The sequence below is a fragment of the Siphonobacter curvatus genome, assembly GCF_002943425.1.
Classification (GTDB): domain Bacteria; phylum Bacteroidota; class Bacteroidia; order Cytophagales; family Spirosomataceae; genus Siphonobacter; species Siphonobacter curvatus.
This window is the reverse complement of record NZ_PTRA01000007.1, coordinates 1-195119: the sequence shown is the minus strand read 5'-3', so window position 1 is coordinate 195119 and position 195119 is coordinate 1. Positions and strand designations below refer to the sequence as shown.

At 48.6% G+C, this 195119-nt stretch carries 148 protein-coding genes, 4 tRNA genes and 1 rRNA gene; 110 read left to right on the top strand and 43 right to left on the bottom strand.

The window, feature by feature from the left end; all coding sequences use genetic code 11:
* Positions 1 to 4: 4 nt before the first annotated feature.
* Positions 5 to 116: ribosomal RNA gene (gene rrf / locus C5O19_RS23625) — 5S ribosomal RNA — on the top strand.
* 139 nt (positions 117 to 255) lie between these two features.
* Here rrf and C5O19_RS23620 read toward each other — a convergent pair.
* The 4 genes from C5O19_RS23620 to C5O19_RS23605 all read right to left on the bottom strand — a co-directional run bounded on the left by C5O19_RS23620 (position 256) and on the right by C5O19_RS23605 (position 4351).
* A complete protein-coding gene (locus tag C5O19_RS23620; RefSeq protein ID WP_243406493.1) occupies positions 256 to 1269 on the bottom strand; it encodes a glycosyl transferase in 1014 nt (337 codons plus the stop codon).
* 2 nt (positions 1270 to 1271) lie between these two features.
* Positions 1272 to 2063: a methyltransferase, TIGR04325 family gene (locus tag C5O19_RS23615; protein ID WP_104715840.1), complete on the bottom strand. Its 792-nt coding sequence runs from the start codon at positions 2061 to 2063 to the stop codon at positions 1272 to 1274.
* 210 nt (positions 2064 to 2273) lie between these two features.
* On the bottom strand, positions 2274 to 3896 hold the full coding sequence (locus tag C5O19_RS23610) for an NADP-dependent glyceraldehyde-3-phosphate dehydrogenase (protein WP_104715839.1): 1623 nt from the start codon (positions 3894 to 3896) through the stop codon (positions 2274 to 2276).
* A 149-nt stretch (positions 3897 to 4045) separates the two neighbouring features.
* Positions 4046 to 4351: a DUF4286 family protein gene (locus C5O19_RS23605; RefSeq protein WP_104715838.1), complete on the bottom strand. Its 306-nt coding sequence runs from the start codon at positions 4349 to 4351 to the stop codon at positions 4046 to 4048.
* 215 nt (positions 4352 to 4566) lie between these two features.
* On the opposite strand from C5O19_RS23605, the gene C5O19_RS23600 reads away from it, so the two are divergent.
* Positions 4567 to 5883: a cryptochrome/photolyase family protein gene (locus tag C5O19_RS23600; protein WP_104715837.1), complete on the top strand. Its 1317-nt coding sequence runs from the start codon at positions 4567 to 4569 to the stop codon at positions 5881 to 5883.
* On the opposite strand, the gene cdaA is transcribed toward C5O19_RS23600, so the two are convergent.
* The 3 genes from cdaA to C5O19_RS23585 all read right to left on the bottom strand — a co-directional run bounded on the left by cdaA (position 5880) and on the right by C5O19_RS23585 (position 8309).
* The gene (gene cdaA / locus C5O19_RS23595; protein ID WP_104715836.1) at positions 5880 to 6677 is read right to left on the bottom strand and encodes a diadenylate cyclase CdaA; all 798 of its coding nucleotides are present in this window, start codon (positions 6675 to 6677) and stop codon (positions 5880 to 5882) included. The two genes, C5O19_RS23600 and cdaA, sit on opposite strands and share 4 nt — an antisense overlap.
* Before the next feature lie 151 nt (positions 6678 to 6828).
* Positions 6829 to 7329 carry a hypothetical protein gene (locus C5O19_RS23590; RefSeq protein ID WP_104715835.1) on the bottom strand — a complete coding sequence of 167 codons (501 nt, stop codon included), beginning with the start codon at positions 7327 to 7329 and terminating at the stop codon, positions 6829 to 6831.
* Positions 7330 to 7397: 68 nt separating this feature from the next.
* Entirely contained in the window at positions 7398 to 8309 is a 912-nt protein-coding gene (locus C5O19_RS23585) for a hypothetical protein (protein WP_104715834.1), read from the bottom strand.
* A 206-nt stretch (positions 8310 to 8515) separates the two neighbouring features.
* On the opposite strand from C5O19_RS23585, the gene dnaA reads away from it, so the two are divergent.
* Both dnaA and C5O19_RS23575 read left to right on the top strand, forming a co-directional pair.
* Complete coding sequence (gene dnaA / locus C5O19_RS23580; protein ID WP_394341804.1) at positions 8516 to 9943, top strand: chromosomal replication initiator protein DnaA; 1428 nt, start codon at positions 8516 to 8518, stop codon at positions 9941 to 9943.
* Between the two features lie 35 nt (positions 9944 to 9978).
* Positions 9979 to 10941 (top strand): GNAT family N-acetyltransferase, encoded by a 963-nt coding sequence (locus C5O19_RS23575; RefSeq protein WP_104715833.1) that lies wholly within the window; start codon positions 9979 to 9981, stop codon positions 10939 to 10941.
* A gap of 6 nt (positions 10942 to 10947) precedes the next feature.
* Here C5O19_RS23575 and C5O19_RS23570 read toward each other — a convergent pair whose 3' ends face one another.
* Entirely contained in the window at positions 10948 to 11760 is an 813-nt protein-coding gene (locus C5O19_RS23570; protein ID WP_104715832.1) for a DUF3108 domain-containing protein, read from the bottom strand.
* Positions 11761 to 11854: 94 nt separating this feature from the next.
* Entirely contained in the window at positions 11855 to 12880 is a 1026-nt protein-coding gene (locus C5O19_RS23565; protein WP_243406492.1) for an aminopeptidase, read from the bottom strand.
* Positions 12881 to 13111: 231 nt separating this feature from the next.
* Here C5O19_RS23565 and recA point away from each other — a divergent pair, with 231 nt between their 5' ends.
* The gene (gene recA / locus C5O19_RS23560; RefSeq protein ID WP_104715831.1) at positions 13112 to 14182 is read left to right on the top strand and encodes a recombinase RecA; all 1071 of its coding nucleotides are present in this window, start codon (positions 13112 to 13114) and stop codon (positions 14180 to 14182) included.
* 49 nt (positions 14183 to 14231) lie between these two features.
* Here the strand turns inward: recA and C5O19_RS23555 are convergent, their stop codons facing one another.
* The 3 genes from C5O19_RS23555 to C5O19_RS23545 are packed head-to-tail and all read right to left on the bottom strand — an operon-like array spanning position 14232 to position 16676.
* Positions 14232 to 15002 carry an SDR family oxidoreductase gene (locus C5O19_RS23555; protein WP_243406491.1) on the bottom strand — a complete coding sequence of 257 codons (771 nt, stop codon included), beginning with the start codon at positions 15000 to 15002 and terminating at the stop codon, positions 14232 to 14234.
* 33 nt (positions 15003 to 15035) lie between these two features.
* On the bottom strand, positions 15036 to 15644 hold the full coding sequence (locus C5O19_RS23550; protein ID WP_243406490.1) for a DUF4230 domain-containing protein: 609 nt from the start codon (positions 15642 to 15644) through the stop codon (positions 15036 to 15038).
* A 12-nt stretch (positions 15645 to 15656) separates the two neighbouring features.
* A complete protein-coding gene (locus C5O19_RS23545) occupies positions 15657 to 16676 on the bottom strand; it encodes an acyl transferase (RefSeq protein ID WP_104715829.1) in 1020 nt (339 codons plus the stop codon).
* A gap of 188 nt (positions 16677 to 16864) precedes the next feature.
* Between C5O19_RS23545 and C5O19_RS23540 the strand changes: the two genes are divergently transcribed.
* A complete protein-coding gene (locus C5O19_RS23540) occupies positions 16865 to 17395 on the top strand; it encodes a hypothetical protein (RefSeq protein WP_133163439.1) in 531 nt (176 codons plus the stop codon).
* A gap of 66 nt (positions 17396 to 17461) precedes the next feature.
* On the opposite strand, the gene C5O19_RS23535 is transcribed toward C5O19_RS23540, so the two are convergent.
* Positions 17462 to 18697: a sensor histidine kinase gene (locus C5O19_RS23535; RefSeq protein ID WP_243406489.1), complete on the bottom strand. Its 1236-nt coding sequence runs from the start codon at positions 18695 to 18697 to the stop codon at positions 17462 to 17464.
* A 251-nt stretch (positions 18698 to 18948) separates the two neighbouring features.
* Between C5O19_RS23535 and hemA the strand changes: the two genes are divergently transcribed.
* A complete protein-coding gene (hemA, locus tag C5O19_RS23530; RefSeq protein ID WP_104715827.1) occupies positions 18949 to 20217 on the top strand; it encodes a glutamyl-tRNA reductase in 1269 nt (422 codons plus the stop codon).
* Positions 20218 to 20297: 80 nt separating this feature from the next.
* On the opposite strand, the gene C5O19_RS23525 is transcribed toward hemA, so the two are convergent.
* Positions 20298 to 21161 (bottom strand): helix-turn-helix domain-containing protein, encoded by an 864-nt coding sequence (locus C5O19_RS23525; RefSeq protein ID WP_104715826.1) that lies wholly within the window; start codon positions 21159 to 21161, stop codon positions 20298 to 20300.
* Positions 21162 to 21293: 132 nt separating this feature from the next.
* Here C5O19_RS23525 and C5O19_RS23520 point away from each other — a divergent pair, with 132 nt between their 5' ends.
* From C5O19_RS23520 to C5O19_RS23510, 3 genes are all read left to right on the top strand, one after another.
* Positions 21294 to 22151 carry a sugar phosphate isomerase/epimerase family protein gene (locus C5O19_RS23520; protein WP_243406488.1) on the top strand — a complete coding sequence of 286 codons (858 nt, stop codon included), beginning with the start codon at positions 21294 to 21296 and terminating at the stop codon, positions 22149 to 22151.
* 34 nt (positions 22152 to 22185) lie between these two features.
* Positions 22186 to 23310, top strand: coding sequence for a Gfo/Idh/MocA family protein (locus C5O19_RS23515; RefSeq protein ID WP_104715824.1), 1125 nt, complete (start codon positions 22186 to 22188; stop codon positions 23308 to 23310).
* 67 nt (positions 23311 to 23377) lie between these two features.
* Complete coding sequence (locus C5O19_RS23510; protein WP_104715823.1) at positions 23378 to 27130, top strand: PVC-type heme-binding CxxCH protein; 3753 nt, start codon at positions 23378 to 23380, stop codon at positions 27128 to 27130.
* 95 nt (positions 27131 to 27225) lie between these two features.
* On the opposite strand, the gene C5O19_RS23505 is transcribed toward C5O19_RS23510, so the two are convergent.
* The 3 genes from C5O19_RS23505 to C5O19_RS23495 form a co-directional block, all read right to left on the bottom strand.
* On the bottom strand, positions 27226 to 27828 hold the full coding sequence (locus C5O19_RS23505) for a thymidine kinase (RefSeq protein ID WP_104715822.1): 603 nt from the start codon (positions 27826 to 27828) through the stop codon (positions 27226 to 27228).
* A 103-nt stretch (positions 27829 to 27931) separates the two neighbouring features.
* Complete coding sequence (gene gmd / locus C5O19_RS23500) at positions 27932 to 29044, bottom strand: GDP-mannose 4,6-dehydratase (RefSeq protein WP_104715821.1); 1113 nt, start codon at positions 29042 to 29044, stop codon at positions 27932 to 27934.
* A 121-nt stretch (positions 29045 to 29165) separates the two neighbouring features.
* Positions 29166 to 29753, bottom strand: a complete 588-nt coding sequence (locus C5O19_RS23495) for an SPOR domain-containing protein (RefSeq protein WP_165796113.1) — start codon at positions 29751 to 29753, stop codon at positions 29166 to 29168.
* Positions 29754 to 29902: 149 nt separating this feature from the next.
* Between C5O19_RS23495 and murB the strand changes: the two genes are divergently transcribed.
* The gene (gene murB / locus C5O19_RS23490; protein WP_104715819.1) at positions 29903 to 30913 is read left to right on the top strand and encodes a UDP-N-acetylmuramate dehydrogenase; all 1011 of its coding nucleotides are present in this window, start codon (positions 29903 to 29905) and stop codon (positions 30911 to 30913) included.
* A 95-nt stretch (positions 30914 to 31008) separates the two neighbouring features.
* Here murB and C5O19_RS23485 read toward each other — a convergent pair whose 3' ends face one another.
* The 3 genes from C5O19_RS23485 to C5O19_RS23475 form a co-directional block, all read right to left on the bottom strand.
* Positions 31009 to 31797, bottom strand: a complete 789-nt coding sequence (locus C5O19_RS23485; protein ID WP_104715818.1) for a PhzF family phenazine biosynthesis protein — start codon at positions 31795 to 31797, stop codon at positions 31009 to 31011.
* Positions 31798 to 31881: 84 nt separating this feature from the next.
* The gene (locus tag C5O19_RS23480) at positions 31882 to 33888 is read right to left on the bottom strand and encodes a ComEA family DNA-binding protein (protein WP_104715817.1); all 2007 of its coding nucleotides are present in this window, start codon (positions 33886 to 33888) and stop codon (positions 31882 to 31884) included.
* A gap of 140 nt (positions 33889 to 34028) precedes the next feature.
* Entirely contained in the window at positions 34029 to 36026 is a 1998-nt protein-coding gene (locus C5O19_RS23475; protein ID WP_207766532.1) for an OmpA family protein, read from the bottom strand.
* Between the two features lie 440 nt (positions 36027 to 36466).
* Here C5O19_RS23475 and C5O19_RS23470 point away from each other — a divergent pair, with 440 nt between their 5' ends.
* Positions 36467 to 38017 (top strand): pseudouridine synthase, encoded by a 1551-nt coding sequence (locus C5O19_RS23470; RefSeq protein WP_104715816.1) that lies wholly within the window; start codon positions 36467 to 36469, stop codon positions 38015 to 38017.
* 52 nt (positions 38018 to 38069) lie between these two features.
* On the opposite strand, the gene C5O19_RS23465 is transcribed toward C5O19_RS23470, so the two are convergent.
* Positions 38070 to 38384: a DUF721 domain-containing protein gene (locus C5O19_RS23465; protein ID WP_104715815.1), complete on the bottom strand. Its 315-nt coding sequence runs from the start codon at positions 38382 to 38384 to the stop codon at positions 38070 to 38072.
* A 266-nt stretch (positions 38385 to 38650) separates the two neighbouring features.
* Between C5O19_RS23465 and C5O19_RS23460 the strand changes: the two genes are divergently transcribed.
* The 6 genes from C5O19_RS23460 (at position 38651) to C5O19_RS23435 (ending at position 44149) form a co-directional block, all read left to right on the top strand.
* Entirely contained in the window at positions 38651 to 39865 is a 1215-nt protein-coding gene (locus tag C5O19_RS23460; RefSeq protein ID WP_104715814.1) for a glycosyltransferase family 4 protein, read from the top strand.
* 102 nt (positions 39866 to 39967) lie between these two features.
* Positions 39968 to 40507, top strand: coding sequence for an AAA family ATPase (locus C5O19_RS23455; protein ID WP_104715813.1), 540 nt, complete (start codon positions 39968 to 39970; stop codon positions 40505 to 40507).
* A gap of 118 nt (positions 40508 to 40625) precedes the next feature.
* Positions 40626 to 41258, top strand: coding sequence for a DUF4136 domain-containing protein (locus tag C5O19_RS23450; protein WP_104715812.1), 633 nt, complete (start codon positions 40626 to 40628; stop codon positions 41256 to 41258).
* 65 nt (positions 41259 to 41323) lie between these two features.
* The gene (locus C5O19_RS23445; RefSeq protein ID WP_104715811.1) at positions 41324 to 42013 is read left to right on the top strand and encodes an OmpA family protein; all 690 of its coding nucleotides are present in this window, start codon (positions 41324 to 41326) and stop codon (positions 42011 to 42013) included.
* 192 nt (positions 42014 to 42205) lie between these two features.
* Complete coding sequence (locus tag C5O19_RS23440) at positions 42206 to 43057, top strand: UDP-2,3-diacylglucosamine diphosphatase (RefSeq protein WP_104715810.1); 852 nt, start codon at positions 42206 to 42208, stop codon at positions 43055 to 43057.
* A 3-nt stretch (positions 43058 to 43060) separates the two neighbouring features.
* Complete coding sequence (locus C5O19_RS23435) at positions 43061 to 44149, top strand: glycosyltransferase family protein (protein WP_104715809.1); 1089 nt, start codon at positions 43061 to 43063, stop codon at positions 44147 to 44149.
* On the opposite strand, the gene C5O19_RS23430 is transcribed toward C5O19_RS23435, so the two are convergent.
* Positions 44146 to 45039 (bottom strand): polyphosphate kinase 2 family protein, encoded by an 894-nt coding sequence (locus tag C5O19_RS23430; protein WP_104715808.1) that lies wholly within the window; start codon positions 45037 to 45039, stop codon positions 44146 to 44148. The genes C5O19_RS23435 and C5O19_RS23430 overlap by 4 nt on opposite strands.
* Positions 45040 to 45232: 193 nt before the next feature.
* Here C5O19_RS23430 and msrA point away from each other — a divergent pair, with 193 nt between their 5' ends.
* The 4 genes from msrA to C5O19_RS23410 all read left to right on the top strand — a co-directional run bounded on the left by msrA (position 45233) and on the right by C5O19_RS23410 (position 47615).
* Positions 45233 to 45913 (top strand): peptide-methionine (S)-S-oxide reductase MsrA, encoded by a 681-nt coding sequence (gene msrA / locus C5O19_RS23425; RefSeq protein WP_094815209.1) that lies wholly within the window; start codon positions 45233 to 45235, stop codon positions 45911 to 45913.
* Positions 45914 to 46058: 145 nt separating this feature from the next.
* Positions 46059 to 46877 carry a 3-methyl-2-oxobutanoate hydroxymethyltransferase gene (panB, locus tag C5O19_RS23420; RefSeq protein ID WP_104715807.1) on the top strand — a complete coding sequence of 273 codons (819 nt, stop codon included), beginning with the start codon at positions 46059 to 46061 and terminating at the stop codon, positions 46875 to 46877.
* Between the two features lie 13 nt (positions 46878 to 46890).
* Entirely contained in the window at positions 46891 to 47115 is a 225-nt protein-coding gene (locus C5O19_RS23415) for a DUF2905 domain-containing protein (RefSeq protein WP_104715806.1), read from the top strand.
* Between the two features lie 83 nt (positions 47116 to 47198).
* Positions 47199 to 47615, top strand: a complete 417-nt coding sequence (locus C5O19_RS23410; RefSeq protein WP_104715805.1) for a Dabb family protein — start codon at positions 47199 to 47201, stop codon at positions 47613 to 47615.
* Between the two features lie 66 nt (positions 47616 to 47681).
* Here the strand turns inward: C5O19_RS23410 and C5O19_RS23405 are convergent, their stop codons facing one another.
* Positions 47682 to 49994: a TonB-dependent receptor gene (locus C5O19_RS23405; protein ID WP_104715804.1), complete on the bottom strand. Its 2313-nt coding sequence runs from the start codon at positions 49992 to 49994 to the stop codon at positions 47682 to 47684.
* A 350-nt stretch (positions 49995 to 50344) separates the two neighbouring features.
* Here C5O19_RS23405 and C5O19_RS23400 point away from each other — a divergent pair, with 350 nt between their 5' ends.
* The 5 genes from C5O19_RS23400 to C5O19_RS23380 all read left to right on the top strand — a co-directional run bounded on the left by C5O19_RS23400 (position 50345) and on the right by C5O19_RS23380 (position 58638).
* The gene (locus C5O19_RS23400; RefSeq protein WP_104715803.1) at positions 50345 to 50857 is read left to right on the top strand and encodes an RNA polymerase sigma factor; all 513 of its coding nucleotides are present in this window, start codon (positions 50345 to 50347) and stop codon (positions 50855 to 50857) included.
* 119 nt (positions 50858 to 50976) lie between these two features.
* Positions 50977 to 52455, top strand: coding sequence for a phytoene desaturase family protein (locus C5O19_RS23395; RefSeq protein WP_104715802.1), 1479 nt, complete (start codon positions 50977 to 50979; stop codon positions 52453 to 52455).
* A gap of 57 nt (positions 52456 to 52512) precedes the next feature.
* A complete protein-coding gene (locus tag C5O19_RS23390) occupies positions 52513 to 53343 on the top strand; it encodes a phytoene/squalene synthase family protein (protein ID WP_104715846.1) in 831 nt (276 codons plus the stop codon).
* Between the two features lie 537 nt (positions 53344 to 53880).
* On the top strand, positions 53881 to 57141 hold the full coding sequence (locus C5O19_RS23385) for a SusC/RagA family TonB-linked outer membrane protein (RefSeq protein ID WP_165796112.1): 3261 nt from the start codon (positions 53881 to 53883) through the stop codon (positions 57139 to 57141).
* Positions 57142 to 57183: 42 nt separating this feature from the next.
* Complete coding sequence (locus C5O19_RS23380; RefSeq protein ID WP_104715800.1) at positions 57184 to 58638, top strand: RagB/SusD family nutrient uptake outer membrane protein; 1455 nt, start codon at positions 57184 to 57186, stop codon at positions 58636 to 58638.
* A gap of 194 nt (positions 58639 to 58832) precedes the next feature.
* On the opposite strand, the gene gcvP is transcribed toward C5O19_RS23380, so the two are convergent.
* The gene (gene gcvP / locus C5O19_RS23375) at positions 58833 to 61718 is read right to left on the bottom strand and encodes an aminomethyl-transferring glycine dehydrogenase (RefSeq protein WP_104715799.1); all 2886 of its coding nucleotides are present in this window, start codon (positions 61716 to 61718) and stop codon (positions 58833 to 58835) included.
* Between the two features lie 272 nt (positions 61719 to 61990).
* On the opposite strand from gcvP, the gene C5O19_RS23370 reads away from it, so the two are divergent.
* Complete coding sequence (locus C5O19_RS23370; RefSeq protein ID WP_094815193.1) at positions 61991 to 62320, top strand: DUF3467 domain-containing protein; 330 nt, start codon at positions 61991 to 61993, stop codon at positions 62318 to 62320.
* 52 nt (positions 62321 to 62372) lie between these two features.
* On the opposite strand, the gene C5O19_RS23365 is transcribed toward C5O19_RS23370, so the two are convergent.
* Positions 62373 to 62717, bottom strand: a complete 345-nt coding sequence (locus tag C5O19_RS23365; RefSeq protein WP_317046530.1) for a hypothetical protein — start codon at positions 62715 to 62717, stop codon at positions 62373 to 62375.
* 273 nt (positions 62718 to 62990) lie between these two features.
* Here C5O19_RS23365 and C5O19_RS23360 point away from each other — a divergent pair, with 273 nt between their 5' ends.
* The 3 genes from C5O19_RS23360 to C5O19_RS23350 all read left to right on the top strand — a co-directional run bounded on the left by C5O19_RS23360 (position 62991) and on the right by C5O19_RS23350 (position 65458).
* A complete protein-coding gene (locus tag C5O19_RS23360; protein WP_104715798.1) occupies positions 62991 to 64124 on the top strand; it encodes a 5-(carboxyamino)imidazole ribonucleotide synthase in 1134 nt (377 codons plus the stop codon).
* A gap of 96 nt (positions 64125 to 64220) precedes the next feature.
* Complete coding sequence (gene purE / locus C5O19_RS23355; protein ID WP_104715797.1) at positions 64221 to 64715, top strand: 5-(carboxyamino)imidazole ribonucleotide mutase; 495 nt, start codon at positions 64221 to 64223, stop codon at positions 64713 to 64715.
* A gap of 71 nt (positions 64716 to 64786) precedes the next feature.
* A complete protein-coding gene (locus C5O19_RS23350; RefSeq protein WP_165796111.1) occupies positions 64787 to 65458 on the top strand; it encodes a LysM peptidoglycan-binding domain-containing protein in 672 nt (223 codons plus the stop codon).
* Between the two features lie 309 nt (positions 65459 to 65767).
* Here C5O19_RS23350 and C5O19_RS23340 read toward each other — a convergent pair whose 3' ends face one another.
* The 6 genes from C5O19_RS23340 to C5O19_RS23315 all read right to left on the bottom strand — a co-directional run bounded on the left by C5O19_RS23340 (position 65768) and on the right by C5O19_RS23315 (position 75185).
* Complete coding sequence (locus C5O19_RS23340; protein WP_104715794.1) at positions 65768 to 66181, bottom strand: DUF3244 domain-containing protein; 414 nt, start codon at positions 66179 to 66181, stop codon at positions 65768 to 65770.
* 436 nt (positions 66182 to 66617) lie between these two features.
* Positions 66618 to 68153 carry a SusD/RagB family nutrient-binding outer membrane lipoprotein gene (locus C5O19_RS23335; RefSeq protein ID WP_104715793.1) on the bottom strand — a complete coding sequence of 512 codons (1536 nt, stop codon included), beginning with the start codon at positions 68151 to 68153 and terminating at the stop codon, positions 66618 to 66620.
* A gap of 5 nt (positions 68154 to 68158) precedes the next feature.
* On the bottom strand, positions 68159 to 71611 hold the full coding sequence (locus tag C5O19_RS23330) for a SusC/RagA family TonB-linked outer membrane protein (protein ID WP_243406487.1): 3453 nt from the start codon (positions 71609 to 71611) through the stop codon (positions 68159 to 68161).
* Between the two features lie 288 nt (positions 71612 to 71899).
* Positions 71900 to 73006 carry a FecR family protein gene (locus C5O19_RS23325; RefSeq protein WP_104715791.1) on the bottom strand — a complete coding sequence of 369 codons (1107 nt, stop codon included), beginning with the start codon at positions 73004 to 73006 and terminating at the stop codon, positions 71900 to 71902.
* Positions 73007 to 73222: 216 nt separating this feature from the next.
* The gene (gene lhgO / locus C5O19_RS23320) at positions 73223 to 74422 is read right to left on the bottom strand and encodes an L-2-hydroxyglutarate oxidase (RefSeq protein WP_104715790.1); all 1200 of its coding nucleotides are present in this window, start codon (positions 74420 to 74422) and stop codon (positions 73223 to 73225) included.
* 94 nt (positions 74423 to 74516) lie between these two features.
* On the bottom strand, positions 74517 to 75185 hold the full coding sequence (locus C5O19_RS23315; protein WP_104715789.1) for a histidine phosphatase family protein: 669 nt from the start codon (positions 75183 to 75185) through the stop codon (positions 74517 to 74519).
* Positions 75186 to 75410: 225 nt separating this feature from the next.
* Here C5O19_RS23315 and C5O19_RS23310 point away from each other — a divergent pair, with 225 nt between their 5' ends.
* Complete coding sequence (locus C5O19_RS23310) at positions 75411 to 75830, top strand: hotdog fold thioesterase (RefSeq protein WP_104715788.1); 420 nt, start codon at positions 75411 to 75413, stop codon at positions 75828 to 75830.
* Positions 75831 to 76069: 239 nt separating this feature from the next.
* Here the strand turns inward: C5O19_RS23310 and C5O19_RS23305 are convergent, their stop codons facing one another.
* Both C5O19_RS23305 and C5O19_RS23300 read right to left on the bottom strand, forming a co-directional pair.
* A complete protein-coding gene (locus C5O19_RS23305; RefSeq protein ID WP_104715787.1) occupies positions 76070 to 76993 on the bottom strand; it encodes an RraA family protein in 924 nt (307 codons plus the stop codon).
* Between the two features lie 48 nt (positions 76994 to 77041).
* Positions 77042 to 78337, bottom strand: coding sequence for a bile acid:sodium symporter family protein (locus tag C5O19_RS23300; protein WP_104715786.1), 1296 nt, complete (start codon positions 78335 to 78337; stop codon positions 77042 to 77044).
* Between the two features lie 153 nt (positions 78338 to 78490).
* Between C5O19_RS23300 and C5O19_RS23295 the strand changes: the two genes are divergently transcribed.
* Positions 78491 to 79948: a mandelate racemase/muconate lactonizing enzyme family protein gene (locus C5O19_RS23295; RefSeq protein WP_104715785.1), complete on the top strand. Its 1458-nt coding sequence runs from the start codon at positions 78491 to 78493 to the stop codon at positions 79946 to 79948.
* A 76-nt stretch (positions 79949 to 80024) separates the two neighbouring features.
* Complete coding sequence (locus tag C5O19_RS23290) at positions 80025 to 80603, top strand: RNA polymerase sigma factor (protein ID WP_104715784.1); 579 nt, start codon at positions 80025 to 80027, stop codon at positions 80601 to 80603.
* Between the two features lie 52 nt (positions 80604 to 80655).
* Here the strand turns inward: C5O19_RS23290 and C5O19_RS23285 are convergent, their stop codons facing one another.
* On the bottom strand, positions 80656 to 81987 hold the full coding sequence (locus C5O19_RS23285; RefSeq protein WP_104715783.1) for an esterase-like activity of phytase family protein: 1332 nt from the start codon (positions 81985 to 81987) through the stop codon (positions 80656 to 80658).
* Between the two features lie 500 nt (positions 81988 to 82487).
* Between C5O19_RS23285 and ilvD the strand changes: the two genes are divergently transcribed.
* From ilvD to C5O19_RS23180, 20 genes are all read left to right on the top strand, one after another.
* Entirely contained in the window at positions 82488 to 84179 is a 1692-nt protein-coding gene (gene ilvD, locus C5O19_RS23280) for a dihydroxy-acid dehydratase (RefSeq protein ID WP_104715782.1), read from the top strand.
* Between the two features lie 76 nt (positions 84180 to 84255).
* Positions 84256 to 85998 (top strand): biosynthetic-type acetolactate synthase large subunit, encoded by a 1743-nt coding sequence (gene ilvB, locus C5O19_RS23275; RefSeq protein WP_104715781.1) that lies wholly within the window; start codon positions 84256 to 84258, stop codon positions 85996 to 85998.
* An 84-nt stretch (positions 85999 to 86082) separates the two neighbouring features.
* A complete protein-coding gene (locus tag C5O19_RS23270; protein ID WP_207766530.1) occupies positions 86083 to 86310 on the top strand; it encodes an antibiotic biosynthesis monooxygenase family protein in 228 nt (75 codons plus the stop codon).
* Positions 86303 to 86836, top strand: coding sequence for an acetolactate synthase small subunit (gene ilvN, locus C5O19_RS23265; protein WP_094815159.1), 534 nt, complete (start codon positions 86303 to 86305; stop codon positions 86834 to 86836). The genes C5O19_RS23270 and ilvN overlap by 8 nt, the downstream gene beginning before the upstream one ends.
* Before the next feature lie 113 nt (positions 86837 to 86949).
* Entirely contained in the window at positions 86950 to 87996 is a 1047-nt protein-coding gene (gene ilvC, locus C5O19_RS23260) for a ketol-acid reductoisomerase (protein ID WP_104715780.1), read from the top strand.
* A gap of 351 nt (positions 87997 to 88347) precedes the next feature.
* Entirely contained in the window at positions 88348 to 89616 is a 1269-nt protein-coding gene (ilvA, locus tag C5O19_RS23255; RefSeq protein WP_094815155.1) for a threonine ammonia-lyase IlvA, read from the top strand.
* 72 nt (positions 89617 to 89688) lie between these two features.
* A complete protein-coding gene (locus C5O19_RS23250) occupies positions 89689 to 90831 on the top strand; it encodes a hypothetical protein (RefSeq protein WP_104715779.1) in 1143 nt (380 codons plus the stop codon).
* Positions 90832 to 90886: 55 nt separating this feature from the next.
* Positions 90887 to 91108: a hypothetical protein gene (locus tag C5O19_RS23245; protein WP_104715778.1), complete on the top strand. Its 222-nt coding sequence runs from the start codon at positions 90887 to 90889 to the stop codon at positions 91106 to 91108.
* A gap of 120 nt (positions 91109 to 91228) precedes the next feature.
* Positions 91229 to 92098 carry a helix-turn-helix transcriptional regulator gene (locus C5O19_RS23240; RefSeq protein WP_102202008.1) on the top strand — a complete coding sequence of 290 codons (870 nt, stop codon included), beginning with the start codon at positions 91229 to 91231 and terminating at the stop codon, positions 92096 to 92098.
* A gap of 70 nt (positions 92099 to 92168) precedes the next feature.
* A complete protein-coding gene (gene leuC, locus C5O19_RS23235; protein ID WP_104715777.1) occupies positions 92169 to 93575 on the top strand; it encodes a 3-isopropylmalate dehydratase large subunit in 1407 nt (468 codons plus the stop codon).
* Between the two features lie 28 nt (positions 93576 to 93603).
* Positions 93604 to 94197, top strand: coding sequence for a 3-isopropylmalate dehydratase small subunit (gene leuD, locus C5O19_RS23230; RefSeq protein WP_104715776.1), 594 nt, complete (start codon positions 93604 to 93606; stop codon positions 94195 to 94197).
* A gap of 58 nt (positions 94198 to 94255) precedes the next feature.
* The gene (gene leuB / locus C5O19_RS23225; RefSeq protein ID WP_104715775.1) at positions 94256 to 95329 is read left to right on the top strand and encodes a 3-isopropylmalate dehydrogenase; all 1074 of its coding nucleotides are present in this window, start codon (positions 94256 to 94258) and stop codon (positions 95327 to 95329) included.
* A 333-nt stretch (positions 95330 to 95662) separates the two neighbouring features.
* Positions 95663 to 96802 carry a 2-isopropylmalate synthase gene (locus C5O19_RS23215; protein WP_104715773.1) on the top strand — a complete coding sequence of 380 codons (1140 nt, stop codon included), beginning with the start codon at positions 95663 to 95665 and terminating at the stop codon, positions 96800 to 96802.
* 183 nt (positions 96803 to 96985) lie between these two features.
* Positions 96986 to 97606, top strand: coding sequence for an RNA polymerase sigma factor (locus C5O19_RS23210; protein ID WP_104715772.1), 621 nt, complete (start codon positions 96986 to 96988; stop codon positions 97604 to 97606).
* Positions 97607 to 97740: 134 nt separating this feature from the next.
* Positions 97741 to 98829, top strand: coding sequence for a FecR family protein (locus C5O19_RS23205; protein ID WP_104715771.1), 1089 nt, complete (start codon positions 97741 to 97743; stop codon positions 98827 to 98829).
* 189 nt (positions 98830 to 99018) lie between these two features.
* Positions 99019 to 102546, top strand: coding sequence for a TonB-dependent receptor (locus tag C5O19_RS23200; RefSeq protein ID WP_165796110.1), 3528 nt, complete (start codon positions 99019 to 99021; stop codon positions 102544 to 102546).
* A gap of 65 nt (positions 102547 to 102611) precedes the next feature.
* Positions 102612 to 104465: a RagB/SusD family nutrient uptake outer membrane protein gene (locus C5O19_RS23195; RefSeq protein ID WP_104715770.1), complete on the top strand. Its 1854-nt coding sequence runs from the start codon at positions 102612 to 102614 to the stop codon at positions 104463 to 104465.
* A 145-nt stretch (positions 104466 to 104610) separates the two neighbouring features.
* Positions 104611 to 107913 carry a VCBS repeat-containing protein gene (locus tag C5O19_RS23190; protein WP_104715769.1) on the top strand — a complete coding sequence of 1101 codons (3303 nt, stop codon included), beginning with the start codon at positions 104611 to 104613 and terminating at the stop codon, positions 107911 to 107913.
* The gene (locus C5O19_RS23185; RefSeq protein ID WP_104715768.1) at positions 107910 to 109226 is read left to right on the top strand and encodes a vanadium-dependent haloperoxidase; all 1317 of its coding nucleotides are present in this window, start codon (positions 107910 to 107912) and stop codon (positions 109224 to 109226) included. Before C5O19_RS23190 ends, C5O19_RS23185 begins: the two co-directional genes overlap by 4 nt.
* A gap of 96 nt (positions 109227 to 109322) precedes the next feature.
* A complete protein-coding gene (locus C5O19_RS23180) occupies positions 109323 to 112739 on the top strand; it encodes a ThuA domain-containing protein (RefSeq protein ID WP_104715767.1) in 3417 nt (1138 codons plus the stop codon).
* Between the two features lie 117 nt (positions 112740 to 112856).
* Here the strand turns inward: C5O19_RS23180 and C5O19_RS23175 are convergent, their stop codons facing one another.
* A complete protein-coding gene (locus tag C5O19_RS23175; RefSeq protein WP_104715766.1) occupies positions 112857 to 113672 on the bottom strand; it encodes an SDR family NAD(P)-dependent oxidoreductase in 816 nt (271 codons plus the stop codon).
* 61 nt (positions 113673 to 113733) lie between these two features.
* The gene (locus tag C5O19_RS23170; RefSeq protein ID WP_104715765.1) at positions 113734 to 114603 is read right to left on the bottom strand and encodes a phytanoyl-CoA dioxygenase family protein; all 870 of its coding nucleotides are present in this window, start codon (positions 114601 to 114603) and stop codon (positions 113734 to 113736) included.
* A 640-nt stretch (positions 114604 to 115243) separates the two neighbouring features.
* Here C5O19_RS23170 and C5O19_RS23165 point away from each other — a divergent pair.
* Complete coding sequence (locus C5O19_RS23165; protein ID WP_394341803.1) at positions 115244 to 117505, top strand: GH92 family glycosyl hydrolase; 2262 nt, start codon at positions 115244 to 115246, stop codon at positions 117503 to 117505.
* 149 nt (positions 117506 to 117654) lie between these two features.
* Here C5O19_RS23165 and C5O19_RS23160 read toward each other — a convergent pair whose 3' ends face one another.
* Entirely contained in the window at positions 117655 to 119175 is a 1521-nt protein-coding gene (locus tag C5O19_RS23160) for an RtcB family protein (protein WP_104715763.1), read from the bottom strand.
* Between the two features lie 295 nt (positions 119176 to 119470).
* Complete coding sequence (locus C5O19_RS23155) at positions 119471 to 120145, bottom strand: hypothetical protein (RefSeq protein ID WP_104715762.1); 675 nt, start codon at positions 120143 to 120145, stop codon at positions 119471 to 119473.
* Positions 120146 to 120335: 190 nt separating this feature from the next.
* On the opposite strand from C5O19_RS23155, the gene C5O19_RS23150 reads away from it, so the two are divergent.
* Together C5O19_RS23150 and C5O19_RS23145 are read left to right on the top strand one after the other, a co-directional pair.
* Complete coding sequence (locus tag C5O19_RS23150; protein WP_104715761.1) at positions 120336 to 121601, top strand: sensor histidine kinase; 1266 nt, start codon at positions 120336 to 120338, stop codon at positions 121599 to 121601.
* Between the two features lie 20 nt (positions 121602 to 121621).
* On the top strand, positions 121622 to 122296 hold the full coding sequence (locus C5O19_RS23145; protein ID WP_104715760.1) for a response regulator transcription factor: 675 nt from the start codon (positions 121622 to 121624) through the stop codon (positions 122294 to 122296).
* Between the two features lie 70 nt (positions 122297 to 122366).
* Here C5O19_RS23145 and C5O19_RS23140 read toward each other — a convergent pair whose 3' ends face one another.
* Entirely contained in the window at positions 122367 to 123131 is a 765-nt protein-coding gene (locus C5O19_RS23140; RefSeq protein ID WP_104715759.1) for a porin family protein, read from the bottom strand.
* Between C5O19_RS23140 and C5O19_RS23135 the strand changes: the two genes are divergently transcribed.
* From C5O19_RS23135 to rpoC, 37 genes are all read left to right on the top strand, one after another.
* Positions 123130 to 124155: a gliding motility protein GldB-related protein gene (locus C5O19_RS23135; protein WP_104715758.1), complete on the top strand. Its 1026-nt coding sequence runs from the start codon at positions 123130 to 123132 to the stop codon at positions 124153 to 124155. The two genes, C5O19_RS23140 and C5O19_RS23135, sit on opposite strands and share 2 nt — an antisense overlap.
* Before the next feature lie 64 nt (positions 124156 to 124219).
* Positions 124220 to 124663 (top strand): hypothetical protein, encoded by a 444-nt coding sequence (locus tag C5O19_RS23130; RefSeq protein WP_104715757.1) that lies wholly within the window; start codon positions 124220 to 124222, stop codon positions 124661 to 124663.
* Between the two features lie 88 nt (positions 124664 to 124751).
* Positions 124752 to 126569 carry an ABC transporter ATP-binding protein gene (locus C5O19_RS23125; RefSeq protein ID WP_104715756.1) on the top strand — a complete coding sequence of 606 codons (1818 nt, stop codon included), beginning with the start codon at positions 124752 to 124754 and terminating at the stop codon, positions 126567 to 126569.
* Between the two features lie 48 nt (positions 126570 to 126617).
* Complete coding sequence (locus C5O19_RS23120; RefSeq protein ID WP_104715755.1) at positions 126618 to 127043, top strand: Fur family transcriptional regulator; 426 nt, start codon at positions 126618 to 126620, stop codon at positions 127041 to 127043.
* Positions 127044 to 127411: 368 nt separating this feature from the next.
* Positions 127412 to 128641 (top strand): cytochrome c3 family protein, encoded by a 1230-nt coding sequence (locus tag C5O19_RS23115; RefSeq protein WP_104715754.1) that lies wholly within the window; start codon positions 127412 to 127414, stop codon positions 128639 to 128641.
* Between the two features lie 58 nt (positions 128642 to 128699).
* Positions 128700 to 131768, top strand: a complete 3069-nt coding sequence (locus C5O19_RS23110) for a TAT-variant-translocated molybdopterin oxidoreductase (RefSeq protein ID WP_104715753.1) — start codon at positions 128700 to 128702, stop codon at positions 131766 to 131768.
* Between the two features lie 82 nt (positions 131769 to 131850).
* Positions 131851 to 133263, top strand: a complete 1413-nt coding sequence (gene nrfD, locus C5O19_RS23105) for an NrfD/PsrC family molybdoenzyme membrane anchor subunit (protein WP_104715752.1) — start codon at positions 131851 to 131853, stop codon at positions 133261 to 133263.
* Positions 133264 to 133294: 31 nt separating this feature from the next.
* Positions 133295 to 133834: a DUF3341 domain-containing protein gene (locus C5O19_RS23100; protein ID WP_104715751.1), complete on the top strand. Its 540-nt coding sequence runs from the start codon at positions 133295 to 133297 to the stop codon at positions 133832 to 133834.
* 67 nt (positions 133835 to 133901) lie between these two features.
* Positions 133902 to 134528, top strand: coding sequence for a c-type cytochrome (locus C5O19_RS23095; RefSeq protein WP_104715750.1), 627 nt, complete (start codon positions 133902 to 133904; stop codon positions 134526 to 134528).
* A gap of 79 nt (positions 134529 to 134607) precedes the next feature.
* Entirely contained in the window at positions 134608 to 135927 is a 1320-nt protein-coding gene (locus C5O19_RS23090; protein ID WP_104715749.1) for a quinol:cytochrome C oxidoreductase, read from the top strand.
* A 69-nt stretch (positions 135928 to 135996) separates the two neighbouring features.
* The gene (locus tag C5O19_RS23085; protein WP_104715748.1) at positions 135997 to 137127 is read left to right on the top strand and encodes a cytochrome c oxidase subunit II; all 1131 of its coding nucleotides are present in this window, start codon (positions 135997 to 135999) and stop codon (positions 137125 to 137127) included.
* 30 nt (positions 137128 to 137157) lie between these two features.
* Positions 137158 to 139053, top strand: a complete 1896-nt coding sequence (locus tag C5O19_RS23080; protein WP_104715747.1) for a cytochrome c oxidase subunit I — start codon at positions 137158 to 137160, stop codon at positions 139051 to 139053.
* Positions 139054 to 139214: 161 nt separating this feature from the next.
* A complete protein-coding gene (locus tag C5O19_RS23075) occupies positions 139215 to 140228 on the top strand; it encodes a COX15/CtaA family protein (protein WP_104715746.1) in 1014 nt (337 codons plus the stop codon).
* Complete coding sequence (gene cyoE, locus C5O19_RS23070; protein ID WP_104715745.1) at positions 140221 to 141111, top strand: heme o synthase; 891 nt, start codon at positions 140221 to 140223, stop codon at positions 141109 to 141111. The genes C5O19_RS23075 and cyoE overlap by 8 nt, the downstream gene beginning before the upstream one ends.
* Positions 141112 to 141148: 37 nt before the next feature.
* Positions 141149 to 141742, top strand: a complete 594-nt coding sequence (locus tag C5O19_RS23065) for a cytochrome c oxidase subunit 3 (protein WP_104715744.1) — start codon at positions 141149 to 141151, stop codon at positions 141740 to 141742.
* A gap of 74 nt (positions 141743 to 141816) precedes the next feature.
* Positions 141817 to 142578, top strand: coding sequence for a cytochrome c oxidase subunit 3 (locus C5O19_RS23060; protein ID WP_165796109.1), 762 nt, complete (start codon positions 141817 to 141819; stop codon positions 142576 to 142578).
* 12 nt (positions 142579 to 142590) lie between these two features.
* Positions 142591 to 142923 carry a cytochrome C oxidase subunit IV family protein gene (locus C5O19_RS23055; RefSeq protein ID WP_104715743.1) on the top strand — a complete coding sequence of 111 codons (333 nt, stop codon included), beginning with the start codon at positions 142591 to 142593 and terminating at the stop codon, positions 142921 to 142923.
* 56 nt (positions 142924 to 142979) lie between these two features.
* Positions 142980 to 143696: an SCO family protein gene (locus C5O19_RS23050; RefSeq protein ID WP_104715742.1), complete on the top strand. Its 717-nt coding sequence runs from the start codon at positions 142980 to 142982 to the stop codon at positions 143694 to 143696.
* Entirely contained in the window at positions 143693 to 144244 is a 552-nt protein-coding gene (locus C5O19_RS23045; protein WP_104715741.1) for a DUF420 domain-containing protein, read from the top strand. The genes C5O19_RS23050 and C5O19_RS23045 overlap by 4 nt, the downstream gene beginning before the upstream one ends.
* A 14-nt stretch (positions 144245 to 144258) precedes the next feature.
* Entirely contained in the window at positions 144259 to 144528 is a 270-nt protein-coding gene (locus C5O19_RS23040; RefSeq protein WP_104715740.1) for a hypothetical protein, read from the top strand.
* Between the two features lie 164 nt (positions 144529 to 144692).
* Entirely contained in the window at positions 144693 to 145259 is a 567-nt protein-coding gene (locus C5O19_RS23035) for an RNA polymerase sigma factor (RefSeq protein WP_104715739.1), read from the top strand.
* Positions 145260 to 145263: 4 nt separating this feature from the next.
* Positions 145264 to 146043 carry a hypothetical protein gene (locus C5O19_RS23030; RefSeq protein WP_104715738.1) on the top strand — a complete coding sequence of 260 codons (780 nt, stop codon included), beginning with the start codon at positions 145264 to 145266 and terminating at the stop codon, positions 146041 to 146043.
* A 53-nt stretch (positions 146044 to 146096) separates the two neighbouring features.
* Positions 146097 to 147077 (top strand): outer membrane beta-barrel protein, encoded by a 981-nt coding sequence (locus C5O19_RS23025; RefSeq protein ID WP_104715737.1) that lies wholly within the window; start codon positions 146097 to 146099, stop codon positions 147075 to 147077.
* A 265-nt stretch (positions 147078 to 147342) separates the two neighbouring features.
* Positions 147343 to 147425, top strand: a tRNA-Tyr gene (locus tag C5O19_RS23020).
* Positions 147426 to 147475: 50 nt separating this feature from the next.
* Positions 147476 to 147548: transfer RNA gene (locus tag C5O19_RS23015), tRNA-Gly, on the top strand.
* Positions 147549 to 147693: 145 nt separating this feature from the next.
* Positions 147694 to 147765 (top strand) — tRNA-Thr (locus tag C5O19_RS23010).
* A 165-nt stretch (positions 147766 to 147930) separates the two neighbouring features.
* Complete coding sequence (gene tuf / locus C5O19_RS23005) at positions 147931 to 149115, top strand: elongation factor Tu (protein ID WP_104715736.1); 1185 nt, start codon at positions 147931 to 147933, stop codon at positions 149113 to 149115.
* Between the two features lie 157 nt (positions 149116 to 149272).
* Positions 149273 to 149343, top strand: a tRNA-Trp gene (locus C5O19_RS23000).
* A 95-nt stretch (positions 149344 to 149438) separates the two neighbouring features.
* On the top strand, positions 149439 to 149633 hold the full coding sequence (gene secE / locus C5O19_RS22995) for a preprotein translocase subunit SecE (protein ID WP_094815107.1): 195 nt from the start codon (positions 149439 to 149441) through the stop codon (positions 149631 to 149633).
* Between the two features lie 98 nt (positions 149634 to 149731).
* On the top strand, positions 149732 to 150292 hold the full coding sequence (nusG, locus tag C5O19_RS22990; RefSeq protein ID WP_094815105.1) for a transcription termination/antitermination protein NusG: 561 nt from the start codon (positions 149732 to 149734) through the stop codon (positions 150290 to 150292).
* 145 nt (positions 150293 to 150437) lie between these two features.
* Positions 150438 to 150881 (top strand): 50S ribosomal protein L11, encoded by a 444-nt coding sequence (rplK, locus tag C5O19_RS22985; protein WP_094815103.1) that lies wholly within the window; start codon positions 150438 to 150440, stop codon positions 150879 to 150881.
* A 69-nt stretch (positions 150882 to 150950) separates the two neighbouring features.
* A complete protein-coding gene (gene rplA, locus C5O19_RS22980; protein WP_094815101.1) occupies positions 150951 to 151649 on the top strand; it encodes a 50S ribosomal protein L1 in 699 nt (232 codons plus the stop codon).
* Between the two features lie 3 nt (positions 151650 to 151652).
* On the top strand, positions 151653 to 152189 hold the full coding sequence (gene rplJ / locus C5O19_RS22975; protein ID WP_094815099.1) for a 50S ribosomal protein L10: 537 nt from the start codon (positions 151653 to 151655) through the stop codon (positions 152187 to 152189).
* Between the two features lie 121 nt (positions 152190 to 152310).
* The gene (gene rplL, locus C5O19_RS22970) at positions 152311 to 152694 is read left to right on the top strand and encodes a 50S ribosomal protein L7/L12 (protein ID WP_094815097.1); all 384 of its coding nucleotides are present in this window, start codon (positions 152311 to 152313) and stop codon (positions 152692 to 152694) included.
* 401 nt (positions 152695 to 153095) lie between these two features.
* Positions 153096 to 156959 carry a DNA-directed RNA polymerase subunit beta gene (gene rpoB, locus C5O19_RS22965; protein WP_094815095.1) on the top strand — a complete coding sequence of 1288 codons (3864 nt, stop codon included), beginning with the start codon at positions 153096 to 153098 and terminating at the stop codon, positions 156957 to 156959.
* 71 nt (positions 156960 to 157030) lie between these two features.
* A complete protein-coding gene (locus C5O19_RS22960; protein WP_104715735.1) occupies positions 157031 to 158128 on the top strand; it encodes an acyltransferase family protein in 1098 nt (365 codons plus the stop codon).
* A gap of 178 nt (positions 158129 to 158306) precedes the next feature.
* Positions 158307 to 162626, top strand: coding sequence for a DNA-directed RNA polymerase subunit beta' (gene rpoC, locus C5O19_RS22955; RefSeq protein WP_104715734.1), 4320 nt, complete (start codon positions 158307 to 158309; stop codon positions 162624 to 162626).
* Positions 162627 to 162735: 109 nt separating this feature from the next.
* Here rpoC and C5O19_RS22950 read toward each other — a convergent pair whose 3' ends face one another.
* The 3 genes from C5O19_RS22950 to priA all read right to left on the bottom strand — a co-directional run bounded on the left by C5O19_RS22950 (position 162736) and on the right by priA (position 166810).
* Positions 162736 to 162987: a hypothetical protein gene (locus C5O19_RS22950; RefSeq protein ID WP_094815089.1), complete on the bottom strand. Its 252-nt coding sequence runs from the start codon at positions 162985 to 162987 to the stop codon at positions 162736 to 162738.
* Positions 162988 to 163084: 97 nt separating this feature from the next.
* Entirely contained in the window at positions 163085 to 164260 is a 1176-nt protein-coding gene (locus tag C5O19_RS22945; RefSeq protein ID WP_104715732.1) for a DUF1624 domain-containing protein, read from the bottom strand.
* A gap of 54 nt (positions 164261 to 164314) precedes the next feature.
* Positions 164315 to 166810 carry a replication restart helicase PriA gene (priA, locus tag C5O19_RS22940; protein WP_104715731.1) on the bottom strand — a complete coding sequence of 832 codons (2496 nt, stop codon included), beginning with the start codon at positions 166808 to 166810 and terminating at the stop codon, positions 164315 to 164317.
* A 148-nt stretch (positions 166811 to 166958) separates the two neighbouring features.
* Between priA and C5O19_RS22935 the strand changes: the two genes are divergently transcribed.
* The 7 genes from C5O19_RS22935 to C5O19_RS22905 all read left to right on the top strand — a co-directional run bounded on the left by C5O19_RS22935 (position 166959) and on the right by C5O19_RS22905 (position 176717).
* Positions 166959 to 167675: an RluA family pseudouridine synthase gene (locus C5O19_RS22935; protein WP_094815083.1), complete on the top strand. Its 717-nt coding sequence runs from the start codon at positions 166959 to 166961 to the stop codon at positions 167673 to 167675.
* 24 nt (positions 167676 to 167699) lie between these two features.
* Entirely contained in the window at positions 167700 to 168500 is an 801-nt protein-coding gene (gene trpC / locus C5O19_RS22930; RefSeq protein ID WP_104715730.1) for an indole-3-glycerol phosphate synthase TrpC, read from the top strand.
* A gap of 49 nt (positions 168501 to 168549) precedes the next feature.
* Positions 168550 to 169197, top strand: coding sequence for a phosphoribosylanthranilate isomerase (locus C5O19_RS22925; RefSeq protein WP_104715729.1), 648 nt, complete (start codon positions 168550 to 168552; stop codon positions 169195 to 169197).
* Between the two features lie 168 nt (positions 169198 to 169365).
* Positions 169366 to 169980 (top strand): RNA polymerase sigma factor, encoded by a 615-nt coding sequence (locus C5O19_RS22920; RefSeq protein ID WP_104715728.1) that lies wholly within the window; start codon positions 169366 to 169368, stop codon positions 169978 to 169980.
* A gap of 167 nt (positions 169981 to 170147) precedes the next feature.
* Positions 170148 to 171218 carry a FecR family protein gene (locus C5O19_RS22915; protein WP_104715727.1) on the top strand — a complete coding sequence of 357 codons (1071 nt, stop codon included), beginning with the start codon at positions 170148 to 170150 and terminating at the stop codon, positions 171216 to 171218.
* A 216-nt stretch (positions 171219 to 171434) separates the two neighbouring features.
* On the top strand, positions 171435 to 174878 hold the full coding sequence (locus C5O19_RS22910) for a TonB-dependent receptor (protein ID WP_243406486.1): 3444 nt from the start codon (positions 171435 to 171437) through the stop codon (positions 174876 to 174878).
* 21 nt (positions 174879 to 174899) lie between these two features.
* Positions 174900 to 176717 (top strand): RagB/SusD family nutrient uptake outer membrane protein, encoded by a 1818-nt coding sequence (locus C5O19_RS22905; protein WP_104715726.1) that lies wholly within the window; start codon positions 174900 to 174902, stop codon positions 176715 to 176717.
* Between the two features lie 98 nt (positions 176718 to 176815).
* Here the strand turns inward: C5O19_RS22905 and C5O19_RS22900 are convergent, their stop codons facing one another.
* Positions 176816 to 177967 (bottom strand): LacI family DNA-binding transcriptional regulator, encoded by a 1152-nt coding sequence (locus C5O19_RS22900; protein ID WP_104715725.1) that lies wholly within the window; start codon positions 177965 to 177967, stop codon positions 176816 to 176818.
* Positions 177968 to 178264: 297 nt separating this feature from the next.
* Here C5O19_RS22900 and C5O19_RS22895 point away from each other — a divergent pair, with 297 nt between their 5' ends.
* The 9 genes from C5O19_RS22895 (at position 178265) to trpA (ending at position 194607) form a co-directional block, all read left to right on the top strand.
* Positions 178265 to 181282: a SusC/RagA family TonB-linked outer membrane protein gene (locus tag C5O19_RS22895; protein WP_104715724.1), complete on the top strand. Its 3018-nt coding sequence runs from the start codon at positions 178265 to 178267 to the stop codon at positions 181280 to 181282.
* Positions 181283 to 181295: 13 nt separating this feature from the next.
* Entirely contained in the window at positions 181296 to 182768 is a 1473-nt protein-coding gene (locus C5O19_RS22890; RefSeq protein WP_104715723.1) for a RagB/SusD family nutrient uptake outer membrane protein, read from the top strand.
* 63 nt (positions 182769 to 182831) lie between these two features.
* The gene (locus C5O19_RS22885; protein ID WP_104715722.1) at positions 182832 to 185396 is read left to right on the top strand and encodes a prenyltransferase/squalene oxidase repeat-containing protein; all 2565 of its coding nucleotides are present in this window, start codon (positions 182832 to 182834) and stop codon (positions 185394 to 185396) included.
* Positions 185393 to 186205: a sialate O-acetylesterase gene (locus C5O19_RS22880; RefSeq protein ID WP_104715721.1), complete on the top strand. Its 813-nt coding sequence runs from the start codon at positions 185393 to 185395 to the stop codon at positions 186203 to 186205. The genes C5O19_RS22885 and C5O19_RS22880 overlap by 4 nt, the downstream gene beginning before the upstream one ends.
* Before the next feature lie 35 nt (positions 186206 to 186240).
* Positions 186241 to 187953: a sodium:solute symporter family protein gene (locus C5O19_RS22875; protein WP_104715720.1), complete on the top strand. Its 1713-nt coding sequence runs from the start codon at positions 186241 to 186243 to the stop codon at positions 187951 to 187953.
* Positions 187954 to 187983: 30 nt separating this feature from the next.
* Positions 187984 to 190008, top strand: coding sequence for a glycoside hydrolase family 2 protein (locus C5O19_RS22870; protein WP_104715719.1), 2025 nt, complete (start codon positions 187984 to 187986; stop codon positions 190006 to 190008).
* A 68-nt stretch (positions 190009 to 190076) separates the two neighbouring features.
* Positions 190077 to 192368 (top strand): FAD-dependent oxidoreductase, encoded by a 2292-nt coding sequence (locus C5O19_RS22865; protein WP_104715718.1) that lies wholly within the window; start codon positions 190077 to 190079, stop codon positions 192366 to 192368.
* Positions 192369 to 192591: 223 nt separating this feature from the next.
* The gene (gene trpB, locus C5O19_RS22860; RefSeq protein ID WP_104715841.1) at positions 192592 to 193791 is read left to right on the top strand and encodes a tryptophan synthase subunit beta; all 1200 of its coding nucleotides are present in this window, start codon (positions 192592 to 192594) and stop codon (positions 193789 to 193791) included.
* A 27-nt stretch (positions 193792 to 193818) separates the two neighbouring features.
* On the top strand, positions 193819 to 194607 hold the full coding sequence (gene trpA, locus C5O19_RS22855; protein ID WP_104715717.1) for a tryptophan synthase subunit alpha: 789 nt from the start codon (positions 193819 to 193821) through the stop codon (positions 194605 to 194607).
* Positions 194608 to 195119 lie beyond the last annotated feature (512 nt).

The window sequence follows — 195119 nt, the reverse complement described above, 5'->3', positions numbered from 1 at the left end:
AGCCAAGGGCGATCATAGGGCGGGTGTTCACCCCTTCCCATCCCGAACAGGGCCGTTAAGCCCCGCTCCGCCGATGATACTGGGTTCACCCCCGGGAAAGTAGGTAATCGCCTCCCCTTTATCGAAAGAAGCTCCCCTCCATAGGAGCTTCTTTTTTTTTGCTGGATACCCTAGATGATACAGCCGCTACAGCTGTAACTAAAGAATAGAATAGCTACAAAAAAGCCTTCTGATCACTCAGAAGGCTTTTTACGTTTATCGGCCAATGATTAAACCATGTCTGAATCTAAATTGATGGTAGTGATTCGCATAATGCCCTTTAATCCAAAAGAGAATCGTCTTTTTCCACGAGCGACCTAGCCAGGAGACGTTATTGGCTATTTCATGACTAGTAGCCGCTTGATTCACTTGTCTAATTGCTTCGTAGGATTGCTGCAGTGCTCTAATGTAAGGAGCATAGAGATGTTTAATCGCACTATCCGGTAGCATATACGATGGATTGCAAAGCCTTAAAATGTTACTCCTACTATAACTAAAGGAATGGAAATGATAAAAGACCACTTCAAAGCTTTCATCGGTGAATAGATCTTTTCCCTGCAGTTGCGGCTCTGATTTCATAAAGGCATACTGTTGTACATTCCAAGGAGCTACGCCGCCACCTAAGTGCTGCAGTTCGTGCACGCCCGAAAAGCGGTCGAGCCAATCGTCCAGGTACTTTTGGTCCCCAAACTTTCCGTCTTCAAACCGATTATAACACCAGTCGATACAGGCCTTTTTCCACCAGGCTAGGGCCTCTAGACCCCGGGCATCGCGTTTAAACGTGACGAACTGCACACAGTATTTGCCGCTCGTTTCGGTCTGATCATAGGCAGGCGTATACCGATGGGGTGTGATAAGCACGGACGCTTCCCCCATTTCTTTAATCAAGACGTCTGGATTGCTGAAAAAGAGTAAGTCGGCATCTATATACGTACAATGGGGAAGCTGATAGGCCTGAATGGTGTGCCAGATGGTCGCTGGCGTACAGGTCCAGCAATATTCTCCCGCCGTTCGGGAGGACTTTAGCTGAAGCAGTTGCTCATCTTCCCATTCGTCTAAACCAATAATAGTAGCCTGCGAAAGATTGAGCCGTTCTAATACCTCATAGCTATGCGTATCGAACGCATAGATGTATAGGTGAAAATGAGGGCAGTGTTTTTTGAGCGATTCATACATCGCGACGCCACGCGTCAGATACGTGGCATTGAAAAGCGTACAGAAGTAAAGCACTGTTATGGTTTGGTTAGGTAGAATCCTTTATCGTATCCAAGGGGTTGCTTATCAATCCACATTATTGCTTCGCCGGGTACGTAGGAAGTGAAATCAGCTACAGACGTATAGGCTTTTTGAAAGTGAGCTAAGAAAGTGGGTTCGTGGAAAAACCAAGCCGGATAAGAAGCCGGGTAGATTTCAGGGGGTACGCGTTGCAAAGTCAAACGGTCCTGAGCTTCCTCAATAAACGCCGTACGATCCAAAAGAATAAATTCAAAGCCCCAACCGATGAGTTCTTCTAAAAAGGTATGCGGTTGGGGGAGGTACTGTACGACACTCGAAAGAAGGATAAAATCAGTGGGGTACGTTTCCTGACAGGCCTGGATCGAAGGAAAAAAGTGTAGTACATCATCCGCAAAGTATTCGTTTCCACACCTCACGTAATGGGGCTGCTCAACAACGTTCCAGCTTTGGCAGACTTGGGGCGTTAGGAATTCTTTGATTTGATAATACGTACTTCCTAAAGAGCCTCCAAAGTCAAGCACGTGCAAGGGTCGTTGCTTTTGATGAGCACTGTGCAGTAAAAAGGTTAAGAGTGGAAAGGGATACAGCTTTTGATCAAAAAGAACAGAATCCCGTTCATAGACTGCTGTCCCGTTTTTGACCTGCAATAAGGCCTGTTTTGTTTTCTCCAGAATGAGATCAGCGTCGTATCCCGTGGTTTGTTGAAGTACCTGATCCCAGGAGTCATAACGGCCAAACCACCCGGCAGCCGGAGTGGTGGCTTTCTTTTTGAACAAGCCTTGCAGCATAGAATAGTTAAAGTAGGGGGCGTATAGGCACTAAAGATAAAAGGTAAGAAAATACGATAATAGTAATTAGATAATTTTAATTATGGATGAAACGTAACGAAGAAGGCTGGAGATCGTTACTAAAGATTTAGCGATAGAAGTCCTTAAAAATGCGAAGAGTACCTTTCGTGTTTGGAAAGGTACTCTTCAGCAGTAGGATCGAAAAAAGGCTTACAGAATATACCGGGTTGACAGAAAATTGGATTCATTGTCCCGGAGAATTTCATTGACAATGCTCTTATTTTCTGCGGTCTCTTTGGTGGCAACAATGGTCCGGATGGAGAAGGAACGTAGGGCATCATTGACCGAAAGTGTACCTTCGGCGGAGTCTTTACGACCGGTGAAGGGGAACATGTCCGGTCCACGCTGGCACTGGGCGTTAATATTGACCCGCGAAACCTGATTGACGAGTTGATCAACCAGATTCGCAATTTCCAGGGGATCCGTACCGAAGATACTCACCTGTTGTCCGTGCTGCGAATCAATCAAGTACTGAATGGGTTCTTCCTCACTTTTAAAGGTAGCTACCGGAATTAGCGGGCCAAACTGCTCTTCCCGGTAGACTTTCATACCTTCCGTAACGGGGTACACAATAGCCGGGTAGACAATCGATTTGTAATTTTCACCACCGTGGGGATTCACGACCCGGGCTCCTTTGAGTTTCGCATCTTCAATACACTCAATCAGATACGCCGGCTTATTGGGTTCGGGTAAGGGCGTCAGGTTTACGCCTTTTTCCCAGGGCATGCCCAGCTTTAGATGACTAACGGCCTGGCTAAGTTTATCCAGGAATTCTTCGGCCCGACTTTCGTGTACCCAAAGCATTTTAAGAGCGGTACAACGTTGACCATTAAACGACAAGGCTCCCAATACGCATTCTTTAACGGCTAAATCGAGATCGGCATTTTCCAGAATGATTCCCGCGTTTTTAGCATCCAATCCGAGAATGGCCCGCAAGCGATTCGTCTTGGGGTGCATCTTTTTCAAGTCCGAAGCTACTCGGCTAGAACCAATCAGTCCCAGAACGTCAATTTTACCGGATTGCATCAGGGTAGGGATGACCGTATTTCCCCGACCGTATACGGTATTAACAACACCCGCAGGGAAGCTCTCTTTAAAGGCTTCTAGTAAAGGATAGTGTAGTAAGGTTCCGTGCTTGGGAGGTTTGAACAGGACGACGTTGCCCATAAGAATGGCTGGAATCAACATCGTGTAGGTCTCATTGAGTGGGTAATTGAAAGGCCCCATACAAAGCACTACGCCAAGGGGGGACCGACGCACTTGACCAATGATTCCCTCTTCAATAATGAATTTTGAATTTTCCCGATCAATTCGTTTCAATTCATCCATCGTATCATGAATGTATTGAACGGTACGATCAAATTCTTTTTCGGAATCCGCCAGTGATTTACCAATTTCCCACATGAGTAATTTCACCACTTCCGCTTTCTTCTGCACCATTTTCTTGGTGAACGTATCCATACAGGCTAGCCGGTCCGCGACCGACATGGTGGGCCACTCACCACGACCATTGTCATACGCTTTTACCGCCGCGTAGAGCACTTCCATCGCGTCGGGAGCATCTACCACGGGATAACTGCCAATTCGTATCTGTTGAGCACCCTCAGCCGTGCGGGTATAAATCGGTGAATAGACGGCTTGCGTGTTGCCGTTCCAGGCTTTCATGGCACCGCCCACCAGGTATTCCCGTTGTTCCAGGGGTTCGGTAAGGGCGTATTCCGCAGGGATTTGGTCGGAAAGGGGAAATAAGGACTCGAGTTGTAGAGAACTCATGAAAGGGATAGTTGAAGTGAGCTACGAAGAAACGCTTTATTGTGACCGTTTCCAGAAGATAGACGTAAACTTAGAGGGGTTTACCTCATTAATCACAACGCCAGCAAAACAGCTGGGTCACAAACGAAAGTTCGGCTCACTTAAACTATTTATACAATTTCCTGAAGAAGCGTACGGAAGACTACGTATTGACTGCCGTATCGGCGGTCCACTTCAGCCGCAAGACGGGACGAGTGTTCAGTAATGTACGTATTATAATCCTCTTGATCAGCGAAGAAAAATTGAAAAGAGTACGTGACGCCGCCGTTATCAATTTCAGTAAGCAGCTTGAAAATGCGGTTACCAATGGGCAGATTCGTGGCTAACACCGCTGGAACATGGGTGTGCTTCATCCATTGGATCCATTCATCGTGAGCGGCATGTTCGATATTATACGTGATGTTATAGAGAAACATAGAATTAAAATAAAGCGGTCTGCTGCGAATAAAAAAGGATTAGAATCAATACGGCGAAAGAACGGGCTGGGAAAACCGGATCCCAAACTGATTCGATACATCAGGCAAAAACATAATGCCATTTGCGAACGTATCAGGAAAAGCTTACAAAGTCAAAGAAATCGACGGATTCTTTCCTGAGAACCCTGGTCTGTTTTTTGTAAGAGAACTTCGATATGAAGGAAAAAATTACCATTTGTTGGCTACGCCGGGATTTGCGTCTACAAGACCAGGCTGCCTTGTATCATGCCCTACGGAGTGGTCATCCGGTAGTCGTACTCTTTATTTTTGATCGGGAAATTCTGGACGATCTAGACGATCGCCGCGATCGCCGGGTTGAGTTTATTCACCAAACGGTTACTCAGCTACAGACCGCCTTACAGCAACACGGTTCGGATCTACTAGTCTATTACGACCGACCGTTACCGGTTTGGAAGCAGCTACTCCAGCAATACAATATCGCTCAGGTACACATCAATCACGATTATGAGCAGTACGCGATTGATCGTGATGCAGCCGTTCGGACCTTACTGGAAAGTCAGGATATCCCGCTCTACAGCTACAAAGACCAATGTATTTTTGATCGCGATGAAGTACTCAGTAAAGCGGGCAAACCCTACAGCGTTTTTACTCCTTACAGTAAGGCCTGGAAAGCTAAGGTGAATGATTTTTATCTGCGTTCGTATCCCACCGAGAAGTACTTCAAACAATTTTATCAGGGTTCTTTTTCTGGAGTTCCCACGCTGGAATCGATGAATTTTGAAGCCCTAGGCAAACCCTTCCCCGCTCAGGAAATTCCCGTAGCTACCATCGAAACCTACGCTGAAAAGCGGGATTATCCAGCTTTAGAGGCGACCTCCCGCATGTCTATTCACCTGCGATTCGGTACCGTATCCATTCGTGAATTGGCTCGGAAGGCTCAAGAGTTAAGTCCGACGTATCTGAATGAATTGATTTGGCGGGATTTTTATTTTCAGGTTTTGTACCATTTCCCGCATATTAATACGGGTCACGCCTTTCGGAAAGAGTACGACCGAATCCAATGGCGGAACAATGAGGCAGAATTTGAAGCTTGGTGCCAGGGCCGCACGGGGTATCCACTCGTGGATGCAGGCATGCGGCAGATGAATGAAACCGGCTTCATGCACAACCGGATTCGTATGGTAACGGCCAGTTTTCTTGCCAAACACCTGCTCATCGACTGGCGTTGGGGAGAAGCATATTTTGCTAAGAAATTACTGGATTATGACTTTTCTGCCAATAATGGGGGCTGGCAGTGGGCCGCCGGAAGTGGTTGTGACGCCTCGCCTTATTTTAGGGTTTTCAATCCAGCTTTGCAGGCGAAGAAGTTTGATCCCAAGGGACAATACGTGAAGAAATGGGTACCCGAAATAGATCAGGTGGACTACCCCGATCCCATAGTAGAGCACGAAACCGCTCGGGAGCGGGCGATACAGACCTATCGCCGGGCGGTGAAGAAAGATAGCAATTAGCGTTGGCGTAAGTAATCGACTAACTGATTTTGTAATTCATGAATCGGAAGGTGGCGATGGAGCTCACCGCCTTCCGTTGCCATGGAAATTTCCCCTCGTTCTTCAGAAACAACGATAACTGCCGCGTCTGAGTGTTCGGAAAGACCAATGGCTGCCCGATGACGAAAGCCCAGAATGGCCGGTAAATCCGGATTTTCGGAAATGGGAAGCATACAGCGGGCGGCTTTAATGCGATGATCGGAAATGATGACGGCTCCGTCGTGCAAAGGTCCGTTCTTCTGAAAAATAGCTAGTAAAAGGGCTCGTGATAACTGTGCATCCAGGGCATCGCCGGACTCAATGTAACGCTTCAGGGGATCTTCTTTTTTGATTACAATCAATGCTCCAGTACGCGTGGCAGCTAATTTCTTAACGGCATCAATCACGGGTTGTAATTCCCAGTTACTCTGTTTTTCGGATTTCTGATTAAAAATGCGGTGTAGAATGGGATACTGTTGCAGATTAGTCGAGCGGCCTACAAAAATAAGAAACCTTCGAATTTCAGGCTGGAAAATCACTACTAAAGCTAGTACACCGATTTCCATGAATTGTCCCAGAATGGTGGACAATAATTCCATGCCCAATGCCCGGACAATGAGGTAAATGCCATACACCAGCAAATAGCCCAGAAAAACGCGGCTAGCAATACTGCCTTTAATGAGAAAATACACCTGATAGAGTAGGAATGCAACCAGTCCAATATCAATCAGGTCAAGAAAATCAATATCTAGAAAGCCTAGCCTTAATAGCAGCATTTGATCTACGAAAACGGTTGAAGCACCCCCTAATAAGGTAAATTAGAAAACTCAAAAATAAAAAAAACGCTGGCACTTCCTGCCTTGTAGGCTATACTTTACTTGAAATGGTATAAAAAAATATAAGAATAGTTTTAAAATTAAAGCTTTTTTATCGACTGGCTACGGACTGCTGCAGGATACCATCTTTAGCTAGTCGCTTAAAAATGGCCGTAACGGGTACCTTATCGGTGCCTTCCGCTTTAATCTCGGCTTTCCAGAAGGGCTGAAGCGATGGTAAATTCTGCAGTTCAAGCTGATACACTTGGCCCGTTACCCGCGTGCGATTATAGGAATCCGTTCGTACGAGCGACCGCGTGCGACGAACAATCAAAGCTACCTCCGCCTGACACGTCTGATTTTGCTCGGTAATGAAGTCTGACAGCGAATCGAATGCCAGAGCGGGTTGGTAGGAGGCCGTACAAAGGGTGTAGTTGGCAGGGCATTCTTTCAAAAATCGTTGGGCATTGCTCGTTTCCCGAGGCGTATCCTCTAGGACGACTAACAATCGCTGAAAAGCGGGTACGCTACCCGCTTTCGTATTGGACCGAACGGATACACAATTCGTACAAAAAAGGGCGGACAACGTAAGTACAAAAAGGGAGCGAAGCATGCGATTTCAAGTAAGAGGTTAAAACAGAGTCGTTGCCGACGGACGTAAGACACCTATAAAAATCGGTATCATTCCATGGAAATCATCACGTTTGCCCATACTTTTTGAGCGACGAACCAAGTAAGGGCCTGTAAAAAAGCTTCTGAATAGTTTTCTGTAGGGATAGCTGCTTTTGTACCGACCGTATACGCATTGACTTGAGCTAGTAACCAGTCAGGGTAATCACCTGGATGTAAATGAATAAATAAGGGCGTTGGAACTGCTGGGCTGAAGGCCTGCTGCCACTGGGCCAGCAGTAAGCGAAAGGCCCGGATGCGAATACAGTCCAGCAAGGTATCGGTACTCCGTTCAAAAGAAAATTGGACGTTTGAAAGAAGCTGATGCGTCGAGTAATCGGTATCGAGAAAAGCTTGTAACCAGCGATGCACGCTCAGAAAGGCATGACTCAAACCGGCTAGACCATCCGCGGTTACCGTTAAACGAAAAGGCCGGAATTCGGGCCATGCGTCGGTTTTGCGTAGTAACCCTAACTCGAAACCTGGAAATTCAGGTTGAAGTTTGCTGGCGAAACCACCCTGTATCGGGTAAGGAAAGCATGCGGACAGCGTATCACCTAAGGCCAGAAAATCGACATTCCCTGAAAAATACAGCGCGAGGCGTTGGGCATCCAAGGGACGTAGGTACGTCTCCAGGGGTTCTTCCCAGGGCTGTTCTAATACTAATTCTAGAGCGTCGAAGGATTCCAGGTCGCTTGGGGGAGGAGCAGGAGCATGCCATTCCAATCGCTTCTCATGGGATAGAATCGGGTCGACCAAGAGCACCTGCGAGGGCATTCCTGCCGCCCAGGGATCTGTATCTGGCAACATTTGCCAGCCCAGTAGGGTTTCGGTTAAGGCAGGCTGTAAAAAATCGGGTACGGGTTGAAAGGAACGTTGACGTGCGGGAAGTTCGGCAAAAAGTTCACTTGGGTGCTTTTTCATAGGGTTAGGTTGTAAATCCAGCGAATCAATAAAAATATTCGTTCGTCTACCCGAAATTTTCTAATTTGTGAAACGGCTTTCCCAAAAAGAGTATGCTCAAAATTTTTTAAAGGAAATTGTCCGAAGACTAGCCGAGGCAGAATCGGTTTTTTTATCTTTGCCTCCCCTTATGAAAAATCCAGCCTGAAATAGCCTTGCAGACTGTCGTGCGTGATGCCAAATCCGTTTGGCAAGAGTGTTTACGGATCATACGTGAGTACGTGCCTGAACAAAGTTTCAAAACTTGGTTCGAGCCGATCGTGCCCGCACGTCTGGTTGGAAGCACGCTGACGATTCAGGTACCTAGCGAATTTTTCTACGAATGGCTGGAAGAAAACTACGTTCACGTACTCCGACGGGCGATTGACCATGCCATTGGTCGTCAGGGAATGCTGGAATATTCGGTGATTGTAGACCGGGGTGACGACAAGAAGCCACCCATGGGTTATACCGTACCCAACCAGCGGCCTGCTCCGCAAAATTCGGCTCCTCCGGCTAAGAAGGCCTCGGAACCCGAACAGCTTCGCAATCCTTTCGAGTTACCGGATCTGGATGGTCTGGAGCTTACTTCTTATCTCAATCCGATTTATACCTTCGAAAATTACGTCGAGGGTGATTTTAATCGACTGGCTCGTTCGGCAGGACAGGCCGTAGCCAGTAAGCCCGGTGTTACGTCTTTTAACCCGCTGATGATTTACGGCGGCGTGGGTTTGGGGAAAACGCACCTCGCCCAAGCCATTGGTAATCAGATCAAGGCTTCCAATTCGGGGAAATTTGTGTTATTTGTTTCCACGGAGAAATTCATGAATCAATTCGTGATGGCCGTGCGAAATAACTCGATTCAGAACTTTACTAATTTCTACCTCCAGGTGGACGTGTTGATTCTCGACGACGTTCAGTTCCTGGCGGGAAAGGAACGTACGCAGGAAACGTTCTTCCATATTTTCAATCACCTGCACCAGACGGGCAAGCAGATTATCATGACTTCTGACCGCCCGCCGAAAGATTTGCAGGGCTTACAGGATCGTCTGTTGTCGCGGTTCAAGTGGGGGCTGTCGGCAGATTTGCAAATGCCGGACCTCGAATCCCGGATTGCTATCATCATGAAGAAGTTGCATGGTGACGGCGTTGATATTGATTACGAAGTGATCGAATATTTGGCTCACTCGATTGATACCAACGTACGGGAACTGGAAGGAGTCGTCGTGTCGCTCATCGCTCAGGCCACATTGCTGCGGCGGGAGATTGACATGAATCTGGCCCGGCAGGTACTCCGCAACATTGTTCAGGATTCCGAACGGGAAGTCACCATCGAAACCATCATGGAGACGATTTCCCAGCATTACCGGATCAGTTTGCAGGATATGAAAGGCAAGAGCCGCAAGAAAGAGATTGTCTTTCCCCGGCAGGTCGCCATGTATTTTGCCAAAGATTATACCGATCTATCCCTCAAATCCATCGGATACCATTTCGGTGGCCGCGATCACTCGACGGTCATTCACGCCATTCAGACCATCTCCGAACTCAAGGAGCACAATGCGGAGGTAAAGGCACAACTGCAGGAATTACAGAAAAATTTCGGCAAGAAAAGTTAAGACTGCTTTTCTTTGTGGCTTTCAACCTGCACTGAATGATTCATCATCTTCGCCGTTCCCAGGTCGATGTACAGGCGTATGATGCCTGCGTGGAGCAATCCGAATGGGGCACCATCTACGGACTTTCCTGGTGGCTGGATCAGGTCTCACCCGACTGGGAATGCCTGGTTTGGCAGGAACAATCCTCCCAACTGTACCGAGCCGTTTTACCCGTACCCGTCCAGCGACGCTATGGGATACGCATGGTGCATCAGCCCCTGTTTTGTCAGTTTCTGGCTTTGTATTCGGCTGAATCACTTCCCGTAGCCATTCAAAAGGATTTTATAAAGGCCCTGCTGGCTAACTATGCGCTCATTGCCACTTATCAACTCAACTTTCCCGAAGCTTCAATACTGAGTAGCTTTCCAGCGTTAAACCTTCGTCAGCTGCATACGCATCTACTATCGCTGGATGCTCCGTATGAAATCCTTTACCAGGGTTACAATCGGGATCGCAAAATGAATGTCAAGCGGGCGTATCAGGCGGATTGGACCTGCCGGGAAGGAAGCGATATCACCCCATTAGCGGAATTTTTCAGGCAGCATCACGCGCATCAAATTGAAGGTGGGGTTCACCCAGGAGCTTATGCCTTGCTAAAAACGTTGTTTGAAGCGTGTGAAAAACGGGGCTATTCGGACTTATGGTATGCCGAAAAAGACAGTCGGGTAGAGGCGGGAGCCTGGTTTGTAACCTTTCAGCAACGAACCCTGTACCTGTTTAATGCGGCTACGCCGGAAGGTAGGAAAGCCAATGCTCGAACGTTTTTAATTGATCAGTTTATTCGGCAGCAGGCCGGAAGGCAGGCGTGGTTTGATTTTGAAAGTGCCAATGTACCCAGCATTGCCGAGTTCTACGCCAGTTTCGGGAGTCACGTAGTCGCCTACTATGAACTGCGAAGCAATCGGCTACCGAAAATCATTCAATGGCTATGGAAACTGAAAAATCGCTTGTTGCGGTAGGGCTTTTTACTGCCAGTTAAAGGTTTCTTTCATCCCCCGGTAATCTTTCAAATCCATGGCTACCGATCCAACTACTAAGTCAAATTCTACTTTAACGGGCACTTTATTGGCATCATCCGACACCCAGATGCGAATAGCTTCTTTGCCATCGAATAACTGGTTGTTGGGCATTTGAGGGATGATCCGGTGCGTGTTGAGCTTACCGTATTTGGTCTTGATGACTTCTTTGCCGGCGTACCGAATCCGTAGATCGATAAACTCATTGTCATAAAACATCTTAACGGCCGTGAGTTGTCCCGTTTTCATTTTGTTGAAATCCAGACCCCGTACGTAGAAATAGGCACTCACTACGTCGTACACGTCTCCGGGTACCTTAAAATCTTTAACGACTTCGGCTGAGTTTTTGCCTTTGGAAACGGAAGTAAGTTTATCGCCTTCCTGATCAAAAGAAACGCGTTGCTCCTTGTAGTAGCGACCCTCCTGTTGTTTCATGGCAAAGTCAATCGGCAACATGGTTTGTGGATCCATGTACGAGGTCCAGCTATCACGGATTTTAGTAACCAGATCAAAAGCCCCCGTCGTTCGTCCGATGGCCGTTACCCGGTAACAGGCTTTTCCTTTCACCCGGTGAAATTTATCACTCACATCCACGATGGCCTCGGCGGCATTGATAAACCCGTAATGCACCCGATATTCCAGATGTTCGCCCTGATTGATAACCGAGTCTACTTTAGGCTCCGGTTGTGTGAACGCCAGTAAACACCCTACCAGACAACTACCTACCAACGTAAAAAATGTATAACTACGGAACCTCTTCATGCAATAGTGGGGATAGGATCAAGTCGCCAGGTTTCTATGCTGCAACTTTAAATCTTTTCAGTAGGGTTTCAAAGTGGCACGGCGATGTTCTTGCTTAGCGGCCGTATTTTGCTTTTAAATGCTGTAAATAACGCTTAAAGTCACTATTAAATTTTTCCCGGAAGTCAACTTCGAATTCATTTCTCCGGGAATTATACGTTGAAAAACCGACGAAAAAAGCATTGTTTACATCCGTGGGCCAGCTTCGCTTTTTCACGTGAGACAAATCCTGGTACAGGGAATCCGACTGCTGTAGGATTTGCCCGATCAGCCTTCGTTTGAGCTGATCCTTCCGAGCCTTGGGCAGATGGTCCGTAAAGCTTTCGTATAGACGATCCAGTAACTCTTTTCCATGATTAAAATGCTGGATATACCGTTCACGAAACACTTTTCCTTCCTGATAACTGCGATACTGCGGTGAATCGGTTCCAAAACGCTGTGCCAAAAACCGTACGGCTCCGTAATCGCCAATAAAGTTGGCCAGGTTTTCATTGAATTCATGCTGATTCTTGATGAATAAGGTAGAATGAGTCATTTCGTGCATAATTAGGCTCGCCAATCGCCCTTCTGACAATTGCAGCATCCCCGAAAGAATGGGATCATGAAAGTAACCCAGCGTACTGTAGGCGGAGACGGGACTAATTTCGGTATCATAATCCTTCCAGAGCTGGGCTTCCTGTTTGGCTTTTTCCAAATCGAAGAAACCCTTATACGTAAACGAACCGATGAGTGGAAACGAAAACTCAACGGCTTTAATCCGATACGGTTCCGCGACCGTAAGTACGTAACAGATGGGTTTATTCTGTTGATCGAAATAGGTTTGGTAATTGGGCGTAGCATTGAGGCCAAGCGAGTCGATGGCAAACTGCCGGATTTCTTCAACAAAGCGAAGTTTGGCTTTTACTGAATCGGGGACTGCTGGATCCGTCAGTACTTCTTCGACGGGCTTAGCCTGGAGAATGACCCGAGCTCCTCCACTGAGTTGGCCGTAGCCATAGCTCACCCAATCCCACTGCCAGATGATCAATACAAGCAGTAATACGCTCAAACTCAGAAAGACTCGCTTCAGGATACGTTTCATGGAAAAATTCTAGGGGAAACCGGAAAATCAATAATATTTCTTTTTTTATAAACGGATATTCATCCAATCGTGTTTTCAAAGTAACTATGTTTCTGTATTCAGGACGTGGCAGCGTATCTTTTGCGGATTGATTAAAAAAATACAACAATTTTTAGTCAATGGTTAGGATATTTGCCCGAAAAGCAGTAATTTTAGATCATATTCTTCACCCAATAGCTCGTTTTTTGATACATGGCACAAGCAACCGGTACTGATGCAGGACAGAAATTGAAAGCTCTGCAAACGACCATTGAAAAATTAGACAAAACCTACGGTAAAGGTACGGTCATGCGTCTTTCAGACGCTAAAGTGCTCGATATTCCCGTCATTTCAACGGGATCACTGGGTCTTGATCTGGCCTTAGGCATTGGTGGCGTGCCCCGGGGACGGGTCGTAGAAATCTACGGACCTGAATCGTCCGGTAAGACGACCATCGCGATGCATTGCATTGCGGAGGCCCAAAAGAAAGGGGGTTTAGCCGCTTTCATTGATGCTGAACACGCCTTTGATCGTAGCTATGCGGAAAAATTAGGTATTGACACGGGCAATTTGTTGATTGCTCAACCCGACAACGGGGAGCAGGCTTTGGAAATTGCCGAGCATCTGATTTCTTCAGGTGCCATTGATATTATTGTGATTGACTCCGTAGCTGCTCTGGTACCCAAAGCCGAAATTGAAGGCGACATGGGTGATTCCAAAGTAGGTCTGCAAGCCCGTTTGATGTCGCAGGCCTTGCGTAAGATGACGGGTATTATTAATAAAACGTCCTGCTGCTGTATCTTCATTAACCAGCTGCGGGAAAAAATCGGTGTGATGTTCGGTAACCCCGAAACGACTACCGGTGGTAACGCTTTGAAATTCTATGCTTCGGTTCGTTTGGATATTCGCCGGGCCGGACAAATCAAAGAAGGAGCCGATAGTATTACGGGTAACCGTACCCGCGTGAAAGTGGTGAAAAACAAACTGGCTCCTCCATTCAAAGTCATCGAGTTTGACATCATGTACGGCGAAGGTATTTCCAAAGTAGGCGAGGTCCTTGACTTAGCCGTTGAACTGGAAATCGTTAAGAAATCCGGTTCTTGGTTCAGCTACGGTACCAACCGTCTGGGTCAAGGTCGGGATGCCGTGAAGGAGTTGTTGAAAGACAATCCGGAACTGCTTGACGAGCTGGAAGCCAAAATCAAGGAGAAGGTGAAAGGGGATGACGAAGCACTCGTCGATACGCTGGAGCCGAACGTAGTAGATGATGGCAAAGAAGAGTAATACGTAATAAAAAACCCGCTGACTTTAGTCAGCGGGTTTTTTATTGGATTTATACGTAAATCATTTTCTTGGTCATACCGCCGTCCACGAAGAAATTCTGACCCGTGATAAAAGAGTTGTCGGGGTTGAGTAAAAAGAGAACCATGCGAGCGATATCCTCGGCTTGCCCTACGCGGCCCGCCGGATGCTGCTCATGATCGGCTTTACTCAATTTTTCAGGCTGACGGGCAGATGATTTCTTCAACGAAGAGACATCAATCCAGCCCGGAGAGATGCAGTTCACCCGTACATCAGGACCTAAGCTGATGGCTAAAGAATGAGTTAGGGCAAAAATGCCGCCTTTGGACGCGGAGTAGGCAAAAGTCCCCGGCTCCGACTGAAACGCTCGCGTCGAACACATATGGATGATGGATCCCTTGGTCTTTTTCAGGTGAGGGGCCGCCAGCTTGCTAGCATAAAAAGGACCTGATAAGTTAATACCCAAACCTTGATCCCAGTCTTCGAACGTCCATTCTTCCAGGGGCTTGGCTTCAAATACCGCCGCATTATTGATAAGGACGTCCAGATGGCCGTACTTGGCAAGGGTGGTCGCAAAGGCCGCTTCTACTTCGGCTATTTTCCCTACCTGACAGCGTACCGTCAGTAGGGGGCCTAGGTTTGTTAAAGCCTGTTCGGTTTCGGTGAGTGCTTCTTCGTCAAAATCCCAAATAGCTACTGCGTAACCATTCTGTAATAAATCTTGAGCTAGTACCCGGCCAATGCCCTGAGCTCCACCCGTTATAATTGCTACTTTTTCCTTCATGATTGATGCGTTAGTCATGAAAGAGAGGGCTCAAAAAAGTATACAATGGCTTTAACGGGGGTCGTCAATCTGTCCTTTCATTCGGTATCGAAGCAGTACTTTTTTGCCGGAGACTTTTTCCAGCATCGGACGAAGAATTTTAGTAGCGTTTAGCTTCGTTTGTTCCAAAATACCCTGTTGGATAGCCGAGGTTTGTACCTGTTCCTCCGCTTTTTTGAACGCCTGCTCAATCAAAAGTGCCTCATCACTGAAAGCGAATTCCGTATTGTATACTTTCGATTTCGAATGATCGACCCGGGCCAGGCAGATTTCTGGATCGGGTAAACGTACAATTAGCGTATCCCCCGTTTCTCCCAAATCGGTAACCGTCATCTTCGTCAAATCCAGACAACCGACGGCTTCGCCCTGAATAATGAGTAGTGCTTTCGCATCGGGTAAAAACTGACGGGTGATCTGCTGATCGACGACATCGCGAAAATTGTATTTAACCAGCTCTAGTTTGCCCAGCGAGGTAATTTCGCGTAGTACAATATTATGATTGGAAACCACCTCGGGCTCCGGTCTTTGCAAAAAGAACTTTCGTGATTTAAGTTGTTCCCAGCCGTAAATAGCCGCCGCCAGAAGCAGCACTACAAAGAGAATACGAATCAAAAAACGCATAGACTTATCCTGCTAAAGTACCATCAAATTACAACCTCGAATATCAGAGTTATCGAAGCGACCCAGTACCCGAAAACTATTGGCCTCGGGCCCATAACTGCCTAAATCTTTCGTCTCTAAAAAACTGCACGAATCAATATTGGCCAGGTCAATTACATTGAGTCCGCCCGAACGCCGCGAAGGTTCATTGCGGGAATAATACGTAAACGGATCATTGACATCCCGGAGACTAATCTGCAAACTCGGCGGTAGATGAAACAAACCTTCGCCAAAAGAGTATCCTTGGGATAGCAATTCCGTCATGCCATATTCGGAATGAATGACGGGTACGTGAAAGGCTTTCGTAAGTAGTTGATGGACTTCTTCCCGAAGCAATTCCTGCCGCCGGCCTTTCATACCGCCCGTTTCCATGATTATCAGTTGAGGCATGTCTTCCAGAAACGATAAATCGGCCGTTTCCGCCAGATCAAGCAGGGCAAACGTGACCCCGATTAAAAGCACTTTACGCTGCCGGTCCGGTTGAAGGGCCCGAAGGCGTTCGAGCAGCTCATCCGTATTATGCAGGTAAAAACCCGAATAGTCCGACTGATTCTTCTCTACAAAATGCCGGACCATGTGGACCAGCGAAGAATTACTCCGTTCGAGGTAGGAGGGCAACAAAGCCAAGATGTGAAAATCTTGCAAGGGACCGTAAAAGCGTTCAAAAATCTGTTCACTAATCTGGTCATAAAAAGCCGGATCCGCTACGTAATGCTGACTCGTTACCTGTCCGGTAGTACCGCTACTGGCAAAAATAAGGGGGCTGGAAACGGGGGTAGAGAGTACGGGATGGGTTTTAAAAAACTCAAGGGGCAAGTACGGGATTTGTGCTACCGTCTTCACTTGCGTAGGGGAAATCCGTAAATGCCGTAAATATTCCTGATACACCGGATTTTGAGCCGCCTGAAACTGAAAAACTTCCAAGGCCAGGGCTGGAAAAGAGGTTTCTTCCAACGCTAATACGCGGTCTTTAAGCTCCTGCTGAATGGACATGATGATTACTAAAAAGCAGTACGTAGGTAAAAGACGAGGGCTGAAATCGAAGTCAAGTGCCGGGCAATCCGATTGGGCAATTCCTTTCTAAAGGGCAAAATGCAGCGCAATTTTAATTTACCAAAGGGCTTACGTAACTTTCCGCCCGTCTCGTCGTTTATGACAGAGACGAAATGATTTAGGTTCCTATGAAACGATTATTATTTATCTTTTCCATAACGATAGCGGTATTGGCCCTGGCCAGCTGTACGGCTGAGCCGGATTTTTCGAATGTACCCATGCTACTGGACGGTTCGACGACGCTTACCAAGTACGCCAACATTCGAGATCGTCTGGGAAATGCCCAGGATTCACTGGTGATTGGCGTGAAGTTTCAGGATGGAGACGGAGACTTGGGCCTTTCACCGGGTACCTATCCCCAGGATTCCATTCAATTTAATAACGGATTTAATTACGAAGTACGTACGTTTCGTCGGATCAGAGGACAATTTCAGGACGTAAGTGCCTCCTTCGGGGTTTCTAACTCTGGAAATTTCCCGCGGCTCCGTACCGATAACAAAGTAGGTCCCATTGAAGGAACACTGCAACGGGCCATCATGGTACCTTACGGAGCGGTGACGCGGAATGACACGCTTAAATTCATGATTCGCATTCGGGACCGGGGCATGAACGTCAGCAATGAAGTGGAAACACCTTCCGTAGTGGTGCGGGCTCAGTAAAAACTAGCGATGATCGTACCTAAAAAAGAGCCGGTTTCGACCGGCTCTTTTTTAGGTACACTAGTTTCAGGAGGGGAGTGAAATACGAAAGGTAGTGCCTTTGCCGGGCTCCGATGCTTTCACATATAAACGTCCCCGGTGGTAATTCTCAATGATCCGTTTAGCGAGCGTTAGGCCCAAACCCCAGCCGCGTTTCTTGGTACTAAAACCAGGATTAAACACCTGCTTCCATTGCGATTTTGGAATGCCTTTTCCCGTATCGCTGATGTCGATATACGTTTGTCCCGCTTTTTCCCAGAGGTGAATCCGTAGTTCGCCTACGCCTTCCATGGCATCAACGGCATTTTTGCACAGGTTTTCAACGACCCATTCAAACAGATTTCGGTTGACGGGGATCATCTTACCCGCGGGGATTTCATTGTTGACGTTCCATTTGATCTTGGAGGAAACCCGCCGTTTCAAATAATCCACAAACTGCTCGACATGCTGAGCCAAGGGTTCGGGATGTAGCGTTGGTACGGAACCAATATTGGAGAAACGGGCAGTAATGGTTTCCAGTCGTTCTACATCCTTTTCCACCTCCAGTACAAATTCGGTTTCGTAGCGATCCGGGTCCGTTTTGAAGTATTCCACCCAGCCTTTCAAACCCGAAAGCGGCGTACCTAATTGGTGAGCGGTTTCTTTGGCTAGACCTACCCAAACCCGGTTTTGCTCCGATCGCCGAGACGCACTAAAGGCTAAATAAGCTAGATAGCCAAAGACCAGTAAGCCCAGTAGCATGATAACTGGATAATACTGAAGCTGGGTAAAGAGGAAAGAATGGCTAAAGTAAATGTATCCTTTGCCAAAGCCGCCATCAATTTCGATGGGGGGATGCGTCGTTTGAAATTCCTGCGATTTTTGCTTGAGAAAGGCCGGAATTTCTTGGGTATTCTCCGGTAATTTTAAGTTAATGGATTGATATTGACCCTGATACTCATAAATGACCGGAATCTCGGTATTGATCTTCACGACCTTATCGAAAAAGAAATTAACGTCCGTTTCAACCGGACTCGTCAGGGCGTACTCTAAGCTTTCCGCGTACAGACGTACTTCTTCTTCTTCGTGGGATTCCAGGCGGACAATAAGGGTATTTGTATAGTAAAACCAGGCACCCGAGAAGGCCATCAGTATTAATAAAATACCAATTTTAACCTGATTTTTCTGCTGATATAAATCGCCGGAAAGCATCCGGGCGGGCAGACTTCCCAGCCGATTTTCGGAACGTAATTTGGGGGGGGCAGGAGCCGTACTATTCTTCATTTCATAAGTGCCAACGTCGAACCCATGGACGTCGGTATACAGAGAGTAAGCAAAAATTGAAAACGAGCTAAATCCGTGGAGATCAGCGGACAAATCTCGACTATTTCAATGATTTTCATCAGGTTTTTCTATGACTAAATTGGAAAATTCAATAAGTAATTTTGATCCATTCTAAATAAAAAAGAATGGGATTTATTACGACCTAGTGTAAGTTATCCTGACGTATTTTTGTGTGATTTTAGTGAAAGCAGATGGCTAATACGTTTCGAGCAATCAGTTTATCGTACAAAACCGCTCCCTTGGCAGTCCGGGAGTTGGTGGCATTGGATGAGAGCGAAGCCAAAACGTTTTCCTTGAAATTGAAAGAACTCTTCGGTTTTCAGGATATTTTGGCAGTATCAACGTGCAATCGTACGGAAATATATTACACGGCTGAGGCAGACTATGCCGAGTCGATTATTAAGTTACTGGCTATTGAAAAAGGTCTGGAAAAACCCGCTGACCTACCCGAATACTTCGTCAATCTAAGCGATCAGACGCAGGCCATTCGGCATTTATTCGAAGTGGCTACTGGTTTGCATTCGCAGGTGGTTGGCGATCTCCAGATTCCTAATCAGGTAAAACATTCGTACCAGTGGGCGGTGGACGCCGATGTAGCGAGTCCCTTCCTGCACCGGTTGATGCACACGATTTTCTTCGCCAGTAAACGCGTATCTCAGGAGACCAGTTTCCGCGACGGAGCCGCTTCGGTTTCGTACGCAACGGTGGAATTGATCGCTGACTTAACGCAGAATCATACCTTACCCAAAGTTCTCGTCGTAGGTCTGGGTGAGATTGGTACGGACGTGGTGAAGAACTTGGCCGACAAGGGTTTTGCTCAGATTACGTTACTCAATCGTACGTATGCGAAGTCAGTGAGCTTGGCGGAAGGTACCGATTTTCGGGTAGCGGATTGGGAGAATTTGGAAGCGGAAGTAGCCCAGGCGGATGTGATTGTTTCTTCCCTACGCGTAGCAACTCCGTTGTTTACCAAAGCGTTTGTCGAGCAACTCAATATTCTAACCTTCAAGTACTTCATCGATCTTTCCGTGCCGCGTAGCGTAGCTCCGCAGGCGGAAGAAGTACCCGGAGCACTGGTATACGCCATCGACGACATTCAAGCCAAAGCGAACGCTGCTCTGCAACGCCGCCTGGAGTCTGTACCACAGGTACACCGCATTCTGGACGAAGCCATGGCTGGTTTTCAGGATTGGTCGAAAGAGATGGTGGTATCCCCCACGATTCAAAAATTCAAACAGGCCCTGGATCAGATTCGCAAGGAAGAACTGGCCCGTCAGCTCAAACACCTGACGCCCCAGGAAGCCGAGAAATTCGATAAATTGACGTCTAACATCGTCAACCGTATTTTACGTTCACCGGCTGTCAATCTGAAAAACGCTTGTCGTCGCGGCGACGCCGATCAGTTGGCCGATGTGCTTTCGGAACTGTTCGATTTAGAGCGGCAGGCTGAACCTAAATAAGCGTACACTCGCTTTCAAAAGTGTCATATCAACGAGCGAAAAACGGAAGGGCGGAGATTTCTCCGCTCTTTTTTTATGCCTTATCGGTAAGCTTTCTGGTACTGAGCGGGGGTAAGACCCGTCAATTCTTTAAACTGGCGGTTGAAATTGGAAATGGTATTGAAACCGCTTTCGTAACAGATTTGCGTGATCGTCAGCTTCCCTTCCATGAGTAGTTTGCAGGCGTAGCCAATCCGTACTTCACTGACAAACTCGGAGAACGTACGATTCGTACGGGTTTTAAAATACCGGCAGAAAGCCGAAGCACTCATACCCGCCAGCGAAGCCATCTCGTCCAGGCGAATCTCCTGCTGAAAATGGTCCAGTACATAATCGTGTACTTTCTGCATGCGTTCGGTTTCCGAAACTTTGTGCGTATTGACGTAGCCCAGACTGGCAATGGCCTGACATTCCTCACTGTGAGCCAATTCATCCAATAGCGTCAATAGGTGTAGAATGGCCTGGAAACCCGTTGCCTTGAGCAGTTGCTTCATGCTTTCCCGAATCTGCTCCCGCAAGCGGCCTTTGATTTCTACGCCGCGAACCGCGTGCTGAAAAAAGCTCTGGAGTATGTGCATCTCCGGTCGCTGGAAAAAATCAGTACCCAGAAAATCTTCCGTAAAGTACACGACAATTCCTTTGGTTTGTAGCTGCGAATGCGTTTGAAAATACGGCGGGTCGCTTCGCCAGAGGTGCGGAATGTTAGGTCCTAAAAAGACCGTATCGCCCGGTTCGAAGGGCTGAATATTGTCACCAATGAATCGCGTACCCGTTCCTTCTTCCACCGTAAATAATTGGTAGTGGGGATGGAAATGCCAGTTCGGATCAAAGTAGGGCGAGACCAATTCCTGCATCGTAAACGAAGCAACGGGGTTCTCAATGGTTTTCCGAAGAGCAGACTTCATAGGTGTATCTAATCTTATTTTGCAGAATAAATAATCAAAAATACAAAATAGGTCAAAATACAGTAGATGTTGGTCAAAGATGACGGAGTTTTTATCATTTTCCCGACATAAAATTGTATCATGATCTACAGCATGAATCTGCTCCTGTGGGGGCCTACTCTGGACGAATCGTTTTTTCCAACGCTGGAAGAAATCAGAAACATTGGTTTTGGTGGCGTAGAAGTGCCGATCTCTTCAACCAATCCCCAATTTTACCGCAGCTGGGCGGATCGCCTGGATGAGCTGGGACTCAAGCGGCAGGCCGACGTGATTTGCGGACCGGACCATAATCTGATCAGTTCAGACGCGGCCATGCGAAAAGCTACGCTGGAACACCTGCACCGCAGTGTGGATTGTGCCGTAGCGCTAGGAGCCACGCACCTCATGGGCCCGTATCATTCGGCCTTGGGGGTCTTTACGGGTCAGCCCGCTACAGCCGATGAGTGGAAATGGGGCGTAGAAAGCATACAGATTCTGGCGGAGTACGCTCAGCAACAAGGCATTCGACTGGGTTTGGAATACCTCAACCGTTTTGAAATGTATCTGACGAGTTGCGGGGAAGAACTGGCTCGTTTTGTCGATGACGTCAACCATCCCAACTGCCAAATCATGTTCGATACGTTTCATGCCAACATAGAGGAGAAAAACATCGGCGACACCATCCGGCAACTCGGCGACCGCATCACCTTCGTACAACTTTCGGAAAATGATCGATCGACACCCGGTAAAGGAAACGTAGCCTGGGATTCCGTATTTCAGGGTCTTCGTGACATCAACTACCAGGGTTGGCTGAGTATCGAAGCGTTCAGTACCAAATTAAGTGTAGCCAATATCTGGCGAAAAATGTTCGATTCGGAAGAGCAACTCATGCGGGATGGGCTGGGGTTCATTCAAAGCAACTGGGAAAAGCAGCCCGTCTCTTCGTTCGTAAGCAACGGCCATACGGCCTAAGGTCTCATTGTATATCCTCTAATCACTAGTACGCATGTCAAAACCCATTAACATTGCTATTGTAGGTCTGGGCTTCGGAGCCGAATTTATCCCCATTTATCAGCGTCATCCCCATGCAAATATGTACGCGATTTGTCAGCGTACGCCCGAAAAACTCAACGCCGTAGGAGACGCCTTTGGCATTGACGTTCGGTATACCGATTACGATGAATTGCTGAAAGATCCCAACGTTGACGCCGTTCACATCAATTCACCCATTCCTAACCACGCCGAACAAAGCCTGAAAGCTTTACGGGCGGGCAAACACGTGGCCTGTACCGTACCCATGGCCACGACAGTAGAAGAGTGTCTGGAAATTGTGAAGACCTGCCGCCAAACGGGTAAAAAATACATGATGATGGAAACGGTGGTCTACAGCCGTGAGTTTCTATTTGTGAAGGACTTGTACGAAAAAGGAGAGCTGGGTAATGTACAGTTTCTCAAAGCCAGTCACCAGCAGGACATGGACGGCTGGCCCGATTACTGGCCTGGCTTGCCACCCATGCACTACGCCACGCACTGCGTAGGCCCCGTAGCAGGTCTGCTCAAATCCAGCCCTGAATATGTCTCGTGCTTTGGCTCAGGTACCATTCGACAAGAGCTGGCTCAGATTCACAACTCGCCGTTTGCCGTTGAATCCGCTCACATCAAATTCAAAAACAGTGATCTGTCGGCGTATGTCTACCGTTCGCTCTTCGATACGGCCCGGCAGTACCGCGAAAGTTTTGAGGTATACGGTTCGAAAAAATCGTTTGAATGGCCGCTGATTGAAGGCGAAGAGGCCGTAATCCATACTGCCAAGAAAGAAGAACACGAAATTCCGGAACGCGTCACCGTACCCGATTTCGCTCATTACTTACCCGAAGAAATTCAGGATTTTACCACCAAAGGCGTATACGACGTCGCCGAAAACACGCACCTGAGCTTTACCCAGGGCAGTGGTCACGGCGGTTCGCACCCGCACCTGGTGCATGAATTCCTGATGGCTTTGGTTGAAGACCGCGAACCCTTTCCCAATGCTGTACAGTCGGCCGAGTGGACCAGTGTGGGAATTCTAGCTCATGAATCAGCTCTACAGGGCGGAAAACTCCTGTACCTGCCTGATTTTGAGAATGCCTGAGTGTAGAAAGAACCCTACAGGAATAAGCGTTCCTGTAGGGTTGATACAGAGCTAAACCTTTTTATGAATGAAAAAAATTCTTGCGGGACTAGCCGCCCTGAGTCTACTCTCGCTAACGTATTGTACGCGGCAGCCGGGCTCTTCGGCTTCGCAGCCAAAGACCGAGGGGCGGAGGATTGAGATTCTGTTTCTGGGCGACAATGGGCACCACCGGCCCATACAAATGGCTCCTATACTGATGGAAGGATTGGGTAACAAGGGAATCAACCTGAGTTATACCGATCGACTGGAAGATTTAAATCCAGAAAACCTCAGCAAATACGACGGTCTATTGGTGTTTGCCAACTGGGACAGCCTGCCACCAGCTCCTGAAAAAGCCCTGGTCGATTTTGTCAAAGGTGGCAAAGGGCTGATCGCCGTACACTGTGCTTCCTGGTGTTTCCGTAACTCCAGTGCCTTCGTCAATGACATGGTAGGGGGGCAATTCTGGAAACACGGCTGGGATACCATTCAGCCCGTGTGGGCCAAGCCCGATCATCCGGCCATTTTTGGTGCCAAGCAATTCAAGACGGTAGACGAAACCTATCTGCACAAAAAACTGGCGGCGGATAATGTCGTACTTACCGAGCGAATCATCGACGCCAAGCAGGCCAAAGACAAACCCGGTCAGAAAACCGAACCCTATACCTGGGTTCGTAATTTTGGCAAGGGCCGCGTATTCTACACGGCTTACGGCCACGACGAGCTTACCTGGAAGCAAACGGGTTTTCACGATCTGATGGAAAAAGGGATCAAATGGTCCGTAGGGGATAAGGTCGCTGGTGAGTTGCAGAAGCTGAATCCTAAACCTTTCGTGTATCAGGAAGCGAACCTTCCCAACTACGAAAAACGGCCTGGGCCGCAACTTAAGCCCGATCCGCTTTCGCCCGAAGAATCGATGAAGCATTTGCAGGTAAATCCGGATTTTACGCTGGGTTTATTTGCTGCGGAGCCCAACGTACAGCACCCCATCGCCCTTAGCTGGGATGAGAAAGGTCGCATGTTCGCCATTGTTACGCTCGATTACCCCAACGAACGCAAAGACACGGGCGGCCGGGATTACATCCTCATGTTAGAAGATACCAATGGCGATGGCAAAGCCGACAAGTTTACTAAGTTCGCCGATAACCTGAGTATTCCGACGAGCCTAGTGGCTTACGATGGAGGTTTTATCGTTTCGCAGGCACCGGACATGCTGTTTTTAAAGGATACGGACGGCGACGGGAAAGCCGATGTCCGCAAGGTGTTGATGACGGGTTTTGGTACCATGGATACGCACGCTGGTCCGAGTAACCTGCACTACGGCTTCGACAACTGGATTTACGGTTCGATTGGCTATTCCGGCTTTAACGGTACCGTGGGTGGGAAGAAGCACCAGTTTGGTCAGGGCTTTTTCCGCTTTAAACCCGATGGCTCGGAGCTGGAGTATCTGACGTCTACCTCCAATAATACCTGGGGATTGGCCTTTGACGAAACGGGAAATCTTTTTGGCTCCACGGCCAATAACGATCACGGTTGGTACATGGCCATTCCCAACCGGTACATGCTGGGTTGGGACAAGCTTCGCCTCCGCGGCGGTCGCAGTACGGATACGCACAAAGACATGAAAGTCCTAACCCGGATTCGTCAGGTCGATGTCTTCGGCGGATACACGGCGGCGGCTGGTCATAATTTCTACACGGCCCGGAGTTTCCCGCAATCCTACTGGAACCGCGTCGCCTTTGTTAGTGAACCTACGGGCCACATCATCCACCTGAACACGATGGAAAAAGATGGGACGGACTATCACGATAAAAACGATTTCAACCTCGTGGCCGGAGCCGATGAGTGGTTTTCACCCGTATTCGCTGAAGTAGGTCCGGACGGAGCCGTATGGTTTGCCGATTGGTACAGCTTCATCATCCAGCACAATCCGACGCCGAAAGGTTTCGAAAATGGAGGCGGAAATGCGTATGTGACAGACCTTCGGGACAATACGCACGGACGCATTTATCGCATTGCATACAAAAAAGCTCCGGCGTATCAGCCACTCGCCCTTTCCAAGGATCAGCCTGAAGCGTTAGTCAAGGCCCTCACCAGTGACAACATGTTCTGGCGGCAGGCGGCTCAGCGATTACTGGTCGAACGCGGGAAGTCAGACGTTCTGCCGCAGTTATATGCGCTGGTGAAAAACCAGTCACTCGATGCCATTGGTTCAAATCCCGGAGCGATTCACGCGCTGTGGACGCTGCACGGATTAGGAGCGTTGAATGGTTCGAATGCGGAGGCTTTCCAAATCGTTACGGCGGCTTTGAAACATCCGGCAGCTTCCGTTCGTAAAACGGCGGTTCAGGTATTGCCCAAAAATGCATCTACGGTAGCTAGTTTGTTACAGGCCAATACGCTGAATGATTCTGAGCCACTGGTAGGCTTGAATACGTTACTGGCTTTCACAGAAGCTCCTATGACGGCTGAAGTCGAAAAAGCCGTAGTCGCCGCTTTGGGCAATCCGAACTTTGTAGCTGATCGCTGGATGCCCGATGCATTCACGACCGTATTCAATGCCCGTGATTCCGAATTACTGAAAACGTTTTTAGCAAAAGCTCCCCGACAGGGACAAGCTTCGGCTTCTGCCAGTACCTCCGCCGCGATGGATCATTCCGCTCATCAGCATGGCATGGCGGAAGAAAAAGCTGCTGCCAGTACGGGTCCGAAAGCGGATATCGTCGTAACGCAGGTCAAACCTTCGACGCCCATGCCGACGGTAAGGGAAGGGATTTCATTCTCAGTGGAAGTAGAAAACCGGGGTTCCGCAGCGGTTCCCTCGGGTACACCGATTACGCTGAAAATCCACGCCGAAGGTCCAAACCTGAGCCGGGATTGGCTGAGCTATACGTTCGTCAAAGGTCTGAAAGCCGGAGAGAAAGCGTTCATTACCGAGTCCAATAACGGTCCTTGGGTAGGTCCGATGGGTCTGAGCTCAGATGTGCCTGGGAACTTTACCATTTCGGTAACGGCGGATCCGGACAACAAGATTCCGGAAAACCGGGAAGACAACAACACCTTCCGTTACGTGGTCAAGTACCAGCCGCTCAAAAATCTGACGGGTTTTGTACTTGAAAACGCCACCCGTGCCTACACGGCTACGGCTACCGAAGCAGAACTGCTGTCCTTCGCTGGCTTGCTGAAAGGCTTGAATGATACGGATGCCAAAGCGGTGCTGGCCGGTATGCGACGCGGCTGGGATCCCAAACGTAAGCTGGCTCCCTCGGCGGCAACGCAGCAGGTACTGGCCAGTCTGGATAAAGATCTCTCCAAAGACAATCAGAAACTGCTCAATAACTGGGCCGAACTGACCGGCTTACGCAAATCTGCGGAGAACGAAGTCGATCCTAATGTACAGACGGTGAAGATTAAGACGGTTACCGAAAAGCTTCAGTTTAGTTTGAAAGAGTTTACGGTAAAAGCAGGCCAGCCCGTAGAGATCATTCTCGACAATCCCGACCAGATGCAACACAACCTGGTGATTGGTAAACCGAAATCACTGGAAGTTATCGGAAAGGCCGCTGACGCCATGATTACACGACCCGACGCCGTCTACAAAAGCTACGTACCGGAGATTCCACAAGTGATTATCGCCACGAAGCTGGTCAATCCGGATGATAGTGCTCACCTGAAGTTTGTGGCTCCGGCGGAACCGGGCGACTATCCCTTCGTGTGTACCTTCCCCGGTCACTGGCGAATCATGAATGGGGTGATGCGGGTAGTGAAGGAGACGGCGAGTAGCAATTCAAAAAAATAACAAAACCCTAATACGTTAAAAAGTCGCTTTTCTCGAGGTAGAAAAGCGGCTTTTTTTATGCTTTAGCAGAAAATCCCGAAACGGATGTCGGTTGGTTAATGCCCTTCCCCGGCGTTTCTTCCTTCGAGAAAATGCCGACGGCAACGGGCTTCGTAACTGTCTTTTTCACCGAGTAAAATTTGTCCGGGCGTAGCTACTTTACGGTAGGAATAATTCGCTAACTCCCCGCAGACCACGCAGATGGCGTGTACTTTCGTTACGTATTCGGCAATGGCCATCAGGGAAGGCATAGGTCCGAATGGACGACCTTCCGAGTCCATATCCAAACCCGCAATGATCACGCGCTTGCCCGCATTGGCCAGTTCATGACAGACCGCTACAATCTCTTCATCAAAAAACTGAGCTTCGTCAATGCCGATTAGCTCACAATCTTCGGCCAACGCCAGAATTTCCCGGGCCGAAGCCACGGGGGTCGACTGAATCGAAGTAGCATCGTGGGAGACAACATGCTCGGCGTGATACCGTGTATCCAGAGCGGGTTTAAAAATGCGTACGTTCAGGCGAGCAATAATGGCCCGGTTCACGCGGCGGATCAATTCTTCCGTTTTTCCCGAAAACATAGAGCCACAAATCACCTCAATCCAGCCCATGTGGCAGCCGTCGGGTGTACGAAGTCCGTTGGTACGTTCAATAAACATCTGCGAATGATTTTGAGCCGGTCCTACCTCCGGCATCCTGAATCTGCAAAAATAACAAAGCAGCGACGAAACCGCCGCTGCTTTGGTCCAGGAGTCTGGTAATTTATTCGAAGTAGTTCATCGTGCGATAGCCACCTTTGTTGAGGTGCAGATCTTTTTTGAACAGGTCCAAATCAGCCGTCATCATATCATTGACCAGTGCGGGGAGGTCATATTTCGGCTCCCAGCCCAGTTGCGTTTTGGCTTTCGTTGGATCGCCGTGTAGCAGGTCTACTTCCGTCGGACGGAAATAACGCGGATCAATCGCTACGACTTCTTTGCCAATTTCAAGCTGGTATTCCGGATTATTGCAGGCAGTTACGTAGCCTTTCTCCTCGAGTCCTTCTCCTTTGAATTCCAGCTCAATGCCTACTTCTCCGAACGCCATCCGGATGAAGTCCCGTACTTTCGTCGTTACACCCGTAGCAATCACGTAATCTTCCGCTTTTTCCTGTTGCAGAATCAACCACATGGCCTCTACGTAATCTTTGGCATGGCCCCAGTCACGCAGCGAATCCAGGTTACCCATGTAAATCTTGTCGAGTACACCCAGCGCAATACGCGAAACGCCACGGGTAATTTTCCGCGTTACGAACGTTTCACCGCGTAAGGGAGATTCGTGGTTGAACAGGATACCGTTCACGGCAAACATATCGTAAGCTTCGCGGTAATTCACCGTAATCCAGTAGCCATACATCTTTGCTACGGCATAAGGGGAGCGGGGATAGAACGGGGTCGTCTCCGACTGAGGCACGGCCTGTACCAATCCGTACAGTTCTGAAGTAGAAGCCTGGTAAATTTTGGTCTTTTTTTCCAGTCCCAGGATCCGTACCGCCTCCAAGATCCGGAGTGTACCTAAACCATCTACCTGAGCGGTGTATTCGGGTTCGTCGAAACTAACCCGTACGTGTGACTGAGCACCGAGGTTATAAATTTCATCAGGTTGGGTTTCCTGAATCAGCCGGATCACGTTGGTAGAATCAGTCAGATCACCATAGTGCAAATGGAACCGAACGTCCTGCTCATGGGGATCTTGGTACAAGTGATCAATCCGCTCGGTATTAATGAGCGAACTGCGGCGTTTCACACCGTGCACTTCGTAACCTTTTTTTAATAAGAATTCTGCCAGATAGGCACCATCTTGGCCGGTGATTCCGGTGATAAGGGCTTTTTTCATGCGGTTGTATATCTAATCCACAATACGAGGGACTGCTAGGTTAGTAAACTAGTGGTAAGTATTGTTGTTTACAAAAAACTAATAAAATTGTAGAGGTACAAAACAATATGGACAAAATCCTTTACGGCTCATCCGTTTCGTTCGTATCCGTTGCCCGATTGTCGATGATTTTCAGGGCATCCCGAAGACTCACCCGGTCCGAAATCAGGGTGGAACCCGGGTACTCGTTCTTAATTTTATGGAAGTAACGTTCCGCGTCGAGGCGGGTAGCAAAGTCCCCTACGCGTAGGCGATACGTTGGATGGTTATAAGCAATATAGGTATTTAATTCACCGTAGTTTTGATAGATATATAGTTTCGCTGCTTCCATATCCGCACGCTTGGTGCCCGTGTAAAGTTGAATGCGGTAACCCGCCAGATACCGAACCCCTTTGTTTCGCTGAGCCAGGGTATCCAGCGTCAAATCCAGCTTTTTATTGATCGATTGCGTACTTGTACTACCGGGAGCGGTAACGGGTGTCGTCGGCTTCTTTTTTTCTTCGAGCGGAGCTTTTTTAACTTCGCTTGGCTCGTACCGGGGGCGGTAGGCGGCCAGATCCAGGTCGTAAGGCTTCGATGCATTGGAGGATCGGGTCGGAACAACTTTGGAAGAACAGGCCGTTAAGAGGCTTATTCCTACCAAGAAAATAAGCAATGTGGAGGGTTTCATAACCATATCAAAGCGTGGGTTTAGCAGGAAAAGCTAAACCAGTGACTCGTTGCGATTTACGTTTGGGGAAACAAATTTTCAGGGAATTTCCCGGAAATCAAACGTATTTCTGATAGAACTTTACCGAAGTTTGAAAAGGAATCCGGTTTATGCACCTACAGCAAGATATTTCTCTAAAGCCTTATACCACCTTTGGTATTGAGGCGAAAACCCGCTGGTTTACCGAAGTAAGCTCGGTAAAAACCTTGCAAGCGGTTTTGCAAGGCCATCGGGATACGCCCAAGCTCATTCTGGGCGGAGGTAGTAATGTGCTCTTAACGCAGGATTTCCCGGGTTTGGTGATTCGAGTGGTTATTCCAGGCATCGACATCGTCGCGGAAGATGCGGAATATACCTTCGTCAAAGCCGGAGCCGGTGTCGTTTGGCAGGAGCTGGTCGAAGCCTCGCTTGAGCTGGGTCTTTCGGGGCTCGAAAACTTATCCCTGATTCCGGGTTCGGTCGGAGCGTCGCCCATGCAGAATATTGGCGCGTACGGGGTAGAAATCAAGGACGTCTTCCACGCACTCGAAGCCCTGCACATCGAAACGGGTGAAATCCACAGTTTTAACGCGGCTGATTGCCGATTTGGTTACCGCGAAAGCGTATTCAAGCACGCCTACAAAGGACAATATGTGATCGTAAGTGTCACTTATAAACTTTCAAAAAAGCCTCACTACCAGATTAGCTACGGCGATATTCAAAAAACGTTGGAGGAAATGGGTGTTACTGAATTATCGAGTCGGGCCATTAGCCAGGCAGTCATTCACATTCGCCGGTCCAAGCTGCCCGATCCGGCTGAACTGGGCAATGCGGGCAGTTTCTTTAAGAATCCCGAAATCCCCGTGGCTCAGTACGAAACGCTAAAAGCTCAGTATCCCAACCTGCCGGGGTATCTCACTACGCCGGGACAAATCAAAGTACCCGCGGGGTGGCTCATTGAGCAGGCGGGTTGGAAAGGCTATCGCGAAGGGGATGCGGGTGTACACACCCGGCAGGCTCTGGTACTGGTCAATTACGGTCAGGCTACGGGCGAAGCGATTAAAAAGCTTGCCGAAAAGATACAGGCTTCCGTGCTAGAGAAATACGGGATTGCTCTGTCAGCGGAGGTGAATTTTATCTGAGGAAGTGCGGCTAGCCCAAAGCCTACTTAGCTCTAGATGAGTTCATCCGGTAAATGGTTAAAAAAATAGCCTGGTTCTTATACCAGGCTATTTTTTTAAATCATAATCTCACCTTTCAGATAGGCTACGGCTTCACCGGAAATTTCGACCCGGTCGCCCAGCAGTTGGAGCCACAGCTCACCACCCCGGGCTGAAATCTGACGGGCGAACAATTCGGTTTTTCCTAGTTTCTCTGCCCAATACGGCACGAGTACGGTATGGGCTGAACCCGTCACCGGATCTTCATCTACGCCTGAAGCGGGGGCAAAAAAGCGACTGACAAAATCTGCGTCCGTTCCTACCGAACTCACGATGACGCCCCGGGCTCCGATGGTGCGTAGCTGACGATGGTCGGGATTGAGTCCAGCAATCTGTTCTTGTTCTTCCAGAATCACTAAGTAATCATTGGTCCGGCCCCGTAATACTTCTAAGGCACGACTCAGGCCCAGGCTTTCCAGCAAACCTTCGGGAATCTCCGTGGCCTGGGGTGGGTTAGCCGGAAAATTCAATGTAAGTCGAGAGTCCTGCCGACGAACCGTCAGCAAGCCCGAATTGGAATGAAAGCGAATCTCGTCCTGCGTGTAACCTAAAAATTCGTACAGTACGAAGGCAGAGGCTACCGTCGCATGACCACACAAGTCAATTTCTACCGTCGGCGTAAACCATTTCAATTCGTAATCATCGCCTTTTTGAACGAAAAAAGCTGTTTCCGCCAGATTGTTCTCCGCAGCAATCTTGAGCATTGTTTCTTTGGGCAGCCATTCCTGTAAGGGAACCACTGCAGCGGGATTTCCTTTGAAGAGGGTATTCGTGAAGGCATCCACCTGATAAATGGGAAGTGTCATGGCTTGTGATTGGTTAGAACGCGAAGTAAGAACTTGCTCGGGACTGGTCGTATCGTTGGATCAAAAAAACTTCTGATGGTAAAGTTACCAGCGGTAACGCAGCTGTACTTTCACGTCCGTGCGGTACGAATGCGGGATTTCATCAAGCCCCGAACCGACCGTGGGTTGATTGAGTAACTGCGTACGCGAGAGTCGAAGCCAGCCGTCCCAGTGTTTGGAAAATCCATAGTGAACTAATAGATAACTACGCCAGCCAACATCGGCGTAGGCCGGAATTGAAAACGCAGCCAGTACATCGGATTCGTACACATAGATGCGACTGTCGTAATCGTTGGTATGAAAATAGGCCAGACGGCCAGTCAAGGAAAGTTTTCCCGAATGAAACTTGGCATCCTGTACCAAAGCAAAACCCTGGGAAGGTGCGAAACCCCGATACGAAAAACAGGCGTACAGGATACGAGAATTCAAGGACCACTTTCGATTCAAATCCTGATCAAAACCCATCCAGAGACCACTACGGGCAATGGTGGTAACCAAAGGAGTTTTTGATAAGCGGGCGGGAAGGTTCTTTTCCTTTTGTTCGTAAAACGCCTGAATGGTCCATTGAGCCGTTTTGCGGGGGCGGTACGTGCCCCGAATCAAGGTGCCAAAGCCCTGGGAAGGCTGATCTACCAAATACTTTAGCCAGGGAAAACGGAAATAATCCAGGTAAGCTCCCACCTGCCAGCGACGGTTAGGCGTATACTTTCCACCCAGATACAAACCCGTTTCATTGATGTTCCGCGAGTTTTCACTGAATGCATTTGCGTAAAACGAATGGAAGTTCCGATCGTATCGTCGAAAGATCAGACTGCCGTCCCAACGTTTACTGAAACTGGTCAGTACGCCAGAAACCAGTCCAACACCACCCGAGCTGGAGCGACCGACTTCCCCGAAGAAGTTCATATTTCGCCAGAGATAGGTATAGTTAAACTCCCAAATCGCATTCGTTTGACCCATAAATTCGTATTGATTATACGCTCGATCTGCTCGTTGCAGCCGTTTGTCGTATCGAGTCTGGAGATACGTAAGGCCCAGACTGGCTTGTCTGCCCTGCCAGCGAAGATGGCCACCCCAATCCTGACTAAGCAGACTGGCTTTGTCGTTGATTTCGGCCGCGGTCCGGTGTAAACCCGAAGTTTGTAAACTACTGACCGTAAACGAATCGATCCGATTGGCGTCTCGCCTAATTCGGGAGTAAAAGCCCGTTAGTTCCCACTGTCGGGCGAGTTGCACAGTGGTCGCGACGCCACGAAAGAAACCGTACTCGGTGGCAGAAGTGTACGGACGAATGCCCAGCTGGCTACGCCGAATGCTGAGTACGGGTTCAGAACCTTTACCCAGATAAAAACCACCAGCCGTAAGTAAGCCCTGACCTAACTGTAGTTGGTAATCACCAATGGAGATGCGTTTGATCTTTCCGTAGTTCTGCACGAAGCCATGAAACGAGATATAATCTACGCCATAACTATGGGTAGCGGGTTGCCAGGTCCAGGGTTCACCCGCGTCGTGTTTGGCGGTAAAACCGAAACTAACCTGATGATTAGCGTAACCTTTGTACCGGGTGAATAACCGGTATGGCTGCCCCAGGTGACGGATGTTTCCCTTAGTATCCGGGGTAAAGCCCCGCCGAAGCTCCAGTGATCGATCGTAGCGAAGCAGTACGTACTGGGCAGCAGAGCCATCTACTTGCTGGTTTTGTATGCGTACAAAGGGAAGTAATCGCTGAATGGTTTGAAGGTCGAAGTCGGGAATAGCCTGTAATTCATATAGGGATACCAGCGGTCCGGCCTGTTGGCGGTACTGAAAGAAGCTGGTTAGCTGCTGTTCGGCTAAGATATACAGGGCTGAAAGCTCTTCAAACGTCGCTGCATTGAGATCAAGCGGTTGCTGAAAAAGCTGGTATAGGTTGTCTAGTACATCTTCGGTTATGTTTTCGGATTGGTTGGGTAATAAATTTTCAATCAGCGTATTCGGATCCAACTCGGGTCGTACGGGTTCCTGTGCGTAACTGGTTAGGGGGAAGAGACAAAGAAAAATAAACCATTTCATCGGCTGGGTGGGTAGCTGACGAAATTGAGTATTTTGTCTCAAATACGAATCGGGTAGTTAGGGAACGGTATATCCATGCAAGCCAAAAGCCCCGCAACATGTGTGTTGCGGGGCTTTTGGCTTGTGCGAACGAGCAGGGCTTAGTCCAGACCTACGACTTTAAATTCCGTACGGCGGTTTAGCTGGTGCTGTTCTTCCGTTTGTGCATTTGGAATCAGTAACTGACTTTCACCGTAACCTTTGGCGGTAATCCGATCCTGCGAAATACCGCGGGAAAGGATATAGTTTACTGCCGATTCAGCCCGTTGCTGCGAAAGCCGCTGGTTGTACGAATTGGTACCCCGTTCATCCGTGTGCGAACCTAACTCCAGTTTAATATCTGGGTTATCCTGCAGAATACGAACCACTTTATCTAATTCCGTTGAAGCATCCGCCCGGATGTTAAATTTATCAAAATCGTAATAAATCGTTTCGATTTTGAATGACTTGGATAACTCCGTACCCACTTCTTTCTTCAGCATATCGATGGTAGCGTACAGCGTTGTATCCGTAACCGGCTTGGTCAGTTGCTCGGCGGGAATCTGCTTGCCTTCCGTGATAAACAGCTCCTGTTTCTTCAAATAGTCCGGCTTTTCTACGATGATATTGTAATCCCGACCAATCCGAATGGGATAGACACCAAATTTCCCATCGGGGTTCGTTACGGCTTCCCCAATCGGACTTTCGTTGTCATCCACGACCGTGACTTTTACACCATCGAGCGGCTGTTGGGTTTTAGCATCAATGACCGTTCCCGCAATAAAATAGCGAACGGTTTTGCCGGGCGTTCCAGGCACTTTGGACGCAGGCGGAGGCGTTTGAGCCACTTGTACGGGTTCTTTCGAGCTTTCGAAGTAGTAAATGTCGTCGTCACCCTTGCCACCTTCCCGATTGGAAGCGAAGTATCCCCGCGTAGAATCGGCCCAGATCATCCCAAAATCATCGGCTTTAGAATTAAAAGGTTGGCCGAGGTTGCGTACCTGGATGACACCTTCGTTACGCGTCGCTTCAAACAGATCCAGACCGCCAAAACCCGCGTGTCCATCCGAAGCAAAATATAGTTTGGCATCGGGAGATACGTAAGGGAACAGCTCATTACCGGGCGTATTCAGGTCCCGACCCATATTAGCCGGACGACCAAAGCGGCCCGCTTTGTCAATATTCACTCGCCATAAATCCAGTCCACCGGAACCACCGGCCCGGTTGGAACTAAAGTATAACGTCGAACCATCGGCTGAAAAAGCGGGTGAGCCATCCCAGGAAGCGGAGTCACTGAAGGCCAGACGCTCGGGTTCTCCCCAGCCGGTACCCGTATTCCGGCTGATGTACAGATCTACATCGGCGGAAGTGTTTCCCGCTCCTTTACTACGACCGGTATTACCCCGAGCAAAAACCATCATCTTGCCATCGGCCGAAAAAACGGGCGTGCCTTCGTTCATGTTTTCACCGAAAATAGTCTGGCTGAAGAGTTCGGGCGTAGCCGTTTCCGTAGGGGAGGTCAGCTTGGCCTTGTATAAACCCAGCATGGGCTGGCCGTTGGCTTTATAAATCCGGTCTTTACGAGAAGCCGTAAAAACGAGTTCATCTTTCATCAAAACGGGCGAAAACTCCGCCGAAGCTGAATTTACATTCGAAATGTTGGTCAGCTTATAATTGCTAACCATCTGGCTGAGGGAATCAATCAACGTCAGGTTGTCGAGTTCCCGGCGGGCCAGCGTCAGTAGCGAACGGTTCGTAACCGAAAGTCGGGTAAAATTCCGCAGTTGCTCACCAGCCGCCGCGTAATTGCCCTGCGACTTGAGGGCGTAGCCGTAGTACAAACGGAGCGTAGGTTCTTTGCTGCCCGCTTCCAGGGCTTTCTGATAAAATTCAGCCGATTGAGAAAGGCGGTTGGAGCGGCGGTAACTTTCGGCAATCAGCATATTGACCCGGGCAGGATCTTTGCTGACGGCTTTTTGAAACTGTTTAATCGCTAATTCGTATTCACCGTTTTCATAGTATTTTTCTCCTTTCTTCAGCGACTGCAGGGCCGAATTACAGGCCATCAGACAGAGGCATAGCAGTAGGATGGAAAGACGAGAAGTAGTAATCAACTTCATAGTAGATGCGGTAGTTTGCGGGTTCAAGTTAGGCAAAATCCGGTGAACGTGGTTTGGGATCTATCCCTCAACCGGCGTCAGCGTAGGCAACGTCTGAAAAATCAAGGGTTCGCTGATCCGGAAAAGCTTTCCAAACCGGAGGAAACTTTTCTGCTGTTTAACGAATTATTCCTCTATTCGGTACATTCGTACAGAGCATTAACCTAATAATCGGGAAATTTATTTTACCTTTGCCGCCCCTATTTACTGATTTTTAGTAATTCATTTGAAATCAGCAGGTTACAGCAGGGATGTTGCAACAAAAAAGTTTAGGACTAGCGGTCCGGTATTCGAGTGATTTTTTAGTGTTAAAAACGCAGGAATACGGTAAAAGTTTTGCCTGTTTTCGCTGAATCACCCGCCGTTCCAGCCCCCTGAACTTCTTTCCAAAGACCACGAACATGGCTAAGCAAGAGGAGTCTTCACGTAGACCCCGTAAAAACAGTACTGAAGGTAAAACCTTCTCAGGAAATCGCCCCGAACGTCAGCATGACGATTCCCGGCCCCGTCGCGAAAACGAGCGATCATTTGACAAGCCCCGTGGCGAACGTAGCTTCGACAAACCCGAACGCCGGAATGATGAATTCCGCCCCCGTCGCGAAAATGACCGTTCCTTCGACAAGCCCCGTGGGGAACGTAACTTCAATAAATCCGAACGTCCGACCGAACGCCGGAATGACGAATTCCGGCCTCGCCGCGAAAATGACCGTTCTTTCGACAAGCCCCGTGGCGAACGTAACTTCAATAAATCTGAACGCCCTACGGATCGTCGCAACGACGAATCACGGCCTCGTCGGGAAAACGACCGTCCGTTCGATAAACCTCGCGGCGAACGCTCATTTGACAAGCCCCGTGGCGAACGTAGTTTCGACAAACCGGAACGCCGCAATGATGAATTTCGGCCCCGTCGGGAAAACGACCGGTCGTTCGATAAACCCCGCGGCGAGCGAAAAGAAGGAGAATCCCGATTCGAAAAAGGATCGGATCGTCCGGCCAAACGTAGTTTTGACAAACCCACGTTCCCCAAAGGAGAAAGACCCGAACGCTCGGGCTCCGATAAAAAAGAGTTACCGTCGCGGTACGGCAAACGGGCTGATCATGATCCGACCCGTCGATCAGGTCGCCGAGGTCATTCCAACGCGAATGAAACGGTAAAAGCTACGCCGAACTACAACATCGACAAGTATAAGGAAAACGCTCCCGATAAAATCAAGAAAAAGATTGAGCGGAATGAAAAGAGCAGCGATACCACTCGACTCAACCGCTACATTGCCCTGTCGGGCGTATGTTCACGGCGGGATGCGGATGTACTGATTGAAGCCGGAGAAATCTCGGTGAATGGGAAAGTGGTAAAAGAACTAGGGTATCAGGTAAAACCTAATGAAGTGGTACGCTACGGCCGCCGTATTCTTAATCCCGAGAAAATGGTGTACGTATTGCTGAATAAACCCAAAGATTACATCACGACGGTAGAAGACGATATGGATCGCCGTACGGTAATGGAACTGGTGAAAACGGCTGCCGAACAACGCATTTATCCCGTAGGACGACTTGACCGCAATACGACGGGTCTGTTGTTATTGACCAACGACGGTGAAATGGCTGAAAAGCTGACGCACCCCTCACACCAAATCGAAAAAATCTACCAAGTTGAAATCGATAAACCCATTACAACGGAGGATTTTGAAGCCATTCGGAAAGGAGTTGAACTCGAAGATGGCCTCATCAAGCCGGATGAAGTAAGTATCATTACGCCCGACGCTCAGGTGATTGGCATTCGCATTCACTCGGGCCGCAACCGGATTGTACGCCGGATTTTTGAGAAATTCGGTTACGACGTAACAAAACTCGATCGGACCTCTTTTGCCGGATTAAACAAGAAAGAATTACCCCGCGGCCAGTGGCGGTATTTAACCGAGAAGGAAGTCATTCGACTGAAGTATCTGGTATAAGTAAAAAGGCCGTTTGAATCTCCATTCAAACGGCCTTTTTGTTAGGTCAAGTTTAAATAAAAATAACTTCTCGAATAATCTCTTCCCCCATTTCGCGGTTAAGAAGCTCAATAAGCTTGGTTTTAGCTAGTACCAGTTCCTGTCGCAAAGGAGCCGAAAGAATTTGCACATATAGTGTACCTTCGGCTACGTATAGTCGACCCGTACGGCTGGCAATGGATTTTCCTACGAGCTTTTCCCAAAAAGCCACCAGATATGTCTCGCTGTACTTATTTTTGAGCTGATACGCCCGCAGCATTTCATCAATAGCTGCTTTCAAAGTAGTAGTGCCGGGCTTGCGAGCCTTCTGCTCTCGAATAAGGGGCATGATTGGTGTTGTTTGAAACAAAGGTAGAGAAGGCAAGGGGAGAAATCAACGATGCCGCAAGTTTTAGCGGTTTAATAGGCAGCAATTTGGGATTTTTTAGAGATCAATTTTAATTTTGTTGAGTCTTTGCTCCACCGCTCTTGGGGTAAGAAGGAAAAATTCAACGTTCCTTCCCGTTACGCCCGTTTAGAAATATCTTTTATAGTCGTGCAGATAACTTCTTTATAATTGTTAATTTAGCGGTAGTACGCACTAATTTTTACCCAATGGTATCCCAGAAAATTATATACATCTATCAGTTTTTCAAAACTCCGGCAGAAGGCGGCATTATTCGCTCGTACTACCTGTCGAAGGCACTGGCCGATGCGGGATTCGAAGTAGAGGTCATTACAACCCACAATGAAAAGACGTATCAGCGAAAACAGATCGAAGGACTAACGGTACATTATTTGCCCCTGCATTACGAGCAGCGGTACGGAACCCTTCGTCGTTTATACGTATACGCGGCATTTGTACTCAAAGCCATTTTTTGTGCCTTACGCATTAAAAACGTACAAACCTGTTACGTAGCGTCGGTGCCTTTAAGCGTCGGTTTTATTGGATTGGCCATGAAATGGTTTCGGGGTATTCCGTACTATTTCGAAGTGGGGGATCTATGGCCGCTAACGCCCATTCAAATGGGCTATTTTAAAAATAAATTACTGCAAAAAGTGCTCTACGGACTGGAACACTTGTTCTATGAGCAAGCCGAAAAAGTCATTGGCCTTTCACCGGCCATCCAACAGAACATTCAACAGCGAATCGACACGCCTTCCAAAGTATATTCTATTCCCAACATTGCCGACTGTGAGTTTTACCAGCCCCACCCAAAAAAGGGGTTGCTGGAAGATCGCTGGCAGGTAAGGGGAAAAACGGTCGTCACTTATTTTGGCTCCGTTGGGAAAGCAATGGATCTGGACGCACTCATTGACATTGCCCAGTACGGAAGCAATCGGAGAGAAGTAGCTTTCCTGATTGCGGGTACGGGTTCGGAGCTGGCTCGTTTGAAACAGAGAGCGGTGGGGTTAACCAATATACAATTTCTGGGGCATCTCAATAAAGGGCAATTGCTGGAAGTACTCAATGTAACCGATGTTGCGTATTTGTCTTACCTTGACATACCGGCCCTTTGGACCAATTCACCCAATAAACTGTTCGATGCACTGGCCGCGGGTAAACTCATTGTGATGAACATAGGGGGTTGGCACTGCGATTTGATGGAGCAGGAGGGCTGTGGATTCTACGCAGATCCGCTTAAACCCGCTGAATTTTTCGAAAAACTGGAACCGTATATTCATCAACCCGAACGACTGCGTCGGGCCAGCCAGCAGGCCCGGCACCTAGCCGAAACGCAATTTTCCCGGCAAAAACTCGGAGCTGAGCTGCTGGACCTTTTCCCGTCGCAGGCCGTAGCCGAGCCGGTACGCATGGCGGTGGAATAGGGCTTGAAAGGAAACGAAAAAAGCCAGGGTAGAAGGAAATTTTTCTTCTACTTTGGCTTTTTCTCTTTTATTTAGCCTTTCATCCAAAGTACTGATGAATTCATGCGTAAAAAGATTGTATTGATGGGACCGCCTTCAACGGGGAAAACCACGTTGGCCCGTCAACTCGCCGAGTACTTTCAGACGAACTGGATTGAGGAATATGGCCGGTTGTACTGCGAACGCTTTGGCAACGATTGTGATGCCATGGATCATTGCCACATTGCGGCCGGACAATTGTATTACGAAGAGTTGGGCATGCTCGCTTCCACGCATCCCCTGTTATTTTGTGATACCGATGTGGTGGTCACGCAAACCTTTGCTGAGCTTTATCTAGGTGAATGTCCAGCTATTGTGCAGGCGTGGGCGGCTCAGTACCACTACCCACTCACCCTTTTATTAAGCCCCGACGTACCCTGGGTTCAGGATAACCTTCGTTTATTTGCGGATCGGCGGGAATGGCATTTCAATCGGCTTCGGGAATTACTGGAACGCTACCAGCGACCCTATGTACTCATTTCAGGGAGCTATGAGCAACGGTTTCAACAGGCTATTGCGGCGGTTGAAACCCTGCTGCGTGAGCCATCGGCTAACATCGGTTAAATTTTAATAACCCGCATCTAAACTTGAAGCAGAAAAAGTGGGTCTAACCTATAATCCGAGAAATTTAAGGCCCAATTTTTTCGTTATATCATTGTGTATTTGAACGGTATCTAAAGACATGAAACGCATCTCAAAATCACTTTTGCTCTTAGTGCTTAGTGCGGGGATCTGGACGGCTTGTGAACGCGATCCAGTGAAAGATCTCGACCCGAACGACTCGAAGGTATTCATTACCAACCACAGCAACGTCGATTACAAAGCCTATAAAACGTTTTCGATTCCTGATTCGGTGCTGATCGTTGAAAACGACCGGAGTGGCCGGGGAGCAGCCGTACAGGATTTGGTATACATTGATCGGATTGCGAAAAACTTGATCGCTAATGGCTATACGCGAGTGGCCCGTACGGCCAAGCCGGATCTGGAAGTAACACCAGCCCGGATTTCGTATACGCAATCGGGCTACGTTCCTACGTATAACCCCTGGTACGATCCCTATTGGGGTTATGGCGGTTACGGTGGTTTCGGAGGGATTGGTTATGGCTACGGCTATCCCATGTTCTATAACTACTATTCGTACAACGAAAACTACTGGTACGTACGGATTGCTGATCTAAAGAACATCAGTTCGGATAATAAAGCCAATGTCATCTGGGATGCTCAGATTCGGGGTGAGGGAATCTACCAAGAATCGCAGATTACGAGTCTGGTGGATGCCATCTTCGCTCAGTCATCGTATTTAAAAGCCAATTAACAGAATCTGCCGGAGGGTTCCAGGCCGATTTTTTCTAACATTCTCACATTAATCCGTTTGTACGTATGAGACGCTTGCTTTTGCTGGCATTGGTTGGACTAGCCTCTGGGGCGTACGCTCAACAAAACCCAGACTACTATAATAAAAAACAGGATTACGAATACCGTAGCGTACCAACCCGGACGATGGGATCTCCCTTCGAACGCTACACCCACTATCAGATTACCGCCCGTTACGGTGTCGCTTCCCCCCTGGGTAGTCTGAAAGATTATACGAATGCGACTTCCAAGTACCACTATCAGGTGGCCGGGGAGTTCATCTTTCCGAAAAATTTCTCGCTGGGCTTACAGTTTAATTACTCCTACTTTAAAGAGCGTTCACCCCGCCAGCTTTACAGCGAGGGAGACCAGGATATTTCGGCCATTCAGACGCGTTCCTTGGGTGCTACTTCCTTACACGTTTTCGGTAAATATCACTTCACGGGTTCGAATGCTCCCATACGACCGTATGTGTTAGCAGGACTCGGCGGTACGGCTATGCGGAATCTTACGTATTTTGGCTACCTGGAAGAAGGGAAGAATTCAGTGGCGTTAAGTGGACAGGTTGGCCTGGGGGCTCGGTTCCTGTTTGCGAAAAACGGGAACTTTGGAGCCGATGTACAGGCTGCTTACTTCTACTCGCCCTTCAAGAGCGATTACCTTTCGAATGTTACCAACGTTTCGGCATCGGCCGGACTATTCTATCGCTGGTGGTAAATCGTTAGCATTACCGGCAAAAAAACCGTTGAAAGCGTTTCAACGGTTTTTTTGTGAGTTACTCCCAAGGAAATGCTCTTTTTAACTACAGGTTTAATAATGTGAACTTATTGTTAACCAGCGTATTGTATTCTTCTTGAAAGCGTAAAACGCTAATGGAAGAGGGGTCGTTTTTGTAAAATATCTTGCGATATGGAAGTACGCACCCATTTTCGCACGATTGTCCTTTCGGATATACATTTAGGTTCAAAAGGGTCGAAAGCCCGCGAAGTAACCGCCTTTCTCAAACAGTACACCTGTGACAAGTTGTTGCTTAATGGTGACATCATCGATGGCTGGCAATTGAAGAAATACGGAAATACCTGGAAGAAAAAACATACGGGCTTTTTTCGGCAGGTGCTCAAAATGATCGAACAGTACGATACAAAGGTCATTTATCTGCGGGGCAACCACGATGATTTTCTGGACCACGTCTTACCGTTACGCGTGGGCAAATACTTTTCCATCCGCCGCGACTATATTCTTAAAACCCACCTTAACCAGCATTACTACGTCACGCACGGTGACATTTTCGACCGCATCACGACGCATTTGAAATGGCTGGCTTACGTGGGCGACGTCGGGTACAACCTGCTGCTGGGCATCAATAAATTCTACAATCACTGGCGAGCCTGGCGAGGGTTGCCGTATTATTCGCTTTCGCAGGAAATCAAACACAAGGTGAAAGCGGCGGTCAACTACATTTCGGACTTTGAGGAAAAACTGGCGGATCTGGCTCAATCCAAAGGTTGTACCGGAATCATCTGCGGGCATATTCACCAGCCCTCCATTCGTATGATCGGAAATGTGCAGTACCTGAACTCGGGCGATTGGGTAGAATCCCTAACCGCTTTAGTGGAAGATCACGAAGGCGTCTGGAATCTGTTGTACTACACGCCAACCACCGTGGATAACAAAGAAGAGGAAAATTCGACCGAAGAAGAAGACGATCAGCAAGAAGACCTATTAAAAAGCCTTATATCTTTGAGTGCGATGAAAGAGTAAGGTATGCGAATTCTTTTTTTTATTCAGGGCGAAGGCCGTGGCCATCAGACGCAGGCGGTTGCTCTGTACGAAATCCTGCGAAATCAGGGGCACGAGTTAGTAGGGGCCATCGTAGGCGTTGCTCCGGAACGGGAGATTTCTTCCCTGCTTCGGCAGTACTTGCCCACGGATTTTAAAGCGGTGGAAAGTCCAGCCTTGCTATACAGTGACAAAACCAAAGCCCTTGCCGTAGGGCCTACGCTGCTGACGAACGCCCGCAAAGGCACCCGTTTCTGGCGACAGGCCGCAGAAATCAATGCGTTTATCCAGGAAAAAAAGCCCACGGTCATCGTAAATTTTTACGAAATGATGTGCGGGGTCTGGCAATGGCAATACCGCTCGCCGATTCCGGTCGTCTGCATTGCTCACCAATATTTATTACAGCACCGCCACTTCGAGCTTCCCGCCGAAGGCGTACTCAACCGGCGAATCGTCAATACCATCACCTGGTTGTCGGCCGTAGGAAGCCGCCGGAAATTAGCCCTGTCTTTCTACGAAATGGCGGATGATGTGGCCGCCAATATTTACGTCATTCCGCCCTTACTCCGACAAAACGTATTGGAACTGGAAACGACTGAAGAACCTTTCCTGCTGGCCTACACAACCAATTACCGCTTAGCCTCGGATCTGGAAGACTGGTGCCGTACGCATCCCGACACCCAAGTACAGGCCTTCTGGGATCGCCCGGGATCGGCAGCCATCGAGCAGCCTTTGCCTAATCTAACGCTTCACCAGGTGAATGCGACGGCTTTTCTGGATGCCATGCGTCGCTGCCGGGGACTGGTGAGTACGTCTGGTTTCGAGTCGATCTGTGAGGCCATGTACCTGGGTAAGCCCGTCATGTTATTCCCAACGCCGGGGCATTTTGAACAGGCCGTGAATGCCTTGGATGCCGTACGAGCCGGCGTCGGTATACGAGCTACGTCGTTTCTGGATCTGGATCGCTTTCTAAGCTACTTACCAACCCACCAGTCCATCCAGACCCGTTTTCAAAACTGGCATCGACGCGGTTCCGAGCTGATCGTACGGCACCTGGAAGAACTCAGTCGTTAAGCTTTGGTCTGCTCGTTGATACGATCAATCAGCTTCTTCAGCTCTTTTTGACGTTCTTCACTGCTTTCGGGATAATGCATGGAGAGGCTACTAAGCTTTTCCAGAATCAGCTGGCTTACAATCAACCGCATATTCTTTTTATCATCCGCCGGGATGATATACCAGGGCGATTTTTTCGTCGACGTTTGGTTGATGGTTTCTTCGTAGGCCTGCATATAATCATCCCAGTAGTCCCGCTCGTTGACGTCACTTTCTTCAAATTTCCAATTCTTCGAAGCATCTTCGATACGACTGATGAGGCGACTGGCCTGTTCTTGCTTCGAAACGTTTAGAAAGAATTTCATGACCTCAATGCCGTTATGCCGCAGGTATTTTTCGAACGCCTTGATGTCTTTATACCGATGTTTGAAAAGCTTATCCATGTCTTCGGTAAGCTCATGGGGCAGCAGTTGCGTGTTCGTAATAATATCGGGATGGACTTTGGTGACGAGGACTTCTTCATAATAACTGCGGTTGAAGATACCAATGGTACCCCGCTGCGGCAGTCGCAGGCTCGTACGCCACATGAAATCGTGTTCGAGTTCGAGCGAAGAAGGCTTCTTGAAATTATGAATATTGACGCCAAAAGGGTTGACGCCGGTAATCACGTGGCCGATGGTTCCGTCTTTACCGGCGGCGTCCATGGCCTGAAAAATCAACAAAAGTCCGTAACGATTGTGAGCATACATCAGGCTTTGCAAATCGTCGATTTCCTGACGATACTGCGTCAGCAGCTCTTCGTATTCATCTTTGTTCTGATACAGATCTTTAATTTTCGTTGCGGCTTCCTTGATTTTGAAAGAACCCTTGCCTGTGAACCGAAAATCATCGGAGTTGAGTGATACATTCATAAAGAGTGTGGAACAGAAGTCTAAAAAATAGGGTGTTGCCCCTGCGGGCTGGTACAGTAGTGGGCAGTATTAACAAAAGATGTGCCCGAGGGTCCAATGAATAGCGACAGGGAATAATCAAAAGATAAGAATGGCGTGAAATATTCCTGGAGGTTAGCAAACTATCCTTACACACTTGATGTTATTAGACTACATGAAAACATTCATTCAAACGCTCAAATGGAGTCTTCTGTCGGTGGCAACGCTTATGGCTTGCCAGTCTCCCGCACAGGAGCAAAAGAAAGCTATGACAACGGACAAACCTCTGCCTAAAACCACTGTAAACGTACCTGCGGGTCTGGAAGTAGCCACGTTAGGATCTGGCTGTTTTTGGTGTACGGAGGCAGTGTTTCAGCGGTTGGAAGGCGTCGTGAAAGTGGAATCGGGTTACTCAGGTGGTTTTGTGGAAGATCCTTCCTATAAAGCCGTCTGCACGGGACAAACCGGTCACGCTGAAGTAACGCAGATTACCTACGATCCCAAGAAAATCAGCTACGCTGATCTGCTGGCCGTATTCTGGCGTACGCACGATCCAACCACGCTGAATCGTCAGGGCAACGATGAAGGCCCGCAGTACCGTTCGGCGGTTTTCTATCACAACGAAAAACAAAAAGAAGAGGCTGAACACTGGAAAGCGGAAGTAGACAAGGCGAAAATTTATCCCGATCCGCTGGTAACGGAGATTACCCCCTTTACCAACTTCTACAAAGCCGAAGCCTACCACCAGGATTACTACAACCAAAATGGCCGTCAGCCCTATTGTTTGTTTGTGGTGCGACCCAAAGTTGAAAAGTTTGAGAAAGTATTTAAAGATAAACTCAAACAAACGCATTAATTGAATACAAGGCTTGGCCTGCGAAAGTCTCCGTCCTACGGGCGGAGACTTTTTTGTTTTGCCCGGACAAGCCCTAATTTCGCAGGACATAGACCGAAAGGCATTGGTGTTTGCGCACCTACTTAAGGTCCTTAATCAACGAGCCATGTCCGTACATAATCCCGATATCAAGCGAGTGACGACGCATACGTTACAGGAATTAAAAGCAAAAGGGGAAAAGATTAGTTGTCTGACCGCTTACGATTTCTCGATGGCCAAGCTCATCGATGCGGCTGGCGTAGAAGTCATTCTGGTGGGCGATTCCGCTTCGAATGTGATGGCGGGCCATGAAACCACCCTGCCCATTACGCTGGATCAGATGATCTATCACGCTCAGTCCGTGGTACGCGGCGTGAAACGGGCTTTGGTAGTAGTCGACTTACCTTTTGGTTCCTACCAGGGTAATTCGCAGGAAGCCCTGCGTTCGGCCATTCGGATTATGAAAGAGTCGGGAGCCCACGCCGTGAAATTGGAAGGGGGAACCGAAATTCGGGAATCCATTGAACGCGTACTCAGTGCCGGTATTCCAGTCATGGGCCATTTGGGTCTTACGCCCCAGTCGATTTACAAGTTCGGAACCTACGCCGTGCGAGCCAAGGAAGAGGCCGAAGCCCAAAAGCTGAAAGACGATGCAGAGTTGCTGGAAGAGCTCGGCTGCTTTGCCTATGTACTCGAGAAAATTCCGGCGGCTCTGGCGGCGGAAGTAACGGCTTCCGTTCATATCCCAAGCATCGGGATTGGAGCCGGAGCGGGCTGTGACGGACAGATTCTGGTCATGCATGACATGTTAGGAATCAATCAGGAGTTTAAGCCACGTTTCCTACGTCGATACGCTGATCTCTCTGAAGTGATCCAAAAAGCGGTATCCCATTACGTGGATGATGTAAAAACGAAAGACTTTCCCTCCGAGAAAGAAGGCTACTAAACGCTGGAAAGCTATGAATCCTCAATTAGGCAAGTGGCTGATGGGACTGGGTGGGTTATTACTCGGGGCCGGACTGTTGATTTATTTATTTTCCGATAAATTGCAGGGGCTGGGTCGATTGCCCGGCGATATTCGGATTGAACGGGAAAATTTCCGGATGTACCTACCCATTACCACCTGCCTATTGGTGACCCTACTCATTAATGTGGTTCTTTGGCTGGTGCGGAAATGGTTTTAGTATCACTAAATGCTAAGACCTCATCGGTTCTTTCCCTGGATACCCTGTACTTTTGAACGCTTTCTTTCAGAATATTTCAATCAATGAAAAACGTATCCCGCAGAAAATTCCTGACGACTTCTGCCGTAGTGGCGGCAACCCCCGCAACGGTATTACCCGTGGCCGCGGCACCCTCGAAAGAACTCTTCGTGCACCACGTGTACTTCTTTCTGAAAAATAAAGGAAACGAAGCTGACCGTACTAAATTAATGGAAGGTCTCGAAAAACTTCGGAAGGTTCCGACCATCCGCCTGAGTCACATTGGCGTTCCAGCTCCTACCAACCGTAGTGTGATTGAAAAAGGCTACGATGTTTCGTGGATGTTGTTCTTTGATAACCTAGATGAAGAAGAAATTTACCAAAAGCACCCAATTCACCTTAAATTTGTGGAAGATTATTCCCATTTGTGGGAAAAGGTAATTGTTTACGATTCCATTGGACCTGCGCCCAAAAAAGCTTAACAATAGCATAATACAAAAGCCCCTTTGATCGAACCGACCCAAGGGGCTTTTGTTTATATAGTTGAATTAAAAAATCCACTTGGCTCGCAGGCTCAGATTACGGCCCTGATCATCAGCGTAGTACCGGAAGCGATTGAGGTAATCGCGATAGCGGGTGTTAAAGGCATTACTGACGCTCAAGCTCAGTTGCAAAGGGTGACGATGGATGGGAATAGAACCGCCCATGGCCGCATTCCAAAGCCAGTAGGCCGCTGGGGGAGGAGCAAAGTCGCCGTTTTCAGGAGCCCGGATTTGTTTAGCTACGTAAGAATGCCCGGCTTCCACAAAGACATTCGTCAAGCCCAGTACAGCTTTCTCGGGCTGTAACCGCAGGGAGTTTTCCAATCGATCGGGTGGAATTTGGACGAGTCGGGCCTCGTGTTCAACATCCTTTGCTCGTACCACGGCGTATTTGGTTTGCCAGCTTAGTTGTTTGGTTATCAGGTACGTAAAGGAGGCATCGATTCCCTGGAAAACCGCATCAACCTGCGTGTACTTGAAATAAGGGAACGCTCCGCGAATGGTCAGAATGGGTTCGGACTGCGGCTTCAGATAAATAAAGTTCTGAATGTAATTGCGGTAAACGGAAACCTCCGCCCGCAGCCGCTTACCCGTGTACTCGGTTGTGTAGTCCAGGTTAAAGGCGGTTTCGGGTTTCAGGCTTGCCTCACCTTCCTCGTAAGCGGCGGCTCCGTGGTGAACGCCCGCACTATACAGCTCATTGACATTCGGAGGTCGCCAGGCCATGCCACCGTTTAACCGCATGGACCAATGCGAACCCAGCCGTCGAAGCACCCCCAGACTACCCGAGGCATTCCCAAATTGTAAATGCTTGTACGTACGTACGCCTCGACTAGGAAAAAGAGTAATCCGTTGATAACGAAAGTCATAGCGTACCCCTGCCTCCAATTCCCAGTCCTGATGGGTGTATTTTTCTAACCAAAAGAACCCTGTCGTTAGCTGCCGGAAATTTGGAATCAGTGGGCGACCGTATACCAGGTTTCGCTGATAGGAAAGGCTGAGTCCGGCCGAGCCCGTGATTTTTTTAGCGATCGCTGGGTGCTCCCAAACCAAGTCGGCGTTGTAACTGGTCAGCTTGAAGTTCAGCTCCGGCCGGTTCAGATTCGCTAAACTATCGTTACGGGGGCGGTGTAAATCGTACTCGGCCCGCTGGTTGATTTGCCGGGCCAGCGTAAGGCTCCAAAGACCCCGTTGAGCCGGAGCGTAACTGATTTTCAGCTTCTGTAGCGTATGAGAAACGTCCTGAAAAGGGCGGTTGATCTGATAGCTAAAGCCACTTTTAATAAAGGGTTCGCCGTTTTTTAGTACGTTTTCCAGATCACTCACACTGCCAATGTGTGAACCGCTGAAAATGCCCAGTTCCGTCGAAAATTGGCTCATAAAGCCTTCCAGTTGCCAGTTTCCCCGCCGATAACCCAGGGTTACGGAATAATTACGTTCGGAGATACCCGTATTAGCCAGAAAGTAACCGGGTGTACGGAGGTTGCCCCCCCGTTTGAGGGTGCCCTGCAGGCGCCAGGCCAGACCAGGGATTACGCCCAGGCCGCCCTGTAGCTGTAAAGAGCCGACGCCCTGCCGTCCATTACTGAAACCAACCAAGTTCAGTTCACCCTGAAAATCAGGTTGTTGTGGCAGTGGTTCAGGTTCTACTAGGACTACACCCGCCAGGGCCTCCGGTCCATACCGAACGCCTGCCGCCCCTTTCACAACCGTTAAACGTTTGGCCACAAAAGGGTCAATTTCCGGAGCGTGTTCGCTGCCCCATTGTTGGCCTTCCTGACGAATACCATTGTTGAGAATCAGTACCCGGTTGGAATGCATGCCATGAATAATAGGCTTGCCAATACTACTTCCCGTTTGCAGGGATGTAACACCCGTTACGTTTTTTAAAGCATCGGAAAGGGTCTGCCCGCGGGTCTGGTCCAGGGCTGAACCTTCGATGGTCGAGCGGGTGAGCAGGGAGCTTTCCAGTCGTTGGGCCGTTATGGTAACATTCTGTAAGTGAACGTCTTCCTCTTGTAAATGCAAGTCCTGTTCCAGTTCCTCATGGCGTAATTCGATGGAAAGGGTGTCCGACTGATAGCCCAGTACTTGGCAAATAAGCCGATACTGACCCTGGCAAAGGTTACGCAGTTCATACCGCCCGGCGGCATTCGTTTGCGTTTGCCGCTGGGCTTGAGGCAACCAGATGACGGCCCCCGCTACGGGCTGTCCGGTCTGCCGGTCATGCACTTCCCCCCGTAACGTACACGAGCAGTTCTGAGCCTGTAGCCCACTACTCATTAACAGTAATCCTATTCCGATCAACCAGCGAATCATGTGCTATCAATAAAACCTGGCAACAAAGGTATATCATTCTTGCAATAATGTTGCAAAAGAGAGGCAGGTACCCGACTGGATTATTAGAAATGCATTAGAGTTATAAAGAATTTGTTTAATTCTAAGTTATCAAACCTTCCGCAAACTATCGTGGCCCAATTTTTTAAGTGTACATAAGCGTCTTAAAGCTCGGACGGTCTTTTACCCCAATGAACCCTTAAAAGCTTTATTATCAACGCTTAGAGTAGAGGATTTAACAGCCGCCCAAAAATTTAAGTACCCCTCTGTTTTGAGCAATTGTTTAACCAAACAAATATTTTACTTAAACACACCGTCGCCCTAATCAGCCCATGACTGCTCTTGAATTTACTCATCACGTTGGCCATGTGTCCAAATCTCTTCGACCCTTTGCGTTACGGCTGACGAAAGATGCTGAAGAAGCCAACGATCTGTTACAAGATACGCTACTCAAAGCCTTTACGAATCGTGATAAGTACGCCGATGGAACTAACATCAAAGCGTGGCTGTACACGATCATGAAAAATACGTTCATTACGAATTACCAGCGAATGGTACGTAAGAACACGTTTATCGATACTTCGGATGACTTGTACTATCTGAACTCCCTGGAGAGTTCAACCGATAATCAAGCTTATTCAACCTTTGCCATGGAAGATATCAATGCGGCCATTCGGGTACTCGACGATTCGCATAAGACACCTTTTTTGATGTATTTTCAGGGATATAAGTATCATGAAATTGCTGAGCAATTACAGATCCCGATTGGCACCGTAAAAAATCGCATTCACCTGGCTCGTAAAGAGTTGAAAGATCGCCTCAGCGTGTACGAATACGCCGTTTAGTCCTATCAACCCAGCATATAACCAAAAGGCCGAAGCTAGCTTCGGCCTTTTTACTTATAAAGTCCCCCCAAACATTTGCGGGTTCTTGGAGTTATTGCATTGATTTTTCACCTGCACCCATGGGCAAACGAGTAATAGTTATAGGAGCTGGATTTTCGGGACTGGCGGCCGCTACGGCTCTGGCTGATCGCGGTTATTCCGTGACCATCCTGGAAAAAAATGATACGCCGGGTGGTCGAGCCCGTCAATTCGAAGCCAAAGGCTTTGTCTTTGACATGGGGCCCAGTTGGTACTGGATGCCGGATGTGTTCGAAAGATATTTTGCCCGTTTTGGAAAGAAACCCTCGGATTACTACGAGCTTAAACGGCTGGATCCTTCGTATACGGTAATTTTCAATACCGAAGACGTGATTGATCTGCCCGCTAATCAAACGGAACTCGAGCAACTGTTTGAAAGCATAGAACCTGGTAGTGCACCGCGTTTGCGGGCTTTTCTACAACAGGCCTCTTATAAATATGACGTAGGGATGAATAATTTCGTTTGGAAACCCAGCCGGAGCCTTACGGAGTTTTTGAGCCTCAAATTACTCGCCGACGTCAGTCGGCTGGATGTTCTTCAATCCTTTCACCAACACATCCGCAAATACTTCAAGCAGGAGAAAATTCTTAAACTCATGGAGTTCCCCATTTTATTTCTGGGGGCTATTCCACAAAATACGCCGGCCCTGTATAGCCTGATGAACTACGCTGAAATTGCCCTGGGTACTTGGTATCCGATGGGTGGGATGCACGAAATCGTGAAAGCGATGGTGAGTCTGGCGGAAGAAAAAGGCGTACAGATCAATCTGGGCGAAGAAGTCGAACAACTCATTATCAAAGGGGGAAAAGTGCGGGAGGTGCAAACCAAACTCGGTACCTATCAGGTGGATATGCTGGTAGCGGGAGCGGATTACCACCACGTGGAAGATGCCCTGGTCGAACCTCAATTCCGGAACTACACCGAAGCATACTGGAATAGCCGGACGATGGCTCCTTCTTCTATTCTATTTTATCTGGGCGTCGACCGACGCGTGGATAAACTGCAACATCATAATTTGTTTTTTGACGAAGATTTCAGTCTGCACGCCCACGAAATCTATACACAGCCGCAGTGGCCTTCTAAGCCTTTGTTTTATGCCTCAGCTCCGTCCAAAACGGATCCGAGCGTGGCCCCGGAAGGTTGCGAAAATCTGTTTTTACTCATTCCAGTGGCTCCAGGATTATCTGACGATACCGAAACGATACGCGAACAGTATTACAACCTGATCATGGATCGCCTGGAGCAGTACGTAGGACATGCCATTCGCCCGCACGTCGTTTACAAACGCAGCTACGCCCACCGGGATTTTATAGAGGATTACCACGCCTTCAAAGGCAATGCTTATGGGCTAGCCAATACGCTCCGGCAAACCGCCTTATTGAAACCCACCCTGAAGAATAAAAAAGTCAGCAATCTATACTATACCGGTCAACTGACTGTACCCGGACCAGGGGTGCCGCCAGCCTTGATTTCGGGTCTGGTAGTTGCCGATGAACTCCACCGGGAACAGCAAGTGTAGCGGACCGTTTTTTTAAGTACCTTGCTTTACTAAACCTGGGTTACGTTGATGAAAGATATGCTGGCTTTATACGAACAAACCACGCTGGAATGCAGTCGCCTGATTACCCAGCGGTACAGTACTTCCTTTACCTTAGGTATCAAAACCCTGGATCCCAAACTCCACTGGGCCATCTATGCCATTTATGGGTTTGTGCGTTACGCGGATGAAATTGTGGATACCTTTCATGATTTTAACAAAAAGGAATTACTACTGCGCTTCAAGCATGACACGTATCAAGCCATTGAAGAGGGCATTAGCCTGAATCCCGTTCTGCATTCCTTTCAGAAGGTAGTAAACCAGTTTGGGATCGAACGACCCTTGATTGAAGCCTTTCTCCGATCCATGGAAATGGACCTCGACGAGACGAAATACAACGAAGCGGGCTACGAAACCTACATCTATGGTTCGGCCGAGGTCGTGGGTTTGATGTGCCTTCGAGTCTTCTGCGACGGCGACTGCCAGCAATACGATCAGTTGTGCGAACCGGCCCGCCGGCTGGGCTCGGCCTTTCAGAAAGTGAATTTTTTACGAGATATCAAGTCCGATTTTCACGATCGGGGACGGGTTTATTTCCCCGGCGTTGATTTCAGCCGATTCTCTGCCCAAGATAAGAAAAGCATTGAAGCGGATATTCAGGCCGATTTTGATGCGGCTTTGACGGGTATTCGCCAGTTGCCACGTTCGGCCCGTATGGGCGTGTATCTGGCTTACTGTTATTACCTACGCCTTTTTGCTAAGATTAAGGCGCTTCCGATTGCCCGTATTCAGGAAGAAAGGATTCGGGTACCCGATGTACAGAAGCTGCTCATGCTGGCTAAAATTTATCTTTCCTTCCGCACGATTTAACGTTCGCAGCTAGGTAGAAGGGCAGTAGCAAAATCGTCATCACTTTTTCAGAACGATTTTGCTAAGCCTACGTGTGTTCTTTCCTCAATGTCTTTATATTCGCAATAATTATAGTAATTCTATAGATTTTATATATTAATAACGAAATATAAATATATTTATAAAATACTGGTAAAAAATTGTAAAAACAATATTTGGTAAAAGTTATAATTACATCTGTTTAATAATAGAATTTTGTGTATTTGTAAATTTTTATGTGTTTGATAGTTTATTTTAAGCATATATTATTCTAATTTGTAATTCGCTTTTGGAAATAGCATCTGACTCACACCTTTTGGTAAAGTCTATTAGCAATTGGATTTAATTGATACCTGCTTATTTTTCAAGTTCTAGTTGATTACCTAGTAAATAAAAAAACCGATAGCCGGCCAGGGCTATCGGTCGATGAATAAGGATTCGTGGGTAACGCCAATTACCTGTCACGAATCTTCTATTCGCGGTTTAATCCATCGTGTGCACCAAACCAATTTCAAAAGTATGAAAAAAAAGTACCTTACTCTTTTTCAGAGGGCTGGGCAAGGGCATTTTAAACGGAAATTAATGCTTCCGGCCCTGGTTATTACCTTAAGTGCTCCGCTGGCGGAAGCTACCTTACCCCAAAAAACAAACTACTCAACCGCGTACGCCCTTAACCCGGCGGTAGACCGGACTATTACCGGAACGGTAACGGATAAAGACAGTAAAGAAGGCTTACCCGGCGTATCGGTGCAGGTGAAAGGAACCAACATTGGAACGACGACGGATGCACAGGGCCGATACCGCCTTACGATTCCTAATGAGCGAAGCGTTGTCGTCTTTTCGTTCATCGGATATACCACTACGGAACAGCCCATTACCACGCAAACTTCGGTAGATATTGAGCTGGCTACCAACTCTAAGGAACTTACGGAAGTACTCGTCGTGGGTTATGGTACGCAAACCAAAAAAGAGTTTACAGGTTCTGCGGCGAGTATCAATAGCGAAAAACTAAAAGAAATTCCCGTTCAAAGCTTTGATCAAGCGCTGGCGGGCCGAGCTGCCGGGGTGAATATTTCGGTTGCCAATGGCGTTCTAAATAATGCGCCGGTGATCCGGGTGCGGGGAATCAACTCCATCTCATTGAGCTCGTATCCCTTGATTGTTGTCGATGGAATCCCCTTAACAACGGGTAGCGTAGGCAACGGCAACGTACCCAATAACCCCTTAGGAGATATTAACCCTTCCGACATCGAGTCCATTGATGTACTTAAGGATGCGGCGTCTACGGCTATCTACGGTTCGCGGGCCGCAGCGGGCGTGTTGCTGGTCACGACGAAGCGGGGCAAAGAAGGAAGAGTACGGGTCGGGTACGATGGCTGGGTAGGCGTAACCAGTCCGGTTCGTTTGCCCGAATTACTCAACGCCGAGGAATACATGATGATCAAAAACGAGGCGGTCAACAACAAAAAGACGATCGAACGGTCTACGTCTCCGGCGGCTTTATTCTTTCCAAGCTACCGCTCCGATGGTTCCTTAGTCAACACGAACTGGTACGATCACATTTTCCAGAATGGTGTATCGCACAACCATGCCATAAACGTAAGTGGGGGAAATAAGAATACGAGTTATTTCTTTTCTACCAACTACTCCGATCAGAACGGTATTCTGCGAACCAATAACTTCAAACGAAAAGGAATTCGGTTGAATCTGGATCATCAGGCGACGAAATGGTTGAAGCTGCGAGGAAACATCAATTACTCAAATACTTTCAATAAATCGCCTAACTCCGGTTCGCTGGAAGGCAATGCCCAGTTGATTGTAGGCGCTGCTCGGATGGCCTATACGCTGGCTCCAAACGTACCGGCCTATAATGAAGATGGAACGCCCAGTCTGAATCTAGGCATCGCGGGTGGACCCATTGGAAATGGCAATAACCAGGTAGTCAGTGTGTACTACAACCCGACGGCTCTGTTCAAACTGGCTAATTATACCTCGGAGAATGATCGGATCCTGGCCAATATCGGAGCTACGGTAACCCTGTTTAAGGGATTGGATTTTACGACTAACTATTCGATTGATCGTCTGCGAAACGAAAACATTAACTCCACGAGTGCTGAACCGGGCGGCGGATCTTCGACGAATGGTTCGGTTACCAATGTGACGGGGTTACGTAACAACTGGAATTTCACCAATACACTTAACTACGATACGCGATTTGGTAAAAGCCACTTGACGGCTTTGCTCGGTTACGATGCTCAGGTATTCAATACCAATACCTGGGGTGTCAACGTGACGCAGGCCGCCGATCCGTATTTTGTCGATTATCAAGGTACGTGGGGGAATATTACGCCTTCGGGGAATAGTATAAATTCCCGTTCGTTCCTGTCCGTGTTTTCGCGGGTAACCTATGATTTCAGTGACCGCTATTTCTTTACCCTCAACTTCCGCAGAGACGGCAATTCGGCTTTGGGTACGGGTCGGAAATGGGGGAACTTTGGCGGAATCTCCGGCGGCTGGGCTCTGTCCGAAGAAGAGTTTTACAAAGGCTCGGCGGTAAGCAAGGTTATTTCCAGTGCAAAACTGCGGGCCAGTTGGGGTCGGGTAGGAAACGGAAACCTGAACAATGCATACGCTTCACTGAACCTGTATTCTTCTTCACTCTACGGAACGGTACCCACCTGGGCCTATAATCAGGCCGGAAACCAAAATCTGGGTTGGGAAACTTCAGAACAAACCAACTTCGGAGCAGACCTGGGCTTGTGGGATAATAAAGTACAGGTAGAGGTTACCTACTTCAACAACAACGTAAATGGCTTGATTCTCAGCGTTCCTCAGGCACCCTCCAAAGGAATCCCTGATAATGCCATTCTCTCAAACGTAGGTTCACTTTACAACCGGGGGATTGAATTAGGCATCAACTCAACGGTAATCCGGAAGCAGGATTTTTCCTGGAACGTCAGTTTCAACTTCACGCACCTGTCCAATAAGGTAACCTCGTTGGCCACCGAAGGTGATCGTATTTTGAGTACGACGTCTACCTCCGCCAACATCTTCAATATCACGCAGGTAGGCTTACCCGTCGGGACGCTTTTCGGAGCTATCACGGATGGCATCAACCCGGCCAATGGACAGCGTATTTTCGTGAACGCTAAAGGTGAGCAGGTGCAGTATAGTGCGGCGATCTCACCCGAAGCAGGTACCAGCTGGACGTACCTGGACGGAACCCGGGCACCGGCTATTTCGGCGGCCGATTACAAACCCATGGGTAATGCCCTGCCCAAATGGTACGGAGGCTTTAACAATACGTTCCGGTATAAAAACTTTGATGTAAATCTGAATTTTACGTACTCGGGTGGAAACTACATTCTGAACGGAAATACGGGCACCTGGCTGGATCAGCGGATGTTTAATAACGCCAAGAAGGTCCTCAATCGCTGGACTACCCCCGGTCAGATTACGGATGTACCCCGTTTGATCTACAACGATAACTTCGCAGCTGCCAATATTCCTAACATTTCGGCTTACGTTGAAAAAGGAGATTTTGTACGTCTGCAAAACGTGATGGTAGGTTACAAACTCCCTTCGTCCCTGTTTGGTCAATCCGGCATTAGTTCACTTCGCGTATACGCTCAGGCATCGAATGTCTTTTTGCTGACGAAGTATACGGGCGTTGAACCGGAATCCTCGGTCAACGGCAACACGAATACTTCGCCGGGTATCGAATACAATTCATTGGGTAATGGCCGCACGATTACCCTTGGTGTGAATCTGGCTTTTTAAGTGCTGACCGCTCGGGGTAGATCATTCAAATCGACATTAATCATGAAAAATAAAGTTTTATCCAAAGTAACCTGCGTGTTGGCGGGGGGACTCTTACTGACCGTAGCTTCCTGCAGCGAATCACAATACCTGAATACAGTTCCGCCTACGCAACTGATTTCAGAAGAAGCTTTCGCAACCCCAAGCCGGATTCTGGGCCTGGTAAACGGTACCTACAAGTCGTTGAAAAATGCCAATTACTACGGCGGGCGTTTTCAGTTTTATCTGGATGTTCGGGGGGAAGATTTCATCAATACTACCGCCAATAGCTTTACGGGCTATGAAAGCTGGAGCAATACCTATACGTCCAGTTCCAATGACATTAACACCCTCTGGTCGGCGGCCTATACCACCATTAATCAGGCGAACATATTGATAAGTGGCCTGCCGCAAAATCCGGGAATCGTTTCGGATGAACTAGCCACCCAGTATCTGGGAGAGGCTAAATTTCTGCGAGCCCTATCTTACTACAGTTTGGTGTCCATTTTTGCCCAGCCGTACGTAAAAGACCAAGGGGCATCGCCGGGTTTACCCCTGCGTTTACAGGCTGAGACCACCATGGCTAATAACGATTTAGCCCGAAGTTCCGTAGCTCAGGTGTATACGCAGATTTTAAAAGATCTGGACGAAGCGGAAGCTAGCTTGCCCACCACGTATGCCACGGAGGAATTACGCGTGACCCGGGCCCATAAGAATACGGCGATTGCCTTGAAAACGCGGGTGTATCTGAATATGGGTAACTACGCCAAGGTGGTAGAGGAAGCCCGGAAGATTGTTCCCCAAACCGCGGCTCCATTTTCGGCTACTACGGGTGTTCAGCACGCCTTGCAAAGCAACATCGTCTCTACGTTAACGACGACATTCACGACAACGGAATCGATCCTCTCCATGCCCTTCAGCTCGTTGGATATGTACAGTGGCCAGTCGTCCATTGGGTATATTTACAATGGCAATGCCGAGTATTATCTAAACCCTACGGGTATTCTGGGTTCTTCGCAGTGGTCGAGTACGGACGCGCGCCGAGGGTTCTTACGGACAGTGACTTCGAACAACCGGAGCTATCTTTCCAAGTTCGGACGCAATGCCCCGTACCTGATTTACATGCCCTTGATTCGGTACGCGGAAGTACTACTCAACTACGCGGAAGCGGCCGCAGAAACGGGAGATTTGACGCTCGCGACGAATCTCTTAAAAGCGGTGCACGCCCGGTCGGATGCTTCGTATACCTTTCCGGCGTTCGCTACCAAAGAAGCACTCGTCAATTCGATCCTGACCGAACGACGGATCGAATTACTCGGCGAAGGCTTCCGGTCGAATGACTTGTTGCGTCGTCTGCAAACCATTCCGGCTAAAACGGGCCCAACGGTGAGTGCGGCGGCCGTTGCTCCGACCTCAGAAAACTACATTTGGCCCATTTCGAATAATGAGTTAGTGACCAATAAGTTGATTAATCAGTAAATTGGATGAACGTCCGATCCTGAGAAATGAATCGAGCCTAGTGTTCGTTCTTGATCCCAATCGGTGATCAAGAACGAACGCTAGGCTCGACCTATTTGCTAGAGGCCGGATAAAAGACCTTCCCATCCATCCACTAACAAAAAACCTCCGGCAGTTCAACTACCGGAGGTTTAAAAAACTATCCTATCAAACGCTTACTCAGCCGTGGCGTACTCTTCCAGCGGCGGGCAGGCACAAATCAGGTTACGGTCGCCGTACGCTGAATCGATGCGGCTAACGGTTGGCCAGAATTTGCTGGCTTTCACGTAGGGCAGTGGGAAGACGGCTTTCTCCCGCGTGTAGGGACGATTCCAGGAATCCACCAATACGACGGACTGCGTATGCGGAGCCATTTTCAGGACGTTCACGGATTTATCCGCTTCGCCCGCTTCTACTTCAGCAATTTCGTTACGGATGGCAATCATCGCGTCGCAGAAACGATCCAGTTCCGCTTTCGATTCAGATTCCGTCGGCTCTACCATCAGCGTACCCGCTACCGGGAACGAAAGCGTGGGAGCGTGGAAACCATAATCCATCAAACGTTTGGCAATGTCTTCGGCTTCGATACCCGCCGACTGCTTGAACGGACGGCAGTCCAGAATCATTTCGTGCGCACAACGTCCCTGTGAACCTACGTACAACACGGGGAAGTGCGGCTCCAGACGAGCTTTGATATAGTTCGCATTCAGAATGGCCGTCTGCGTAGCGTGCGTCAGACCCTCACCACCCATCATGGCGATGTATGCATAGGAGATCGTCAGAATGCTGGCTGAACCATACGGAGCTGCGGATACGGCAGAAATGGCCTGATCGCCACCTACACCCGATACCACCGCGTGACCGGGCAGGAACGGAGCCAGGTGAGCCGCTACGCCAATGGGACCCATACCAGGACCACCACCACCGTGGGGAATGCAAAACGTTTTGTGCAGGTTCAAATGGCAAACGTCTGCTCCGATCGTACCGGGAGAGGTCAGACCTACCTGAGCGTTCATGTTTGCACCATCCATGTACACCTGTCCACCGTGTTCGTGGATCAGCTGACAAATTTCAATGATTGACTCTTCAAACACACCGTGCGTGGAAGGATACGTCACCATCAAACAGGACAGGTTCTCGCTGTACTGCTCGGCTTTCGCTTTTAGGTCGGCCAGATCGATGTTTCCGTTTTCGTCGGTTTTCGTTACGACTACCTTCATCCCCGCCATTACTGCCGAAGCCGGGTTTGTACCGTGGGCCGAAGCAGGAATCAAGGCAATATTGCGGTGCGTGTTACCCCGAGCTTCGTGGTACGCCCGGATCACCATCAAACCAGCGTATTCACCCTGTGCACCGGAATTGGGTTGCAGCGACATAGCCGCAAAACCCGTAATCTCGCACAACCAGTCATTCAGATTTTTAAATAAGGTCTGATAACCGGCCGCTTGGTCTTTCGGAGCAAAGGGGTGTAGTTTACCAAACTCAGGCCAGGTTACGGGAATCATTTCCGTGGTGGCGTTGAGTTTCATGGTACACGATCCCAGAGAGATCATGGAATGTACCAGCGATAAATCTTTATTTTCCAGCGATTTCAAATACCGCAACATTTCGTGCTCCGAATGGTGCGTATTGAAAACAGGATTGGTCAGGAAGGCGGATTGACGCGTCAGGACCTCGTTGAATTCCCAGCTAAGAGCCGATTCAACTTCATCCAAGTTAACCGATTTGCTAACCAGCGTAGAGAAAATGCCAATCAGTTGAACGGCATCCGGGTACGTCTTGGTTTCGTCAAAAGAAATGCCAACGGTATGGTCACCGAAATAACGAAGGTTGATCTCAGCAGCTTCCGTGGCGGCTTTTACTACGCTTTCGTCGGCCACTTTCACCCGAATGGTATCGAAGAACGCTTCCGTCAGCACTTCGTAGCCCAGTCCTTTCAGAGCCAGAGCCGTCAGCTGCGTCAGCGCGTGCGTACGCTGGGCAATTTTCTTCAGACCTTCGGGACCATGGTACACGGCATACGCCGCTGCCATCACCGAAAGCAATACCTGAGCCGTACAAATATTAGACGTAGCCTTTTCCCGGCGAATGTGCTGCTCGCGGGTTTGCAGGGCCATGCGAAGCGCCCGGTTTCCTTCGGCATCCACCGATACGCCGATCAGACGACCGGGCATCTGGCGTTTGTATTCGTCTTTCGTCGCGAAGTAGCCCGCGTGCGGGCCACCGTAACCCATGGGAACGCCAAACCGCTGAGCTGAACCAACCACGACGTCGGCTCCCATTTCGCCGGGAGGCGTCAGCAGGGTCAGCGCCAGCAGGTCGGCTGCTACGACTACTTTAATATCCAGTTCGTGAGCCGAGGCAATCCAGTCGCTGTAATCAAATACCGCTCCGTCCGTAGCCGGGTATTGCAGCAGGGCTCCGAAGATGTTTTCGTTGGTTAAATCAATCGTCCGGTGATCGCCTACCAGAATTTTTACCCCAATCGGCGTCGCCCGCGTGTGCAGCAGGTCGATGGTTTGGGGGTGGCAACGATCCGAAACGAAGAAGGTATCAGCCTTTGCTTTGGCACCTTTTTTCAGGGCGTGCAGCAGGTGCAGGGCTTCGGCGGCGGCCGTCGCTTCGTCGAGTAAGGAAGCATTGGCAATTTCCAGTCCCGTCAACTCAATGATCAGCGTCTGAAAGTTGAGCAGCATTTCCAGGCGGCCCTGGGAAATTTCGGCCTGATACGGGGTATAGGCCGTGTACCAGGCGGGGTTCTCCAGAATGTTGCGAAGAATAACATTCGGCGTGAAGGTATCGTAATAGCCCGTGCCGATGTAGCTCTTGTAAACTTTATTTTGACTCGCTAATTTCTTGAATTCGTCCAAAAACTGAAATTCCGTTTGAGCCGGGGGAAGATTCAGGGATTGGCCCCGACGGATGGCAGAGGGAATCGTTTGGCTGATGAGTTCTTCAACCGATTTTACGCCAATTTCAGACAGCATAGCCTGACGATCGGCCTCATCTGCGTTGTTATGACGATTTTCGAAAAGTTCCTGGTAACGAAGAGCAACCTTCATGGAGCAATATTGTTGATGGAAACAAAGGACAAATATACGGGAAAAGCCGGGCCTATCCTTTAAAAAAGAACTAGGTTTTCTACAAAATCAGGTAAAACGAGGAAACGACTTCTGGTATGGACCTTTTTACGCTTTTCGAGTTGACTTTTTGCAAATCCGGCCGTCGATTACCTACTTTAGTTTTCTTCTGAAAAGAATTCGATTTGTGGCTGAGAAGTTCGCCCGGGTCTCATTTAAATTTTACGAAACGCATTTATTTAATGACTACTGATATGTCCAATCAACCAACTGCCGAGCAGAACGACCCAATCGAAATTGAACTGTCCGAAGAGATGGCGGAAGGAACGTATGCTAACCTGGCCATCATTTCGCATTCGCAGAGTGAATTCGTGATTGACTTTGTGCGGTTAATGCCCAATGTACCCAAGGCGAAAGTGAAATCCCGTGTGATCATTACCCCCGATCACGCGTTGCGTCTGATGAATGCCCTGCAGGATAATCTGGCAAAATACGAAGAAAATTATGGTCCGATTAACGAAGGAGGGGGCCCGTCGGGCTTTCAGTTACCAGGGCATTACAACGGCCCCGTAGGGGAGGCTTAAGTAAAGATCAACCTCACCAAAACTGCCAGCCCAATCGCTGGCAGTTTTGGTTTTAGAAGCGTAAGAAGCCCCAGAAGGGACGTTTGGATAGATACGTCAGTAAACGTTCGTGTTGGTATGCCTCTCGCTCGAAGCGAATGGCATGGTAAGCCGCATTCGCGGAATAGCCGCTCAGGCGATACCAGTAGTATTCCGTTACGTACCAGAGGTAGAAAGGGAAGACCAGTAGCTCCGCCTGTTGCCGAATATGAATACGTTCATGATTCATCAGCCAGGCCGAGGGCTGTGGCATCGTGACAATGATGAAAGGCCAGAGCGTGATGCCATTGATGGGCAGGCCGGGTACGTAAAGCGTAAGCGGCCAGCCGGTATGTTTCAGGAATCGATAGGGTTTCATGACTAAGAAAGGGATTGGAATGTTTTCAAGTGGCCGGATGCCCTCTGCATAATGCTGTGGCTGACTTCTCTTTTAGGACTTCAATGTTCGCTATAGACGTTGCCAAGCTACCCTACATTTCCTACCGGGCTATTCATGGTTGAACCCCTTTGGGGGTTTTAAGACTTCCGGCAACGTTCGTCAGGGGACAAGATTAACACCAAACTCCCAACGCTAAACTCAAAACTCCGCCTAAAAATTACGCAACTTCCTTTAGCCCTGTATCTTTGCGGCATGTTTACTCCTCATACTCGGCTCGGCATTTTGGGCGGTGGCCAATTAGGCCGGATGCTACTACAGGTAGCTATCGATTTTGACTTATCCATCAAAGTACTCGATCCGGATCCGGATGCTCCCTGTGCCCGCATCGCACCGGAATTTGTGCTAGGATCGTTTCAGGATTTTGATACCGTATACGCTTTTGGAAAGGACCTGGACGTGCTGACGATTGAAATTGAAGCCGTCAATCTGGAGGCCCTCAAGCAGTTACAAAGCGAAGGGGTACGCGTATTTCCGCAACCGGAAATCGTGGAAATTATTCAGGATAAACGCGTACAGAAGCAGTTTTTCCGCGATCATCACTTACCTACGTCCGATTTCATTCTGACTGAAAACCGGGAAGACGCCCGGCAGTACGCCGATTTCCTGCCCGCTTTTCATAAACTGGGTAAAGGAGGTTACGACGGTCGTGGGGTACAACGCATCGCCACCCCGGCCGATTTCGATAAAGCCTTCGATGCTCCGGGGTTACTGGAAAAAGCCGTTGATTTTGAAAAAGAACTAGCCGTCATTGTTGCTCGTAACCAGCGCGGTGATGTGAAAACTTTTCCTACCGTAGAAATGGTTTTCCATCCCGAAGCCAATATGGTCGAGTACCTGTTTGCTCCGGCTTCGGTGAGTGAAGAAATCAATGCCCGGGCTCAGTTCGTAGCCAGTCGTACGGCGGAAGCGTTCGGGATTGTCGGTTTGCTGGCGGTAGAAATGTTTCTAACCAAAGACGGTGAAATTCTCATCAACGAAGTAGCCCCTCGTCCGCATAACTCGGGTCACCATACCTTGCGGGCCAATGATGTCAGCCAGTTTGAGCAACACCTGCGGGCCGTACTTAATTACCCCTTGGGCGATACCCACGCTCATTCTTACGCGGCGATGATTAATCTGCTCGGGGCCGAAGGCTACGAAGGGGAAGCCCGCTACGAAGGCATGGAGACCCTGCTGGAAACCCCCGGTGTACATCCCTTCCTGTACGGCAAGACCATGACCAAGCCTTTCCGGAAAATGGGCCACGTCACCATCGTCGATAAAGAGCTGGAAAGCCTCAAACGAAAAGTAGAAAATCTAAAAAACGCAGTTCGCATTATCGCATAGGGTTTCGGGTTTTGAGTTAAGCGTTTTGAGTTGCAGTGCAACCAGTCGCTATACAATCGATTAACTCAAAACCCAAAACCCAAAACTCAAAACACAATGATTGGAATCATCATGGGCAGCATTTCGGACCTGAAGGTCATGCAGGAAGCTGTCGACGTTTGTAATGAATTTGGCGTACCGTACGAAATTGATATTGTATCCGCCCACCGCACCCCTTTAAAAATGATTGAGTACGCTCAATCCGCCCGCGAGCGAGGTATTGACGTCATCATCGCCGGAGCTGGTGGAGCGGCTCACTTGCCAGGTATGGTCGCCAGTGTTACCACGTTGCCCGTGATTGGGGTACCGGTTAAGTCGTCGAATTCCATCGATGGCTGGGACTCGGTACTCTCCATCCTGCAGATGCCGGGAGGCGTACCCGTGGCCACGGTAGCTTTAAATGGAGCAAAAAATGCCGGAATTTTAGCGATCCAGATTTTAGGAGTTGCAAATAAAGAAATCGCCGATAAATTGCAGGACTATAAAATTTCGTTAGAAACAAAAGTGGCTGAAATGAGCCAGCAGGCTCGTGAAGGTTTGCCTCCAGCTTAAACAGACGTAATTTAATCTCAGCCCACTCGAAGGGAAGGCCGTTAGCGGTCCTCACCACTATCATGAACGCTATGGAAGAACGAAACCCCAAAGAAGGCTCCAGTCTACCCACCATTACGCTCGGCGTGCTCGTTATTGTAGTCGTTGCCCTGCTGTATATTGGCTACGCGTATTTTATGGATGAAGACGCCGTGACGCTGACGCCGCAGAAAGTAGAAACGGCAGCTTTTACAGATGCTAGTTCCGAAAACGTAGCTTCGGACGTACCCACACCGCCCGCCGTACAACCGGAAGCCATTGATGCTACGCCGACGATGGGCCCTACGGGTACGACGGATACGGCTACTGAAACGAAGAAGCCGGTAGCAAAAACGGAGAAAAAAGAAGAAAAGAAAGAGGAGAAAAAGGCGGAAAAGAGCACGGAGGCAGTCGTCGCCCGGGGTGGGGCTATTTCTTATAAAGTCAATGGTGGACAGACCTTCTACAGCATTGCTACGAAGTATGGTCTCTCCGAAAGTCGGCTTAAGGCGGCGAACCCTGATGTAGATCCGACAAAATTACAGGCGGGGAAAAATCTGAAGATTCCCGTCTACGCGACGCATACCGTGGGAAAGGGCGATATTTTACGCGTCGTAGCCCAGAAATATGGCGTGACGGTAGACGCTTTGATGAAAGCGAATGGGAAGACGAAGAACTACGTAGAGAAAGGGGAAAAATTAATTATTCCTTATCCCAAAAAATAGAAAAGCGATCTTTGATTCCTTATTGAAAATGCGGTTTTGTTCAGGCAAAACCGCATTTTTTCGTACTAAAAAGAGGGAAGCATTTATAAAAATTTTGAAAATAGGACCTTTGAAGGTTTTGATTTCCCGAATAAATAACTTATGTTTGAACATCATTTATTGTTTTCATGGCTTTTACGGGAAAGACTCGGTGGAATCCGCCGGGTTTTTTTATGCCCTTTACTTTCCCTTGCTTAAACCCGAATCCATAAAAAAACGGCGACCCTCTTTCGAAAGTCACCGTTCTTGGGGAAATCGTTTTGAATCTGCTTATTTCACTGTAGCGGCGGCGTCTTCAGATACATATACGTAACGTACCGCAGCAGCCGTCGTAATACGTACCGGGTGTACAACCATACGGTTCGCATCTGAAATGGTCAGCGTATAATCACCGTCGGATAACTGACTCAAATCTATAACCTGAGCCACGTGTGTCGTATTCTTCGAGATGTATTGTTCGTTGAGAACGTTATTCTTCTGGTCACGAATCGTGATCGTTAAACGTTGACCTGCCTGTTTATCAACAAAGCAATAAAATTGCGTCGCTTTTTTACCCTTGAAGACATTCGTCTGGAAGGTGTTCGCCTCATTCTCCGTACCGGGATTTTTTTCCAGATCCGTGGCTTGGGCAGCGAACGTACTCAGGGTAAGCAGAAGGGCAAGGGACTTGATGATGTTTTTCATGGCTGTGTGCTAAATCAATGTGTCTTTGTTTTAAAGACGTTTCAAAAGTATAGTTGATTGATGGTTGAAAGAAGAAGAAAGCAGTCAAACGGAATATTATTTGGATGATCGGTTTAAATCGCCTGTCCAACGAACTTCTTCAGAACGGCTGCAAAGGTACATTGACGATTTCCAAATGAACAAATTTTTGTACATAATTTTTTGATTATCAAATAGTTAATAAATATAAATTGTACAATACCTTGAAGTTTGTTCGTCGTTTTTGAACGTGAATAGTAATCTATAACGATTATAGATAATGGCATAATTCAAAATATTATTCTGTTTTAAAGCCATGGGCTATTCAAGTCATTGGCTTCTTTCGTACATATCCATAGAAACAAAAAGCGTCCGGAAATAGGCTCCCGGACGCTCTAGTAGTAGAAATTTGTACTTTTTAGGGTTTATCCCAGAAAACTCGCGTTTCCAGGTCATCTGGACCCTGCCGGCTTACCGCAGCATTGTAATTTTCCGCGTTAACGGATTGTTCCAGAATCGGGTAGGTAAGGCGACGGATAAAATCTCCGGCAATGGTTCGGCCGGGATATTTATTCGGGGTCAATACCGGAAATCCACTACGCCGCCAGTTGGCAAATGCTTCCGGGCCATTTAGAAAGGAAGCAACCCAGTACTGGCTATTGATCTGTTCCAATCCACGGGCAGCCGTATAAGGCTGAGCGGCTAGGTATTCATCAATCGCCGTCTGAGGGATCGTAGCTGAAGCATCGTAATCTTTCATCTGATTCATGTGAGCCGCTACGCCCGTTTTGTATAGATCAGCCGCCGAAGCTTGAATCCAGCCCCGTTGAGCGGCCTCAGCCAGTAGCAACTGCGTTTGGGCGTAGGTCACATAGTACGTAGGGCCATCTACCTTCCCGACCGTCCGACGATTGATCTGGGAATAATTCCAGCCCCCCGAAGCTACTTTTCCGGGGAAGTTAGGAGCACTGCCAATGGAGCCATCATCGTAACCGAAGGGCATACCGATCTGATTAGCAAACGTGCGATCTACAGTCGTTTGTTCAGGGTTTTTGGAAGGTTCGCCGTAGCGTACGGCAATCACGGTAAGCCGGGGATCATTCGTCGATTTTAAATACGATACAAACGGAGCACCTACGTACAAATTCGCTTTTTCCGTATTGTTCCAAAGATTCCCGAGCGGATTGGTGTAAATGCTGGAATACTGAATTCTGACATTGTCGTCGTTCGATTGCAGTACACCACCCTGATAGGCTTTCTGAGCCAGAGCCTGGGCTTTAGCTGGATCCGTTTTCGAGTACCGCATCCCGATTCGCAGTAAAAGCGAATAACCCAGCCGTTTCCATTTCGCTACGTTTCCCTGATAAAATAAATCACCCGTTTCAATGCGTTTGGCGGCGTTAAGTCCGGCAATGGCTCCTTCGAGTTCTTTGACCAGGTCCGCATAAATTTCCGCTTGAGGGTCGTACTTCGGTAGCTTATTCCCGGAAATATAGGCTTTACCCGCGTCGAAATAGGGAACATCGCCGTAGGTGTCTACCAAAACCTGAAACACGTAGGCTCGCCAGATGCGGGACATGTGGTAAAGGTTCGTCCGCGAACTGTCGGCTTTGGTTTGATCCAGTACCGCCGTGAGCAGCTTGATGGGACCATTGTTGCCGTTGTTGGTACCACTGTAGAGGTACAGCCAGTTGACCCGCGTATTGTCCCGGTAATCCTGATTCAGGTTCGCTCCCGTATTGACCCCTCCGAAAGGTGTATTGACCTGTTGGACAATCGCGGCTTCGTAAAACATCGTCTGGGAAGCGAGTGTCGTATTGAGCTGGGCGTTGGAAAACAAATACACTGGATCAATATTCGTGGATTGGGTCGGATTGGTATTGATATTTTCGAAATCTTTATCGCAACTGCTCAGGCCCGCAGCCATCGCCAGAAGTATCAGTATCTTTTTCATGTGAATCAAAATTTCAGGTTCAAATTCATACCGTAGCTGCGACTCGTCGGAAGTGTATGCGTTTCAATCCCCTGAATGTTATCAGACGCTCCGTTCACCGCTTCCGGATCTAGATTGGGCAGGTGTTTTTTGATGAGCAGTACGTTGTTACAAAGGGCGGAAACCGTCAGGTTCTTCACGAATGATTTACGAACGAAACGGGACAGATCGTAACTCACCGAGAGCGAACGCCAGCGAATGAAACTAGCATTGTAGACAAAACGCTCGGCGTTGTTCGTACTCCGATAGCTGGAGTAAAAATCTTCGGCTTCCACGCGGGTCGTGTTGGGAGCCCCTTCGGCCGTTACGCCTTCGAAGAGTACGCCGCCTTCACGACCGACCAGCGATTCTTTCGCCAGTCCATGACGCAAGAAGTTCAGGTTAGAATTAGAGATGATTTTATGGCCTCCCTTGAAATCCACCTGCGTAAAGATGCGGAAACCCGCCACGGTAAAGGTGTTGATCCAGCCGCCCGTATACTTGGGAATTGCACTGCCGAAGGTCGTGATCGGGCCCGCTACGGGCTTGCCGCCGGCGGTGATGATCCGGCCCTGGTTATCGCGTTTATAGGCAATGCCGCGAAGCGAAGCCATCGGCATACCGACCTCGTGCCAAACTTCACCAAAAAAGTCACCCTGACCTACTTTTAAACGGGCCTGTCCGTCGGCCAAGGCGAGTACTTCACTTTCGTTGTAAGTAAAGTTGAAGGAAGTTTCCCAGGTGAATTTTTCTTTCCGAACCGGAATCAAGGTCAGTAAAGCTTCAATACCCTTGTTACGAAGTTGTCCCACGTTTACTTTTGATTTGTTGTAGCCCGAAGCCGTTGAAATATCCACGTTCAGAATTTCATCAACCGTTTTCTTGTTGTAATAGGCTACATCCAAATTGATACGGCTGTCCAGGGTACGGAACTCCAGCCCTAATTCCGCTTCTTTCACCTTTAAAGGCTTCAAGTCCGGATTCGGGCTGACATCGCTGGTAATATAACCCAGGGCTTGTCCCTGCAAAGGGTTCGCGTTGAGGTTGTAGAACAAAGCATTCTGGTAGGGATCCGTATCACCGCCGACTTCCGCGTACGCTGCCCGAATTTTCGCAAAATTCATCCAGGTCGGCCGCTCCTTGATGGCATCACTCAGAACAAAACTACCGCTGACGGAAGGATACAGGTAGCTGTTGGATTTCGGATTCAGCGTAGAGAACCAGTCATTCCGGGCTGTGACATTCAGGAATAAAAAGTTCTTGTAGGAAAGCTCCGCTACGCCATACAGCGAATTCACCCGTTTTTTGGAGTAACCGTACTGCGGCTCCTTATTCTGTCCGTTCATGATGGTATACAAATCCCGGATGTAGAAGTTGGTAGCCGAAGCGTTGTTACTCGTGAAAATTTGCTGGAGCGAGTTTCCACCTAGGGTTACGTCAAGGCCAAAATTACCCATCTTGTGACTGCCGCCGATCAGGAAATCCAGGTTTCGCTCGCGGAAGGTATTCACTTCCTGGTAGTAATAGCCATTGAATCCCGTCGCCGCTGCGGCTACTGAACGGGTACCCGTAGGACGGTTAAAATCGTAAGGACGCGTGAAGTAATCCTGCCCAATCCGGCCCTGCACGTAGAGCCAGTCGGTCAGTTGGTAGCGCACCGAAGCGTTACCGAAAATACGGTCCCGGCGAACGTGCTCGAAGCGATCATACGCTACCCAGTACGGGTTGTTCCGATTGGTGAAACGTGAGGTAGCCCGTTCATACCCGTTTTCGTCGTAGCGGTTTTCTTCGAGCGTCTTCATCGCCACAGAAGTAGCCGTGGTGTAAACGGTAGTATTGGCGTTGAGATCCTGTAAGCCAATCTGAGGGGGATTGTGGTTGTACTCGTTGGAGTAGTTGGCATTCAACTGTACCGACAGCTTCGGTGTGAAGTTGTAATTCAGTCCCAGGTTTAAAATTTGTTTGTGGAAATCCGAATTCGGCATAATCGACGTAGCGTCCATATTCGAGAAGGATAGGCGGAAGCCCCCTTTCTCATTTCCTCCGGAGAGGGCTACGGAATTATTCCAGCTTGTACCCGTGCGATAAAAATCCCGGATGCGGTGGCGTTGAGGCAGGTAGGGCCGCTGTACCCCATCAAATTGATACGTAGGCTTTCCATCAAACCGTTCTCCGAAGCTAAATACACCCGAGCTCTGGGCATCGCCTACGCTTTGTGGACGTTTGCCGTATTCACCCTGACCGTAGTCGTACTGGAAATCGGTATAATCTAAGGCCTGGTCGGCGATGAAGTTCGAGTTGACCTCCACGCCAATGCCCTGTCCCACTTGCCCGGTTTTGGTCGTAATAACAATCGCTCCATCCTTCGCCCGAAAACCGTACAAAGCCGCCGCCGTTGACCCCTTCAGTACCGTAATACTCTGAATATCGTCCTGATTAATACTCTGTAAACCGTCACCACCGTCGGAAGCCGAGCCGCTTCGGTTCGTCGTACCATCCCCATCGCCCTGACGGCTGGAAAAGTTGGTATTGTTGATGGGTACACCGTTGACGATGATCAGGGGAGAGTTGTCGCCCTTAAACGAAGACTGGCCCCGAATCCGGATTTTCGAAGTACCGCCCGGTCCGCCCGCCGGAGCCGTAACGTTTACGCCCGCTACTTTTCCCTGTAAACTATTACCGAGGTTAACCGTGCGGTTGGTCGTGATCTGTTCGGTATTCACCGTTGAGGTGGAATAGCCTAGTTTCTTTGCTTCCCGCTTAATACCAAGGGCCGTTACGACTACTTCCGAAAGGGCCGTTGTACCGGCTTTGAGGGTGATATTAATGACGCTCTGATTGGCCAGCGGTACCTCGCTGGGCATATAGCCTACTGAGGTAAAGACCAGGACACCTGTCGTATTGTCGGGAATATTGAGTGAATACTGACCTTCCGCATTGGTAGTGGTACCAATGGAAGGGTTATCCTTTAGCCGAACGTTAGCTCCCGGAATGGGTTGCCCATTTTCATCACTCACTTTACCCGTAACCGTTGCCTGTGGTACGGGGACTAGACTGGCTTCGGGCAGGGAGGTTTCGCTGATGGTTCTTCGTTTGAGAATAATCTGATTCCCAACCACCTCGTAACTCAATCGCAAGGGTTGGAGCAGGCGGTCCAGAACAACGGTGAGTTTTTCATCGACCACGGAAAGGCTGACCTTTCGTTTCGTTCCAACGAGCTGCGGACTATACGAAAACTTGACATCCGCTGTTTTTTCTAATTGGTTCAATACGGTACTGAAATCATCGTGATCGACCCGTAAGGTAACGCGTCGATCGAGTACTTCCTGCCTAGGGGACGCCAAGGCTCGACCCGGTAAGACCCAGCTCAGCAGGAGAGGAATGATAAGCAAGCTCATCAAAGACCAGCCTACGCCGCGAAAAAATAATGGTTTGTTCATAAATGATAGAAGTTAGAAGTAAAAGGCAGGCAATCCTTTCCCGGCATCCGCTTTGCCGGGGATGGGCCATCGAAAAAAGGTACTTACGCGTACTTTAGGTTTTGTTCGTACTATAAATTAAAAGACTGGCTTTCAGGGAAGTAGTTCAGAGCTGATGAGGAAGAATGGCCCACCCCCCTTCCCTTTTACGGGGAAGGGGAGTAGACCGGTACTTGTTCAAGGTGCTTACCATAGCGTAAGCGATTTAGAGGTTAAGCTAATGGACTATAAATCAAAGTAATTTCAGCGCTAAGGGTTGGCTGGACAGCCGTGGCCCGTTATAACAATCTGGGCGTCGAGGACTTGGTACTGAGCCTCGATACTTTTACAGATAATTTCAAGCTTGCGAAACAGCGGTTCATCGGTCAGATCCGCCGTCAATTGGCAGTTTCGGAGCGTTTCTTCGTCGAATACTACCTGTACCCCATAGGCTTTTTCTACGGCTTCGAACACCGTTTTTACGGATGTATTACGAAACGTAAAGGGCGGAATACTGGGCTTGGCCTGGGATAGAACGACCGGTTCGGTCACCAGTGATTTCGTCATGCGTACGTCCTGCCGGGAGTACGTGATTTGCTGGTTGGGACTCAGTACAAGCCCTTCGAGCTCGCGGGAGCTGGCTTTTTCTTTGACACGGGCGTCTGACTGGGCAAATACGGACACTCGTCCCGTGCGTACGGTCACGATCACCTGCTGATCTTTAGGGAAAGCCCGTACGTTAAAACTGGTGCCTAATACTTTCGCAATCAATTCGTTAGCGTATACAAAAAAGGGCTGTTTCGGATTTTTAGCTACCTCAAACAAGGCTTCTCCCGAAAGATAAACCTCCCGCTTATCCGCTGCAAATTGGACCGGATAACTTAACCGACTGCCCGGGTTGAGGATGATGGAACTACCATCCTGTAAGGTAAGCGTCTGGGCATGATCGGTCGTATTGACCCATTCCTTCAGCGGAACTTCGGAAGTCGAACGTAAGCTCTGGTAGGGCTGACTGGAGCTGCGGTAACTGTACCAAAAGCCCCAACTGAGCAGAAAAGCGAGGCAGGCAGCCGTAGCCCAGGTCCAACGTTGGCGATACAGCGGCAGTTTTCGTACGTATGAAGGATGAGTGCGTCGGGTAATTTCTAGCCAAGCCTCTTCTTGTTCAGCAGTAGTGGGGTCTGGCGTCTTTTCTTTGGATAGTTCGGCTAAATCCAATACCAGTTCAGCGGCTTGGCGGATGGTTTCGGTTTGTTCGGGATAATCGGTTAGGAATTCGTACCAGAATTGCCGGGTGGCCGCATCGGGATTTTGTACCCACTTTCGGAAGTAGGAATCCGCTACAAAATCCTCACGTTTAAAATCCTGGTAGTTCATCTTCAATTGATTTAACACCAAGAGGAAGCAAGGGGTGATTTTAACTCACCTCGTATGAAAAAAAGTGTAAAAAATTTAATTTTTAAGGGTTTTGTAATTTTAAATAGCTGATTGTTAGCTTTTTATATTTTTTCTCTTTTTAGAGAAAACGTAATCTTTATAGAAAAAAAGCCGCTCAACGAGGAGCGGCTTTTCAGGCAATAAAAAAACGATCACTTAAAAACGTTTGAGAGCCATTTCCGAAACCGTCAGGCCAATGGAAAGGGAAGAAGTAGCCGCTGGCGAAGGAGCATTAAGTACGTTGATGACTTTTTCATCTTCCAGAATGGCAAAATCATCCAGCAAACCCCCGGTTCGATCACAGGCTTGGGCCCGTACGCCCGCTCCGCCCGGAATTAGATCATGCTCCTGAATATCGGGAATCAATTCCTGCAGGGCTTTGGTAAAAGCCGCTTTGGAAAAGCTCCGGTACATTTCGCCCAGACCCGTTTGCCAGTATTTAGCGGCTACCTTCTGAAAGCCCGGCCAGGCAAAGGTTTCCCAGAGTTCTTTAAAATTAATGTCGAGTTTCTTGTATCCTTCGCGGCGGAAAGCCAGTACAGCATTCGGCCCTGCTTCCACGCCTCCGCCAATCATGCGGGTAAAGTGTACGCCCAGGAACGGGAAGTTAGGGTCGGGTACGGGATAAATCAGGTTGCGTACCAGGTGCTGCCGTTCGGGCCGGAGTTCGTAGTACTCGCCGCGGAAAGGCGTAATGCGTACGTTGACGGGCTGATCCTGGGAAAGCTGAGCCACTTTGTCCGAATACAAACCCGCACAATTGATAACCAGCTTAGTTTCGTAGGTCCCCCGCGTCGTTTTGACGATGCTTAGGGATTGCCCCTTGGTAATGCCGATGACCTGTTCGCCCAGGTGGAGCAGGCCATCGAGGGCCTGTAACTTTTCGGCGTATTTTTCGGCGACGGCCGTGTAATTGATGATCCCCGTATAGGGTACAAACATCGCGTCAACGCCCGCTACGTACGGCTCAATTTCCCGCATTTCGCCGAGGCTAATCCGACGGATTTGGTTGAGTCCGTTTTGCTGGCCGCGTTGGTACAGGTTTTCCAGCAGGGGAATTTGTTCGTTCTTGGTAGCTACTACAATCTTGCCGCACAAATCATAAGGAATTCCTTCTGTTCGGGCAAAATCGAGTAGCATGTCGTAACCTCGAATGCAATTAGTGGCTTTTAAGCTGCCGGGTTTATAATACAGGCCGGAGTGAATCACGCCGGAATTATGACCCGTCTGGTGCATGGCGACCCGCCGTTCTTTTTCCAGCACTAACACCTTTAGCTGGGGACGCTGCCGTTTGATTTGCAGAGCTGTAGCCAACCCTACAATGCCACCGCCAATAAGAGTAATATCGTATACCATGGGAAGAGCGTCCGGTGTTTAGGGTTTTGAAGCTTGGCGTTCGCTAGAAAAACCTGCTCGAACGCTAACCCCAAAACGCCAAACCCAAAACGCATTAAGAATTACTCACTTCAGGTTCTTTCGCCAGACCGGCCAGGTGGCGGGTATCATTACCGATTTCGAGCGTGAAGTGATTGGTGTCGTAGTCGTAACGGATTTTATAGAGACACAAATTCGAGTGTTCCCAATGATCCATTTCCGAAAGGGGTTCGTTGAACAGATACGTCAATAGAATCCGAATCGCTCGACCATGCATACAAATCAAGACGACTTCTTCCTCGGGTCGACTTAGCACGTGGTCAATGACGGGAACCTGACGTTGCAGTACGCTCAGCGGGCTGTCACCACCAAGGGCCGGAACGTCCACATTACCGATTCGCCAGTTATAAATCATACTGCGATAATACTCATCTTCGGTATAGTGCGGCGTTTTGCCTTCCATGGCACCCCAGCCAAACTCATTCAGGCCCGCATGTTGTTCGTAAGGAATGCCTGCATCAATAAAACCCTGAACCGATTGCACGGTACGTTTCAGAGCTGAGGTATAAATCCGATCGAAGGGGATCTGTTTATACGCTTCATAAAAGGCCTGAGCCTGAGCTTGGCCCATTTCGTTCAGGTCCGAATCAACGCCCGATCCCTGTACGATTCCTAATCGATTGTATTCGGTTTCACCGTGCCGAACCAGATAAATGATTTTCAAAGTGTGTTGGGGGGTGAGCATGGGCCCACTGTTTTAAGTATGTGGAAATCAAACTTTCGCTAAAACACTTGAGATCAGAGTCATGGCTCGCGTAAAATTTCCGCAAAAGTACGGATTCCTGAGCGAGTCTGTCATGCTTGTATCAATAAAATGGTAGTTATTTTACCAAACACCCGTATTTTACCGGCTAGGACGCTGCAAATCCAAAACAGGACTTCAAACACGCATTCATTAAAATATACGTAAATGATCATTCATACGGATATTACGCCTGAACGTTTAAATGAACTTAATCAGGGTTCGGCCGCTAGTCACCTCGGCATTGAATTCACGCAGATTGGTGACGATTACGTAGAGGCTCGTATGCCCGTGGACGCCCGGACGCGACAACCTTTTGGGCTGTTGCACGGGGGAGCGTCCGTACTACTGGCCGAAACGCTGGGTAGCGTAGCGGCCTATACCTGTATTGGTGAAGGGAAAATAGCTGTCGGACTGGACATCAATGCCAATCACGTAAGAGGGGTGAAGGAAGGGTATGTATACGGACGGGCCACGCCCATCCATCTGGGAAAATCAACCCACGTCTGGGAGATTCGTATTACTAACGAAAATCAACAGTTAGTTTGTATAAGTCGGCTTACCATGGCGATTCTGGATAAGCATTAGGGGTGGGTTAATGGTTTTCGTGGATGGTTTGGGCATTTGTTTTGGATTAAATATCCTCCCAGGGGTACAGGTTAGGAAACGTGCACCAATAGCCTTGGGCATGCCTGTTGGGTAACCCCGAAGTCTTCCCTGTAAATAGTCCCGTATACGGGGTCCCTTCAAAACGTCAAAAGGACATAACCTCCTGCCTGACAAGAGCCTACGTCCTTTCGACGATTAACTACAACCAATCCATCCACCTACAGCTTCTTAATCCGCTCTTCCAGCTGTGCCGCCGACATCTTGACTTTTTCAGGGTGAGCCTTGAGCCAGTCGCGAAACGTTTGTACAATGGCAGGCGACCATTTCATATCGATTTCGCCGGGGGTGTACTTGCCTTCGCGAAGCATCTGGTGGCCAAAGTCATCCGTCAGAGCAATCCATTCGGAAGAGGTAATCACCTTTTCAGCCAGGTGAGCGGGAATGAAAATCACCCCTTCCGTTTTTCCCAGAACCAGATCACCCGGTACTACCGTCGCCCGGCCAATACGAATGGGATAGTTAATACCCGTCATGAGCATGTCTTTGATAAACGAAGGATCAAAGCCCCGAACGAAACCCGTAAAGCCTTCAATTTCTTCGAGGCCTTCCAGATCGCGAACGCTGCCATCAAAGACGACACCGGTTTTGGATTTGGCGTAGATGGAATTACCGAGGTTATCCCCAATCAGAGTACCGTCGACGAGTTTACCGAAGCCATCGGCTACGTATACGTCATTTTCGGTAAGTTGATCAATGGGCCAGGAGTTAGGGGCTCCTTTGCGGTTTTCCGCTTTCCCTTTTTCCTTCACTGGATTTTCCATATCGGGCCGAGAGGGCATGTATTGAGCCGTGAGTACCCGGCCCGCGAGTACTTTTCCCGGACTAATTCGCATCCAGCCCGCCTCAAACTGATTGGTATACCCTTCATTGCGAAGCACACCCCAGGCTTCTTCCAGCGAAATATCCTTGAGTCGCTTTACCAGATCATCCGGCACTTTGGGCCGCCCGTCCGGGAAGCGTTCGCCCTTATACTGCGAAGTGTAGGTTTGAATCAGCTCTTTGGGAGCATTGATGTGCTGGGCTGATGTACGCAACTGGGCCGCTAGCAACAGAGAAGCCACTACTACGAATGAAAAACGCATACTTGGATAGAGTTTAGAGGTATAAAAGAGAACTAAAAATTCATTGGACTAAGAAGACACGGGCGAGGGCTCGGCGGGTACTTCTTCGGATTGCGGTGGTTTACTCCGCCACCAGTTGGCGAGCATGGAACCCGTCGTGTTCATCAGCGGACCGAACACGGCCGGAGCCAGGCCCGTAGTGGCCAGCTGCCCCATTTGTAAAGCCAGACCCGAAGCCATCCCCGCATTCTGCATGCCCACTTCAAAGGCTACCGAGCGGCTTGACTGTTCATTTAAACCTACAAGTCGGCAACACCAGTAACCCAGAAAATAACCCAGCGTATTGTGCAGAAAGCAAGCCAGTACCAGTACCAACCCTACCTGCAATAAACTCTGCTGACCCGCCGCCGTAATCACGACGATAATGGTAGTAATCCCCACCATGGAAAGCGTGGATAAAATCGAATCCATAATTTCCCGGCGACCTCCGGCCCAGCGTTGAAAGAGCCAGCCACCGAGCAGGGGCATGCCAATAAACCAGAACACATTCCAGCCGACCGTTTCAGCGAAATCCGTCGAGCCTTCCACTAACGCAATGGCATTTTTGAGCAGAATGATGCCGAAATACACCGCGATCTGAATCGCGATGCTCCGGCGGGATTGACCCGGATAAGCCAAGGCGTTAAAGAGCAGACCCGCCACAATGGGTAGAATGGTGATGTTAAAAATCTCCATGACCATTTTCCAGAAATCAACGGGTAAAAAGGCCCCCGCCAAAAGCTGGAGCAACGCCGGCGTTAGTAAGGGCGATAACAGCGTAGAAAAAGCCGTAACGGTTACCGATAAGGGCACATTAGCCCGGGCAATGTAAGCCATCACATTGGAAGCCAGCCCGCTCGGCGAGCAACCCACTAGAATAATACCCGTAGCAATTTCCGGCGGCAGGGGGAAGGTGACTGCCAGCAGAAATCCGATACTGGGCATAATCAGGTAATGGCTCGTAATGCCCACGAGTACTCCTTTCGGGTTTTTGGCAATGCCGGCAAAGTCCTCCAAACTCGACTGCGAACCCATCCCAAACATGATGATTTGCAGGAGCGGGATGATGAGCCGTTTGAGTTCAAAGTTTCCCCAGCGGATAAACCACTGCGGTTGATACATCGCCACCGATACGGCCGTCAGAATCAGTACCGTATAGGTCAGACTGGTGGTTGCCGGGGAGCGTCGAACGCCGATGGCTAATAGAAACAGCCCCCCAATCACGGGCAGAGCCGTATGCGAGCCGGACCCCGTTAGAAATAAGCCTAAGGCAAGCAATAGACTTAGTCCGCTCAGGATCAGAGCGAAGGTGAAAACTTTTTTCATAGATATGTTTAGAGGTAGAAAAGTTACGCCTAATGACGCTTTTGCCAGACATTCATTAAGTCGTAGTGCAAAAAAAAGACAATTTATTCTTGGATACTCCGTATTGTGCGTAACTTTTCGCCGAAAAATTACCTCTAAACTCTATATAATACAATGAAAAAGTTTATCGACCGCTTCAAGCTGCCGACACAGGCGGCTGTACCTCCGCCCGAAAGCAAGCCCGGCTCGGATCGCCGAAATTTTATGCGGAAAGCCGCTTTAGGCGGCCTTGCGTTAGGAATGCGTTTTGATGGAAAGACCGAGCAGGAACTCGAATATGTTACGCAACGGGTAGGCCGGGCTTCCAAACCATCCGAACTGAAAATTACGGATCTCCGCATCGCCCATTTACAGGGTGTTCCCTTTACCAGCCCCGTGATTCGCATTGAAACGAATCAGGGAATTGTGGGCTGGGGGGAAGTACGCGATGGAGCTAGTCCGAAGTACGCGTTAATGCTCAAGAGCCGTCTACTCGGTAAAAATCCCTGTAACGTCGAGCAGCTTTTTAAGATGATTCGCCCCTTTGGCAATCACGGTCGGGCTGCCGGAGGCGTATGCGGCGTCGAGATGGCGTTGTGGGATCTGGCCGGTAAAGCCTATAATGTACCCGTCTACCAACTGTTGGGGGGGAAGTACCGCGATGAAATCCGCTTGTACGCCGATACACCCGAAGTCGATGATCCGAAAGCGTTCGGAAAGAAACTCAAGGAAACGCGACTCGATAAAGGATATACCTGGTTAAAAATGGATTTCGGGATTGGTCTGCTGGCCGATAAACCGGACATGCTCATTGGAGCTGGTCTTTGGGATATTCGCAACCAGTACGGCAATAGCAAGATCGGACGCGTAGGTAGTTACGGCCTGACCAAACACCCCTTTACCCGCGTACAGGTGACAGAAAAAGGGATTCAATACATTGCCGATTACGTAGAAAAAGTACGAAGTGTAGTAGGGTACGATATTCCAATTTCGGCGGATCACTTTGGCCATTTCGACGTCAATACGGCGATTCGGATTGGGAAAGCGGTGGAGAAATATCAGCTGGCCTGGTTGGAAGACCTGGTTCCCTGGTTTTACCACGACCAGTGGCGACAGATTACTGAAGCCATCGAAACGCCTACGCTGACGGGCGAAGATATTTACGCCAAAGAAGAATTCATCAAGCTCATTAACGCCAAGGCGGTAGACATGATTCACCCGGATCTAGCTTCGTCGGGCGGGATCCTGGAAACGAAAAAAATCGGTGACTACGCCGAGGAACACGGCGTTCCCATGGCCATGCACTTTGCCGGAACCCCCATCTGCATGATGGCCAATGTCCATTGTGCGGCGGCTACGCAGAATTTTATTGCTCTGGAGCACCACGGCGTGGACATTGCCGGTTGGGAAGATTTGGTAACGGGCATTGATAAACCCTTTGCCAATGGCTTCGTGAAAGTACCCGACAAGCCGGGCTTAGGCGTGGAATTCAACGAAGAATTTGCCAAGAAGTTTCTGAAAAAAGGGGAACAATGGTTTGCTCCGACTACGCAGTGGGATACACCGGATTCCTGGGATCGGGACTGGAGTTAAACGTAGAATTGTTCGGTGTTTGGTAGGAAGGCGATCACACGCCCTGCCAAACACCACTTTTTAAAAACCTAAGCCTATGCATACCACCTGTACGTCTGATTTTGAACTTTGGAATGCCTTTCGTCGGGGGGATGCCCAGGCGTACGAAGCCATCTATCGACGCTACGCTCCAGCCTTGTTCTCGTACGGAAAACGGCTGACTTCGGATTACGACTTGGTGCGGGATACCATTCAGGATGTTTTCGTTGAAATCTGGCAGCGGCGGGAACATCTGACCGACTTGCAGACGATTAAATTCTATCTGTTTCGGGTATTACGTAATGCCTTGTCCAAAACCCGCAAACGCTCCGACGATAGCATCGACTGGCAGGAAATCTGGCCCGCGGAATTATTTATGCCTTCCATTGAATCGGATATTCTGGAAGAGGAAAGCCGACAGGATCGCCTACAGCGGTTACGGCAGGGAATTGATCGTTTGCCCGAACGGCAACGGGAAGCCGTGATGCTGGCGTTTTACGATAATTTGTCGAACGAAGAAATTGGCCTGATCATGGGCATTCAGGCTCAATCGGTAACCAATCACCTAAGCCGGGCTCTACATTTTTTACGGGATGTGATCGTAACCTGGGTACTGGTCTTTTCTGCCTGGATATAGAAGAGCCTCCCCACAAGGAGGAGGCCCCAGATTGAAGGTAGAAAGATGATGGTTACTTTAAAGCTTTCGGCAAAGAAATGAAATAGACGGCATTAAAATCAACTTTATTCACAGAAGGGAGAATTTTCTGGATCATCTTCCGATTAGCCGAGGTACCTTCGGTCGCTAAACCAAAGTCGTCGTCATTGGCAACGGCAATCAGCGTAGGGCTTAGTACCACCAGACCCTCAACTTTATCGTGGGGATAGTTCGGGATGGCCTGTATAACATCTACGACAAATTCCTTCTTCACGGATTTAATGCCGTAGTTCGGCCATTCGGCAAGGGGCAATTCTTCCAGCGTTTTGCCACCAAACAATTTCCCAGAGGCCTTATTTTCAGAATCCGATACGTCCGTAGCTCCGGTAATGTCAATTTTGAAAATATTTTTTACCGGTGTATTGCCACCGCCCAAGGCGTCGTCATTCCGTTCCAGCACCAGAAAAGTGGTGTTGGTAATGGCCGTAATTTCACTAACCCGGAAGGGATTGGGCTTATCCATGAGGTAGATAAACTGCTGCGTCACGCCCGTTTCAATTTGATACGTCAGAATCCGTAGTACCGTAGAGTTATCAGCCGTAGCCTTGTTTGGGTTACGAAGCGTATTCTGCATGATACCCACCAGCGTTTTGCCATCGGGGGTAATCGTCAGTCCTTCCATCCCGCGATTGGGCCAGCGTTTAGCGAGTACTTGAGGCAGCGCGTCCGCTCCCGTATTGAATGGATTCAGGCGACGCAGGGTACGGCCAGTACGATCGAAATGAACAATGTGCGGACCGTATTCATCCGATACCCAGAACGAACCATCGGCCATAGCGACGAGACCTTCTGAATCAAGTCCGTTGGGATCTGTAGCTGGCGATAAGGGCTGAAGGTTCATATCCTGAGCTAGTTCACCCGCATTACCCGAACCTACGGGATTGGGTAAACCCGTCAGTTTTTTCCCCGTAGCATCCTTTAGTTCAATCGTTTCGATGAGTTTTAACTCGCCTCCTTCTAAACGGAATTTTCCAATTTGCGGAGCGAAGTCCGGTACAGGAAAAACCTTGGCATCTGAACCAACCCCATCCGTATTGGGACCACGGTCGGTCAGCAGATAAAAAATTTGGGGATCATTGGGATCAACGGCCATCGCCGAGCCGAAGCCACCATTATAAGCCGTAATCGGCAGATTTCTAGTAAAGTCGTTGGTAAACGTAGCCAAGACCTTCGGAGTCGAGACGGTTGCTTGGGACGGATACGAAGTGCCACCGGGCAATTCATGATCCGTACAGGAACTGAGCAGAGCCCATGAACCCAGCGCGAGGCCAAATGGTTTTAGCGAAAAAGTAGAGGTACGTGACATCGCAGCCAAGGATTAAATGCAAAGAGTAGTGGCTGCGAAACTAACGTTTGGTTATTATGGCAATGTGATGCAAATTTTACAAAATCATGAAGTGCTTTTTAATAATATGGCAATAGAATGCGGTAGCTATGAAAAAAGGCAAAATTTTTTTTGGAATTAAAAAATGGAAGCCTTTACCTTTGCGATACGCCGCCGGTAAAAACGGCAAAATTCAATTCCTAATGGCTCAATTCGTTTTAAATATTTCTGTGATTATTCTTCTCGTGCTCATCCGAACATCGGTGTGAGATAGGTTGATATTCACCACGAAAGACCTTTCTCACATCCCGAGAAAGGTCTTTTTGTTATCAAACCATCAGTGTCTTAGAATAAGGCAAGATTTATTCGATTAGTGCAATTTTGTTTATCATCATACTGTAAGAATGCAAACGGAAGAGTCTGGCCCTGATGGACCTTCTTCGCTTCACTTTTCCGAGTCGTTCGCTTAACAACGAGCTCCTATGACTACCGAAAGTACCCCATTGAATAAGTACTCACGTACGCTTACTCAAGAAGTGACCAATCCGGCGGCTCAGGCCATGTTATACGGCGTGGGCCTCACCGAAGAAGATATGTCGAAAGCCCAGATTGGCATTGCCAGTACGGGTTACGAAGGAAATACCTGTAATATGCACCTGAACGGACTTGCTGTTCACGTGAAAAAAGGCGTGCAGGCGAATGGTCTGGTCGGACTGATCTTTAATACGATTGGCGTATCCGATGGGATGACGAACGGAAACGATGGCATGAGTTACTCCCTGCCCAGCCGTGATATCATCGCCGATTCGATTGAAGACGTAGTGGCCGGACAATGGTACGACGGTGTGATTACGGTCGTCGGATGCGATAAAAACATGCCCGGAGCCATCATGGCTATGGCTCGCTTGAATCGTCCCGGGATCATGGTATACGGTGGTACCATTCGGACGGGCCAGTGGAAAGGTCAGAAACTCGACATTATTTCAGCGTTTGAAGCTTTAGGTAAAAAATTCGCGGGTACCATCGCCGACGAAGATTACAAAGGAGTCATCCAGAATGCCATTCCCGGAGCCGGAGCTTGCGGCGGGATGTATACGGCTAATACCATGGCTTCCAGTATTGAAGCCTTGGGTTTGAGCTTACCGAATTCCAGTACGTACCCCGCTACGCACGAAGGCAAACAGGCGGAATGTCTGGCGGTAGGAGCAGCGATGAAAAAACTGCTCGAATTGGATTTAAAGCCCCGCGATATCATCACTCGTAAATCACTTGAAAACGCTCTGACGTTGGTGATGGCCCTGGGTGGATCGACGAATGCGGTCCTTCATTATTTGGCGATTGGCCACGCAGCGGGTGTAGAATTTACGCTGAAAGACATTCAGGACATTAGTGACCGGACGCCTTTGCTGGCGGATCTGAAACCTTCCGGAAAGTACTTCATGGAAGATATGTTAGCCATTGGCGGCGTACCGGCTGTGATGAAATACCTGTTGAGCGTCGGATTACTACATGGTGACTGTATAACCATCACCGGAAAAACCATCGCTGAAAACCTGGCTGGAGAACCCGACCTGGAATTCGAATCGCAGAAAATCATTTTCCCGATTGAAAACCCCATCAAAGCTACGGGTCACTTACAGATTCTGTACGGAAACCTGGCTCCCACGGGTGCCGTTGCTAAGATTACGGGTAAAGAAGGCGAACGGTTCGAAGGCATTGCGAAAGTGTGCGATAAGGAAGAAACGCTCATGGCCGCTTTAGCCAACGGTGAAGTGAAACCCGGCATGGTTGTCGTGATCCGTTACGAAGGTCCTAAAGGTGGACCGGGTATGCCGGAAATGCTGAAGCCTACCTCGGCGGTAATCGGGGCCGGTCTGGGTAACTCGATTGCCATGATTACCGATGGCCGTTTCTCGGGCGGTACGCACGGATTCGTCGTTGGCCACGTGACCCCCGAAGCTTTTGACGGCGGCCCGATTGCCCTGGTACAGGACGGCGATCTAATCACCATCGATGCCGTGAATAACATTTTGCAGGTACACATTTCCGATGAAGAAATGGCCGCTCGTAAAGCCGCCTGGGTCGCTCCGGAAAATCCGTTTAAACAGGGTGTACTGCGGAAGTATATTAAAAACGTTTCGTCAGCTAGCTTGGGCTGCGTAACGGATTTGTAAAATAGATAGTACTGAACTTGGAGTAGTTAACAATCAACTGGTTAACGAGGCATCGTTAACACAAAGGAAGAATCCTATGGCACACCAGAAGCAAACTGTTGCCGAAGTTTTGGAAGAAGCCTCTCAACGTACCGTAACGGGCTCACATGCCCTGATGCTGGCGTTACTGGCCGAAGGAGTGGATACCATTTTCGGGTATCCCGGTGGAGCAATCATGCCTACCTATGACGCCCTATTCGATTACCGGGACGTCCTTCATCATATCTTGGTTCGCCACGAACAGGGAGCCGGTCACGCTGCACAGGGTTACGCCCGCATGCAAAATCGGGCGGGTGTTTGTCTGGTAACCTCCGGCCCCGGAGCAACCAACCTGATGACACCCATTTGTGATGCCCTGCTCGATTCAACGCCGATGGTGTGTATCATTGGTCAGGTATACAATAAGCTGCTGGGAACGGATGCTTTCCAGGAGGCGGACGTAATCGGGATGACGATGCCCATTACGAAGTGGAATTATCAGATTACCAGTGCCGATGAAGTGCCGGAGATGATTGCCAAGGCCTTTTACATCGCCCAAACGGGTCGCCCCGGACCCGTCGTGCTGGACTTTACCCGGACGGCTCAGATGGAGTTGATGACCCGACCCTTTTCGTACCACAAGTGCGAAACGATGGTGAGTTATAAGCCCCGGATGGTACCCAAAGACGATCAGTTAAAGGCGGCAGCCGAATTGATCAACCGGGCTAAGAAACCCTACATTCTGGCAGGTCACGGCATTACGCTCGCCAAGGCTGAAGCGGAACTGAAAGCCTTTACCGAAAAGACGGGTATTCCGGTAGCCGCGACGTTATTAGGCATGTCGGCCCTTGATGCAGACCATCCCAATTACGTAGGCTGGCTGGGTATGCACGGCAATTACGGGCCGAACGTCCTGACCAATCAATGTGACCTGTTGATCGCCATCGGTATGCGTTTCGACGACCGTGTAACGGGTGATTTGAGTAAGTACGCTACGCAGGCCAAGGTCGTTCACATCGAAATTGATCCGGCTGAAATTGATAAAAATATCAAGGCAACGGCTCCGGTCGTGGGGGATGCCAAAGAGGCTCTCAAAGCCCTGTTACCCCTGGTAGAAGAACGGACCCATGCCGAATGGCGGGATGAATTCCGCAAGTATGATGCCGTTGAAGACGAGAAAATCACGCGGGCTACGCTTTTCCACGAAGGCAACGAAATCAAAATGGGTGAAGTAGTACACCTGATCTCGGAAAAAACCAAAGGGGAAGCCGTCGTCGTGACCGACGTAGGACAACACCAGATGATTGCCAATCGCTACTACCGATTCAAAAAGCATAATTCGGTCGTAACCTCGGGTGGGGCAGGTACCATGGGCTTTGCCCTGCCGGCTGCCATTGGAGCCAAACGCGGAGCACCCGATCGGGAGGTCGTAGCCTTCATCGGTGATGGCGGATTTCAGATGACGCTTCAGGAGCTGGCTACAATTTGGCAGGAAAACCTGAACATCAAAATCGTCATTCTCAACAACAACTTCCTGGGCATGGTACGCCAGTGGCAACAGTTGTTCTTTGACAACCGCTACAGCTTCGTCGATATCAAAAACCCGGATTTTGTAACCATCGCCAAAGGTTTCCACATTGAAGGCCATACCTGCCGCGACCGGTCAGCCCTGAGCGAATCGTTGGACACGATGTTGAATCACGATGGCCCTTACTTACTGGAGGTGATTTGCGAGAAAGAGGAAAACGTATTCCCGATGGTTCCCGCCGGGCAGGCCGTTGATAAAATTCGCTTAGAGTAAAAGTAGGATGATTCTCGAAATTGCCTTGCTCGATGACGAGCCAATCAGGCGGAAGCGTTCGAACAGGCATTCCAGCAGGCTCAAGTGTATATTTCCCGGCAAAAGGGTTATTTGAGTCACCGCTTACAACGCGGCATGGAAAAGGCTAATCGATACGTATTACTCGTTGAATGGGAGACGCTGGAAGATCATACCATCGGTTTTCGAGAATCGGAAGATTACCAGCACCGGAAACGTTTATTACACCCTTTTTACGATCCGTTTCCGGTCGTAGAGCATTTTGAATCAATAAATGCCGATACAAATGACTAATTACACCATTTCAATATTTACCACGAATACGGTTGGTTTACTGAACCGTATTACGATTGTCTTCACGCGTCGTCGGTTGAATATCGAATCGTTGACGGTTTGTGAGACCGAGCGTAAAGGCGTATCTCGCTTTACCATTGTACTGAAGTCTGAAAGTCGCGAATCCGTTGAAAAACTGGTACGCCAGATTCGGAAATTGGTCGATGTACTGGCGGTATACGGGTATCTAGACGAAGACATCGTCTTTCAAGAGACAGCCCTGTTCAAAATCTCAACGCCCCTGGGTGGTCCCCAACTCGACATTGAGCGGGTAAATAAGGACTTCAACGCCTGGGTGGTGCAATGGGGGACGGATTCGGTCGTCATCGAAAAATCGGGTACGGAAGCCGAAATCATGGAATTCTACCATTATATCAAACCCCAGGGTATTCTGGAGTTCGTCCGTTCCGGCCGAATTAGCGTATCCAAGGAAGAAAAAGGCCTGGTCGAGTACCTGCCTTCGGAAGGAGTCTGGGAAATTGCATAAGTGTTTAGCGTTTTGGGTTGAGCGTTGATGCATTATTGAACGCTAAACCCCCAACGCTAGACTCGAAATCCAAAGAGTTTTTACAATTTTATTATCCTCAAAATTCAATCAAAATGGCAAAGTTGAACTTCGGCGGAGTCGAAGAAGAAGTAGTGACCCGGGAAGAATTCCCCCTCGAAAAAGCCCGTGAAGTACTGAACGAAGAAGTAATTGCGGTCATTGGATATGGCGTACAAGGTCCTGGTCAAGGACTGAATATGAAAGATAACGGCTTCAACGTAATCGTAGGTCAACGGAAAGATTCCAAAACTTGGGATAAAGCCGTAGCCGATGGATGGGTTCCCGGTGAAACCCTCTTCGAAATTGAAGAAGCTCTCGAAAAAGGTACCATCATTTGCTACCTGCTTTCTGACGCCGCTCAGATCGCCCTGTGGCCTACGGTGAAAGCCGCTCTGAAACCTGGCAAATCTCTGTACTTCTCACACGGTTTCGGTGTAACTTACAAAGATCAGACGGGTATTGTTCCTCCGGCTGATGTAGACGTATTCCTGGTAGCCCCCAAAGGTTCTGGAACGTCCCTGCGTCGTTTGTTCGTAGAAGGAAAAGGTCTGAACTCCAGCTTTGCTATCTACCAGGATGCTACCGGTAAAGCCCGCGAAAAATGTATCGCTATGGGTATCGGTGTAGGTTCAGGTTACCTGTTCGAGACGGATTTCTACAAAGAAGTAACGTCTGACCTTACGGGTGAGCGTGGTACGCTGATGGGTGCTATTCAAGGAATCTTCGCTGCTCAGTACGAAGTACTCCGCGAAAACGGTCACTCGCCTTCAGAAGCCTTCAACGAAACAGTAGAAGAGCTGACCCAATCGCTGATGCCTTTAGTGGCTGAAAACGGTATGGACTGGATGTACGCCAACTGCTCGACGACGGCTCAACGCGGTGCTCTGGATTGGTGGAAGCCTTTCAAGGAAGCAACCAAGCCCGTCTTCGAAAAACTGTATAACTCGGTAAAATCAGGGGAGCAGGCTCAAATTTCAATCAGCCGTAACTCACAGTCTGATTACCGCGAGAAACTGGAAGTAGAACTGGCCGAACTCCGCGAATCAGAAATGTGGAAAGCCGGTGCTACCGTACGTAGCCTGCGTCCCGAGCGTAGCTAATTCTTCAGTTTAGCGTTTAGTGTTTTCAGTTTGGAGTTTAACCGCTCATCCGCGTTCAGGCGAGCAAAGAAAGACGGTAACTGACAGTTCATGCCGTCAATTAACTCAAAACGAAAAACTCAAAACCCTGAACTCCAAGGGGTGAATGAGTGAATGATACCATTCGTTCATTCACCCTTTTTAGTACCAGTGCCTTTTTAATAATACAAGCATTACTTCAAAAACAGTCCACAGAAAACCGCCAAGGCGGCTACTGTACACTTGCCTATCCAACCTCCCCGTTATAAATCTTATTATCATACTATTGTGAATACCCCGGCACAGACGTTAGCACGTCGCATAGAAGAGAAGATGAAAGAAACCGTTGATTCCCCGACGCTATTCCCCCAGCTTGACGACATATTTCTTGCCGCCGAACGACTCCGTAAAGTAGTAACACATACGCCACTGACGGTGAATTTGAACCTGTCCGCGAAATTCGGAGCGAATGTATACCTCAAACGCGAGGACCAGCAGATTGTACGTTCCTACAAAATTCGCGGAGCCTACAACTGCATGGCCAAACTTCCTGCCGAGGCTCTGGCTAAGGGCGTAGCCTGTGCCAGTGCCGGAAATCACGCGCAGGGCGTGGCGTACGCCTGCCACAAAATGGGGGTGAAGGGTACAATTTTTATGCCCAGCACCACGCCCAACCAGAAAGTAAAACAGGTAAAACTCTTTGGGCGGGACGAAGTAGAAGTAGTACTCACGGGTGATACGTTTGATGACGCCTACGTAGCGGCTCGGGCCTTTGAACAGCAGCAGGGAGCAACGTTTGTGCACCCCTTCGACGACCTGGGCGTGATGGAAGGGCAGGGAACGGTAGGCCTGGAAATCTTCAAAGATGCCGACTTTAAAATTGATTATGTTCTCTTCGCCATCGGTGGGGGCGGACTGGCTTCCGGCGTGGCTACGGTCTTCAAACACCTTTCTCCGCATACGAAACTGATTGGTATTGAACCGGCAGGTGCGGCGTCCATGCGGGAGGCACTCAACCACGGGAAGATCGTAACGCTGGATGATATTGACAAATTCGTCGATGGGGCGGCCGTCAAGCGGGTAGGGGAAATGACCTTTCAGATCTGTCAGGAACTGCTCGACGATGTGATTACCATTCCAGAAGGTAAAGTGTGTACCACGATCATGCAATTGTACAACGAGGAAGCCATCGTAGCCGAGCCCGCCGGAGCACTAAGTATCGCTGCTTTAGATTTTCTGAAAGATGAGATCAAAGGTAAGAACGTGGTCTGTCTGGTTAGCGGGGGTAACAACGACATCACCCGGATGGAAGAAATTAAAGAACGCTCGCTTTTGTACGAAGGATTGAAGCATTATTTCATCATCCGATTTCCGCAGCGGGCCGGAGCTTTTCGGGAGTTTTTGAATGTACTCGGCCCCAACGATGACATTACTCGCTTTGAATACGTCAAGAAAACCAATCGCGAACAGGGCCCCGCTATTGTAGGGATCGAATTAAAATCAAAAAGTGATTTTTCTTCCCTTATTCACCGCATGAATGAGGCAAAAGTTACATACGAATACCTAAATGATAAGCCAGATTTGTTTGGCATTTTAGTATAAGTTACTTCGAAGGAAGGTATAATAGAATGGAAATTCTATAGTTTTGTTTCCATTCTATTAACCTAACCTTATATGTTTCGTCCATTTCTACTTAGTGTAATTTTATTGTTGAATACTGGCTATGTATTCGCTCAAAGTACGTTCCAAAAAGGATATATCGTAAAAGCCGCCGGCGACACTTTAGCCTGTTATATCCATTATCAAGACTGGTCCGATAGCCCCGCCGAAATTCGAATCAAACGGGATTTAACGCAGAAAGAAGAAATCATTAGTGCGGTTTCATATAAGGCATTTTATATAGCGAAGGAAAATCAGTTGTATAAATCGTATACATTGAATCTTTTGTACGTAAGCGAAGATGTTTACGAGACTAAACCGGATACGTACGTTCAGCAAACGTTATTTCTACAACAGCTCTGGAGTGACCAGAAAATCAGCTTATACTATGCTAGAAGTGATAAAGACGGAAGAATCCGTTTTTTTATTGAAGAAGGACCTTCTTTCTATGAACTGATCAATTATAGTTTCTACCGGCAAAAGGAAGGGCAAAATTATCGCGTAGCGGTACAGGAGTACAAGCAACAGCTAGAACAATTGACGGCTGATGTGGCTAGCTTTTCAATGACCCCTCCCCTTTATGCAAGCCGGTATCTGATCAACTACTTACAGGCTTATCACGATAAAAAATATACGGAAGAGCCCGTTAAATTTCGGTTGAAAGATGAAAAGTCTACGTTTTATGTAGGCCTCAATGCCGGTCTTGAACGTTTGAATATTAGTGATTTAAGCCAAGGCAAAAATCAGGCTTCTCTGGGTTTATCGGCACGCGTCAATTTTCCCCGGAATCATCAACAGATGTACGCGAAGATAGCTTTTCATAGGGCTTCAAAAATAGTGGTACTGCAAGAAGAAACCCGTAGACCCGTGGATAGTCATCTAAAAACGATCGAAATACTGGCTGGCCAATACTTAGGCGGGGGCAAAATCCAACCTTTTTATAACGTAGGATTAGTAATTTTTTCAAATAAAATTGCTACTACCGGCATTCTTACACCGGGTATTGGGGTTAGCTTTAAAAAACGGCTCGAATTGGAAGTGTCACACTTTAGTCGCTTGTTTTTTAAGATGGGTCAGGAAGAAGCTCCCTTTCTTATTCCGCCCCGAATTTCCCTCAACTACTACATTAAACTTAATGGTCCTAATAAACTATTTTAACTGATTTTGAATTATATACAAGTAGTGAAGAACCCGAAAGGAGGCGATTTTTAATATGAATACTGTATCTGAATTACGGGAACTGGCGGCCCGTCTGGCTGCTTTTCCCACCGAAGAAGAAAAATTAGAATTTTTACATCGGCAGTTAGCTGCGTTTTCTAACCTTTCCCCCGAACAGCAAACCCGCCAGCTTCTGGAATGGGAAGCGTTCCACGAAAAAGAACATCAGGTCGTTGAGAAACCTCTTCCCAACGCTGAAAATAAGAATGCGGCCTAATTAGTTTGAGGATGGGTAAGGTTTGAAAAGTTGGAAATAGGCCTGTCTAGGCTCATGTAGGCTTGTTTGAACTTTAGACATCCTCAAATCTTTTCAAACCCAATCCAAACATTACGTCCAGTGCTTCGTGTCCCCACCTTCATGCATGTCAATGAATTTGAATCGCTCAAGATTCAGGACATGACTTTTGTGGCCTACCGCAACCAGGACCCGCCGCTCCGTAATGAAGTTTTTTTCGAAGAACATGCGGTGATTTTTGTACTGGAAGGCGAAAAGCGGTTTTTGGCTCCTGAGGGCGAAACGCGGGTACGCAAGGGCGATGTGGTGTTTATTCGTCGCGGCTATTACTTCATGCAGGAAGCACTCGACCGGGCCTATCGCAGCCTGGTTTTTTTCTTTCATGAGAAGCTGTTGAAATCCTTCGTTGAGCAGCATATTGAACTGGTCTCTGGTCCGCTTCAGGAACGGGAAATTGATAACCCCTTACTGGTGTTTGAAGGAAACCCCAGCTTAAGTGCTTTTGCCGATTCCATCTTTCCGTATTTCCAGCGTCCTACGCCCTTTCTGAATCAGTATCTGCGACTCAAATCGCACGAACTCTTACTCTTACTTTTCGAAAACGATGTTACGGGACAGTTAAAAGCCTTTTTGCACAGTTTGTACATTGGCGAGAAGCTGGATCTGGAGTGGTTACTACAAAGCTATTATCTCAAACCGTTGTCGGTGGCTGAACTGGCCCGTTTGTCCGGCCGTAGTCTTTCCGTATTCAAACGTGATTTTGAGAAACAATTCGGGACCAGTCCCGCCGCCTGGATTCGCAAAAAACGACTCGAACACGCCGTATTCTTACTGGAGAATACCAGCAAAAACGTTTCGGAAATCAGTTTTGAGATTGGGTACGAGAGCGTATCCCACTTCATCAAGGCTTTCAAAGAGCAATACGGTTCAACGCCCAATTTGTATCATCGAACCAAAAACGCTATCGTTTGAACGTTTGCCGATACCCACTTGCTCAATAAATCTCCCAATTTTGTAGCGTATTAGTTAGCCTAATCCAACAATGAGCAATACCCCTCAAACATTATTCGATAAAATCTGGGACGGCCACGTCGTCAAACGCCAGGAAGGTTATCCCGACGTCGTGTTTATTGATCGTCACTTCATTCACGAAGTGACAAGTCCTCAGGCTTTCGATGGTCTTCGCAAGCGTGGAGCGAAAGTCTTCAATGTGAATCGCACGACGGCAACCGCCGATCACAACGTTCCTACGAAAGATCAGCACCTGCCCATCCGTGAAGCCTTGTCTCGCCATCAGGTAGAGAAACTTCGCGAAAACTGTAAGGAATTCGGTATTGAACTCTACGACTTGTTACACCCGTTCCAAGGCATCGTACACGTCATCGGACCCGAACTGGGCATTACGCAACCCGGCATGACGATTGTGTGCGGTGATTCGCATACCTCTACGCACGGAGCGTTTGGAAACGTAGCGTTCGGGATTGGTACTTCGGAAGTAGAGCAGGTACTGACGACGCAGTGTATCATTCAGTCGAAGCCTAAAAAGATGCTGATCGAAGTCAACGGTACGCTCGAAAAAGGCGTAACGGCGAAAGACTTGATCCTGTATATCATCGCTAAAATCTCAGCTGCCGGAGCTACGGGCTATTTCGTGGAATACGCTGGAGAAGCCATTCGGAACCTGACGATGGAAGGCCGGATGACGGTCTGTAACATGAGTATCGAAATGGGTGCTCGTGGCGGCATGATTGCTCCCGATGAAGTAACCTTCGCCTATTTGAAAGGACGTCGCTTTGCTCCACAGGGTGAAGAGTTTGACCGTAAGGTAGAAGCGTGGAAGGAACTGAAAACCGACGAAGGAGCCCAGTTCGATAAAGTATTGACTTTCGACGCGGCGGATATCAAGCCCATGATTACGTATGGAACGAACCCGGGTATGGGTATCGGCGTAACGGATCACGTACCTACGCTGGAGGAAATTCCGGCTACGGAGCAGCCTTCGTTTGAAAAGTCGCTGCATTACATGGGCTTAAAACCGGGCGAAAGCCTGTTAGGGAAAGCCATTGATTATGTATTCATCGGCTCCTGTACCAATGCCCGTATTGAAGACCTTCGCGAGGTTGCGGAATTTGTCAAAGGAAAGCAAAAAGCCAGTGGTATAGAAGTCTGGATTGTTCCCGGTTCGAATCAGGTAGCTGAACAGGCTCGGGCTGAAGGTCTCGACAAAGTATTTGAAGGAGCGGGTTTTGAATTACGCGGTCCCGGATGTTCGGCTTGCTTAGGCATGAACGAAGACAAAGTACCCGCCGGTAAATACGCCGTGAGTACCTCCAACCGAAACTTCGAAGGTCGCCAGGGACCGGGAGCCCGCACGTTACTGGTCTCTCCACTGACGGCTGCCGTAGCAGCGGTAACGGGTAAGGTAGGTGACGTTCGGGAACTGGTGTAAGTAAGCTTCCATTCATAATTCTGCTGACATGGCAAAAGAGACAATAACCACATTGACTTCACAGGCGGCTCCGCTGCCGATTGAAAATATTGACACGGACCAGATTATTCCGGCTCGTTTTTTGAAAGCTACGACTCGCGAAGGTTTTGGCGATAATCTTTTCCGGGACTGGCGCTACAACGCAGATAATACGCCGAAAACGGATTTCGTATTAAACGATCCGACTTACAAGGCCGCCCGGATTCTGGTGGCAGGTAAGAATTTCGGCATGGGTTCCAGCCGGGAGCACGCGGCCTGGGCTATTCATGATTACGGCTTTAGCGTAGTCATTTCCAGCTTCTTTGCGGATATTTTCCGGAATAACTCGCTGAATAACTTTGTATTACCGGTACAGGTGTCAGACGAATTCTTGGCTAAAACCTTTGCTGTGATTGAAGCCGACCCGTACGCTCAGATTACGGTTGATCTGGAAAATCAGCAGGTTACCTTACCCGACGGCACGGCTACTGCATTCGATATCAACCCGTACAAGAAGAACTGCCTGATGAACGGCTACGATGATATCGATTACCTGATCTCGTTGCGGCCGGAAATTGAGGCGTTCCAAAACAGTCGGGCTTAACCGTTGCATTCTATCTGCTTGAAATCACTGGTCGTACGGTGGTGAATTAAACCTTTACATGGCAAGTAAACATATTCTCGTAATTCCCGGTGATGGGATTGGTCAGGAAGTGACCGAAGTATCGAAACAAGTCGTCGAAGCCATTGGCCAAAAATTTGGTCATGCCTTTAGCTTCGATTACGCCCTCATCGGTCACGCTGCTATCGAAGCAACCGGACAGCCGCTGCCCGAGGAAACCATCGAAAAATCCAAAGCTTCCGATGCCATCCTCTTTGGAGCCGTGGGACACCCCAAATACGATAACGATCCTTCTGCCAAGGTACGCCCCGAGCAGGGATTACTAGGTATTCGCAAAGCCCTGGGCCTGTACGCGAACCTCCGACCCATCAAGTTATTTGACGAATTACTGGAAGCGTCCAGCATCAAAGCCGAGATTCTTCGCGGAGCGGACATCCTATTTTTCCGAGAACTGACGGGGGACATTTACTTCGGTGAAAAAGGTCGTCAGGATGAAGGAGCTACGGCGTACGATATTGCTAAATACAGCAAATACGAAGTCGAACGCATCGCCCGGAAGGCTTTCGAAGCGGCTCGTACCCGTAACGGAAAACTTTGCTCGGTAGATAAAGCCAACGTACTGGAAACGAGCCGTCTCTGGCGGGAAGTGGTTCAGGAAATTGCCAAAGAATATCCAGACGTAACAGTAGAGCATCAATTTGTCGATTCAGCGGCGATGTTGCTCATCAAAGATCCCCGCCGGTTTGACGTGGTACTGACGGCTAACTTGTTCGGCGATATCCTCACGGATGAAGCCAGTCAGATTGCGGGTTCCATGGGCATGCTGGCTTCGGCTTCCATCGGTGATACCGTAGGGTTATACGAACCTATTCACGGTTCAGCCCACGATATAACGGGTAAAGGCGTGGCGAATCCGCTGGCTTCGGTACTGTCGGCGGCCCTGATGCTGGATATTTCGTTTGGGATGAAGGAAGAAAGCGAAGCCATCATTGCCGCTGTAGACGGTGTCCTCAAAGATGGTTTCCGGACGGGTGACATCGCTGATGCTCAGACCGACCGGGCTAAAATCCTGGGTACCGAGGCTATGGGAGCCGAACTACTCAAGCGGATTTAGACCAGCGATAACCGATTTAGGAAGTAAAAAGGCGTAAAAAGCTCTGGCATCAAACATCAAATTATTTGCCTGAATCAAAATTCCGGCTATTTTTGTCCTCACAATGGAAACCGCCTGTGTTATGTTTGCCAATACACTCAACCTTTCTCTTCTTATTCTCGGCCCAATGCTTTGAGAACGGGAGTTGGTTGTAACCATACTGAACCCTTTCTCAAGTACTTGAGAAAGGGTTTTTTTATCCGCGATTTCCATTAAGACTTTGCTGAAAAGTTCCCGCTACTTAGCAAAGTAATGCCTAACCAAGGAGTTCATTCACGATCACACTGTTTACTTATGAGCCAAAGAATTCAAATCTTCGACACCACTCTGCGTGACGGCGAGCAAGTGCCCGGATGTCAATTAACTACGGAAGAAAAAGTAGTAATTGCTAAGGAACTTGAGCTGCTTGGAGTGGATGTCATTGAGGCTGGTTTTCCCATCTCCAGTCCTGGGGACTTTCGGTCGGTAGAAGAAATTTGCAAAGCCGTGACCGAACCTACGGTCTGTGGGCTCACCCGGGCCGTTGAGAAAGATATTGAAGTAGCGGCTGAGGCTCTCCGATACGCCAAACGCCCCCGGATTCATACCGGGATTGGTTCCTCCGACGTACATATTCTTCATAAGTTCAATTCCACCCGTGATCAGATTCTCGAACGCGGTGTGCGTGCCGTGAAGTACGCTAAGAAATTTGTTGAAGACGTAGAATTTTACGCCGAAGACTCGGGACGTGCCGATCTGGAATTCCTTGCTCGCCTGACGGAAGGGGTAATTGCCGCCGGAGCTACGGTGGTGAACCTGCCTGATACGACAGGTTATCTGTTGCCCGAGCAGATGTACGAACGTATTTCCTACATCTTCGAGAATGTTTCTAACATTCACAAGGCAACTATTTCCATGCACTGTCACAATGATTTGGGTCTGGCTACGGCCAACACGTTGGCGGGAATTCGGGCGGGTGCTCGTCAAGTGGAAGTAACCATTAACGGGATTGGCGAACGGGCAGGTAATACTTCACTCGAAGAAATCGCGATGGCCTTGAAAGTACATAAAGACCTGGGCTTTGAAACGGGGATCGATTCTTCGCGTTTATACCCCTTGTCGAAGCTCGTATCTGGCATGATGCGGATGCCTGTGCAAGCCAACAAAGCTATTGTCGGACGTAATGCCTTTGCTCACTCTTCGGGAATCCACCAGGATGGGCACCTGAAGAATTCGTCCAATTATGAAATTATCAACCCGGAAGATGTAGGCGTACCCAGTTCAGAAATTATCCTGACGGCACGTAGTGGCCGGGCTGCTTTGCGTCACCGCTTGCAACTCTTAGGCTTTAAATTCGAAAAATTAGATCTGGATAAACTTTACGAACGCTTTTTGCTGATGGCCGATGAACGTAAGATGATTCATGACCAGGACCTCATGGAATTAGTTGGATAAACAGAAGCTTCAGTCATCAAAAAAGGCCTATACGTAACAGTATGGGCCTTTTTTAGCTTTAAACTAGCTTAAATTATCCTGATCATAAGATATTAAAAAATTTCAATAAGATTATCTGTATATAAAATTAGACTATAGTAGTAAAAGTATATATTTGACTTTAATTACTTCTGTACTCTATGTATGAAAAACATCTCTACGAATTCTCCTGTAGAAGAATTACGCTTGTGGAGAAAATTTATCACAGGTGATCGTTTAGCTTTTCAAGAACTTATTGTTTCTAATTACCGCCCCTTAGTGCAGTACGGAACCCGCTTTTGCCGGGACCAGCCTTTCATTGAAGATGTCATTCAGGACTTGTTTGTGTACCTCTGGGAACATAAAGAGGACTTAAGTGATACGCCTGCTAATGTTCGCAACTACTTGTTCAAAGCTTTCCGCAATCGTATCCTTTTCGACCTCAAGCAGCAGCAACGTTTTACGGACTTGCCTGAAATGGATGACGAAGGGGGTGAATTACTCGTTCCCTGCGTGCAGGATACTTTATTGCATATCGAGGCCAATACGGAGGTAAGTCAGCAGATTTCGGGTCTCATGGCTCAATTGCCCGAACGGCAACGCGAAGCCCTGTTTCTAAAATACTACCAGGATTGCGAAATTCAGGAGATTGCTGACATCATGGGAATCAACCGCCAGTCGGTATCCAACCATTTACAGAAAGCCATGACTTTTCTGCGGCATCACTGGAAAAAATCCTTCATTACCCCACTCATTACCTACCTATTCTCTTCTCTTGTACTGTAATCGTACTCGACAGTTAATCGTACCCTCCTTTTCCAAAAAAGGGGTATGATGAAGCATGTAGTATTCCCCCATAAAAAAAATTAAAAAATTCCTATTCTGAGAGGGTATAAGGCTATTCGTTTTTCCTAATCAGAATGGAGACCTTCTCCTACTTTAATTATTCCATGGATAGCTATAATCATTTCAAGGCGGAAGAATTTTTAGAAAACCCCTCCTTTCGAGCGTGGGTTTACGGAAAATCTTCTCCGGCAGAAACCGACTACTGGAAGCGATTCTTAGGCGAGTATCCGCAGGCGGAAGAAGCTATCCTAGAAGCAAAAAGCGTATTACTATCCCTAGTAGAGCCCGAAGTAATCATGTCCGAAGAGTACATCCGCCAACGTTCGCGGCGTATTCTCGAACAAACCAGCTCCTCAGGTGTTAAACGTAGCTTCTGGCGGTGGGGTGGGAGCATGGCTGCCATACTCGTATTAACCGCTGGACTGGGCGGATGGTTAATTTGGAAAAACCAGGCGATAAGTCCTCCGCTTTCCATGCCTCAGGCAAAAGCCGTAGTAAAGGAGCATTGGAATGAAATCATCAATGAAAGTCAGCAAAGTCGGTTAGTATTATTGCCCGATGGAAGTTCAGCCGTATTGCAATCCCAAAGCCGGATTGCTTTCCCCAAAAAATTCGACGCTGCCAAGCGAGAGGTAGTCTTGATGGGAGAAGCTTTTTTCGAGGTCAAAAAGAATTCAAAGCAACCCTTTTTTGTAGAAACCAACGAAGTCATTACCCGCGTCACCGGAACGAGTTTTACGATACGGGCCTTCGAATCGGCCAAGCAGGTTAAGGTAACCGTGAAAACGGGTACGGTAGCGGTATTTAAGAAAGCTCAGCAGGAAGTGAGTCCGCAAGTAGTACGGCCTAATCAGCAAGCCACGTTTGAACGCCAGAACCAAACGCTATCGATTAGCGAAAGTCCATTGCCTGAACTGACTGTACTGGAAAAAGAGCCCTTTACATTCACCCGTACGCCCATTAGTGAAGTATTTCGGATACTGGAAAAAAACTACGGTGTGAAAATCAACTATGATTCGGAACTGATGAGGCATTGTACCTTATCGGCGGAGCTGGGTGATAAGCCGGTGCTCGAAAAGCTGACGCTGATTTGTGCTGGGATCGAATCGACCTATGAGTATCAGGATGGAAAAATAACAATTCACAGTAAAGGTTGCCATTAATTCTACTTTATCCCCTTGACTCGAACAAAGCCTATGTAGCAAACCGCACTTACTTCTTTATGAAAAAAGCCCCCGATGTTCCCGCATCGGAGGCCCGTAACTTCCCCTTTAGTCTTGCGAAACAATTATCCTCCCAAAAGGAGGAACAGGGGATTCTTTGTCTAATGGTTTATTAAACCTTCCAAATTTATGCAAAAAATTTTCCACTCAAACAAACTGCTGTACGACCTTATGAAAGTCAGTCTTGTACAGTTTTTCATGGCAGTAGTGTTTGTAGGTGCAAGTCATGCCCACGAGAGCTCAGGGCAGGAAATCCTTAACCAACGGGTCACTATTGCCGTTAAAAATCAGGATCTGGAAAAGGTACTTTCCAGACTGGCCAAAATTGCTAAAGTTCACTTCCTCTATAGTCCGGAACTGATTGCTGCGGACCGTAAAGTGAATCTTACGCTGCATAATCAATCCGTAGGAGCGGCTTTGCAGGAGTTACTGAATCCCCTGGACCTGACTTATCAGGTAATGGGTGAGCAGGTAGTCTTGAAACGCAAACCTGCTACGGTACTCGTTGCTCAGAATTCGGCTTTGACTGAGGAGAAGGTCGAGGAAAGCGAAACCCCCCTTGCTCCGGTAGACATCACCATCAAAGGGGTGGTTCTGGAAGAAGACGGTACGCCATTGGTAGGCGTAAGTGTACAGGTGAAAGGAACCACTACCGGAACGACCACGAAAGCGGATGGATCTTACCAACTAACGGTTCCCAACACGGAAGCGGTGCTGATTTTCAGCTACGTAGGTTTTCTCAAACAGGAAGTTCCGGTTGGTAGCAAAACAACGATCGATGTGCGGTTGCAAAGCGATACCCAAGCCCTTTCGGAAGTAGTTGTCGTAGGTTATGGCGAGCAGAAGAAGGAAACGGTAACGGGTGCCGTAACGACGGTGAAAGGGACGGATCTGGTAAAATCTCCCGCCGTTAACCTTTCGAACTCGATTGCCGGTCGGATGCCTGGTGTTATCGCCGTGCAACGCAGTGGCGAGCCTGGTTATGACGGAGCCGGTATTCGGATTCGGGGTACGAACACACTCGGAAACAGCGACGCCTTGATCGTAGTCGATGGTATTCCCGCACGAGCGGGCGGTTTTGACCGGATCAACCCAGCTGATATTGAGACGATTTCCGTTTTGAAAGATGCTTCGGCTGCTATTTATGGAGCTCGGGCGGCAAACGGCGTTATCCTGATTACCACCAAACGCGGAAAGACGGGTAAGCCCGAATTATCGTATTCATTTAATCAGGGTTTCTCACAGCCGACGGTTATTCCTAAACTAGCCAATGCCTCTCAGTTTGCTGAGATGCGCAATGAACTGGAAATTTTCAATTTACCTTCCAGCGAATGGGCTGCTGCTACGGCCGCTTTCCGTTCAACGGGTAGTTACACGCGTCCGGATGGATCTGTAAAATCAGCTCCCTACAAACCGGAAGACTTCCAGAAGTTTGCTGATGGTTCAGACCCTTGGTTTCACCCGAATACGAATTGGTTCAAGGATGCCTTGAAAACGTGGTCACCCCAATCTCGCCATAACGTTCAGTTGAGCGGAGGAACGGAAAACGTAAAATACTTAACCTCGATCGGGTACCAGAATCAGGATGCGTATTACAAAAATTCAGCCACGGGTTACAAGCAGTACGATCTGCGTTTGAATCTGGATGCGAACATCAACAAGTACGTACACGTAAGTCTGGGTAGCATTGCTCGTCAGGAAAGCCGTCGTTTTCCAACGAAATCAGCCGGTACAGTTTTCCGGATGTTGATGCGTGGTCTGCCTACGCAACCTGCGTTCTGGCCTAATGGAATGCCGGGTCCAGATATTGAAAATGGTGAAAACCCCGTCGTTATTACGACCAACCAAACGGGTTATGATCGGGATACGCGCTACTACTGGCAAACCAATGGTTCGATTGACATTAAAGTCCCTGGCGTTGAAGGTCTGAAATTTACGGGAACGGCGGCGCTTGATAAGTACGTCAAGCAAACCAAGCGTTGGGAGACCCCCTGGTATTTGTATACGCACCAAGGAGCCTTCGAGAGTGATGGCGTAACCCCGGTATTGGTACGTGGTAAACGCGGTCCTGCCGAGCCTCGACTCACGCAGGGTAACGAAGATCAGTTGAACATCCTCTTGGGTGGAATTGGAACCTATGAACGCAAATTTGGTGATCATGCCTTGACCTTACTGGCTGGGGTGAACAAGGAAACGATTCGTAACGATAACTTCAGTGCCTACCGTCGTTACTTCATTTCTACGGCCATTGATCAGCTTTTCGCTGGGGGTGACCTGGAGCGTACCAACAACGGTGGTGCTTGGGAACGGGCTCGTTTGAACTATTTCGGACGGGTTGCCTACAACTACAAAGAGAAGTACCTCGCCGAATTCCTCTGGCGGTATGATGGTTCGTACATGTTCCCTGAGAATACCCGTTACGGCTTCTTCCCGGGTATCATGGCGGGTTGGCAGATTTCTGAAGAGAACTTCTTCAAGAATAACGTCAACTTCATTAACTACCTGAAACTGCGGGCTTCGTACGGTCAGATGGGTAATGACCAGATTTACTACGATAACACCCTCCAGGAGTATCAGTACTACTCAACGGCCGGTTTTGGTACGTATGTCATCAACAACCAGTTACAGAAGACCCTGTTTGAATCTCGCGTACCTAACCCCAACATTACTTGGGAGGTTGCCAATAACTCAAATATTGGTTTGGAAGGTCAGTTATTCAACGGAAAAATCAACTTCGAGTTTGAGTACTTCTATAACAAACGGACGAGTATCCTCTGGCGTAAAAACGCTTCGATTCCTCAAACGACTGGTATGAAGTTGCCCGCTGAAAACATCGGTAAGATGCAAAACACCGGGTTTGAATTCAAGGTGGGTCACTCCGGTCAGAAAGGTGATTTCCGGTATAACGTAAGCTTCAACGGAGGCTATGCGAAGAACAAGGTTCTGTTCTGGGATGAAGCCCCAGGAGCACCTGCTTGGCAGCGTACGACGGGTAAACCTTTGAATGCCTTCTTATTCTATGAATACGATGGGGTCTTCAAAGATCAGGCCGATATTGATGCTACGTTGAGTCGTGTAGATTATTCAGCTATTAGTAACACGATACGTCCCGGCGACATGAAGTACAAAGACTACGATAGAAACGGAAAAATCACTCCGGATGACCGCGTACGTGGTAACAAGAACACCATTCCTACCCTGCAAGGTGGTTTGAACGGTTCGTTCTTTTACAAAAACTTCGATTTGTCAGTCCTGTTCCAGTACGCGACTGGTGCTCAACTCTACGTAAGTACGGGTGAATCCGGCAGTATCGGTAACTACTTGCTGGACGTGTATCAGCATCGTTGGACGGTAGACAATCCGAGTGATAAACACCCCCGTATTGCCGATCGTAGCAACCAGTACTACTCCAATGACAATACGTACTGGTTACGGAGTTCCGATTACATCCGTCTGAAAAACTTAGAATTAGGCTATACGCTGCCTTCTACGCTCAGCAAACAGATCGGTATGAATGCGGTACGATTCTATGTAAATGGTCTGAACCTCTTTACGGTTGATAAGCTGAAAGTGTACGATCCAGAAGCGGATAACACTACGGGTCAATATTATCCTCCTGCCCGCATTATCAACACGGGTTTATCCATCACATTCTAAGGTAAGCTAGGGTACGGTTGCTGCTGAACCGGTAACCGTACCTCGCATCGAAACGAAATAAGACTATGAAAAAATCGATTCAAAAACTGGGTTTCGTTGCAGTGGTCGCTCTGATGGCTTCCTGTAACGGGGACTTTGTGAATAAACAGCCGCTGGGAGAGGTAGTACTGTCAACCGTTTGGCAGGATGGTCCCTTAGCGGAAGCATTCGTTACGGATATCTATAACGGCTTTGGCCAGGGAGGTCTCGATGAGCAAATGCTGGCCTCCCTAACCGACGAAGCCCTGTTTACGCACCCCGGTCGAGGTATTAATACCTTTACCGAGGCCCGGTCCAATCCGGCTGATATTGGCTGGGTGAATAACACCTACGCATGGGGCGACATGTATACTCGTATTCGGGCCTGTAACTTGGCGATTGAAAACTTAACGAGCCCTCAGTTTAATGATCCTACTTTGGCGACTCGCTTACTGGGTGAAGCCAAGTTCATGCGGGCGTATTACTATCAGCAATTAACTCGTTACTACGGCGGCGTACCAATTATTGATCGGGCCTATAAATTAGGTGAAGCCGATTATACGGTAACGCGGAACACGTATGAAGAGTGTATTAACTTCATTACGAAGGATCTGGATGATGCAGCTACGGCACTCAAAGGAAAATCCATGCTTCCCGGTCGTGCCAACGAAGCTGCTGCTCTGGCTCTCAAGTCGCGGGTACTGCTTTACGCCGCCAGTGATTTACACGATGTACCTACGGCGAAAGCCAAATCAGCAACCATTGCTGCGTTTGCCAAACCTGAAATTTTAGGGTATGTAAGTGGTAGTCGAGCCGATCGCTGGAAGAAAGCAAAAGATGCCGCTAAAGCAGTACTCAATCTGACTTCGTATGGTTACGAGTTGAATTTATCCGCTCCGGTTTCTAAAGAACAAGGTACCACCAATTACATCAACGTATCTACTTCTAAAAATGGCGGCGAAAAGGATTTGATTCTGGGTCGTTACTTCATTGACTTGAAAGATGAAGGGGGAGCCTGGGTAGGTCGTAACAACGGACCCAACGGCTACCACAACTGGGCGGGAAATACACCTCTTCAAAACCTGGTGGATGATTATGAAATGATGGATGGTAGCAAGTTCGACTGGAGTGATCCCTCGAAAGCGACAACGCCTTACCAAAACCGCGATCCTCGTTTCTACGGCACCATTCTCTACGACGGAGCTCCCTGGAAACCCCGGCCTTCGGATGTAGCGGGTAGAGATCCCAACAACCAGATTCAGACGGGCCAATATCAGGTAACCAACGCCAGCGGAGCTGTCGTTGCGGCAGCGGGTCTAGATACGCGTCAAAGCTCCGTCGAAGACTGGAACGGATCGCGGACGGGTTACTACATGCGGAAGTTCATTGATCCGAACCCGGCGATTGTGGATCAGAATACGCGTCAGCAAGTCCCTTGGCCGTTGATCCGTTATACGGAATCACTGCTTAACTACGTCGAGGCTTGTATTGAGCTGGGCGAAGATGCCGAGGCTAAAACCTACCTCAACAAAGTACGTTTCCGGGCGGGTATGCCAGCGATTACCGAAACGGGCAATGCCCTGCGGGAACGCTACCGCAACGAACGCCGCGTGGAGATGGCCTACGAAGAGCAACGCTACCACGATGCCCGCCGCTGGATGATTGCTCCGACTACCTTAGGTGAGCAGGCTCAAATCATTCAAATTACGGGTACGCTCAAGGCTGGTAAAACGGTAAGCATTTATAAGTACGATCCGAATAACTACAATTACAAATATCAGGTGACCAACATTGATCCAGGTATTGAAAATCGGAAATGGCTCGATAAGATGTACTTCGTCCCCATCAGCCGGGATGAGATGAACCGGAACAGCAAATTGCTTCAAAACCCTGGTTACTAATAGGTTACTAAAGATCAGGTAATGTTTCGAAAATAATCTACGTCTCTACAGGCGTAGATTATTTTCATAAAATAGGCCTTGTATCACCTGAAAAAGCGGCCCACTGCTACCCATTGACGATTGCCCCTTAACTGTATATCCCCTCATGAATCGAATTATACCGCTTAGCCTTTTGGTCTTTTTGCTGGCTTGTCAGCAGAAAAGCGAGAAGGAAGTAACGCAGGCCGATCCAGGACCTACCTTATTTAAAGCCTTATCAACAGATCAAACCCACGTTGACTTTAGGAATACCTTAACCGAAGGCCTCAATACTAATATTTTAATGTATGAATACTTCTACAACGGCGGGGGCGTTGCCGTTGGAGATTTGAATAACGATGGCCTGGAAGATCTTTACTTCACGGCTAATATGACGCCCAACAAACTGTACCTGAATCAGGGGAACCTACAGTTTAAAGACATTACGGAGGTCAGTGGAGCAGCGGGCCGACCAGGCCCTTGGAAAACAGGGGTGACGATGGCTGACGTGAACGGAGACGGGAAGCTGGATATTTACGTTTGCTATTCGGGGAGCGTATCCCCCGAGAATCGGACCAATCAGCTGTTTATCAATCAGGGCGTTGATGCCAACGGAAGCCCCCAGTTTAAAGAATCGGCTCGGGAATATGGACTTGATCTACCCGCCTTTAGTACCCAGGGATCTTTTTTTGATTACGATAAAGACGGCGATCTCGACCTGTTTTTACTCAATCACAACCCGAAGTCTTTACCGGTATTGGATGAAGTAGCCACGAAAGAGGTCCTCAAAAAGGAAGACCCCAACGTGGGCTCAAGACTATTCGAAAATACGGGCAATCACTTTAAAGACGTTACGACAAAGGCAGGCATTCAAAGTGTATCCTTATCATACGGTTTAGGAATTAGTATCTCAGATATGAATGGCGACGGCTGGCCGGATATTTACATTGGAAATGATTACGCCGTGCCGGACTTTTTATATATCAATAATCAGAACGGGACCTTTCGTAATCAAATTCAGAACTACCTGGGGCATACCTCTCAGTTTTCAATGGGTAATGATATTGCGGATATCAATAATGACGCGTTGCCCGACATTTATACCCTGGATATGCTACCCGAAGACAACAAACGGCAGAAACTGTTGATGGCTTCGGATAACTACGAAAAATTTGATTTAAATCTACGTTCCGGGTTTTACTATCAGTACATGCGGAACATGCTTCAGCTTAATAATGGCAACGGCACCTTTAGCGAAATCGGTCAGCTTTCGGGGCTGTCGAATACCGACTGGAGCTGGGCTTCCCTCTTTGCTGATTACGATAACGATGGTTGGAAAGATCTCTTTGTTTCCAATGGGTATCTACGGGATTATACCAACATGGATTTTTTGAAATACATGGGCGATTTCATGAAGAATCGTCAGGGCAACATTCACCGCCAGGACGTACTGAATCTGGTCCAACAAATTCCGGCTTCCAACGTAAGTAACTATCTCTTTAAGAATAACGGTAACCTGACGTTTTCAAATGTCAGTGCGGCCTGGGGGGTGAATCAGCCGCTGAACAGTAACGGAGCCGCTTTTTCGGATTTAGATAACGATGGCGATCTGGATTTGATTATTAATAATATCAATCATCCGGCGAGTCTATATGAAAACCAGTCGGATCGGAAGCACCATTTTTTAAGAGTAAAACTTGAGGGCAAACCGGGCAATACGCAAGGAATTGGGGCTAAAGTCCTCATTTCGGCGAAAGGGCAACGGCAGTTTCTGGAGCAGATGCCCACGCGGGGGTATCAGTCGAGCGTATCACCCGTGTTGCATTTTGGCTTGCAGGCCGTTACTCAAATTGATTCGCTGACGATTACCTGGCCCGATGGGTCGCAGGAAACCAAAACGGCTCTGAAAGCCGACCAGCTACTGACACTCAAACAGACGGATGCTTCGTCGGCTAAAACCCGTACTACAGTTCCCGGTTGGTACCAAGCCGTACCTGCACCCGTAGCGTTTCAATCGGCATCTACGTCACTCAATGATTTCAAACGACAGCCTTTATTGGTTAATCCGCTGTCTTTTTCGGGGCCTTGTTTGGCAAAAGCTGACGTCAATGGAGACGGCAAGGAAGACCTGTTGGTGGGTGGGGGTAATGGGCAGGGGGGCGTACTATTTCTGCAACAGGCGAACGGGAAACTCAGTAAGAAACAAAGCTTCGATACCGTGGGTGAAGACGCGGATGCCTTGTTTTTCGATGCCAACCGCGACGGCTTTCCCGATTTATACCTGGCGAGCGGTGGATACGGTGACCTGATGCCGGAAGATCCCCGTTTACAGGATCGACTGTATCTAAACGACGGTAAGGGAAATTTTACGAAAGCGACGGGAGCTTTACCGACCCTTGCGGGTAGCAAAAGTTGCGTACGGGCGGCCGATCTCAACGGCGATGGAGCTTTGGATTTATTCGTAGGTGGTCGGGTGATTCCGGGCCGATACCCCGAAACGCCGCCGAGTTTCCTGCTCATCAACGATGGCAAAGGGCACTTCAGTGATCAGACCGCGAAGTTGGCCCCGGCACTGGCTCGTATGGGTATGGTCAGTGATGCCGCCTGGCTGGATTTAAATCAGGACCAGAAACCCGATTTAGTAGTAGTAGGCGAGTGGATGCCTGTTACGGCCTTCGTAAGCGGTGGCAGTACCTGGACGGATCAGACGAGTACTTATTTCCCGAAAGCCTACCGGGGTTGGTGGAATAAACTACTGGTAGAAGATCTCAACGGTGATGGCCGAATGGATCTACTCGTTGGGAATCAGGGACTCAATACGCAATGCAAAGTTTCCGATCGCGAACCCGCTGAATTGGTCTACAAGGATTTTGACGACAATGGTTCCATCGATCCCATTCTCAGTTTTTACATCCAGGGGAAAAGTTATCCCTACGTAACCCGCGATGAATTGCTCGACCAGATCAGTATGATGCGGACGCGTTTCCCGGACTATAAAAGCTACGCCGAAACTACGCTTACGGATATTTTCACACCGGAAGAATTAGAAGGTAGTACGAAACTATCGGTTAATACGCTGCAAACCACCCTGTTCGTCCGAACCGCTACAGGCAATTTCCAGCAACAAGCCTTGCCCATTCAGGCTCAAATGGCTCCCGTATTCACGATTACTAGTTTGGACTTTGATCAGGATGGCAAAAAGGATTTGCTGCTCTGCGGAAATGTGAATAAAGCCCGGCTGCGTTTTGGAAACTGCGATGCCAATTACGGCGTCCTGCTGAAAGGCAACGGAAGGGGACAATTCCAGTACATTCCGCAGCAACAATCCGGCTTTGCCTTACGGGGTGATGTACGAAGTGTGCTACCCTGGGGTAACGAATTACTCATTGGAATCAATCAAAAAGGCTTACAAGCGTACCAACGGCGATGAAATACTGGTTTATACTTTGCTTCTTGGTGGGCTGGTCCTGTACGAAAAAAAAGGAAGCGGAACTAGCCCCTGCCCAGATTACCCACGTCATCGAGGAAATGACGGAGACCATGATCCACGACGTGACGAATCCGCCGCTGGCGGCTCGTTTTTTCTCGTATGCCTGCCTGTCGGGATACGAAGTACTGGCTCAGCACGATTCGTCGATGCGTAGTATGCACGGCGTTTTGAACGGTTTCCCCGTTATTCAGAAACCCAGCGAGATCCCCGAACATTCCGTATCTCTGACGGCCTTGCTGGCCATGATGGAGACGGCTCAGAAAATGCAGCCTTCGGGGAAACGACTGGCCCAATATGAAACCCATTTTCTGGATTCCTGCCGGACGGCTGGTTACTCGGACGAAGTGCTAAACGGGTCGAAAGCCTACGCTCAAGCGATTAGCAAACAAATCCTGGCCTACGCCAAAGCCGATCGCTACAACCGGATCAGCAATTATCCTCGGTATCAGACCCGCACGGGCGACGGTTTTTGGTATCCCACGCCGCCGGGTTATTTTGCTCCGGTTGAGCCGTACTTTGCAACCGTCCGTTCGTTTACGCTGGATACCTGTTCGCAGTTCAAGCCTGCTCCGCCGACACCGTATTCGGCCGATCCGAAGTCGGCGTTTTATCGGATGATGCAGATCAATTATGCGGATAAGCTACCCGACGAACACAAACAAATCGCGGCTTTCTGGGATTGTAATCCCTTTGCTTTGGAAGACAACGGCCATTTGATGGTGGGTATGAAGAAAATATCGCCGGGGGCTCACTGGCTAGGTATTACGGGTATTGCCTGTCAGAAGGCCAAGGTGAGTTTTGCTCAGGCGTTGAAGATTCATACCGTCGTGGCGATTACGCTAACGGACGGATTCATCTGTTGCTGGGATGAAAAGTACCGCAGCAACCGGATTCGACCCGAAACGGCCATTCGCAAGCTTATAGACCCGCACTGGCGACCCTTCCTGCAAACGCCCCCTTTTCCCGAATACCTGAGTGGTCACTCCACGATTTCTTCGGCGGCGGCCGTGGTTCTAACCCATTATTTCGGTGATCACTTTGCCTACACCGATACCGTGGAAGAACCCTTTGGTTTGAAGGCCCGCCCGTATCAATCCTTTCAGCAAGCTGCTGATGAAGCGGGCATGTCCCGTCTGTACGGGGGCATTCATTTCATGGATGCCATTACGGAAGGTCGGCAGCAGGGATTGAAAGTAGGCACCTGGGTTATTCAAAGAGTCGAAGGAAAACGCGGACTAGTCGCAAGTAACTAGCCATTTAACCCGAATTGCGTAAGTTAGTCCGTTATACGAAACCAATACACCTATCATCCGGCATCGTCCGTCATTACTTTTTTCTCACTCCATCTCATGCGTTATTCATCGCTTCAACCCCTAGCCCTAGGCTTATTGTTGACAGCCGGAGGTTTTTATGGTTGTAAAACCAGTCAGAAACCAGCCCAGACCACCCAGGCCGCGGCTCCCGCTACTACCTCTGCCTCTGCACCGGTCGGTGTCGAAAAGCCTAAACCTCGCATTTTGGTTTTCTCCAAAACGGCGGCTTTCTATCACACCTCCATTCCAAGCGGTATTGCAGCCCTGCAAAAGTTAGGGCAGGAGAATGGCTTCGAAGTCGATACGACGAAGAGTGCCACTCTGTTTACGGAAGACAATCTGAAAAAGTATCAGGCCGTCATCTTCCTGAGCACCACGGGTAACGTGCTTGACCCCAATCAGCAGGTCGCTTTTGAACGATACATTCAGGCGGGCGGTGGTTACGTGGGAATTCACGCCGCGACGGATACCGAATACAACTGGCCCTGGTACAACAAACTGGCCGGAGCGTACTTTGCCAGTCACCCTCGTCAGCAGAATGCGGGCATTGATGTACTGGACAAAAAGCACCCTTCGACGAGTTTCCTGCCCGATCGCTGGGAGCGTTACGATGAATTATACAACTTCAAGAATATCAATCCAGACGTGAAGGTTCTCATGAATCTGGATGAGGATAGCTACGAAGGCGGCACGAATGGCAGCAATCACCCCTTTGCCTGGTACCACGATTACGACGGTGGACGGGCATTTTATACGGCGGGTGGTCATACCAACGAAAGCTTCAGCGAACCGCTGTTTTTGAAACATTTGCTCGGCGGCATTCAGTACGCTATAGGCGACGGAAAACTGGACTTCGCCAAAGCGTATTCCGTCAAAACACCCGAGGAAAATCGCTTCGTTAAAACAGTGCTTTCCAACGATTTGAACGAGCCGATGGAGCTGGCGGTAGCTCCCGATGGACGCGTATTTTTTGTGGAACGGACGGGTAAGTTTTACCAATACGATCCAAAAACGCAGCAAACTCGTCTGGTCTATGACTTCCCGGTCAAGGCGGTGGAAAAGTATCTGAACGGCCTGCTGGGGATGACGATTGATCCTAACTTCAAGCAAAACCACTACCTGTATTTCTTCTATACGATTCAGGATGGTGAACAAACCAAGCAACGCATTGCCCGCTTTGTGATGGGGGATGATGGCGTACTGGACGTAGCTTCCGAGAAACCCATTATCGAATTCCCGATTGATTTGGAAGTAAGTGCTCACACGGGTGGTTCGATGGCCTGGGATGCCAAAGGCAATCTATTCATTTCCACGGGTGACAATACCGTACCTTTTGAGTCCAGCGGTTTTGCTCCGATTGATCAGCGGCCTAATCGACTGACCTTCGACGCTGAACGATCGGCCGGTAACCCGAACGACTTACGTGGTAAAATCCTTCGCATTCACGTAGAGGCCGATGGTTCGTACACAATTCCCGAGGGCAACCTGTTTGCCAAAGGAACGCCCGGTACGCGTCCGGAAATTTACGTGATGGGTTGCCGCAACCCGTACCGGATTTCCGTTGATCCGCTGACGGGTTACGTATACTGGGGCGAAATTGGGCCCGATTCCGGCGTGGATGGCCCGCAAGGCCCTCGCGGTTACGATGAGTTCAATCAGGCCAAGAAACCCGGTAACTTCGGCTGGCCGTATTTCGTAGGCGATAACAAACCCTACAAGGAGTACAACTTCGAAACGAAAGCCGTTGGCAAGGAATTCGACGTCAACGGACCTACCAACCATTCGCCGTACAATACGGGAGCGAAAACCTTACCTCCGGCTCAGAAAGCCATGATCTGGTACCCGTACAACCGTTCATCTGAGTTTCCTGAACTCGGTGAAAGTGGACGTTGTGCAATGGGTGGACCGGTTTACCATTTCGATCCCAATCTGGCTTCGGATGTGAAATTACCCGCGTATTACGACAAGGCGATCTTCTTCTACGACTGGATGCGGAACTGGGTATTTGCCGTTCGTCTGGACGAGAATTATAACTACAAACGTTTGGAAGCATTCATGCCGACGCGAGGAGATTTCCGCCGTCCGGTAGATATGGAAATAGGTCCCGAAGGAGCGATCTATATGCTGGAATACGGTTCCGTATACGGAATCGATAACGAAGATGCCCGTCTGGTGAAAATCGAGTACAACGCCGGTAACCGGGCTCCGGTTGCTAAGATTACGGCGAAGGATACGATTGGACTGGCTCCGTTAAAAGTCGCTTTCAGCAGTGCGAAAAGCTACGACTTCGACGAAGAAGACAAGCTTAGCTACGAATGGCAGTTTGAAGGCAAATCGGTAGCTTCTCGGGAAGCCAACCCAACGCATATTTTTGAAAAAGACGGGATTTATCAGACCGTTCTGAAAGTAACCGATCCGACGGGTCTTAGCAGCTACGATACGCTGGAAGTGAAGGTTGGCAATACGTTGCCGCAGGTAGCCATTGCGACGCCGGGTGGAAACAGCAGCTTCTTCTTCCCCACGCAAACGCCCCTTAAGTATGAGGTGAACGTAAAGGACAACGAAGACAAGGTTATTGACAAGAAGAAGGTGAAAGTATCACTCAACTACATCCCGAAAGTAGCGGGCGGTAACGAATCGCAGATGGGACACCAGCAGATTACGGGTACGTTTAACCTGGGTAAATCACTCATGGAAGGTAGCGACTGTAAAGCTTGTCACCAGATTAACAAGAAGTCAGTAGGTCCAGCCTTTATGGAAGTTTCCAAGCGGTACCGGGGTGATAAAGGTGCCCTGACCCGACTGGCAAACAAAGTCATCACGGGTGGCGGTGGCGTATGGGGCGAGCATGCCATGAACGCCCATCCGCAGCTGGCCCGCGAAGAAGCTACGGAAATTGTGAAGTACGTACTGTCGCTGTCAAATCAGCAACCTGACGTGCGTTTACCGGAAAAGGGTACCGCAACGTTGAAAGAACACGTAGGCAAGCCCCAGGAAGGTCGCTATATTCTGACGGCTTCGTATACCGACAAAGGAGGCACCATCAAGCCGCTGACGTCGAGTGAAACGCTGGTACTACGGCCGAACCGGATAGATGCGACTGGCGTGGATATGGTCAGCAACATCAACCGTCAGGGTAAGCGACTGGGTTCGATTCATAACCGCTCGTATTTCGTACTGAAGAATATCGATCTGACGGGAATCAAGCAACTGACCTACCGCTACGCATCCAAGGATAAAGATGCCATGATTGAAGTACACGTGGATTCGCCTAAAGGACAGGTGATCAGCACGCTCAATTACAAGGCTACGGGGAACTGGAATACCTTCCAGGAAGTCGTAAGCCCCATTCTGAATCCGGGCGGTAAACACGATCTGTACTTTGTATTTGTGAAGAAAGACAAACCGAACGACAATCTGTTCTCGCTGGACTGGGTGGAGTTTGGGAAATAATTGGGTAGCCAGGGGCTGACAACCTGGTGATAAATAGAAATCGAGCCTACGGTTCCTAAGGGGATTGTAGGCTCGATTTCTATAGGCAGTACAGGGGATCCCTGCGTACGCTACGCCCTAAGGCTGGAATGTACGTACCTTTTCCGATACCGTACGCTTCGGTTGATAGATACCGCCAATCACCCGTTCAATCCACCGCATCGGTACCACCTTTGGTAACCAGGCACCCACCCGGTTAACAAAACCTGGAATCACTTCGGCCTTTCCGGCGAACAATGCCCGAACCGCAAGCTCCGCCACTGCCTGAGGCGTCATATGGACCTTTGTTGCCGTTTTTTTAAGCGATTCACCCATTCGGGCCCGGTCCACAAAGCCCGTATCCGTGCTGCCTGGACTAAGCATCGTAACCTGTACCGAAGAGCCTCGAAGCTCATGACGTAAACCCCGGGTGAACGAAAGAATGAACGCTTTGGATGCGGCGTATACCGTTAAGTACGGGACCGTCTGGTAAGCTGTGGTGCTGCAGACATTCAGCAGATACGCCTTGGGTTGTTTTTTCAGAAGCGGTAAGAACGCGTGGGTAATTTCCAGTACCGCCCGAATGTTGACATTCACAATATCCAGTTGCTCCTGAACGGGTAACTCTTCGAAGCTTCCGTTAAGGCCAAAGCCCGCATTGTTTACTAGGATTTCCAGGTTAGAGCCTACCTGTTGTTGCCAGACACGAAGCACCCGCAGAAAACCAGGTAGGGCCAAATCCAGCGTTAACACGTGGATGTTTACGCCATAGGTCTTTCGTAACGCCTCAGCGGTTCGGTACAGTTTTTCTTCCTGCTGATCTACCAGTAGTAAATCATAGTGACGCTGAGCCAGCTGCTCGGCGATGGCCCGCCCAATCCCCTGAGCGGCTCCGGTAATCAATGCGTAGGGCATAGTTTCTTTGCCTAAGAATATCGAAGAGAAAGCAGTCCTCCGGTGGGGAGGACGGTTGAAACTAACTCAGAAAACGAGCGAGGCCGGGTTGCCAGTTCTTCCATAAGGATCCACCCGGAAACGTAGGTTTAGGGAACTTCAGATTTCCCAGCGTATGGTAAAAAGGCGTAGGACTTTCGGCGTGTTTGGGGCTGTAGGCTCCAGTAATGATGGGAATGTACATCACACGGCGGCGACTCCGCTCGCCGATGAAGGGCGATTGCTGAACGCGGTGCCAGAGCCGGCCGTCGTGGATGGTTAAATCACCGGCTTCGATGTCAAAGCCGACTTCTTTGGGATCGGGTTGGTTATCGATGAAGTATTTTTTGCGAAACAGGAGCTTCCAGATGCTTTGCTCATGCGTACCGGCCAGTACCCGCAAGCCCCCGTTGGACTGTGGGCAGTCGTCGAGGTGCAAGCCTACATTCAGCATAGGCTGGATGCGGGTTCCGAGAAACAAATCCCGTGGGCTGTCGGTATGCCAGCCTAGTTTTTTGAACTGGCTCGTGGGTGTATTGACGTAGTGGTTGACGACTAGACCGTCTTTCTCATGTTCGCCGATACGGCCCTGGTAGGGTCCCAGTAATTCCAGCAGAAGTTGCAGGCGGGGATCTTTTAGAAAATCACCCAGGGTCTGGCTGTAATGGGAAGTAAAGGCCAGCCGTTGAATCATCCGTTCGCCGCGTTCGTTTTCACCGAATTTCAGGGGTATCCCATTGACTTTTTCCGTCTGGGTTTTCAGCAAATGCTGCTCGACGCGGTTGACTTCCCGAATGAATTCCTGAACGGTGGCCCGATCAATGAACTGCTTGAACTGAATGATTCCGTACTGTTGAAAATAGCGACGCTGCTCGTCGGTAAGGGCGTTATTGAAAACGAATGTCTGATGCATGAGTCCTTGTTTTTGCGTTGAATAAGGGACAATACTTTCCTGACTCCTTCGGGATGAAAGAGTGGGCATGAAGGCTAAAAAGCAGGCTTACTTACAACACAAGGAGGAGCGGAGGCGGAGGTTAATGAAAACCAGTTCGTAGTTCGCTAACATAACGGGGCCTTTGATTGAATCACTGGGTCAAAGGAAAAGCAAGAATCGGATAAAGTCAATAGTATACTTAATCTATTTATTTAGTAGACTAATAATAATTTAATAAAGGTCTGATTATCAAATGATCACGCCTTTATATTTTTTTCAATACATACAAAGCTTTTAGCCATTGCCTAGAAAACGGCTTTCAAAAGCGCACCTGGTCATCAAAAGTGCTCATACCATGATTGGATCAGGTAGCGAAGTAAGGAGCTACGTAGAGACGCCAGCCTCATTGCTTTTAGTAGGTGTAGTTCTCCATTCATTTTTGGTAAAACTCCATTTTTAATAGGGTTTGTTCGTTCTATAGGAGCTTTAACGCTGATTATGATCCTTTTCCGCTTTCTTCTATGAAAAACTGAGTTGAAACCGCCAACTTGCTACTTTTCTTGATAACGATAACCTTTTAAACATTTCATTAATGATACGCTCTTGTCTGCTTGGTCTGATGGGTTTGTCGATGCTTACGGCAACGGCCCAGGAAGTGACCAAGGTAGCCGAACCCGTAGAGTGGGTGAATACGCTCATGGGCACCCAGTCTAAATACAGCCTGTCCACCGGAAATACGTATCCCGCCATTGCTTTGCCCTGGGGTATGAACTTCTGGATGCCACAAACCGGCAAAATGGGCGATGGCTGGGCCTATACCTACGATTCGGATAAAATTCGCGGTTTCAAGCAAACGCACCAGCCCAGTCCCTGGATTAATGATTATGGTCAGTTTGCCATCATGCCTACGACGGGTAAGCTGCGTTTCGATCAGGACGAGCGGGCGAGCTGGTTCTCGCATAAGTCAGAAGTAGCCAAACCTTACTACTACAAAGTATACCTGGCCGACCACGACGTAACGACTGAAATCGCTCCCACCGAACGGGCCGCCGCTTTACAGTTTACGTTCCCCCAAAGCGAAGAATCCCGCGTAGTCATTGACGCCCTCGACAAAGGATCTTACGTGAAAATCATTCCCGGTGAAAACAAGATCATCGGTTATACGACGAAGAACAGCGGTGGTGTACCCGCCAACTTCAAAAACTACTTCGTTATTCAATTCGACCGCCCCTTTGCCAATACGGCTGTTTGGAGTGGTAAGAACGTAGTCAATAATCAGCTCGAAGTAAAGGATAACCACGTTGGTGCAGTAGTAGGCTTCTTGACCAAAAAAGGTGAAAAAGTGTACGCCCGCGTGGCTTCTTCGTTCATCAGTCCCGAACAGGCGGAGTTGAACCTGAAAGAAATCGGTAAGGATGATTTTGCGACGGTGAAAGAAAAAGCCCGCAAAATCTGGAATCAGGAAATGAGCCGACTAACCGTAGAAGGCGGATCCGTGGATCAAACGCGGACGTTCTATTCCTGTCTGTACCGTTCAATGTTGTTCCCCCGCAAGTTCTACGAACTCGACGCGTCGGGTAAAGTCATGCACTACAGTCCCTACAACGGTCAGGTATTGCCCGGTTATATGTTCACGGACAATGGTTTCTGGGATACCTTCCGAGCCCAGTTTCCCTTCTTTAATCTGATGTACCCGACGATGAACGGTCACATCATGGAAGGTCTGGCCAACGCCTACAAAGAAAGCGGCTTTTTGCCCGAGTGGGCTAGTCCCGGTCACCGGGACTGTATGATTGGTTCGAATTCCGCTTCACTCATTGCCGATGCTTATCTAAAAGGAGCCCGTGGTTTCGACATTAATACCCTTTACGAAGGTATTTTGAAAAATACCCAAAATGAAGGCCCGCTCAGCTCGGTAGGCCGGAAGGGTGTGAAGTACTACAACGAATTAGGCTACGTTCCTTACGACGTAAAAATCAACGAAAACGCGGCCCGTACGCTCGAGTATGCCTACGACGACTTTACCATCTATCAGTTGGCAAAAGCCCTGAAACGTCCGCAAACGGAAATTGATCTGTTTGCCAAACGCAGTCAGAACTACCGGAACCTCTTCGATCCTGAAACCAAACTGATGCGGGGTAAAAACAAGGACGGTAAATTCCAGTCGCCGTTTAATCCCTTCAAATGGGGTGATGCCTTTACGGAAGGCAATAGCTGGCACTATACCTGGTCCGTCTTCCACGACGTACAAGGTTTGGCCGATCTGATGGGCGGTAAGAAAGCGTTCGTCAACATGCTGGATTCCGTTTTCGTGGTACCGCCGATTTTCGACGATTCGTATTACGGACAGGTGATCCACGAAATTCGCGAAATGCAAATCATGAATATGGGTAACTACGCTCACGGCAACCAGCCCATTCAGCACATGATTTACCTGTATAACTACGCGGGCGAACCCTGGAAAGCGCAGTACTGGCTCCGCGAAGTAATGGAACGCATGTACAAACCCACGCCCGACGGCTACTGCGGCGATGAAGATAACGGTCAGACTTCGGCCTGGTACGTATTCTCTTCGCTGGGTTTTTATCCGGTATGTCCCGGTACGGATCAGTACGTGGTAGGAACGCCGCTGTTCAAGAAAGCAACGATTCAGTTGGAAAATGGCAAGAAAGTCCTGATTACGGCTCCCAATAACACGGATGAAACCCGTTACATTCAGTCCTTGAACCTGAACGGAAAAGCGTATAGCAAAAACTGGCTCAGCCACGATGAACTCATGAAAGGGGCTACGCTGAACTTCCAGATGTCAACTAAGCCAAACCAGAAACGTGGTACGGCGGATGCGGATGCTCCGTATTCATTCTCGACGGCGAAGAAGTAGTGCTTCGTTGAAAGTAGCTTACTATTACAATTGATTCTTAACCACAGCATACCCTGCGTTTTTGACCGGGTATGCTGTGGTTATTGTCTTAGAGAGGAGCTTGAAAAGATTGAATCTTCAAATCCTTTCAATCCTCAAACCTACTTCAACTAATCCTCCGCCTTCTCGCGGCCATTGGCCATCCGGACGATTTTCGGGGAAAACTTCGCCAGTACTTCTACTAACTCCGACTGAGCGGCCATGACCTGTTCCAGGTTTTTGTAGGCCATCGGAGCCTCGTCAAGGTCGCCGCCCAAAAGCGTAACGCCCGCCATTTCCAGGGCTTTCTGCACGTCTTTTTTCTGAATAGTCTGGAATGCTTTCGTACGGGACATGAGTCGTCCGGCCCCGTGCGAAGCCGAATTTAGCGATTCCGCGAATCCCTTGCCTCGTACTACATAGCCCGGTTGTGTCATCGAGCCCGGAATAATACCCAGGTCGTTTAGACCCGCGGGCGTAGCTCCCTTACGGTGGACAATGACCTCCCGACCATCGGCCAGTTTTTCCTTCCAGGCGAAGTTGTGGTGATTTTCCACCCTAACTACTGGCGACTGATCCAAAGCCCTGGCAATCTTATTATGAATCTCGTGGTGATTCGCCGAAGCGTAATCGCCCGCTAAATTCATGGCAATCCAGTATTCCTGTCCTTCCTCGGAGTCCAAATCCAGCCAGGCCAGATGTTGGGCTTCTTTGGGGAGTTTGGTTTTCTGCATCGCCAATTTTGAATAATAGTTGGCAATGTTGCCCCCAAATCCCCGCGAACCCGAGTGCGAAAGTAGGGCCAGATACCGACCCGTCGGTAAAAGGTCGTCAGACAATACTTCCAGTTCACCCCATTCCACGAAGTGATTGCCCGTACCCGAGGTACCCAACTGGCGGTATGCTTTATCGCGCAATTCACGAATAGGTTTGGTCGCAGTCCACTCCGGACGTTCAAACAGGGTATCGTCAAACTTTTTTCGCGATTCTGAGCCGATACCAAAATGGGTGTGATCTCCCAGTAAGGTTTTCAGTGTTTTAGGCTCGCTGTCAATCATCGTAGCCGGTAAATCGAATACACTTAGACACATCCGGCAGGCAATATCTACCCCGACCGCGTACGGAATCACGGTATTCGCCGTCGTAGCCAGTACGCCGCCGATGGGCAAACCGTAACCTTGGTGAGCATCGGGCATCAAGGCTCCCGCCTGAGCAATCGGCAGTTGCATGGCCGTTTGCATTTGGTTGAGGGCACCCTGCTCGATTTGACTGGCTCCGTAAATGTGATAGGGCAGAGGCTCATCCCGTAGGACAAACTCCCGCGTGGTTTGTCCCGGTAAAGCGGGCAGTTCGTATACAGGCGTACGGGCTGCTTCAGCGGCAAGCAGGCCCTGAGCGTATTCCGTAAGTGGAATCGCCGTACCTGCATCCGCCAGCTTCTTAACGGCCACGCCCAGATTGGTCAGTTTATTGCGGGAAAACGCAAACTTCTTTGGATTCTCCAGCAGTTGAGCCAGCAAGGTCAAGACTTTATCTCTGGAATAAACGCCGTTTGAAATCAAGCCGTTGCTGACGCGAAGAAACTGCTTTTGCAGCTCTTCCGGTATAATCCCCAGGGCTTGCAAATCGGCCTGGGTTAATAGGGTTTCCATGGTTGTAAGGATTGGTGGAAAACAAAAAAGCCCGGAACACGCAGTTCCGGGCTATATAGGGATACTTAGGCCTAAGTCATCCGTTGAGTTGCTAGCTCATTCGCCCGGAACCATTACGATCCTTCCGTCCAAAATCTGGGGCCAGACTTTGACGTTGGGTCATTGCGTAACGGTATGCTTGAGCGATTTTTTGCATTGCGGGCACAAAGATTGCCGTTTTTTTAGATTTCCAAAAAACTCATTTTTAATTTTTTGTGAAGACTTCTCATCACAGCAGGTCGTTCGTACAAATGGTTTATTTCTGAATATCAGTCGTTCCTTTCAAGTGCGTGGGAAATTCCGGAGCAGCCATCCGGAAGCCATTGGCTTTCTCCGCTAGTCCATTACCATCTTTAATGATACGCCCTGAACCCACCGGAATAAGCACATCATTAGGGTCCGTTTTGGCTTTCATGATCAGGGCAGTTTGTAGATTTTTAATACCTTTGTCCGTTAATTCGCCCGAAAAAATCCGGATTTGGGTAGCCGTATACGGATCTTCGTCGCCGTCTTCTGAGTGACTAACGATTTCAGAAAAGAGCGTAAATTTGTTTGCAGAACCCGCCAGAAAAGCCCCTTGCCCCGAGCCATTCGTACTGCCTTTCAGGTCTACTTTTACGCTCAGATTTTGCTGGTCCTGATTCGAAAACCGTATTTTCAAATCGTCGAATTCGTACCCGGCTTCGTAGGCATCCTCTTCCCCGTAAGGACTTACCAATTCATGCGGCGATGAAAGATACATTCCTTCAATGACGGGTGGATTCGTACCCTCATTCAAATTCAGACCCCGGCTTCGAAGCTCATCGATCATTTCCTTTGAAACCAGATTCTGGATATTTTCGGAGAAACCCTTGTTGGCGTCCTCGTCTTTTTTACAGCTTAACGTCAGACCGAGTAGGGCAGCGATTACGGTGTAATGCAGTTTTTTCATGATAAAAGGGAAATTAAGGATTGAAGGTTGAACTCATCGATTAGTCGCAGAATCGAAGGCGGGGGAAACAGTAGGGTGTAATTTTTGCGGAAAGAATTCGGTTGAATCTGTACGCAAGGATCCGGTACTGAAGAAGTTAATGAAATGTTAAGGTTCAAAAGCCTGACGGATTCCGTGTTACTTTTGTCCTATGTCTAGTCGTACGCTTCGCATATTCACCCTCTTATCCGTGCTATTACTGCTCGGACTAGCTCTGGTGCAGTTTTACTGGTTTCGGAAAGCGTATCAGTTGGAAGACCGTGACTTTGACCAGCGGGTGACGACAGCTTTACGCGTGGTGTGTCGCCGGATGATCGACTATAACAATCGACCGAATGCTCTACCGATTCGTCCGGTGGAACGGGTAACGGCCAATTATTACACCGTACAGATCAACGATCAGATGGATCCTTCGGCTCTGGAGGTGTTTCTGCGGCAGGAGTTTTCCCGGCATGATCTGAAAGCCAACTTTGAATACGGTATCTACGACTGCGAGCAAAGCCAGATTCAGTACGGCGGATTTGTGTGCCATACGCCCAATTGCGACGCTACGAAAGCGGCTCAATTTTCCTTTCCTAAGGTGTCTGGTCAGAATTACTACTTCGGTGTTTACTTTCCCGAAAAGCGGGGATATGTACTGGATGAGTTGAAACTCTGGACGATTTCATCCATCGCCATTCTACTGGTTATTCTCTTTTTCAGTTACGCTTTATACGTCATTTTCAAACAGAAGCGGCTGTCGGAATTACAAACTGACTTTGTCAATAACCTGACGCACGAATTCAAAACGCCCCTTTCAACGATCCTGATTTCAACCGATGTATTGTCCCGGCCCAACCAGACCAGCGAGCGGCTGGCCAGTTACGCGGGCATTATTCGAAAGGAAGCACTGCGACTGAAGCAACAGGTGGATACGGTATTGCAAACGGCTCAAAGTCAGCAACAAACCCTGCATTTGGAAAAGGTAGAAGTACACGCTACGTTACACGAACTACTGGAGCGATTAGAACCGCGTGTTCAGACGGAAGAGGGAACGATTAGCCTGGCTCTGGAAGCAACGCAAACGCAAATTCAAGTGGATGTGCTTCATTTTACCAATACCCTGCATAATTTGCTCGACAACGCGATCAAGTACTCGGCTCAGGCTCCAGCATTGCTGATTCGTACTCGCAACGAAAAGCAACACCTGTATATCGAAATCGAAGACCAGGGGATTGGCGTTCCCAAAGAATACCAGACTCGCCTGTTCGATAAGTTCTTTCGCGTGCCTACCGGTAATGTACACAACGTCAAAGGCTTCGGCCTGGGTTTGTATTACGTAAAAACCATGACGGAAGCCATGGGCGGAAAGGTACGGGTAGACAGTGAAGCCGGGCAGGGAAGTCGCTTTACTTTAATCTATCCACTCATGGGATAGGGACTCAATCGTAGCAACGAATGGTACGGGTATTACTGGTAGAAGATGATGAAACATTGGGCTTTGTAGTACAGGACAATCTGGTCCAGGAAGGCTACGCAGTAGACCTGCAAACGGATGGAAAAGCGGGCCTGCAAGCCTTTATAGCAGGTACGTACGACGTTTGCCTGCTGGATGTTATGCTTCCTGAAATGGATGGTTTTACATTGGCCGAGCAGATCCGATCCAGTGGTAGTCAGGTTCCCATTATTTTCCTGACGGCCCGTTCATTGAAAGAAGATCGCATTCGTGGGTTTAAACTGGGCGGTGATGATTATCTGACCAAGCCTTTCAGTATGGAAGAGCTGGTCTTACGAATGGAGGCTATTCTGCGGCGGATGGAAGTGCGAACACCCGAAAGCTACCTGCTGCATTTTGGAGCCTATCAGCTCGATACCCGAAACCGACGCCTTTCCTGCGGCGACTTCTCCATTCATCTGACCGCCCGTGAAACGGATTTGCTAAAGATGCTGGCTGGGCGAGCCAATGAAATTATTCCCCGGGATGAAATTCTAGTTCGGCTCTGGGGCAAGAGTGATTACTTCCTGGGTCGCAGTCTGGACGTTTTCGTGAGCCGCTTACGTAAATACCTCAGTCAAGATAAAACCCTACGCCTGGTAAGTGTACACGGCGTAGGGTTTCGGCTGGAAGTTTAATGATCAGTCATCTTCAGGGAAGACCTCTTCGGACTAATCGAAAAGCGTGATACGGACCTTTCGCTAGTCCTTAGAACTTATACGCTAAATCCAGAAAAAAGCAGTTGCTCTTAATCGATAAGTCACGATCCCGGTAAATGTTGACTAGTCCGCGTTGGTAGCTTAGTCCAAATACCAGAGCATCACTGCCACTTAACGCATATTCGCCTCCGCCAGCCAGCAGCAAATTCACGTCTCCAAAACCAAAAGACCGGCTTCGATCTTTCGAGTCATTATAAAGAAACAACGCATTTAAGGGACGATTGATGGGCTTCTCAGACAGCTTCAGATCCGCTACGCCACCAAACTGTACAAAGAGGCGGAGGCGGTCGGCTACTTCATTGGTCAGTAACTTGAACGTAACCGGAAGCTGCAAATACTGAAGGTTAAACTGAGAGGTTGTCGCCGATCCTGGTGGGGTCAGATTACTTAAGAACGTCGCCGAATTACGTACATTCACCCGCTTCACTGTATACCACAAGCCCGTACTAAAGGCGTATTTATCGGTAAAAAAGAAATCGGCGATGGGTCCTAGACTGAGCCGAACGCCCGCTCCGTTATTATCAAAGGAGCTGTATTCACCAGCACTTTCAATGCGGTGACCACTAATGAAAGGGGAAACTTTAAAACCCATTTGTACGCCCGTGGGACGATACCGAACCAGGCCCCGATCTTCGCGATACTTTTCCCGAACCGGGCGGTACTGAGCGGTGGCTGTAAAGGAAAGAGTGAATAAAAGCCCCAACAGGAGATTTTTTTGCGTAATTTTGCTCGATTTTTTGAAGGTCTTTTTCATGAGAAAAATTTTGATTATCAGCTTCTTGGCTGGAATCTTGGGTACTTTTGCCGCGTGTGAGTCGTCTACAGAGTCAGGTCAGCATACGCTAAAAACGCTGCCCGGAGCCGATACCATCCAGATTCATTTAGCGATCGAACGGCTGGATTCTTCACTTTTTGCCTGCTCTTCTAAGGAAGAGGTCAAGCACTGGCTGGATACGCATCCCGGTTTTGTAAACAACTATTTCCCGAAAAATGAGTTCCAGGATCGCAATCAGCTCGTTACCGAACTGCACCGGAGAGTAAACGAACCAAGCCTACGGGAATTTTATAAACAGGCTCAGGAAAGTTTTCAAAACTTCCAGCCCCTACAGGCCGATCTGCGTACCGCTTTTCGGAACATGAAGGCCTACGATCCCAAGTTCCGAACGCCACGCGTGCAACTGGTTTTTACTGGTTTCATGGGCCCCGATCTGATGGTCAGTGACAGCGTACTGGTCATTGGCATTGATTACTTCATGGGTTCTAAAGCTAAGTATCGGCCTGACGTATACGCCTACCAGCTCTGGCGATACACGCCCCAGGCCCTGGTCCCGCAAATGTTGTTCATCGCTTCAGAACCTTACGTAAAGAGTGATCCGAAGGATCGTACGCTGCTTGCAGAAATGATTAACTACGGAAAAGGATACTTGTTTGCTCAAACGATGCTTCCCCAGACGCCCGATAGTTTGCTGATTGGGTACACTGGGAAGCAACTCGCAGAAACTGAAATAGCTCAGGATTTAGTATGGGGACATTTTATCGACGAAAAACTTTTATACGAGACCAACCCGAATAAGAAAATCCGCTACCTGGGTGATCGCCCGCAAACGCCGGAGATTGGGCCGCGTTGCCCGGGCAGTATTGGGCGTTGGCTGGGCTGGAAAATCGTTCGCTATTATCAGGATAACAACCCGGACGTTTCTCTGAAGGAATTCATGACGAATACAAACGCCCGGCAAATACTGGAAGCTTCGAAATACCGGGGCCAGACGGAACAATAAATTTTTTTTTTACCTTATCCAATAAAGCTATTTATTCCATCAGAAAGGATGAGTAGCCACATGTATGGTTATACTGTTTGTTTTTGCTTTTGTTGTATTATTAGGACTGGGCGGTATTGTCTTCTTTATCGTTACGCTTTCGCAGGGAGAGTCCCTGCGGGAAGGTCGCCTGAAAAAGTTAACGGCCGAACGCCCGTCACTCGATGAGGCTTCTTTTATACAGGACCTGGTGAATCGGGGTTACGATGAATCGCTGGTTCGAAAACTGTACTCAGAATTGGGTTGGTATTTATCCGAACATCCTGGTTTTGGACTGAACCCTTCCGACAATGCCGAGAAAGACTACTGGATGCCGAGTGAAAACGTCAAAGATTTGATTGAACGGCTTTTTGCTCAGGTGCAGGGCCGGCGTCCACTCATGGCCGACTGGGCTGCCTGGGAACAGCGTACGGGGAAAGCTCCCGTAGCAGTATTGGAAAACATGCTCCGCTTTGCGACCAACCGCTAAGAACGATTACTACCGTCTCATTTACACATACTCTATAGATCGCTGAGAGGGCTTAGATCACTCCTAGCGTTTTGCATCACTACTCCTTATGGCTAAACGGCAAAGTTCCTTTGGCGAAGAGCCCGCTGCTGAAGACAAGAAAAAAGTAAACCGGGCGGGTTTAAATAAAACATTACACGTATTCCGTTTTGTCAAGCCGTACAAGGGCCTGTTCATTATTGGATTGATTTTCCTGGCCCTCTCGCAATTGACGATGATGGCTTTCCCGCTGATGATTCGGGAGATTGTAGCAGTACTGGAGAAGAAATCGCAGTTTACGCTCAATCAGGTATTGTTGGCTTTGTTTGCGGTACTGGTAGGACAGGCGATTTTTTCGTTTGCTCGTATCTATTTCTTTACCCGCGTCAGTGAGCGATCAATGGCCGATGTACGCAAGAATCTGTACTCGAAGGTGGTTACCTTACCCATTCGTTTCTTCGAACAGCGTCGGGTAGGGGAGTTGATGAGCCGCATGACTTCCGATGTTTCACAGTTGCAGGATGTACTAACCATTACACTGGCCGAATTGCTACGGGGCGTAGCTACGCTGGTGATCGGTATCTTTATTATTGTTACGATTTCCTGGAAGCTTACCTTATTTATGCTGGCGACGTTCCCCATTCTAATTGTCGCGGCGATGGTTTTTGGCAAGTTCATTCGTAAAATGTCCAAGCAGGCCCAGGATCAACTGGCGGCGGCGAATGTGGTGGTCGAGGAAACGTTACAATCCATTAATATCGTAAAAGCCTTTACAAACGAACCCCTGGAAGTAAAACGATACACGACGGCTCTGGATCGGGGCGTAGCGATTGCTCTGAAGGCATCCATGTACCGCGGTGGTTTTGTCTCCTTTCTGATTTTTACGCTGTTTGGTGGAATTATCGGAGTCGTGTGGTACGGAGCAACACTGGTACTCAACGGTGAGATGATTATGGCCGATCTCTTCGGCTTTGTATTATATACCGCTTTTATTGGTGGATCGGTGGGTGGACTAGGTGATATGTACGCCCAGGTACAGAAAACCATTGGAGCTTCGGAACGGATTCTGGAAATTCTCGAAGAGAAATCGGAAGTAGAAACCGAACAGACGGGAGCCCTGACGAAAGTAGATTTGGAAGGTACCATTGAATTCCGCAATGTGGAGTTCAATTATCCGTCCCGCCCCGATATTCAGGTACTCAAGAAGATCAATTTACAAGTACACCGTGGCGAAAAAATTGCTTTGGTAGGGTATTCCGGAGCTGGTAAATCGACGATTGTACAATTATTGATGCGGTATTATACGCCACAGAGTGGTCAGATCCTGGTGGATGGCCAGCCCATTCAGCAGTATTCCATTCCAGGATACCGGAGCCACATGGCGGTAGTGCCGCAGGAGGTAATGCTGTTTGGCGGAACCATTCGGGAAAACATCGAATACGGTCGTCCCGGAGCTACGGATCAGGAAATTGTGGATGCGGCTCGCAAGGCCAATGCGTATGACTTCATTACTTCATTCCCCGAAGGATTTAATACGCTCGTTGGGGAGCGGGGCGTGAAGCTTTCGGGTGGACAGCGGCAACGCATCGCCATTGCCCGGGCCATTTTAAAAGATCCGGCTATTCTGATTCTGGATGAAGCCACTTCTTCCCTCGATGCTGAATCAGAAAAACTCGTGCAGGATGCGTTGGATCGATTGATGGAAAACCGCACGACGATCATCATTGCCCACCGATTGGCTACCATTCGCAACGTCGATCAGATTTATGTACTCCAGCAGGGAGAAATCATTGAACAAGGAACGCACGAGGAATTATCGCTGATGGAAGAAGGTTTATACAGCGGACTCGTGAAGTTGCAGTTTGAAAATGCCGTAAATTCGAACTAACGTTTCGGACTGGAAACCCGGTCATTGGAACCTTATTAATACATTCGTATGAATAGACTCGTGCCGATTACGCTCAAACAGCATGGCCTTCGCCATACGGAGGCTCGGGAAGAAGTACTGGATTTGTTTTATAATAAGAATTTCGCCCTCTCGCACGGAGGTCTGGAAAACGAATTGCAGGAACGCTTTGATCGGGTAACCATTTACCGAACCCTGAAGACATTTCTGGATAAGGGAATCATTCACAAAGTACTCGATGATGAAGGTACCGTCAAGTACGCCATGTGTCGCTCCGACTGTCAGGCAGAAGATCATGAGCATCATCATGACCACGTACACTTCAAGTGCCTGGGTTGTGGACAAACGACCTGTCTGGATGAAGTTCGTATTCCAGCTTTGGATTTACCCGAAGGATATAAACGTCAGGAAATCAATCTTCTGGTACAGGGTACCTGCCCGGCTTGCAAGTCTTAATTTCTTAAACGGTATGGTAAATACTCCCGGTCGAAAGCCGGGAGTATTTGTTTTATTCGGGGAATAAGTTGACTATAAACTAGAAAATGGTTGATTAAAAGGCTACAATCCTTTGAATATCAGTACTAAAGCTAGAATGATTTTTTTGAGGTCGAACAGAAGTGGGCGATAAGATGAGCAGAAAGAGTGGAAAGCGACAGAAAGGTTTTTGAGATTATTTAGAAAGAATTTAAATAAATATTTTTCTCCTTGTTTTGACGTTCGGGAAAATTCTTGAGTTTGAAGAACAACGATCCGATTGTAGTTTTGTGAGCCCGGAATGGGTCTATACGGGCATCCCGTACTGAAAATAAAAGTTGAAAAGTATTATGATCAAACGAGCACTTAGCTACTTCTTCGGGACCGCAACGGCTATCATCCTGACGATGTGGAGTAGCACGTCCGGCTTTGCACAGGATCCCGCAAAAGGCGAACAGCTCTTCACTAACAACTGTGCCTCCTGTCACAGTGTGGGAGCAGATAAGCTAATCGGCCCTGGTTTAAAAGGTGTCAACGAACGGCATGATGAAGCCTGGTTGATTAAATGGATCAAGAATCCCGCTGGAATGGTGGCCAGTGGTGATGAACAAGCAACGAAGCTTTACGATCAGTACAAGCCCATCATGATGACGGCGTTCGGAAGTCTTTCCGATGACGATATCAAGAGCATTCTGGCTTACGTAGAACAATCGAACAAAGGTGGTGGTGACAAAGCTGCGGGACCTGATCAGGGTGGTCAGCAACAAGTAGCCCAAAGTGGTGGTGGCGAGCAGTCATCCGGCTTCTTTGGCGTGGTGTTGGTGGCTCTGCTGGTCGTCATGATTCTGATGCTGATTGCTCTCTTCGGTATTCTGACCGTATTGAGTCGTCTGGCTACCGTAGATCCTTCTTCACCCGAAGCTCAGAAGATTCCTTTCTTCGCTCGTCTGAAAGAAAGCACCGGTAAACTGGGTAACAGCCCCGCTTTCCGTACGGGAGCTCTGCTTTTATTCGTCCTTTTAGCGGGTAAAGTAAGCATCGATGGTATGTACGGGATTGGTATCCACCAGGGCTATGCTCCTAAGCAACCCATCGCGTTTTCGCACAAGTTGCACGCAGGTGAGTACAAGATCGACTGTAACTACTGCCATACCGGCGTTAACAAAGGAAAGCAGGCGAATATTCCTTCCCCGAATATTTGTATGAACTGCCACAACGCCGTAAAAACTTCTTCCCCTGAAATTCAGAAAATTTACCGGGCTATCGAGAAAGATCAACCTATCGAGTGGATTCGCGTGCACAACTTGCCAGATCTGGCCTACTTCAATCACTCTCAACACGTCAACGTGGGCGGTCTGCAATGTCAGCAGTGCCACGGTGAAGTGGAGAAGATGGAAGTGATCGAGCAACGCTCTACGCTGACGATGGGCTGGTGTATCGATTGTCACCGGAAAACCAGTGTGAATGCAAAAGACAACCAGTACTATGACAAACTGGTTGAGATTCACAAAAAAGAAGGCGTGAAAGACATGAAAGTGGCTGACATCGGAGGGCTGGAATGCTCGAAGTGCCACTATTAATATAACAGGGCGGCTTTCTTTGGAAGCCGCCTTTCCCAACACGAGTTTTTCTAAGAGAATGGAAAATACTACGAAGCGATACTGGCGAGGAATTGAGGAGTTACGAAACGATCCCGAGTTCGTAAAAAACGCTCATCGCGAATTTGCTGATTCATCAGACATTACCGACGGAGGAGGAACCTACCGCCGTGACTTCCTGAAAATGTTGGGCTTTGGCGTAGCAGCGGTTTCGCTGGCTGCCTGCGAAGCTCCCGTACGGAAAGTCATTCCTTATTTAAATAAACCTTCAGACGTTGAGCCCGGTATTGCGAACTGGTACGCTTCTTCGTATGTAGATGGGGGTGATTACAGTGCCATCCTGGTAAAAACTCGCGAAGGACGACCCATCAAAATTGAAGGTAACCCGAATTCAAGTGTATCCCAAGGCGGAACCGGTACGCGTGTACAGGCTTCCGTATTGAGTTTATACGACAATGAGAAGCTAAAAGAGGCCCAAAAGGGGGGCAAGAAAATTGAGTGGGATGCTTTGGATAAAGAAGTAGTAGCGGCTTTAGCCTCTGCTCGCAATATCCGGATTGTATCCAACACGATTTTAAGTCCGACTACGAAAGCCGTTATCGAAACGTTCAAGGCGAAATATCCTTCAACGGTACACGTGTCGTATGATCCGAACTCGGCATACGGACTCACGCAGGTACACGGTGGCCAATTACCCGCTTTTGATTTCAGCAAAGCGAAAGTAATCGTAAGCTTAGACGCTGACTTCCTGGGTAGCTGGATTTCTCCGGATGAATTCTCGAAGCAGTGGGCCGTAGGTCGTCGTCTTTCTTCGGCGAAAAATGGCAATAAGCAAATGTCACGTCACTACGATTTTAGTACGCTGATGACGTTGACGTCTTCCAATGCTGATTACCGTGGACGGGTGAAACCTTCTCAATCCGGATTAGTAGCTTCTACGCTGCTGCGTCTGGTAGGTGGTTCAGCCAGCACGGCCGATGTGAAAATTGAATTCCTTGAAAAAGCAGCAAAAGATCTGAAAGCAGCTGCTCCGGGTACGACCTTAGTTGTGTCGGGTTCAAATGATCCGAACGTACAAACAGTAGTGGCTGAAATCAACAAGGTTTTAGGTAACTACGGTACGACGATTGCCGGTACGAGCAACTACAAACAAGGTGACGATGCCGCTTTCAATACGTTTGTTAATGAATTGAAAGGTGGACAGGTTGACGCGGTAATCTTCTACGGTGCTAACCCAGTATACGATAGCCCCCGCGGCAAAGAAATCGCCGATGCTCTTTCACGGGCGAAGGTAAGCGTATCGTTTGCGGATCGGGCTGATGAAACGGCTTCGCTGTGTCAGTACGTTGCTCCAGATTCTCATTTCCTGGAATCATGGGGTGATGCAGAACCCAAACCTGGTTTCTACTCGATCATTCAGCCGACGATTTCAACGATCTTCAGTACGCGTCAGGCTCAGTCTTCTTTATTAACCTGGGCTGGACAGAACGCTGATTACTACGAGTTTCTGACGAAAAACTGGGCGACTAACATCCTGAAAACTGGAAGTAAAGAAGCCTGGAACAAAGCCTTGTACGAAGGGGTATTCGAACCCGCTAAAGGTACAACGGCTGCTGCTCCGGCAGTAACGTCAGACCTGCTGACGGCCTTGGGCAAAATCAGCGGTGCCTACAAAGCTTCTTCTACGGTGATCGAATTCATGCCGTATGAAAAAGTTTCCATGGGTACGGGTTCACAAGCCAACAACCCCTGGTTACAGGAATGTCCCGATCCGATTTCGAAAGCTACGTGGGATAACTACGCTGCGATTTCGCAGAGAACGGCGGATAAACTGGGTGTAGCTCAGAATGATCTGGTAACGCTGGAGATCGCTGGTAAAGAAGCCATCGAACTTCCCGTATTAATTCAGCCCGGCCAAACGGTTGATACGGTTGGTATCGCGATTGGATACGGTCGTCAAAAAGCGGGTAAAGCAGCGGATGGTGTTGGTAAAAACATTTATCCTTGGATTAACTCAGCGGGTGCTGAAATTAAAGTAACGCCAACGGGTAAAACCTATAAGTGGGGTATTGCTCAAACGCAGACGCACAACACCGTTATGGCTCGTGAGTCTGTGGTACAGGAAACGGTACTGGCTCAATATCAGGAGAATGTTAAAGCAGGACGGTTCCAACCGAAAATTGCTACCTCCGAAGGAAGCAAAAGTCCTGGCGACATTTCGCTCTGGAATGGTCACGAAAAACAAAATCACAGCTGGGGAATGGTCATTGACCTGAACCTGTGTACCGGTTGTGGTTCTTGCGTAGTAAGTTGCCAGGCGGAAAACAACGTACCGGTAGTTGGTCGTAAAGAAGTAGTAATGCGTCGTGAAATGCACTGGATTCGCATTGACCGTTACTATTCATCGGTACAACCCACGGAAGACGAAGGCGTATTCCAGGAATTGAAAACGTTGGAATCAGCGGCTGAAAATCCAGAAGTTGTATTCCAGCCCATGCTGTGCCAGCACTGCTCGAATGCTCCCTGCGAAACGGTATGTCCGGTATTGGCTACCACGCACAGCAACGAGGGTCTGAACCAAATGACTTACAACCGTTGTATCGGTACGCGTTACTGTGCCAACAACTGTCCGTATAAAGTACGCCGGTTTAACTGGTTCAAATATTTTGACGAAGATCGTTTCCCTTACCACTTCAACAATGACCTGGGTAAAATGGTCATCAACCCTGAAGTTACGGTTCGTAGCCGTGGGGTAATGGAAAAATGTTCTTTCTGCGTACAGCGTATCCAAGCTACCAAACTGGCAGCGAAGAAAGAGCGTCGCAGACCTTACGCGAATGAAGTACAGGTGGCTTGTTCGCAATCTTGCCCCACAGGAGCGATTGTTTTTGGTGACATGAACAATCCGGAAAGTAACATTTCTCAACTGCTGGCGGTAGAAAAAGAGGGACGTGCCTTTACCATGCTGGAAGAAATCAACGTATTGCCCCAAATCAGTTATCTGACGAAAGTACGTAACAAAGATTTCGCCGATTCCGTAGCTCCTAACAAAAAAGAGCAAGGTCACGGAGAAGGTCACGAGCATAAAAAAGTAAAAGAACACGCGTAACCGATTTCTCATCCCTTCTGACGAGTTTCGGCCCGTCAGAAGGGATTATATTATTCAATAGAAACTCTGAAAATTTAGAAATATGTCACACGTCAGTGCTGTTGTAAGGCCTCCTTTGGTGACAGGTGGAAAATCCTACCACGACATTACCGAGGACGTATGCCGGCAGGTAGAAGGAAAACCGACTACCTCGTGGAAGATCGTTTTCGCTATTTCCTCGCTGGTTTTAGCCGTGGGTACGGTTTCGGTATTCTGGACTTGGTGGGATGGTTTGGGTAACTGGGGTTTGAATAAAACCGTTGGTTGGGCCTGGGACATTACCAACTTCGTATGGTGGGTAGGTATTGGTCACGCAGGTACGCTGATTTCGGCGATTCTTTTGCTGTTCCGTCAAAAGTGGCGGACGTCCGTTAACCGGGCAGCCGAGGCCATGACGATCTTCGCCGTTATTTGTGCCGCTAGCTTCATCTTAATGCACGCCGGTCGGGCTTGGTTAGCTTACTGGTGTATCCCTATTCCTAATACGTACGGTTCTTTGTGGGTAAACTTTAACTCACCTCTGGTTTGGGACGTATTTGCTATTTCAACGTACTTCTCCGTATCCTGCTTGTTCTGGTATGCAGGTTTGATTCCAGATTTAGCTACGATTCGTGACCGTGCCAAAAGCAAAGTTTCCAAATACATCTACGGCTTGCTTGCTATGGGCTGGAATGGAAATACCAAAACTTGGGCTCGTTACGAATATGTATCGCTGATCCTGGCTGGTATTTCTACACCGCTGGTACTTTCGGTACACACGATCGTATCTTTTGACTTTGCTACGTCTGTTATTCCAGGCTGGCACACGACGATCTTCCCTCCGTACTTCGTAGCAGGGGCTATCTTCTCAGGTTTTGCCATGGTAAACAACCTGTTGCTGATTGTACGCTGGACGTTTAAACTGCAAGATTACATTACGATTGAGCACATCGAGACGATGAATAAAATCATCACCGTTACGGGTTCTATCGTAGGTATCGCTTACATCACGGAGTTCTTTATTGCCGCATATTCAGGAGTTAGTTACGAACAATACGCGTTCATTAACCGGGCTACCGGACCTTACTGGTGGGCTTACTGGGCGATGATGACCTGTAACGTAGTTACGCCTCAGCTGTTCTGGATTCGTGGCATCCGTCGTAGCATTACTTGGACATTTGCTTTAGCCGTAGTCGTAAACATTGGTATGTGGTTTGAGCGTTTCGTAATTATTGTAACGTCTCTGCACCGTGATTATATCCCTTCAAGCTGGGCGATGTTCTCACCGACACTGATTGACATCGGGGATTACGTGTTTACGTTCGGTCTGTTCTTCGTGCTGTTCCTGTTGTTTGCCAAGTATTTACCCGTAATCAACATGGCGGAAGTAAAAGCAGTAATGAAGAGTTCTTCCGAGCGTTTCCCTTACAAAGTGAAACCCAGCTCGAAGAAACCTGGACAACACGTAACCGAATAAGCTCAATTCAAGGAAAAAGCATTCAATCCTCATGGATACCAACAAGAGATTTTTAGTAGGAGTGTACGATGATGATGACGAGGTGATGGCGGCCGTGAAAACGGTACGGGCCAGCGGCATCAAGATTCATGACGTGTATACTCCATTCCCCGTACACGGCTTGGATAAAGCCATCGGCCATCCCCGTACTCGGATTCCGGTAGTTGCCTTTATGTTCGGTACGCTGGGTTTAATAACGATGTTTGTCTTCACGCTGTACACCATGCGTTTAGACTGGCCTATGAACATTGGGGGTAAAGACTACTATGCTTTGCCGGACTTTATTCCACCGATGTTTGAGTTTACGGTATTGTTTACGGCCTTTGGTATGGTATTTACCTTCTTTATTACCAATGGATTGTGGTGGGGTAATAAAGCGGTCATTTTCGATTTGCGTAGTACCGACGATAAGTTCGTTATGGCTATCGATACTGCTTCCAACCAGAAATCAGAAGCGGAGATTGAGAAGGCTCTTCGGGAAACTGGTGCCATCGAAATCAATGTAAAAGAAATTGTTGAGGAAGAAGACTAAGTGAAAGGATAGGGCATCTGGTGCCAGATGCCACTCTATCGAGCGTTAATATCAACTTGATTGGACAATGAAAAAATACCTACCGTTTGTGTGGATTGCAGCTTCCCTTGTGGTGGTTTTGCTGGCATCCCTGAAACGTGATCCTCAACACCAGGCCTGGGAATTTGCTCCTAACATGTACTATCCCGTGGGCTACGAACCCCTGTCACAAATTGATGCTAACCCCATTAACAGTGCTACAGGAAAAGGTAACCTGAACATGCGGGTACCGGTAAAAGGCACTATTCCTCAGCAAAGCTTTACGACTACGCTGGGTGATACGACGGTGTCAGCACTGGAGCGGATGGATCTGATCGCACGGAATGTTCCGGCTGACAGTATTGCCATGTCAGAAGCAGTTCTTTCGAATCCTATTGCGACTACTGACAAATCATTGAAACAAGGCGAGTTACTCTACGGTCGCTACTGTCTGCACTGCCATGGTGGTACGGGTAAAGGGGATGGCTTAGTAGGAAAGAAATACGGCGGGGTACCCGTGTATTCGAGCGACGCTTTGAAAAATCTGAACGACGGACATATCTATCACGTCATTACCTACGGTAAAGGCCGGATGTGGCCGCATGGTTCGCAGGTATCACCTGAAGATCGCTGGAAAATCGTTCAGTACGTGCACAAACTTCAGCAAGAACCCTAATCTATTAAAGAGTTAACTGGAAATCGTTAATGATTTATTGACGATTAGCGAACAACTGATAACGAATAACGAAAGTATAATGGCAGAGCACAATCACCATTTTGATCCAGCGGAGATGGAAGAATGGTATGACTTTACCTCCTCTTCAAAGCGTAAGCTGATTATCGGTATGCTGGCAGGTCTGGCTACTCTTTTGATTGGTGCGTTTTTATTATCAAAAGGTTGGGGAATCGGACTTAATCACGTACATGAGCATGCTGAACATGCGGCTCATGGACACGAAGCTCATCACGGTTTACCCGCGTGGGCAAAGCGTGTCGTAGGTAACCTTTGGATGAACGCAGAATTCTTTACCGGTATTTCAGTAATCGGTATGTTCTTCGTAGCCATTCAGTATTTATCCTGGGCAGGTTGGTCGTCCATCATTAAAAGAATTCCTGAAGCGTTCCCAGCTTTTATTCCTTTTTCGGGAGCGATCATGATCGTTCTGTATTTAGTTTTTGGTCATGAAATTTTTCACTGGCGTCATGAAGGCATCATGGATCCAGAAAGCGAGCATTACGATGCAATCATTGCCGGTAAAAGCTGGTATCTGAATAATGCTTTCTTCTTAATCCGTACGGTCCTTTACCTAGCTTCTTGGTATGTGTTGTGGATGTACCTGCGTAATTTGTCTAAGCAGGAAGATGCGATTGGTGGTACGGAATGGTGGTACAAAATGAAGTATCTATCTCGGATCTTCATTCTGGTATTTGCCGTAACGTCTTCTACCAGTGCATGGGATTGGGCGATGTCTATTGATACGCACTGGTTCTCAACGATGTTTGGCTGGTACCACTTTGCTTCCTGGCACGTAACCGGTTTGGCCGTTACTACGTTGACGGTAATCTCTCTGAAAGAGAAAGGTTACCTGCCCGCAGTAAACGAAAACCACCTGCACGATTTAGGTAAATTCATGTTTGCTTTCTCTATTTTCTGGACCTATGTATGGTTTGCTCAGTTTCTGCTGATTTACTACGCTAACCTTCCAGAAGAGACGATTTACTACAAAGAGCGTTTCAGTGGTTACGGTGGAATTTACAAAGCTCCCTTCTTCATCAACTTGTTCATGGGCTTCTTGGTACCTTTCTTGTGGTTCATGACGCGTGATGCAAAACGGAACTTCGTATTCCTGAAAGTAGGATCTTTTGCCATCATCATTGCTCACTATTTCGATTTCTATCAAATGATGATGCCGGGTCTGGTAGGAGCAAACGGAGGATTTGGTTTGATTGAGTGGGGTACGACGTTGTTTTTTGCCAGTGCCTTTATTTATGTAATATCGGCTCAGTTAACGAAAGCTTCGTTGGTAGCTAAAAACCACCCCATGCTGGAAGAAGCCGTTCACCACGATATTTAGTAGTCGAACCGAACGTTGCATTTATCCTAGGTGTTCTGAAATAGAAAAGTATCAAAAACAAAGATTGTCATGGTTTATATCGTTGGTTTGCTGGCGGCCGTTCTGTTGGTACTTACTTTGGTAGTACTCAATCGGATGTCCGTATTCACCAAAGGTTTTGCTTCGCCTTCGGCTAGCAATGAACCGGGATTAGCAAACAAAATCAATGCGGCCCTGTTGCCGATTGTGTTCGTGTTGGGTAGCATTGCAGGGGTATGGTCGTTTATGGAAGCGGCTCCTAAATTTCTGCCCGATCCTTCGTCGACTCATGGTAAAGAGATCGATACGATGTTTTGGTGGTTCATGGGAATCGTTACCACCGCTTTCTTTTTAACGAGCGTATTATTATTTGCGTTCTCATTTAAGTATCAGTACGATCCTAAACGTCGGGCTACGTTCTATCCCGTGAATCACCGCTTGGAGTTGGCTTGGACAGTAATTCCGGCCATCATCATGGCAATCATGGTATTCATGGGCTGGCGGGTTTGGCGGGATATTACTACGGAAGCTCCCGCTGATGCGTATGTGATTGAAGTAACGGGTAAGCAGTTTAACTGGATTGCTCGTTATCCCGGTGTAGATGACAATAAGTTAGGTAGCTACAACTACAAACTGATTGATGCTACCAATGAAGTAGGTATTGATCTTTCTGATGAAGCAGCCTTTGATGACGTAATCAGCAATACCTTGTACCTCCCCAAAGGGGTGCCGGTATTATTGAAAATTCGTGCACGTGACGTACTGCACAGCGTGTTCCTTCCTCACTTACGGGTGAAAATGGATGCGGTGCCAGGTATGCCTACCAAATTCTGGTTTACGGCAACGAAAACAACGGACGAGATGAAAGCCGAGACGAACGATCCTAAATTCGAGTATCGTCTCAACTGTACGGAGATTTGTGGCCAGGGTCACTTCTCTATGAAAATGAACGTAGTGGTATTGGAAGAAGACGACTTCAAAGCTTGGTTGAAAACCCAGAAATCTTTCTTGGCTACCAATACTAGCTATTTGGATCGTGTACCGGCTCGTTTGAAAGCAAAAGCAATGAAGTATACGGAGTCGGCTGAAGAAGCTCCCGCGGGTGAGTCTGCCCCTGAAGGAGAAGCAGCTCCGGCTGATAGTACGGCCGCTGCTTCGGGTGCTACTGCTTCCCTACGTTAATTTTGCATCTTAAAAACTAAAAAAGAAGATATGGCACTGACTCACGACGATCATCACGACGTTCATGACGTTCATGAGCACGAGCATGAGCATCACGAGCAAACTTTCATCCAGAAGTACGTCTTCTCGGAAGACCATAAAATGATTGCCAAACAGTATCTGGTAACGGGTATTATCTGGGCATTCATTGGTGGATTGCTTTCCATTCTGTTCCGTCTTCAATTAGGTTTTCCTGATTTGAAACTGGATGGACTGCGGTGGCTTTTAGGCAACTGGATCAATGCAGAAGGAAAACTGGAAACAGAATTCTATCTGGCTTTAGTTACGATGCACGGTACCATCATGGTATTCTTCGTACTGACGGCAGGTTTGAGTGGTACGTTCTCGAACTTCTTGATTCCTTTACAAATTGGAGCACGTGATATGGCTTCCGGATTCCTGAACATGCTTTCGTTCTGGTTCTTCCTAGTCGCTGGTTTGATCATGTTTGCTTCCCTGTTTATTTCAACGGGACCAGCTGCCGGGGGTTGGGTAATTTATCCGCCTTTATCGGCTATTCCAACGGCTTCTAATGGCTCAGGAATGGGGATGACGCTTTGGTTGATTTCGATGGCTTTGTTCATTGTTTCTCAGTTGATGGGAGGTTTGAACTACATCACGACGATTATCAACCTGCGTACGCGGGGTATGTCTTTTAGCAAGCTTCCGCTGACGATTTGGTCATTCTTCTTGACTGCCGTATTGGGTCTGCTTTCATTCCCTGTACTGTTAGCGGCAGCTCTGTTATTGATTTTTGACCGTAGCTTCGGTACGAGCTTCTACATCTCTGAAATCTACATCGGTGGTGAAGCGTTGCCTCAGCAAGGTGGATCGGCCATTCTGTTCCAGCACTTGTTCTGGTTCCTGGGTCACCCTGAAGTATACATCGTATTATTACCAGCCTTGGGTATTACTTCTGAAGTTATTGCTACGAACTCTCGTAAGCCTATCTTCGGTTACCGAGCCATGATTGGTTCGATGTTAGGAATTACCTTACTGGCCTTTATCGTATGGGCTCACCACATGTTCGTATCGGGTATGAACCCCTTCCTGGGTTCGGTGTTTATGTTCCTGACGCTGATCATTGCGGTGCCCTCTGCTGTAAAAGCCTTTAACTACATCACTACGCTGTGGAAAGGTAACATCGTCTTTACACCGGCTATGTTGTTCTCCATCGGTCTGGTATCGCTTTTCGTTGCGGGTGGGGTTACGGGTATTATCTTGGGTAATGCCGCTCTGGATATCCAATTACACGATACGTACTTTGTAGTGGCTCACTTCCACTTAGTAATGGGTTCTGCCTCCTTCTTTGGACTGATGGCTGGGGTATACCACTGGTTCCCTAAAATGTATGGCCGTATGATGAATGATACGCTGGGTTACATTCACTTCTGGCTTACATTCATCGGGGTATTCTGCGTGTTTTTCCCCATGCACTACATCGGTATCGCCGGTTTCCCCCGTCGTTACTATTCGTTCTCAACGTACGATCTAACGAACTCTTTTGCTGATTTGAACATGTTCATCAGTGTAGCAGCTATCGTTACGTTCGCTTCACAGGGTCTCTTTGCCTGGAACTTCTTCTACTCTATGTTTAAGGGTAAGAAGTCCGTACAAAACCCCTGGCGTTCGAACACGATCGAATGGACGGCTCCTGTGGTACCGGGTCACGGTAACTGGGAAGGACCTATCCCTGCCGTATATCGTTGGCCTTACGATTATTCAAAACCAGGTGCAGTAGAAGACTATATTCCTCAAACGGTACCTTTCTCTTCAACGCCCGAGTCTAACTTACCGGAAGAAACGGAGCAAATTGCTTTAGAGAAAGCTATTGAAGAATTACATGTCTTCCAGAAAGAAGTGTCTGCCAAATCAGGTGGTCATTAATTCGGTAGCTGACCAAACGCATAAAAAAGAAAGGGCTCCTTCCAGAGCCCTTTCTTTTTTATGCGTTCTAGCATTCAAGCCAATCAACGGATTGAAATCTTTTTATCGGGGGAATAATTTCGATTGTATCTTTGTTGCCTAGTAGAAGCAAGCGTGCCGCTATGAACTTTAGAAAATTAGGCATTGCTACGATTGTTGTTGTGTACTTAGTAGTCGTAGCAGGTGGCGTGGTGCGAAGTACGGGAGCGGGTATGGGTTGTCCCGACTGGCCCCGATGTTTCGGAACTTGGGTACCACCTACGGATATCTCTCAATTACCCGCAAATTATCAGGAAATCTTTGGTGCCAAACTCAAAGGGGAGGTGCTGTTTAATCCAGTGAAAACCTGGACTGAATACATAAACCGACTTGTAGGCGTACTAGCGGGCCTTTTTGTATTTGCTACGTTATTGACGTCACTCAAATACTGGAATAAAGACCGTTCGCTGTTCTGGCTTTCGCTGGTGAGCTTTGTATTAATGGGTTTTCAAGGCTGGTTAGGAGCCAAAGTGGTTTCCACCGAATTGAAGCCTTTGATCATTACGCTCCATATGCTAGTGGCAATCGTCATTATTTTCGTATTGATTTACGCCGTAGCCAGAGCCTATTCGCGGGTAACGCAAGTAGAGAAGGTACAGAACAAACCCTTACTGAATCGAGTATTGGCTTGGGCTATTGCTTTGTCGGTAGTTCAGGTCTTGATGGGTACCCAGGTACGTGAAGCGATTGATGAAGTTATCTTCCGCATTGGTTACGAGAATCGTAGCCAATGGATCGAACAGGCTAGTCAATCCGGGCTTTGGTTTTACGTACACCGGTCTTTTTCACTACTTGTTCTTTTCGTCCATGGTTGGTTTATCAAAGCCCTGTGGCAGTCTACCCGTCAGGACGGCTTACTGAAATCCTACGCTAAAGCAATGTTGGCTTTAGTGGTTGTTGAAATTCTGACGGGTATAGGAATGGCGTACTTCTCCATTCCTGCTTACTTACAGCCCGTACACCTTACACTGGCATTGGTTATGCTGGGCGTACAATTTGTAGCTTATTTACTACTGAATGCCGAACGTGTGTTCGGTACCATTAAAGCGGCATCGACTGATTCGTATTCAGCGGCCTTAGGAACGAGCAATGTCTGAAGTAAAAACGAGTGTATTAGAACTTACCTGGCAGGAAAAAGCGAAAGCATATGTTGAATTACTCAAGCATCGCCTGAGTAGCTTTGTTGCTTTGTCCGGAGCCTTCGGTTATTATTTGGCGGTTAAAGAAGTAGACTGGGCGAAACTAATCCTCATTACAATCGCCGGATTCTTCATTACAGCCGCTTCGAACATCATCAATCAGATTTACGAGAAAGACAGCGATGCGTTGATGAAACGTACGCGTAATCGGCCTCTACCTTCGGGACGATTGACGGTACGTGAGGCCACGATCTATTGTTTGTTGCTGATTGTGTTCAGTCTTTTTCTATTCGTCCATTTCTTCAATTTTCGCTCAGCTATTGTAGCTATTCTTTCGGTCATCTTATACGGGTTTGTCTATACGCCCTTAAAGCGTTCTGGACCGATTGCTGTATTCGTAGGAGCCATTCCCGGAGCTTTACCTCCGATGATTGGCTGGGTAGCCGCTACGAATCAATTTGGTTGGGAACCAGGTGTACTGTTTGCCATCCAGTTTTTCTGGCAGTTTCCGCATTTCTGGGCACTAGCCTGGATGATCGATGAAGATTACAAACAGGCGGGAATTCAGTTATTACCCTACAAAGGAGACAAAGGAGCGAAAACGGCCCGGGCTATCATTGGCTATACCTTGTTTCTCGTACCCCTAGGCTGGATTCCTTATGAGTTAGGAATTACGGGCATCGCTTCAGCCATCATCGCTACGCTGGGTGGACTTCTTTTCTTGGGCCATGCCTTTTACTTAAAGCGAGAAATTAGTGATGCCGCCGCTCGCCGCTTGTTTTTTGTTTCCATTACCTATCTGCCGATTCTCCAAATCGTGTTTTTATTGGATAAAGCTTAACGTAGCTTTTTAACGTAATCGCAGCATTTACATCGTCATGAATACTGAAATAACATCTGCTCCAAGTTTGATGGAAGAAGCCAAACCCACCTTTTCGTTCCATCCTAAAAAATTCATGCTCTGGCTGACCATAGCCGCCATCACCATGTCCTTTGCGGGCTGGACGAGTGCGTATTTGGTACGTCGGGCAGAAGGCAACTGGCTTGAGTTTGAAATACCAATGATTTTCTGGTATAGTACTGGCGTTCTGCTGGTCAGCAGTCTTTTTATGCATTTATCGGTACGAGCTGCAAAAAAAGACCAATTTGGCCAACTCAAAACAGCGATTTCGATTACTTTTGCACTCGGCTTGGTGTTTCTGTATCTGCAAGTAGAAGGTTTCTACGAGTTAGTTCATCAGAAATTATTCCTGGTTGGCAATCCAGCCGTTTCTTTTTTTGACGTATTGATTTTCATTCACGGCCTGCACATCATTAGTGGTCTGATTGTTTTAATCTTTGCTTTTGTGGCAGCCTGGCGAATGCAAATCCACGCCAAGAAAAGAGACCGTATTGAAATGGCAGCGATGTATTGGCACTTTTTAGATGCTTTATGGCTGTACCTTTTCATCTTTTTGCTGAATTTCCGCTAGTAAAAAAGCCACGATATTACGCCTCTCAACGGAGCGAAAAACGAAATTATTAACTGTAAACTGAATTAGCGTACATGGCAACACACGCTGCTGCTGAACCGAAACAACTATGGCTGGGCGGTGCCGAACCGATGAAAGCCAGCTATGGTAAACTGATGATGTGGTTGTTCCTCTTATCAGATGCCTTTTCTTTCTCTGGCCTGTTAATTGCATATGGACTGGTGCGTTACGCCCACCCAGCATACGACGGGGATGTGGAAAATTTCGTTTTTTCGAATCAGTACTGGCCGATTCCAGAACGCGTATTTGAAGCGGTTCCTTTTTTCCACGGTTATCAGTTACCCCTGGTTTTCGTAGGCTTAATGACCTTCATTTTGATCTTCAGTTCAGTAACGATGGTATTAGCAGTGGAAGCTGGTCACCGGAAAGATAAAGCTGATGTTGAAAAATGGATGTTGTGGACGATCCTGGGTGGTATCACTTTCTTGGGCTCACAAGCTTGGGAATGGGGTCACTTCATCACGGGTACGGATAAGCCGACCATTTTAACGGATGTCATTAACGGCGTACAGGTAACGAAAGAAGTATTCGGAGCGAACCTGCACGTGAACCAGTACGGTCCGCAGCCCTTTGCTGATTTCTTCTTCTTTATTACGGGTTTCCATGGTACGCACGTAACGTCCGGCGTTATTCTAAACATTATCGTTTTCTTTAACGTTTGTATGGGTCTTTACGAACGTCGCGGACACTACGAGATGGTTGAAAAAGTCGGTCTGTACTGGCACTTTGTGGATCTGGTCTGGGTCTTTGTATTTACATTTTTTTACCTGGTATAATCGAAAAGAAATATGGCATCGGAATACACTGAATATGTAGAGAAGAACGGTAAGATGGTAGCCAAACCGCAAACCAAGAAGATTTGGCGTACCTTCTGGATTCTATTGATCATTACTGTTCTGGAATTCGTCGTAGCGTTTTCGTTACCTCACCATATGCACTTGCTGAAAGTATCCATCTTCGTGGGTATGACCATTGTAAAGGCAGCATACATCATGGGTGAATTCATGCACTTGTCGGGTGAAACCAAGAGTTTATTCTGGACCATTATTGTTCCGCTCGTTTTCATCGCGTGGTTAGTACTGGCTCTGCTGATGGAAGGTGGTTTCATCTCTTCTTACTAAGCGTTCGGTCTAGAACGAATCAGAAGCGTACATTCGCTTCATGAGGAGCAATAGCTATGTGGAATATTAAAAAAGCCGGAATCCTAATCTTGATGTTAGTGATTCCGGTTTTATTCTTTTTGTGGATTCGTTTCGGTGGCGTCAATCATTATTCGCTACCCCGGTATTTTCCACTACGGGATACCTTAACGAATCAGGTAATCATCAAAAAAAATGGCCCGAATCGAGCCTGGTGGGAACCTGAACAGGATACGCTTTATCATACGATTCCAGCATTCAATTTACTGAATCAGGATAGTACCTGGGTCACTGGTGATTTACTGAAAGGAAAAATTGTCGTAGCCGATTTCTTCTTTAGTCGTTGTCCAACGATTTGTCCGAAGATGTCTACGCAATTGAACCGGATTCAGGATATATTCCTCAATAATCCAGATGTATTGATCGTTTCTCATTCCATTGATCCTACGCATGATACGCCCTCGGTGCTTCGTGCGTACGGAAAACGCTACGACGCTGAACCAGGGAAATGGGTTTTTCTAACGGGTGATAAAGCTCAAATTTATCAGTTGGCTATCAAAGGCTATAAACTAGCGGTACAGGATGATCATGCCCAAACGGCGGACGCTTTTACGCATGATAGCAAACTAGTACTAGTGGACAAAGAAGGCGTCATACGGGGCTATTACGATGGTGAGGATAAGGAAGAAATTGATCGCTTAATTCTTGAAGTTAGAGTACTGCTGGATATTTATAAAAAACGAGAATCCAAATGAGTCCATTAACCATACCGCAGGAAAAGCAAAAGAGCTACCTGCGACTCATTCGCATTTTATCGGTGGTTATTCCCCTGGCCGTAGCGGTGCTACTTAATCCGCGTGTGCCGAAGGTACAGATGGGCGAATGGACCAAACTCCTGCCGCATTTAAACGCCTTAATCAATACGGCTACGGCTGTGCTGTTGATCATCGGTTATATCATGATTAAACGGGGCAATGTCGCAGCTCACCGCCGCGCCATGCAAACGGCTTTCGTGCTGGGTTCGTTATTTCTGGTCTCGTACGTTTTATACCATCTCACCAATGAATCTACTGCTTTTGGTGGAGTAGGGGTGGGCGTGCGAACTTTTTATTATGTCATTCTAGTTAGCCATATTGTATTATCCATTGTGGTGGTACCTTTTGTGCTGCTGGCGGTGTATTATGCGTGGAGTAATCAGATTCCCCGGCACAAGCGAATTGTGAAAGTGACGTATCCCGTATGGCTGTACGTATCTGTAACGGGCGTGATTGCTTATTTGATGATTAGTCCGTATTACCAATAAAGTTTTCGAGACGAATGAAACGTTTGCTGGCTTCTGGAGTACTGGTACTACTTTCTTGTACCCTTACCTTCGCCCAATGTGCCATGTGCCGGGCTTCTGTAGAAAGTACGTATAGTGACGGTCATTACCTAAATGGTTCAGGTTTGAATACCGGGATCTTGTATTTATTAGTAATGCCTTATTTGATTGTGGCTTTGATTGCTTACTTCTGGTACCGTAGTAGCCGAAAGGAATACGCTCAGAAAATGGCACTCTGGCAACGCATGAAAGGGATTAGTCAGTAGTAGTTAAGTTGTAGTGATTGATTTATTGCCGATAAGTAGCCTCCTAGTTTTTGACTAGGAGGTTTTTATTTTTTCACCTTCTTACAATAAATTTTAAAAGGGCTTGCAACCTTTGCAAAGGGCTCTGCATCTACTAAACAGTAAAACTACCCTTATCCCGTCTTGTGAAAATTTTATCTTTATTTCAAACGGAAGAGCAACTGGTAAAGGCCTGTCAGAAGGCTGACCCTAAAGCGCAGCGACGGGTGTACGAAAAGTACTCGGCCCGGATGCTAGCCGTTTGCCGAAGATATTTCAAAGATGAGTATGAAGCGGAAGAATGCATGGTGGAAGGGTTTGTGAAAGTGTTTGAACGCATCAGTCAATTTAAGCTGGAAGGAAGTTTTGAAGGTTGGATTCGTCGAATTGTAGTCAATGAATGTTTGATGGCATTGCGTTCGAAAAAACAGCTGGGCTGGCAAACGAGTTATGATGAAATCCTGTATGAACCCGATCCGCAGCTTCCTGAGACGTCTCTGGAAGTAGCGGACCTGCTTAAACTGATTGATCAGCTGCCTACGGGATACCGAACGGTATTTAACTTATACGCCATTGATGGGTACAGCCATGAAGAAATTGCTCGTACCTTGCAAATAACCGAGAGTACGTCCAAATCGCAATTACACCGGGCTAGAGCGTTGTTACAACGGCTCATTACCGAAACCGATGCCCGGTTGTCAATAAATTATTAATCGTATGAAAGAACCGAAAGAAAATCATCCGATTGACCACTTGTTCGCCCGAAAATTAAAGGACCACGAGCAAGCCCCCCGATCTGAGGCCTGGAATAAGCTGGAGTCACGGCTGAATAATAGCCATACGCAGCGGAAAGGATTGCCTTTGTGGGCTAAGTACTCGGCAGCAGCTTCCGTAGCCGTACTGCTACTAGCGGGTTGGTGGATGATTCAACCCGCTACGACAGCTATGGGGCCAGAGTTAGCAGTAGAAAAGCCTCAAGTAGTAAGGCCTATCACTACTCCTCCGCAAGAAGCAGAACCTGTAGTTACTCCCAATCCCGTTGAAATAACTCCTGAAAGGGCACCGCAGGTAGAGCTGGCTGCCACAAAAAAGAAAGAACCGCGAGCGAAAGCCCTAGAGCCAAGGCCGCAGGCCATACCGGCCCAAGAACAGCTGGTAGCTGCCACACCCGTGACGAGCCCTACACCGCAAACATTAGATACCAAACCTTCCGTATCCGTCGCCCCCAGTGCACCGGTAGAAATGGTCGCTCAGGCGGCTACGAAAACCCAGGAAGTAGCTGAGCAAAAAGTGTTTATAGTCAAAGTAACGGAAACCGACGAAGCGGCCTCGGGTGTAGCCCGAGACGAAGCCCTCGGTAAACGTTCGAAGGGTAAGTTCTTCTCTCGCCTGGCTAAAGGCATTAAGCACATTCAGGAAGGCGAATGGAAAGAAGTGGGTCTAGACGGAAAAACGATTATGGCCCGAACCGAAGACAATCTTTTTAAAAAGAATTAAGCAACCTTTCATACTGATCGGACATCTGGAAGTTAAATCGTTAGAAATATCTTATGAAACGCATCGTTACCGTTTTGCTGGCCTTTCTAGGAACGCTGGGCATGGCTTCAGCCAGTGATATTGTTCGGGATTCGATTATTGTGGTGATGGGAGACAAGTCCCGCATTATCATCTACGGAGAAAATAAAGAGGAGTTGAAAAAGCTCCTTAACTACGATGTAAATCGATTACTGAAGGATGTAGGGGGAAAGATTGACTCTACTTCTCAAGAGGGTACAACGCGAGTAATTTTAGGCGAAGTTGATGGGGACAAATACCGCAAGAGAGGCCGCGGTACCATTACTATTCAAGACCGCCAGATTACCATTGAAGCCAACGGAGATACGACTTATCAGATCAAACGCGTAAAACGTACGCGTCCGTGGTGGCAGAACGATCAGGATAATTTCGTAATATCCTTTGGATTAAACGCGTACGGTAAAAAAGAAGACCTCAACTACAATGCTCAGGACTACGATTTACGGCCCCTGGGATCGCGGTTTTTCTCGCTCGGATTTTACCGAAATCCTACGCTGATTAGGGGAGAGGACGTTGCCTTACGCATGCGATTAGGGTTTGAATTCACTTGGTATAATTTCATGTTTGAAGGTAACAACGTAGCTCGAAAAGGAGCGGAACGCATTGAGTTCACCGAAGCTACGGAACCATTGAAAAAGAGCAAGTTGACGGTATGTTACGTGACCGTGCCCGTTATGCCAACCATTGCTATACGAAAAGGCGTGATTTCGCACATTGGGGCTGGAGGATACGTGGGCTACCGACTGGATAGTTACACGAAAACCAAGACGCAGAATAATAAGAAGGATCATAATCACGCTGGTTACTGGCTGAATGATTTCCGGTACGGCCTGATGGCGGAAATTGGTTTCCGTAACTCTGTTGATCTGTTTTTTCAATATGATCTGAATGAACTATATCAGGAAGCTCGTGGTCCCAAAGTACAAGCCGTTAGTTTCGGCGTTCGCCTGAACTAGGCTTAACGGAAGAGTTAAAAAGGAGTAGCGGAGGAATCGGCTACTCCTTTTTTATAAAACAGAAATTTTTTTCAACAAAGCATAAAAGCTGAAAGGTTTGACAATGAAAGCATTAGCGACTAATGGGGGAGTAGAAAAGGAAACCGACAAGAATTTTTTTTAAGTAGGGTATTGACATGGGCGAAAGATCACTGTACTTTTGCAACTCCAAACCGGAAGGTAACGGGAAAAAGTTCTCTGATACAAGATTAAAGAATTACCATTTGGGGCGATACCAGAGTGGCCAAATGGGGCAGACTGTAAATCTGCTAGCGTATGCTTACGGTGGTTCGAATCCATCTCGCCCCACAATTGATAAGAACCCGTTGGGTCGGGTTCTTATTTTAGTTTAGTCGTATGCGGGCGTAGCTCAGTTGGTAGAGCGGCAGCCTTCCAAGCTGCAGGTCGCGGGTTCGAGCCTCGTCGCCCGCTCAAACATTTGAGCGTTTAGTTTTTAAAATTCTTTCCATTCGGGAAGAATTTTTGTGTAAAGTTTCAGTTACGCTCGTAAGATTTACCCATTACAACGGAGATTTGCTACTTACACAGTAGATCTCAAACGTAAGTAAAGATTATTGCCTTTGTAGCTCAGGGGTAGAGCACTTCCTTGGTAAGGAAGAGGTCAGGGGTTCAAATCCCCTCAAAGGCTCTGAAACTTTCTTTCCGTAGTTTAGGTTGAAAGATCAGGCATTGCGAAATCCCTCTCCGCATAGAGAGGGACTTTTTTCGTAAGGAAAGGTGCAAGTGACTCATTTCGCAAGTACACTTTCATCAATATTAAACCCAATCGCGAAACCGATAATTCTCTTAAAAAATGGCAAAGGAGACTTTTGACCGCTCGAAACCGCACGTCAACATTGGTACAATTGGTCACGTTGACCACGGTAAGACGACTTTGACTGCTGCGATCACTAAAGTTCTTTCTGAGAAAGGTCTGGCCGAGAAGAGAGACTTCTCCCAAATTGACAACGCTCCTGAAGAACGTGAACGTGGTATCACGATCAATACGGCACACGTAGAATACCAAACTGAAAATCGTCACTATGCTCACGTTGACTGCCCTGGTCACGCGGATTATGTGAAGAACATGGTAACGGGTGCTGCTCAAATGGACGGTGCTATCATCGTAGTAGCTGCTACGGATGGTCCGATGCCCCAGACTCGTGAGCACATCCTGCTCGCTCGTCAGGTTGGTGTACCCCAGCTGGTAGTATTCATGAACAAGGTTGACATGGTAGACGATCCAGAATTGTTGGAACTCGTTGAAATGGAAATCCGTGATCTGTTGAGCTTCTACCAATTCGACGGTGATAACATTCCTGTAATCCAAGGTTCTGCTCTGGGTGGTTTGAATGGCGAACCCAAATGGGTTGCTACCATCGAACAACTGATGGACGCTGTAGATAGCTGGATCCCAACGCCTGCTCGTGAAACGGACAAGCCTTTCTTGATGCCGGTTGAGGACGTATTCTCAATCACGGGTCGTGGAACGGTAGCTACCGGTCGTATCGAAACGGGTGTAATCAACTCTGGTGATCCTGTTGAGATCCTGGGTATGGGTGCAGAAAACCTGAAATCTACGGTAACGGGTGTGGAAATGTTCCGCAAAATCCTTGACCGTGGAGAAGCTGGTGACAACGTAGGTCTTTTGCTCCGTGGTGTTGAGAAAACCGATATCCGTCGTGGTATGGTTATCTGTAAGCCTGGTTCAGTGAAGCCTCACAACCACTTCAAAGCTGAGGTGTATATCCTCTCTAAAGAAGAAGGTGGTCGTCACACGCCGTTCTTTAACAAATACCGTCCTCAGTTCTACTTCCGTACCACGGACGTAACGGGCGAGATCATGTTACCTGAGAACGTAGAAATGGTTATGCCTGGTGATAACATCACGATTGACGTAACCCTGATTAACCCCATTGCTATGGATAAAGGTCTGCGTTTCGCAATTCGCGAAGGTGGCCGTACCGTAGGTGCTGGTCAGGTTACTGAAATCCTGTAATTTTAGTATACTCGTAAAGAAAGCGTCTCGTTTCGGGACGCTTTCTTTATTTATAGAGAAAAAGTTTTCAGTTTACTGGAAAATAATTGCCCAGATAGTTGACGAACTCAAAACAAAACTCTATTTTTGCAGTCCCAAAATAAGAGTACATGCACACACGGGCATAGTATAAGGGTAGTACAGAGGTCTCCAAAACCTTCGGTCTGGGTTCGAATCCTGGTGCCCGTGCAACTAAGTTTCAGGTTTAAAGTTTAAAGTACCCCTTGATGAAACACTTTTCGTCAGACTTTAAACTTTAAACCTGAAAACTTTAAACTAAACACATGGAAAAGGTAACGTCTTTGTTTAAAGCTTCCTGGGACGAAGTGACGCAGCATATCACCTGGCCTCCGTTCAAAGATCTCCAATCAAGCTCCTGGTTAGTACTGATTGCTTCATTGATCTTCGCGATCGTAGTAGGACTGATGGATGCCGGTTTCCAGAATTTGCTGGATCTTTTCTATAGCCTCTCCAAGTAAGTAACGCGTTTACAGTTGGCAGTGGTCAGTTTACAGTTGGTACATCCAAGCAGCGTTTACTGAAAACTGAGAATTGGAAACTGAAAACTGAGAAGAATATGAGTAACGTGAATTGGTATGTTTTGCGGGCCGTTTCCGGTCAGGAGAAAAAAGTAAAGTCTTATCTGGAGAATGAAGTAGCCAGACAAGAATTACAAGACTCTGTACCGCAAATTCTGATTCCGTCGGAGAAAATTGTGGAAATGCGGAATGGCAAAAAACGCATCCGTGAAAAAGCATTTTTCCCCGGTTATATCATGATTTCAGCGGACTTGTCCAACGGAGAAGTAATGCACTTGATTACCAGTATGCCCGGTGTAATTGGGTTTCTGGGTAGTAATGATAAAGACAAGAATTCCAAAATTCCTGTTCCCCTGCGAGCTTCTGAAGTAAAGCGAATGCTAGGCCAGGTGGATGAGGTCGTCGAAGAGACTTCTGCTTCATCGGTCTCCTTCCTGAAAGGCGAATCGGTTAAAGTAATGGATGGTCCTTTCAGCGGCTTTACAGGAACCATTGAAGAGATCTTCGACGATAAGAAGAAACTTCACGTAACGGTTAAAATCTTCGGCCGTAATACCCCCGTCGAGTTAAGTTACGCTCAAGTAGAAAAAGAAAGCTAAGACGAACACATAGCTTATCCCAGGGTGTTGTGAGCCACCGGGGTAGATGGCAGTTCAAGCTTCCAAAGAGTTGCCCAAGTTTCGTTTCTGCTTCTTTCGATAGATGCAACGTGGGCTGGATACAGCCCAAAATTTTATCCAAACAATGGCTAAGCAAATCACCGGATACGTCAAATTGCAAGTGAAAGGTGGACAGGCTAACCCATCGCCCCCAATTGGGCCGGCACTGGGTTCCAAAGGTCTGAACATCATGGAATTCTGCAAGCAGTTCAATGCTCGTACCCAAGATAAAATGGGTCAGGTATTGCCTGTACTGATTACCTACTATTCAGATAAGTCGTTTGATTTCGTAATCAAAACGCCTCCTGCTGCTAACCTGCTGCTCGAAGCTTCTAAAGTGAAACTGGGTTCTGCTCAGCCTAACTTGAAGAAAGTGGGCTCAGTAAGCTGGGATCAGGTGAAAACGATTGCTGAAACGAAAATGCCCGATTTGAACTGCTTTACGATCGAAGCTGCTATGAAAATGGTTGCTGGAACGGCTCGCAGTATGGGGATCACGGTTTCAGGTACTGCCCCCTGGCAAGAATAATTTTCCCAACGGGGGAGAGCAGACCTACTTGTAGGAAAGCTCGTCACCACCCCAAAATAGTCCATAAACATGGCAAAGTTAACTAAAAAGCAAAAAGAAGCTCGTTCAAAATTCGACCAGGCTCAGGCATATGAACTGGAGAAAGCTGCGGCGATTTTGAAAGAGATTTCTTACACCAAATTCGATGCTTCAATTGACATTGATGTTCGTTTAGGTGTAGATCCCCGTAAAGCGGATCAAATGGTACGTGGCGTAGTTGCCCTTCCCCACGGAACGGGTAAAGACGTTCGGGTACTGGTTCTTTGTACTCCCGACAAAGTGGAAGAAGCGAAGGCTGCCGGTGCTGACTACGTAGGTCTGGACGAGTATATCGAAAAGATCATGGGTGGTTGGACGGACATCGATGTAATCATCACGATGCCTACGGTAATGGCTAAAATCGGTCGTTTAGGTAAAATCCTCGGTCCCCGTGGTTTGATGCCTAACCCTAAATCTGGTACCGTTACGCTGGAAGTAGGTAACGCCGTTCGCGAGGTGAAAGCCGGTAAAATCGACTTCAAAGTAGATAAAACAGGTATCATCCATACTTCGATTGGTAAAGTATCTTTTGATGCGAATAAGTTGGCTGAGAATGCCCAGGAAGTAATCAATACCCTGGTTAAACTGAAGCCTTCTTCGGCCAAAGGTACCTATGTGAAGAGCATCTTCCTGTCTAGTACCATGAGCCCGAGTGTAGAAATCGATAAAAACACTGTAAACGGTCTGTAAGTCATGACGAGAGAAGAAAAAGGTGCGATCATTGAGGAGCTGGCTGAAAAGTTCAAGTCTACTCCTTACTTCTATATCACCGACGCGGCTGGCATGTCTGTAGCGCAGACAAACGACCTTCGTCGGAAATGTTTCCAGGCTGGCGTTGAGTACCGGGTAGTAAAAAACACACTGATTGCAAAAGCTCTTGAGCAATTAGATACGGACTATTCGGCCTTTAACGAAGGCGTACTGAAAGGTTTCAGCGGAATTATGTTCCACACGGAATCAGGCAAAGTACCTGCGAAACTGATCAAGGATTTCATTAAGGAATCTGGTAAAGCCAACAAACTTAAGTTCAAAGGTGCTTCGGTTGATTACAGCGTATTTGCTGGTGAAGACCAACTCGAAACCCTGATTTCTCTGAAATCGAAACAAGAACTCGTTGGCGAAATCATCGGTCTGTTACAATCACCTGCCAAGAACGTTATCAGCGGTCTGCAGAGTGGCGGCAACAAACTGGCTGGTATCCTCAAAACGCTTTCTGAGCGTCCTGAGTAATTCAGTAAGTCGGCTGAAGAATCCATTTCCGAAGCTGGCCCTGAACATTGATTTGGCTTCCAAGCCTGAATATATATCACTCTGTTTTTAATCATTTCGAAAAAATTTAAAGCATAATAAAATGGCAGATTTAAAAGCATTCGCTGAGCAGCTTGTAAACCTGACGGTTAAAGAAGTTAACGAACTGGCACAAATCCTGAAGGATGAGTATGGCATCGAGCCTGCTGCTGCTGCTCCCGTAATGGTAGCTGGTGGTGCTGCTGGTGGAGACGCTGCTCCTGCAGCTGAAGAAAAAACTTCTTTCGACGTAATCCTGAAGTCAGCTGGTGCTGGTAAACTTCAAGTGGTGAAAGTGGTGAAAGACCTGACCGGTCTGGGCCTGAAAGAAGCGAAAGAACTCGTTGACGGTGCTCCTAAAGCCGTTAAAGAAGGCGTAAGCAAAGACGAAGCTGAAGCTCTGAAGAAATCTTTGGAAGAAGCTGGTGCTGAAGTAGAAGTGAAGTAATTCACGCTACGATAGAAGATTCATTCTATCACAGGATAGACCCGGTCATTTGGCTGGGTCTTTCCTGCGTTAAAAGGTTAAAGTTTTCAGCAACCCGTTCTTTCGTAGCTAATTGACTGATAGCCAGTACTAAGCTCATCACCTACAAAAGTCTTTGGCTGGAAACTAACTGCGTACGTATTGCGTTCTATCTTATACAGGCAACACGCCTGATATGATCTAAGGGTTTATCCCAAGCGTTCTTACCCCCGAGAATTACTGCTGAAACACGATTCCATTCGTAGGGGAATCGCAAAGGGAAGTAATTCTGTCAACTACGAGGTACTTATTTGAGAATAAAGCAGCGATCGCTCTTTATTCAGTAACAAATAGTCAGATTCGGACTTTAAAACCGTAGTGCCTTGGCAACAAACAAAACTTCCAGACACAACTTTGCCCGCATCCAGGCTGTCATCGATTATCCTGACTTTCTGGACCTGCAGGTCAAGTCTTTCAAGGAGTTTTTCCAATTGGAAACTCCGGCGGATCGCCGCAAAAACGAAGGACTTTTCAAAGTTTTTGCTGAAAACTTCCCGATTACTGATTCACGGGAAAATTACATTCTCGAATTCGTTGACTTCTCGATTGATCCTCCTAAATACTCCGTTGATGAAAGTATCGACCGGGGTTTAACGTATGCATTGCCCTTGAAGGCGAAGCTGCGTTTGCGGAGTGAAGATCCGGACAACGAAGATTTCGAAACGATTGAACAGGAAGTTTTCTTAGGAAATATTCCTTACATGACCGAGCGTGGTTCCTTTGTTATCAATGGAGCGGAGCGGGTTATCGTATCACAATTGCACCGTTCACCGGGTGTGTTCTTCTCGATGAGCAAGCACACGAACGGTTCTAAACTGTATTCAGCCCGGATTATTCCTTTCAAAGGATCCTGGATTGAATTCTCAACCGATATCAACAACGTCATGTACGCGTACATTGACCGGAAGAAGAAATTCCCGGTTACGACGCTGTTACGGGCGATTGGTTTCGGTTCTGATAAAGAAATTCTTGACCTCTTCGGCTTATCAGAAGAACTTCCCGCTACGCCTGCTGCGCTGAAAAGAGCGTTGGGTCGTAAGCTGGCCGCTCGTGTTTTGCGTACCTGGCAGGAAGACTTCGTGGATGAAGATACGGGAGAGGTAATGTCAATCGACCGGAACGAAATCCTGATGGAACGGGATTCTGTGGTATCGGCCGAAGACGTAGACATGATTTTGGAAAGCGGCGTGAAGTCGATCATCCTGCACAAGGAAGATATGAACATCGCCGATTACAACATCATTTATAACACCTTGCAGAAAGATTCTGCGAACTCCGAAAAAGAAGCCGTTGAGCAGATTTATCGGCAGTTGCGGAATACGGAAGCTCCGGATGAACAAACGGCCCGGGATATTATCCAAAGCCTGTTCTTCTCCGATAAACGTTACGATTTAGGTGACGTAGGTCGGTACCGGATCAATAAGAAACTGCAATTGGACATCTCGATGGATACGAAGGTCCTAACGACCGAAGATATTGTATCCATCGTGAAGTATCTGATCGGACTGATCAACTCCAAAGCGGTAGTCGATGATATTGACCACTTGTCAAACCGTCGGGTACGTACCGTAGGGGAGCAGTTATACGCTCAGTTTGGTGTCGGTCTCTCCCGGATGGCTCGTACCATCAAGGAGCGGATGAACGTACGTGATAACGAAGATTTCAAACCCGTTGACTTGATCAACGCTCGTACGCTGTCTTCGGTCATCAACTCGTTCTTCGGTACCAACCAGCTGTCTCAGTTCATGGACCAGACCAACCCGCTGGCTGAAATCACGCACAAGCGTCGGATGTCAGCTTTGGGACCTGGTGGTCTGTCTCGCGAGCGTGCCGGTTTCGAGGTTCGTGACGTTCACTATACGCACTACGGTCGTTTGTGTACCATCGAGACTCCGGAAGGTCCGAACATTGGTCTGATTTCTTCGTTGTGCGTGCACGCGAAAATCAACTCCATGGGCTTCATTGAAACGCCGTATCGGGTGATTAAGGACGGAAAAGTAACGGACGAGTTACGGTTCCTGACGGCTGAAGAAGAAGATGGCCAGTACATCGCTCAGGCTAATGCCGCGATTGACGACAAGGGCAACTTCAAAGTTGACAAGATTAAAACGCGTTTCGAAGGTGACTTCCCGATGGCAGCCCCTGCCGAAACGCAGTTGATGGATATTGCTTCGAACCAGATTGTATCGGTAGCTGCCTCGTTGATTCCGTTCCTGGAGCACGATGATGCTAACCGGGCTTTGATGGGATCGAACATGCAACGTCAGGCGGTACCGCTGTTGCGTCCGGAAGCTCCTATCGTAGGTACGGGTCTGGAAGCTCGTGTAGCTGAAGATTCACGTGCCATGGTGGCAGCAGAAGGAGACGGGGTGATCGAGTTCGTGGATGCTACGAAAGTAGTGGTTCGCTACGACCTGACGGATGAAGAGAAACTGGTAAGCTTCGACAGCGAAGTGCGTACCTACAATCTGGTGAAATTCCGCCGGACCAACCAGGATACCTGTATCAACCTCAAGCCGATTGTATTCAAAGGCGAGCGAGTAGTGAAAGGTCAAATCCTGACGGAAGGTTACGCTACGCAGCAAGGTGAGCTGGCACTCGGTCGTAACCTGTTGGTGGCTTTCATGCCCTGGCAAGGATACAACTTTGAGGATGCTATTGTAATCTCGGAGAAAATCGTTCGTGATGACGTATTTACGTCGATCCACATCGAAGAGTTTGACCTGGAAGTTCGTGATACCAAACGGGGTGAAGAAGAATTGACTTCTGAAATTCCGAACGTATCCGAAGACATGGTGAAAAACCTCGATGAAACGGGTATCATCCGCATCGGTTCTGAAGTAAAAGAAGGTGACATCCTGATCGGTAAGATTACGCCAAAAGGAGAAACCGATCCGACTCCGGAAGAAAAACTGCTCCGTGCCATCTTTGGTGACAAAGCTGGTGACGTGAAGGATGCTTCCAAAAAAGCACCCCCATCACTCAAAGGGGTAGTTATTGATACGAAGCTCTTCAAACGTCCAAGCAAGGAGAAAGAAGTACGCGAGAAAGCGAAAGCGGACCTCAAAGTACTGATGAAGCAGTACAGCCGTGACCTGAATAAAATCAAGGACACGATGATTGACAAGCTGGCTACTTTGCTGGAAGGTAAAGCTTCACAAGGGGTGAAACACAAATTCGGTGAAGAAGTAATGCCGAAAACGACTCGTTTCACGCGTGCGAACATCGAAACATACTTGTTCCCTGAGAAGAACCCGTACCGTGACGAAAGTAACTATGCAGTTCCTGAAGAGGTGAATATGCTAACGGATCTTGACCTGAATGGCTGGACGGATGACGCTCACCTGAATGAATTGCTGGTAACCCTGGTGAAAAACTACATCAAGAATCGTAGTGAAGTAGCGGGTCACTTCAAACGGGAACGTTTTGCTCTGGAAGTAGGCGATGAATTACCTGCTGGTATTGTACAGTTAGCGAAAGTGTACATCGCCAAGAAGCGTAAGCTGAAGGTAGGGGATAAAATGGCTGGTCGTCACGGTAACAAAGGGGTAGTAGCCCGGATTGTACGTGAAGAAGACATGCCGTTCCTTGAAGATGGTACGCCCGTTAACATCGTCCTGAACCCACTAGGGGTACCTTCACGGATGAACATCGGTCAGATCTACGAAACCGTATTGGCTTGGGCTGGTTTGAAGCTGGGTAAGAAATACGCAACGCCGATCTTCGATGGTGCTACCGAAGAAGAAGTAGTAACGGAATTGAACGCGGCAGGTCTGCCTCCGTTCGGCCGTACGTACCTCTACGATGGTTTATCAGGGGATCGTTTCGATCAACCCGTAACGGTAGGTCTGATGTACATGCTGAAGCTGGGTCACTTAGTCGATGACAAGATGCACGCCCGTTCGATTGGACCTTACTCGCTCATTACGCAACAGCCGCTGGGTGGTAAAGCTCAGTTCGGGGGTCAGCGTTTTGGTGAGATGGAGGTATGGGCACTCGAGGCCTTCGGAGCCTCGCACATTCTGCAAGAAATCCTGACCGTGAAGTCGGATGACGTGCAGGGCCGTGCGAAAGCGTACGAAGCCATCGTGAAAGGTGAAAACCTGCCCAAGCCGAACATTCCGGAATCATTCAACGTATTGATTCACGAATTACGTGGTCTGGCTTTAGAGATCACACTCGATTAATAAAATGCGGAATTAATCAGGGAGGAAGCTTCCTCCCTGATTAATTCTTCTCGTGATAATTACCCCAATAAATGGAATTAAAGACCGGGTATTTCAAACAAATAGATTCCCTACGAGCCTACGCAGTATTATCAGTAATTGTTTTTCACTGGTTTTCGAAAGATAGTTGGATTAATGCATTACCGAACGGCACCATTGGAGTTACTCTATTTTTTGTAATTAGCGGTTTTTTGGTTTCTCGTATTTTGATGATGGCGAGAAACCGGATAGAGCGGAATGAACGAAGTTTCAAAACCGAGTACAAGAACTTCTTTGTGCGGCGAGCGTTACGAATTTTCCCCCTGTATTATGGGATCTTATTCGGGGTTTTTGCCTTACGCAAGTTTGCTCATGTAACGATTGAAACGGACCTTTTTAAACATCCGCTGTATTACTTTTTCTATTTATACAATCATTACCTGGACTCCACCGGAAACTGGTCGGATTTACTTTCGCCCTTTTGGAGTTTATCCGTGGAGGAACAGTTTTACATTTTCTGGCCGCTGATGTTGTTGCTGTCTCCGGCCAAACGACAGCCCTATTTCATACTGGCAGCCATCGGTATTGGGCTGGGATCAAGAGTGCTGTTGGCTTTATCCGGAAGTGGTCAGGACGGGCTGGCAACCGTGTACTGCTTAGATGCTTTCGGAATTGGAGCCTTGTTTGCCTACTTGTTCACCAATAGTAAAGACACGAAGGAAGCAATTCAAAAAAAGAATAACTGGACGTTAGCCATTGGTCTAGTTCTGTTTGCGGCCTGTATGGCCCTAGATTCAGGCTCTTGGTTCGTACTGGTATTTAAACGTTTTTCAATTGCCGCTATTTCGATGTACTTGGTTAGCGGGGCTTGTCTGGAGTTTAAAGGACTATTTGGCCGGATCTTGAATAGTGAAGTGCTGATTTACATTGGTAAAATAAGTTACGGACTCTACGTGTTTCACATGCTTATTCCCAGTGTATTTGTTCCCAAGTTTTTGACGTACACGCCAGCCAGAATTACGCAACTCATTACCAGTAATCAAAGTACTTACGTTACGTTTTGCTTTATTTTCTTACTCGTACTAGCCAGTTTATCCTGGTACCTGTTCGAAAAACGATTTACGGATTTAAAGAAGTACTTTAAAATGTAATCGTTTGAAATCTAAAGCAGTCGGTTCACGTTACCAGTAAAATAGCATTGGAATAAGGGATATCCCTAGCGATTTGAAAGTTGGTAAAACCGCTTTCTGATCCCGATGGTTAAAGGCTGATTGATTCCTTTGAAAAGCCTAATACAGCATCATTTTCATTCCAAAACCATATTTGAAAATGTCATTAAAGAAAAACAAAAAACTAAATAGCGACTTCTCGAAGATCACTATTAGTTTGGCGTCTCCCGAATCAATTCTCGAGAATTCGTTCGGTGAAGTGACCCAGCCCGAAACGATCAACTACCGGACTTACAAACCCGAAATGGGTGGTTTGTTCTGTGAGCGGATCTTCGGTCCCGTAAAAGACTGGGAGTGTCACTGTGGCAAATACAAGCGGATTCGCTACAAAGGCATCATCTGCGACCGTTGCGGAGTGGAAGTAACCGAGAAGAAAGTACGTCGCGAGCGGATGGGTCACATTGAACTGGTGGTTCCCGTTGCTCACATCTGGTACTTCCGCAGCTTGCCTAACAAAATTGGCTACCTGCTCGGTATCTCTTCCAAGAAGCTCGACCAAATTATTTACTACGAACGGTACGTGGTCGTTCAACCCGGTGCTAAAGCTGAAGATGGCGTTCAGACGCTCGACTTCTTAACGGAAGACGAATACCTGGACATCATTGACAAGCTGCCCCGCGAAAACCAGTTGCTGCCCGACACCGACGCGAACAAGTTTATCGCGAAAATGGGTGCCGAAGCCCTGGAAATGTTACTGTCACGTATCCAGTTGGATGAGCTTTCATACGAACTGCGTCACTCCGCTGCTAACGATACGTCACAACAACGGAAACAGGAAGCCCTGAAACGTCTGAAGGTAGTAGAAGCCCTTCGTGACGCAAAGACCCGTATCGAAAATCGTCCCGAGTGGATGGTAATCCGTATGGTACCGGTAATTCCTCCCGAACTGCGTCCGCTCGTCCCTCTGGACGGAGGTCGTTTTGCTACGTCTGATTTGAACGACTTATACCGTCGGGTAATCATTCGTAACAACCGTCTGAAACGTCTGATCGAAATCAAGGCTCCCGAAGTAATTCTCCGGAACGAAAAACGGATGTTGCAGGAAGCCGTGGATTCGCTCTTCGATAACTCACGGAAAGTAAACGCCGTTCGTTCCGAAGGTAACCGTGCGCTGAAATCACTTTCAGACATGCTGAAAGGTAAGCAGGGTCGTTTCCGTCAGAACTTGTTAGGTAAGCGGGTTGACTACTCCGGTCGTTCGGTAATCGTAGTAGGTCCTGAGCTGAAATTGCACGAATGCGGTCTTCCTAAAGATATGGCGGCTGAGTTATTCAAGCCGTTTATCATCCGCAAACTCATCGAGCGTGGTATCGTGAAAACGGTAAAATCAGCGAAGAAAATCGTAGACCGGAAAGACCCCGTCGTTTGGGACATTCTGGAAAACGTATTGAAAGGTCACCCTGTACTGCTGAACCGGGCTCCAACGCTGCACCGTCTGGGTATCCAGGCTTTCCAGCCCAAGCTGATCGAAGGTAAAGCGATTCAGTTGCACCCACTGGTTTGTACGGCATTCAACGCTGACTTTGACGGTGACCAGATGGCCGTTCACGTTCCCCTAGGACATGAAGCCGTTCTGGAAGCCTCTCTGTTAATGCTGGCTTCGCACAACATTCTGAACCCGGCTAACGGTGCTCCGATTACGGTACCTTCTCAAGACATGGTTCTTGGTCTGTACTACGTAACCAAAGGCCGTGTGCATACGCCCGAATATCCAATCGCTGGCGAAGGCATGACGTTCTACGGTGCGGAAGAAGTAATCATCGCCGTGAACGAAGGACGTATCTCGAAACACGCCAATATCAAATGTAAGGTACGGGTTCGTAATGAAGATGGTACGTTCGAAACCAAAATCATTGAAACTGTAGCGGGTCGTGTACTCTTTAACCAGGCCGTTCCTGAAGAAGTAGGTTACCTGAATGAATTGTTGACGAAGAAAAAACTGCAACAAATCATTTCACACGTCTTCAAAATTGCTGGTGTAGCCCGTACGGCTCAGTTCCTGGATGACATCAAGGAATTAGGTTTCCGGATGGCATTCAAAGGTGGTCTGTCGATCGGTCTGAATGATATTAAAATTCCGGAAGTAAAAGACGAATTACTCGTTGGTGCGGAAGGTGAAGTTCAGGGCGTGTGGGACAACTACTACATGGGTCTGATCACGGATAACGAGCGTTACAACCAGATCATTGATATCTGGACGCGGGTGAACTCGAAAATCACTGATACGCTGATGAAGCAACTCGAGACCGATCAGGGTGGATTTAACTCCATCTACATGATGATGCACTCCGGTGCCCGGGGTTCTCGGGAGCAGATTCGTCAGTTGGGTGGTATGCGGGGTCTGATGGCGAAACCTCAGAAGAACTTACAAGGTTCGGTTGGGGAAATCATCGAAAACCCGATCCGTTCGAACTTTAAAGAAGGTCTGGACGTATTGGAGTACTTCATCTCTACGCACGGTGCCCGGAAAGGTCTGGCGGATACGGCTTTGAAAACGGCCGATGCTGGTTACTTGACCCGTCGTCTCCATGACGTAGCTCAGGATGTGGTTATCAACGAAGAGGATTGCCAGACGCTGCGGGGTATTACGATTTCAGCATTGAAAGAAAATGATGACGTCGTTGAACCGCTGTCGGAACGTATTCTCGGTCGGGTAACTACGTATGATGTCGTTGATCCTTTAACGGGTAATACGATTGTTCACGCGGGTGAAATCATCGATGAAGATAAAGCCAAGCATATCGACGAAACGAGCATCGAAAGTGTGGAAATTCGTTCGGTACTGACTTGCGAAACCCGTAATGGTGTTTGTGCTAAGTGTTACGGACGCAACCTGGCAACGGGCCGTCTGGTTAACATTGGTGAAGCCGTTGGGGTTATTGCTTCGCAATCCATCGGGGAACCTGGTACGCAGCTGACGCTTCGTACGTTCCACGTAGGGGGTACTGCTCAAAACATTGCTCTGGATGCCAGCATCCGGGCCAAGTTCGACGGTATCGTACGATTCGAAGAATTACGGACGCTGGAAACGCAACGTCCAACGGGTGAAGATACGCTAGTCGTCATGGGCCGTTCAGGCGAACTTCAAATCATTGGAGCTCCCGGAACGACGTATGCGGGTCAGGTATTGATCGCCAACAACGTTCCTTACGGTGCGTACCTGAGCGTGAAAGATGGCGAAACAGTAACGAAAGGCCAAGAACTTTGTGCCTGGGATCCGTATAACGCCGTCATCTTGAGCGAAATCAGTGGTAAGGTAGAATACGAAGCCATCGAAGATGGTCTGACGTTCAAAGAAGAATTCGATGAAACGACGGGCTTTAAAGAGAAGGTAATCGTAGAAAGCCGTGACCGTACGAAAAACCCGACGGTTTGGGTGAAAAATGATTCCGAAGATGGCTCACGTGGGTATAATATGCCCGTAGGTGCTCGTCTGGCGGCAGAGGTTGGAGCAGAAATCAAACCAGGTCACATCCTGGCCAAGATTCCTCGTTCCGTAGGTAAAACCCGTGACATTACGGGTGGTCTGCCCCGGGTAACGGAATTGTTCGAAGCTCGTAACCCGTCGAACCCGGCGGTTGTTTCTGAAATCGACGGCGTAGTAACGCTGGGAGCCGTGAAACGCGGTAACCGTGAAATCTTCGTTCGTGGTAAGGATGAAACCGAGAAAAAATACCTCGTATCTACCTCGAAACACATTCTCGTTCAGAACAATGACTTCATCAAGGCGGGTCTGCCGCTTTCCGATGGAGCCATCACTCCGGCCGACATTCTGTCCATCAAAGGACCGACCGCCGTTCAGGAGTATCTGGTGAATGAAATTCAGGAAGTTTACCGTCTGCAAGGGGTAAAAATCAACGATAAACACATCGAATGTATCGTTCGTCAGATGATGCAGAAAGTGGAGATTATCGATTCAGGCGACACCAACTTCCTGGAAAACCAAGGTGTAGATAAGTGGACGTTCCGTAGCGAAAACGATGCGATCCTAGATCGTAAAGTGGTTATCGACGCGGGTGATTCGGCTAACGTAAAAGTAGGTCAGATCATTACCGCTCGTCAGCTACGCGATGAAAACTCCTCACTGAAACGTCAGGATAAAGCACTGGTACTCGTTCGCGATGCCATGCCAGCCGTATCCCGTCCGACGTTGATGGGTATCACGCAGGCGTCTTTAGGTACGGAATCCTTCATCTCTGCGGCGTCGTTCCAGGAAACGACGAAAGTACTTTCCGAAGCTGCCGTACGGGCGAAGGCCGACCGACTCGAAGGTCTGAAAGAGAACGTGATCGTAGGTCACCTCATTCCGGCCGGTACGGGGGTACGTCGCTACCAGGATCTGTTAGTAACGAATCCCGAAGAAGGCGAAAAATTCACCGAAACCAAGACGTCTTCCCGCAAGCGGAAAGAACTGGCGTAAGCTGAATAATCGATAAATGAAAAACCCCGATTGGTCTGACCAGTCGGGGTTTTTTAGTTGTTGGTTTTTAGTTGACAGCTTAAGAATTACTTGTACAAACCACCAACAACTATTTTTTCTTAGTATGTTTTTCCCGTTCGCGGGCTTCCTCTTCATCCAAAATCTCATCTACTTTCTGTTTTTCCAGGGTAGATGCTTTGGTTTCATGGGTGGCATCGCCTTCTCCATCGGCAACGGTATCCACAATCGGCATTTCACCCGTACGCTCTACTTCCGTTAATTCGGGCGTTCCTTCGGGCAGCTCAGCCGTTGGGACTGATTCTACATTAGGGTCTTTAGTATTCGCTGAATGACGGCTCATGATTTTTTCGTGGTTGGTTGAGCCCTCATCAGTAAAAAGGTCGTTCCAAAGTACGCTTTTCCCCAGTAGGGATAAGGTGATCAAAGGGGGACTACTATTACAAATAACGCCAGATTGCATGCGTTTGCCGTTGCTTAAAGGCGGCGTAACGCTTACAGAGTGGATAGAAAAAAGCAACCACGCCCAGCCAAACCAGGTAGACACCTGCTAATGAAAGTCCAATATTCGGTTCAATACCTGCGGTGCCATTCTGAAAGTTAATCTTCGCCCAGGGTATTCCCTGGTACAGATGCACCAGAATGGCCAGCGAATGAAGAATATAAAAGTGGATGAGGTAATAAAAAAGCGGCACTTTGCCGTAAATGCTCATCCAGCTCCAGCGTGGTTTACGTTCCAGAAAAGCCAGTAACAACAAAGCCGGCCCCGTCGTCATGAGTGCGTACAGCAGCGAAGGCGGGTACTTAGTGGTGTTGAGAAAAGAAAGCAAGGTGACACCCGGCGAGGTCTGCGGTTGCCAGGGAGCGGGATCGCCATACGTATTCACCAACCGTAGTAGGATAAAGGTCAAAACTAACCCTGAGCCCAGATATAGTAGCTTCTTTTGTCGCTGCACCGACGAGGCGTCCCTTCGATACCAGCTCCCCAACGCGTACCCGCAAAGCATAATGCCGACCCAGGCTAGAAATGGATACAAATTCAGGAGGAGTCGTTCCGGCGATAGGGGAATGGGACCGGGTTGGTGCAGCAGAAAAAGAACGGTTTCTGCCGTAGAACCTTTGGGGAAAGTTAAGCCGTCGAGTGCATTATGCCCCGCAACAATGCCTATCCCCAGGCCCGCTATTGCCCAGAGCGGCAAGCCCAGAAGTGCACTCAAAAGGATAAACCCCATGCCCGTAGCCCAGATAACCTGTAACGTGAGGAACGAAAACTTCACATCGAACCAAAGTCCGAAGGTAATAACGGTCAGTTCCAGAAAAATTAACCAGAGCCCGCGACTCAATAAAAACCAGCGTTGCTGAGCCCGCGTTTTCTTCTGTCCGGAAAGGTAGGCGGATAGCCCAGCTAGCAGGATGAAATTAGGAGCACAGAAATGCGTGACCCAGCGGGTAAAGTAGAGAATGTAAGAAGGCTGATTTAAATCCAGTGGATTGGAAAAAAAAGCATTAACGTGCAAATATTCCCGCGTATGATCCAGGGCCATGAGAATCATGATCAGGCCCCGGACCACATCAATGCTTTCGATACGAACCCGTGCTAAAGGTGAGGCTGACATAGGTAGAGCGGTCAATGAAAGATTTAGTATAATCCTGATTGTCAGTAATATGCGTTACACGGGGTCTACATCAATGACAATACTAATCCCTTTAAACTCCTTCGTCGTTACGACCTCCTCAATCGTTTCTTTTACAAATTCCTTAATGGCTTTCAAATTCAGATTTCGCTCGAACTTTAACAGTACGTCAAACAGAAACTGATTCCGAATACGCTCAACCAAGGGTGATTCCGGACCTTTCACCCGGTCAGTACCTACTTTTTGCAGTAACAAGGTTGCCAGTTTCTGAGCTGCGGCCTGAGCCGTTTGCTGTTCCAGATGACGAGTGGTCAGCCGAATAATGCGGGTAAAGGGTGGATAGCCGTAAGCCTGCCGTTCCTCGATTTCTTCGGCGTAGAAACCTTCGTAATCATTATGAATGATCTTGGCCAGAATGGGATGCTGGGTATTGTTGGTTTGGATCAGTACGCGCCCGGCTCGTTCTTTACGTCGTCCCGCTCGTCCGGATACTTGGGTAAGCAACTGAAAGGACCGTTCGGTAGAGCGAAAATCGGGAAAATTGATCATTCGGTCCGCATCGAAAATGGCGACCAGACTAACCTTATCGAAATCCAGACCTTTCGAAACCATTTGCGTACCCACCAGCATATCCGTTTCACCCTGTTCAAAATCGGTGATCATTTGCTGAAAAGCCGTTTTCGAACGCGTCGTATCTAAATCCATGCGTTGAATGCGGGCGGCAGGAAAATGCAACTGTAAATCTTCTTCCAGCTTTTCGGTACCAAAGCCCTGCGTACGGATTTTCGTACTGCCGCAAGCCGGGCAGGTACGGGGCAAGTGTTCTTTATGGCCGCAGTAATGGCAGCGAAGTTCGCCGTCGCGTTGGTGGTAGGTCAGGCTTACATCGCAGTTATCGCATTTAGAAATCCAGCTACAATCGTCGCAGGTCAGGTAAGGCGAATAGCCGCGTCGGTTCTGAAACAGAATGGTCTGCTCTTTTTTCTCCAGGTTTTGTTCCAGTTGACGTAGTAGTTCACCCGAAAAATCACCTTTCATTTCCCGGTTTTTTCGGGCCTGTCTGATGTCAATGAGTTCAATCGCGGGCAGAGCCGCATTCCCAAACCGTTCCTTCAATTGTACCAGTCCATACCGACCCTGCTGCGCGTGGTAAAAGCTTTCGATGGAAGGCGTGGCCGAGCCCAGTAGTACTTTAGCTCCCTGCATCCGGGCAATAACCAGGGCCGAATCGCGGGCGTGGTAGCGGGGAGCGGGATCGTACTGTTTGTAGCTGGCTTCGTGTTCTTCGTCCACAATGATCAGACCCAGACTGTCGAAGGGAAGGAAAATGGCCGAACGAACACCAATGACAAACTGAAAACGCCCGGACAGTACACCTTTCCAAACTTCCACGCGTTCATTATCCGAAAATTTGGAGTGGTAAATGCCCACCCGTTCCCCAAAAATTTTCTTCAGTCGAATGACAATCTGCGTGGTCAACGCAATTTCGGGCAACAGATATAGCACCTGAGAACCACTCTCCAGAGCCTGTTCAATCAGGTGAATGTATACTTCCGTTTTTCCCGCTCCCGTAACGCCGTGCAGCAATACCGTATCTTTTTCCTGAAAAGCCTGCGTTACTTCCTGTACGGCTCGTTGCTGCGGCTCGGACAGCGTAGGCATCGTAGCGATGGTACCGGTATCCTCCGCAAAGCGACTGACGACCACATCAAAACTTTCAAAAATGCCCTTCTTGAGTAAGGTTTCCAGGGAAGAATCCGAAAGCTCGTCATTCCGGGAAAACGTGGATTTGGGGGTACCTTCCGTATTCTTTTCCGGATCGCGTAAGGCCGGTACGTAGCGGAGGTATTCCAGGAGAATATCCAGTTGCTTGGGTGACTTTTCGAGTTGCCCAATGAGAGCCTTCAGGTTTTCTGGATCGGCGTAGAACGACGTCAGCCGAATTTTACGAACGACCTTGGGCGAATATTTTTCGCGTACTTCTTCAAAGACAATAATGGCCCGTTTACCAATCAGTGACTTGATGAGGTGATACACGTTTTTAACATCGGCAAAGCGAGCGAGTTCGTCGTAGGTCAGCGATTGCTTGGCCTTGATTTCCTCCACAATTTCCTTCTCCCGGGCCGTCAGCAAATCGGGGTGTTCGAAATCCGGGTTGTACTGTACTTTCGACTGGCTGGAAATTTTCAATCCCGAAGGCAAAGCTACGTTCATCACTTCGCCAATGTGGCACATGTAGTACTCTGAAATCCAGCTGAACAATTCTAGTTGCCAGCGGGTGACCAGCGGCGTTTCGTCGAGTACTTCCAGAATATATTTGGCCTGATATTGTTTGGGCGGCTGCGTGTGCACCCGGGCAACCAGGGCGGTAACAATTTTCGTTTTACCAAACTGAACAATGACGCGGGCACCAATCTGAATTTGTCCGGCAAATTCGCGGGGAACGCGGTACGTAAATAAGCGGGGGACGGGAATCGGCAGAATGACGTCGGCGAACTGGGTGACTTCTTCCTGAAAATCGAGTTGATTCATACTACCAAGTTAAGACGAATGCCGGTGGAGGCATGCGGATTGCCGAATTTTAATTCCCGCTCCGCGAAAACCGCTTCGGCCATTCGTCGCATATCGTATCATTTCTACCTGAGAATGTGTAACTTTGTTCTTTTCCCAAGTACACTCCATGGCAAAACCATTTAATGTCGTCTACGAAGACAACCACCTGATTATCGTCAACAAAGCCGCCGGCGTGTTGGTGCAGGGGGATCAAACGGGTGACAAGACTCTTTCCGATTACGTTAAAGACTACATCAGCGTAAAATACAATAAACCCGGAGCCGTATTTCTGGGTACGGTACACCGTCTGGACCGCCCAGTGAGTGGTCTGGTCGTGTTTGCCCGTACCTCGAAAGGACTCGAGCGGATGAACGAACTCTTCCGTCGTCGGGACATTCAGAAAACCTACTGGGCAGTAGTGGGCAAACGCCCCGAGCAGAAAAGCGGTAAACTTACGCACTGGCTCGTGAAAGACGAAGCCCGAAACGTAGTAACGGCCTACGATTACGAACGACCCGGTTCTCAGAAAGCGGAGTTGACCTACAAGCTAATTGGCGAAATGAACCACCACTTTTTACTGGAAGTAAATCCGGTAACGGGTCGTCCGCATCAGATTCGCGTACAGTTGGCTTCCATGGGTTGCCCCATTCGCGGGGACCTGAAATACGGGTACCCCCGGCCGAACCCCGATGCCAGTATTAACCTGCACGCTCGCCGCCTGTACTTTATTCATCCCATCAAGAATGAACCGATTATCTGCAAAGCGGCCGTACCCCAAAATTCGTTCTGGGAAGAATTCCTGGAATTTGATGAAGAAGTAAACGAAGCTATTTTTCACGGATAACCAGTCAGTACCGCATCTACCCCTATGAATATTCTTGAAAAGATCGTTCTGCACAAAAGAAAAGAAATTTCCCAGGCCAAAGCCAACATTGCAGCCCGCGAACTGGAGTTGTTTCCCGCTTTTAGCCGTACCGGAAATTCGCTGAGCGGTCAGTTACGGAAAGAAAACTCCACGGGAATCATCGCCGAGTTTAAGCGTAAGTCACCCTCGAAAGGTACGATCAACGATCGGGTACAGGTAGAAGAAGTGACCCTGGCCTACGCTCAGGCCGGAGCCGCGGGATTATCGGTATTGACGGACGAAGAGTTTTTCGGCGGAGATGCCGACGATTTAAAGCTGGCCCGTAAATCAAACCCCCAAACACCGATCTTACGCAAGGATTTCATCGTGGATGAGTACCAGATTCTGGAAGCCAAAGCCTGGGGTGCCGACGTTATTCTGTTGATTGCCGCCTGCCTTAGTCCCGAAGAAATCAAGCACTTAGGGCAGTTTGCTCAATCCCTGAATCTGGAAGTACTACTGGAAGTACATGATCAAGAAGAACTCGAACGCAGCCTGAATCCGTATCTGAATCTGGTAGGCGTTAATAACCGGGATCTGAAAACGTTTCAGGTTTCAGTCGATACCTCGCTGCAACTGGTTGAACAAATCCCCAATGAGTTTGTTAAAGTGTCAGAAAGTGGCCTGAGCAGTGTGGAGACGATTCATCAGTTATACGCAGCCGGATACCGGGGCTTCTTGATTGGAGAAAACTTCATGAAAACGCCCGTTCCCGGAAATGCTCTCGCTGACTTGGTGGGAGGCTTGCAATACGTAACCTTATAGCGTACTTACAGTTTTTCCCCTTTGTTGAACCTATAAATCCGAGACACCTATGCGAATTAAAGTATGCGGAATGAAAGATGAGGAAAACCTTCGGGACGTACTCGAGTTACAACCGGATTACGTAGGGTTCATTTTTTACGAAAAGTCGCCCCGTTTTATGGGGGAGACGCTTGACGCCGAGGTGGTCAAAGATCTGCCGAAGTCCAGTCGAAAAGTGGGTGTATTTGTCAACGCCAGTATCGATCAGATTCTGCGTACGGTGAAAAAATACGGATTGGATTTTGTGCAGTTACACGGTGAGGAAACACCGGATTTTTGCCGGAGTCTTCAATTTAAAGGGATTAACATTATTAAAGCTTTTCGGGTAGATGAGACATTCAATTTTACACAACTGAATAATTATAAACCCGTTTGTGATTACTTTTTGTTTGATACGAAAGCGGCGGCTTACGGTGGCACCGGTCTTTCCTTCGACTGGCGTTTGCTAGAGCGATACGATAACGAAAAGCCTTTTTTCCTGTCGGGCGGTATTGGCCTGGAAGATGCCGAAACGATTCTGGAACTGAAAGAACGTAGTAACCTCCGGATTCACGCCGTTGATGTCAATAGCAAATTCGAGACGCAGCCCGGTATTAAAAATGTCGAAGCACTTCGGGCATTCATCGAACGACTGAAAGTGGAAGCGATTGAAGCCTAAGAGTGATTGAGTAAGTACTAGAAAAACCGCCTTTTCGTACGTTCGGGAAGGCGGTTTTTTGTGAAAAGTCAAAATGTTCCGTACAATTCATAGGTGAAATAATTATATTTAATGTCTTTTTAGCAGCTGCATTAGCTACCCATCGGCTATTATTACCCGGCTCTACCAATGAAAAAGAAAGTGGACTTATCTGAACAGGAGCAGAACGAGCTTTGGCTACGCTTTAAAACCGGGGATGCCGAGGCCTTAGGCGTGTTGGCTCGTTCGCACTTCAGGCTACTTTTTAACTATGGCCTTCAGTTTACAAAAGATCGGGAATTCATTAAAGATGGGATTCAGGATTTATTCTTAGAATTATGGAGCCGACGGGAAGGCCTCCGCGAATCACCTTTCGTAACGATTTATCTACTAAAAGCCCTTCGTAATAATTTACTGCGAAAACTTCGGCAGGATAAATGGCTCCTGGAGGCTGAATCCGTGGAAAGCCAGGATGTACCCGACTGGCTGACGCCCGAAAGTCAGACGATTCAGTGGGAGGTTTCCCAGGAAAATCAGGATCGACTTAAAGCAGCATTGGCTCAATTATCGCCGCGTCAGCAGGAAATTATTTTTCTACGCTTTTACGAAGGCTTAAGTGCAGAGGAAATCACGGAAGTTATGAAAATCAATCCGCAGTCGGTTTATAATCTGCTGCATTCAGCACTCAAACAACTAAAGACTTCCTGGATACCTGAGTCTAATCTTTTCTTTCTGGCCTTGTACCAGCTTTTGTCGGCGAATTGAAAGCTGCCAACTATGAGTTCTTCTTCCTAACAAACCGGGTTTTACCGAGGACCAATGGGCCATCCGTGAAGACTTTGCGGGCATTTCACTATTTTTTATAAAATTTTTACAAAAACATCAGTAGAACTAGGGGAGAAGGTACTGTTTCATACAGTAACGCCTCAACTATGGATTATTCTTCATACGGAGCAAACGCATTTGCCCAGGATTATTCCTTTCAGCAGTGGATACTGAAGAAGGCCCAGCCGGAAGAGCAAGCCTTCTGGGAAACGTATTATGCCACGCACCCCCAGCAGCAGGCGGCCATGACGCAAGCCCGTAACTGGATTCTTTCGTTGCACGAAGCGTATGAAGACGTGGCGGAAGAAGAGGTGGACGAAGAAATGAATCGATTAGTCGAAACCGCTCGACAGCGTACGCCGCGTCGCTTGATCAACTGGCCGCGTATAGTCTCCAGGGTAGCGGCGGTACTGGTGCTGGGTTTAGGGGTAGCAGGCTGGCTGTTTTATCAATCTGGACGAGAAGAAACGGCATCGCTGGTCAGTCAACGGTTCGAGGAGGTTCCCTTCTGGGAAAAGGAAAACACCGGATCACGGCCCTTATTGCTTTCGCTCGACGATGGGAGTACCGTACTTCTACAATCCCAGAGCCGGATTCGGGTACCCAAATCGTTTGATCCGGCCCGGCGGGAAGTCATACTGGAAGGAGAGGCCTTTTTTGAAGTCGCTAAAAACCCGAAGCAACCCTTTTTTGTATACGCTCAGGGACTGGTAGCCAAGGTGCTCGGTACGAGTTTCAACATCATTGCTCGGAACCGGAATGTAACAATAATTGTGAAAACAGGCCGCGTAGCCTTGTTCCCAGATAAAGAGAAGGAAGCCGCCCAGGCGAGTACGGAGCTAACTGGCCTAGTACTGACACCCAATCAGCAATTGACGTATCAATCCGATCAGTTGAAGTTTACGAATGTTCAAACGCCCGAGTATTTACCCTTGCCCATTCAGAAACTGAATTTTGATTTCAAGCGAACGCCCTTATCGCAGGTATTTGCCACCTTGGAAAAGGCCTACGGCGTCACCATTCGCTATGATAAAGAAACACTGGGTAACTGCCAACTGACGGCTTTGCTCGGGGATGAGCCGCTTTCAGAAAAAATGAATTTAATCTGCCGTACAGTAGAAGCTAGTTATACCCTAACCGATAGTCTGATTACCGTGAAAGGGCAGGGCTGTCGTTGAAGAAACCTTTCTGCTTAATCTCTAAACCTATATACGCTAAACCTCTTGCTTAATCTATGAAGTAGTGCTGCTTGCCTGACCAAAAAATCGGCGAATGCTGGAACATTCGCCGATGGTCTTTTCCCTTCATTTTTCGGTCGACCGGAACATCCGCTGGAACGGATGGAAGGGATTGTATTTGCTAATTCTGGAGAACCAACAAACCCGTTCAAATTTATGGTAAAACGTAGACATTCCTGTCGGATTCTGCTGAAAATCATGCGAATCGCTCTACCACAATTCATTCTGGCCACTGTCTTTGCTACGCTTTCACTGGCGAAAGACGGCCGTGCCCAGGAAGTACTTAATCAAAAGATTACCGTGCATGTTTCCAATCTTAACATGGAAAAAGCACTCGAAAAGATTGAACAGACGGCCGGTATACGGTTCATGTACAGTCCCCAGCTCATTCAGGCCAATCGACTTATTTCTTTGAATGCCAACGAAGAAGTTCTGCTAACGGTACTCGAACGATTGCTGCGTCCGAATAACCTCACCTACGAACTGATCGATCATCAGGTTATTCTCCGGCGGGTCAACACTACGGAAGAGCTGGTCGACGTAGCCCCGAAAGATCGGATCATCAGCGGTACCGTCGTTGATGAGAAAGGGCAGGCCATTCCCGGCGTAAACGTTCAGATCAAAGATCGGAACCGGGGTACGACGACCGATAGCAAAGGGAAGTATAAACTTTCCGTACCCGAATCGGGGGCCATTCTGGTGTTTTCATCCATCGGATACCAGGGGGGAGAAGTGGAAGTCGGTAGCCGGTCCGTTGTCGATTTTACGATCAAGGAAACGACGCAGGCCCTTACGGAAGTAGTGGTCATCGGTTACGGAACCCAGCAAAAGCGGGATTTGACCGGGGCCGTATCCCAGATCAAAGCAGCCCAGATTGAAAACGAAAATCCGAATACCGTACAGGACATGCTCCGGGGAAATGCGGCCGGTTTGAACGTAGGGTACGATGCTTCGGCGAAGGGTGGGGGTGATTTACAGGTACGCGGTCGGACTTCGCTCAATGCCAGTTCTTCGCCCTTGTTAGTCGTCGATGGCGTCATTTACTATGGGGCTTTGTCAGACATCAACCCCAATGATATTGAAACGCTGGATGTCCTGAAAGATGCCAGTTCGGCCGCCGTATTCGGAGCAAAAGCGGCCAGCGGCGTTATTCTGATAACGACCAAACGGGGCAAAAGTGAAAAACCAACCATCAGTGTAGACGGAAATGTGGGTATCAGTACGGTCGCTCGCAATCAGCCCGTATACGGGCCGGAAGGCTACGTACGCTGGCGGGAAGATGTGCTGAAAAGCCAGAACGTAACTGCCAAGCCGTACCAGTTTTCCAATCCGGATAACTTGCCTTCGGACGTGCCTTTACAGCAATGGCTGGGTTACGACGGGTCAACGGGTAACCCAACGGACGTCTGGCTGAACCGCCTGAAATTTCAACCGATTGAGATTGAAAACTACAAGGCCGGACGGTCGGTCAACTGGTACGATAAAGTGTTCCAGGCGGCCCGTCGGCAGGATTACAACGTCAGCATTTCCGGAAAGAAAAACGACATTTCGTACTACTATTCGTTGGGGTATCTCAACAACGAAGGGATCATCACTGGCGATAAGTTTTCGACCATTCGTTCCCGGTTCAATTTAGAGGGTAAAATCGCTTCCTTCCTTTCTGCTGGGATCAACGCCCAGTTCTCCGACCGGGATGAAAGTCAGGTAGCCGCCGACTGGACGCAGATTACCAAAGCCTCGCCCTACGGTTCCGAATACGATGCTCAGGGCAATTACCGCTGGAGTCCCCAGGACGATCCCGGCGGCGGTAGTCGCCACCCCTTTCTGTCCATGAAATACACCGATCGGCTTCGCAAATACAATACGCTGATCTCTACGCTATTTGCTAAGGTGACCTTGCCGCTGGGAATTACGTATCAGGTCAATTTCACGCCCCGGTTTGAGTGGTACCGGAACTTCAACCACGAATCGTCCAAACACCCCGAATGGGCCAACGTGGGCGGACGGGCTTCGCGGGAGCAGAACATGGTGTACAACTGGCAGGTTGATAACTTATTCAAGTGGAACAAAACGGTTGCCGACATCCACAACTTCGATGTGACGATGCTGATCAACGCGGAGAAATTTCAGAGCTGGAACAACAGCATCCGCAATAACGGTTTTGAACCCAGCGATAACCTGGGCTATCACCGCGTCGAGGCTGGTATCAATCCCATCGTGAGTAGTAATGATGAGTACAGTACCGCCGATGCCCTGATGGGACGACTGTTCTATTCACTCAAGCAAAAATACCTGCTGACCTTATCCGTACGCCGGGATGGCTATTCGGCGTTCGGGCAGGCCAATCCACGGGCCTGGTTTCCTTCGATTGCGGGGGGCTGGGTATTCAGCGATGAAAATTTCGCCAAAAGCTCCTGGCTCAATTACGGGAAGCTGCGACTGTCCTGGGGCATCAACGGGAACCGGGATATTGGTCGGTACGTCGCCCTTTCTGATCTGACGACGGGGAAATACCTCATGGTTCGCAACGACGGAACGGTGTATCAGGTATCCCAGCTCTACGTGAACCGGATGAACAACAAAAACCTGAAATGGGAAAAAACCACAGCCTATAACTTTGGTCTGGATTTCTCGCTCTTCAACGGCAAGCTGGATGGTTCGCTGGAAATGTACCGCATGTCTACTCAGGATTTGCTGGTGCAACGGACGCTGCCCGATATTCTGGGTTTTAGTTACGTCTGGGATAACCTGGGTGAAGTACAGAACAAAGGGATGGAAGTTAACCTGAACGGTCGGATTCTTCAGCAGCAGAATTTTTCCTGGCGGGCTAGTGTCAACTTCTCGCTTAACCGTAACAAAGTGGTGCATCTCTACGGCGATAAGATCAACGTAACGGACGCGAACGGCAACGTAACCGGGCAGCGGGAGGCCGATGATATTTCGAACCGCTGGTTTATTGGCCAAGCGCTGGACCGCGTCTGGGATCAGAAAGTGGTTGGCGTCTGGCAAACCTCCGAAGCCGAGGAGGCAGCCAAGTACGGCGTACGACCCGGTGATTTCAAAGTACAGGATGTCAACGGCGATTATAAATACACGGATGCCGACCGTCAGTTCCTGGGGTACACGGCACCGCGATTCCGCTGGACCTTACGTAATGAATTTACGCTGTTCAAAAACTTCGACATCTCTTTTATGATGTACTCGTACTGGGGACACGTGAGTTCGTTTAATATCGCCAAAAATCAGGGCTTAGCCGATCGAACGTCTTCGTACGTGTTTCCGTATTGGACCGCGGAGAACCCTACCAACGACTACGCCCGGCTGGCCTCCAGCAATGGAAGTGCCAACTTCAGCGTCTACCGCAAGAAGTCATTCGTTCGACTGGACAATATTTCCATGTCCTACAACCTCCCGAAAGCACTGATTCAGAAAGTGAATATGCAACGGGTACGGGCTTATTTCTCGGTTCGAAACGTAGGATTCTACGCTCCCCAGTGGAACTACTGGGATCCGGAAAACGGCTTACGGGATTCGGATAACAACGCCATCACCGGACCTACCCCACGAACCTATACGCTGGGATTAAATCTGACTCTGTAAAAGCCTCTAGACGAAACACGTATGAAAAAATATACCAATGGCGTACTGCTGGCGGCTTTACTAGCCCTGGGTAGTGGATGTGCCAAAGACTGGCTGACTCCCAAACCGCTCTCTTTTTACGCTCCTGAAAACACGTTCATCGATGCTAATGGCATGGAAGGAGCCCTGGTGGCTTGTCTTCGCAACATGCGGTATGAATGGTACGGCGACGGAGCCCCGATCATTACAGAAACCATATTTTCGGAAGTAGCCATCGAAGGAACGACCGATAAGTCAGGTCCGGCTCAGGACCTGAATTTGATGATTACGCCCGACGCGAACCTTAATTCGACGGACTACAATAAGATTGGCTGGTACTGGTATGAAGGATTTAAAGGTGTCAAGTACGCCAACGTAGTGATTTCGCGAATTGACGATGCCAAGTATGCCTCGGAAGCGGAACGCAACGCCGTACTCGGGAAGGCTTATTTCCACCGGGCCTACCGGTACTACAAACTGACCCAGCAATTTGGGGATGTTCCGTTAATCCTAAAAGAAATCACCGAACCCAAGCTGGATTTCTATTCGACCAAACGCGAGGTCATCTTACAGCAAATGAAAGAAGACCTGGAGTTTGCCGAGCAGTGGGTACCCGATAATGTGGATAAGGGCGAAGTAACGAAAGGGGCGGTCAGTCATTTGCTGACGAAAATAAATCTGGCTCTCGGCAAATTCGACGACGCCATCAAGTCGGCTAGTAACGTGATTGACGGGGGCGTGTACACGTTGATGAAAAACCGTTTTGGCGTGGACCGGAATAACGCCTCCCGCAACGTGATCTGGGATTTGCACCGTCCGGAAAATAAATCACTGGCCGAAAACCGCGAAGCCCTGATGCTGGTGATCGACCGCATCAATATGGATGGAAATTTCGAAGGCGGCATGCAGATTATGCGGCAAACCGTACCGCAGTGGTACAACACCATCAATACGCCCAGTGGTCGCAAAGGTACCAGTGACGCCGCCGACATTGAACTCGACCAGTCGACCATTTATGGTCGCGGCCTGGGTCGTTGCCGGGGAACTCGCTACAGTACCCAAAACATTTGGACGGACCCCAAGGACTTACGCCACGTGAAGGGTAACTGGATGACGATGGAAGATCTGGTGTACAACCATCCAGACCTGAAAAAAAACAACGATCCGTATTACGGAAAACCCCTGCAACTCTACAACGCCACCGGCGTACGCCTGAGTACGGACACGATTCGGAGTTGGTTTGGCTGGCCGCATTATAAGCTATACGTACCCGATCCGCAGAATAAACCCGCTCGTGGCGGTAACTCGGATTGGTACGTATTCCGCCTGGCCGAAACGTATCTGCTGCGAGCGGAAGCCTATTACTGGAAAGGGAATCTCGCTAGTGCCGCAATGGATTTGAATGCCGTGCGGACGCGGGCGGGAGCCAAGGAGATGGCTCCGGCGGACGTTAACATCGGTACCATTCTCGACGAGCGGGCCCGGGAGCTGTACTACGAAGAAGGTCGAAAAACAGAACTAACCCGGATCGCCTACCTCTTTGCCCTAACCGGAAAGGCGGCCTACAACGGGAAAACGTACAATCTGGAGAACTTTTCGGAGAACAATTTCTTCTATGACCGGATCATGGAGAAGAATGAGTTTTACAACAAAGGCGTCGTAACCAACCACGGCGATCGCTATACCATGAGCCCGTATCACGTGCTCTGGCCGATTCCCCGTAACGCCATTCGCTCCAATACGCAGGGACGAATCAATCAGAACAAAGGCTATTCGGGCTACGAAGAAAACGTTCCGGCGTTAACGAAGATTGAACAATAGCGGAAAGCAAATTAACGTGTAGTCTAAAAGTCGAGCCTGCGGTTCTTTTCTGAAAGGAAAGGGATCGCAGGCTCGACTTTTCAGTAATCGGCTGGATACTACGCAGGCCTGACTACCGATGAACCGCGAATGATCAATTCGGTCTTCAACGTTTCTGTCCGGGGGACGGTTTGCTCGCCCAGGCGAATGGTTTCCAGAAAGAGGCGGGCTGCCGTACGACCGATTTCACCTACGGGTTGGCTGACGGTTGTCAGGCCGGGTTCAATGATTGCTGAAATGGGATCATTACTAAAACCCACAACGGCCAGTTCTTCGGGAATTCGAACGCCTTTGGCTTTGGCAACCAGCATGACCTGAATGGCCGTCGGATCATTGACCGCAAAAATGGCATCTGGTGGGGTAGGCAAGTCCAGCAAATACGTAGCGTAAATACGAGCCTTTTCATCGGTAAGGTCATAGGTAATAATCAGCTCGGGATCGAGTTCAATACCGTACGAGGCCAGAGCATCCGTATAGCCTTTCTGCCGGAGCCGACTAATCAACAAACTACCCGGACCCGCGATATGAGCAATGCGTCGATAGCCTTGCTCCAGCAAATGGGTGACGGCCCGGTAGGCTCCTTCGTAATCATCTACGACAACCCGATGGGTTTCCAATTCCGGACAAATGCGATTAAAGAAAATCAGGGGCGTGCCTTTATTTTCGAGGGCTTTGAAATGGTCAATGTTGTTGGTTTCGCTCGTCATGGAGACAATCAACCCATCGACCCGACTAGCCATCAATGCTTTCACGTTGGCTACTTCCGTCTGATAGGATTCATTCGACTGACAGATCATCAGATTATATCCCGCCGCCTGTAACACTTCCTGCGTGCCAATAATGACTTCCGGAAAGAAGTAGTGATGAAATTCCGGAACAATCATGCCGACGGTATTCGTGCGGCTTTTCACCAGACCATACGCTAACAGGTTAGGCTGATAATCCAATTGCTGGGCCAGCTCTACCACGGCCTTCCGGGTACTGGGATGAATATCGCTCTGGTCTCGGAGTGCCCTAGATACCGTCGATTTAGAAATACCTAATTCACGAGCCATATCCACAATCGTTACCTGATGCTTTGAGCGAGGTTTGGGCGTATCGGCAAAGGAAAAATGACGCTGGCAGGATTTGCAGTAGTAGCGCTGTTTACCCCGCACCATACCGGCTTTGTTAATCGAATCGACTTGATGGCATTTCGGACAATGAATCATAGTAATAGCTAAAATTGTATTTTATTAATAAAGTCCTTTGGTGGTGCGTCTCTGTACCAACCTTCCAGATTGATTCACTAAAGCGTCTTCAAGATACTTATTTTTCTTAAATGTACCTATCGGGAACATTTTCGGGAACATTCCCGGTAGTTTTTAAGGCTTTTATTTAACTATTTATATTGTTTTTAGTATAAAACACAGTAGGTTCCAGCATTCAAGCTCTCGTACGGCTCAGCGCTATTCAAAAGCTTTCTCTTTGTTAAATTGTATTATTATAAGATATTAACCTCTGAATCTATGCAATTATTCTTACGTACCTGTTTCGTAATCCTGGGCTTGGCCTGGATGACTCCCGGAGTCGCCCAGGCCCAACAGCTCAGCCTTCGGGGTAAGGTTACCGCCGGCAATGAAGGTGGGATTCCCGGTGTCAGTGTAGCCATTAAAGGCACAACCCGGGGTACCAACACCAACGCAGAAGGGATGTATACCCTGAGTAATGTACCCGCGGAAGCAACGCTGGTTTTTTCTTCGGTGGGTTACGTTAGTCAGGAAATCACCGTGGGTGGAAAAACGGTCATCGATGTTGTCCTGCAAGCCGATGAAAAAGGCTTGGATGAAGTCGTGGTCGTCGGCTACGGCACCCAGCGAAAAGTTGAAACCACGGGCTCTATTGTTTCCGTCAAAGCCGCTGAAATCCTGCAAACACCGGTGGCGAACGTCGCCCAGGGCTTACAGGCTCGGGTAGCCGGGATGCAGGTGACGCAAAACTCGGCGGCCCCGGGTGGTAACATCAGCGTTCGGATTCGGGGTACGAATTCCATCAACGGATCTTCCGAGCCCCTATACGTCATCGACGGCATTCAGTTTTCCAACGGTGGTGATGCCAACAGTCTAAGTCCGCTTTCCCAGATCAACCCTAATGACATTGAGTCGGTGGAAGTACTGAAAGATGCTTCAGCCACGGCTATTTACGGAGCCCGGGCTGCCAATGGTGTGGTACTCATCACCACCAAACGCGGTAAAGCGGGTGTCTCGACGGTTACCTACGAAGGATATTACGGGGTGCAGGAAACCACCAAAAAGCTAGCGGCCTTGAATGCCAGTCAGTTTGCCCAACTGGAAAATGAAATATTTAAAACGAACGTATACGCCGATCCGGCGTCCCTCGGTGAAGGTACGAACTGGCAGAATCTGATTTTCCGTCAGGCTGCCATGCAGAATCATCAAATCTCGATTATGGGCGGTTCGGAAAAAACGCAGTTATCGCTTTCCGGTAACTACTTCAAGCAGGATGGTATCTTGATTAATTCGGATTTCACTCGCTACTCCTTCCGGTTGAACCTAGATCACCGGGTCAATAAAGTGCTCAAGGTAGGTACGAGCATCCTCGGGGTGTATTCGGTCAATAACCGGGTGCCGTCCGTAGGGGGAGGACTGGATGGAGCCTCGAGTTCCAACCTGCTAGCCGCAGCGATTGGGGCTCCGCCAACCTTGGTACCCTACCGGGAGGACGGAACCGTATATCCCTTCGGCGATCAGTTCAACCAGCGATACCGCGAAGTCGCTAATCCATTAGGACTGGCTTCCATCCTCAACCGCAACACAGAACGCCGGACCATTGCCAATATCTACGCGGATTTTAGTATTGCGAAAGGGTTAAGTTACCGGGCTTCCTTGAATGTGAATTTAATGAGTAGTCTGGGAGATGTGTACCGCCCCCGGTTCATCCAGAGTCAGGTTGAATTAGTGTCCGGTGGTGGAAGTGCCAGTAAAAATAATTCGAACTTCACGGGCTTGTTACACGAAAGCGTGTTGACGTATGTGACGAAAATTGGTGAAAACCACTCCCTGAAGTTTACGGGTTTATTTGCTACGCAAAAGGACGACAACAATTACAATAACATCTCCGCTTCCAAGTTTCCCAACGATGCTACGCTTAACGAAGCGGTGCAACTGGCTACGGATCGAACCGTAACCAGTGGTCGTAGCAAAAGTCGACTGGACTCCTACATGGGCCGGATCAATTATGGGTACAAAGACAAATATTTTCTGGATTTAACGGCCCGGGCGGATGGAGCCAGTAAGTTTGGTAATAACAACAAATACGGATTCTTTCCCGCGGTATCGGCGGGTTGGCGAATCATCGAAGAACCTTTCCTGAAAAGTGTATCCTGGCTTTCTGATTTAAAATTGCGGGGAAGTTACGGTATGACCGGAAATGCCGGGGCCATTGACCCGTACCAATCGCTTGCCCTGGTTAGCTCGGGCAGTAACTACATTTTTGATCACGTGCTGGCTACAGGTATCAATCCCACGGGCATTCCAAACCCCGATTTGAAGTGGGAGAAATCCACGCAACTTAACCTGGGTTTTGATTTGAGCGTATTGAACAACCGCTTGAGCTTTATTATGGATGTGTACCACAAGCGGACCAATGATCTACTGTTCGTCCAACAGTTGCCGCTTTCTTCGGGCTACACCACCATCACCGGAAATTTCGCTTCGCTGGAAAATAAGGGCATCGAACTGGCTATCAACGGACGCATTCTGGACGGGCCCGTTAAGTGGAATGTCTCTGCTAATACAACGGTCAATCGAAACAAATTACTTTCCCTGGGTGGCGGTATTCAGGAATACGTCGTCTCTAACTATACGGTCCTGCAAGTGGGTCGTTCGTTAGGCTTGTTTAAAACCTTCATTTTTGATGGCATTTACCAAAACGGAGAATCGCTTCCCAAGGGTAACGATATTCGTGTCGGAGGAACGAAAGTCAAGGATCTCAATGGCGATGGAGCGATTACGGATGAGGATCGAACCATTACCGGCGAAGCGAATCCAAAGTTTATCTACGGCTTTTCAACGGACGTACACTACAAAAATTTCGATTTGAGTGCCCTTTTCTCGGGTGTACAAGGAAATAAGGTGTATAACCTCATCCGCTATACGTTTGAAAATCCACTGGGCGGACGAAATCTGTTCGCCGAAACGGCCAATCACTGGACGCCTACCAATCCAAATAATGAATATCCGGGCGTATTGCAGGGGGGACGCCTGCCCATCAGCGACCGATTCATGGAAGATGGCTCCTTTCTGCGTTGCAAGAACATTACGCTCGGGTATAACCTGCCCAAAATCAAAGGCGTCGGCAATGCCCGTATTTACGTGAGCGGAAACAATCTATTCACCTTTACCAACTACAGTGGCTACGATCCCGAAGTAAACAGCTTCGGCAATTCAAACACGCAGATTGGTATTGATAACATGGTCTATCCAACGGCCAAATCCTTTTTGGGTGGTATTCAGGTAACCTTTTGATCGCTAGACCTCTATGAGAAAAATATTTATTCCACTGATCGCCCTGCTAATGGCCGGATGTCAGCTAGAAGAAACCCCTTATTCCTCCATTTTTACGGATAACTTTTATAAAACGGCCGAAGATGCCGAAGCCGCCATTACCGCGGTATATGGAACCTTGGGTGCTTTATATGGTGGACCTGCACCCCTGATTGCCAGTGACTTTAGTGCGGATCAGGTATACGCCCGTCCCGTGGTGGGTCGTGATACGTATACGTTGTTCTCATACGACAAACAATATTCGGCGGCTAAAAGCTTTGACCGAACCAATGAATCGCCGTTGCAAATCTGGCGGGCCTACAGTGGGATCGAAAAAGCCAACTGGGTACTCGATCGGGTGCCCGCCATTACGATGAATACGCAACGCCGGGAGGAAATTCTGGGAGAAGCCTATTACTTGCGGGCCTTCTATCACTGGATGCTGACTAAAAACTTTGGCGATATCATTGTAAAGACGAAGGCCAGTACGAATTTGACCGAAGCCTATCAGGCAAAAAGCACCCGAGCCGAAGTATACCAGCAAATCTATAAAGACCTAGATGAGGCGGTCAAACGTCTGCCTTCCTATTCCGCTTCGCTCGTGAAGGGACGAGCCTCCAAAGAAACGGCTCTGGCTCTGTACGCGAAAGCGGCCCTGTACAACGAAGACTGGGCTACGTCTTTGGCCAAAGCCCAGGAAGTAATCAATGGAGGCAAACACATACTGTTAACGAATGTACTGGATGTATACGATGTGACGAAAGAGGATCAGGCTCGCGTAGAAAATATGTGGGCCTTTGAAAGCGAGAGTTTTCAGCCGGGGCAGACCTCTCAGATCGGATCATTGTACGGTCCGGCCAACAGTAATGGAAAAGAGTACGGACGCGTCTCGTACGGTTCCGCCTTCGCTTATCAGTCCTTCTATACTTCGTTCAACCCGAAAGACAAGCGTCGCCAGTTGCTGGATACTACCTACATTGCCAACAACGGAAACATCGTGCCGCAACGCAGCATTACGCCCGTGACGACGCAGGGGGTACTGGTGAAAAAATACCGTGACCCCAATTCCAACGGAAACGTATACGCGGTGAATATTCCCATTTTCCGCTACGCCGATGTCATTCTAATTGCGGCGGAAGCGGAAGCCCGGCAGAATGGAGCCACCGCCGTCGCGTACAGTTACCTCAATCAAATTCGGAAACGGGCCGGACTCGAGGATGTACCAGCGGGTCTGAGTAAGGACGCTTTTATAGAAGCCATCCTGCAGGAACGGGCCTGGGAATTCTTTGCCGAGGGCGATCGCTGGTACGACCTGACCCGCACCAATACCTTTATGTCGGTGGTTACTAAAGCCGTCAATAACGTCTATCCTACCCGAAACCCTCAGGCCCGGAATCGGTATTTCCCCATTCCGCAGGACGAAATCAACGCGAATCCGCAATTGGTGCAGAATCCGGATTGGCAATAAAGAACGATAGGGTTGAACAGGTGGTTGGCCATCTATTCAACCGAAATCAGGAACAACGAACGCATGAAATATCTAATGGCTTTGGTTTGCTGGGTGATGACGAGTTGGCTAAGCAGTCAGGCTCAGCAATCGCTTTCCTTGAAAAATGAGCAGTTGGAATTGGTGTGGCAACGGAAACAGGGGGGGTGGCAGTTAACGCGTCTAGCCGTCAAGAAAGGGAAAAACTGGGAAGCTTTGGCTAATCCTTCGGGAGAAGGCACCTTACTTTTTGCCCCTGAAAAGCCGAATCCTGGGGCCGCCCGAAGCTTTCAGTTGAGTACCGGTGGTACGTTTCCGGAGCCGAGTTATCATTACCAAAAGGAGCAGTGGAAGGAAAGTATCAACGCTGTGTCGCTGAATACAGCTGGGCAGGCTGAACATTTCCGGTTTAGCAAAGGACAGCAAATCAATCCCCGGCAGGTACGGCTTGAAGCGGAAACCCCGCAGGCTACCATTATCACGGATTGGCAATTGGATGATCGTTTCCCAACGGATGTGCAGGTGCATCAAACCCTGAAAGCGAAACAAAAAGGATATTATTCATTAGCCAGTCCTACGCTGGCTACCGTAAGCGAATCGCAACTAGCCTGGGCGACGGTGCCGGGGTACTTCCAGGGAAAAGCCATTCAAAAGGATTTCGTTAAAGCGTATGCCTATGGAATGGGCGTGCCCGAACTGCCCGTGGTGTATCGCGAGCGTTGTGCGAGTACTTTGTGTCCGCTGGTATCTACGAAAAACGGCGTAACGCTTTCCATCATTCCCGACCCCGGTCTGGGCCGCGACCCCTGGGCAAAAGATCACAGTACGCAAACGGATTGGCTACTCGGACTCTCGCACAAAAACCGCCGGTCGGAATTAAGCCCTACGCTGTATTACCCCGTGTTAGGGGAAACAAACTCAGGCTTAGCTTCGGGCGAAACGATTCAGTACGGCTTTCGCTACAGTCTGATGCCGGGCGATTGGTTCAAGGCCATTAATCATGCCGTCTACGATATTTATCAGTTTAAGGAAAGTCTGGCGTTGCGGCAGAGTACCCAGGCCCTGAGTAATCGGGTGGAGAACATGCACCACTACCTGACCGATCCGGTGACGTCCCTGTGGAGGGTTGAATCCTACAAAGGATTACAAATCGGGGCTCAGTCGTATCTGGGAGGTGTAGTAGGTTCGAATAAGGATGCGATGAAAAACGCCGATTACGGAGCGATGTGGTATCTCTCTACGGCCACGGCTGATCCGAAACTGATCCAAAAGGTATTGCCGTATGCCCTGAATTTCAAATTGGCCCAGCAAACGGATACGGGTTTTTTCAAGGGAGCCGTCGAAGGGCAGTACTACCTGGCTCAATCAAAGAAATTCGTAGAAGAATGGGGGGAAGTCGTCGAACCCATTGCCGTAACGTATTATACGATGCTGGACATTGGTAATCTGTTACTCTTCGAACCTACGAATACTGAGCTGAAAGAAAAACTAAAAGCTGGAGCCGAGTTTCTGCTGCGTACCCAAAAACCAAATGGCAGTTGGGCCGTCGCCTACGATCATCATACGGATCAGGAATTGTTTAAAGACATTCCCGACGTTCGGCCTACGTTTTACGGCTTACTGGTCGCGTACCGAATCCTGCGGGAGCCAAGGTATCTGGCGGCTGCTCAGAAAGGAGCCGACTGGTTGATCAAAGAATCGATTGAAACGGGTTCGTTTCTTGGTGTTTGCGGCGATGCCCGGTACGCCCCGGACTTTGCTACGGGTCAATCTGCTCAGGCCTTACTGGATTTATACGAGCTGACCAAAGCCGAGCAATACAAGCAGGCTGCTCTGACGGCCGCGAAAATCTACACCAGTTCCATTTATACGCATCCCATTCCAAACCGTACGGTGAAGGAAGTGAATGGCGTGAAACGGGAAGATTGGGAGATTGCCCAGTCTGGACTCAGCTTTGAACACGGCGGTATTTTTGGTTCAGCCGTGCGGCACGGACCCATCCAGTTATGCAGTCACGCGGGCATGTTCATTCGCCTCTACCAGTTAACCAACGAACCTTTGTTTGCCGATATGGCCCGAGCCGGAGCCCTGGGTCGCGATGCGTTTGTGGATGCGAAAACCAGCGTCGCTTCGTACTACTGGAACGCAATGAATAAAGGAGCCGGCCCGTATCCGCACCACGCCTGGTGGCAAGTAGGCTGGATCACGGATTATCTGATGGCCGAAGCCGAATTACGTACGCAAGGGAAGGTTCACTTTCCCCGTGGTTTCGTCACGCCAAAAGTAGGGCCGCACCAGACCTACGGGTTCGAACCGGGCATGATTTACGGTGATAAGGCCCGTGTATTCATTCGCGAAGGTGTGGTAAAACCGAGCAGTCCGGTGATTGATTACATTTTGGCCAAATCCGAATCGGCGAATCGACTCTACGTCATCCTGCTCAATAATCGTCAGCAAGCCACCACCTTCAACCTCAACCTATCGACTGAATCCATGCCGGCGGGTACCCGAGCGAAAACGCTGCGGAGTTTAACTACTGGTAAAGCGGCGGGTACGGCCTACGAACTACCGGGTTTTGGCGTGGAGGTACTAGCCATTGATCTGCCATGAAAACGATCCTACTCTTGCTGACGATGAGCTTGGGATACGTACTCCCGGCGGTTGCACAGACCAAAGCCCTCTTTGTCGTAGCGGGACAAAGCAACGCCGTCGGGCAAGGCAACGCCGAACAATCCGTCCGGGTAACAGGAGCCCTGGAGTACCGCTACCAAAGCGACTCATTGGTAGCCCTTCGGGATCCCGTGGGTGAGAACGCTCTGGAATTTCAGGCGGCCAATACGGGCAGTGCCTGGCCCGCTTTCGCTCAGCGGTACCAGGAATTAACGGGCCAGCAAGTCATCCTCGTAGCCGCCGCACGCGGGGGCAGTTCGGCTCATCAGAAAGCCGAGTTGAATGAACTGGGTACCTGGGCTGCCGAGGGTCATAAGCCCTTACTGGCTAACGCTCTGGAGAAGATCCATCGGGCGGAAGCAAAAGTGGGGACTCCCATCCAGGGCATCATCTGGATCCAGGGCGAACGCGATGCCAATGCAATTTTCGATCAGCAGTTAACGGCGGAAGCCTACGAAGGGGCTCTGGAAGGGTTGATCGGACGGTTTCGAAACGGCTTAGGGGCCGTAGTCCCTTTTTACCTCGTGTTGACGGGCAATCAGCAGGGCCGCGAACCCATCGGGAACACCGCCGTTCGGCAGGCCCAGCGAAACGTGGCCCGGCGATTGACTCAGGTCTTCGTCGTATACGAACAGGCCGAGCATTTTGCAAAGAAACACTGGATGAAGGACTTTGTGCATTACAACCAGCAAGCCCTGAATGATATTGGGAAAACCGTTGCCGAACGCATCGTAACCCTGAACAACTGAACCCCTGGTCTTGTACCTGGCAATCTCAAGAACCAATGAACTCTGTCATTGATACCACCGTCATTTTTGTTTTTTCTGCCTTTGTACTGGCCATCGGTCTGCTCTTTGCCCGGACGGGTCGTAACCTGAAATCGTTCTTTGCCGGTGGCGAAGCCGTACCCTGGTTCATTGGGGGGCTATCGCTGTTCATGTCTTTTTTCTCGGCGGGTACGTTCGTAGCCTGGGGTTCGATTGCCTACAAACACGGTTGGGTAGCGATCACGATTCAGTGGACGATGTGCATCGGAGCTCTGGTGACAGGTTTATTTCTGGCTCCTCGTTGGAAAGCTACCGGCAATCTAACGGCTGCTGAGTTCATCCGGGAACGACTGGGGGAGCGGGTACAGAAAACCTACATCGGCATTTTTACGCTCGTATCGCTTTTTATTAAAGGCTCCGTACTCTATCCCGTAGCCAAATTAGTAAGCGTATCTCTGGGATTCCCCCTGGTGGAATGCACCATTGTACTGGGCATTTTCATGATTGCCTATACGGCGGTAGGGGGACTCTGGGCGGTCATGGTTACCGATATTCTTCAGTTTGTCATTCTGACGGCGGCCGTATTTATTCTCTTACCCTTGTCGCTGGAGAAAGCGGGCGGCTTCGATACATTCACCCAAAAGGTACCCGACGATTTTTTTAATTTCCTGCACGGCGAGTACACCTTTGGTTTTGTGATGGCTTTCGTGTTTTATCACATTGCCTACATCGGGGGAAATTGGACGTTTGTGCAGCGGTATACCAGTGTCGATTCGCCTAAATCGGCCCGGAAAGTTGCCTTTCTATTTGCGGCTTTGTATCTGGTCAGTCCCATGATCTGGATGTTGCCACCCATGATCTACCAGTCGATTAATCCTACACTTTCGGGCTTGGATACGGAGAACGCCTATCTGATGATTTGCAAACTCGTATTGCCACCGGGACTGCTGGGATTGATGCTGACGGGCATGTACTTCTCTACGTCCGCCAGTGCCAATACGACGCTTAATGTCGTCTCCGCCGTATTCACCAACGACATTTACAAGGGCTTTATCAATCCACAGGCTTCCGACGAGAAGCTTATTCGCGTGGCCCGGCTTTCGTCCTGGGGTTTCGGCATCGGAATGATTATCATTGCCTTGCTGGTTCCCGCGGCGGGAGGAATTGTCGAAGTAGTATTGAGTATATCTGCCATTTCGGGCGGCCCCTTACTGGCTCCGCCGCTTTGGGCCCTGTTTTCCAAACGCATCAATGGGAAGACGACGTTCTGGATTACCATCATCGGATTGCTTGTCAATCTGTACTTCAAGGTATTGTCGCCGACGCTCTTTTCTTACAAACTTTCCCGTGGGGCTGAAACCATCATCGGCATTGGTCTGCCGCTATTGCTATTACTGACGTACGAACTCTACGCCCGTTCGAAAGGATGGATTGCGGAGGAATACGAGGGGTATCTACGTACCCGATCCGCCAAAAAAGCCGAAGCTCAGGCCGAGGAAGAGTCCTACGAAATCAAAAAACAAAATCAGTTTGGTCTCCAGGTCATTGCCGGATCACTCGTTTTTGTGGCCCTGATGCTAGGCATACTTAGCTTGCTGACACCTTCCGGAGCGGGCATTACGGCAGGTATTGCGGTGGTCGTCTTACTCGGAGCACTCATTCCCTGGCAAGCTTCGCGGAAAATTACTTTCTCAGCCACGGAAGCGGAACTGCCTGCCAAAGTCCACTAACCGCCTCTTGACCTCTTACCTTCTTTTCGAATGAAATCATTCCTTTTCTTTCTTTTCGTATCCTTCTCGGTATCCGCCCAGTACACCATCCGCGAGTCGAATGCGATTCCCTTGCACGGCAAATGGCTGTTTGCCATGGACCCCCGCCAGGTAGGCGTGCAGAAGGGCTGGTATACCCTGGCTTCCAACGCACAAGGACGCAACTGGGATCAGGTTACGGTACCGCACTGCTTTTCGGCCGACCCCCGGTATCAATTCTTCACGGGCTTGGTCTGGTACAAAAAGAGTTTTCCCTGGCAGGTACAGACGGGCAAGCGGGTGATTTTGCATTTTGATGCGGCTTACTACGCAACAACGCTCTGGCTGAATGACCAGAAAGTCGGTACGCACGAGGGAGGATATACGCCCTTTTCCTTCGACATTACAGATTTTCTAAAAAATGGAGAAAACCTGCTAGCCCTATCCATTACTAATGATACCTGGCAAGAAGGGTCCATTCCCGGCTCGAAAGATGGCGATTCGCCCAACGATCCTTTTATGGGCTGGATGAACTACGGCGGTCTGATTCGTCCGGTGTACCTGACCATTGAACCCGAAGTTTACCTGCAGAACCTCAAGGTAGAGGCCACGCCCGATCTGGTTAAAGGTACGGCTACATTGAAAGTGAAAGCCTTTATTCGGAATGCTTCGCAGCAGGCTAATGCTCCCAAACTTTCCTTCACACTCCAACAGAAGCACCGTACCATCCCGGTATCCTGGAAAATGTTAAGTACCTCCATCGCCGGGAGTCAAAGCGGTGTACTGGAGGCAGAAACCAGTCTCAAAGCGGCAGATGTCAAACGCTGGGATCTGGATGATCCGAATCTGTATCAGTTGCGAGTGGCTATTGCGGGCGATACGCTGAAAACAAGCTTTGGCATACGGAAAGTGGAAGTGAAAGGAACGCAACTGCTACTCAATGGTCAACCTTTGAAACTAGCCGGAGCCAACCGCGTTGTGGACTACCCAGGCTTAGGCTCGCTCGAACCAGACTGGCTCATTGAAAAAGACTTTCGCCTGATGAAAGAAGCCGGTATGGAATTCCAGCGGCTGACGCACTATACGCCCAGCGAACGATTCTACGAACTGGCCGATCAATACGGTATGCTCATCATCGCCGAAGCGGGCAATTGGCAACTCACGCCCAAGCAAATGGATAGTGATACCATTCGGAACAAATTCAAACAGCAGTTTACTGAAATGATGCAACGGGACTGGAATCACCCCAGCATCATCGCCTACAGCGTTGGAAATGAGTATTTGTCAGAGCAGCCCGCCGGTCAACGCTGGACGAAAGATCTGATTGCCTGGAGTCGCGAACTGGATCCCACGCGACTCTACACCTTCGCCAGTATGCGACTCAATATCCTGCCGAAAAGAGCCGAAGACGAAGCTTCTCAATACTGCGATTTTGTTTCGACCAACACCTACGGCAACCACGCCCGAGCCCTGGATCACATTCATTCGCTGTATCCCGACAAACCTGTATTGATCAGTGAGTGGGGCGTTCGGGCCGATGCCAGTGGTGGTGAAGCGGGACAGGCCAAACATATTTCAGAGGTAGCCGAGCTGATCCGTAAACGGCCGTACGTAGTTGGAGCGTCGTGGTGGACGTACAACGATTACCAGAGTCGTTACGTGGGTACCGCTCCGAACGGGTACCGCCCCTGGGGACTGGTAGGCCCCGACCGTACGCCCCGACCCGCGTATGCCGTGTACCGCAGCGAAATGGCACCCCTTACCCTCGAAAAAGTACGCTGGCAACCCGGCGGGCAGGGGGTACATGAGCTAATCATCAAAGTAACGGCTCGGGGCGATTTCCCAGCCTATACGCTTCGCAACTACCAGATCAAGACATCCGATCAAACCATACCGATTCCGGAATTAAAGCCCGGAGCCTCTGTCGAGGTTCGCGTTCCCGTCGTCGGCTTTGACCGAATGCTGACGCTGGACGTATGGAAACCGACGGGCATCCCCATTTTGACCGAAACCATCCACTTAACCGAAACGAAGTAGGAACTGTCAGCTCTGGCAAGGAGCCAGCGAACTACGGCGTACTGTCAACCCTAACTAGAAAAGAGTATATGATCCGATCTGACGTAAGTGAGAAAAGAAATCCCGCCACCGTTTCACTAAACGCCGATTTAGTAGTAGTCGGAGGTGGGTTATCCGGAACCTGTTGTGCAATTACGGCGGCTCGGGCGGGTATTCGCGTCATCCTGGTAACCGACCGACCAGTACTGGGTGGAAATGCGTCCAGTGAAGTACGACTCTGGGTATTAGGGGCTACTTCCCACATGGGCAATAACAACCGCTGGGCCAGGGAAGGGGGTGTGCTGGATGAATTGCTGGTGGAAAATATGTACCGCAATCCGGAGGGGAATCCACTGATTTTTGATACCGTTATTCTGGAGAAAGTCGTACAGGAGCCTAACATTACCCTCTTGCTCAACACGGCTGTACATGATCTGGAGAAGTCTGACCCGGATACTATTTCGAAAGTATTTGCTTTCTGTAGTCAAAATTCCACCAGTTACGAATTGTCCGCACCGCTATTCTGTGATGCTTCGGGCGATGGAATTGTAGGCTTTCTAGCGGGTGCTGCCTTTCGAATGGGGGCCGAATCCAGCGACGAGTTTGGCGAGAAGTTCGCCCCAAGTCAGGAATACGGCGAGTTGCTGGGTCATTCCATGTATTTCTATTCCAAGGATACGGGGAAACCGGTTCGGTTTGTTCCTCCGAGTTATGCGATTGACGTCACGAAAGAAGTGCCTCGATTCCGCCGCTTCACCGCCAAGGAGCAAGGTTGTCAGCTCTGGTGGCTGGAGTACGGCGGTCGGCTGGATACCGTTCACGATACGGAAAAAATCAAGTGGGAATTGTGGAAAGTCGTGTACGGCGTCTGGGATTACATCAAAAACTCCGGCCAGTTTCCCGAAGCGGAAACCATGACCCTGGAATGGGTCGGTACCATTCCCGGTAAACGCGAAAGCCGCCGCTTTGAGGGAGATTACATGCTCATTCAGCAGGATATTGTCGAGCAGCGAAGTCATTATGACGACGTAGCTTATGGTGGCTGGAGCATCGATTTACATCCCGCGGACGGGGTTTTTAGTGAAAAACCGGGTTGTAATCAATGGCATAGCAAAGGACTTTACGGGATTCCTTACCGCAGTTATTATTCCCGAAATATTAAGAATCTTTTCCTGGCGGGACGAATCATTTCCGCCAGTCACGTCGCCTTTGGTTCGGCTCGGGTCATGGCCACGAGTGCGTACGGCGGACAGGCTGTTGGTATGGCGGCCGTGTTGTGTACGCAGCAGGGCCTGCTTCCTCGGGATTTTTCTTCGCCCGAAAAAATTACTCAACTCCAGCAGGCGTTGCAAAAACGGGGGCAGCACATTCCTGGCTTACAACTCCACGATCCCCTGGATCTGGTACAGGAAGCCCAGCTTACGGCTAGCTCGGAACTGGTACTTACGGAGCTGACCGAAGATACTGAGCCCCGACCCATGGTGTATTCCGTAGCTCAACTATTGCCGGTAGCGGCGGGTCGTTTCCCTGCCCTGATTGTGCATCCCTACGCGGCGGAAGCTACGACCCTGGAAGTGGAATTACGCCTGAGCAGTCGTCCAGAAAATCATACGCCCGATGTAGTAGTAGCTACTCAGTCCTTGGCCCTGCAACCGGGACGAAACTGCATGAAGCTGGAATTTGATGTAACGATTAACGAACCGACCTACGCTTTTCTGGTTTTCCGTAAAAACGAACAGGTAGCGTTTCGGTATTCAAATACCCGGATCACGGGTGTACTTTCCGTCTTCAATCTGGTAAATGCTGCCGTATCGAATTACGGAAAACAGGAACCTACGGAAGACATTGGCGTCGATGCCTTTGAATTCTGGTGCCCCCAGCGGCGTCCGGAAGGTTTGAATTTGGCCTTGAAGCTAGAGGAAGGACTCAACGCTTTTGGGGTGGAAAATCTGCGAAATGGCTTGCAACGTCCTACGAGTCATCCCAATGCTTACGTAGCCGATCTGACAGACCCAAAGCCGGGAGTAACGCTACGCTGGAATGAAAAACAACGCATTCGTAGGATAGAATTGGCGTTCGATGCGGATTTTGATCACCCGATGGAAAACGTACTCATGACGCATCCCGAAAGCATTATGCCTTTTTGCGTACAGCGATTCCAGATTCTGGATGAAAACGGGAACGTCCTAGCCCAGGAACAGGCCAACCATCAGACCTTACGCACGATTACTTTCGACAAATCCATCACAGCTCGTCAACTTACGATTCAATTGGAGCATCCATCGGCTACGGTACCCGCCGCGTTAATGGAAGTTCGGGTCTACAAGGAAGAAGGCGTTTAAAATTATAGGGCAAGTAATAGGGTAGAAAACAAAAAACTTTTAAGTTTGCCTTATCAAAGTATTTCAAACGAAACATGAACAATTCATTCGCAAAAGCATGGTGGTGGCAGCTGAGAAATCTCGGTTGAGCAGCCTTCTTTTGCGTACATGGACTAGTCCTTATATACACGCCCGCTGTTCAGCCGAACAGCGGGTTTTTTATTAGCCAATGCATTCGAATCGTATGAAAATTGCAGACCAGGTTACCAGTGCTTTTCAGGTGAACGAGCGAGGATATTACGGACCTTATGGTGGAGCCTTCATTCCTGAAATGTTGTACCCGAACGTGGAAGAGTTACGGGAGAACTATTTAACGATCATGGCCGATCCTTCGTTTCAGGCCGAATTCGAATACCTGTTACGGGATTACGTCGGTCGCCCAACGCCCTTGTACTTGGCCGAGCGTCTTTCGGAGGTGTACAACACGAAAATCTATCTCAAGCGGGAAGACCTTTGTCATACCGGTGCTCACAAAGTCAACAATACCATCGGTCAGATTTTGCTGGCGAAACGTTTGGGTAAAAACAAAATCGTAGCCGAAACCGGAGCTGGTCAGCACGGCGTAGCAACGGCAACGGTGTGTGCTCTGATGGGCATCGAATGTATTGTATACATGGGCGAGATCGACATCGAACGGCAAGCTCCCAACGTAGCCCGGATGAAAATGCTGGGTGCGGAAGTACGACCCGCCACGAGCGGTTCGCGCACCCTGAAAGATGCCACCAACGAAGCCATGCGTCACTGGATTAATAACCCCGTCGATACGCATTATATAATAGGTAGTGTCGTAGGTCCGCACCCGTACCCGGATATGGTAGCCCGCTTTCAGTCGGTCATCTCGGAAGAGATACGCAACCAACTCGCTGAAAAAACGGGTTCTGAGTTACCCGATTACGTGATTGCCTGCGTTGGCGGCGGTTCCAATGCGGCGGGAGCTTTCTATCACTTTCTGAACGATGCATCGGTAAAACTGGTAGCGGCGGAGGCAGCGGGTATGGGTGTGGAATCGGGGCATTCGGCAGCGACTACCTTTCTAGGAAAACCCGGCGTGTTACACGGAAGTCGCAGTATCCTCATGCAAACAGAAGATGGCCAGGTCGTAGAACCTTTCTCGATTTCGGCGGGTCTGGATTATCCCGGAATCGGTCCCATGCACGCCAACTTGGCCACGAGCGGTCGCGGCATTTTCAAGGCCATTACCGATGAAGAAGCCCTGGCTTCCGGCTTTCAACTGGCTAAACTGGAAGGAATTATTCCGGCTTTGGAATCAGCCCACGCTCTGGCTTGTTTAAAAACTCTGAATGCTTCGCCCGATGAAGTAGTCGTAGTGAATCTGTCCGGTCGCGGTGACAAGGATTTAGCTACCTATATGAAATACCTGTAAGCCCCAACCATCAAACCGAAGCAATCGATGAATCGCATTACTCAGCTTTTTCAGCAGCAATCGCAAAAGTTGCTCAATGTATATTTTACGGCGGGTTATCCCCAACTTAACGATACCCGTACCATTTTAAAGAATCTGCAGGAAGCGGGGGCCGATCTAGTAGAAATCGGAATGCCGTACTCGGATCCGGTAGCGGATGGAGAAACCATTCAGGCTTCCAATCAACGGGCTCTGGAAAATGGCATGTCGCTGAAAGTATTATTTAGTCAACTGGAAGGCATGCGGGACGAGATCCACGTGCCTGTCTTATTGATGGGCTATATCAATCCCGTACTGCAGTTCGGCGTGGAGGCCTTTTGCCAGAAGTGTCAGGAGGTAGGTGTAGATGGGCTAATCCTACCCGATATTCCGGCGGATGTCTATGAAGAAGAATTCAAACCTACGTTTGAAAAATACGGTCTGCTCAACATCTTCCTGATTACGCCGCAAACCACCGAGAAACGAATCCTGTATATCGATGAGGTATCGCAGGGCTTTATTTATATGGTATCGTCGGCCAGTATCACCGGAGCTAAGACGGGCATCAGTGCCGAACAGGAAGCCTACTTCGACCGCATTGCCAACCTGAACCTGAAGAATCCGCGTCTGATCGGATTCGGTATCTCCGATAATCAGTCTTTCGAGCAGGCTAGCAAAAATGCAAATGGAGCTATTATCGGAAGTGCCTTTATCAAAGCCATTAGTCAAGGCAGCGATTTACCCAGTACCATTCAAACATTCGTACAGGGAATCAAAGGTCCTGTTACTATTATATAGATAGAGCATACTATATATATAGATAGAAGGGATCTAGTAAACGAGCTTAAGGTACCGAAACGATTTATAGGACCTGAGTAACCTGACTTAGAAGCGAGATTACGATTATAGAACTTGAAAGGAGCGACTGTTCATCAAACAGTCGCTCCTTTCGTAAGGGCCCAAACCGTAGAAACTAGCTACCCGTAAGGAATGTTTTGACGAAGATGCTGAGGTAAAAGGGGCCGTGGATGTGGATTTTTTGAATCACATCGCAACTTTTTTTGGACTTAAAACACTGATAATCAGCGATTGGTTTGATGGGCTATTAATTATTTTGATTTCACACTTGACAAGGGCGGTTTTTGAGTGATATCTTTGCACTCCCAAACGACGGGAAAGGCACTTGGAAGTGAGTGTAAATACTTGAGGCAAAGGCAGTTAAGTAGCGGATGAGGCGATGGGAAGTTAAGAAAAGGAAGAAAATAAATTTTCACTTTTTTCTTGACAAGCGGCGAGTAAATGACTTACCT

Coding starts and splice junctions, on each gene's coding strand:
- C5O19_RS23310 (WP_104715788.1), top strand. CDS start 75,411: ATGATCATTCATACGGATATTACGCCTGAACGTTTAAATGAACTTAAT.
- C5O19_RS23175 (WP_104715766.1), bottom strand. CDS start 113,672: ATGCCCTACGCATTGATTACCGGAGCCGCTCAGGGGATTGGGCGGGCC.
- C5O19_RS23590 (WP_104715835.1), bottom strand. CDS start 7,329: ATGCTTCGCTCCCTTTTTGTACTTACGTTGTCCGCCCTTTTTTGTACG.
- C5O19_RS23145 (WP_104715760.1), top strand. CDS start 121,622: ATGGTACGGGTATTACTGGTAGAAGATGATGAAACATTGGGCTTTGTA.
- ilvN (WP_094815159.1), top strand. CDS start 86,303: ATGACTAATTACACCATTTCAATATTTACCACGAATACGGTTGGTTTA.
- C5O19_RS23365 (WP_317046530.1), bottom strand. CDS start 62,717: ATGAAACCCTATCGATTCCTGAAACATACCGGCTGGCCGCTTACGCTT.
- cdaA (WP_104715836.1), bottom strand. CDS start 6,677: ATGCTGCTATTAAGGCTAGGCTTTCTAGATATTGATTTTCTTGACCTG.
- trpB (WP_104715841.1), top strand. CDS start 192,592: ATGAAAATTGCAGACCAGGTTACCAGTGCTTTTCAGGTGAACGAGCGA.
- C5O19_RS23155 (WP_104715762.1), bottom strand. CDS start 120,145: ATGAAAAAACTGCATTACACCGTAATCGCTGCCCTACTCGGTCTGACG.
- tuf (WP_104715736.1), top strand. CDS start 147,931: ATGGCAAAGGAGACTTTTGACCGCTCGAAACCGCACGTCAACATTGGT.
- nusG (WP_094815105.1), top strand. CDS start 149,732: ATGAGTAACGTGAATTGGTATGTTTTGCGGGCCGTTTCCGGTCAGGAG.
- C5O19_RS23605 (WP_104715838.1), bottom strand. CDS start 4,351: ATGTTTCTCTATAACATCACGTATAATATCGAACATGCCGCTCACGAT.
- C5O19_RS23120 (WP_104715755.1), top strand. CDS start 126,618: ATGAATAGACTCGTGCCGATTACGCTCAAACAGCATGGCCTTCGCCAT.
- msrA (WP_094815209.1), top strand. CDS start 45,233: ATGAAAACATTCATTCAAACGCTCAAATGGAGTCTTCTGTCGGTGGCA.
- C5O19_RS22935 (WP_094815083.1), top strand. CDS start 166,959: ATGGCAAAACCATTTAATGTCGTCTACGAAGACAACCACCTGATTATC.
- ilvB (WP_104715781.1), top strand. CDS start 84,256: ATGGCACACCAGAAGCAAACTGTTGCCGAAGTTTTGGAAGAAGCCTCT.
- C5O19_RS23570 (WP_104715832.1), bottom strand. CDS start 11,760: ATGAAGAGGTTCCGTAGTTATACATTTTTTACGTTGGTAGGTAGTTGT.
- C5O19_RS23125 (WP_104715756.1), top strand. CDS start 124,752: ATGGCTAAACGGCAAAGTTCCTTTGGCGAAGAGCCCGCTGCTGAAGAC.
- C5O19_RS23535 (WP_243406489.1), bottom strand. CDS start 18,697: ATGAAGAATAGTACGGCTCCTGCCCCCCCCAAATTACGTTCCGAAAAT.
- C5O19_RS23395 (WP_104715802.1), top strand. CDS start 50,977: ATGGGCAAACGAGTAATAGTTATAGGAGCTGGATTTTCGGGACTGGCG.
- priA (WP_104715731.1), bottom strand. CDS start 166,810: ATGAATCAACTCGATTTTCAGGAAGAAGTCACCCAGTTCGCCGACGTC.
- C5O19_RS22945 (WP_104715732.1), bottom strand. CDS start 164,260: ATGTCAGCCTCACCTTTAGCACGGGTTCGTATCGAAAGCATTGATGTG.
- C5O19_RS23575 (WP_104715833.1), top strand. CDS start 9,979: ATGATTCATCATCTTCGCCGTTCCCAGGTCGATGTACAGGCGTATGAT.
- rplK (WP_094815103.1), top strand. CDS start 150,438: ATGGCTAAGCAAATCACCGGATACGTCAAATTGCAAGTGAAAGGTGGA.
- C5O19_RS23485 (WP_104715818.1), bottom strand. CDS start 31,797: ATGACACTTCCCATTTATCAGGTGGATGCCTTCACGAATACCCTCTTC.
- C5O19_RS23090 (WP_104715749.1), top strand. CDS start 134,608: ATGGCAGAGCACAATCACCATTTTGATCCAGCGGAGATGGAAGAATGG.
- C5O19_RS22895 (WP_104715724.1), top strand. CDS start 178,265: ATGCAATTATTCTTACGTACCTGTTTCGTAATCCTGGGCTTGGCCTGG.
- murB (WP_104715819.1), top strand. CDS start 29,903: ATGCACCTACAGCAAGATATTTCTCTAAAGCCTTATACCACCTTTGGT.
- C5O19_RS23340 (WP_104715794.1), bottom strand. CDS start 66,181: ATGAAAAACATCATCAAGTCCCTTGCCCTTCTGCTTACCCTGAGTACG.
- C5O19_RS22900 (WP_104715725.1), bottom strand. CDS start 177,967: ATGATTCATTGTCCGAAATGCCATCAAGTCGATTCGATTAACAAAGCC.
- C5O19_RS23300 (WP_104715786.1), bottom strand. CDS start 78,337: ATGAAAAAAGTTTTCACCTTCGCTCTGATCCTGAGCGGACTAAGTCTA.
- C5O19_RS23515 (WP_104715824.1), top strand. CDS start 22,186: ATGTCAAAACCCATTAACATTGCTATTGTAGGTCTGGGCTTCGGAGCC.
- C5O19_RS23460 (WP_104715814.1), top strand. CDS start 38,651: ATGGTATCCCAGAAAATTATATACATCTATCAGTTTTTCAAAACTCCG.
- C5O19_RS23185 (WP_104715768.1), top strand. CDS start 107,910: ATGAAATACTGGTTTATACTTTGCTTCTTGGTGGGCTGGTCCTGTACG.
- C5O19_RS23160 (WP_104715763.1), bottom strand. CDS start 119,175: ATGGAAACCCTATTAACCCAGGCCGATTTGCAAGCCCTGGGGATTATA.
- C5O19_RS23085 (WP_104715748.1), top strand. CDS start 135,997: ATGGTTTATATCGTTGGTTTGCTGGCGGCCGTTCTGTTGGTACTTACT.
- C5O19_RS23370 (WP_094815193.1), top strand. CDS start 61,991: ATGTCCAATCAACCAACTGCCGAGCAGAACGACCCAATCGAAATTGAA.
- C5O19_RS23495 (WP_165796113.1), bottom strand. CDS start 29,753: ATGAAACCCTCCACATTGCTTATTTTCTTGGTAGGAATAAGCCTCTTA.
- C5O19_RS23555 (WP_243406491.1), bottom strand. CDS start 15,002: ATGACTAACGCATCAATCATGAAGGAAAAAGTAGCAATTATAACGGGT.
- C5O19_RS22920 (WP_104715728.1), top strand. CDS start 169,366: ATGAAAAAGAAAGTGGACTTATCTGAACAGGAGCAGAACGAGCTTTGG.
- C5O19_RS23610 (WP_104715839.1), bottom strand. CDS start 3,896: ATGAGTTCTCTACAACTCGAGTCCTTATTTCCCCTTTCCGACCAAATC.
- C5O19_RS22915 (WP_104715727.1), top strand. CDS start 170,148: ATGGATTATTCTTCATACGGAGCAAACGCATTTGCCCAGGATTATTCC.
- C5O19_RS22910 (WP_243406486.1), top strand. CDS start 171,435: ATGGTAAAACGTAGACATTCCTGTCGGATTCTGCTGAAAATCATGCGA.
- C5O19_RS23045 (WP_104715741.1), top strand. CDS start 143,693: ATGAGTCCATTAACCATACCGCAGGAAAAGCAAAAGAGCTACCTGCGA.
- ilvD (WP_104715782.1), top strand. CDS start 82,488: ATGACTACCGAAAGTACCCCATTGAATAAGTACTCACGTACGCTTACT.
- C5O19_RS23195 (WP_104715770.1), top strand. CDS start 102,612: ATGAAAAAATCGATTCAAAAACTGGGTTTCGTTGCAGTGGTCGCTCTG.
- C5O19_RS23475 (WP_207766532.1), bottom strand. CDS start 36,026: ATGAAGTTGATTACTACTTCTCGTCTTTCCATCCTACTGCTATGCCTC.
- C5O19_RS23545 (WP_104715829.1), bottom strand. CDS start 16,676: ATGTCCATTCAGCAGGAGCTTAAAGACCGCGTATTAGCGTTGGAAGAA.
- C5O19_RS23130 (WP_104715757.1), top strand. CDS start 124,220: ATGGTTATACTGTTTGTTTTTGCTTTTGTTGTATTATTAGGACTGGGC.
- C5O19_RS23540 (WP_133163439.1), top strand. CDS start 16,865: ATGAAACGATTATTATTTATCTTTTCCATAACGATAGCGGTATTGGCC.
- C5O19_RS23060 (WP_165796109.1), top strand. CDS start 141,817: ATGGCAACACACGCTGCTGCTGAACCGAAACAACTATGGCTGGGCGGT.
- leuC (WP_104715777.1), top strand. CDS start 92,169: ATGAGCAATACCCCTCAAACATTATTCGATAAAATCTGGGACGGCCAC.
- C5O19_RS23445 (WP_104715811.1), top strand. CDS start 41,324: ATGAGACGCTTGCTTTTGCTGGCATTGGTTGGACTAGCCTCTGGGGCG.
- rpoC (WP_104715734.1), top strand. CDS start 158,307: ATGTCATTAAAGAAAAACAAAAAACTAAATAGCGACTTCTCGAAGATC.
- C5O19_RS22925 (WP_104715729.1), top strand. CDS start 168,550: ATGCGAATTAAAGTATGCGGAATGAAAGATGAGGAAAACCTTCGGGAC.
- C5O19_RS23080 (WP_104715747.1), top strand. CDS start 137,158: ATGGCACTGACTCACGACGATCATCACGACGTTCATGACGTTCATGAG.
- nrfD (WP_104715752.1), top strand. CDS start 131,851: ATGTCACACGTCAGTGCTGTTGTAAGGCCTCCTTTGGTGACAGGTGGA.
- purE (WP_104715797.1), top strand. CDS start 64,221: ATGATTGGAATCATCATGGGCAGCATTTCGGACCTGAAGGTCATGCAG.
- C5O19_RS22865 (WP_104715718.1), top strand. CDS start 190,077: ATGATCCGATCTGACGTAAGTGAGAAAAGAAATCCCGCCACCGTTTCA.
- C5O19_RS23525 (WP_104715826.1), bottom strand. CDS start 21,161: ATGAAGTCTGCTCTTCGGAAAACCATTGAGAACCCCGTTGCTTCGTTT.
- C5O19_RS23510 (WP_104715823.1), top strand. CDS start 23,378: ATGAAAAAAATTCTTGCGGGACTAGCCGCCCTGAGTCTACTCTCGCTA.
- C5O19_RS23330 (WP_243406487.1), bottom strand. CDS start 71,611: ATGAACAAACCATTATTTTTTCGCGGCGTAGGCTGGTCTTTGATGAGC.
- trpA (WP_104715717.1), top strand. CDS start 193,819: ATGAATCGCATTACTCAGCTTTTTCAGCAGCAATCGCAAAAGTTGCTC.
- ilvA (WP_094815155.1), top strand. CDS start 88,348: ATGAAAGAAACCGTTGATTCCCCGACGCTATTCCCCCAGCTTGACGAC.
- C5O19_RS23465 (WP_104715815.1), bottom strand. CDS start 38,384: ATGCCCCTTATTCGAGAGCAGAAGGCTCGCAAGCCCGGCACTACTACT.
- C5O19_RS23565 (WP_243406492.1), bottom strand. CDS start 12,880: ATGAAACGTATCCTGAAGCGAGTCTTTCTGAGTTTGAGCGTATTACTG.
- C5O19_RS23335 (WP_104715793.1), bottom strand. CDS start 68,153: ATGAAAAAGATACTGATACTTCTGGCGATGGCTGCGGGCCTGAGCAGT.
- C5O19_RS22880 (WP_104715721.1), top strand. CDS start 185,393: ATGAAAACGATCCTACTCTTGCTGACGATGAGCTTGGGATACGTACTC.
- C5O19_RS22950 (WP_094815089.1), bottom strand. CDS start 162,987: ATGAGCCGTCATTCAGCGAATACTAAAGACCCTAATGTAGAATCAGTC.
- C5O19_RS23030 (WP_104715738.1), top strand. CDS start 145,264: ATGAAAGAACCGAAAGAAAATCATCCGATTGACCACTTGTTCGCCCGA.
- C5O19_RS23095 (WP_104715750.1), top strand. CDS start 133,902: ATGAAAAAATACCTACCGTTTGTGTGGATTGCAGCTTCCCTTGTGGTG.
- C5O19_RS23520 (WP_243406488.1), top strand. CDS start 21,294: ATGAATCTGCTCCTGTGGGGGCCTACTCTGGACGAATCGTTTTTTCCA.
- C5O19_RS23135 (WP_104715758.1), top strand. CDS start 123,130: ATGAGAAAAATTTTGATTATCAGCTTCTTGGCTGGAATCTTGGGTACT.
- C5O19_RS23205 (WP_104715771.1), top strand. CDS start 97,741: ATGGAGACCTTCTCCTACTTTAATTATTCCATGGATAGCTATAATCAT.
- C5O19_RS23385 (WP_165796112.1), top strand. CDS start 53,881: ATGAAAAAAAAGTACCTTACTCTTTTTCAGAGGGCTGGGCAAGGGCAT.
- C5O19_RS23140 (WP_104715759.1), bottom strand. CDS start 123,131: ATGAAAAAGACCTTCAAAAAATCGAGCAAAATTACGCAAAAAAATCTC.
- C5O19_RS23245 (WP_104715778.1), top strand. CDS start 90,887: ATGAATACTGTATCTGAATTACGGGAACTGGCGGCCCGTCTGGCTGCT.
- rplA (WP_094815101.1), top strand. CDS start 150,951: ATGGCAAAGTTAACTAAAAAGCAAAAAGAAGCTCGTTCAAAATTCGAC.
- C5O19_RS23435 (WP_104715809.1), top strand. CDS start 43,061: ATGCGAATTCTTTTTTTTATTCAGGGCGAAGGCCGTGGCCATCAGACG.
- C5O19_RS23600 (WP_104715837.1), top strand. CDS start 4,567: ATGAAGGAAAAAATTACCATTTGTTGGCTACGCCGGGATTTGCGTCTA.
- C5O19_RS23290 (WP_104715784.1), top strand. CDS start 80,025: ATGCATACCACCTGTACGTCTGATTTTGAACTTTGGAATGCCTTTCGT.
- C5O19_RS23440 (WP_104715810.1), top strand. CDS start 42,206: ATGGAAGTACGCACCCATTTTCGCACGATTGTCCTTTCGGATATACAT.
- C5O19_RS23450 (WP_104715812.1), top strand. CDS start 40,626: ATGAAACGCATCTCAAAATCACTTTTGCTCTTAGTGCTTAGTGCGGGG.
- C5O19_RS22875 (WP_104715720.1), top strand. CDS start 186,241: ATGAACTCTGTCATTGATACCACCGTCATTTTTGTTTTTTCTGCCTTT.
- C5O19_RS23170 (WP_104715765.1), bottom strand. CDS start 114,603: ATGCATCAGACATTCGTTTTCAATAACGCCCTTACCGACGAGCAGCGT.
- C5O19_RS23040 (WP_104715740.1), top strand. CDS start 144,259: ATGAAACGTTTGCTGGCTTCTGGAGTACTGGTACTACTTTCTTGTACC.
- rplL (WP_094815097.1), top strand. CDS start 152,311: ATGGCAGATTTAAAAGCATTCGCTGAGCAGCTTGTAAACCTGACGGTT.
- C5O19_RS23315 (WP_104715789.1), bottom strand. CDS start 75,185: ATGCTCACCCCCCAACACACTTTGAAAATCATTTATCTGGTTCGGCAC.
- C5O19_RS23405 (WP_104715804.1), bottom strand. CDS start 49,994: ATGATTCGCTGGTTGATCGGAATAGGATTACTGTTAATGAGTAGTGGG.
- C5O19_RS23250 (WP_104715779.1), top strand. CDS start 89,689: ATGTTTCGTCCATTTCTACTTAGTGTAATTTTATTGTTGAATACTGGC.
- cyoE (WP_104715745.1), top strand. CDS start 140,221: ATGTCTGAAGTAAAAACGAGTGTATTAGAACTTACCTGGCAGGAAAAA.
- C5O19_RS23210 (WP_104715772.1), top strand. CDS start 96,986: ATGAAAAACATCTCTACGAATTCTCCTGTAGAAGAATTACGCTTGTGG.
- C5O19_RS23380 (WP_104715800.1), top strand. CDS start 57,184: ATGAAAAATAAAGTTTTATCCAAAGTAACCTGCGTGTTGGCGGGGGGA.
- C5O19_RS23400 (WP_104715803.1), top strand. CDS start 50,345: ATGACTGCTCTTGAATTTACTCATCACGTTGGCCATGTGTCCAAATCT.
- C5O19_RS23325 (WP_104715791.1), bottom strand. CDS start 73,006: ATGAACTACCAGGATTTTAAACGTGAGGATTTTGTAGCGGATTCCTAC.
- C5O19_RS22885 (WP_104715722.1), top strand. CDS start 182,832: ATGAAATATCTAATGGCTTTGGTTTGCTGGGTGATGACGAGTTGGCTA.
- trpC (WP_104715730.1), top strand. CDS start 167,700: ATGAATATTCTTGAAAAGATCGTTCTGCACAAAAGAAAAGAAATTTCC.
- C5O19_RS23200 (WP_165796110.1), top strand. CDS start 99,019: ATGCAAAAAATTTTCCACTCAAACAAACTGCTGTACGACCTTATGAAA.
- hemA (WP_104715827.1), top strand. CDS start 18,949: ATGGCTAATACGTTTCGAGCAATCAGTTTATCGTACAAAACCGCTCCC.
- C5O19_RS23550 (WP_243406490.1), bottom strand. CDS start 15,644: ATGCGTTTTTTGATTCGTATTCTCTTTGTAGTGCTGCTTCTGGCGGCG.
- C5O19_RS22905 (WP_104715726.1), top strand. CDS start 174,900: ATGAAAAAATATACCAATGGCGTACTGCTGGCGGCTTTACTAGCCCTG.
- C5O19_RS23285 (WP_104715783.1), bottom strand. CDS start 81,987: ATGTCACGTACCTCTACTTTTTCGCTAAAACCATTTGGCCTCGCGCTG.
- C5O19_RS23150 (WP_104715761.1), top strand. CDS start 120,336: ATGTCTAGTCGTACGCTTCGCATATTCACCCTCTTATCCGTGCTATTA.
- C5O19_RS23050 (WP_104715742.1), top strand. CDS start 142,980: ATGTGGAATATTAAAAAAGCCGGAATCCTAATCTTGATGTTAGTGATT.
- ilvC (WP_104715780.1), top strand. CDS start 86,950: ATGGCAAAGTTGAACTTCGGCGGAGTCGAAGAAGAAGTAGTGACCCGG.
- C5O19_RS23215 (WP_104715773.1), top strand. CDS start 95,663: ATGAGCCAAAGAATTCAAATCTTCGACACCACTCTGCGTGACGGCGAG.
- C5O19_RS23075 (WP_104715746.1), top strand. CDS start 139,215: ATGAACTTTAGAAAATTAGGCATTGCTACGATTGTTGTTGTGTACTTA.
- lhgO (WP_104715790.1), bottom strand. CDS start 74,422: ATGGTATACGATATTACTCTTATTGGCGGTGGCATTGTAGGGTTGGCT.
- gmd (WP_104715821.1), bottom strand. CDS start 29,044: ATGAAAAAAGCCCTTATCACCGGAATCACCGGCCAAGATGGTGCCTAT.
- leuB (WP_104715775.1), top strand. CDS start 94,256: ATGGCAAGTAAACATATTCTCGTAATTCCCGGTGATGGGATTGGTCAG.
- C5O19_RS23295 (WP_104715785.1), top strand. CDS start 78,491: ATGAAAAAGTTTATCGACCGCTTCAAGCTGCCGACACAGGCGGCTGTA.
- C5O19_RS23025 (WP_104715737.1), top strand. CDS start 146,097: ATGAAACGCATCGTTACCGTTTTGCTGGCCTTTCTAGGAACGCTGGGC.
- C5O19_RS23180 (WP_104715767.1), top strand. CDS start 109,323: ATGCGTTATTCATCGCTTCAACCCCTAGCCCTAGGCTTATTGTTGACA.
- C5O19_RS23360 (WP_104715798.1), top strand. CDS start 62,991: ATGTTTACTCCTCATACTCGGCTCGGCATTTTGGGCGGTGGCCAATTA.
- C5O19_RS23505 (WP_104715822.1), bottom strand. CDS start 27,828: ATGTTTATTGAACGTACCAACGGACTTCGTACACCCGACGGCTGCCAC.
- panB (WP_104715807.1), top strand. CDS start 46,059: ATGTCCGTACATAATCCCGATATCAAGCGAGTGACGACGCATACGTTA.
- C5O19_RS22870 (WP_104715719.1), top strand. CDS start 187,984: ATGAAATCATTCCTTTTCTTTCTTTTCGTATCCTTCTCGGTATCCGCC.
- C5O19_RS23455 (WP_104715813.1), top strand. CDS start 39,968: ATGCGTAAAAAGATTGTATTGATGGGACCGCCTTCAACGGGGAAAACC.
- C5O19_RS23055 (WP_104715743.1), top strand. CDS start 142,591: ATGGCATCGGAATACACTGAATATGTAGAGAAGAACGGTAAGATGGTA.
- C5O19_RS23065 (WP_104715744.1), top strand. CDS start 141,149: ATGAATACTGAAATAACATCTGCTCCAAGTTTGATGGAAGAAGCCAAA.
- secE (WP_094815107.1), top strand. CDS start 149,439: ATGGAAAAGGTAACGTCTTTGTTTAAAGCTTCCTGGGACGAAGTGACG.
- leuD (WP_104715776.1), top strand. CDS start 93,604: ATGGCAAAAGAGACAATAACCACATTGACTTCACAGGCGGCTCCGCTG.
- C5O19_RS23430 (WP_104715808.1), bottom strand. CDS start 45,039: ATGAATGTATCACTCAACTCCGATGATTTTCGGTTCACAGGCAAGGGT.
- C5O19_RS23115 (WP_104715754.1), top strand. CDS start 127,412: ATGATCAAACGAGCACTTAGCTACTTCTTCGGGACCGCAACGGCTATC.
- C5O19_RS23305 (WP_104715787.1), bottom strand. CDS start 76,993: ATGCGTTTTTCATTCGTAGTAGTGGCTTCTCTGTTGCTAGCGGCCCAG.
- C5O19_RS23190 (WP_104715769.1), top strand. CDS start 104,611: ATGAATCGAATTATACCGCTTAGCCTTTTGGTCTTTTTGCTGGCTTGT.
- C5O19_RS22890 (WP_104715723.1), top strand. CDS start 181,296: ATGAGAAAAATATTTATTCCACTGATCGCCCTGCTAATGGCCGGATGT.
- C5O19_RS23410 (WP_104715805.1), top strand. CDS start 47,199: ATGAAAAACGTATCCCGCAGAAAATTCCTGACGACTTCTGCCGTAGTG.
- rplJ (WP_094815099.1), top strand. CDS start 151,653: ATGACGAGAGAAGAAAAAGGTGCGATCATTGAGGAGCTGGCTGAAAAG.
- C5O19_RS22960 (WP_104715735.1), top strand. CDS start 157,031: ATGGAATTAAAGACCGGGTATTTCAAACAAATAGATTCCCTACGAGCC.
- C5O19_RS23165 (WP_394341803.1), top strand. CDS start 115,244: ATGGGTTTGTCGATGCTTACGGCAACGGCCCAGGAAGTGACCAAGGTA.
- C5O19_RS23100 (WP_104715751.1), top strand. CDS start 133,295: ATGGATACCAACAAGAGATTTTTAGTAGGAGTGTACGATGATGATGAC.
- C5O19_RS23585 (WP_104715834.1), bottom strand. CDS start 8,309: ATGAAAAAGCACCCAAGTGAACTTTTTGCCGAACTTCCCGCACGTCAA.
- gcvP (WP_104715799.1), bottom strand. CDS start 61,718: ATGAAGGTTGCTCTTCGTTACCAGGAACTTTTCGAAAATCGTCATAAC.
- C5O19_RS23415 (WP_104715806.1), top strand. CDS start 46,891: ATGAATCCTCAATTAGGCAAGTGGCTGATGGGACTGGGTGGGTTATTA.
- C5O19_RS23350 (WP_165796111.1), top strand. CDS start 64,787: ATGGAAGAACGAAACCCCAAAGAAGGCTCCAGTCTACCCACCATTACG.
- recA (WP_104715831.1), top strand. CDS start 13,112: ATGGCACAAGCAACCGGTACTGATGCAGGACAGAAATTGAAAGCTCTG.
- C5O19_RS23110 (WP_104715753.1), top strand. CDS start 128,700: ATGGAAAATACTACGAAGCGATACTGGCGAGGAATTGAGGAGTTACGA.
- C5O19_RS23480 (WP_104715817.1), bottom strand. CDS start 33,888: ATGAAATGGTTTATTTTTCTTTGTCTCTTCCCCCTAACCAGTTACGCA.
- C5O19_RS23615 (WP_104715840.1), bottom strand. CDS start 2,063: ATGCTGCAAGGCTTGTTCAAAAAGAAAGCCACCACTCCGGCTGCCGGG.
- C5O19_RS23390 (WP_104715846.1), top strand. CDS start 52,513: ATGCTGGCTTTATACGAACAAACCACGCTGGAATGCAGTCGCCTGATT.
- C5O19_RS23470 (WP_104715816.1), top strand. CDS start 36,467: ATGGCTAAGCAAGAGGAGTCTTCACGTAGACCCCGTAAAAACAGTACT.